This window comes from Microthrixaceae bacterium (assembly GCA_016702505.1).
Classification (GTDB): Bacteria; Actinomycetota; Acidimicrobiia; order Acidimicrobiales; family Iamiaceae; genus Aquihabitans.
In genome coordinates, this window is record JADJDU010000009.1 from 1 (window position 1) to 230,686 (window position 230,686).

Annotated in this window: 219 protein-coding genes, 5 tRNA genes and 6 pseudogenes (1 of these 230 cut by a window edge); 69 read left to right on the forward strand and 161 right to left on the reverse strand. The window is 66.8% G+C overall.

Annotated elements, in window-relative coordinates; genetic code table 11:
- Window positions 1–505 (reverse strand): TetR/AcrR family transcriptional regulator (locus tag IPG97_09750; protein ID MBK6856807.1); only part of this gene is annotated, 505 nt, incomplete at its 3' end.
- Window positions 506–593: 88 nt separating this feature from the next.
- The gene (locus tag IPG97_09755; GenBank protein MBK6856808.1) at window positions 594–1,316 is read right to left on the reverse strand and encodes a cytochrome P450; all 723 of its coding nucleotides are present in this window, start codon (window positions 1,314–1,316) and stop codon (window positions 594–596) included.
- A gap of 596 nt (window positions 1,317–1,912) precedes the next feature.
- Here IPG97_09755 and IPG97_09760 point away from each other — a divergent pair.
- The 4 genes and pseudogenes from IPG97_09760 (at window position 1,913) to IPG97_09775 (ending at window position 5,273) form a co-directional block, all read left to right on the forward strand.
- Window positions 1,913–2,938: pseudogene (locus IPG97_09760) on the forward strand (Zn-dependent alcohol dehydrogenase).
- Window positions 2,939–3,317: 379 nt separating this feature from the next.
- Window positions 3,318–3,794, forward strand: coding sequence for an alpha/beta hydrolase fold domain-containing protein (locus IPG97_09765; GenBank protein ID MBK6856809.1), 477 nt, complete (start codon window positions 3,318–3,320; stop codon window positions 3,792–3,794).
- A complete protein-coding gene (locus IPG97_09770; protein MBK6856810.1) occupies window positions 3,791–4,039 on the forward strand; it encodes an alpha/beta hydrolase fold domain-containing protein in 249 nt (82 codons plus the stop codon). The genes IPG97_09765 and IPG97_09770 overlap by 4 nt, the downstream gene beginning before the upstream one ends.
- Before the next feature lie 532 nt (window positions 4,040–4,571).
- The gene (locus tag IPG97_09775) at window positions 4,572–5,273 is read left to right on the forward strand and encodes a site-specific integrase (protein ID MBK6856811.1); all 702 of its coding nucleotides are present in this window, start codon (window positions 4,572–4,574) and stop codon (window positions 5,271–5,273) included.
- A gap of 361 nt (window positions 5,274–5,634) precedes the next feature.
- On the opposite strand, the gene IPG97_09780 is transcribed toward IPG97_09775, so the two are convergent.
- The 6 genes from IPG97_09780 to IPG97_09805 form a co-directional block, all read right to left on the reverse strand.
- A complete protein-coding gene (locus tag IPG97_09780; protein ID MBK6856812.1) occupies window positions 5,635–6,831 on the reverse strand; it encodes an arsenic resistance protein in 1,197 nt (398 codons plus the stop codon).
- On the reverse strand, window positions 6,828–7,103 hold the full coding sequence (locus IPG97_09785; protein MBK6856813.1) for a hypothetical protein: 276 nt from the start codon (window positions 7,101–7,103) through the stop codon (window positions 6,828–6,830). Before IPG97_09785 ends, IPG97_09780 begins: the two co-directional genes overlap by 4 nt.
- A gap of 35 nt (window positions 7,104–7,138) precedes the next feature.
- The gene (locus IPG97_09790) at window positions 7,139–7,948 is read right to left on the reverse strand and encodes a MerR family transcriptional regulator (GenBank protein MBK6856814.1); all 810 of its coding nucleotides are present in this window, start codon (window positions 7,946–7,948) and stop codon (window positions 7,139–7,141) included.
- A 243-nt stretch (window positions 7,949–8,191) separates the two neighbouring features.
- The gene (locus IPG97_09795) at window positions 8,192–8,533 is read right to left on the reverse strand and encodes a DUF3703 domain-containing protein (protein ID MBK6856815.1); all 342 of its coding nucleotides are present in this window, start codon (window positions 8,531–8,533) and stop codon (window positions 8,192–8,194) included.
- A complete protein-coding gene (locus tag IPG97_09800; protein ID MBK6856816.1) occupies window positions 8,526–10,478 on the reverse strand; it encodes a cation-translocating P-type ATPase in 1,953 nt (650 codons plus the stop codon). Before IPG97_09800 ends, IPG97_09795 begins: the two co-directional genes overlap by 8 nt.
- Window positions 10,478–10,825 (reverse strand): winged helix-turn-helix transcriptional regulator, encoded by a 348-nt coding sequence (locus IPG97_09805; GenBank protein ID MBK6856817.1) that lies wholly within the window; start codon window positions 10,823–10,825, stop codon window positions 10,478–10,480. The genes IPG97_09800 and IPG97_09805 overlap by 1 nt, the downstream gene beginning before the upstream one ends.
- Before the next feature lie 83 nt (window positions 10,826–10,908).
- Between IPG97_09805 and IPG97_09810 the strand changes: the two genes are divergently transcribed.
- Window positions 10,909–11,208, forward strand: a complete 300-nt coding sequence (locus IPG97_09810; GenBank protein MBK6856818.1) for an EamA family transporter — start codon at window positions 10,909–10,911, stop codon at window positions 11,206–11,208.
- Window positions 11,205–11,957: a DMT family transporter gene (locus IPG97_09815; GenBank protein MBK6856819.1), complete on the forward strand. Its 753-nt coding sequence runs from the start codon at window positions 11,205–11,207 to the stop codon at window positions 11,955–11,957. Before IPG97_09810 ends, IPG97_09815 begins: the two co-directional genes overlap by 4 nt.
- A 41-nt stretch (window positions 11,958–11,998) precedes the next feature.
- Here IPG97_09815 and IPG97_09820 read toward each other — a convergent pair whose 3' ends face one another.
- On the reverse strand, window positions 11,999–12,361 hold the full coding sequence (locus IPG97_09820) for a CrcB family protein (protein ID MBK6856820.1): 363 nt from the start codon (window positions 12,359–12,361) through the stop codon (window positions 11,999–12,001).
- 275 nt (window positions 12,362–12,636) lie between these two features.
- On the opposite strand from IPG97_09820, the gene IPG97_09825 reads away from it, so the two are divergent.
- Window positions 12,637–12,978 carry a cytochrome c gene (locus tag IPG97_09825; protein MBK6856821.1) on the forward strand — a complete coding sequence of 114 codons (342 nt, stop codon included), beginning with the start codon at window positions 12,637–12,639 and terminating at the stop codon, window positions 12,976–12,978.
- Here the strand turns inward: IPG97_09825 and IPG97_09830 are convergent.
- Both IPG97_09830 and IPG97_09835 read right to left on the reverse strand, forming a co-directional pair.
- Window positions 12,963–13,229, reverse strand: coding sequence for a hypothetical protein (locus IPG97_09830; GenBank protein MBK6856822.1), 267 nt, complete (start codon window positions 13,227–13,229; stop codon window positions 12,963–12,965). The genes IPG97_09825 and IPG97_09830 overlap by 16 nt on opposite strands.
- Window positions 13,230–13,297: 68 nt before the next feature.
- Window positions 13,298–13,576 (reverse strand): annotated as a pseudogene (locus IPG97_09835) (heavy metal translocating P-type ATPase).
- A 44-nt stretch (window positions 13,577–13,620) separates the two neighbouring features.
- Here IPG97_09835 and IPG97_09840 point away from each other — a divergent pair.
- Both IPG97_09840 and IPG97_09845 read left to right on the forward strand, forming a co-directional pair.
- Window positions 13,621–14,712, forward strand: a complete 1,092-nt coding sequence (locus IPG97_09840; GenBank protein ID MBK6856823.1) for an FtsX-like permease family protein — start codon at window positions 13,621–13,623, stop codon at window positions 14,710–14,712.
- Window positions 14,709–15,392 (forward strand): ABC transporter ATP-binding protein, encoded by a 684-nt coding sequence (locus IPG97_09845; GenBank protein ID MBK6856824.1) that lies wholly within the window; start codon window positions 14,709–14,711, stop codon window positions 15,390–15,392. The genes IPG97_09840 and IPG97_09845 overlap by 4 nt, the downstream gene beginning before the upstream one ends.
- A gap of 94 nt (window positions 15,393–15,486) precedes the next feature.
- On the opposite strand, the gene IPG97_09850 is transcribed toward IPG97_09845, so the two are convergent.
- A complete protein-coding gene (locus tag IPG97_09850; protein ID MBK6856825.1) occupies window positions 15,487–15,705 on the reverse strand; it encodes a hypothetical protein in 219 nt (72 codons plus the stop codon).
- A 72-nt stretch (window positions 15,706–15,777) separates the two neighbouring features.
- Between IPG97_09850 and IPG97_09855 the strand changes: the two genes are divergently transcribed.
- On the forward strand, window positions 15,778–16,404 hold the full coding sequence (locus IPG97_09855; GenBank protein MBK6856826.1) for a TetR/AcrR family transcriptional regulator: 627 nt from the start codon (window positions 15,778–15,780) through the stop codon (window positions 16,402–16,404).
- Between the two features lie 145 nt (window positions 16,405–16,549).
- Here the strand turns inward: IPG97_09855 and IPG97_09860 are convergent, their stop codons facing one another.
- On the reverse strand, window positions 16,550–17,146 hold the full coding sequence (locus tag IPG97_09860) for a TetR family transcriptional regulator (GenBank protein MBK6856827.1): 597 nt from the start codon (window positions 17,144–17,146) through the stop codon (window positions 16,550–16,552).
- Between the two features lie 78 nt (window positions 17,147–17,224).
- On the opposite strand from IPG97_09860, the gene IPG97_09865 reads away from it, so the two are divergent.
- The gene (locus tag IPG97_09865; protein MBK6856828.1) at window positions 17,225–18,877 is read left to right on the forward strand and encodes an MMPL family transporter; all 1,653 of its coding nucleotides are present in this window, start codon (window positions 17,225–17,227) and stop codon (window positions 18,875–18,877) included.
- A complete protein-coding gene (locus IPG97_09870) occupies window positions 18,874–19,401 on the forward strand; it encodes an MMPL family transporter (protein ID MBK6856829.1) in 528 nt (175 codons plus the stop codon). Before IPG97_09865 ends, IPG97_09870 begins: the two co-directional genes overlap by 4 nt.
- 143 nt (window positions 19,402–19,544) lie before the next feature.
- On the opposite strand, the gene IPG97_09875 is transcribed toward IPG97_09870, so the two are convergent.
- On the reverse strand, window positions 19,545–20,429 hold the full coding sequence (locus tag IPG97_09875) for a cation transporter (GenBank protein ID MBK6856830.1): 885 nt from the start codon (window positions 20,427–20,429) through the stop codon (window positions 19,545–19,547).
- Between the two features lie 194 nt (window positions 20,430–20,623).
- Between IPG97_09875 and IPG97_09880 the strand changes: the two genes are divergently transcribed.
- Window positions 20,624–21,199, forward strand: coding sequence for a hypothetical protein (locus tag IPG97_09880; GenBank protein ID MBK6856831.1), 576 nt, complete (start codon window positions 20,624–20,626; stop codon window positions 21,197–21,199).
- Between the two features lie 44 nt (window positions 21,200–21,243).
- The gene (gene lepB / locus IPG97_09885) at window positions 21,244–21,624 is read left to right on the forward strand and encodes a signal peptidase I (protein MBK6856832.1); all 381 of its coding nucleotides are present in this window, start codon (window positions 21,244–21,246) and stop codon (window positions 21,622–21,624) included.
- A gap of 124 nt (window positions 21,625–21,748) precedes the next feature.
- On the opposite strand, the gene IPG97_09890 is transcribed toward lepB, so the two are convergent.
- On the reverse strand, window positions 21,749–23,140 hold the full coding sequence (locus IPG97_09890; protein ID MBK6856833.1) for a HAMP domain-containing protein: 1,392 nt from the start codon (window positions 23,138–23,140) through the stop codon (window positions 21,749–21,751).
- Window positions 23,137–23,800 (reverse strand): annotated as a pseudogene (locus tag IPG97_09895) (response regulator transcription factor). The gene IPG97_09890 and the pseudogene IPG97_09895 overlap by 4 nt, the downstream one beginning before the upstream one ends.
- Window positions 23,801–24,032: 232 nt before the next feature.
- On the opposite strand from IPG97_09895, the gene IPG97_09900 reads away from it, so the two are divergent.
- The 6 genes from IPG97_09900 (at window position 24,033) to IPG97_09925 (ending at window position 27,221) form a co-directional block, all read left to right on the forward strand.
- A complete protein-coding gene (locus IPG97_09900; protein ID MBK6856834.1) occupies window positions 24,033–24,506 on the forward strand; it encodes a hypothetical protein in 474 nt (157 codons plus the stop codon).
- The gene (locus IPG97_09905; GenBank protein MBK6856835.1) at window positions 24,499–24,924 is read left to right on the forward strand and encodes a hypothetical protein; all 426 of its coding nucleotides are present in this window, start codon (window positions 24,499–24,501) and stop codon (window positions 24,922–24,924) included. Before IPG97_09900 ends, IPG97_09905 begins: the two co-directional genes overlap by 8 nt.
- Window positions 24,911–25,843, forward strand: coding sequence for an FAD:protein FMN transferase (locus IPG97_09910; GenBank protein MBK6856836.1), 933 nt, complete (start codon window positions 24,911–24,913; stop codon window positions 25,841–25,843). Before IPG97_09905 ends, IPG97_09910 begins: the two co-directional genes overlap by 14 nt.
- Window positions 25,840–26,397 carry a ferric reductase-like transmembrane domain-containing protein gene (locus tag IPG97_09915; GenBank protein MBK6856837.1) on the forward strand — a complete coding sequence of 186 codons (558 nt, stop codon included), beginning with the start codon at window positions 25,840–25,842 and terminating at the stop codon, window positions 26,395–26,397. Before IPG97_09910 ends, IPG97_09915 begins: the two co-directional genes overlap by 4 nt.
- Before the next feature lie 309 nt (window positions 26,398–26,706).
- Window positions 26,707–26,862, forward strand: coding sequence for a hypothetical protein (locus IPG97_09920; protein ID MBK6856838.1), 156 nt, complete (start codon window positions 26,707–26,709; stop codon window positions 26,860–26,862).
- On the forward strand, window positions 26,859–27,221 hold the full coding sequence (locus tag IPG97_09925) for a hypothetical protein (GenBank protein ID MBK6856839.1): 363 nt from the start codon (window positions 26,859–26,861) through the stop codon (window positions 27,219–27,221). Before IPG97_09920 ends, IPG97_09925 begins: the two co-directional genes overlap by 4 nt.
- A 96-nt stretch (window positions 27,222–27,317) precedes the next feature.
- Here IPG97_09925 and IPG97_09930 read toward each other — a convergent pair whose 3' ends face one another.
- The 7 genes from IPG97_09930 to IPG97_09960 form a co-directional block, all read right to left on the reverse strand.
- Complete coding sequence (locus IPG97_09930; GenBank protein MBK6856840.1) at window positions 27,318–27,656, reverse strand: DUF302 domain-containing protein; 339 nt, start codon at window positions 27,654–27,656, stop codon at window positions 27,318–27,320.
- A 108-nt stretch (window positions 27,657–27,764) separates the two neighbouring features.
- On the reverse strand, window positions 27,765–29,129 hold the full coding sequence (locus tag IPG97_09935; GenBank protein MBK6856841.1) for an MBL fold metallo-hydrolase: 1,365 nt from the start codon (window positions 29,127–29,129) through the stop codon (window positions 27,765–27,767).
- A gap of 86 nt (window positions 29,130–29,215) precedes the next feature.
- The gene (locus tag IPG97_09940) at window positions 29,216–29,374 is read right to left on the reverse strand and encodes a metal-sensing transcriptional repressor (protein ID MBK6856842.1); all 159 of its coding nucleotides are present in this window, start codon (window positions 29,372–29,374) and stop codon (window positions 29,216–29,218) included.
- Window positions 29,375–29,613: 239 nt separating this feature from the next.
- A complete protein-coding gene (locus tag IPG97_09945; GenBank protein MBK6856843.1) occupies window positions 29,614–29,880 on the reverse strand; it encodes a hypothetical protein in 267 nt (88 codons plus the stop codon).
- Window positions 29,877–32,018 carry a copper-translocating P-type ATPase gene (locus IPG97_09950; protein MBK6856844.1) on the reverse strand — a complete coding sequence of 714 codons (2,142 nt, stop codon included), beginning with the start codon at window positions 32,016–32,018 and terminating at the stop codon, window positions 29,877–29,879. Before IPG97_09950 ends, IPG97_09945 begins: the two co-directional genes overlap by 4 nt.
- Complete coding sequence (locus tag IPG97_09955) at window positions 32,015–32,446, reverse strand: cupredoxin domain-containing protein (protein MBK6856845.1); 432 nt, start codon at window positions 32,444–32,446, stop codon at window positions 32,015–32,017. Before IPG97_09955 ends, IPG97_09950 begins: the two co-directional genes overlap by 4 nt.
- Window positions 32,447–32,526: 80 nt before the next feature.
- Window positions 32,527–32,922 (reverse strand): hypothetical protein, encoded by a 396-nt coding sequence (locus tag IPG97_09960; GenBank protein ID MBK6856846.1) that lies wholly within the window; start codon window positions 32,920–32,922, stop codon window positions 32,527–32,529.
- A gap of 292 nt (window positions 32,923–33,214) precedes the next feature.
- On the opposite strand from IPG97_09960, the gene IPG97_09965 reads away from it, so the two are divergent.
- From IPG97_09965 to IPG97_09975, 3 genes are all read left to right on the forward strand, one after another.
- Window positions 33,215–34,390 carry a site-specific integrase gene (locus IPG97_09965; GenBank protein ID MBK6856847.1) on the forward strand — a complete coding sequence of 392 codons (1,176 nt, stop codon included), beginning with the start codon at window positions 33,215–33,217 and terminating at the stop codon, window positions 34,388–34,390.
- A gap of 508 nt (window positions 34,391–34,898) precedes the next feature.
- Complete coding sequence (locus IPG97_09970) at window positions 34,899–36,245, forward strand: DUF4365 domain-containing protein (GenBank protein MBK6856848.1); 1,347 nt, start codon at window positions 34,899–34,901, stop codon at window positions 36,243–36,245.
- A complete protein-coding gene (locus tag IPG97_09975; protein ID MBK6856849.1) occupies window positions 36,245–37,693 on the forward strand; it encodes a hypothetical protein in 1,449 nt (482 codons plus the stop codon). Before IPG97_09970 ends, IPG97_09975 begins: the two co-directional genes overlap by 1 nt.
- 215 nt (window positions 37,694–37,908) lie before the next feature.
- Here IPG97_09975 and IPG97_09980 read toward each other — a convergent pair whose 3' ends face one another.
- The 14 genes from IPG97_09980 to IPG97_10045 all read right to left on the reverse strand — a co-directional run bounded on the left by IPG97_09980 (window position 37,909) and on the right by IPG97_10045 (window position 62,474).
- Complete coding sequence (locus IPG97_09980; protein MBK6856850.1) at window positions 37,909–39,756, reverse strand: DUF262 domain-containing protein; 1,848 nt, start codon at window positions 39,754–39,756, stop codon at window positions 37,909–37,911.
- 15 nt (window positions 39,757–39,771) lie between these two features.
- Window positions 39,772–40,224 (reverse strand): DUF3293 domain-containing protein, encoded by a 453-nt coding sequence (locus tag IPG97_09985; protein MBK6856851.1) that lies wholly within the window; start codon window positions 40,222–40,224, stop codon window positions 39,772–39,774.
- On the reverse strand, window positions 40,221–40,997 hold the full coding sequence (locus tag IPG97_09990; GenBank protein ID MBK6856852.1) for a hypothetical protein: 777 nt from the start codon (window positions 40,995–40,997) through the stop codon (window positions 40,221–40,223). The genes IPG97_09985 and IPG97_09990 overlap by 4 nt, the downstream gene beginning before the upstream one ends.
- A complete protein-coding gene (locus IPG97_09995; GenBank protein MBK6856853.1) occupies window positions 40,988–42,862 on the reverse strand; it encodes a DUF1998 domain-containing protein in 1,875 nt (624 codons plus the stop codon). The genes IPG97_09990 and IPG97_09995 overlap by 10 nt, the downstream gene beginning before the upstream one ends.
- Complete coding sequence (locus tag IPG97_10000) at window positions 42,859–43,065, reverse strand: hypothetical protein (GenBank protein ID MBK6856854.1); 207 nt, start codon at window positions 43,063–43,065, stop codon at window positions 42,859–42,861. The genes IPG97_09995 and IPG97_10000 overlap by 4 nt, the downstream gene beginning before the upstream one ends.
- 13 nt (window positions 43,066–43,078) lie before the next feature.
- Window positions 43,079–45,592: a hypothetical protein gene (locus IPG97_10005; GenBank protein MBK6856855.1), complete on the reverse strand. Its 2,514-nt coding sequence runs from the start codon at window positions 45,590–45,592 to the stop codon at window positions 43,079–43,081.
- Window positions 45,589–46,374 carry a hypothetical protein gene (locus tag IPG97_10010; GenBank protein MBK6856856.1) on the reverse strand — a complete coding sequence of 262 codons (786 nt, stop codon included), beginning with the start codon at window positions 46,372–46,374 and terminating at the stop codon, window positions 45,589–45,591. The genes IPG97_10005 and IPG97_10010 overlap by 4 nt, the downstream gene beginning before the upstream one ends.
- A gap of 214 nt (window positions 46,375–46,588) precedes the next feature.
- Complete coding sequence (locus tag IPG97_10015; GenBank protein ID MBK6856857.1) at window positions 46,589–50,686, reverse strand: hypothetical protein; 4,098 nt, start codon at window positions 50,684–50,686, stop codon at window positions 46,589–46,591.
- Window positions 50,683–53,877, reverse strand: a complete 3,195-nt coding sequence (locus tag IPG97_10020) for a DEAD/DEAH box helicase (GenBank protein MBK6856858.1) — start codon at window positions 53,875–53,877, stop codon at window positions 50,683–50,685. Before IPG97_10020 ends, IPG97_10015 begins: the two co-directional genes overlap by 4 nt.
- 264 nt (window positions 53,878–54,141) lie before the next feature.
- On the reverse strand, window positions 54,142–54,597 hold the full coding sequence (locus tag IPG97_10025) for a hypothetical protein (protein ID MBK6856859.1): 456 nt from the start codon (window positions 54,595–54,597) through the stop codon (window positions 54,142–54,144).
- 172 nt (window positions 54,598–54,769) lie between these two features.
- A complete protein-coding gene (locus tag IPG97_10030) occupies window positions 54,770–59,617 on the reverse strand; it encodes a DEAD/DEAH box helicase family protein (protein ID MBK6856860.1) in 4,848 nt (1,615 codons plus the stop codon).
- Window positions 59,618–59,769: 152 nt separating this feature from the next.
- Window positions 59,770–60,129: a hypothetical protein gene (locus IPG97_10035; GenBank protein MBK6856861.1), complete on the reverse strand. Its 360-nt coding sequence runs from the start codon at window positions 60,127–60,129 to the stop codon at window positions 59,770–59,772.
- A gap of 150 nt (window positions 60,130–60,279) precedes the next feature.
- Window positions 60,280–60,600: a hypothetical protein gene (locus tag IPG97_10040; protein ID MBK6856862.1), complete on the reverse strand. Its 321-nt coding sequence runs from the start codon at window positions 60,598–60,600 to the stop codon at window positions 60,280–60,282.
- Window positions 60,597–62,474, reverse strand: a complete 1,878-nt coding sequence (locus tag IPG97_10045; GenBank protein MBK6856863.1) for a type IV secretory system conjugative DNA transfer family protein — start codon at window positions 62,472–62,474, stop codon at window positions 60,597–60,599. The genes IPG97_10040 and IPG97_10045 overlap by 4 nt, the downstream gene beginning before the upstream one ends.
- Before the next feature lie 309 nt (window positions 62,475–62,783).
- Between IPG97_10045 and IPG97_10050 the strand changes: the two genes are divergently transcribed.
- Together IPG97_10050 and IPG97_10055 are read left to right on the forward strand one after the other, a co-directional pair.
- Window positions 62,784–62,960: a hypothetical protein gene (locus IPG97_10050; GenBank protein ID MBK6856864.1), complete on the forward strand. Its 177-nt coding sequence runs from the start codon at window positions 62,784–62,786 to the stop codon at window positions 62,958–62,960.
- A gap of 1,030 nt (window positions 62,961–63,990) precedes the next feature.
- Entirely contained in the window at window positions 63,991–64,206 is a 216-nt protein-coding gene (locus IPG97_10055; protein ID MBK6856865.1) for a hypothetical protein, read from the forward strand.
- Between the two features lie 4 nt (window positions 64,207–64,210).
- Here the strand turns inward: IPG97_10055 and IPG97_10060 are convergent, their stop codons facing one another.
- Genes IPG97_10060 through IPG97_10085 form a run of 6 tightly spaced genes read right to left on the reverse strand, consistent with a single transcriptional unit; the run spans window position 64,211 to window position 70,488 of the window.
- Window positions 64,211–65,275: a toprim domain-containing protein gene (locus tag IPG97_10060; protein ID MBK6856866.1), complete on the reverse strand. Its 1,065-nt coding sequence runs from the start codon at window positions 65,273–65,275 to the stop codon at window positions 64,211–64,213.
- A 1-nt stretch (window position 65,276) separates the two neighbouring features.
- Complete coding sequence (locus IPG97_10065; GenBank protein ID MBK6856867.1) at window positions 65,277–66,584, reverse strand: ATP-binding protein; 1,308 nt, start codon at window positions 66,582–66,584, stop codon at window positions 65,277–65,279.
- The gene (locus IPG97_10070; protein MBK6856868.1) at window positions 66,581–68,071 is read right to left on the reverse strand and encodes a hypothetical protein; all 1,491 of its coding nucleotides are present in this window, start codon (window positions 68,069–68,071) and stop codon (window positions 66,581–66,583) included. Before IPG97_10070 ends, IPG97_10065 begins: the two co-directional genes overlap by 4 nt.
- Entirely contained in the window at window positions 68,061–69,479 is a 1,419-nt protein-coding gene (locus IPG97_10075; protein ID MBK6856869.1) for a type IV secretion system protein, read from the reverse strand. The genes IPG97_10070 and IPG97_10075 overlap by 11 nt, the downstream gene beginning before the upstream one ends.
- Window positions 69,476–70,198, reverse strand: coding sequence for a hypothetical protein (locus IPG97_10080; GenBank protein ID MBK6856870.1), 723 nt, complete (start codon window positions 70,196–70,198; stop codon window positions 69,476–69,478). The genes IPG97_10075 and IPG97_10080 overlap by 4 nt, the downstream gene beginning before the upstream one ends.
- Window positions 70,198–70,488: a hypothetical protein gene (locus tag IPG97_10085; GenBank protein ID MBK6856871.1), complete on the reverse strand. Its 291-nt coding sequence runs from the start codon at window positions 70,486–70,488 to the stop codon at window positions 70,198–70,200. Before IPG97_10085 ends, IPG97_10080 begins: the two co-directional genes overlap by 1 nt.
- 113 nt (window positions 70,489–70,601) lie before the next feature.
- On the opposite strand from IPG97_10085, the gene IPG97_10090 reads away from it, so the two are divergent.
- Window positions 70,602–71,741 carry a peptidoglycan DD-metalloendopeptidase family protein gene (locus tag IPG97_10090; GenBank protein MBK6856872.1) on the forward strand — a complete coding sequence of 380 codons (1,140 nt, stop codon included), beginning with the start codon at window positions 70,602–70,604 and terminating at the stop codon, window positions 71,739–71,741.
- 34 nt (window positions 71,742–71,775) lie between these two features.
- On the opposite strand, the gene IPG97_10095 is transcribed toward IPG97_10090, so the two are convergent.
- The 23 genes from IPG97_10095 to IPG97_10205 all read right to left on the reverse strand — a co-directional run bounded on the left by IPG97_10095 (window position 71,776) and on the right by IPG97_10205 (window position 91,150).
- A complete protein-coding gene (locus IPG97_10095) occupies window positions 71,776–72,012 on the reverse strand; it encodes a hypothetical protein (protein ID MBK6856873.1) in 237 nt (78 codons plus the stop codon).
- Window positions 72,009–73,250: a hypothetical protein gene (locus IPG97_10100; GenBank protein ID MBK6856874.1), complete on the reverse strand. Its 1,242-nt coding sequence runs from the start codon at window positions 73,248–73,250 to the stop codon at window positions 72,009–72,011. The genes IPG97_10095 and IPG97_10100 overlap by 4 nt, the downstream gene beginning before the upstream one ends.
- 34 nt (window positions 73,251–73,284) lie before the next feature.
- Window positions 73,285–74,118 carry a hypothetical protein gene (locus IPG97_10105; GenBank protein MBK6856875.1) on the reverse strand — a complete coding sequence of 278 codons (834 nt, stop codon included), beginning with the start codon at window positions 74,116–74,118 and terminating at the stop codon, window positions 73,285–73,287.
- A gap of 400 nt (window positions 74,119–74,518) precedes the next feature.
- A complete protein-coding gene (locus tag IPG97_10110) occupies window positions 74,519–74,953 on the reverse strand; it encodes an AAA family ATPase (GenBank protein ID MBK6856876.1) in 435 nt (144 codons plus the stop codon).
- 36 nt (window positions 74,954–74,989) lie between these two features.
- Window positions 74,990–75,259, reverse strand: coding sequence for a hypothetical protein (locus IPG97_10115; protein MBK6856877.1), 270 nt, complete (start codon window positions 75,257–75,259; stop codon window positions 74,990–74,992).
- 164 nt (window positions 75,260–75,423) lie between these two features.
- Entirely contained in the window at window positions 75,424–75,864 is a 441-nt protein-coding gene (locus tag IPG97_10120) for a hypothetical protein (GenBank protein MBK6856878.1), read from the reverse strand.
- A gap of 31 nt (window positions 75,865–75,895) precedes the next feature.
- Window positions 75,896–76,678: a serine/threonine protein kinase gene (locus IPG97_10125; protein ID MBK6856879.1), complete on the reverse strand. Its 783-nt coding sequence runs from the start codon at window positions 76,676–76,678 to the stop codon at window positions 75,896–75,898.
- Window positions 76,679–76,683: 5 nt separating this feature from the next.
- Entirely contained in the window at window positions 76,684–77,508 is an 825-nt protein-coding gene (locus IPG97_10130; protein ID MBK6856880.1) for a S1 RNA-binding domain-containing protein, read from the reverse strand.
- A gap of 286 nt (window positions 77,509–77,794) precedes the next feature.
- Window positions 77,795–78,910: a hypothetical protein gene (locus IPG97_10135; protein ID MBK6856881.1), complete on the reverse strand. Its 1,116-nt coding sequence runs from the start codon at window positions 78,908–78,910 to the stop codon at window positions 77,795–77,797.
- A 212-nt stretch (window positions 78,911–79,122) separates the two neighbouring features.
- Window positions 79,123–80,892, reverse strand: coding sequence for a LysM peptidoglycan-binding domain-containing protein (locus IPG97_10140; GenBank protein MBK6856882.1), 1,770 nt, complete (start codon window positions 80,890–80,892; stop codon window positions 79,123–79,125).
- On the reverse strand, window positions 80,889–81,290 hold the full coding sequence (locus IPG97_10145) for a hypothetical protein (protein ID MBK6856883.1): 402 nt from the start codon (window positions 81,288–81,290) through the stop codon (window positions 80,889–80,891). The genes IPG97_10140 and IPG97_10145 overlap by 4 nt, the downstream gene beginning before the upstream one ends.
- Window positions 81,287–81,721, reverse strand: coding sequence for a pilus assembly protein (locus tag IPG97_10150; GenBank protein ID MBK6856884.1), 435 nt, complete (start codon window positions 81,719–81,721; stop codon window positions 81,287–81,289). Before IPG97_10150 ends, IPG97_10145 begins: the two co-directional genes overlap by 4 nt.
- Entirely contained in the window at window positions 81,718–82,074 is a 357-nt protein-coding gene (locus IPG97_10155) for a pilus assembly protein (GenBank protein ID MBK6856885.1), read from the reverse strand. Before IPG97_10155 ends, IPG97_10150 begins: the two co-directional genes overlap by 4 nt.
- A 32-nt stretch (window positions 82,075–82,106) precedes the next feature.
- Window positions 82,107–82,310, reverse strand: coding sequence for a hypothetical protein (locus IPG97_10160; GenBank protein ID MBK6856886.1), 204 nt, complete (start codon window positions 82,308–82,310; stop codon window positions 82,107–82,109).
- Window positions 82,311–82,347: 37 nt separating this feature from the next.
- Window positions 82,348–83,262: a type II secretion system F family protein gene (locus IPG97_10165; GenBank protein ID MBK6856887.1), complete on the reverse strand. Its 915-nt coding sequence runs from the start codon at window positions 83,260–83,262 to the stop codon at window positions 82,348–82,350.
- The gene (locus IPG97_10170; protein MBK6856888.1) at window positions 83,259–83,948 is read right to left on the reverse strand and encodes a type II secretion system F family protein; all 690 of its coding nucleotides are present in this window, start codon (window positions 83,946–83,948) and stop codon (window positions 83,259–83,261) included. The genes IPG97_10165 and IPG97_10170 overlap by 4 nt, the downstream gene beginning before the upstream one ends.
- A gap of 169 nt (window positions 83,949–84,117) precedes the next feature.
- Window positions 84,118–85,491: a CpaF family protein gene (locus tag IPG97_10175; protein ID MBK6856889.1), complete on the reverse strand. Its 1,374-nt coding sequence runs from the start codon at window positions 85,489–85,491 to the stop codon at window positions 84,118–84,120.
- A complete protein-coding gene (locus IPG97_10180; protein ID MBK6856890.1) occupies window positions 85,491–86,210 on the reverse strand; it encodes a chromosome partitioning protein in 720 nt (239 codons plus the stop codon). Before IPG97_10180 ends, IPG97_10175 begins: the two co-directional genes overlap by 1 nt.
- Window positions 86,207–86,941: a hypothetical protein gene (locus IPG97_10185; GenBank protein ID MBK6856891.1), complete on the reverse strand. Its 735-nt coding sequence runs from the start codon at window positions 86,939–86,941 to the stop codon at window positions 86,207–86,209. The genes IPG97_10180 and IPG97_10185 overlap by 4 nt, the downstream gene beginning before the upstream one ends.
- Window position 86,942: 1 nt before the next feature.
- A complete protein-coding gene (locus IPG97_10190; protein ID MBK6856892.1) occupies window positions 86,943–87,815 on the reverse strand; it encodes a hypothetical protein in 873 nt (290 codons plus the stop codon).
- Window positions 87,797–88,447, reverse strand: coding sequence for a hypothetical protein (locus IPG97_10195; GenBank protein ID MBK6856893.1), 651 nt, complete (start codon window positions 88,445–88,447; stop codon window positions 87,797–87,799). Before IPG97_10195 ends, IPG97_10190 begins: the two co-directional genes overlap by 19 nt.
- A gap of 236 nt (window positions 88,448–88,683) precedes the next feature.
- The gene (locus tag IPG97_10200; protein MBK6856894.1) at window positions 88,684–89,382 is read right to left on the reverse strand and encodes a sigma-70 family RNA polymerase sigma factor; all 699 of its coding nucleotides are present in this window, start codon (window positions 89,380–89,382) and stop codon (window positions 88,684–88,686) included.
- Between the two features lie 139 nt (window positions 89,383–89,521).
- On the reverse strand, window positions 89,522–91,150 hold the full coding sequence (locus IPG97_10205; GenBank protein MBK6856895.1) for an ABC-F family ATP-binding cassette domain-containing protein: 1,629 nt from the start codon (window positions 91,148–91,150) through the stop codon (window positions 89,522–89,524).
- A gap of 255 nt (window positions 91,151–91,405) precedes the next feature.
- Here IPG97_10205 and IPG97_10210 point away from each other — a divergent pair, with 255 nt between their 5' ends.
- From IPG97_10210 to IPG97_10230, 5 genes are all read left to right on the forward strand, one after another.
- Window positions 91,406–91,951 carry a hypothetical protein gene (locus tag IPG97_10210; protein ID MBK6856896.1) on the forward strand — a complete coding sequence of 182 codons (546 nt, stop codon included), beginning with the start codon at window positions 91,406–91,408 and terminating at the stop codon, window positions 91,949–91,951.
- Between the two features lie 139 nt (window positions 91,952–92,090).
- On the forward strand, window positions 92,091–95,372 hold the full coding sequence (locus tag IPG97_10215) for a relaxase domain-containing protein (GenBank protein MBK6856897.1): 3,282 nt from the start codon (window positions 92,091–92,093) through the stop codon (window positions 95,370–95,372).
- Between the two features lie 77 nt (window positions 95,373–95,449).
- On the forward strand, window positions 95,450–95,683 hold the full coding sequence (locus tag IPG97_10220; protein ID MBK6856898.1) for a helix-turn-helix domain-containing protein: 234 nt from the start codon (window positions 95,450–95,452) through the stop codon (window positions 95,681–95,683).
- A gap of 5 nt (window positions 95,684–95,688) precedes the next feature.
- Window positions 95,689–96,396 carry a hypothetical protein gene (locus IPG97_10225; GenBank protein ID MBK6856899.1) on the forward strand — a complete coding sequence of 236 codons (708 nt, stop codon included), beginning with the start codon at window positions 95,689–95,691 and terminating at the stop codon, window positions 96,394–96,396.
- A 64-nt stretch (window positions 96,397–96,460) separates the two neighbouring features.
- Window positions 96,461–96,775 carry a winged helix-turn-helix transcriptional regulator gene (locus IPG97_10230; protein ID MBK6856900.1) on the forward strand — a complete coding sequence of 105 codons (315 nt, stop codon included), beginning with the start codon at window positions 96,461–96,463 and terminating at the stop codon, window positions 96,773–96,775.
- A gap of 9 nt (window positions 96,776–96,784) precedes the next feature.
- Here IPG97_10230 and IPG97_10235 read toward each other — a convergent pair whose 3' ends face one another.
- From IPG97_10235 to IPG97_10250, 4 genes are all read right to left on the reverse strand, one after another.
- Entirely contained in the window at window positions 96,785–97,075 is a 291-nt protein-coding gene (locus tag IPG97_10235; GenBank protein MBK6856901.1) for a hypothetical protein, read from the reverse strand.
- Between the two features lie 94 nt (window positions 97,076–97,169).
- Complete coding sequence (locus IPG97_10240) at window positions 97,170–97,565, reverse strand: hypothetical protein (GenBank protein ID MBK6856902.1); 396 nt, start codon at window positions 97,563–97,565, stop codon at window positions 97,170–97,172.
- Window positions 97,558–98,853, reverse strand: a complete 1,296-nt coding sequence (locus IPG97_10245) for a site-specific integrase (GenBank protein ID MBK6856903.1) — start codon at window positions 98,851–98,853, stop codon at window positions 97,558–97,560. Before IPG97_10245 ends, IPG97_10240 begins: the two co-directional genes overlap by 8 nt.
- Window positions 98,854–99,232: 379 nt before the next feature.
- Window positions 99,233–99,309: transfer RNA gene (locus IPG97_10250), tRNA-Met, on the reverse strand.
- 135 nt (window positions 99,310–99,444) lie between these two features.
- Here IPG97_10250 and IPG97_10255 point away from each other — a divergent pair.
- Entirely contained in the window at window positions 99,445–100,548 is a 1,104-nt protein-coding gene (locus IPG97_10255) for a Zn-dependent alcohol dehydrogenase (protein ID MBK6856904.1), read from the forward strand.
- Window positions 100,549–100,635: 87 nt separating this feature from the next.
- On the opposite strand, the gene IPG97_10260 is transcribed toward IPG97_10255, so the two are convergent.
- From IPG97_10260 to IPG97_10270, 3 genes are all read right to left on the reverse strand, one after another.
- Entirely contained in the window at window positions 100,636–103,749 is a 3,114-nt protein-coding gene (locus IPG97_10260; GenBank protein ID MBK6856905.1) for a UPF0182 family protein, read from the reverse strand.
- Between the two features lie 188 nt (window positions 103,750–103,937).
- On the reverse strand, window positions 103,938–106,568 hold the full coding sequence (locus tag IPG97_10265) for a DivIVA domain-containing protein (protein MBK6856906.1): 2,631 nt from the start codon (window positions 106,566–106,568) through the stop codon (window positions 103,938–103,940).
- 53 nt (window positions 106,569–106,621) lie between these two features.
- Entirely contained in the window at window positions 106,622–107,695 is a 1,074-nt protein-coding gene (locus tag IPG97_10270) for a PDZ domain-containing protein (protein MBK6856907.1), read from the reverse strand.
- Between the two features lie 118 nt (window positions 107,696–107,813).
- On the opposite strand from IPG97_10270, the gene IPG97_10275 reads away from it, so the two are divergent.
- From IPG97_10275 to IPG97_10285, 3 genes are read left to right on the forward strand one after another with little or no spacing between them, the layout of a single operon-like run.
- Entirely contained in the window at window positions 107,814–108,485 is a 672-nt protein-coding gene (locus tag IPG97_10275) for a HEAT repeat domain-containing protein (GenBank protein ID MBK6856908.1), read from the forward strand.
- Entirely contained in the window at window positions 108,482–109,264 is a 783-nt protein-coding gene (locus IPG97_10280; GenBank protein MBK6856909.1) for a class II aldolase/adducin family protein, read from the forward strand. Before IPG97_10275 ends, IPG97_10280 begins: the two co-directional genes overlap by 4 nt.
- A gap of 36 nt (window positions 109,265–109,300) precedes the next feature.
- Entirely contained in the window at window positions 109,301–109,705 is a 405-nt protein-coding gene (locus tag IPG97_10285) for a DUF2237 domain-containing protein (protein MBK6856910.1), read from the forward strand.
- A gap of 8 nt (window positions 109,706–109,713) precedes the next feature.
- On the opposite strand, the gene IPG97_10290 is transcribed toward IPG97_10285, so the two are convergent.
- From IPG97_10290 to IPG97_10490, 41 genes and pseudogenes are all read right to left on the reverse strand, one after another.
- Entirely contained in the window at window positions 109,714–110,097 is a 384-nt protein-coding gene (locus tag IPG97_10290; protein ID MBK6856911.1) for a holo-ACP synthase, read from the reverse strand.
- Between the two features lie 90 nt (window positions 110,098–110,187).
- Window positions 110,188–113,649 carry an SIS domain-containing protein gene (locus IPG97_10295; protein MBK6856912.1) on the reverse strand — a complete coding sequence of 1,154 codons (3,462 nt, stop codon included), beginning with the start codon at window positions 113,647–113,649 and terminating at the stop codon, window positions 110,188–110,190.
- 130 nt (window positions 113,650–113,779) lie between these two features.
- Entirely contained in the window at window positions 113,780–115,117 is a 1,338-nt protein-coding gene (glmM, locus tag IPG97_10300) for a phosphoglucosamine mutase (GenBank protein MBK6856913.1), read from the reverse strand.
- Between the two features lie 178 nt (window positions 115,118–115,295).
- Entirely contained in the window at window positions 115,296–115,688 is a 393-nt protein-coding gene (gene rpsI / locus IPG97_10305) for a 30S ribosomal protein S9 (GenBank protein MBK6856914.1), read from the reverse strand.
- An 11-nt stretch (window positions 115,689–115,699) separates the two neighbouring features.
- Complete coding sequence (rplM, locus tag IPG97_10310) at window positions 115,700–116,389, reverse strand: 50S ribosomal protein L13 (protein ID MBK6856915.1); 690 nt, start codon at window positions 116,387–116,389, stop codon at window positions 115,700–115,702.
- The gene (truA, locus tag IPG97_10315; protein MBK6856916.1) at window positions 116,347–117,270 is read right to left on the reverse strand and encodes a tRNA pseudouridine(38-40) synthase TruA; all 924 of its coding nucleotides are present in this window, start codon (window positions 117,268–117,270) and stop codon (window positions 116,347–116,349) included. Before truA ends, rplM begins: the two co-directional genes overlap by 43 nt.
- Before the next feature lie 100 nt (window positions 117,271–117,370).
- Window positions 117,371–117,724, reverse strand: coding sequence for a 50S ribosomal protein L17 (rplQ, locus tag IPG97_10320; GenBank protein ID MBK6856917.1), 354 nt, complete (start codon window positions 117,722–117,724; stop codon window positions 117,371–117,373).
- 1 nt (window position 117,725) lies between these two features.
- Window positions 117,726–118,664 (reverse strand): DNA-directed RNA polymerase subunit alpha, encoded by a 939-nt coding sequence (locus tag IPG97_10325; GenBank protein ID MBK6856918.1) that lies wholly within the window; start codon window positions 118,662–118,664, stop codon window positions 117,726–117,728.
- 33 nt (window positions 118,665–118,697) lie between these two features.
- Entirely contained in the window at window positions 118,698–119,312 is a 615-nt protein-coding gene (gene rpsD / locus IPG97_10330) for a 30S ribosomal protein S4 (protein ID MBK6856919.1), read from the reverse strand.
- Window positions 119,313–119,323: 11 nt separating this feature from the next.
- Entirely contained in the window at window positions 119,324–119,722 is a 399-nt protein-coding gene (gene rpsK / locus IPG97_10335) for a 30S ribosomal protein S11 (protein ID MBK6856920.1), read from the reverse strand.
- Window positions 119,722–120,099 carry a 30S ribosomal protein S13 gene (gene rpsM / locus IPG97_10340; GenBank protein ID MBK6856921.1) on the reverse strand — a complete coding sequence of 126 codons (378 nt, stop codon included), beginning with the start codon at window positions 120,097–120,099 and terminating at the stop codon, window positions 119,722–119,724. The genes rpsK and rpsM overlap by 1 nt, the downstream gene beginning before the upstream one ends.
- Before the next feature lie 4 nt (window positions 120,100–120,103).
- Window positions 120,104–120,220 carry a 50S ribosomal protein L36 gene (rpmJ, locus tag IPG97_10345; protein MBK6856922.1) on the reverse strand — a complete coding sequence of 39 codons (117 nt, stop codon included), beginning with the start codon at window positions 120,218–120,220 and terminating at the stop codon, window positions 120,104–120,106.
- A gap of 45 nt (window positions 120,221–120,265) precedes the next feature.
- The gene (gene infA / locus IPG97_10350; GenBank protein ID MBK6856923.1) at window positions 120,266–120,490 is read right to left on the reverse strand and encodes a translation initiation factor IF-1; all 225 of its coding nucleotides are present in this window, start codon (window positions 120,488–120,490) and stop codon (window positions 120,266–120,268) included.
- A 217-nt stretch (window positions 120,491–120,707) separates the two neighbouring features.
- Complete coding sequence (gene map / locus IPG97_10355; GenBank protein ID MBK6856924.1) at window positions 120,708–121,421, reverse strand: type I methionyl aminopeptidase; 714 nt, start codon at window positions 121,419–121,421, stop codon at window positions 120,708–120,710.
- 57 nt (window positions 121,422–121,478) lie between these two features.
- Complete coding sequence (locus tag IPG97_10360; GenBank protein MBK6856925.1) at window positions 121,479–122,129, reverse strand: adenylate kinase; 651 nt, start codon at window positions 122,127–122,129, stop codon at window positions 121,479–121,481.
- Window positions 122,130–122,148: 19 nt separating this feature from the next.
- Window positions 122,149–123,528, reverse strand: a complete 1,380-nt coding sequence (gene secY, locus IPG97_10365; protein MBK6856926.1) for a preprotein translocase subunit SecY — start codon at window positions 123,526–123,528, stop codon at window positions 122,149–122,151.
- A gap of 37 nt (window positions 123,529–123,565) precedes the next feature.
- Complete coding sequence (rplO, locus tag IPG97_10370) at window positions 123,566–124,054, reverse strand: 50S ribosomal protein L15 (GenBank protein ID MBK6856927.1); 489 nt, start codon at window positions 124,052–124,054, stop codon at window positions 123,566–123,568.
- The gene (rpmD, locus tag IPG97_10375) at window positions 124,054–124,239 is read right to left on the reverse strand and encodes a 50S ribosomal protein L30 (GenBank protein ID MBK6856928.1); all 186 of its coding nucleotides are present in this window, start codon (window positions 124,237–124,239) and stop codon (window positions 124,054–124,056) included. The genes rplO and rpmD overlap by 1 nt, the downstream gene beginning before the upstream one ends.
- 1 nt (window position 124,240) lies before the next feature.
- Window positions 124,241–124,804 carry a 30S ribosomal protein S5 gene (gene rpsE, locus IPG97_10380; GenBank protein MBK6856929.1) on the reverse strand — a complete coding sequence of 188 codons (564 nt, stop codon included), beginning with the start codon at window positions 124,802–124,804 and terminating at the stop codon, window positions 124,241–124,243.
- Entirely contained in the window at window positions 124,804–125,166 is a 363-nt protein-coding gene (gene rplR, locus IPG97_10385; GenBank protein MBK6856930.1) for a 50S ribosomal protein L18, read from the reverse strand. Before rplR ends, rpsE begins: the two co-directional genes overlap by 1 nt.
- Before the next feature lie 11 nt (window positions 125,167–125,177).
- The gene (rplF, locus tag IPG97_10390; GenBank protein MBK6856931.1) at window positions 125,178–125,717 is read right to left on the reverse strand and encodes a 50S ribosomal protein L6; all 540 of its coding nucleotides are present in this window, start codon (window positions 125,715–125,717) and stop codon (window positions 125,178–125,180) included.
- 9 nt (window positions 125,718–125,726) lie between these two features.
- Window positions 125,727–126,131 carry a 30S ribosomal protein S8 gene (gene rpsH / locus IPG97_10395; GenBank protein MBK6856932.1) on the reverse strand — a complete coding sequence of 135 codons (405 nt, stop codon included), beginning with the start codon at window positions 126,129–126,131 and terminating at the stop codon, window positions 125,727–125,729.
- Window positions 126,132–126,143: 12 nt separating this feature from the next.
- Window positions 126,144–126,329, reverse strand: coding sequence for a type Z 30S ribosomal protein S14 (locus IPG97_10400; GenBank protein MBK6856933.1), 186 nt, complete (start codon window positions 126,327–126,329; stop codon window positions 126,144–126,146).
- Entirely contained in the window at window positions 126,329–126,901 is a 573-nt protein-coding gene (gene rplE / locus IPG97_10405; protein MBK6856934.1) for a 50S ribosomal protein L5, read from the reverse strand. Before rplE ends, IPG97_10400 begins: the two co-directional genes overlap by 1 nt.
- Entirely contained in the window at window positions 126,898–127,215 is a 318-nt protein-coding gene (rplX, locus tag IPG97_10410; protein MBK6856935.1) for a 50S ribosomal protein L24, read from the reverse strand. Before rplX ends, rplE begins: the two co-directional genes overlap by 4 nt.
- Window position 127,216: 1 nt before the next feature.
- Window positions 127,217–127,585, reverse strand: a complete 369-nt coding sequence (gene rplN, locus IPG97_10415; GenBank protein ID MBK6856936.1) for a 50S ribosomal protein L14 — start codon at window positions 127,583–127,585, stop codon at window positions 127,217–127,219.
- Window positions 127,582–127,860: a 30S ribosomal protein S17 gene (gene rpsQ, locus IPG97_10420; GenBank protein MBK6856937.1), complete on the reverse strand. Its 279-nt coding sequence runs from the start codon at window positions 127,858–127,860 to the stop codon at window positions 127,582–127,584. Before rpsQ ends, rplN begins: the two co-directional genes overlap by 4 nt.
- Window positions 127,860–128,087: a 50S ribosomal protein L29 gene (gene rpmC / locus IPG97_10425; protein ID MBK6856938.1), complete on the reverse strand. Its 228-nt coding sequence runs from the start codon at window positions 128,085–128,087 to the stop codon at window positions 127,860–127,862. The genes rpsQ and rpmC overlap by 1 nt, the downstream gene beginning before the upstream one ends.
- Complete coding sequence (rplP, locus tag IPG97_10430; GenBank protein ID MBK6856939.1) at window positions 128,087–128,503, reverse strand: 50S ribosomal protein L16; 417 nt, start codon at window positions 128,501–128,503, stop codon at window positions 128,087–128,089. Before rplP ends, rpmC begins: the two co-directional genes overlap by 1 nt.
- 2 nt (window positions 128,504–128,505) lie before the next feature.
- Window positions 128,506–129,417 (reverse strand): 30S ribosomal protein S3, encoded by a 912-nt coding sequence (rpsC, locus tag IPG97_10435; GenBank protein MBK6856940.1) that lies wholly within the window; start codon window positions 129,415–129,417, stop codon window positions 128,506–128,508.
- 78 nt (window positions 129,418–129,495) lie between these two features.
- Window positions 129,496–130,109 (reverse strand): annotated as a pseudogene (gene rplV, locus IPG97_10440) (50S ribosomal protein L22).
- Window positions 130,110–130,111: 2 nt separating this feature from the next.
- The gene (rpsS, locus tag IPG97_10445) at window positions 130,112–130,396 is read right to left on the reverse strand and encodes a 30S ribosomal protein S19 (GenBank protein MBK6856941.1); all 285 of its coding nucleotides are present in this window, start codon (window positions 130,394–130,396) and stop codon (window positions 130,112–130,114) included.
- 15 nt (window positions 130,397–130,411) lie between these two features.
- The gene (gene rplB, locus IPG97_10450) at window positions 130,412–131,248 is read right to left on the reverse strand and encodes a 50S ribosomal protein L2 (GenBank protein ID MBK6856942.1); all 837 of its coding nucleotides are present in this window, start codon (window positions 131,246–131,248) and stop codon (window positions 130,412–130,414) included.
- Between the two features lie 5 nt (window positions 131,249–131,253).
- Entirely contained in the window at window positions 131,254–131,544 is a 291-nt protein-coding gene (gene rplW, locus IPG97_10455; GenBank protein ID MBK6856943.1) for a 50S ribosomal protein L23, read from the reverse strand.
- A complete protein-coding gene (gene rplD, locus IPG97_10460; GenBank protein ID MBK6856944.1) occupies window positions 131,541–132,152 on the reverse strand; it encodes a 50S ribosomal protein L4 in 612 nt (203 codons plus the stop codon). Before rplD ends, rplW begins: the two co-directional genes overlap by 4 nt.
- Window positions 132,152–132,793, reverse strand: a complete 642-nt coding sequence (gene rplC / locus IPG97_10465) for a 50S ribosomal protein L3 (GenBank protein MBK6856945.1) — start codon at window positions 132,791–132,793, stop codon at window positions 132,152–132,154. Before rplC ends, rplD begins: the two co-directional genes overlap by 1 nt.
- A 368-nt stretch (window positions 132,794–133,161) precedes the next feature.
- Window positions 133,162–133,476 carry a 30S ribosomal protein S10 gene (rpsJ, locus tag IPG97_10470; GenBank protein ID MBK6856946.1) on the reverse strand — a complete coding sequence of 105 codons (315 nt, stop codon included), beginning with the start codon at window positions 133,474–133,476 and terminating at the stop codon, window positions 133,162–133,164.
- A 364-nt stretch (window positions 133,477–133,840) separates the two neighbouring features.
- Window positions 133,841–135,028: an elongation factor Tu gene (gene tuf, locus IPG97_10475; GenBank protein MBK6856947.1), complete on the reverse strand. Its 1,188-nt coding sequence runs from the start codon at window positions 135,026–135,028 to the stop codon at window positions 133,841–133,843.
- A gap of 56 nt (window positions 135,029–135,084) precedes the next feature.
- Window positions 135,085–137,166, reverse strand: a complete 2,082-nt coding sequence (gene fusA, locus IPG97_10480; GenBank protein ID MBK6856948.1) for an elongation factor G — start codon at window positions 137,164–137,166, stop codon at window positions 135,085–135,087.
- A gap of 136 nt (window positions 137,167–137,302) precedes the next feature.
- Window positions 137,303–137,776 carry a 30S ribosomal protein S7 gene (rpsG, locus tag IPG97_10485; GenBank protein MBK6856949.1) on the reverse strand — a complete coding sequence of 158 codons (474 nt, stop codon included), beginning with the start codon at window positions 137,774–137,776 and terminating at the stop codon, window positions 137,303–137,305.
- A 2-nt stretch (window positions 137,777–137,778) separates the two neighbouring features.
- Entirely contained in the window at window positions 137,779–138,150 is a 372-nt protein-coding gene (locus IPG97_10490) for a 30S ribosomal protein S12 (protein MBK6856950.1), read from the reverse strand.
- 447 nt (window positions 138,151–138,597) lie between these two features.
- On the opposite strand from IPG97_10490, the gene IPG97_10495 reads away from it, so the two are divergent.
- Window positions 138,598–139,668 carry a hypothetical protein gene (locus IPG97_10495; GenBank protein ID MBK6856951.1) on the forward strand — a complete coding sequence of 357 codons (1,071 nt, stop codon included), beginning with the start codon at window positions 138,598–138,600 and terminating at the stop codon, window positions 139,666–139,668.
- Between the two features lie 36 nt (window positions 139,669–139,704).
- Here IPG97_10495 and IPG97_10500 read toward each other — a convergent pair whose 3' ends face one another.
- The 8 genes from IPG97_10500 to IPG97_10535 form a co-directional block, all read right to left on the reverse strand.
- Window positions 139,705–140,460, reverse strand: coding sequence for a helix-turn-helix transcriptional regulator (locus IPG97_10500; protein MBK6856952.1), 756 nt, complete (start codon window positions 140,458–140,460; stop codon window positions 139,705–139,707).
- Between the two features lie 240 nt (window positions 140,461–140,700).
- Complete coding sequence (gene rpoC, locus IPG97_10505) at window positions 140,701–144,675, reverse strand: DNA-directed RNA polymerase subunit beta' (protein ID MBK6856953.1); 3,975 nt, start codon at window positions 144,673–144,675, stop codon at window positions 140,701–140,703.
- Between the two features lie 136 nt (window positions 144,676–144,811).
- Entirely contained in the window at window positions 144,812–148,408 is a 3,597-nt protein-coding gene (locus tag IPG97_10510) for a DNA-directed RNA polymerase subunit beta (GenBank protein ID MBK6856954.1), read from the reverse strand.
- Between the two features lie 963 nt (window positions 148,409–149,371).
- Complete coding sequence (locus IPG97_10515; protein ID MBK6856955.1) at window positions 149,372–153,469, reverse strand: RHS repeat-associated core domain-containing protein; 4,098 nt, start codon at window positions 153,467–153,469, stop codon at window positions 149,372–149,374.
- Between the two features lie 336 nt (window positions 153,470–153,805).
- Complete coding sequence (locus IPG97_10520; GenBank protein ID MBK6856956.1) at window positions 153,806–154,807, reverse strand: IS30 family transposase; 1,002 nt, start codon at window positions 154,805–154,807, stop codon at window positions 153,806–153,808.
- A 157-nt stretch (window positions 154,808–154,964) separates the two neighbouring features.
- Window positions 154,965–155,474 (reverse strand): hypothetical protein, encoded by a 510-nt coding sequence (locus IPG97_10525; protein MBK6856957.1) that lies wholly within the window; start codon window positions 155,472–155,474, stop codon window positions 154,965–154,967.
- A gap of 467 nt (window positions 155,475–155,941) precedes the next feature.
- Window positions 155,942–160,585: a hypothetical protein gene (locus IPG97_10530; protein MBK6856958.1), complete on the reverse strand. Its 4,644-nt coding sequence runs from the start codon at window positions 160,583–160,585 to the stop codon at window positions 155,942–155,944.
- Window positions 160,586–161,604: 1,019 nt separating this feature from the next.
- On the reverse strand, window positions 161,605–162,327 hold the full coding sequence (locus tag IPG97_10535) for an AbgT family transporter (GenBank protein ID MBK6856959.1): 723 nt from the start codon (window positions 162,325–162,327) through the stop codon (window positions 161,605–161,607).
- Between the two features lie 239 nt (window positions 162,328–162,566).
- Here IPG97_10535 and IPG97_10540 point away from each other — a divergent pair, with 239 nt between their 5' ends.
- The 3 genes from IPG97_10540 to IPG97_10550 are packed head-to-tail and all read left to right on the forward strand — an operon-like array spanning window position 162,567 to window position 163,566.
- The gene (locus IPG97_10540) at window positions 162,567–162,812 is read left to right on the forward strand and encodes a helix-turn-helix domain-containing protein (protein ID MBK6856960.1); all 246 of its coding nucleotides are present in this window, start codon (window positions 162,567–162,569) and stop codon (window positions 162,810–162,812) included.
- Window positions 162,776–163,222: an IS30 family transposase gene (locus tag IPG97_10545; protein MBK6856961.1), complete on the forward strand. Its 447-nt coding sequence runs from the start codon at window positions 162,776–162,778 to the stop codon at window positions 163,220–163,222. The genes IPG97_10540 and IPG97_10545 overlap by 37 nt, the downstream gene beginning before the upstream one ends.
- The gene (locus IPG97_10550) at window positions 163,219–163,566 is read left to right on the forward strand and encodes an IS30 family transposase (GenBank protein MBK6856962.1); all 348 of its coding nucleotides are present in this window, start codon (window positions 163,219–163,221) and stop codon (window positions 163,564–163,566) included. The genes IPG97_10545 and IPG97_10550 overlap by 4 nt, the downstream gene beginning before the upstream one ends.
- Here the strand turns inward: IPG97_10550 and IPG97_10555 are convergent.
- Together IPG97_10555 and IPG97_10560 are read right to left on the reverse strand one after the other, a co-directional pair.
- On the reverse strand, window positions 163,487–164,443 hold the full coding sequence (locus tag IPG97_10555; protein MBK6856963.1) for an AbgT family transporter: 957 nt from the start codon (window positions 164,441–164,443) through the stop codon (window positions 163,487–163,489). The genes IPG97_10550 and IPG97_10555 overlap by 80 nt on opposite strands.
- Window positions 164,444–164,466: 23 nt before the next feature.
- A complete protein-coding gene (locus IPG97_10560; protein MBK6856964.1) occupies window positions 164,467–165,924 on the reverse strand; it encodes a leucyl aminopeptidase in 1,458 nt (485 codons plus the stop codon).
- Window positions 165,925–166,078: 154 nt separating this feature from the next.
- Here IPG97_10560 and IPG97_10565 point away from each other — a divergent pair, with 154 nt between their 5' ends.
- Window positions 166,079–166,915: an RNA methyltransferase gene (locus IPG97_10565; GenBank protein ID MBK6856965.1), complete on the forward strand. Its 837-nt coding sequence runs from the start codon at window positions 166,079–166,081 to the stop codon at window positions 166,913–166,915.
- Between the two features lie 11 nt (window positions 166,916–166,926).
- Window positions 166,927–167,610 carry a hypothetical protein gene (locus tag IPG97_10570; GenBank protein MBK6856966.1) on the forward strand — a complete coding sequence of 228 codons (684 nt, stop codon included), beginning with the start codon at window positions 166,927–166,929 and terminating at the stop codon, window positions 167,608–167,610.
- A gap of 99 nt (window positions 167,611–167,709) precedes the next feature.
- On the opposite strand, the gene IPG97_10575 is transcribed toward IPG97_10570, so the two are convergent.
- On the reverse strand, window positions 167,710–168,477 hold the full coding sequence (locus IPG97_10575) for a DUF1524 domain-containing protein (GenBank protein MBK6856967.1): 768 nt from the start codon (window positions 168,475–168,477) through the stop codon (window positions 167,710–167,712).
- A gap of 139 nt (window positions 168,478–168,616) precedes the next feature.
- Here IPG97_10575 and IPG97_10580 point away from each other — a divergent pair.
- A pseudogene (locus tag IPG97_10580) lies at window positions 168,617–171,912 on the forward strand (isoleucine--tRNA ligase).
- Window positions 171,909–173,798 (forward strand): hypothetical protein, encoded by a 1,890-nt coding sequence (locus IPG97_10585; GenBank protein MBK6856968.1) that lies wholly within the window; start codon window positions 171,909–171,911, stop codon window positions 173,796–173,798. Before IPG97_10580 ends, IPG97_10585 begins: the two are co-directional and overlap by 4 nt.
- A 230-nt stretch (window positions 173,799–174,028) precedes the next feature.
- On the opposite strand, the gene rplL is transcribed toward IPG97_10585, so the two are convergent.
- The 7 genes from rplL to IPG97_10620 form a co-directional block, all read right to left on the reverse strand.
- Complete coding sequence (gene rplL, locus IPG97_10590; GenBank protein MBK6856969.1) at window positions 174,029–174,409, reverse strand: 50S ribosomal protein L7/L12; 381 nt, start codon at window positions 174,407–174,409, stop codon at window positions 174,029–174,031.
- Window positions 174,410–174,412: 3 nt separating this feature from the next.
- Window positions 174,413–175,099, reverse strand: a complete 687-nt coding sequence (gene rplJ, locus IPG97_10595; GenBank protein MBK6856970.1) for a 50S ribosomal protein L10 — start codon at window positions 175,097–175,099, stop codon at window positions 174,413–174,415.
- A gap of 241 nt (window positions 175,100–175,340) precedes the next feature.
- Window positions 175,341–176,048 carry a 50S ribosomal protein L1 gene (rplA, locus tag IPG97_10600; GenBank protein ID MBK6856971.1) on the reverse strand — a complete coding sequence of 236 codons (708 nt, stop codon included), beginning with the start codon at window positions 176,046–176,048 and terminating at the stop codon, window positions 175,341–175,343.
- Between the two features lie 67 nt (window positions 176,049–176,115).
- Complete coding sequence (gene rplK / locus IPG97_10605; protein MBK6856972.1) at window positions 176,116–176,541, reverse strand: 50S ribosomal protein L11; 426 nt, start codon at window positions 176,539–176,541, stop codon at window positions 176,116–176,118.
- Between the two features lie 54 nt (window positions 176,542–176,595).
- Window positions 176,596–177,384 carry a transcription termination/antitermination protein NusG gene (nusG, locus tag IPG97_10610; GenBank protein MBK6856973.1) on the reverse strand — a complete coding sequence of 263 codons (789 nt, stop codon included), beginning with the start codon at window positions 177,382–177,384 and terminating at the stop codon, window positions 176,596–176,598.
- A gap of 46 nt (window positions 177,385–177,430) precedes the next feature.
- Entirely contained in the window at window positions 177,431–177,727 is a 297-nt protein-coding gene (secE, locus tag IPG97_10615) for a preprotein translocase subunit SecE (protein ID MBK6856974.1), read from the reverse strand.
- A gap of 44 nt (window positions 177,728–177,771) precedes the next feature.
- Window positions 177,772–177,844: transfer RNA gene (locus tag IPG97_10620), tRNA-Trp, on the reverse strand.
- A 200-nt stretch (window positions 177,845–178,044) separates the two neighbouring features.
- Between IPG97_10620 and IPG97_10625 the strand changes: the two genes are divergently transcribed.
- Both IPG97_10625 and IPG97_10630 read left to right on the forward strand, forming a co-directional pair.
- Window positions 178,045–178,680 (forward strand): sigma-70 family RNA polymerase sigma factor, encoded by a 636-nt coding sequence (locus IPG97_10625; protein MBK6856975.1) that lies wholly within the window; start codon window positions 178,045–178,047, stop codon window positions 178,678–178,680.
- Window positions 178,670–179,023, forward strand: a complete 354-nt coding sequence (locus tag IPG97_10630) for a hypothetical protein (GenBank protein ID MBK6856976.1) — start codon at window positions 178,670–178,672, stop codon at window positions 179,021–179,023. The genes IPG97_10625 and IPG97_10630 overlap by 11 nt, the downstream gene beginning before the upstream one ends.
- A gap of 192 nt (window positions 179,024–179,215) precedes the next feature.
- Here IPG97_10630 and IPG97_10635 read toward each other — a convergent pair whose 3' ends face one another.
- The 3 genes from IPG97_10635 to IPG97_10645 form a co-directional block, all read right to left on the reverse strand.
- The gene (locus tag IPG97_10635; protein MBK6856977.1) at window positions 179,216–179,767 is read right to left on the reverse strand and encodes a DUF4214 domain-containing protein; all 552 of its coding nucleotides are present in this window, start codon (window positions 179,765–179,767) and stop codon (window positions 179,216–179,218) included.
- Window positions 179,679–180,875, reverse strand: a complete 1,197-nt coding sequence (locus IPG97_10640; GenBank protein MBK6856978.1) for a hypothetical protein — start codon at window positions 180,873–180,875, stop codon at window positions 179,679–179,681. Before IPG97_10640 ends, IPG97_10635 begins: the two co-directional genes overlap by 89 nt.
- 337 nt (window positions 180,876–181,212) lie before the next feature.
- Complete coding sequence (locus tag IPG97_10645; GenBank protein ID MBK6856979.1) at window positions 181,213–182,610, reverse strand: hypothetical protein; 1,398 nt, start codon at window positions 182,608–182,610, stop codon at window positions 181,213–181,215.
- Window positions 182,611–182,790: 180 nt separating this feature from the next.
- Between IPG97_10645 and IPG97_10650 the strand changes: the two genes are divergently transcribed.
- From IPG97_10650 to IPG97_10675, 6 genes are all read left to right on the forward strand, one after another.
- Window positions 182,791–183,522 (forward strand): glycosyltransferase family 2 protein, encoded by a 732-nt coding sequence (locus tag IPG97_10650; protein ID MBK6856980.1) that lies wholly within the window; start codon window positions 182,791–182,793, stop codon window positions 183,520–183,522.
- Window positions 183,519–184,613 (forward strand): glycosyltransferase, encoded by a 1,095-nt coding sequence (locus tag IPG97_10655; protein MBK6856981.1) that lies wholly within the window; start codon window positions 183,519–183,521, stop codon window positions 184,611–184,613. The genes IPG97_10650 and IPG97_10655 overlap by 4 nt, the downstream gene beginning before the upstream one ends.
- 31 nt (window positions 184,614–184,644) lie before the next feature.
- The gene (locus IPG97_10660; GenBank protein MBK6856982.1) at window positions 184,645–185,982 is read left to right on the forward strand and encodes a hypothetical protein; all 1,338 of its coding nucleotides are present in this window, start codon (window positions 184,645–184,647) and stop codon (window positions 185,980–185,982) included.
- 131 nt (window positions 185,983–186,113) lie between these two features.
- A complete protein-coding gene (locus IPG97_10665) occupies window positions 186,114–187,853 on the forward strand; it encodes a hypothetical protein (protein MBK6856983.1) in 1,740 nt (579 codons plus the stop codon).
- A gap of 35 nt (window positions 187,854–187,888) precedes the next feature.
- Complete coding sequence (locus tag IPG97_10670) at window positions 187,889–188,206, forward strand: hypothetical protein (GenBank protein MBK6856984.1); 318 nt, start codon at window positions 187,889–187,891, stop codon at window positions 188,204–188,206.
- Window positions 188,203–188,382 (forward strand): hypothetical protein, encoded by a 180-nt coding sequence (locus IPG97_10675; GenBank protein MBK6856985.1) that lies wholly within the window; start codon window positions 188,203–188,205, stop codon window positions 188,380–188,382. Before IPG97_10670 ends, IPG97_10675 begins: the two co-directional genes overlap by 4 nt.
- Before the next feature lie 63 nt (window positions 188,383–188,445).
- On the opposite strand, the gene IPG97_10680 is transcribed toward IPG97_10675, so the two are convergent.
- The 4 genes from IPG97_10680 to IPG97_10695 all read right to left on the reverse strand — a co-directional run bounded on the left by IPG97_10680 (window position 188,446) and on the right by IPG97_10695 (window position 190,636).
- The gene (locus IPG97_10680) at window positions 188,446–189,246 is read right to left on the reverse strand and encodes a hypothetical protein (protein ID MBK6856986.1); all 801 of its coding nucleotides are present in this window, start codon (window positions 189,244–189,246) and stop codon (window positions 188,446–188,448) included.
- A gap of 160 nt (window positions 189,247–189,406) precedes the next feature.
- On the reverse strand, window positions 189,407–190,420 hold the full coding sequence (locus IPG97_10685) for an elongation factor Tu (protein MBK6856987.1): 1,014 nt from the start codon (window positions 190,418–190,420) through the stop codon (window positions 189,407–189,409).
- 50 nt (window positions 190,421–190,470) lie between these two features.
- Window positions 190,471–190,547: transfer RNA gene (locus IPG97_10690), tRNA-Met, on the reverse strand.
- Between the two features lie 16 nt (window positions 190,548–190,563).
- A tRNA-Thr gene (locus IPG97_10695) sits at window positions 190,564–190,636 on the reverse strand.
- 129 nt (window positions 190,637–190,765) lie between these two features.
- Here IPG97_10695 and IPG97_10700 point away from each other — a divergent pair.
- From IPG97_10700 to IPG97_10710, 3 genes are all read left to right on the forward strand, one after another.
- Window positions 190,766–192,241 (forward strand): hypothetical protein, encoded by a 1,476-nt coding sequence (locus IPG97_10700; GenBank protein MBK6856988.1) that lies wholly within the window; start codon window positions 190,766–190,768, stop codon window positions 192,239–192,241.
- A 60-nt stretch (window positions 192,242–192,301) separates the two neighbouring features.
- Window positions 192,302–192,386, forward strand: a tRNA-Tyr gene (locus IPG97_10705).
- Window positions 192,387–192,444: 58 nt separating this feature from the next.
- A complete protein-coding gene (locus IPG97_10710; protein MBK6856989.1) occupies window positions 192,445–192,933 on the forward strand; it encodes a YajQ family cyclic di-GMP-binding protein in 489 nt (162 codons plus the stop codon).
- Window positions 192,934–193,014: 81 nt separating this feature from the next.
- On the opposite strand, the gene IPG97_10715 is transcribed toward IPG97_10710, so the two are convergent.
- From IPG97_10715 to ndhC, 15 genes are all read right to left on the reverse strand, one after another.
- The gene (locus tag IPG97_10715; GenBank protein MBK6856990.1) at window positions 193,015–193,863 is read right to left on the reverse strand and encodes a zinc metalloprotease HtpX; all 849 of its coding nucleotides are present in this window, start codon (window positions 193,861–193,863) and stop codon (window positions 193,015–193,017) included.
- Window positions 193,864–193,971: 108 nt separating this feature from the next.
- Window positions 193,972–195,960, reverse strand: coding sequence for an acetate--CoA ligase (acs, locus tag IPG97_10720; protein ID MBK6856991.1), 1,989 nt, complete (start codon window positions 195,958–195,960; stop codon window positions 193,972–193,974).
- Between the two features lie 83 nt (window positions 195,961–196,043).
- Window positions 196,044–197,708, reverse strand: a complete 1,665-nt coding sequence (locus tag IPG97_10725) for a diguanylate cyclase (protein ID MBK6856992.1) — start codon at window positions 197,706–197,708, stop codon at window positions 196,044–196,046.
- Between the two features lie 222 nt (window positions 197,709–197,930).
- Window positions 197,931–198,947, reverse strand: coding sequence for an SAM-dependent methyltransferase (locus IPG97_10730; GenBank protein MBK6856993.1), 1,017 nt, complete (start codon window positions 198,945–198,947; stop codon window positions 197,931–197,933).
- Window positions 198,948–198,950: 3 nt separating this feature from the next.
- Window positions 198,951–200,477, reverse strand: coding sequence for an NADH-quinone oxidoreductase subunit N (locus tag IPG97_10735; GenBank protein MBK6856994.1), 1,527 nt, complete (start codon window positions 200,475–200,477; stop codon window positions 198,951–198,953).
- A 3-nt stretch (window positions 200,478–200,480) separates the two neighbouring features.
- A complete protein-coding gene (locus IPG97_10740) occupies window positions 200,481–201,965 on the reverse strand; it encodes an NADH-quinone oxidoreductase subunit M (GenBank protein MBK6856995.1) in 1,485 nt (494 codons plus the stop codon).
- Between the two features lie 88 nt (window positions 201,966–202,053).
- Window positions 202,054–204,366, reverse strand: coding sequence for an NADH-quinone oxidoreductase subunit L (locus tag IPG97_10745; GenBank protein ID MBK6856996.1), 2,313 nt, complete (start codon window positions 204,364–204,366; stop codon window positions 202,054–202,056).
- A 7-nt stretch (window positions 204,367–204,373) separates the two neighbouring features.
- Window positions 204,374–204,673 carry an NADH-quinone oxidoreductase subunit NuoK gene (gene nuoK / locus IPG97_10750; GenBank protein ID MBK6856997.1) on the reverse strand — a complete coding sequence of 100 codons (300 nt, stop codon included), beginning with the start codon at window positions 204,671–204,673 and terminating at the stop codon, window positions 204,374–204,376.
- A gap of 1 nt (window position 204,674) precedes the next feature.
- Window positions 204,675–205,214: an NADH-quinone oxidoreductase subunit J gene (locus IPG97_10755; protein ID MBK6856998.1), complete on the reverse strand. Its 540-nt coding sequence runs from the start codon at window positions 205,212–205,214 to the stop codon at window positions 204,675–204,677.
- Window positions 205,211–205,543, reverse strand: a complete 333-nt coding sequence (locus tag IPG97_10760; GenBank protein MBK6856999.1) for a 4Fe-4S binding protein — start codon at window positions 205,541–205,543, stop codon at window positions 205,211–205,213. Before IPG97_10760 ends, IPG97_10755 begins: the two co-directional genes overlap by 4 nt.
- A 231-nt stretch (window positions 205,544–205,774) precedes the next feature.
- Window positions 205,775–206,821 (reverse strand): NADH-quinone oxidoreductase subunit H, encoded by a 1,047-nt coding sequence (locus IPG97_10765; protein ID MBK6857000.1) that lies wholly within the window; start codon window positions 206,819–206,821, stop codon window positions 205,775–205,777.
- Window positions 206,822–206,864: 43 nt separating this feature from the next.
- Window positions 206,865–208,040, reverse strand: coding sequence for an NADH-quinone oxidoreductase subunit D (locus tag IPG97_10770; GenBank protein MBK6857001.1), 1,176 nt, complete (start codon window positions 208,038–208,040; stop codon window positions 206,865–206,867).
- Complete coding sequence (locus IPG97_10775) at window positions 208,037–208,708, reverse strand: NADH-quinone oxidoreductase subunit C (GenBank protein MBK6857002.1); 672 nt, start codon at window positions 208,706–208,708, stop codon at window positions 208,037–208,039. Before IPG97_10775 ends, IPG97_10770 begins: the two co-directional genes overlap by 4 nt.
- Entirely contained in the window at window positions 208,695–209,195 is a 501-nt protein-coding gene (locus tag IPG97_10780; protein MBK6857003.1) for an NADH-quinone oxidoreductase subunit B, read from the reverse strand. Before IPG97_10780 ends, IPG97_10775 begins: the two co-directional genes overlap by 14 nt.
- Window positions 209,196–209,232: 37 nt before the next feature.
- A complete protein-coding gene (gene ndhC / locus IPG97_10785) occupies window positions 209,233–209,598 on the reverse strand; it encodes an NADH-quinone oxidoreductase subunit A (GenBank protein MBK6857004.1) in 366 nt (121 codons plus the stop codon).
- A 254-nt stretch (window positions 209,599–209,852) separates the two neighbouring features.
- Between ndhC and IPG97_10790 the strand changes: the two genes are divergently transcribed.
- Window positions 209,853–211,577, forward strand: coding sequence for a DUF2142 domain-containing protein (locus IPG97_10790; GenBank protein MBK6857005.1), 1,725 nt, complete (start codon window positions 209,853–209,855; stop codon window positions 211,575–211,577).
- 11 nt (window positions 211,578–211,588) lie between these two features.
- A complete protein-coding gene (locus IPG97_10795; protein ID MBK6857006.1) occupies window positions 211,589–212,839 on the forward strand; it encodes a hypothetical protein in 1,251 nt (416 codons plus the stop codon).
- A gap of 511 nt (window positions 212,840–213,350) precedes the next feature.
- On the opposite strand, the gene IPG97_10800 is transcribed toward IPG97_10795, so the two are convergent.
- The 3 genes from IPG97_10800 to IPG97_10810 all read right to left on the reverse strand — a co-directional run bounded on the left by IPG97_10800 (window position 213,351) and on the right by IPG97_10810 (window position 216,498).
- A complete protein-coding gene (locus IPG97_10800; GenBank protein MBK6857007.1) occupies window positions 213,351–214,577 on the reverse strand; it encodes an IS256 family transposase in 1,227 nt (408 codons plus the stop codon).
- 1,055 nt (window positions 214,578–215,632) lie between these two features.
- The gene (locus IPG97_10805; protein MBK6857008.1) at window positions 215,633–215,980 is read right to left on the reverse strand and encodes an IS30 family transposase; all 348 of its coding nucleotides are present in this window, start codon (window positions 215,978–215,980) and stop codon (window positions 215,633–215,635) included.
- Complete coding sequence (locus IPG97_10810; protein ID MBK6857009.1) at window positions 215,977–216,498, reverse strand: IS30 family transposase; 522 nt, start codon at window positions 216,496–216,498, stop codon at window positions 215,977–215,979. Before IPG97_10810 ends, IPG97_10805 begins: the two co-directional genes overlap by 4 nt.
- Before the next feature lie 649 nt (window positions 216,499–217,147).
- On the opposite strand from IPG97_10810, the gene IPG97_10815 reads away from it, so the two are divergent.
- Both IPG97_10815 and IPG97_10820 read left to right on the forward strand, forming a co-directional pair.
- Entirely contained in the window at window positions 217,148–217,771 is a 624-nt protein-coding gene (locus IPG97_10815; protein ID MBK6857010.1) for a DUF222 domain-containing protein, read from the forward strand.
- 60 nt (window positions 217,772–217,831) lie between these two features.
- Window positions 217,832–218,179: an HNH endonuclease gene (locus tag IPG97_10820; GenBank protein ID MBK6857011.1), complete on the forward strand. Its 348-nt coding sequence runs from the start codon at window positions 217,832–217,834 to the stop codon at window positions 218,177–218,179.
- A 330-nt stretch (window positions 218,180–218,509) separates the two neighbouring features.
- Here IPG97_10820 and IPG97_10825 read toward each other — a convergent pair whose 3' ends face one another.
- Both IPG97_10825 and IPG97_10830 read right to left on the reverse strand, forming a co-directional pair.
- Window positions 218,510–218,824 (reverse strand): DUF86 domain-containing protein, encoded by a 315-nt coding sequence (locus IPG97_10825; protein ID MBK6857012.1) that lies wholly within the window; start codon window positions 218,822–218,824, stop codon window positions 218,510–218,512.
- 20 nt (window positions 218,825–218,844) lie between these two features.
- Window positions 218,845–219,114, reverse strand: a complete 270-nt coding sequence (locus tag IPG97_10830) for a nucleotidyltransferase domain-containing protein (GenBank protein ID MBK6857013.1) — start codon at window positions 219,112–219,114, stop codon at window positions 218,845–218,847.
- A gap of 325 nt (window positions 219,115–219,439) precedes the next feature.
- Between IPG97_10830 and IPG97_10835 the strand changes: the two are divergent.
- From IPG97_10835 to IPG97_10845, 3 genes and pseudogenes are all read left to right on the forward strand, one after another.
- Window positions 219,440–220,655 (forward strand): annotated as a pseudogene (locus IPG97_10835) (IS110 family transposase).
- Window positions 220,656–220,847: 192 nt separating this feature from the next.
- Window positions 220,848–221,069, forward strand: a complete 222-nt coding sequence (locus tag IPG97_10840) for a ribbon-helix-helix protein, CopG family (protein ID MBK6857014.1) — start codon at window positions 220,848–220,850, stop codon at window positions 221,067–221,069.
- Window positions 221,060–221,467, forward strand: coding sequence for a PIN domain nuclease (locus tag IPG97_10845; protein ID MBK6857015.1), 408 nt, complete (start codon window positions 221,060–221,062; stop codon window positions 221,465–221,467). Before IPG97_10840 ends, IPG97_10845 begins: the two co-directional genes overlap by 10 nt.
- Before the next feature lie 133 nt (window positions 221,468–221,600).
- Here the strand turns inward: IPG97_10845 and IPG97_10850 are convergent, their stop codons facing one another.
- The gene (locus tag IPG97_10850; GenBank protein ID MBK6857016.1) at window positions 221,601–222,128 is read right to left on the reverse strand and encodes a hypothetical protein; all 528 of its coding nucleotides are present in this window, start codon (window positions 222,126–222,128) and stop codon (window positions 221,601–221,603) included.
- 153 nt (window positions 222,129–222,281) lie between these two features.
- Here IPG97_10850 and IPG97_10855 point away from each other — a divergent pair, with 153 nt between their 5' ends.
- Entirely contained in the window at window positions 222,282–223,769 is a 1,488-nt protein-coding gene (locus IPG97_10855) for a hypothetical protein (protein MBK6857017.1), read from the forward strand.
- 90 nt (window positions 223,770–223,859) lie between these two features.
- On the opposite strand, the gene IPG97_10860 is transcribed toward IPG97_10855, so the two are convergent.
- A complete protein-coding gene (locus tag IPG97_10860; GenBank protein ID MBK6857018.1) occupies window positions 223,860–224,333 on the reverse strand; it encodes a nuclear transport factor 2 family protein in 474 nt (157 codons plus the stop codon).
- An 84-nt stretch (window positions 224,334–224,417) separates the two neighbouring features.
- Here IPG97_10860 and IPG97_10865 point away from each other — a divergent pair, with 84 nt between their 5' ends.
- From IPG97_10865 to IPG97_10895, 7 genes are all read left to right on the forward strand, one after another.
- Window positions 224,418–224,705, forward strand: a complete 288-nt coding sequence (locus IPG97_10865) for a hypothetical protein (protein ID MBK6857019.1) — start codon at window positions 224,418–224,420, stop codon at window positions 224,703–224,705.
- Between the two features lie 84 nt (window positions 224,706–224,789).
- A complete protein-coding gene (locus tag IPG97_10870; GenBank protein ID MBK6857020.1) occupies window positions 224,790–224,996 on the forward strand; it encodes a hypothetical protein in 207 nt (68 codons plus the stop codon).
- Window positions 224,997–225,542: 546 nt separating this feature from the next.
- Entirely contained in the window at window positions 225,543–226,022 is a 480-nt protein-coding gene (locus tag IPG97_10875) for a hypothetical protein (GenBank protein ID MBK6857021.1), read from the forward strand.
- A 104-nt stretch (window positions 226,023–226,126) separates the two neighbouring features.
- Window positions 226,127–226,402 (forward strand): type II toxin-antitoxin system prevent-host-death family antitoxin, encoded by a 276-nt coding sequence (locus tag IPG97_10880; GenBank protein MBK6857022.1) that lies wholly within the window; start codon window positions 226,127–226,129, stop codon window positions 226,400–226,402.
- 11 nt (window positions 226,403–226,413) lie between these two features.
- Window positions 226,414–226,806 carry a type II toxin-antitoxin system VapC family toxin gene (locus IPG97_10885; GenBank protein MBK6857023.1) on the forward strand — a complete coding sequence of 131 codons (393 nt, stop codon included), beginning with the start codon at window positions 226,414–226,416 and terminating at the stop codon, window positions 226,804–226,806.
- A gap of 601 nt (window positions 226,807–227,407) precedes the next feature.
- A complete protein-coding gene (locus IPG97_10890) occupies window positions 227,408–229,204 on the forward strand; it encodes a hypothetical protein (protein MBK6857024.1) in 1,797 nt (598 codons plus the stop codon).
- Window positions 229,155–230,686 carry the 5' portion of a hypothetical protein gene (locus tag IPG97_10895; protein MBK6857025.1) on the forward strand. It continues 7 nt past the right edge of the window, so 1,532 of the gene's 1,539 nt are visible here — the first part of the coding sequence; the start codon lies at window positions 229,155–229,157; its stop codon lies beyond the right edge, outside the window. Before IPG97_10890 ends, IPG97_10895 begins: the two co-directional genes overlap by 50 nt.

Genomic DNA, 230,686 nt, shown 5'->3' on the forward strand with positions numbered 1-230,686 from the left:
CGGTGACGTAGATGAAGAGGGTGGTGAAGCAGTCGTGGAGATCGTCGGGTCGGAAGCCGCCCTGGCGGAGGAGGTCGATCACGCCGTCGGCGAGGCGTGATGCTTCTCGCCCGAAGCCACCGCTGCTGAGCAGCGCGAGCGCGCCTGCGCCGAGCTCGGCTCGGCGCGCGTTGAGCTGGGGGCGTTCGACGAGGGTTCGGCGGGCGTCGCAGACAAGGATGAGGAGGCGTTCGTCCCACGTGCCCTGCACTGGTTCGGGGATTCGGACCTCGCTGAGGATGCGGTCGATGAGCAGCGCGTCGAGCGCTGTCTTGTTGGGGACGTAGCCGTAGATCGTCATCGTCGGAACGCCGAGCTCCCGGGCAACAGCGCGCATGGAGAGCTTGGCGAACCCGTGCTCCTCGATCACCCTGAACGCCGCATCGACGACGTCGGCGTCGTCGAGCACGCGCGGTCGGCCGGGGCCTCGTGGAGGTTGGTTGGTGAGGGCTTCAGGATCGGGCATGACAGTGACCTGATCGAGAGAGGTCGGACGGCTCGGCCCTTTGGCGGTGCCGCCTGCCGCTGGCGTCGTGCCGCGTAGGCGGCGAAGGTCAGGTTGCAGGTTCGAGCACGAGGGGAAGGCTGGTGAGTCGGCGGACCATGAGGCTCGGATGGTGGCGGAGCTCGGCGTCGGGATCGACGGTGATGGATCGGGTGCGGCACAGGAGCTGCTCGAAGGTGACCCGGGCCTCCATGCGAGCGAGTGGCGCGCCGATGCAGAGGTGAAGGCCCCACCCGAAACCCAGGTGCTGGCGGGCGTTGGCCCGATCGACGTCGATCTGGTCGCCTCCCAGGTCGTCGCTCCGGTTGGCGGCCGGCCAGGCGAGCACCAGTCGCGATCCTGCCGGCAGGGCGACACCGCCGAGGGTGGTGTCGGAGACCACCCGCCGGTAATGGCCGCGGAAGGGCGGTTCGACCCGGCAGGCCTCCTCGACGAAGGTCGGGATGAGCGACGGGTCGGCGCGCAGCCGGTCCTGGAGGTCGGGTCGCTCGGCGAGCATCCGCGCGCCGGCCCCGAGGAGGCTGGTGGTGGACTCGCCGCCGGCGGACAGGAGGACGGCGAGGAGGCCGATCGCTTCCAGCTCGTCGATCTGTCCGTCGGCGAGGGCGCGGGCGCACAGGCCGATGATGGTCGACGTGTCGGGCTCGGCCGCTTGGCGTTGCGTGGTGAGCGCGTCGATCGCGGGGCCGAGCTCGACGAGCTTGGCTTGGAGGTCGGGGGCGTCGGCCTCGGTGACGAAGCCGCCGATGAGCTCGACGGCGGCGTAGCCCATAGGCCCCGAGGACGGCGGCCTCCTCGTCGGCGACGCCGAGCAGGCGGGTCACCATCAGCATCGGGAGCGGCTCTGCGACCTCGCTCATCCACTCGACCCGGCCGGCCTCGAGCGCCGGTTCGAGGGCTTCGTCGAGCAGTTGGCGGTACTCGTCCTCACGAGCCTTCATAGCCCCGGTCGAGAGGATGCGGCTCAGCAGCGCCCGTTGGCGGGTGTGGGTCGGCGGATCAGCAGTCGCAAGGATCGCCGGGATGTCTTCGTCATGACCGGCCAACCCCAGAGGCGGCCGCAGCCCGACCTGGCCGTGCTCATCGCGGTACAGGAACTCGCCGGTGGTGCTGGTGAAGCGGCCGGGATCGCCCACCACCTCCTTGATCAGATCCGCACGGCAGACGACGAACGCATCGGTGCCAGCAACGCGATGGACCGGGTCCAGCTCGCGCAGCTCGGCGTAGTACGCGTGAGGGCACTCGACGATCTCGGGGTCGAACAGGCGATCCACCTCTGTCACGACGACCTCCTCGACCGGCGGGTAGCGAGATGCGTACAGTACACGAATATTCGGTGGGTCACTGGCCTTCGGGAGGTTCCGGTTCGTGCGTGCAGCGGTGTTGAGAAACTACGAACAGGCGCTCACGATCGAGGAGCTGACGCCACCGGGCCTCGGTCCGAGCGATGTGCGCCTGCGCATCGACGCGACCGGGGTGTGCCACAGCGACCTGTTGATCCGCCAAGGCTGTCTGCCCTATCCGCTGCCGGTGATCCTCGGCCACGAGGGTGCCGGCACCGTGATCGAGATCGGCGAGTCGGTCACCCGGGTCTCGGTCGGTGACCGGGTCCACTGTTCGTTCATCCCCGCCTGTGGCGACTGCTGGTTCTGCCTCCACGGCCGGTCAGAACTCTGCGAAGGCGGCGGCGCGGTGATGTCCGCCAGTCGAGGCCAGCGCCGCGACGGCTTCACGGGTGACCGGCATTTCGGGGCTCGGCACCTTCGCCGACGAGCTAATCACCGACCAGGCGATGGTCGTGGCGGTGCGCACCGACCTGCCCAGCGGAGAGGTCGCTGATCGGCTGCGTCACCACCGGTGTCGGCGCAGCGCTCAACACCCCTAGGTCCAGCCGGGATCGAGCGTCGCGGTGATCGGCTGCGGAGGCGTCGGCCAAGCCGTCATCCAAGGCTCTCGCATCGCCGGCGCGGCGCGGATCCTCGCCGTCGACCCGCTCGACCACAAGCGCCGCCAGGCCGAGGCGTTCGGCGCCACCGACCTGGTCGATCCCGCCGCCGGCGATCCCGTCGCACAGATCCGAGACGCAACCGCGGGGCGTGGCGCCGACTACGCCTTCGAGGTCCTCGGGCGACCCGAGACGATCAGCCAGGCCTACGCCACCATCCGAAAGGGCGGCACCGCGGTCCTCATCGGCATGACGCCATCGACGCCACCGTCACGTTCTCGGCAGTCGACCTGATGGCGAACGACAAGCGGCTCATGGGCTGCATGTACGGCTCGGCCAACGTGCGGCGCGACTTCCCCCGCTTCGTCAAGCTCGCCGAGACCGGCCGACTCGACCTGACCTCGATGGTGACCCGACGCATCCGGCTCGACGAGGTCAACGACGCGCTCGAAGCCGTCGCCCGCGGCGACGTGATCCGCTCGGTCATCTGCCACCACTGTCATGAGCCGATCCCGAGTCATCCCACCAGCGACGTACGTCCGATGGGCGCTCGTCGTCGCGGCCGGCGCCGTCGGTGCCCGCCACCTCTACCGCGACGCAGCTGCGCTGCGTACGGTCGCACCCGACCTGCGCACCCCGATCATGTTCCTCCCCGTCGCCCCCGGCGGACCCCGTCACCTCAAGGCCATGCGCAGGATGAGCAACGTCGAGTTCCCCGTCGCACGCGGCGTGTCGATCGCATCGACCAACGTGCCCAGCGCCGATGGGCGCCCGATCCGGATCGTCACCTACCAACGATCCGAACGGACACGCCCATCGGCCGCGCTGGTGTGGATCCACGGCGGCGGGACCGTCCTGGGCTCACCCGAGCAAGGCAACGCCAAGTGCAGCCACTGGGCCAACGAGATCGACCTGCTCGTCGCGAGCGTCGACTACCGCCTCGCCCCTGAGCACCCCTTCCCCGCTGCGCTCGACGACTGCTACGGCGCGTTGTGCTGGCTGCACGACAACGCCGACGACCTCGGCGTCGACCGCAGCCGAATCGCTGTGGGCGGCGACAGCGCCGGCGGCATGCTCGCCGCGGTCCTATGCCAGGTCGCACGACCGCGGCAGGCCCCGATCTGCTTCCAGCTCTCGAATACCCGATGCTCGACGACCGCTCGACCCCTGCGACCACCGCCCCGAACGCGATCCTTCGTGGACCCCTGCCGCCAACCGGTTCGGGTGGACGTCCTACCTCGGACACCGCCCCACCCCAAACGACGACCGCTCCCTACGCCGCGCCGGCACGCACCACCGACTTGAGCCGCCTTCCACCAGCATGGATCGGCGTCGGCGACATCGACCTGCTCCACGACGAGGCCGTCACCTACGCCGCTCGTCTCCGACGAGCCGGGGTGACCTGCGAGCTCGACGTCCTGCCCGGCCTCTTCCACGGCGCCGACAGCATCCGCCCCAAAGCACCCACCTCCCGGGCGTTTCGCAACACGATGACCGAGGCACTCCGCCACGGCATCACGCCGCGATCCGGCTCGAAGCTCGCGGACTGAACCCGCCGACCCGTAGGCCTCGACGCCGGCATCCGCCCTTCGGTCACACTCGCAACCATCCAACCCTTCTGGTTGGCGTCGAAGCAGTTCACGCTGACGCCATGAGCTACGTCATCCAACGCCAGGACCGCTTCTACGTCGTCGCCTACGACGGCCTCGACCCACTCACCGGCAGAGAACGTCGACGATGGCACCCCGCCGGCCACGACCGTGGCGAGGCCGAAGCCCTGGCGGCCCGACTCGCAGCCAACCGCGACGTGCCACCACCAAAGGCCGGAGCTCGATCACCGTCGGAGAGTTCCTCACCGAGACCTGGCTGCCTCGCAAGCGGCGACAGGTCCGAGCGACCACCGCCTACCGGCGCGTGGTTCGTCGACCGCTACATCAACCCGGCCCTCGGTGACATCCCGCTGCGCCGTCTCCGTCTCGACCACCTCGAGAACCTCTACGGCCAACTCGCCACGACTGAGCGGCAGACACCACGACGGCCTCGCACCCAAGACCGTCCGCGAAGTGCACATGATCATCCGCGCTGCACTCCAACTCGCCGTGCAGCGCGAGCTCGTCGGACGCAACGTCGCCGCCGCGGCCCACCTGCGCCCGACGCGAGCCGGCAACGCCGTCGCACGTACCTGGACCGACACTGAGCTGGCCCGATTCCTCGACGCCGCCCGCCCCCACCGCCTCTACCCCGCCCTCCACCTCGCCGCCCACACCGGCATGCGCCGGCGAGATCGTCGGACTCAAGTGGTGCGACCTCGACGCCGCGCAGCGACGCGTCGCCATCCGCCGAACCCTCCAATGCGTCGGCGGCCAACCCGTCGAGTTCGGCGTCAAGACCCGCACCAGCCGACGCAGCATCGAACTCGACGCCGGCACCGTCGCTCTGCTGTCGACGTGGCGGCGACGACTCCAGCGCGACGGGCTCCCCGGCGGCATCGATGACTGGATGTTCTGCAACACCGCCGGCCGCTACCTCAACCCCCAGTCCATCAGCCAGCTCTTCGAGCGGATCGTCACCAGCGCCGAGGTCCCTCGGGTGCGGTTCCACGACCTGCGACACACCCACGCATCGCTGCTCATCGCATCCGGAGAAGACGTCAAGGTCGTCAGCGAACGCCTCGGCCACGCACACCCCGCCTTCACCATGCACACCTACCAGCACCTGCTGCCCGGCATGAGCGCCGCCGCGGCCGACCGCTTCGCCACCATGATCGCCACCGCCGACCGGTAGACGTCTACCGGCCCGCTGCTCGCGTAACCCCAGGTCACAGACTCGACCACCGACGAGCCGGTAGACGTCGCCGGTGACGCCGGTCCGAGAATGACGAAAGCCCAGGTCGGTGACCTGGGCTTTCACATGGTGGCGGGGGCAGGATTTGAACCTGCGACCTTCGGGTTATGAGCTAAATGGTCTTGCTCTCAACCCGTACCAATGCGTACCAGATAGTGCCCTTGAGCTGGGGTTTCTCGATTCACCCTACAATCTCCATACCATCCTGTAAACCGCTGTACCGGGTGGCACAGTAGAAGAAATAGTAGAAGTCATTTACCGAAACCGGGGGCGCTCCGTCGCCGCCGAAGGATTCCCAACCCTAGGACGCGGGTCGCCGCAGCATGCCCTCACCATGGTGCCTCACCTGTTGCACTCGATGATCTTCGGGCCAAGCGAAGTTGCCACGTCGGCTCGCCGCCCGGTCGGCGATCGCAGCTCGCGAAGACGTCGCTACTTCCCCTGATGATCCGAGACGGATTCGATCGCGCCATCGGTTCCGACTCGTTCGGCTTCGTCCGGCAGCAGGGGCCAGTGCTGCGACCGCCTCGCGTCGTTCGACTCGCCTACGAGGTCGAAACTTCTGTGCGTCGTGCAAGAGTTGGGAAGCGCCAGCCAGGACGGGCAGCTCGAGAAGGGGGCCGAAGACGAGTGCGACGGCGATGAGCGGTTGATCGGGGAACGCGGTGGTGGCGATGGCGAGGGCGACCGGTGAGTTTCGGGCCATCGTCGTCATGGCGAGGGTGACCCGCTCGGGGTGAGCGAGGTCCAGGCGGGTCGCCACGATGTTGGCGACCAGGTACGCGGCCACGAAGAACGCGAGGAGCGGAACGAGAAGCCGCAGCAGCGCAGCGGGTTCGTCGGCGACGAGTTGGGCGTGGGCGGCGAAGATCGCGGTGACCGCCACTGCGAGCAGTGCGAGTCCGACCGTGCCTGATCGGTCGAGGAGCGAGTCGAGACGTTCGCTGGCCCCGGCCTTCGTCGCTGCGAACCGGGCACCCACCGCAACGGCGAGTGGGACACCGAGCACCACCGCGACACTGACGAGAAGGTCTCCGATGGGGACGTCAGCGGCGGTGCCGGTCAGCGCGACGACGAAGATCGGCAACAGCGCGAGTTGGAGGATCAGGTTCACCGGCAGCAGAGCGGCGCCGAGTGCGCCGTTGTCTCGTGCGGTCGCGATGAACACCAGGTACCAGTCGGTGCACGGCGTGACGAGCAGCATGACCAGACCGATGCGCAGGTCCGGGTCGTTGGACAAGAACACCCAGCCAAGCGCGCCGGCCAGTAGGGGCACCCACATGAAGTTGATGATCAGACTGACCCACGCGGTGCGGGGGTGTGGGCGGATCGCGTCGGTGAACGCATCCGCGTGGACGCCGGCGAAGGTGAGGGCGAGCAGTGCGACCAGCGCCGGGACGACCAGGCGTTCGGCCTGGTCGCCGACGTCGGTGGTGAGTCCGATGATCAAGCCGATGGCGACTGCGCCCAGTACCACCGGGACCTGCCAACGGGTCACCTCGTCGTCACGGTCGCACCGTCGGTTCGGCTTGGATCGGTGGTCGTGTTCGCTGGCCGCGTCGAGAGCTCGACCGGTACGACGTCCGGGGCGGCGCACGTGGTCTTCGTGGCGCGTCGGCGTCGGAACCACACCGCGGCGGGGATCGTCACGAGCAGACCAGCGAGTCCGAACATGGCGACGCTTCCCGCGGTGAGCAGCCCCGCGGCAGCCAGGAACGCGACAATCGGGCCGGCGCAGCACGCGGCGCAGGCCGCGACACCGAACCCGATGGTGCCTGCGGCGGACCTCTTGGGGGCCGGGGCGCTCACGACGTTGCCCCGAACACCTGGGCCAGCAAAGCAGCGCCCTCGGGCGGCGAAGCGACCTCGAGGGTGGTACCTGCCGAGTCGACGGTGAGGGCGAACGGCAAGAACGAGCAACACTCCTGCTCAGCGGCAACCAGGCCGGCCAGCTCGACCAGCGTGTCTGAGGAGTCGAACGTGAACCGCACTCCGTCGGGCGTCTCGGCGCGTCGGGTGGCCGATTCCAGGAGGCGTCGCCAACGTGCGATCCGCTCGACCATCTGCCCGCCGTCCAACGAACACGTCGCGCCGGTGGCTATCGATGCCCCCAAAACCACCGTGGAGCTCGCCGTCGCACAGGTGGTGCTGCCGCACCCACATCCGAGGGACTCGGCGGACGATGCGGGGCTGGTGGCGCAACCACAGGTGCCATCGCAGGGCCCATCGACCGGCGCCACCGCGAGCGTCGCGGAGGTCGCCCGGAGCTGGCGGCCGAGTTCGGTGAGCTCGGCGATGCGCCGATCGACCTCGATCGCCTTCGATGACACCAGGTCTCGCAGCTGGTGTTTCACCGGGGCGCACTGATCGGCGTCCCACGCCTCGACGAGGCCCTTGATCTCCTCCAAGGTGCATCCGAGCTCCTTGGCTCGTGCGATCAGGCGGAGTCGCTCCACGTCGCGGTCGCCATAGATTCGGTATCCCGCTGCACTTCGGGTCGCAGGGGCGAGAACACCCTCGTCCTCGTAGAACCGCAGGGTCGTTGCGGCGAAGCCCGAGAGTTCGGCTGCCTCGGCGATCAGGTACCGGCCCTGCCGGGCTTCTGTGGTGGTCATGAGTTCACCGTAAGGCTTCGACCCGACTCGAAGGTCAAGTGATCTTCATAGTTCTTTTCGTCGGTTTGTCGACGTGGCAGCTATCTCGGAAGGTCTTCAGCTCGTAGCTCGAGGTCCCGACAGCAGCAGTCTGGGTGGGTCTGGCAAGGGCGGGTGATGACGCCTCGCTCCACGAGGCATCCGCATTCAGCGCACGAGATTTCCATTCGAACCTCCTGGTCCTTCGGTGGATGACCCTGGGGGCTAGCGCTCCAGTTGGGCCAGGTCCGGTGGCACGTCGGCAGTCTCGAAGAGACCCATGGCGGTGGTGCCGATGTTGCCTCGGGGGTATCGGCCGGCGAGTGAACCGGGACCGGCGACGACGATGCGGACAACCTGTCCCAGCGTCTCCTTCTCGTTTCGGTCGGTGAGGGCTCGGCGGAACATGGCCAGGTGCACCCGGGTGTGAAGGACGGCGTAGGGCTGGGACACGATGTGGGCCCGCTCGAGCTCGAGCCACGGATCTGCGGAGGCCCGAGCGGACGCGAGCTCGGTCCTGATCCAGGCGCGGATCGCAGCGTCGGAGCGGCGGGGTCGTTCAGGCATGGGCATGCTCGGGTGTGGGTCGGTGGGTTTGGTGTTCGCCTGCTGTCGGGGCGGCGACAGGTCGGCGAGCGCGCAGGCCGTTGGCGATGACCGCGATCTCGGCCACCTCGTGCAGGGCGACCACAGCTCCGAGTCCGAGCCATCCGAGGGCGGCGACGGGGATGAGGACGGCGATGATCGACCCGGACAACACGAGGTTCTGCACCATGATCGTCCGGGTGCGGCGGGCGTGTTCGAACAGTGGCGGGAGGTGGCCGAGGTCGTCGCCCATGATCGCGACGTCCGCGGCTTCGATCGCCACGTCGGTCCCCGCGGCACCCATTGCGATGCCGACGGCGGCCGACGCGAGCGCGGGCGCGTCGTTGATGCCGTCGCCGACCATCGCGACCGGGCCGTACTCGCTGAGCCTGGTGATCTGTTCGACCTTGTCCTGCGGGAGGAGACCGGCCGCGATGTCGTCGATCTGTGCCTGTTGTGCGATGGCCGACGCGGTCGTCTGGTTGGTGCCGGTGAGCATCGCCACGGCCATGCCCCCAGATCGCAGCTCGCTGACCACGGCGCCGGCTTCGGGGCGCAGCTCGTCGCGCACCGCGAGGGCGCCGATGGTGATGCCGTCGACTTCGACGAGCACGACCGTTGCCCCTGAGGCCTGGAGGCGAGCCACATCGTCGGTCAGCGTCGTGGCGGCGATGTAGCCGGGCTTGCCGACCCGCACCCGCTGCCCGTTCACGGTGCCTTCGAGGCCGTGGCCGGCGAGGGTCACGAGGTCCCGTACGGGTGCCAACGTGACGGCGGCGTCTCGCGCCGCGGTGGTGATGGCGGCGGCCAGCGGGTGGTTGCTCTGGGCCTCGAGCGCCGCCGCAGCCCCGAGGACGTCGTCGGGGCCGGATCCGGCGGAGGTGACCGTCTCGATGACGACCGGTCGGTTCCGGGTGAGGGTGCCGGTCTTGTCGAGCGCGACGACCCGCACGGCCGCCAACGCTTCAAGTGCGGCACCGCCCTTGATGACCAGTCCGGCCCTGGTGGCCGATCCCACCGACGCGAAGACCGTGACCGGCACCGCGATGGCGAACGCGCACGGCGACGCCGCCACCAGCACCACGAGCGAACGTTCGAACCACAATCCGGGATCGCCCACCAGTGCGCCGATCACCGCGACCGCGGCGGCGACGCCGATGATGGCGGGGACGAGCGGTGCGGCGATGCGGTCGGCCAGGCGCTGCGCGTTGCCCTTGCGGTCCTGGGCCTCCTCGACGGCACGGACGATGCGCGACAGGGTGCTGTCGGCGACAGGTGCCGTCGCCGACACGACGAGCAGACCGCCGCCGTTCACGCTGCCCGCCAGCACGTCGTCGCCGACTCCGACCTCGACAGGAATCGCTTCGCCGGTGACGGCCGAGACGTCGAGCGAGGAGCTGCCCTCCACCACCCGGCCGTCGGTCGGGAGGCGGTCCCCGGTCCGCACCACGAGCACATCGCCCACGACGATCTCGCCCACCGGCACCTCAGCGGTGTCGTGGCCACGGCGGACCGTCGCGGCGTCGGGCACCAACGACAGCACGGCGCGAAGTCCCCGTCGCGACTTGGTGATCGCCCACTCCTCGAGCGCTTCAGAGACCGAGAACAAGAACGCCAGGGCCGCGGCCTCGCCGAGCTGGCCGAGCACGGTCGCGCCGATGGCGGCCACCGTCATCAACAAGCCGACACCGAGGCGCCGCCGAGCCAGCGCGGCGAGAGCGCCGGGGACGAACGTGGCCCCGCCGACGACCAGAGCAGAGATGAAGGCGCCGTCGGCGAGAGCTCCGAGGTCGTTCAAACCGGCGATGACACCGACGAGCCAGGCCAGCGCCGCGATGACCGCCGCCGGCGCCCGCCACTGCACCGTATGGGCACCATCTTCGTCGGGCGCCGAGGGCGGCGGTCCGCCACAGCAGGCATCGGCCATCACCGCTCACCCATCATCGGGTTGTCGCACAGTCGCACTCGCTGACCGTTCTCGGCGAGAAGCCGCTCAGACGCCCGCAACAGCTCGACGACCTCGGGCTGTGCGATGGCATAGAAGACCTGCCTGCGCTCCCCCGGCCGATCCACCACCAGCCCGCAGCCCTTCAGACACGCAAGGTGGTTCGACACGTTGGATTGCGACGTGCCCACCGCCTCAACGATCGAACGGACCGGAAGCTCACCATCGAGCAGCGCCAACAGAATCGACAACCGGGTGGGATCACTGAGCCCGTGGAAGAGCCGAGCCGCCACCTCCACCTCGGTTGTCTCGACAGCAATCATCTCCATCTGATCATCATAATCCACTGATTACATCAGCGCATCAAGATCCTCCGACTCTGGACCGCTCGGCGAACGAGGCGAGAGACTTGGTGAGTGAAACGTGTGGTGTGCTCCGGGTTCTGGGAGCGGCCGCGCTGTTCGGCGCGTCCGCGCCGGCCGCATCGGTGCTGGCGACGGACATGTCGGCGCTGCTCCTCGCCGGGCTGCTCTACCTGGGCGCTGCCGCCATGGTGTTGCCGTCGGTGCTGCGCCGGCCACCAGATCGCGCCGCGCTGCGCGACGGATGGGCTCCGCTCACGGTGGCGGTGGTCGCCGGAGGGGGCATCGGTCCGGCGCTGTTGGTGCTTGGCCTGGCCCGGGTCGAGCATCGACGGCGTCGATCTTGTTGAACCTGGAGCTGGTCGCCACGGTCGTGTTCGCCGGGCTCTTCTTCGGTGAGCACCTCGGCCGTCGTGTCTTGCTGGCCGCTGGGTTGATCACGGCCGCCGGGATGCTGCTGGTGTGGGCGCCGGGCGGGACGGTCAGCGTCGGCGCGTTGCTGGTCGCGGCCGCGTGCGCTTGCTGGGGCCTCGACAACTGCGTGACGGCACGGATCGAACATCTGTCGCCCGAGACCGTGGTGCTGGCCAAGGGACTCGTGGCCGGATCGGTCAACGCCGTGCTCGGCGTGACGATCGCATCCGACGGGACGGGGGCGTTGACCATCGGCGGGTTGTTCGGGGCGCTGGTCATCGGGGCGACCGGCTACGGACTGTCCATCACCTGGTGGGTGAAGGGTGCACGCGACCTCGGCGCAGCCAGGGCCCAGGTCATCTTCGCCACCGCCCCATTCATCGGCGCGGTCGGGGCATGGCTGTTCCTGAGCGACACCGTGTCCGGGACACAACTCGCCGCGATCGTCCTCGCCGCGGTCGGTGTTGGCCTGTCACTCGACTCGGCCCACGGTCATCGGCACCGCCACGAGCGAACCTCCCACGACCACGAGCACTCCCACCCCGATGACCACCACGACCATGCCCACCCCGACCGAGCCGCGGTGTTCGTCGGCCGGCACAGCCATCGCCACACCCACGACGAGGTCCTCGTGCACGACCACCCCCACGTCCCGGACCTTCACCACCACCATCCCCACGAGTGAGGGCAGGCAACGAGACCCGCCTCATCCGTTGGAGCGGCGGGTTAGGTCACGGCGCGACCGGCGAGGTAGCCGAGGCCGGTTGCGGCGAGTCCGCCGATGAGCGACAGGGCCACGTAGCCCGCGGCCTCGGCGGTCCGCTCGTCCCTTAGCAGGGTGAACGTCTCGTACCCGAAGGTCGAGAACGTCGTGTACGCCCCGAGGAACCCGACGGCGACAGCGGTACTCGTGACGGTCGGCCAGCGCGCCACCGCAGGCCCGGTGAGGACCAACGCCAGGAGGAACGAGCCGGAGATGTTGACGCCCAACGTCGCCCACGGAAACGTCCGGACCCCGACCGCGAGCCCGATGCGATAGCGCAGGACCGCACCGAGAGCTCCGGCCACTGCGACGAGCACTGTCGGCATGGATCGCTCCTCCTCGATTCGTAGGAGCCATCAGCCCACCGTGGGCGGTTTCGTCGGCGAGCTCCATCGCCCTTCGGAGCCTACGCATCTGTCTCGGCACCAGGTTCGAACCAGCTCGGCGGAGCTGGCCGGCAGCCCACTGCGAAAACGCTCCGTCGCCGGAAGTCGAAACGAGGTCGACTCCCGCAGACGGGAGGTACCGTCTCGACGTGGAGCCCACTTCGACGTCCAAGCGCTCGCACCGGGCACGAGCCGTCCTCGTGGCTGCCGTAGCCATGGTTGCGGTGGTGTCGTGCTCGGGCGGCGACGATGACCCCGAGGCAGCAACCGCCATCGACGGCGCGGCGCTCTATGAGCAGTCGTGCGCTTCCTGCCATGGCAGCGATCTACGGGGCACCGACCAGGGGCCGTCGCACCTGTCGCAGGTCTACGCACTGGACCACCATCCCGATGCGTCGTTCCGGGCCGCGATCACCCAGGGCACGCGTGCGCACCACTGGCAGTTCGGCGACATGGAACCGGTGGCCGGGCTCGACGAAGACGAGATCGACCTGATCATCGGCTACGTTCGCGAACAGCAGGACCTGAACGGGTTCGAGCCCTACCCGCCGGAGTGATCCCGGCGGTGTGAGGTCGGGGCGTCGGTGTCTTCGGATGGCCGGTGCTGGGGTCCTCGGTGGCGTTGGACCATGACGGCGACGCACACCCCTGCGGCGACGAGCCCGAGCGACACCGCTGCGGCTGGACCGAGTGCGATGCCTGCCACGGAGGTCAGGACCACGATCAACACCATCGGGCCGGCGCAACAGATCGCCAGCGCGATGAGCAGCCCTCGGTCCGAGCCGGTATGTGCTTCGTGGCGGTTCACGTCTTCGTTCCTTCCATCTGTTGATCTGGCGCGCCGGTTGTCTCGCTTGCGTCGGTTGCCATCGCCTCGGGTCGTAGTTCGACACGGCGCAGGAGCTGGGCGTTGGCGGCGACGACGATGGTGGAGATGCTCATCAAGATGGCGGCCAGTGCGGGGGGCATGGTGATACCCGCCCATTGGAGCGCTCCGGCTGCGATGGGGATGGCCAAGATGTTGTAGCCGGCGGCCCACCACAGGTTCTGGAGGCTCTTGCGGTACGCGGCCTTGAACAGCTTGATGATGCCGACCACAGCGCGCGGGTCGGAGCTGGCGAGGATCAGCCCGGCCGATTCGATGGCCACGTCGGTACGCGGCGTCGCGAAGTTCGGGCCCGTGTCAGGAGACGCCCAACATGTTCCTCGCCTTGCGCGAACTTTCCTTCGCCAAGGGCCGCTTCGCTCTGATGGGTTCGGTGATCGCGCTGGTAGCCGTGCTAACCGTGTTGCTGTCGGGCCTCGCGACCGGCCTGGTCGATGACGGGATCTCAGGCCTACGGGCACTGCCGGTGACGCACCTGGCGTTTCAGAGCGGGGCCGACAGCACGTTCTCGCGTTCAACGGTGGACGGTGACTCGGTGGCCGCTTTGAGTGCCGTGCCGGGCGCCACCGCCGAACCGTTCGGGCTGACGCTGGTGAACGCCACGAGCAACCACGACCTGAACGTCGACCTGGCCCTCATGGGCTTGGCCGAAGACGGGTTCATCGCCGCCGAGATGTTCCCCGACGGCCCCCCACCCGCGAGAGCGGCGGTCATCAGCCAGGGACTGATCGACCAGGGCGTGAACGTCGGCGACACCCTTGCCATCGATCGCAGCACGGTCACCCTCAGCGTTGTCGGGGTCGCCCCGACGGCGACCTACGGCCACGTCGACACCGTGTACGTCACCTTGCCGGATTGGCGTGAGGTCTCCCATCTCGCCCCCGAAGACGGCGCACTCACCGCATCAGTAGTCGCCATCGACGGCGGCAACTCGGACGAACTCAAGCGAGCCGGAACAGCCGCCGGACTCGACATCGTGACCCGCTCCGAGGCCTACGCCGGCTCACCTGGCTACAGCGCAGAAACGTCGACGATGTCGCTCATCCGAGGCTTCATGTACCTGATATCGGCCATGATCCTCGGTTCGTTCTTCACGGTGTGGACGATCCAGCGAAGTAGCGAGATCGGCCTGCAGAAGGCGCTCGGTGCCTCGACGGGTGCAGTGCTGCGCGACGCGCTCGGGCAGGTCCTGATCGTGCTCACCGCGGCCACTGCGGTCGGCGCCGCTATCGGCTTCGGGCTAGGAAAGCTGATCGAGGGCGGCGAGGTGCCGTTCGCTCTCGACCTCGCCACGGTGCTCAGCGCAGCCGCGATCCTGATCGTCTCCGGCGCCGTCGGCATGCTGGTCGGCGTTCGCAAGGTCACCTCCGTCGATCCCATCATCGCTCTGGGAGCGGCAGCATGAACGCCCTTGCCCTCCACAACGTGTGCTTGTCCTTCGCCGACGGTGACGAGCGCGTCCACGCCCTCGACCACGTGTCGCTCACCATCGCCGCCGGCGAGCTGGTCGCCGTCAGCGGCGCATCAGGGTCGGGGAAGTCATCGTTGCTCGCCGTCGCCGGTGCGCTACGCACGCCAGAGAGCGGGCAAGTCGTGATCGGTGACAGCGACATCACGGCCGCCTCACCACGAGAGCGCGCCGCGATCCGCCGCCGCGATCTCGGGTTTGTCTTCCAGCAGTCGAACCTCTTCGAAGCACTGACCTCCACCGACCAACTGCTGTACCAAGCCCAACTCGCCGGGATCCCCCGGGCAACGGCACGCGTCACGGCAGCCGAGCTACTGGCCGCGGTCGGGATATCCGACAAAGCCGACCGACGACCCGGCCAACTCTCCGGCGGCGAGCGACAACGCGTCGGGATCGCCCGAGCGTTGATCAACTCACCACGAGTGATCCTCGCCGACGAGCCCACCTCGGCCCTCGACGCCGCTCGCGCCCGCGAGATCGTGCAACTCCTGCGCGACCAGACCCATCAACGCCAGGTCGCCACCGTGATGGTCACCCACGACCGCGACATCCTCGCCGAGGCCGACCGGGTGGTCACGATCCGCGACGGCAGAATCGTCGACAACGGCGCGCCATAACCATCACCGGGGCAATGAAGCCATGAAGGTGACAGGCGTAGCGTGGCGTTGGGCCTTCTGAGTTGGTTACCGCCGCCCCATCAGGCCGACGTCATCAGTGCTGGAGAGTTGCAGACCGGCGCTGCGGTGCGGCGGCGCGCTGAGCGTCGCGGCGGTGCAGCAGCCACCGACCACCCTCGAACGCGAGGAGGCAGAGGGCGAGCAGCGCGACCAGCGCGATTGCGCCGAGTTGGACGTCGGCGACCTGGAGCATGACCAGCGCGCTGACGATCAAGACGACGTGGATTGCGTGCTTGGCAAGGTGGTGTGCCACTGGGGCCTCCCTGGATACGTGTGCGTATACACATGTCTACCACTGGATGCGACACGTGTCTATACTCGTGTGATGGCAAGTGGTGCACCCGCGTGGGGACGAGCTCGACGAACCAGTGGCCGTGACGAGACTCGGACCGCAATCCTCGACACCGCCCTGCGCCTCTTCGACGAACGCGGCTACGTCGGCGTGCGCGTTGAGGACATCGCGCAGGAAGCGGGCGTGTCTCGGGCGACGTTCTACAAGCACTTCGCCGAGCGCGAGCAGATATTGGGCGAGCTGTTCGAACGCCTGATCGGAGGGTCCGTCCCCCCCGAGGTCGCTCCACCCGCCGCCGAGGACATCGAGCAGCACGTGCTGGGGGTCCTCGCTGCGTGCATGGAGCGCATGCTCGAGGACGAGCGCCTAGCCAGGTTCGTATACAGCCTTCCCATCCGCCATGACGCCGTCCTGCCAGGGGGATCCGCCGTGCCGGCCGTGTTCGCCCAGGTCCAGGGCTGCCTGACCGAAGGCGTGGGCGCAGGGCGCGTCCGCTCTGACATTCCGGTGGAACGGATGGTGGAGGTGCTCGGCCGCACGTTCGAGGCGTCGATGCGGGCCTGGGCCGACGGCACGGTGAGCGATCCTCGAGAGCGCCTCGGCGAGCTGGCCCGAATCGTCTTCGGCGGGATCACGACCGCCGGCCGATCTACTGGATAGGAGCTCGCTCCGATCGGCAGTTCGAAAGCAAGGCATTCGTCGATGTCGATGATCGACGCCAGTCGATTCTCGAGGACCGTGTCGATGAGGTGGCCTCTCAGTTCCGGTCTTCAAGATCCATGGCCCGACCCAACGGATTGATGGGTCACGGTGGGGTGAGGCCGCTGGCGAGTTGGGCGAAACCGTGTTGAACCAGTTCCGGTAGTGCGGGTGCGTTCGGCGTGATGAGCCAGTGCTGCAGCGAGACGCGCATGATGGCAAGCGCCATCGCTGCCAACAAGCGGGGTGTGGGGTCGTCGACGCCGGTGCCAGACCGTGCCGCCAGGCGTTCGGCGAGCGTCTGTTCCCAGCCGGCCTGGAGGTGCAGGCTTCGGGCGATCACTGAAGGGCTGTTCGCCATGATCGTGAACCGTCGTCGGATGCGGTGTTCTTCGGATTCGTAGTCGGAGGCGACCGCGGCGAACGATGCCCGCAGTGCGTCCCAGGCGGGTTCTTCCTCGGGGTGCTCATCGAGCTCGGTGAGTATGCGATCGAGACGTTCGCTGTAGTCGCCGAGAACGAGATCATCCTTGGTCGCGAAGTACGAGAAGAACGTCCGGGGCGCCAAACCTGCTTCGGCCGCTATCAGTTCGATGGTCGTCTTGTCGAAGCCGTCCCGTTCGAACAGGTCTAGAGCGACATCTTCGAGTCGACGGCGCCGCTCGTGCTTGTTTCGTTCCCGCAGTCCGGTCGGTTCGGCCATCTCGGCATCGTACTTCGATTTCGGCATAGGTTGCATTATTGCAGTGACTGCACTTACCTTGACCAAAGGAGGTGCGTCATGTCGAACGGGCTGTACCGGTTGGGTCGTTGGGTTGCCGCTCACCATCGGCTGGTGCTGGTGGCATGGGTGGTCGGGGTGCTGGGCTTGGTGGGATTGAACCGAGCCATGGGAGGCGATGCAGTCGATGACTTCCGGGTGCCTGGCGTCGAGTCGCAAGCGGCCGTCGACCTGCTCGAGGAAAGGTTCCCGGAACGTGCCGGGGCCACGGCGATGATCGTGTTCAACGTCGCTGAAGGCTCCGTCACCGACCCGACCGCGGCCGCAGCGATAGACGCATCGATCGCGGAGGTCGCGGCCCTCGAGCGTGTTCTCACGGTGACCGACCCGCTCGCCGGTCCACGTTCGATCTCTCCGGACGGCTCGACCGCGTTCGCCGCCGTGCAGTTCGCCGGCTCGACCGCCGACCTCGGGCGAACCACGTTGGATGACCTGTTCGAGACCGCTGCTCCTGCCGAACAGGGCGGGGTGCAGGTCGAGTTCGGCGGCGAATTGCCGACCGTGTTGAAGGAACGTTCCGAGGGCCCCGCCGAGATGATCGGCATGCTCGCCGCACTGGTCGTGTTGTTCGTAGCCTTCCGCGCCGTCCTCCCAACGGTCACGCCGATCGGCGTCGCTGTTGCCGGGTTGGCAACCGGGCTGTCGATCGTGGGCCTGTTGAGCGGCCAGATCGACATCCCGTCCATCGCGCCACGTCTAGGGACCATGATCGGCCTCGGCGTCGGCATCGACTACGCGCTGTTCGTGCTGAGTCGCCACCGTGACCACCTCGCCCACGGGATGGACGTCGACGAGTCGATCGGCCGCACCAACGCCACCGCGGGCCAAGCCGTCGTGGTTGCTGGTGGCACGGTCGTGGTCGCGATCCTCGGCCTTCAATTCGCCGGGATCCCGTTCGTCGCCGCTCTCGGCTACTCCGCTTCGATCGTCGTCGCCGTTGCCGTGCTCGTCGCGATCACCCTCCTGCCGGCACTGCTCGGCGTTGCTCGCCACCGCGTCCTGCCCAAGCATGACCGCACGGTCCGCGAGTCGACCGAGACCGCTCACAGCGGCTGGGTCAGTTGGGCCCGATGGGTCGCCCACCACCCGTGGCGTACCGGCATCGCCGCCACCGCCGTGCTCGTCGCCTTGGCGATCCCGATGCTCGACATGCGCCTCGGCCAAGCCGACGCCGGCTCCGACCCGACCACGACCACCCATCGCCGCGCGTACGACCTACTCGCCACCGGTTTCGGCGACGGGTTCAACGGACCGCTGCTCATCGCCGTCGACCTCGGCACCGACCCGGACCCCACGGTGCTCGACCGCCTCAATGCCACCGTCGCCGCAGACCCAGGTGTCCGGGCCGTCTCACCGCCCGAACTGAACGCCTCCGGCGACACCGGACTCATCACGGCGATCCCAACCACCAAACCACAAGATCAGGCCACCACCGACCTCGTCCACCGACTCCGCGACGACCTGCTCCCTACCGCAACGGGCATCTCCGGAGCCAACGCACTTGTCGGTGGACCCACGGCGGGATTCATCGACCAGTCCGACAAGATCGCCGCACGCCTGCCCTGGTTCATCGCAGCAGTCGTGTCGCTGTCGTTCCTCCTGCTGATGATCGTGTTCCGCTCGATCCTCGTGCCCTCAAAGCAGCCGTCTTGAACCTGCTCTCGATCGGTGCCGCCTACGGCGTCGTCGTGGCCGTGTTCCAATGGGGATGGGGACGGTCGCTCATCGGTCTCGACGAAGCCGTCCCGATCGCCTCGTTCGTCCCGATGATGATGTTCGCGATCCTGTTCGGCCTGTCCATGGACTACGAGGTGTTCATCCTGTCGCGCATACGCGAGGAACATCACCGAGGTCACACCAACATCGACAGCGTCGTCCAAGGCCTCGGCGCCACCGCCAAGGTGATCACCGCCGCCGCCCTCATCATGATCAGCGTCTTCCTCGGTTTCGTCGCCAGCGACGACCCAGTGGTCAAGATGATGGGCATCGGCCTCGCCACCGCCATCGCCGTCGACGCCACCATCGTGCGCATGGTCCTCCTGCCGTCCACCATGGCGCTCGTCGGCGAACCGAACTGGTGGCTCCCACGATGGCTCGACCGAATCCTGCCCCGTCTCGACCTCGAATCCGAACCCGACATCGACGCCGCCGACCCTGTCATGGAAACACAGCCATGACTCCACCAGGCCCGAGCCGCACCGAGAGCCCAAGCCCTCGCGTAGACCAGGATCACCTGTGCGACCCTCGGACGGCTCGCCCGCGCTCCTCCGCCGGTACCGGTACCGACACCCAACATCACCGCTCTTCAGGCTGACCGGAATCAGGGCGACAGCGGTGGCAGGTAGTCGTGGTCGTAGGAAGACGGATCGCCAATCGGCTCCACGTGCACGAATGTCTGCGCTCCGGGCAGAGCACCGTCGATCTCGGCCGACAACTCGTTGGCGAGATCGTGGCCGCGCTTCACCGTCCAGTCGGCAGGCACGAGCAGGTGCACGTAGATGAACCGCTGACGTCCTGCCTCACGAGACCGCAGGGCGTGGAAGTCGACCGACCCTCGGGTGCGAAACTCGGTTAGCACCCGCTCGACCCGGTCCAGTTCGTCGGCGGGAATGGACAGGCCAAGCAGACCAGTCGCAGACCGCCGGAGCAGTCCGTAGCCGGTGTAGAGGATGTTGATGCCGACCAGGAGAGCCACGATCGGGTCGAGGACGTACCAATCGAATATCGCCACCAGTCCGATGCCAACAAGCACCCCGACCGAGGTGACCACGTCGGTCAGCAGGTGACGCCCATCGGCTTCGACGGCGATCGACCGCGACCGTCGCCCCGCTCGCACGAGGATGGCACCGACGATGAGGTTCACGACCGCGGCGATCGTCGACAGGCCGAGTCCGATGCCGGCCTGCTCGATGGGCACGGGATCGAACAAGCGAGGCACCGACGTCCACACGATCGCTGCTGCGGCGACGAAGATCAGGCCTCCCTCGACTGCCGCTGAGAGATACTCGGCCTTGCCGTGCCCGAAGTGGTGGGCGAGGTCAGGTGGTCTGGCAGCGAGGCGGACGGCCCACAGCCCCACCAGCGCGGCCACCAGGTTCACCATCGACTCCATGGCGTCAGAGAGGAAGCCCACCGAGCCGGTCAAGGCCGCTGCTGCAACCTTGAGCGCGATGGTGACCACCGCGGCGGCCACCGAGAGCAGCATCAGCCGGACGAGTGTTCTTTGCTGCGCGTCCGGGTCCACCGTTGGAGTTGTGCCGGGCATGGCGCCGAGCGTATCCACCGTCATCGGCCAGGGGTCCCGACGTCCCGGTACGCCACCAAGCGCAACCCCTCGGGGCGATCGGCCAGCACTAGGGTGACGCCATCCGGGCAACACCACCGCGATAAGGAGTCACCATGGATCTCTTCGACTGCCTCGCTGGCACCGCCCGATCCCTGACTGCCAGGCTGATCCAGCCCGCCTCCGCCCACTGCGACACCGAGGAAGGACCTGCGGTGCAGGATGCTCGGCGAGCGCTGGAGACCGGCAACGTGAACCATGCCCTGAAGTGGGTGCACGCCGACGGTGAGGACGAGGTGCGCTCCGCATTCGACGCCGCCCTGGCCGCCAGCGGCGAAAGAACTGCGCTGGCCGAGCGAGGGTTTCTGGAGACCCTCGTACGTGTCCACCGGGCGGGTGAGGGCGCCGGCTTCGACGGCATAAAGCCGACCGGCACCGAGCTACCGCCCGAAGTGGTGGCCGCCGATGCCGCTCTGGAGGCCGGGACGATCGAACCACTGCGCGGGCTCATTCCCGACGACCGCTGGACCGAGTTGGAGAAGCGCTTCGACGCGTGCCAGGGCAAGAAGTCGTTCGACGTCGACGATCTCGAGTCAGCCCGGGACTACGTCGCGGCCTATGTCCACTTCTACAAGTACGCCGAGGGCGAGGACGAGCACCACCACCAGGGCGGCCACGCGCACCACCACTGATGCCACACCAGCCTTTGTGGCTGACTCGCATCCAATCGGATTCGATGGCGCCGGGCCTGCGTGACGGGCAACTCGTGTGGACCATTCGGCCCCGCCGGGGGCATCGGCCCCGTCGCGGTGCGGTGGTCGCGGTCGACTCGCGAGAGCTCGAACGTCGCATCGTCAAGCGGATCGTCGGGTTGCCGGGGGAACACCTGCGGCTCGAGGGCGGCCAGGTGTGGGTCGACGGGCATCTCATAGCCGAGCCGCACGCCACCCCCTCGACCTATCGGGGAACCTTCGACGTGCCAGAAGCCCACTATTTCCTTCTCGGCGACAATCGCGACGCCTCCAGCGATTCACGCGTCTGGCGCAATCCGTACGTGGCACGGGCCGAGATCATCGGCCTCCTGCTCCGGCGACTCCCCCCGAACGGCCCGGAATAGCTGATTCGAGCACCCGGACGTTCGTCCAACCACGGAGGACGAGTCGGGAGAAGTCGTTGCGACACGACTCCCGCGGCTGGGCGACGTTCCGCCATGGACCTGGCACGAGGCGAATGGGCGCTCTTCAGGGCGCCGGTGGCGACGCGGCCGGTTCTGGTGGGTCTGCTGCAGGCAGGTGGACTGCGACTCGGAGTCCAGTGCCTGATGTATCTGTCATCTCGATCCTGCCGCCGGACCCGGCGACGAGGGCCCGAGCGATCGCCAGGCCGAGACCGGTGCCCGGCGTCGAGGCATCGCCACGCCAGAAGCGGTGGAGGGCCCGTTCCTTGTCGTCATCGCTGAGCCCCGGACCCTGGTCAGCAACGGTGAACACGTGCTCGGTGCTCCCCGAGATGAGCTCGAGCTGAACGACAGCGAGGTCGGGGCTGGCGTTCAGCGCGTTGTCCAACAGGTTGTCGAGCACTTGGTCGACGGCGCCCGGCACAGCACGAGCCAGAACCTCCACACCCGGCGTTCGCACATCGATCGTGATGTTGCGCTCGTCGGCCACGGCGGACCACATGTCGGCTCGGTCGGCGACAAGCTCGCGTAGGTCGACGACTTCGACCGGCGAGTGTTCGTCGGCTCGGGCGAGCTGGAGCAGGTCCGATACCAGTGTGGCGAGTCGGGCGCTCTCCTCGATCACGGAGTCCAACTCGGCAGCATCCTCGGCGGAGAGGCGGGTCTGGAGGTTCTCGAGTCGGAGCCGGAGGGCGGTGAGCGGGGTTCGCAGCTGGTGTGAAGCGTCGGCGACGAACGATCGCTGCTCGGCGATCAAGGCCTCCAGGCGAACGGCCATCGTGTCCATCGTGGCGGCAAGCTCCCGGATCTCCGGCGGGCCGAGCACCGGTCCGTCCTCGGCGGACAGGTCTCCGCCCGAGTACCTCGTGGCGGTCTCGCGGAGCTGGCGGATCGGCCGGGTGACCGAGCGTGCGAGCGCCCAGCCGACCAGCGCGACGACGGCTGTGATCACGACCGCCATCCCTGCCAACCCTGCCCAGAACCGGTAGATCCGGGCGTCGACCCTGCTTGCATCGAGGGTGATGCGCAAGGCACCGTGCACCACGCCGCTTGATGCGACGGGCACGGCCACATAGAGCAGCGAGGTGTCGAGGGTGTTGGATCGGCGGATGCCGGTGGCGTGCGCCCCCGTGAGCGCCGTGGCGATCTCCGGTCGAGTCGAGAAGTCTCGAGGTGGGGTCGCTCCGGTGTCGACCACGGAGATGCCAGCGGCATCGACGACCACCACCCGAGCGCCCGTGCGGTCGCGGTAGCGCTGGGCGGCGGTGGGGTCTGGGATCCGCCTGAGCTCGAGGTCGTCCTCGTAGATCGTGGCGATCACGGTCGCGTCGCGCTCGACGTCTGCGGTGAAGCGGTCACGTTCGCGCTGGGCGTAGAAGATGCCGAGCGGCACCTCCAGCAAGGCGAGCACCACGATCGTGATGGCCACGTAGCTCAGCAGGAGTCGCCGCGTCATGGGGCGTCGGGCACCTTCAGCCGGTACCCGACGGATCGAACGGTTTCGATCAGGTCAGCCTGGAGCTTCTTGCGGAGCGAGGCGATGTGCACGTCGAGGGTCTTGGTGGAGCCCCACCAGTGCTCGTCCCATACGTCGTGCATGAGCTGCTCACGGCTCCGAACCGCGCCAGGGTCTTCGCCGAGGCAGACGAGCAGGTCGAACTCCTTCGGCGACAGCGCAACGGATCGCCTCCGATGCGTGACCGTGCGGGTTCGACGGTCCACGATGAGATCCCCGACCTCGATCTTCGCCAGTGGCGAGGCCCTCAGAGGAGGCACGGCGCAGCACGGCACGGATGCGTGCCACGAGCTCTCGGAAACCGAAGGGCTTCACCACGTAGTCGTCTGCACCGAGGTCCAGCAGAGTGACCCGGTCGATCTCGGCACCCCGAGCGGTCACCACGATGATCGGAACCGCTCCCCGGGTGCGGAGCTCTTGACACACCACCCGGCCCTCCAGGTCGGGGAGGCCCAGATCGAGTAGGACCAGATCGACCGGCCCCGCAACGAGCGCTTCCGCCCCGGTCTGGGCATGGGTGACCTCGAAGCCCTCCCGGCGGAGCCCCTCCATCAGGGGCCCGGAAATGGTGGGGTCGTCCTCGACCAACAACAAGCGCACCGCGGCAGCCTGACACGCCGGCATCGTCGCCTACGGGGTTCCTGGCCTAACCCTTACCTTGTCCTGAAGAGCTGCTGGCACGGCCATTCGTACGGTCAGAACATGACCAGCTCCAAGAACCCAGACCGGCTCAGCGGCCGGACCAAGCTCATCACCGCTGCCTCGATCGTGGCCGTCGGCCTTGCCAGCACGTTCGCCATCGGCGCCAACCTCGGCATCCTTGCCAGCGCTGATGAGCAAGGTCGGCACCGTGGCCGCCGCCGGCGATCTGATTCCGGCTGCCACCCAGGTAGTTGACGTCTACCTCGACGAGCAGGGCAACCCACTCGCATCCGACCCGGCCGCCCCCGCCGGGTCCCAGCGCTTCACCGTCGACGCAGCCGGCACCGTCGACGTCTCGGCCAGTGGCGGAACGGTCCGCGTCGACCTCGTCACACCCGCCAGCGGTTGGACCGCTACCCGTGCGGTGACCACCAGCGACGGAGTGGCCGTCACGTTCACGAACGGCGCGAGGACGCTTGAGTTCATTGCCGCCGTCGGCCCAGATGGCGCTTTGGCCGGGGACGTCACCGAACCCTCCACCGCCGCAGCCACCCCCCAGGGCGACGATGACCACGAGTCCGACGACGACGAGTCGGAGGATCACGAGTCGGAGGATCACGAGTCGGAGGACCACGAGTACGAAGGCGGCGACTCCGATGACTGAACTCCCCACCGCCCCCCTCCAGGACGACGACGCCAGCGCAGCTGCCCGACAGGCCCGGGTGGCGAACCTCGGCAGAGGTCGCAGCACCACGAGCGGTCGCAGTACCAAGCGTCGGCATCCCGCACAGGGATCCCGCATCGCGGCAGCTGGGCTCGGAGCCACCACGATGCTCGGTCTCGTCGGGGTGTTGGGTCACAACGCCCGCCAGGCCTCGGCACCGGTCCCCGCCACAAATCCTGGCCTGGTCGCCCAGCCGCAGGTCGTCGTCGTGGTACACCGGGCCGGCACTCCCGGCTCGGTCGCCACCACCGTCGCTCCGTCCACCGGGGCGGCGACCAAGCTCACCGCACGTCCGACCGTCCGACCGGCCTCATCCCGGGCCCAGGCACCGGCAGCGTCGACCAGTGGCAGTAACTGAACACCGGGGCACGGTGATGGCCTGTCGGCTCCACATCATCGTCAACCAACCCGAAGCCGGTGTAGCGGTCGATCGAGCCATCGGTCTCCTCCATCGGCTCGAGTCACTCTGGAGCCGCTTCCTCCCCGACAGTGACATCACCCGGATCAACAACGATGCCGGCACCCCGGTGGCTGTCGCTCCCCAGACGATCGCCCTCGTCGAGATCATGCGAGAGGCCTGGGATCTGACCCAGGGCCGCTACGACCCCACGCTCCTGCCGATCCTCGTGGCCATCGGCTATGCCACCAGCAAGCTCGACCCCACGATGTCCACGGTCCTGCCATCAGGGCCTCACCGCATCGGACACGTTGATGAGATCGCCGTGGATCCTCACCGACTCACCGTCACCATCCCGACCGGCGTCGCCCTCGACCCGGGCGGCATCGGCAAGGGTCTCGCGGCCGACATGGCTGTGGCGCTCCTCCTGGAGTGCGGAGTTGACGGCGCTCTCGTCAGCATCGGTGGCGACCTGACGGTCGCCGGCACCGCCCCGGAACCCGATGGGTGGCGCATCAACATCGAGCGTGCAGACCCTGATCCGACGCCGCTGTGCCGTGCGATGATCGACCATGGCGGCGTCGCCACGTCGAGCACTCGCTCCCGCAGGTGGGAAAGCGATGGCCGACATCGCCACCACGCCATCGACCCGGCCACGGGTGCGCAGTCCGACACGGACCTCGCGACGGTGACGGTGTTCGCAGCGAACGGATGGCGGGCCGAGGCGTTCGCCACCGGTGCACTACTCGCTGGCAGCGAGGCAGTGATCGCCTACCTGGACAGCCACCGACTCAGCGGCTTCGCGATCACCAGCGACGGCCACATTCTCCGCACAGATGACCTTGCCGACCTCGAGCTCATCGATGCGGGAGCGCGATGAACGGTCAGTTCTGGTGGTACGTCGCTCGAGCTTCTGGCATCGTCGCGTGGCTCCTACTCACTGCTGTGGTCCTGTGGGGCATCGTCTTGTCGACCAAGGCGTTTCCCGAGCACCGCCGGCCCATCTGGCTCCTCGATCTCCACCGCTGGCTCGGCGGTCTCACCGTTGGCTTCGTCGCCATCCACCTCGTCGCCCTCGTGGCAGACAGCTACGTCACCTTCACCCTCGCCGACCTCGCCATCCCCTACGCGTCGGATTGGAAGCCCGGCGCGGTCGCCCTAGGCGTCATCGCCGCCTGGTCGCTGATCGTCGTCGAAGCCACGTCACTAGCGATGAAGCGCCTCCCCCGCAAGGTCTGGCATGCCATCCACCTCATCAGCTACCTGACGTTCTGGCTCACGACCCTGCACGCTGCATTCGCCGGCACCGACCGATCCACCCTTCTCTACCAGGCGACCGCCGCTCTTTCGGTCCTCGTCGTCACCTGGGCCGTCATCTACCGGCTCACCCACCAAAAGGCCGTTCGACACGTGCGGAGCAGGGCCAGGTCATGACGGGTCCTCGCAGTTGGTTCCGGCTTCCCCAACGCTTCGGCACCGCTGTGCCCTGGGTAGCCGATACCCTGGGGGTATGTGTAGACGAGTGGAATGCCGAACCTGTCAACGACCGACCTACGCCGGATGTGGCGCGCACATCGAGCAGGTGCTCGGCGATGTTGAGCCGAGCGCCCGCTGCCAGTGCGCCTCACGGCAGGAAGCACCCCGTAACGGTCCACGTTCTTGGCTCAAGTCGATCCGGCGCGGGTGATGCCGATGTGTCTAATGACGCGTCTGCTGCTCGTCGGGTTCGGCGGGGACCCTCGCGTGTCCGCGTTGACCGGCCCGGCGCTCACCGGACGGGTCGCTGCGGTGGCGAGCGTCGTCGTGGTGGCGACGGTGCAGCGCCTTCGCGGCACAGTCGACGTGTGCGCGATCAAGGCGCTCACAGAGGACACCGCGAGACGTCGCGTGTCTCCGTGATGTCATCGAAGCCGCTCACGTCCAGAGATCGAACCAGCCTCGACGATCGCATCGACGTGGCGGCGCACACCGACCTCGGCTCTGCCCTGGAACGCCGCGGCCGGGGGTGGCTGCTGTGGTCGTTCCTGTTGTGTCCGTGCCACCTCCCGCTCAGTCTGGCGGCGATCACGGCGGTGTTGGCGGGGACTTCGGCCGGAATCGTGCTGCGCGACCACATCTGGGTCGCCGGCGCGCTGATCACTGCCGCATGGGTGGTGGGCACCGGCTACGGCTTCCGGCTCATCCGCCAGGCCAAACGCGCTGGCGGCGCCTGCCCCACCCGGAGGCCGAAGCGCCGCCATCGGGGCTCGTCGGCGTAAGCAGCCGCGGAATGTTCTCACCTCGCAGGGACCGGCGACCCCGAGGCGCTGCGCTTCTCTTCCTGCCGCAGGACGGACAGGCGAAGACGCCGGCCCTCACGCCCCCGCCAAAGCCTCAAGCGCGATCTCGATGCGGTGTTTCGCATCGTCGGCGACCTCGGCGAGCTCGGGCACTCCCGAGGTGGCCATCATCGTCGGGTCCAGTGCTTCGATCACCGTGCGGCCGTTTTCGGTGCGCACGACAACGTTGCAAGGAAGCAGCGTCGCGACGCTCGGATCCGCTACCAAGGCGCGGTGGGCGAGCTGGGGGTTGCAGGCACCGATGATGACCTGTGGATCGATGTCGCCAGAAGCGCCCGGACGGTCAATAGTCAGCCAGCCAGACGGCGTAGCGGCGCTGGTCGGCGGCCAAGTCGAGGGCGCGTCCGGCGGCAACGTGATCGACGCTATCGCGCTGTCGACTCGGAGACGGTTGGGTTGGGCCGTCCACATCAGCTCGCTGTTGGCGTACCGGTGGTTCCATGCCTCAGCGTCCATGGCCGGCTACCGCGTGACCACAAGAGTGCCGTGCTCCGACGCCTCGTCCCACTCGTCGTGGATCGCGACCACTTCCCGGCCGGCACGGGCAACCAACGACGCGGCGATCGAGGCCCGGAACCCCGACGCGCAGTGCACCCACACCGGCCCGTCGGTCGGAACTTCGTCCATGCGGTCCTCGAGCTGGTCGAGCGGTACATGCAGCGCACCGTCGAAGTGCCCGGCGTGCCATTCGTCGTGTCGGCGCACGTCGAGCACACTCAGGCCGCCATGGTTCAGCTCGACGGCGAGGTCGGCGAAGGTGGCGCTCCGGTACGAGCGCAGGTCGCCGCCCGCTGCCCAGGTCTCGAGACCGCCGGCGGCAGCGCCGGCTGGGCGGTCGATGCCGATGCGCGCCAACTGGCGTTGGGCATCGGCGACCTCCTCGGCGGTGTCGCCGACCAGCGTCACCGGGGTGCCCCAACGGATCGTCCATCCGAGGTAGGTGACGAAGCTGTCGCCGATCTCGACGTTGATCGTCCCGGCGAGGTGCGACTGGGCGAACGCCCTGCGATCCCGCAGGTCGACCACCCACTCTCCCGCATGGATGCGGCGACGCAGCTCGACGGGGTCGACCGGTGCCGGTGGTGACAGATCGATCGGTGCCGGGCCCTGCCGGTTCTTGGCCGCCATGTGCGCGTAGTAGCGCGGGTAGGCGGTGAGGCCCGACAGGAGCGTCTCCACGAAGTCCTCCTCGTCGCCGGTGGTGAGGGCGATGTTCGTGCGCTGCTCTTGGGCGATGGTGCTGGAATCGGACCCGCTGGACGATGCCGCAGAGCAGAAGCTGCCGAAACCGTGTGTCGGGTGCACGCTCACCTCGCCCGGCAGCTCGGCGGCGAGCCGGCGCGCCGACCGGTACTGGGCCCGGGTCAGAGCGTCGGTGGCGTCGTCGCTGATGAGGTCGGTCCTGCCGACCGTGCCGTAGAGCAGCGATCCACCGGTGAACACCGCCACCGGCTTACCGCCATCGACCACGACGTATGACATGTGATGCGGTGTGTGCCCGGGCGTGTGCACCGCCCGCAACACGACGCTGTCGCCGACCGGGTACTCGTCGCCGTCGGCGGCGCCGACGTGGTCGAAGTCGACTTCGTCGCCGCCGGGCAGCACATAGGTGACACCGGTGCGGCCGGCCAGCTCGAACCCGCCGGTCACATAGTCGTTGTGCAGATGCGTCTCGAGGACGATGATCAGCTCGAGCTCTCGGTCCTCCAGCTCGGCGAGCACGCGGTCAATGTCGCGCTGGGGGTCCACGACGGCGGCCTTGGTGCCGTCGATGACCAGGTAGCTGCGATCACCGAGCGACTTCGTCTCGATGGTGAGGATCTCCATGACAAGTCTCCTTGATCGGTCAACGGTCCAACGAAGCACAGGAGGCGGAACCGATTCGGTTGGAATAGCTGCCCGAACGCAGTGGCTCAAGCCAGCCTTGTGAACATCTTCTGCACGTCGGCCAGCTCGTAGCCCTCTGCAGCTGAGCGCTCGGCATCCTCCAGGCACCAGGTCAGTCCGGCAGCCACGATCACGAAGCCGGCTTGCTCGAGCGCCTTGTTAGCCGCCGACAGCTGCGTCACCACCTCACGACAATCACGCCCTCGGCCAGCATCTGCTGCAACCCCGCGGCTGACCCTCGATCCGCCGCAAGCGGCGGGTCACATCGATAACGGTGTCCTCCGGTAGTTCCATGAGCGACAGCCTTTCAGATACCCCCGGGGTATAAGCGCGGCCGCCAGGCTCAGGCCCGGGCGAGGCGAGGCGAGGGCATCTCCCTGCTCTCTTGCACGGGCAAACAGCAGGACCGGCACGGGTTCGAGCCCTACCCTCCAGGCTGATCCGCGCCGTGCGCGGTCGGGCCGTCGGCGGCATCGGATGGCCGGTGCTCGTGTCCTCGGTGGCGTTGGACCATGACGGCGACGCACACCCCTGCGGCAACGATCCCGAGCGACAACGCTGCGGCCGGGCCCAGCGCGACACCCGCCACCGAGGTCAGGACCACGATCAACACCATCGGGCCGGCGCAACAGATCGCCAGCGCGACGAGCAGCCCTCGGTCCGATCCCGTATGTGCTTCGTGGCGGTTCACCGGTTCGTTCCTTCCACGCGTTGGTCTGGCGCTTCGGCCGTCTCGCTTGCGTCGGTGGCCAGCGCCTCGGGTCGCAGTTCGACACGACGCAGGAGCTGCGCGTTGGCGGCAACAACGATGGTGGAGATGCTCATCAAGATGGCGGCCAGCGCCGGGGGCATGGTGATGCCGGCCCACTGAAGCGCTCCGGCGGCGATGGGGATGGCCAAGATGTTGTAGCCAGCGGCCCACCACAGGTTCTGGAGGCTCTTGCGGTACGCGGCCTTGGACAGCCGGATGATGCCGACCACCGCACGCGGATCGGAGCTGGCGAGGATCAGACCGGCCGACTCGATGGCGACGTCAGTGCCCGCTCCGATGGCGATGCCGACATCGGCGCGGGCCAGGGCGGGGGCGTCGTTGACGCCGTCGCCGACCATCGCCACCTTGAGCCCACGGCCCTGTAGCTCGGTGACCTTGGCGTCCTTGTCCTCGGGGAGGACCTCTGCCATCACCTCGTCGACACCGAGGTCGCGTCCGACCGCGTCGGCCACCTGTTGGGCGTCGCCGGTGATGAGCACCACCTGGCGTCCCATGGCTTGGATCCCGTCGACCGCGGCACGTGCTTCGGGGCGGATCTCGTCCTCGACGGCGATGCCTCCGAGGATCGCATCGGCTCGAGCCAGGTACAGCACCGACGAACCGCGGTCCTTCCAACCTTGGGACCATTCGGTGAGCGCGGCGGGTTCGGTGAGCGACAGTTCGCGCACCATGTTCGGTCCGCCGACCGAATAGATGTCGCCGTCGACGCTGGCCTCCACGCCGCGGCCGGTGACCGACCGGAACCCGGTGGCCTTCGGGACGTCCCCGCGTTCGGTCGCGGCCGCAACGATGGCCCGAGCGAGCGGGTGCTCGCTGTCGGACTCCACCGCGGCCGCGAGGCGCAGTACCTCGTCGTCGGTGATCCCGGCACCGGCGGCGCCGACGACAGTGTGGGCGCCCTTGGTGAGGGTGCCGGTCTTGTCGAACAGGAACGCATCGACCGTCCGGCTCTGCTCCAGGGCGAGGCGGTCCTTGACCAAGATCCCGTTGCGGGCCGCCAACGCCGACGAAATCGACGTGGTCAACGGGATCGCCAAACCCAGGGCATGCGGACACGAGATGATCAGCACCGTCACCACCCGGGTCACCGCCTCGTCACCGTCACCGAGCAGCGACCACACCACCGCGGTGATGACCGCAGCCCCGACCGCGACATAGAACAACAACGCCGCAGCCCGATCCGCGAGCACCTGGGTGCGCGACTGGGACTCCTGCGCCTCGGCCACCAAACGCTGGATCCCAGCGAGGGTGGTCTCCTCGCCGACCGCGTCGACGCGAACCCGGATTGCGGAATCGGTCGACACCGTGCCAGCAACCACCCGGTCACCGACCTCCTTGGCCACCGGCTTGGACTCGCCGGTGATCATCGACTCGTCCAGCTCGGCCGAGCCGTCGATGATCTCGCCATCAGCGGGGACGCGGGCACCAGACCTGACCAGCACCACATCGCTGGCCTGCAGCGCGTCGATCGCTACGGGTTCCACCGATCCGTCGTCGAGGACGCGCTCGGCCTCATCGGGCAACAGCTCAGCCAGCGCGGCCACTGCGTCTTGGGCTTGGCCGAGGGCCTTCATCTCCTGCCAGTGACCCAGCAACATGATGGTCACCAGCAACGCCAGTTCCCACCAGAAGTCCAGGTCGAAGGCGTCGAGAGACGTTGCCATCGACGCCAGGTAGGCGACGGTGATGGCCATGGCGATGAGCAGCATCATCCCGGGCTGACGGTCCTTGAGCTCCTGCCGCCCACCCTGGAGGAACGGCCACCCGGCCCAGAAGAAGATCACCGACCCCGACACCGGGCCGATCCACTCGATGCCGTAGAAGTCCAGCTCGTAGCCGAACCAGTCCATGACCATGTGACTGGTGGCCACCACCGGGACCGTCAGCAGCAGACTCCACCAGAACCGGCGCCGGAACTGCTCGGTGTGGTGCCCGGCGTGCTTGCCTCCATGCGCGTGGCCGCCATGGGAGCCATGGTCCTGGTACGCGGAGTGATGCTGGTGGGCCTCGTGGTCGTGCCCCCCGTGGCCGTCGTGCGAATGGTCGGGGGTGGTCATGAAGCCTCCACGATCAAGGTGCCGGCCATTCCGGCTTCACGGTGCCCGGCGATGGTGCAGTAGTAGGTGTACTCCCCCGGCTCGTCGGCTCGCAGGCCCCCCTCGGCGGTCTCACCACGCTCAGCCGCGACGTGCACGTCGAGACCATCGACGGTGAAGTCGTGGAGGATGTCCTCAGAGCTCAACACGATGGCCACGTCCTCTCCGGCGGTGACCTCGATCTCGTCGGGGTCGAACGCGAACGACGTCGCGTTCACCTCGATCCGTCGCGCCCCCTCGACAGCGGGACTCGACTCACCGTGGTCGTCGTGGCTCTCGCCATCGGCGACAGGAGGGTTCGAAGACGTTGCGTTCTCACCGTCTCCACAGGCAGAGAGAATGGTGAGGGCAAACACGGACAGCACAACAACAACAAGTGATCGGCGCATGACGCGCTCCTTTCAATCAGGATCGATGAGGCGACGAGCGAAGCGCGCGCGTCGTCAGAACAGGTGAAGGAAGGGCGGCATCAACAGCGCATGACCGATAGTCGGATCCAGACCGGACCAGGCGGTTTGAACACGTCGACCGTGCGTCTGACGCGGTCGAGCCCCGAAGTGAGCAGCGGGGTCGATCTGGCGGCACCGAGAACGTGACGGATCAGCGACCACGACGCGAACACCGTGATGACCGCAACGCATGCAGCCATCACCGCTCCGGCCATGCAACCCTCGCAGTGAGAGCCCTCGCCATCGTGATGGTCCAGCCCGTGGCCACCGTTGCCATCGACCGCACTCATCTCGCCGGTCGCTACCGGCTGCATCTGACTGCCATGGGTGTCGAGACCGTGCATCAACAACAGCCCACCCGCGACGATCACGGTCAAGGCCGTGATCGAGACGATGCGGTACCGACGCCAGATCATCTCGACGCACCGTATCGAGACGAGCCCGTGTGCGAAAGGGCGCCGAGCGGTCTCCACGTCGAGCTTCGCACCTTGATCAGCACGCTCGCTAGCATACCCCCCATGGGTATCCGACGCACGTGGTTGCCCCCGAGGAGACGACGGCTGACGCGTCCGAAGCAGCGGGCCGCTTCCGGACCTCCGGCCCGACCACCGGGGTCGTGTCCCGGTCACGGCCCACAATTCGCCGGGCGCTTCTACGGCTGCTACCGACTCCGCTACCGAGCACCCAACGAAGCGGAGGACCAGGGAAATGGCATACGTCACGGAGAAGCGAGGCGTTCACTACGCGGTGATCTACGAGGGCCGCAATCCCGTCACCGGGCGTGAACGGCGGCGCTGGCACCGATGCGAAGACCGCACGGACGCCGAGCGCGTTGCCCGGACGCTCACCGCCCAGCATGAGCGCCGCCACCGTTCCGGGTCCTCGATTACGCTCGGCGACTACCTCCTGGGACAGTGGCTGCCCGCCCGAGAGGTCACCGTCGCGCGGTCGACGCACGCTCGCGACTGCAAGGCCGTGGAGCACTACCTGGTGCCGCACCTCGGCGACACCCCATTGCGGCGACTGCGGGCCGACCACATCCGCTCGCTCTACCAGCGGCTTCTCATCGCCGGCAGCCGACGAGGCGGGCCTCTCGCTGCGAAGACCATCGCCAACCTCCACCAGCTCCTGCGCTCTGCGCTGCGCGACGCCGTTGACCGTGGCCTGCTCGCGGTGAGCCCTATTGCAGGCGTGCAACCGCCTGACCCGCGTAGCCATCCTTCGGCCGCTCGACGGGCGAGGTCTTGGACAGCAGCCGAGCTCGGTGCGTTCATCGACGCGACCGCTCAGAGCCAGCATTCGATGCTGTTCCGCCTCACCGCGGCAACCGGCATGCGGCGCGGCGAGGTCCTCGGGCTGCGCTGGGACGACATCCACTTCGACACTGGCCGAATCGAGATCACCCAAGCCCTCATCGCTATCGGATACCAGCTCGAGTTCACCCGGCTGAAGACCCGCACCAGCCGCCGCAACGTCGCCCTCGACGCCGAGACCCTCGCCCTGCTCGCCGACTGGCGCCGCCACCAAGCCGCCGATCTCGCTGCCTCCGGTGGTATCAACGACCATGGGCTCGTGTTCACACGAACCGACGGCAAACCGCTACACCCCCACACCGTGTCCCAAGCGTTCGAGCGTGCCCAGCGCCACCTCGACGTGTCGCCGATCCGTTTCCACGACCTGCGCCACACCCACGCCAGCTTGTTGCTGCGAGACCGAGTGCCGATCAAGGTCGTCTCCGAACGGCTCGGCCACGCGAACCCCGCGTTCACCATGACGACCTACCAGCACGTAATCCCCGGAATGCAAGAGGACGCTGCCGCTGCTTTCGGTCAACTTCTCTCAGCCAATTTTACCACTAGCAGCGAATCGGGCATCGCCGCATAGGCGGTAGGCGTCGGTAGACACCCGGTAGCGGGCCCAAAACGGCGCAAGACCCCCGAAGCCTCGGAGGCCCTGCGATCACTACGTTTCGGTGGTGGCGGGGGCAGGATTTGAACCTGCGACCTTCGGGTTATGAGCGATCAGATCAAGATTCCGACCCGTACCATTGCGTGCCGGATTGTGGCGTTGACCTGGGGTTCTTCGCCTCGACCTTGCGCCATCGTACCATCCGGTGACCCGCCGTTGCCGCTGGTTCGGTAGAAGGCCCGGTAGAAGCCGCGGGCCAGATTTCATGCCCACCGCACGGTCGCCGCCATGCGGTCCGGAGCGCCAGCACGTGCGCCGAGACCGACACAGAGGTCCGACTCTCACTGATCTTCGAGTCGGTGCAGGGCTCCCGATCACCTACCAGCGGATCGAACACGTGATCGCCGAACGTACGATCGACTACCATGACTGTCACAGGGGTTGCGCATGATCTATTCGTGAACCATCTGGCAGGCACCCGTCAGTGAGCAAGAGCAATCGCAAGACACACGGTCGCACGGCCCGCGTCGAGCGGGCTGGCGTGCTCCACTGCGCCCGCGTCGTCAACGAGATGAAGCACGTGTGGCGCGAGCGCCCAATCTCCGACGTGGGAATCGACGGGGATATCGAGATCGTCGAGCCGGCCACGGAGACGCCAACGGGTCGCTTCCTCTTGGTCCAGGTCAAGGCGCGGAGCGCGGTCGATCAGGACGCATCGGGGAACCTCAAGTTCCGGTGCACGGCCGCGGACCTGGAGTATTGGCTGAACGTGGGCGTGCCTGTGCTCCTCGTGGTCGTCGATGTCGAGGCTTCACAGGCGTGGTTCAAGAACGTCCACGAGTGGTTCAACGGCGACATCGCTCGCCGACGGAGCCGGAACGTCGTGTTCCATCCGACCGAGGACCGCTTCGATGCCTCTGCCGCGGACCGCCTGGTCGGTTGGGCCGTAGCGGAGAGCGGTCTCTACATGGGGCCTGCCCCGCAACCGGAGACGCTCTTCTCGAACCTGCTCGCGGTGGAGCATCGGTCCGACAGCGTCTTCGTCGCGCCCACCAAGGTCCGACGCTGGCGAGACGCGAATGACCGGTTGCGGGAGGCAGGTCTACCCCCGGTCCACGACATCGCGTGGCGCGATGGCCTGCTGTGGTCCTTCCGTCCGTTGGATCGGCCGCCGCTCATACACCTCGTCGAGGGGGCCATGGACCGACTTGCGACCGACGAGCTCGAGACATCGCATGCCGACGACGACCCGCGGCTACTCGTGCGACTGCTGGGTGGAACCCTCAAGGAACTACACCGAAGCGACCTGCGAGAGGACGAACGACACCGGTACCTGTACTTCCGTGCAACCCAGGACCTCGCCGCCCGGCGAGTAAAGGTGGGGCAACGCGGCGGAAAGGGGCGTGAGGTGTTCGGACCGCGGCTCGACCAGGAAACCGGCACCCGGCCCGTCTACTACCGGCACTCCGCCGTCGAGCACCAGTTCCTCCTGCTCGAGGAGGGATGGTTCCTTGCTCTCAACCCCACCTATCACTACACGCGCGATGGCCAACGCCCCTCCCGCTTTGCGGCCGACTACCTCAAGGGGATCAAGAAGCTGGAGGGTCACGAGGCAGTCAGGAGCTCCGTTCGATTCTGGGCGGACTACTTCAGAGGCGACGTCAACCTCTTCGCTGAGCCGGATCAACGCCTTCGATTCGGGCTCCTCGCGAACGTCGATGTCGATCACGGAATCGACGATCGATCGTGGGGCAGGCTGCCACAGGAGGGGCCCGAGACGGCGGAGCCTCAGGCGGGTTCGCTCTTGGCGCTGCACGAGGAGGCGAGCTGATGCGCGGCATAGTCCTGGAGGAGCCTGAACTCGAGTTCGGCGCTGGCGGCAAGCACGTCGATCCGCGCTTCGGCATTCGGCTGCATGGGCCGCTGGATGCCGGCACCCAGCGCGCTCCCGAGCGGATCCGAGTGGGGTTCGTCGGCCCGGACGCTGACCTCAGTGGTGCCCGCGGGTGGCTGCAACGCGCCCGTGAGCCCATCGCCGCCAAGGAGGCCAAGACGTGGTGGCAGGCGAACTTGTTCCCCGAGTTTCCTGGGTTCAACCAGGACCAGGCGTTTCGCTCGATGCTCGTGTTCGAGGAGCGAACCCAGCGCCCCATCTCTACGAAGGTTCTCCGCCGCCTGCGCGGCCTGACCCCGGCTGCGGCGGTCCAGGCAGCCGTCGAGGCATACCTTGCGGAGATCGAGTGGCTCGCGCTCAACGAGCGGTGCGACGTCATCGTCTGCACGCGCCCCGAGGTGCTGGATGAGACGGCGGTGAGCCCGGAGGAAGTGGATGAGGACGAACAGGTCGCGGACACTCCGCCGCCGCTGCTCCCTGACTTCCACGACCAGTTGAAGGCTGCCGCCCTCCGGTTCGGGCAACCGCTGCAGGTCATGCGACCGCGCACATGGGGCGAGAAGGCCAAGCCCCCTCCTGGTGTCAAGCGACGAGCTGTGCAGGATGAGGCCACGCGGGCGTGGAACCTCCACACGGCGCTCTACTACAAGGCGGGCGGCGCTCCCTGGCGGCTCGTTCGTTCGTACGCCGACACGACGACCTGCTACCTCGGCATCTCGTTCTACCGCTCGGCAAATCAGCAGAGCGTCCACACCTCCGTCGCCCAGCTGTTCAACGAGAAGGGCGAAGGGATGGTCGTGAGCGGCGGCCCTGCCGCTGTTCTGAAGGACGACCGTGCCCCCCACTTGTCCGAGGCCGACTCGCACGACCTGGTCACCAGAGCCCTGGACGCCTACAGAAGCGAGCACTTGACCTTTCCGGCTCGCCTCGTCGTCCACAAGAGTTCGCGCTTCACCGCTGAGGAACGAGCCGGCATCGAGGGAGCAGCCGAGGACGCGAGAGTCGACCTCGTCGAGCTCGTCTGGGTCTCACGACAACACCCGATCCGTCTCTTCCGGCACGGCGAGCGGCCGCCCCTCCGCGGAACGATGCTCAGCCTCTCGAGGGACCGGCTGCTCCTGTACACGAAGGGCAGCATCAGCTTCTACGGGACCTACCCAGGGATGTACATCCCGACCCCGCTCCTGCTCCGCCCCGTCGAGGGAACCGTCGACCCCCGCCGGCTCGCCGCAGAGACGCTTTCCCTCACCAAGCTCAACTGGAACCAGAGCCAGCTCGATGGGCATCTCCCGATCACCCTCCAAGCCTCGGCGAAGGTCCGAGCCATCCTGCGTCATCTTCCAGTCGAAGGCGCGACCGCACGCCAGTACGCCCACTACATGTAGCGGTACCGCCGGCAGCGAGCGATCGTCTTCGCATGCGTTCGAGCCACCCGCACGCTCAGGCGGACCATCGGGCGCCTACCCGAAAGCACTGGGAACGCTGAGCAGGTTCCCACGCAGCCTCCTCACTGCAGAAGGTAAGCCGCGGCTGGTTGTCGACGTGGAAATTGGACCCCGAACGGCAGTCGGCAGCCTACGACCGCCGGGCTGGACACCTGCTACACAGCATCGCTGACGGTTATTGACTCGTCGACAAGCTCCTCGGGCTCGAACTGGGCGGAGTCCTCCTCGGCGTAACCCTGGTCGATGTCTCGCTGCACCGACTTGCCGATAGCCGCCTCGACGAGCTGGCACAGCGCCTCCCGTCGCTTCGTGAAGTAGCCGTCGAAGTCGTCGGAGCGCAGCGACTCCGCCGGCACGAGGTGGCTGCCGAGGAGCCCGTCGAGCTTGTCCGTCTCGATCTGGGCACGTTGCTCGATGACCTTGAGGTAGGACGACGGTGCGGCCCCGCCGATCGTCCGGTTGGTCCTCGCACTGATGGTCGTCTTGTTGACGATGCTCTCTCGGTGTTCGTCGTCGATGCCGTTGTCGTTGCACCACTTCTGGGGGAACACGTGGTGGATGTCGACCTGGAGGTCGACGTACTGGACCATGTCGAGCGCCTTGTCCTCCATCCAGTCTCGGGCGCCGGCACCGAGGATCAGCGCGGCGATCCCCTTGTACGCCGCGGCGTTCCGCGTGCGCAGTGAGTGGAGTCGGGACTCGGTGAAGTTGGCGTCCTGCACCGTCCTGGGCGTGGCCTTCGCGTCGTCCACCGCCCAGTCGGGGACCATCTCGATGTCGCGGGCGAAGCGGGTCTCGATGGCCGAGCCGTAGAGCTCGCCGAGGACGCCCGACCAGAACCAGCGCACGAGACGGTCGCTGACGCCGATCAGGTCTGCCTGGTTGCCGAGCACGACCTTGATCGCTGCGAGCGGCACGAGCTGCTTCGGGTAGGGCACGTCCCGCCGGGCGAAGATGTGGCGGTCGGCGAGGAACGTGGACGCCCAGATGAACGCCTCCCGAAGTGGGTCGCGCCATTCGAGGTAGTCGTCGAGGGTGAGCCGGAGGACGTCCTCTCGCTTGGCAGAGATCGCCGGAGGGCGTTCGCTGGTGTCGGCGAGGTGACGCTTGCGGGTCGTGAGCATCGTCACGGCTTGCAGGAAGTCGGTGTTCTCAACGGCGGCCAGGACGGGATACGCGCTCCACTTGAGCTGGGTCTCCTTCCAGTCGTCGTTGAGCCGGAAGTCCTCGCCGGTCTCGGCGAAGTAGCCAGCGTCGCCAGCAAAGACAGCGGTGAGAAGCTCGAAGACATTGAGCGGGAGGCCACCGATGTTGACCTTCTCGAACACCGTGGCGACCGCCGCCTTGTCCGTGTCCTCGTCGAGCACGATCGCCGGGATGTCGTAGGTGGTGGCCGGCTTGATGAACCGCTCGTGGAACGCCTTGCCGAGCTCTCGGTCCTCGAGGTCGAGGATCCAGCTCATGAAGTCCCCGTAGAGCAGGTGCAGGGGGAAGTATCCCTGGACCCGCTGTCGATCGTGATCGCTGAGGTCGAGCACGACGTCCTTGCCGAAGTTCGACCGCACGACCCCGTCGGATGGGATCGAGATGAGTGCCTCATCGACACGGTGGCTGTCGGCGAGCGCTGTCTCCATGTGGATGAGGTAGCGCCGGTCGAGCAGCTTGCCTCGTGCGTCCTTCGTGCTGACGCTGCCGTCGCCGCTGAGCGCCTGCGTCAGCGAAGTCAACCGCTGCTGGCCATCGAGGAGCAGGAACTTCGCCTCGGTTCCGGACGGGAGGTCGACGCTCTCGATGGCTCGAGGCTTGAACCTGACCTGCGCGTTCCCGGTCTTGAGGAGCATCACTGCGCCGAGTGGGTGGCCCCGAAGCACGGTCACGAGGAGTTGGCGGATCCGCTCGTCCTCCCACTTGTATCCCCGCTGGAAGTCGGGCAACTGGATCTCGCCATTGCGCGTCCAGGCCAGGTATTCGCCCAGCTCGTACATGGGGGTCAGGAATCCCACGCCTCGTTCCTTCCTTCAATGCTCATCGCTGTGTAGCCGAGTGACGGCGATCGGTCGAGAGGATCGGACCGCAGCGTCGTGGCAGTCGATCACGAAGATTCGATCGGGCCCGGCCCGGAAGATCGCAAGTTGGCCGAACTGTCGACCGAGTTCGACGGCTGCAGCCGTGTCGATGCCCCGGACAGCGACGCTCTCCTCCGCTGGCCACCTGCCGTCCAAACCCTGGCCCGCAGCGGGAACGACGACCCGCCCGGCGGCGATCAAGGCCTCGACCAGTTCGTCGTGGCGGCGCTGGTTCTCCTCGTCAGACAGCTGGACCGACTCAGGGTTGTGGGCGGTGATCACGTGCCAGGTTTCGTCGAGCGTTCCATCGCCGCCGTCGGTGGGCGTGACCACGATCGAGCCCTCTGGGAGGTGGATCGTGACTCGCGTGTCGGCGTAGGCGGCCCAGATGTCGTCGATGGTCATGGCGACACCTTCTTGAGATGCCCAGCGACGATGAGTCCGCACAGGTGGCTCTCCAGCCTTCCGGGGAGCGGCTCGCCCACGACGAGGATGCCGAGCTCCATGCTCCGCTCGAATGCCGCCGCGCTGAGGTTGGCGCTTGACACGAAGGCGGCGTGGCGGTCGGCCACGGCCGCCTTGAAGTGCATCGCTGCGTACTTGTCGGGGCGCTGTTCATCGGGCCAGGCGTAGAGGTGGATCTGGTCCAGGATCTCGGCGAAGGCGCCGGCGGCACCGGCTCCACCGAGGTTCTGGGCGTTGGCCGAGGTGGTCTCGAGGATGATGGTGATGTCGACACCTCGGTCTGCGGCCGACCTGAGTTCGTTGAGCAGATCGGCGTGCGGCGAGGCCGAGAACGACGAGAGGACGAGCGTGCGCGTCGCCTGGCGGCAGACATCGCGAAGCGCCTCGATGGTCGGACGCATCACGACGTCCGTCGACGGGCCCGACCACACGAGCTCGACGGTCTGGGTGCTGCGAACGGTTCGGACCGACCGAGCAGCGGATCGGAGCGCCAGCGCGAGCGCCTCCCCTGATGTGTGCGGTGCTGCGGTTTGCCACGACTTCGACAGCTCCAGTGCCTGGCTTCGAGTGTGGGGCTGCGGTACTGCGGCCGACACCAGCGCGTCCGCGGCAGGCCCGGGCGCGGCGACGTTCTCGATGGCATCGGCGATGGCCTCGACCGCCGCCGGGGGCGCGCCGATGACCAGCGCAGCGACCACGTCCGCTAGGTCCACGGGTAGGCGATCCCGGTCGTCGAGAGGGTGTCGGTGATCACCGCCCGGTCGAGGTACTTGTTCCCTCGTTCGCACGAGGTCTCTGGGACGAACAGGCAGGTGGCACAGGCGGCGCCGTGAAGCTTGTCGTCGTGGTCGCCGGGGGTGTGGTCAGCACAGTGGGGGTCGGCGGTGCAGAGCCGGGCCCGGGCGATCGCTTGGTCGAGGAGGCGCTCGAGTTCCGCAGGATCGGACAGCGCGACGAGCCCGCCGAGAGTGCCTTCACTGTCGGGCGCTGCGGTGTAGAGCAGGATGCCGGCCATTGCGCCGGCCGGGTGGTTCGGGCCTCGGGAGTAGATCCGCTCTCGGATCGAAGCGGCGTTGTAGCCACACTCGACGGAGATCTCGTTGATCAGCACATGTGCGATGGAGTGGAGCAGCAGGTAGCGGGGTGGCGGCATGCCAAGTGCGGGGTCGAGACCGCGGTTCGCGCGCCATGCCTTGTGGGCGGTCTGAAGGTGGGAGTACCGCCCGGAGGAGACGTAGGTGCTCTCCCAGCCGACGACGGTCGCTTCGGGAAGCTGGAAGAAGATGCCCTCGCCGCGGTTCTCGGTCGCCGGGAGCCACTCGGGCCGGTCGTTGGCACAGATCCGGGCTCGGTGGGCGATGACGTGGCCCTGTGGGTCGTCGTCGTCCGCGGCGGCGATCCGGGTAAATCCGTAGAGGGCGGCGACTTCGCGGAGTCGGTCGACGGCGACGACACCGGCGAGCGACGGGGCGTACTTCGGTGGGGTCGGCTGGATGGTGGCGTGGAAGTCCGGCGTCGACGGGGGGTTCGGGTCGGTGAGGATCTGCCACTCCGGCAGGAGGAGGTCGTCGGGGTCCCCGTCGGGGCCATTGCGCTTCTTCTCGATGGACTTCCACACGTCGTCGGGGTCGTAGGCCCGAAGCGGTGCGAGGTCCTGGGTGTTGAGCATGGGCCCGAGGATGATCTTGTCGGTGATGGGCTCGAGCAGGTGCCAGAGGTCGACGACGAGCTGATCGAGGTCGGATCCGCCGGCGGGCAGGGAAAGTGCCGACATCTGGCAGGCGAACCACGCGTTCGACGCGCCGACCAGCTGGGCGACGAGCTGCTGGTCGCAGCCCTTCGGGTCGAAGCTGTGCAGGTGCGGGTGTCGCCCACGGCAGCCGGGCATGATCGCCGCGGCGCGCTGCGTGAACGCTTGGCGGACGACGAAGTCCTGGCCGCACTCCCGGCAGCGTGCCTTCTGCTCGGTGGCACGGGCGCCGCCGGGAAGGTCGTGGAGCTCGAGGTGGATCTCGTCGGGCTTGGTGCACGGCCGATCGAGGTGGACGAGCTCCAACCACGGGAAGTCGTCGAGGTGGCCCTTGGCGCAGGCAGCGACAACGCGCACCGGCTGGGCGAGGTGCTTCTTGCCGCCGCACTGGTGGAAGAAGCGGGACTTGTGGGTGCGCACCGGGTCGACGTCGGGCTCGAACACGCCTTGGTCGATGCGGGCGAGGACCTTGCACTTGGTGCAGCGCATCCACCGTGGGAACGGGTAGGCGGGGACGCCGATCCAGGCCCAGTCGTCCCAATAGTTGGCCGTCTCCTGCTCCCGGGGTGCGTGGTAGAGCGCGCCGAGCTGCGGGCCGCACACGGTTCGTAGGGCTTCGACGAGTCGTGGTTCGGGAACCTGGGCCTGGAAGCGCCGGTCCCATCGGTCGATGCCCGAGACGATGACGGAGAAGTTGGGGAGCTCGACGAGCGATCCGACGCCGTAGGTGTGGATGAGCTGTGACGGACGAACCGCACCCACGCGGCGTGGCTCGCGTCGCCCGCCGGTCGCGGGCGGGGCGGCGGTGGTCGGAGGTGTGGTGCTCATGCCGTCTCCGATCCGGTGTCGGTGTCGAGGCCGAAGTCCTCGTCTTCGAGCCCTTCGGTGTCCTCGGGCATGTCCTCGACATCGGCGGCTTCGACAGTCTCGTCTTCGTCGTCGGGTGACGTCGGTGGCGGGGCCGGCGGGAAGTCGGGTTCGGCTCCTCGCCAGCCGGCCGACGGACGGTGGGACTCGATGATCAGGTTCACGTTCGGCTCGGTCTCACGCAGTGAGTTCGGAAGTGTCCACAACCCCCAGGCTGGATCTTCCTCCGGTTTGCGGAGCAGGTAGGTGTTCCCTCCCCCGCTGATGCGGCGGTACGTGAGCGCGCCGGCCTTGTCGACGATCTGCTGCTGCCATGCGTCGTACCGGCGCTGGACTTCGCCGTCGAGGACGATGGCGAAGGTCGTCTTCCCGGACACCTCCTCGCCGCGGTCCTTGATCGAGACGATCAGGTCGGCGGCGAGCGGAGAGAACCGATCGAAGTCGGTGGCCTGGCGGTTCAGGTTGAACGCACCCGGAAGGTGGCGGGCCTCGGAGACGAGCACTGCGGTGAGCGCACGGTCGAGTGCTCGTGGCGAGAACGGCGTGACCGACAGCGGTTCGACCCGCCGGTAGAAGGTGGCGTGGTAGTGCTCGAAGGTCTCGTAGTGGGGAGACGTCTCTCGGTCGGGCCCAGTTGTAGAGGGTGACGACGACGCCGGGCTTGTCGCGTTCACGACCGACACGGGAGGTGGCCTGGATGTACTCGGCGGTCTGCTTCGGTTGACCGACGACGACCATGCAGCCGAGGCGAGGCACGTCGACGCCGACGGACAGCATGTTGGTTGCGAGGAGGAGGTCGATCGGGTCGGCCTGCGGGTTGTCCGGGTCGAAGGCGGTGCCGAGGCGGTCGAGGGCCTCGGGGATCTCCGATGACTGCACCCGGGAGGTGAGCTCTTCGACTCGCAGCCGGAATCGTGGGTCGACCGATGGCGACCAGAGGTGCTGGCGTTGGAGCAGGGCACGCAGCTCGTCATCAGCCATGCGGCGCATGCCGGCCAGCTCGCGGAGGGTGTTGAAGTAGCCGACAGCGGTCAGGTAGGGGTCGGCGGCTGCGCCGTACCGGTTCCAGAGGGCGAACCCGGCGGCCAGGATGGCGGTCATGGCCCGCACCTGAACCTGCTTCAGCCGGATGCCTCGTGCGCAGATCCCCAGGTAGAGGCGGCCGGGTGACGCGCTCGTCGGTGTCTGCTCGGCGAAGAACTGGCGGGAGGCGTCGAGCACGGGCGGCGGGAAGACCCGCAGGTTTCGCCAGAACAGGGCATAGCCCTGGTCGCGGGCCCGGCGGATCGTGGCGGTCGACGCGACGACCTTGGGTCGGGAGATATGGCCGCCGACCTCCCACGACGAGAGCTTGTCGATGGCCGTCTCGTACAGGCCGACCATGGTGCCGAGAGGTCCGGTGATGAGGTGGAGCTCGTCCTGGAGGATGAGATCCGGAGGACGGAACCGGTTGACGTTCGACGTAGACGCCGCGGCGCGGTTCCCGCGCTTCGGGTGAGTGTCGGCCGTGCACCCAATGCGCTTATCGGTGTCCGGATGCCGGAAGCCGTGCCGCGAGCACCGCCGTTCGACCTGGCCGAACAACAACTTCGCTCGCGGCTCCCACGGGACCTGAGCGAACTTGTCGACCGTGGCAATGACGAAGGCCGGCAGCAGCCGGTAGATGTCGTCATCGACCGTGACCAGCGGGATCCCCTCCCCCGGCGCCTTCGCCGCAGTGAAGGGACACTCCCCGGTGGTGTCGGGGCAATAGAGCAGCGCCCGCCGGGTGTCGGAGTCGAGCGTCAGATCCTGCGCACCCGTTCGGGTCCCGCACCACGGGCACGACACCAGCTGCTTCGGTGATGCGCCGTAGACGCGCCCGCGGTCGTGCGCCTCCCGGATCGCCTCGGCGGCATCGTCGATCCGGTTCTGCGACACGCCGCCACCGACCCACATCCCGAGGCGGATCGGATCCCCCGACCCGTAGCGGGGCTCCGACGCAGCTCGACGCTGACGTTCCTGCTCCGCTGCACACACAAGGGCCGCAGCGCGCTGGATCTGCTGCGACGTGAGCAGCCGCAGGGTGTAGCGCATGAACACGGCCATGCCGCCGTTGCCCTCGTAGACCTTGCCGTCATCACCCGTGATGCCGCCCTGCAGGCGACGGATGCCGAACGTGAACGCGACCAAACCGAGGTAGGCCTCGGTCTTGCCGCCACCGGTCGGGAAGTACAGGAGATCGATCAGGCCTGGGCGTCGGCGTTCGGCGTGGTTCGGCTCGACGAGCGACGGCACGTTCAGGAGCACGAAGGCGAGCTGGAACGGACGCCACGAACGGTTCTTCGGGATGTCGATAGCGGCGACGGCGGCGCTGAGCCGATCCGGCTTGTCGCCGGAGCGGGCCTGCTCGCTGCGCTTCCCGGCTGCGATGGAGTGGATGCGCTGCTGCCACATCGTGGCGTTGGCGTACCGGAAGGCCTCGAGCGCATCTGGGTCGCTGCACACCCGATCGATGCCGGTCTGGATGGCGGCGGCAACCTTCCGGGCTTCACCGATCGCAGCGTCGCCTTCGACGTCGTGTCCGCCCAGCCGATCGTCGCCCGCTGCGAGTCGCTTCTTCTCACGCTTGAGCCACGCTTCGTAACCCTTGGCGAGTGGCTCCAACGCGTCCCGCAGTTGGTTGACGGGGAGCTCCGACAACTCCTTCATGTCGACAACCAGGCCGGCGAGCTCGGGAACCGATGCGGGGTCGGGAGCATCGGTGCGGGCGACCTCGAACGACGGATCGTCACCGTCTTGACCAACGTCGCTCGCTGCGGGTTGGCAGGGAGTGGCTCGCAGTGGACCGACGTGCCGTGCCCGACGGCGAACTCGACGAGGTCGCGATACTGCATGTCGAGCTGCGCGACCTCGGCCTTGTCCCGGTCGGGGACGGTCGGTCCGCCGACCACCTCGGCCCGCCCGGCGAACGGCGCCGGGTGTCCAGGGGCGGTAACCGTGAACTCAACCTGAAACAGCCAGGCCTCGTCCTTGTTCTGCAGCGGGTTCAGCTGCTCGTTGACGAGAAAGATCGTGACCAGCCACCACTTGACGCCAGAGGTGTCGGTGATCGACTCGACCCGGCCCCGCAACCACACGCCCGCCTGATCCTGCGGAGCGACCTCGACCGCTACGGGCCCTTCGGTGAGAGGCACCGACACGGTGTGTCGACACGGCTCACGCTGCCACCACGGGATCTTGTGCCCCGTCTTCTCGTGGGTCTCCGGGCCGAGCTCCTTGCGATACCGACCCCACCGACACTCGACCGACAGCTCATCGACCGCACCCTCCACGGTGCACGACAGGCCGATCGACGACGGGAAGAGCGTTCCCGACGACTGCACCCGCTCGGGGAACGACGCGTCGCCCTCCTCAGCCTCGCCCTCGGCAGAGTTGTCGTCGTCACGGCCTTCGTCGAACGCCACCGTGTCAAGCGGGGCGAGCAGCCCCACCAGGTATCGATCGCGAACTCGCGTGGCGCCACCCGATCCCCGGATGCGCTCGGTAGGGCCATCACCGGGCCCGAGCAGATCCCGGGAGATCCGATCGACGAATTCATCGCGCAGGACCGCGGGGGCCGGAGCAGGCAGCGTCGGGTCACTACGTGGAGGGGGGACGTTCGGACGAGGCGGCGCCGACTTCGGGAGGTCTTCCTTCGCGCTGCCATCAATCCTCGCCCTCAAACAACGACGTCTGATCCTTCGATCCGGTTGCCGACTTGCCAACCGGCTTCTTGCTTGACTCCGACATGTACCTCCGCTTGTTCTCCTCCAGGAGAAGCTCAAGCACTTCGTCAGCAACATCGGGACTAAACGTGTATCGAAGCCCTTGGCCACGAACCTCGTGGAACCCGTGCTGTAGGTCGGGAAGGAGTTCCGACCAGCCGTATGCGTCTCGCACGGCGTAGTCGACATCCGAGTGAAGAAGACGCAGCGCTGCGATCTTGCTCTCCTCGCAGTTTGAATCGTGGACTCGGTTGTAGGTGTCGGTCAGCCCAAGACCTTGATGGGTCATGTAGCTCGAGCGGAACTCGTCGAGCCGCTCAGCGGCATCCGCTACGGCTTGGATACGGTTCGGGCGGGGAAAGGTCGCGAAGCAATCAGAAGGTGAGTAGTTCACGCGAGTCTCGAGCGTGCTCGAGTAGCGGATGGCCCATCGACGATGGAAGTCCGACACCAGTACACCGAAGGTCGCGTAGTCCTCGAACGGGAACACCACAGTCCGGTGTGCGAAGACCGGCCCTGTGGTGACCAGAACTGGCATGACCGCCTTGCTCACCACAGAGATGGCTGCCACGCGACGTAGGCCACCGAGCAGTTGGTACAGCTCAGTGCGCGGACGCTCGTACTGCCACCAGTGCTTCGTCGCGTGCGGATAGGTCTTCGGACTCTTGGACAGTCGATCCGGCTTGACCTTCTCCTCAACGATGGAGAAGCAGTCCGGGTATGTCCGAGCTACGTCCTCGTCCCAGTCGGCAAAGTTGATTATCCAGCGTGATGCGGCGTGGCTTGGCGACTGGTTGAGATCTTCGCCGACGATGTACGGGAAGAGAACCTCCTCGTTGCGGGGGTCCTTGGCGATGAGGTCAGCCGCCTCCTCCGGCGTCATCGTGAAGCCAAGCCCAAGAACGTAGGAACCGACAATCGCCGACCCCTCGTTTTCCTTGAGGCGCTGCTTCTCCCATCCGGATCGTGCGGACGGATACAGCATCCGGTCGATCCCGGCTGGCGCAACCCGACCGTCGAGGACCGCGCCATCGGCCAAATCGATCGTGCGACTCAGCCAGACCTTTGCGATCTCAAGAGACTCGCCACCTGGCCACTGCGTCGATGAGACCGCCCGATGAATGGTCCATCCTGCGTCAATCAGCTGCCCAAGACCGACCTCGCTGGTGTCACCCTGGGCGATCGTGTTCGTACCGAGGAGGCCGATCGACCGACCGAGCTGGCCAGCGAGGAGAAAGAAGTAGGCAACGAGGTCGGCGGAGCCCTTCTGCCCGTTGGCGAGCCAGGAGATGATGTGGTCCCGATAGTCGGTTCCGGCCGCCCCGGTGAGCTTCTGCCCGCCGATGAACGGCGGGTTCCCAACGATCGCATCGAAGCCTCGGCGTTCCTCGTCGAAGACTTCCGGGAACCGCAGTGGCCAGTGCAGCGGTGACCGCGAGGGCGCATCGTCCGGTCGGCCAGCGTCGAGCAGCCGCCGGCTCACCCGACGCAGATCCGCAAGATCAGCTTCGCCATCGTCACCGATCAACTTGATGGCGTCGACAAGGGCCGAGGCGTTTGTGCGGAGTTGGTCGTCGAGCGCCTTGTCAACGTTGTTGCCGCTGGACGAGAGCGCACACCCCACGACCAGGTCGGCGATGGCGTTGGCGATGGCGAGGGCCCGACTGGCCTGGGTGGTCAGCTCGGCCTTGTAGGCCGTATCGCGAGCGGTTTCGCTCGCTGCCTCTTCGACGAGGCGGCGCAGCTCGATCGCCTGGTCGACGAGCGGCGCGATCTCGGCCCACGTGGAGGCCGGATCGATGCCGGGGAGGCCGACCGGTCTTGCCCGGCCGAAGGCGGGATTGAGGTGGAGGGCCCGGAGCTGGTCGAGATCGGTGATGCCGAGGAGGCTGTCGCCGGCCTGCAGGTTGTGGTCGAGGTAGGTGAATGGCCGGTCCTGGGCCATGGTGACGAGCCAAAAGCTCATCTTGGCCATCTCGACGGCCATCGGGTTGCGGTCGACGCCGTAGCAGCACCGTTCGGCGACCTCTCGCATGGCTTGGACGCGGTGGGTGTTGCGTGCGGGGTCGTCACCGGCGGAGGAGAGGTCGGCGGCGTCAATCGCGCCTTCAGCGATGCGGGCTTCGATGAGCACGTCGGCGAGGTAGCGGCAGGCGGCCACGAGGATGGCGCCGGATCCAACGGCCATGTCGCAGACCTTGAGGTCGAGGATCTCCTGCGACGAGCGCGGTTGCCACTGATCGGTGTCTCGGGTGTCCTGCGGCCCGGGCGAGTAGCAGAGGGGCGCCAGCGCGTGTTCGACGACCTCGTCAGCGAGGTGCTTGGTGGTGTAAGCGGTCCCAGAGTCGCGCCGGCTACCGGTCTGGGTGACGTAGATCGAACCGGGTGGGAAGACGAGCGGGTAGCCGCGGAGGTCGTCACGGAGTACGCCGAGGAAAGGCGCGACGCGGTCGGCGAGCGTCTGGTCACCGCCGCAGGCTGCCCGGAGCGCGGCGAGGCGTCCGGCGGCCTGGTCGGCTTCGAGGAGGGTCTTGATCTTGTTCTTGGTGTGGCCGGTGACGTCCTTGCCGGCCAGGTAGGTGGCGAGCTTGTCGCGACCGGCGAGCAGCTTCTCTTCCAGGATCCTCAGCTCGAGTTCGGGCTCTTCGCCCTGCTTGCCGACGATGCCGAGGAACGTGGCGTCGCCGGAGCTGACGGCGCTGTGGTCGAGGAGGCCCTCGTAGACGTGGCCGATCTGTTCAACCTCGAGGTTCTTGTAGGACAGCGTCCGCGTGTCGGTCTGGGACAACTGGAGCACCTGGAGGGCCCGCATGATCTCGAGGATGGTGAGGTCGTCGACGAGCGGCGGACGGCCCGGGTCCTGCCACCAGTTCGTGCCGTCGTCTGGGCGTCCTTCGAGGAACGGGTACCGGTCGGGATCGAAGAGGTTGCCGCCATAGGCGGTGATCGCGATCTGCTCGTGGGTGAGTCCGCCGTGGACCGCTCGGGTCACGGCCAGGATCCGGTGCCAGCCGGAGGATCGTTGTTCGAGGCGCTCTCGGCCGAGGCGGGCGTCGTCCTCGAGCTGGCCGCGCAGCGTGGAGATGGCGTACTGGTCGGCGTACAGGGTCCGGTTGAGCGGGAGGAGTCCGTTCTCCTCGGCGGCGAGGACGAATACCAGCCGCATGAGGACGGTCACGGCCGCTTCGTAGACCTCACCCGGTGGGACGCCGTCGAGGAAGCGCGGGGTCTCCGGGTCGCGGTCGGCGCGGTCGAGACTGGTGACGAGCAGCTCGACGGCACGGCGCACCTGGTGCCCGAGGGTCGAGGTGACTTCGGCTTCGGCGGCGAGCGAGCGCTGAAGGAGGGCTTCGGGTTGCTCGTCGGGGTGCGCGGCGAAGAACTGGCGGGCGGAGAAGACCGACCACAGGGCGTCGAGGTGGTCCCGCTCAGACGAGAACAGGGAGGCCCGCCAGGTGGCGTGGCCCGTCGAGATGTCCTGCTTGGCCCAGACGATGCGGATGAGGTCGCCGTCGGTGACCATGCCGAGCTCGACGCCGGTTCGACGGAGGAGGAGCGCCATCCGCTGGGTCCAGGTCGCCGACCATGCGTCGCCACCTCGCCCGTCGGGGCTGGTGCCGGCGGGGAGGACGAGGACGAGGAGCCTGGCGGTGCTCGTGGTCGGCTGGGTCGGGTCGTCGAGGATGGCGTAGGTGGCGGTGACGCTGGTGCCGGGTTCGGTTCCGGCGGTGGTGAAGCGGTCGGTCTTGGCGACTCGGTCGTCGAACCCGAGCAGGTCAGTCAGGAGCCACTCGACCCAGGTGGTTCGATCTCGGTCGTCGACAGCACCGTCGTCGAGGTCGCCGCCTTCCCACCGGCTGATGGCGGCGGCTCGCAGATCTCGGTCGATGTGGAGGGGGCCGGTCTCGAACGCGTCAGTGAGGACCGGGACGGAGAGGAACGGGAGTGTCGGCGCGCACAGCGACAGCCAGTCCTGGTGCGCGGCGGCGCCATCTGTTCTCGGGATGAACCGGCCTCGTCGGACTCCTCGGGGGCTCATCGCCGGCCCTCAGGGACGAGGAAAGTGACGGCGATGGGGAACGTGTACCGGGTGCGGTCCTGGTAACGGCGGTCGATGGCGGCCTGCTCGGTGACGATGTCGCCTGGGATGCGATCGAGGCGGGCTTGCATAGCGGCCCAGTCCCGTTCGATCTGGTACTGCTCCCGCTTGGAGTAGCCCTCGAGCGGCAACTCGAGCTGCATGCTCTTGCCTTGCTCGGACAGGCTCCGCTGCAGATCCTGCTGCAGCTGGTTGAGCCGTTCGGCGAGCGTGTTCTTCTCCTCGTCACGTCGGGCATCGAGTCGGTTGTTCCGCTGGCGGGCGACCTCCTCAGCCCGGTTCGTGATCGCCGTGCGTACTCTCGGTTCGAGCTTGGGCCAGAGGTCGGCGAGCATCGCCTGCACATGCGTCGGGGCGACGCCGTGAGTCTCCAGCTCGATTACGTCGTTGGTGGCGTTGACGCCAAGGTAGTCGACCTTGCCGTCGTTCCAGGTGAGTGCGGCGGGGGCGATCTCTTCGTGGAGTCGTGCGCCGTCGCCGCCGGTGATGACGACCCGTGCGTGGGCGACGACGGTGAGCTGGTCGACCGGTGCCATCCGCGCCGTGACCCGATGGACGCCGGAGGAGCCGTCCTGCCAGGTCTTCGATCGGAGGAGCCGGAGGCAGCGGGAAACGAGCGGATGACCGAGGTGGGCGTAGACCACCATCTGGTCGAGCCGGGCCGCGAGCTCGTGGTCGAAGGTGATGGGACGTTCGGCCTCGGCGACGGGGTCCCAGTGGAACTGGGTCGTGTCAGCCCAGGTCTCGGCGAGCGGGCCGACGTCGAAGAGTCCGTCGTCGATGACGTCGGTCCCGACTCGGATCTCTCCAGGGCGGAGCGGTGCTTGTCGTGTGAGTTGCAGGCCGGCGTCGACGACCCGCTTGACGCGATCGGGGTTGAGGCCGAGCTCGGTGGTGGAGTCGGTGAGCCTGGAGCGGATGTCGGCCAGCTCGGCGGCGAGCTTGCGCTCCCGGGAGAGCAGCAGCCGGGCGGTCTTGCCCTTGCGGCGCTCGATCTCGGCCTCGTTGATCGTGGTCGAACCGCCGAGGAGGCGCTCCTCGATCTGGGTGGCGAGCACCGGCGACGCCGAGCCGAGGTCTTCACGGATCTCGTTGATCTTCTTGGCGACTCGGACGAGGAAGTCCATGTCGTCGACGGCCTTGCCTCGGCTGTCTCGCCCGAGGAAGTGGTAGATCCAGACCTCCTCGTTCGGCTGGCCGTACCGGTCGATGCGGCCGTTGCGCTGCTCGAGCCGATTGGGGTTGAACGGGACTTCCATGTGCACGAGGCGGTGGCAGCGCTTGTGGAGGTCGATGCCCTCGCTGGCGGTGTCGGTTGCGAAGAGCACCCGCACCGGGGTGTGGGCCGGGTCGTAGTTGAAGTCGCGGATGATCTCGGCGCGGCGCTGCTTGTCCATGCCGCCGAAGACGAACTCGACCCGGCCGGTGCCTTCACCGGTGTCGGAGGTCAGCCAGCCCTTCGCTGCGCACAGGTCCCGTAGGTAGTCGAGCGTGTCCCGGTACTCGGTGAACACGATGATGCGTTGGTCGTTCCAGCCGCCCGAGGGCTCACACACTTCCTCGATGAGCTCGAACAGCCGTCGGGTCTTGGCGTCCTCCCGGCCTCGGTGATCGGCGCCCCACTGGAGGAGCTCGTCCAGCAGTTCATCGGCCTCCGCTGATCGGCCGGTGGCCGACGATTGGCCGGCAACCGCATCTGCTGTGGCCTCGTCGAGGTCGTCGTCGGTGTCGTAGTCGTCGTCGACCCGGCTGTAGGTCCCTCGCAGCGCGTCCTCGGACCAGTCGTCTGCGGCCTGACCGCCGCGCACCGTCTCGGCGTGGGTCTCGATCGTCTCGGCGAACGCAGTCGGCGAGGACAGGAAGCGCTTCTTGAGCAGGAGGGTGATGAACTCGGCAGCGGCCCGTTGGGCCTTCGCCTTCGGCCCTCCGGCGGCGGACCGCAGTGCGTCGCGGTAGCGGTCGAGGAGCGCGAGGCCCTGGATCTCGTCGTCGGGCATCGTGACGACGAGCGTGGTGTCCTCGTCGATCTTGCGGATCGGGAACGGCTTGCGCCCGTGCACGTCGACGGGGAGCTCGTCGCGCAGCTCCGACTTCAGCCGCCGCACCATCGTCGACGTGTGCAGCTGCCGCTCGTCAGGTTCGACTCCCCGCGCGTACCGGAGCGGGTCGACCAGCTCGAGCAGCGCCTGGAAGGACTCGGAGTAACCGTTGTGCGGTGTGGCGGTGAGGAACACGCGATGCTCGAAGTGGGGCACGAGCCGCCTCAGCAGCTTTGTGTATTTCGACTCCTGGGCGTACCGACCGACCGCGGCCGGCGCCGCCTGGTGGGCCTCATCAACGATCAGCAGGTCGAACGTCCGCCGGAAGTCGTTCCGGTCGGGCGAGAGGATCTCGTCGAGGCGCGCCTGCTGCGCCGGCAGCTTCAGCCACGCGCCCGACACGATCATCAGCGGGTACTGGACGAACGGGTTGGCTGCGGGGCCGAACTGCCGGCGGATCCGCTTCACCGCGTCGGAGTCGATGATCTCGAAGCGGAGGCCGAACTTCTCGTCCATCTCCGCCTGCCACTTGCCGCACAGGTTTGGCGGGCAGACCACCATGATCGTGTCGGCCTGGTGCCGGAGGCGGAGCTCCTGTGCGATCAGCCCGGCCTCGATCGTCTTGCCGAGACCGACGTCGTCGGCGACGAGGAGCGACACCCGGGCCATCGCGAGGGCTCGGGCCAGTGGGGCCAGCTGGTGGTCCTGGATGGCGATGCCAGACCGGAACGGCGACTGGAGCGCCTTCGAGTCCGCGTTGGTGATCGCACCCCAGCGGACCGCGTCGAGGTACGCATCGAAGATCTCGGGATCGTCGAAGCCCTCGGCGGTGACCGCCGGCAGGTCGCCCGAATCGAACATCTGCGTGCCCGGCTCGGCCTCCCAGACGAGCTTGATGGTCTCGCCTCGGGCATCGTCCTCGACCGAGGACAGCTCGAGGACATGCTGGGCCGGGAACCGATCGGAGCCGAGCTCGTCGGCCTCGATGGAGGGGTCGTCGCGTCGGGTGACGACCCACATGCGGCCCCGGGCGCGGACGAGCATGCCCTCCTCGGGAACGGCCCTGGCTCGTGTTGTTCCAACCGCCGTCATGAACGCTCGTTCCAGGACTCGACGGGATCGATCACCAGGGAGGGGACCCAGGGGGCTCGACGCGCTCCGCTCTTGTCAGTTCTCAGATCTTGGGACGTGGGCCGCTCAGGGCTTAGAAGGCGCATTTGTGTGAGCAGGGCTTGTTCATCAGGTGACCATCCGCCAGGTACCCCGGCCCCCTTGGCTCGCGTCAACCCGACCTTCCGATCGTACGCCACCCCTGTGACGGCGACCGCGAGGACGACACCCTCGAGCGCAGCGCTGCTACTGGACGAACTGGATGTGGGCGCGCCGTACCGAGTCGGGGAGCTTGCTGAGGGCTCGGGACGAGAGGGGTGGTACCTCGACCACGACGCCCAGCGTGTCGGAGTCGACCTGCTGGACCAGGCGGTGGTCTCGAAGGCGCTTGATGGCCTTGGTCAACGACGACGTGGTGCCGATCGGCTCACCGCGGCTGGCCCGCAGGCCGAGCTCGAGCGACAGCTCGATCGGGCAGACGGTGACCGGGCCACCGGCATCGGCGAGGTGACGATTGAGCGCCCTGGCCAGAAGGGTCGAGGTAGGACCGATCAGCGGTCCGTAGACCATCTCGAAGTAGTCGTGCAGGACCGGGAACGCTGGGTCAGCGCACGGGGGCAGGGGTCGAAGTCGGAGGCCCGCAACGGGCCTCGTTCGCTGGCCGGGTGGCTCGCTTCCGTTACCGGAGTGCTCCGTGCCCATGGTCTGCCGCCGGGAGGTCGCTGATAGGAGGGTGGACCGAGGTCCGTTGCCCGCTGCTCCCCCGCCGACAGAGCCCTCGACCTGGCCCGACCCACTCGGGCCGCTCGGTCGAAGTCCAGTCGCACATGAGTCACGAGGGTAGGCCGTTTGGCCCATGCTGACCAGGGAATCGTCACAGAGAGAGACCGTCACCTCGGGGTGGCGGTGCCGATGGTGGCGCGGGATTGGTCGCAGTCAAGGGTGTCTCGACTGCTTCCGGGTTGGCTGCGGCGGTGAGCGTGTCGTTGATCTCGCCTTGTCGGCGGCGCAGTCCGGCGAGCTCGTCGGCGCGGTCCCACGGCGCGCCGATGCGGGCGGCGGCACGGTCGGCTTCGCCTCGAGCCGTGTCGACTTCGGCCTGGAGGGACGTCAAGGTGTCGGGCAGGCGTTGGATCTGGCGTTCGAGGCGGGTGATGAGGTTGGTGGGCTCGCTGCGCTTCCAGTCGAGCGCCGGGTAGGTGACCTCGATGTGGGCGTCGGCGACGGCGAGGCGGATCTCGTCGTCGATGGTGGTGACGGCTTGGGCGGTGACGGCGAGTCCGGCGAGGGCTCCGACCTCGATGGTCGGGCCGTTGGTCTCGGGCGGGGTCTGGTCGAGCCGGTCGGCCATCAGTCGTTGGAGGTGTTCGCCGGCCTCGACTCGCTTGGAGTGCCGGTGGCCGTCGATGGTCATGGCGAAGCGGTCGCCGCGTGTGTCCACGACTCGTTCCAACACTCCCTCGAGCTGCGCGGCCCTGCCGGAAAGCCGTTCGGCGCGGGTGGTGGCGGTGTCGTGGGTGCGGCGGAGGCGGTGCTGGTCGTCTTGGTGGGCGCGTTCGAGGCGGGTGAGCCGGGCGACGTCTGCGTCGACGGCGGCCTTCTCCAACACGAGCGGGTCGCCGGTGGCGAGGGCCTTCACCTCCGCGAAGGACAGGGCCTGGTCGCCGATGTCATCGACGTCGCGGTCGGGCAGGTCGCCGCGGGTTACCTGAGCGATGAACGCGGCCTTCCGTTCGAGGGTCTGCCACATGTAGGTGTCGAAGCTTCCTTCGGTGACGTAGCGAAGGATGCGGACCTCGGAGTTCTGGTTGCCCTGGCGGAGGATGCGGCCGTCTCGCTGTTCGATGTCGGCTGGTCGCCAGGGGGCGTCGAGGTGGTGCATGGCGATGGCGCGGGTCTGGACGTTGGTGCCGACTCCCATGGTCTCGGTGGAACCGATGAGCACGGCGATGGTGCCGTCACGGCAGGCGGCGAACAGGTTGGCCTTGGCCTGGTCGGTCTGGGCGGACTGCATGTAGCGAATCGCACCGGCCTCGACACCCCTCCGAACCAGCAGCGACTTCAGTTCGTCGTACGCGTTCCAGCCGTCACCTGCTGGGGTGGACACGTCGCAGAACACGAGCTGGAGAGCACCGGGGCGCAGGGTGAGCTGGCCGTGATCATCGGCGTAGCGGTGGTCACGGGTGGCGTGGTGGATCGCCGAGATGTGTTGGGCGGCGACGTCGAGCTTGGCCTGCTCGGTCGGTGCTTCCAGGCCGATGAGGCGGAGGTCGAGCGCGGCGCGGCGTCCGTCGCCGGTGACCTTCAACATGTTGTCCTCGGAGGGGTCGACGGCCCGGTTGCGGATGCGTTCGGCCCGCGCCGCTAGGAGGAGCACGTAGTCGACGAGGTTGTCGCTCGGGTCGACCACGACCGTCTCGGCCTGTCCGCCCGCGATGGCGGGGGTGGGGAGGTCGAGGTCGTCGAGGGTGCGTACGTCGGCGACCTGGCGGTAGAGGGTGAGTAGTTCGGGGACGTTCTGGAACCGGGCGAAGCGGGTCTGCATCCGATAGGACGACCCGTCGGGTGCCAGCTCGAGAGCGGTGTGGGTCCGGCCGAACGTGGCGGCCCACGCGTCGAAGGGTCGCAGGCCGACCGCTTCGAGCTGGTCGGGTTGCAGATAGGTCTGCATCACCCACAGCTCGGCCATCGAGTTCGCCACCGGGGTAGCCGTGGCGAACACCGCCACCCTCGGCCCGTGGGCGCGGCGCAGCGCCCACAGCTTGGAGTCGAGGTCCTGGGCTCGCTGCGAACCGGTGTTGGCGGCACCGTCGATGCTGGAGTCGACGCGCCGGTTCTTATAGGCGTGGGCCTCATCACAGAAGAGGAAATCGATGCCGGTCTCCTCGAAGCGGACGCCGTCGTCCTTGGTGTGCTCGGCGAGGAGCCGCTTGTAGTTCTCCTCCATCTGGGCGATGCGCCGTTCGAGCTTCTTGACCGACAGGCCCTTGCCGTCACGGGATCCGGCGAGCGCAGCGCGGGCTGTTTCGAGCTCACCGGCCATGTATTCGCGCATCAGGTCGGCCCCGAGAGGTACGCGTGCGAAGCCGGACTGGGTGAACACGATGCCGTCCCAGTCGCCGGTGGCGGCGCGGGCGACGAACTCCTTACGCCGGCCCTTCGACAGCCGTTCCCGATCGGCGACGAGGATCCGGGCGGTCGGGTAGATCTGAAGCCACTCCCGGGAGAACTGCTCGAGCATGTGGTTGGGGACCACGACCGCGGGCTTCGACGCTGATCCGAGTCGGCGTAGCTCCATCGCCGCCATGACCATGGTGGCGGTCTTGCCGGCCCCTATGGCGTGTGCGAGCAGGGTGCGGCCGTCAGTGAGGACCCGGGCCACTGCGGCGCGTTGGTGATCGCGGGGCGTGAAGCTCCCGGCGAGGCCGGGAAGGGTGAGGTGGCTGCCATCGTGTTGTGGGAGCACGGTCGAGGAGAACAGGTCGTTGTAGGTGGTGGCGAGGCGTTCGGCGCGGGTGGGGTCCTCCCACACCCAGGTCGAGAACCGCGTTGTGAGGGCTTCCTGCTTGTCGCGGGCAGCGAGGGTCTCGGCGTCGTTGCGGACCCGCCGTCCGTCGTCAGTGGCGTCGGTGACGGTGTGGAGCCGTTGGTTGAGCGCGGCGTCGAGCAACGTGATCGCATCGGCGCGCGAGGTGCCCCATTCGGAGGTGAGGGCGACGCTGCGACGGCTGCCGTCGCGGAGTCGAGCGGACCAGTGGCCGAGCTGTGGGAGGTGTTCGACATCGACCGTTGCGTCGAGCACTTCGCCAGCGAAGGATTCGACGTCACGGCTGGGGATCCACGGTGAACCGAGGCGGGCGGTGATGTCGGCCGGTTCGAGCTGGCGGGGCAGGACGGCTTCGAGGTCCGCGACGTTGACCCGGTAGCGGGGGTCGTCGGCCGCGGCGACGCGGGCGGCGTCGAGCTTGGTGCGCACGTTGCCCGACAGGTATTCGGCGGCGGGGATGAGCCGGTCGGTGCCGGGCTCGTCGTAGACGAGACGGCCGAGGCGTTGCCTCGTAGTGGGGGCATCGAGCCCGAGAAGCTCCGCTGCCCGTTCGAGCGAGACCCGGCCGGACTCGTCGAGGCACACGGCGACGGCTTCGTCGGGGCTGTCGACGGAGTGGCGCTCATGCGGTGGGTCGATGATCCGCTCGGAGAAGATGGCGGCGGGCCGGGCTTGTTGGGTCTCGTCGTCGAACACCTCGAGGGCGGCGACGAGCGGCCAGTCGGGGTCTTCTCGGAACCCACCCATGCGGGGCCGGACCCTGCGGTACAGCTCCTCACCGGTCTCGGGGTCGCGGCGCCCGGTGCGGGCCTGACTGGAACGGTTGATCGGCCCGTGCACACGTCGGTAGCTGTCGTAGCGACCGGCGAGGACCTGTTGAGCGGCGCGCAGGTCGTCCTCGCTTCCGCCGTCGAGCTGGACGCCGAGCACGGAGCGGGCGGCGTCGCGTAGGCCGATCAGGCGAGCCAGTTCGGGGCGGTCCTTGGCGACGCGGGGTTGGTAGGTGACCGCGGCGCCGCCGTGGAGCTGCGCGATGTCGCCCTCGGTGTTCGTGACGAAGCTGCCGTCTTGGGCGTGGGTGAGATCGAAGGTGCCGGTGGCAACCTCGGGCGCCTGACGGCGCGAGATGGTGCTCGGTGGGGAGGCGAAGAAGCGGAGACCCGCGGAGGTGGCGTCGGCGACAAGTCGTTGCAGCGCAGCCGGGAGTTGGGCCTCCAGGTCGCCGTTGGGGGTGACGGTGAGCTCGTGGTCGCGGTACATGCCTCGAGCCGCGGCCAAGTCACCGAGGACTCGGTCGGGGTGGGCGTCGAAGTACTCGTTGACCTCCAGGGGCTCACCGCTCCCCTGGTCCGTGTTCGCACCGATTGCGGGGAGGGCGATGGGTACGACGTGTTCCCACGCGGGGCCCATCGGCTCGGCCCCGGGAAGTCGACGGCGCAGGACCAGCAGGTCGACGACGACATCGGTGCCCGAGCTTCGGGCGAAGGCGCGCTCGGGGAGCCGAACGGCGCCGACGAGATCGGCGAGCATCGCCATCTCTCGGCGCGCAGCCGAGTTGCGGGCGTCGAGGGTGTAGCGGGAGGTGAGGGCGACGACGAGCCCGCCGGGTCGGGTGAGGTGGAGCGACTTGAGGAGGAAGTAGTTGTGCAGGGCGTGGCGGCCCCGGTTGTGGTGAGGGTCGTGCGGGGTGACCTTGGCGAACGGCACGTTGCCGATCACCACGTCGAACGCGCCGTCCTCGACGCGGAGGTCTTCGAACGCGCCGTTGTGGATGGTGGCGCGGGCACCGTAGAGGTGGCGGGCGATCGCCGCCGTGGTGGCGTCCAGCTCGACCCCGGTGAGCACAGCATCGGGCGGAGCGAACCCCAAGAAGTTCCCCGACCCGCAGCCCGGCTCGAGCACCCGGACCGGCCCGTCGACACCCAGGTCACGAACGGCGGACCACATGGCGGTGACGACCGACGCCGAGGTGTAGTGAGCGTTGAGGGTGGTGCGACGGGCCTGGCTCCACGCCTCCTCGGTGCCGAGAAGCTGACGGATCTGAGCTCGCTCGGCGGCGAAGCGCTCGGCGGCGTCGTCGAACACCTGGGGGATCGACCCCCACCCGGCCCACCGGGCGAGCGCTACCTGTTCAGCCGGATTCGCCGCACGGTCCTCGTCGCGGCAGCGGCGCACGATCTCGAGCGCATCGAGGTTGGCGCGCAGCTTGGCCGTGGCACCCGGTGGGGCGAGGTCGTCCTGGCTCGCCGGTCGGAACGGTTCGCGCTGGGCGGACGAGGCATCGCCGCCTGTTGCCGCGGCCCCGGTCGGGGTCGGGACGACAGGGGCTACAGGGGCTGGTTGATGATCTGGTTGATCTCGGCCAGGAGCTGGTAGCGGTCCGCCAGCTCCTGATCGTCGTCCCAGTCCTCGTCCGTCGTCTCGGTCGTCTCCGGTTGGAGGAGGTGGTGGTCCGTCAGGACGATCTCCTCGGCGGTCGACCACGCCTGGTAGCTGCGGTGCCGGTAGGCCTCGAGGTTCTCGTTGGTTCGGGGTTGGCCGAGGATCTGGTCGCGCAGGTCGCTGATCGCGGTTGCGATCGTCTCTCCGGCCTCGGTGAAGAAGTCGTCGGGGTCCGGGATCTGCGAATAGGCGTCCGGGCGGTGGGTCCGGTTGTGCTCGAGGACGAGCTGGCCGTAGCGGTTCATCGCGAATCGCCTCCTTTGCCGTTGTGTCGGCTTCGGTGGGAGGGAGCTCGATGTCGAAGAGCCAGAGCTGTTCGGATGGAGTGCGGCGCGTGCTCCGATCGCTGGACACAAGCTACCGCCACGACCGGCCGCCCCAGCGGAGCATCGTCGTCACAGCCCGCGGCCTTCCATCGCTACCGCAGGCGGGCGGTGCTGCTGTCCGGTCTCGCGTTCCAGCGCGGCAGCGGTCTCCGCATTGCGGTCGCGGACCCACATCTCCTGGGTTCCGTCGCTGGCGCACCGTCGGTAGCCGGCACCGGCCAGCTCGGCGCGGGTGCGATCCCCAGGGTCGTTGCGACACAGCACGACCTGGTGCTGTCGAGGGTCGTAGACGACCTCGACCTCACGACCCGCCCACTGCCCGGCCGGTTCGGACGTCCAACCGGCTGGGGCCAGCCGCGCACGAGATGTGGGACGCAGGAACGGCTTCACGCTGCCGCCTCCCGCTCGCTGCACTGCTTGCCCGGCTCCATGGCCGCGCGCTCAGCCAGATGCGGTGTCGCATAGAACGGCCGGGTGCGGACATGCGCCGGCGGCAGGGTTCCGTGGACCAGGAGCGCATCGCCGGGTCGCATCTGGCGCAACACGTGGGCGGGGGCGAGCGGGACCTGGGTCGTCGAGTACTGGTCCGAGCCACCGTTGAGCCGCTCGGCCGCCGTGCGCGACCGGGTGTCGACCTCGGCCTGGCCGAGGATCCGATCGACGTAGCCGAGCGACGCCGGATCGGACAGCCCGGCGTACATGACCTTGGTGAGGTGGTTGGTGAGGATCGTGTCGGACTGCGGGCCGTAGGCGGCGTTTAGCTGGGCGAGGCTCTGCCAGATCGTCACCAGCAGCACGCCGATGCCGGCGAGGGTCGACGCGTACTCCGGCAGCGACCGCAGCGGCGTGTTGCCGGCCTCGTCGATCACCACCAGCAGCGGCGGGTCGAGGGGCTTTCCGGTCTCTGCGACGTGGCGGTACGCCTGGTTGATCAGGTCGTTGAGCAGACCGCCGAACGCCGGGGCCAGCCGGCGCTGGTCCTCGATCGGCGAGCACAGGTAGACGGTGTTCTGCCTCCGCTCGTCGAGCAGCCAACCGAGATCGATCTGGCCGTCTCCTTCCTTGCCGGGCTTGGGTCGACGGCCCTTCCCGGGTGGGACATGGGCGGGGCGAGCCGACGCCGCGACCCCAGGGTCGGACCACGGCCACACCACGGTCTGGGTGGTGGCGTAGATCGACGAGCGGGTGCGGTCCTCCATCTGCCACACCGACTTGAGGCTCTGGTGGACATCGCTGGCGCCGTTCGACACGGCGCTGTTGTTCGAGTTGAGCAACGGCTTGATGGCGTCGTAGACCTCGCCGTCACCGGCATCGGTCGGGCGGTCCTGGGAGAACACCCACTGGCACACCGCGCCCATGTCCCGGTGGCCGTGATGGGCGATGAACAGCAGGCCCGACAGCAGGATCTCGGCCTGCGCCAACCAGAAGTCCATGCCGCCCTCGACCCCACCACGAGGCGCCGCGTCGCAAAGCGCTCGCGCCGCCCGCTGCGCCCCGGCGACCGTGCCCGCCTGCTGCAACGGTGACCACAGCGCAGTCGTCCCCTTCGGGATAGACGACGACATCGGGTCGTAGATCCGCACCTCGCCGACGCTGGAGCGCCATCCCTGGGTGGCTCCGAGCAGATCTGCCTTCACCGACGACAGGACCGCCGGCCCCTGCCACTCCAAGATCCCGGCCACCGCAGCAGTCGTCTTGCCCGACCGCGACGGCCCGACCAGAGCGACGGCTCCTCGGTCGCCCCGGCGCGGTTCACCGAACCGATGCTTCGGCTGAGCGCCTTGCAGCGGCGACGGCTCGGTGGCGACGAGCCACCGACCGAACCGGGCCACTACGAACCGACCTGCGACCGGTTCCCGGACGAGCAGTGCCCGCAGGTCCCGATGCCGCGCGAACCGAGGCCGGGCATCCACACCGAGCGGCCGACGGCGGGTCGTCCCCACCTTCGAGCGGCTGAACCAGCGGACGCCAAGCCCGACGATCGTCGCCACGATCGCTCCAGCTATCCCGGTGCTCAGCCAGTAGAGCGGCGCCCCCGGCAACGCCTGGTCGTAGGGCGCCGGCCAAGCAGCGGCCGGTGCGGCCAGGTTCGAGGGCAGGCCACCGGTGGCGTCAGCAGCCGCCGAGAAGGCGACCCCTTGGGGCGCCCCCGACAGCAGCAGCGCCAGGGATGCGCCCGCCCACACGACCCCGACGACCAACAGCGCTGCCCCGGCCAGCACGAGCACCAGGACCTCGAACACCCCAAGCCCATCGCGTTCCATACCCAGGTAAGCCGCGAAACGCCGAGAAAACCGCGCTCTTCTTCGCCGCCGCGGCGTCCGCCGACCTCAACAGCGGCGGAATCCCTGCCGATACTTGATCCACTGTGTTGTCGACGCGGCGGCCCGCGGGGGGGGGTGTGGGGTGGGGGGGGCGCCCCCCGCGGGGGGGCCCCCCCCGTGGGGGTGGTGGGGGGCGGGGGCGGGGGCGGGGGGGGGGGGGGGGGGGGGGCCCCAGGGGGGGGACGAGGCGGGGGGGGGGCGGGGGCCCGCGGGGGGGCGGGCCCCCGGGGCGCCCCCGGGAGAATCCTCGTGGACGGTCTCGACGCGATCGCAGGCCAGGTCAGCCTCGACAAGAGCCTCGGGCAGGACGCCATCGCGTGGATGCGCGGAATCGCAGGGTCAGCCGTCACCGGAGTCGGAATCAGCGCTGGCCTGACCACGGCTGTCACCACGTTCGCAACAGCGAGCACCGGTACCGCGATCTGACGCCTGGGCGCCGCGACGAACGCGACCCTGCCTTCCTCGGTGGCGGAAGCAGGGCGGCGGCGGAATGCTGGAGCCCTGATCCTCGGCCCCCCTTCACCCAGCAGGCGAGAAGGCAAAGACGAAGGCGGTCGAGAACGAAGCTGCCGTCAACATCGCGATCGCCGAAGCACAGGAGACGAAGGCGAAGTTCGATGCGATCATCACGCGAGCGGAAGAGCTCGAGTCCCCCTCACCACCTCCTTTTTTTGGGTTTTGGGGGGCCCCGCCGGGCCCCTCGAGTCGGAACCCTTCAACCCCGAGGAGCACGCGATCCCGTTTCAGCAGGCCCTCACGCTGACGATTGCAGTGCGCGATGTCGCTTCTACCCCTGTCGTGGATGAAGCAGGCGACCTGAACGAGGAGACGTCCACGTTCGGCGGCGGCCCCCGCGGGGGGCCGGGGAGGGGACAGGGGGGCGCCGCCATCGGGGGAAGAGCACACCAGGTGTATCACGGGCCGAGCAGATTGCCCACTTATCGGGTCCGCAGCATGCGAAGAGCAGCGCGAGAGATGTTCACCCGCCTCGACCAGGCAATGGATACGGGCGACCAGGTCCAGTCCGGGGCGCCCCCCCTGCCACAGGGATTCGTGCGCCCCTCGCCCTCACCTTCACACCCCCCCGGGGCCGGGGGGGCGGGGGGGGGGGGGGGGGGTCCGGGGATCTGACAGCGAGTGGGGCCTCGCGGTCCAGCTTGCGGGGCACATCAGTGCGGGCGGCGATCTTCCGGTCCTCGCGAGTCCGGTTCTCCTGGATCCCGGCGAGGCCCTCCATGCGGATCTGTCGGCCGATGGGTGGCGGTTCCTGGCGATCGACGTCTTCTACGACGAGCCCCGGGTCGTTGCGTTCGGTGGGCCGCTTCTGTTCGCGACGACGGCACTGGCAGCGGGTTCCGCACGGCGCCGAGCACGTGCGGAGGCGGAGCGGCTGGCAGCTCCGCAGTGGCGTTCACTTGGCGGTCTACGCATCCTCGCCACCGACCGACGACTGCTGGTGTGGTTCGAGGGAGCCTGGGCCTCGGTCTGGTATGCGGGCATCCGCGAGATCCACCCCGACCTATCCGCTCGCCGGGCGACGATGACCTTCGACGACGACCCGCCCTACGCCCTTGCAGGACCGTGGGTGCCGTACCTGGTCGTGGCGATGACGACCTGCATGGTTGGCCGTCTCGGTGTGGACGCGATGGGGGCCGCGCTCCTCCCGCAGTGAAGGGTCACCGCTCCACCCCGGCCCCGACCGAACGGGTTGCCATCGCCTGATCGACGGCGGACTCGAGGCGAGAGGGCCAGTCGTCCGAGCGACGCATCGCGTCGTTGAGGTCACCGGTATCGAGGTCGAGTCGGACAGGGGTCCGGTCTCGTGCCTCGAGGAGCGTGGCGAGTCGGTCGGCTCCGGCTTGGCCTGCGTCGTCGGCGTCGAAGGCCAAGACCAGCGGGTGTGGGAGACGAGCGAGCGCGAGGGCGACGGACTCGTCGCCGTAGGTGGCGCTGAGCACGCCGACGGCCCGGTAGCCGGCTGTGGCCGCGGAGAGCGCGTCGATCGCGCCTTCGGTCACGATGACCTCGGGGTGTCGGCACTCGGCGGGACGCATCCTGGTGAGCTTTGGGTTGGCGGCGAGGTCAGCTCTCGGGTTGAGGTACCGGGGCCGGTCAGGATCGGGGTGCGGCACGCGGATCTGGGCGTAGACGGCCCGACCTTCGACGATCGTCGGAAGGACTGCTCCGTGGGCTCGGGGCATGCCGTCGGGGCGGTCCTGGTAGCGAGCACCGAGATCGACACCGATGCGGTTCTGGGCGAGGACATCGGCGGGGATGGCGCGGACGTTGGTGAGCCACCGTCGGATCGCTCGTCCTTCGGGCTTCCACAGCCGTTCGGCGCACTCGTCGACGTAGCGCTGGAGCCCTTCGGAATCCCGACAGCCGGGCATCATCGGCCGCTGCGCGGTTGCCGGTTGGCGGGACGGCTGCCAGTCGGTTCCCTGGTCGTGGTGCCCGACTCGATCCGCGAGGAACTCAAGGGCGTCGCGCACGGTGCCGCCCTTGCAGGCGATAACGAGGTCGATGGCCGAGCCGCCGTCGCCGCAACCGTGGCAACGCCACCGTTGGTCGCCTTGGTGGCCGCGGAAGATGCTGAGCGGCGGGGTGCGGCCAGTCTGGGCGTGGTTCGGGTTGGGGCAGGTCCACATCGGGCTGCGGGCGGTTCCGACGTGGCCGCCGATGAGGTCGTCGGCGAGCGCGGCGAGGTCGGTGGCGGCGAGGAGCGCTTCGCGGTCGTACATGTCACGCCGCCTCGACCTCGCCGGCCTGCCTCGCGTTCATCCGGGCATCGGTGTCGCAGATCGCGGCTTCGCTCGGGCCGAGGACGTGGTGGACAACGGCCGTTCGGCCACCGAGCTTCCACAGGGCACGGCCTCGGGTGAGCTGTCCGACGATCGAGGCTTCGGGTTCGGTGAGCCCGAAGTGAGCGACCGCGGCGTCGAGCTGGTCTGGGGCTTGGCGGAGGATGATCTTGGTGGCCGAGTCGGCGAGCAGCCCGGCGGCGATCTTGCTGGTGGCGGTGCCGTCGTCGGCTTGGGCGACGAGGTCGGATGCCCGGTGGGTGATACACAGGTTGGCAACGCCGTAGGTGCGGCCGAGCTTGAAGCAGGTCTGGAGGTAGCCCGCGGTGTGGCGGTTGCCGAGCAGTGCCCAGGCTTCGTCGAGGACCTGGATGCGTTGCGGTCCGGGACACGCCATCAGCTGTTGGAACCACCCGGCGGTGGCGACCATCACCAGCGGGAGAGCCTCGGAGTCGAGCGGCACCGCCGACAGGTCGAGTACGACGCCAGGGCCGTCCCAGCGAAGCGGGACCGTGGAACGCCCGTCGAACATGCCGCGCAGGGAGCGGGACAGGAGCTTGTCGAGGGCGTAGGCGACGTTGCTCGTCTCGGCCGCGAGGTCCCGGCCGTGGGACCGGAGCCGTTCGGCCATCTGATCGGTGGGGTCGGCGACGAGGTGGGCGACGTCGGTGAGTGTCGGCTCGACGAGTGGCGCGGCGGTGAGTTGTTCGACCGCAGCGAACACGACGGCGTCCTCGAGCTGGGTGAGGTTGCGTTCGAGGACGGTGGCGACGAGCGCGGTGCACATCTCGGCGCGTCGGAGGATCTGGCGGTCCTCGGGCTCGTGTTCGGCCGCGGGACCGGGAGCGAGCGGGTTGATGGTGGCGGTGCCGCCCGGGCTGAGCCGCACGGTGGTGAGACCGAGGTGCTCAGCGAGCGACGCGTACTCGCCCTTCGGGTCGGCGATGGCAATCCAGCGTCCGGCGTTGCCGGTCCCGTAGACGGCGGCTTGGCGCCACAGGAGGCACTTGACGAGGGCGGACTTGCCGTTGCCGGGTTCGCCGAGGACCCAGCCGTTGGGGTTGGTGACCAGCCCAGCGGCGTATGCCTCGAAGGGGTCCCAGCAGAACTCGCCTCCTCCGGCGAGGAGGTCGAGGCCGACGTAGGTGCCCCGGTGTCCGAACGAGCCCTGGACCGAGAACGGGTAGATGCTGGCCACGTGCGCGGTCGTGCCGCGGTGGAAGTTGAGGCGAAGCGATGCCCGGTTCATGACGCCAGCAACGTGGAGGGGGCGAGACCGAGGGGCAGCGACGCGGCCCACGCGATGTCTTGACGGGCGTCGAGGACCCGCAGGTCCATGCCGGTCTCACGGGCGAGCTGCTCGACGACCTCGGCCTGTTCGTCGAGCTCCTCTTGGGTTCGGGCCGACACGGTGACCAGCCCGGCGTAGCCCATCTCGGGGTAGCCGGCGACGAGCTCCTCCTCGCGGTCGAGCAGCGCTTGGGTGGCTCGCCGGTGGCGAGCGTCGACCCGTCGACCCTTGTCCTCCTTGGTGATGGCGTCGGACTCGAGCTTCACCAGGTCGCGTTCGATGCGGCGCCGGCTCTGATGGGTCGGGACCGGCTGGAAGTAGACGGTCATCGACCGCGTGATCCCGCCGCTCGACAGGAACGGTTCGAGCCATGCCGGGGGAACAGCGAGGCGGGGCCAGGTACCGACCCACCAGGTGCGGTGATGCGCGGCATCGACCTGGATGTCCCGCCATCCGGCGTCGAGAACGAGTGGGCCAGCCGTGGCAGCGCGGACGAGGGCAAGACGTTCGACGAGACGTCCTCGTCTCGCTCGCGGCCGGGCGCTGACCGGATCGATCCGAGAACGGATCAGCCGCTGGAGACCCGCCGCGTCGAGCGGATCACCGGCGCTGAGCGCCGCGGAGCGCAGACCACGGAGCAGCGCTTCGACGGACGTGATGAGCGCTCGACGGAGGTGGTCGTCGGCGTTGCCAGCGCTGGTGCGGTGACGGGAGAGGCGTTCCTTCGCAACGGTGATGGTGACGACGGCTTCGTGGTTGATCGCCGTGGTCGTGCCGTCCTCGAGCAGCTCTCGGTACGACTCAGCGGCGCCCGGCACGGGGTTGCCGCGCTGATCGCTGTCGAGCCAGGTGATGTGGTCGCCCATGCCCGACGGCCGGGCGAGGTCCGACCACGAGAGGTGCGAGACGACGCCTCGTTCGACCGCGAACTGTCCGAGCAGGTCGCCCCAAGCCGCGAGGAGTCGTTCCTGTTCACCCCTGGGTTCGACGACGAACTGTGGACCCGACACCGGGATAACCGCTGTGAGGGTTCGGCGGTGACCGTCGCGGAAGGCACCGAGGCGGCTTCCAGCCCGCCAGTCGATGTCGACGATGTCGATGCCGTCGAGGCACGGTGGCATCGGCGCGGGATCATCCCCGTCGGTCCACAGCGGCAGCGGTGCCTGCCAGCGCCGACCGCGTCGCAAACGGGCGGCCAGCCAGCCCACGAGCAGGGGCAGCCACTCCCAGCTGGCGTGACCACCGATGCGGGTGAAGCTCACCGCGGCGGACACCACGACCGGCACCGCTGCGACAGGCAGTGGAGCGCCGATGGTCAGCGCGCCGACACCGAGGACGATCCCTGCGCCGAGGAGCCCGCACTGCACGACGCCGAGGCCGAGGAACACGCCGGAGGTGTCGAGCGGTTCCAGCTTGTAGGTGCGCTCGATACGTTCAGCTCGCATCGGGCCGACCTCCTCGCTGTGGCCCTTGACCGTTGCGGCCCGACCCCGGCGGCCTGGCTGGTCGTTCGGGGCGTCTCGACGCCGGACCAGAGGACCCCGACCCGGAGCTGGACCCTGCGTCGCTGGCGTCGGACGCGGCTTCCGCGGTCCCAGTTGCCGCTGACGCGCCCTTCTTGACGCCCTTGGCTGCCGCCTGAGCGCCGACGACTGCGACGGCTACAGGCCCAGCCGCTGCACCAGCAGCGCCGGCTCCGCCCGCTGCGGCACCCCCACCCGCGCCTCCGGCCGCGCCGGCCTTGGATGCAGCCGCACCGCCACCGCCCGCCGGGAGCGCGGCACCGTTGGCGCCCGATGCAGCTGCCTTGCCGTTGGCGATCTGGCTGTAGCGCCGACCCGACACCATCTGGACGGTGTTGGCGGCCATCATCCCCTGCTGGCCCGCCCGAACCGGTCCGCCCTTCACGCCTTGGGCGACGAGCGCTCCCTCGGTGAGCGGTAGGAGCCGGGCGATCAGCAACGGCGAGAACGCGGAGACACCGAACGCCGCCGCGGCGGTGAGCAATATGCCAACGGCCTGGGTGACCGACCCGCCGGGGTCCTCGGCGAACACCTCCGGTTCGGGCAACGCCGTGACCTCGCCACCCGAACCGGCGCCGACCGCGGCCGCAGCTGCGACGGACAGTGCGATGGCGATGACGAGCTTCGACACGATGAGTGCGACGAGCAGGTCGAGGAGCTTGCGGCTGGCGCCGCGAGTGGCGGGCCAAAGTCGGGCGGCGAACACGAGCGGGGCGAGGGCGACGACGATGTAGATAAGCGCGGAGCGCACAACGAGCTCGGCCACGAGGATCAGCCCGGCGAGCACGGTGACCAGCCCGAGGACGAAGACCACGAAAGCGGTAGACGTGCCGCCGTTGAGGTGGCTGAGGGTGGCGACCACGGCTCCGAACTCGGAGATGTCGTCTTGGAAGTTGCCGAGGACCTCGCCGGAGAGCGCGTCGGTGAGCTGGACAAGGATCTGCGTGACGGTGACGAGCCCGACCATCCCGATGATCGAGATCGGCAGCTCGAGGCCCATGCGGCGCAGCATCCCGCCGACGTCTCCGCTGAGGGTTCCCTGGACGATCCCGGCCAGGACGAACAACAACAGGAGGCTGGCACCGATCCCGACGGTGGTGGCGTAGGGGCCGTCACCGGTGATGAACCAGTCGGCCTGGACGTTGGGGTCCGTGGAGTCCAAGAAGAAGTTGAACACCCCGCCGACAACCCACACCACGGCGTCGACGACCCAGGCGACCAGCCCACCGATGATCATCTCGAACCCTGCGGTAGCGACACCGCCGACGAACCCGGTGACCTTGTCGATGGCCCAACCGATCGGATTGGGGAATCCGATGCCGAGGATCACTGGACCGGCTCCCCGTCGAGTCGGGTGAACCCGGCGAGGGTCTCGTCGAAGGGGACGGCATCCCACGGCTGGTCCTGCGGTCCGGTCATCGGGGTCGGACCGGGGTGGTCACGCACACCGTCGACGCGCCAGTCGCCGTCGAGCCACGCAAGGTCGACGGTGACGGTCAGGAACTCGCTCTGCGGGGCGGCGACCTCCGCGGCCGACAGGATCGTCACGACCCACACCGCCACGCGGGCTTGGTCGCCGTCGAAGGTCTCGACGTTCCAGGCCAGGGGCCGCACCAGCCACCAGACCCGGCCCGACGATGCGCCGAGCTGGTCGCGGGCCATCGAGACCTCGAGAACGATGTCGTCGGCCATGCGTGGCGCCGCGACCGGGGTGGCGATCTCGTCGACCGCGGCACGGATCTCGTCGTCGGTGAAATACAGCCAGCGCTGCGCCGCCGTCGAGTACGACACCGCGGCGGCGACCGCTCCCGCTTCGTCATCGGAGAACCCGACATCGAGGCCAGCTCGTTCCAGCGTCGGTCCGGGGGTTCCCTCGGCGACCGGTGGCCGAGGTGTCGGCTCGGCGGCCTGAGGATCGGTCGGATGGCCGGACGGACTGTCGTTGCCGGTGAAGCGGGTGACCGCGACGCCGGCCACGAGCATGACCGTGGCCAGTGACGCCACGATGACGGTGCTGCGCTTCGGCATCGGGGAGGTGGTGGACGGCATCAGCTCGCCGCCTCGAACAGCATGTTCACCGCGGTCGGGGCGACTCCGGCGAGGATGGCGCCGACGACGCCACCCATGGCGAGCGCCTTGCCTCGGCTCGCACCGCCGTAGCTGCCGCCCTCCCGTGCGAGGCCGTACATGGCGGCGCCGATGAGCAGAGCGCCGAGGCTGCCCCACAGGGCGAGCATCTGGGACCAGTTGAGCAGCCTCTGGATCAGGTCGGCCCCGGGCATGCCCGTGGAGTTCGGGTCGACAGACACCTGGGCGAGAACTCCGACGAGACGAGTCATCGGGCCACCTCCTTCGAGTCGGGAAACGAGCGGCACAGGGGTAAGCCGCGAACCGGCCCGAAAATCGACAAGAAATCCCGCGGGAATCTCGGCCTGTCGCGGCCTACTCAGGTATGAAGCGCTCGAAGCTCTCCGCCGCCATCGCCCTCACGTTCCTGATCTTCCTCAGCGGACTCGTCGCCGTGCCGTTCCTCGCGGTCGCCGCCGGGGGCGCGGCGCCACCGTGCGGCGCTGGTGGTCCGCTCGAAGTCGAAGACGACGGGACGCCAAGCATCCTCGGACCTTCCACGCTCACAGTCACCGACCTCCGGGCTTGGTGGGATGCCAGCGGCCGAGGCCAACCGAGCCGTCTCGGCATCGACATCGCCGATCTGATCGCGCTGTACCTGTCGGAGGGCGATGCCGAAGGTGTCCGCGGTGACATGGCGTTCGCTCAGGCCATCGGCGAGACCGGCCACTTCACCAACAGCGACACGTCGATCAACAACTTCGCCGGCATCGCCCACTACGACAACGCCGCGTCAGGCAGCGCGTTCGCCGACCCCGTCATCGGCGTGCGAGCCCACATCCAGCTCCTCAAGAAGTACGCAGCAGGCAACGACACGGCGCTCGCCAACCCCGACGTGTCCCCCAACGCCGGAGCGTCGGCCAGCACCTGGGGCGGACTCGCCGGGACCTGGGCATCCTCGCCCACCTACTGGACCCTGCTCAGCGACATCTACGGCGCCATGCTCGACGCCGCCGGACAGGTCGACGCCGACCCCGCCACCGGCATGGGCACCGAATGCCCGACCGGCGACCTCGCGGTGGCCGGCGACTACGCCCTACCGGTCGAACGCCGCTGGTACGACGAGCACCCCGAGTGGTTCACCAAGCCCCACCACGACTACCCCGCCGCCGACATCCCCGTCCCCACCGGCACCCCGATCTTCGCCGTGACCAACGGAGTGGTCGTCTCCACGCCGACCAGCGGCGCCTGCGGCATCGGCGTCATCATCAACGGCGACGACGGCGCCCAGTACACCTACTGCCACGGCCTCCCCGGCAGTCACACCATCGCGACCGGCGACCGGGTCGAGGTCGGCCAGCACCTCATGGACAGCGCCTCCACTGGCAACAGCACCGGCCCCCACCTCCACTTCGCCATCAAGGTCGACGGCACCGCGAGGTGCCCCCAGGCGCTTCTGGTGAGCATCGCCGATGGAGCGCCCGTAACCCCGGACTCCTTGGCAACCGGCGGGTGCACGTACTGACCAAACCCCATCCCTCCGCCAAGTGACGGGGTTCTCAGCTCGTGGTCGACTCGATACGGGCTCGGTGCCGCTCGTACTCGACATCCACGTAGTCCCTGTGGCGGATAAGAGTCCCTTCCTCCTGCCGATACTTACGACCGCTGTCGCCCCTGAACGAGAGCCAGTTGAAGCTGGTCACGACCATCTCGGCGTCCCAGATGAGGATCTTGGCGTGGGTGTCGCCCAGTTCCGTGAGGGTCAGCTTCTTGACGTCGCCTGCCAGTTTCGTCAACCGCTCGAGAGCGGCAGCGTCATGCCCTCGACGTCTGCCCGCTTGATCCGTAGCCGATGTGAATGGTTACGCCGCGCTGACAGCCGGCGGAGAGCTGCAACGAAGTCGTCGTCGACAACGGCGTTCCGAATCCATGGGGCAATGATCAGAAGGCGGCTGGATGCAGTATCAAGTGCTTCCTCGAGGAGATTCCGGTGTTCGAACGTCGGGATCGAACGGATCGGAAGGGCCGCTCGGTGGGCCTTCAGTTGCTCGAGCTCGACGCGGAGTTCCTCAACCTCGCGCTCGCGGTCATCGAGCCGCTCGCGCGTACTCGGATCCCGACGCCGAACGTCCTGCTCGACCTCGGCAACCCCAGCATCAGCGACTGCCGCTTCGTAAGCGCGTGTGGTCTGGCGAAGTCTCCGGTCGAGCTCGATGACTTCGTCTTCGGCTGGGCGGAGTTCCTCGATCTCCGCTGGGAGACTCGGGCGCTCGGCGTCGAGAGAGTTTGGGTCGTCGAGTTCGATGCCGAGCCGTGCGAGTCCGCCAACCTCCTCAAATGCTCGGTCGTGCTCCTGGGAGTGGTGCTCATCAACCACGAAAGACACTCGGATGGCCGACTGATCGTCGGCGACAAAGACGAGCATGAGTGCTGGCAGGTACTTCGTCCTGGCCCCCAGACTCAGCATCTGGACGACATCGACGTCAACTTCTGAGCGACGTGTCTTAGGCAACTCCGCCAGCTCACGGTTCAGGGCAACCATCTCGATCTCTTCGATCTCGGGGCGGCGCCGACGCCGCGGAGGAATCAGCCTCGTATCCGAGTCCTTAAAGCGTCGAGGGTTGTCCCACTCGTTCATCCATCGAGGGGACAGCTTCCACAGCAACCGATCGAAGCCGATCCTCAGCTCAGTTCGTTGCGGAATGTCCTGCACTCGCTCTTCCAGCGCGGCCTTGCCTGCGGACGACAGGCGAATCTCGCGACCTGAGGTGCCCGGCGGGTAGTCGACGAGGTCTGACTGCAACAACGCGAGGACGGACCGGCGGACCACGGCCTCCTGCAATCCCAGAAGTCCCTCGATCTCATGGGACGCACGAAGACCGAGGTCGGCAAGCCGCAGCACGTACTCGTCCACCACGGCGAGCTCGCTTCGCTTCAGCGCCATGACGTCAAGACGGAGTTCGAAGAAGGGAAGCCCGACCTCCTCGTAGTCAACGAGGTTGAAGCCCGTGTGGAGTCCCTCGAAGCGCTGCACCACCTCGTCGCTACGGCCATCGGAACTCAGCTCCCTAACGGTGCAGAGACGGGTGCTGGCGCACAAAGCGAAGCACGTCACCGAGGGGACCACCGGCCTGCTCGAAGAATGAGGAATCGCCGACGATCGTCAGCAGATACTTGCCCCGGGACAGCGCCACGTTCGCACGCTCGAGGTCGCGGACGAACCCCATCTTGAATCGTGGGTTCGACCGAACCGTCGAGAAGACCAGAGCATCCGCCTCCCGACCTTGTGCCGCATCGACGGTGTTCACTTCGATCTCAAGGTGTGGAAGTCGCTCACGTTCTTGTCGGACTCGTCGCGCAAGCTCGGCCACCTGGGCGGAGTAGGGGGCCAGCACAAGGACGTGCATCGGATCGGTCGCGTCCCTAGCCGCGAGCGCATCGAGGCGTTTGAGGTGCCTCATCACCTCGCGCGCCTCACACAGGTTGAGGAAGGTCTTGGCATTCGTCTCGCGCTCACCGCGGTCTCTCAGCCCATCAGTCGCCAGCCAGCAAACCGGGGAACCCTGCAACTCGGCGGTCAAGCCCAATGGCTGGCGGTCGGCGCTCTCGAGCGCACCACCGTAGAAGCAGGAGCTGATCAGACCACCGATCTGCGGGACCATCCGGTACTGGCGATTCAGCGACCGGCTGTTCGCGCTGGGTAGACCACGAGCGAGTCGTCCGAAGAGCGTCTGCTTGAGTTCGTCGGGATCCAGGCTGAACTCGTCCTGAACCGACCTGTCTCTGAGCGCCTCGTCCAGGAACGGGGGTAGCTGCTTCTCATCGCCGACCAGCACCCACCGTTTCGCACGCACGAGGGGGACCAACGTCTCTGTCGCGGTCGCCTTCGAGGCCTCGTCCACGATGCAGAGGTCGAACACCTCATCGTCGATACCTGGCGCACCAGCGATTCCGACGCACGTCCCGCGACCATCTGGCTGGCGACGACGAGGGCCGCCTCAAACTCGGTCCCGGAGGCGATTCGATCGAGCCACTTCGCCTGCGCGTCAACTACCTGCTTGAGGTTGACGCCCGTCTCGTCAGCGCCAGCGGGGAGGAGCGCTGCACCGGCGTCGACAAGTTCTCCAACAACAAGTTCCGCTAGATCACGGGAGCCGACGAGGTCGGCGATCAAAGGGTCATCCGCGACAAGCTGCGCCCGGCGACTCGTCAAGTCTCGCCCGTCGCGCAGCTTCTCGATCTCGGCCTCGATGTCGGCTTGTGCGTCCTCGGCTGCAGCACCCTCCTCATGGGCCCCGGCACCTAGCTGCTTGATTCGTCGCGAGATCCCTGCATCGCACAACGCGATCCGGCGAAGCAGGTCAACCAGCTCAGCGATTCGCATTGACTTGCGGACGGTCGAAACGTCGACGCCATGGTCACCGACGAGACGCTCGAGGTACGCGGTGCTGCGTTCCCGTACTTCCTCGCGCCACCGATCGAGCTGCACCTCGATCGCGAGGTCGAGCACATCCGCCGCCATGGTCTCCTGGGCTCGCCGACCGACTCGCACCATCCGCAGGTCCGGGCTGACCTTCCTGATCTGCATGAGCGCGTTGTCGACAGCGACGGGTCTGGGACGCGAACAGCCCCCTGCCCTGGTGTCTTTCGGAAGAGCTGGGCTGCAAGCTCGGCGATGAAGGTTGTCTTTCCAGTACCGGGAGGGCCATGAACGACAACGAAGTCCTCGCTAGCCAGGGGCTGAGTGACTGCGGCTCGCTCGGTGTCTCGAGATCAGACCGTGCCCACTCCAACGACCGCCGGCTGGATCTCGGTGGCCTGATCGGGTTGGAGTACAAGATCCGAGCGACACGCTGAGGCCCGACCCCCGAATCGGACTCGAGCGAGTGCATCGCGCTCCCGATTGAGCTTCGCCCGAGACGCCCCCATGTCGAGCGCTAGGTAGCCAGCCTGCGGTACAGCGCGGCTGGGGAGGCGCTCCACGTACAAGACCACGTCGCCATCGTGAACCGCATCAATCGTCCCGTGCGACGAATCGTCCACGCTCGTCGAGCAAGGCTCGTTGGAGCCCTGCGACGTCCTCGATCGCTTCGTCCGCAAAGGAGAGCGTCAGCCGGTAGCCGTTCTGGCTCTTGAACCGAACCGCGATGCGATCCTCCCGTTCCTCCTCGGCTGCCTCACGAGCGTCGAGCTGTTTGCTCCACTGATCAAAAAGTCGAGCACGCTCCTGCGCCGTCCGCTCGCCATGCCTCCATGCCCATGCGCAAGCGCTCGACCAGCGCACGGATGTCCGATCTCGCCGAGTCGTAGTTGAGCGGCGCATTCACAGTGAAGCGGACGTCATCCAGGACAAGGTGACGGTCGCGACGCGAGTCGTTCTCCACGGCGCCCACGCGGGCACCACTGATGATGGCCAGGCGTGGCTCGCGCTCGTCCGCGACGACGCGGAAGCTCCATTCATCCCCGTACAGGAAAAAGTGGCGGGTGTCACCAAACCAGGAGTCCGCGAACACCGCCGCGTCTTCGCCATCCTCAAGTAGCGGTCGCAGGCTCGGCGCATCGCTCAGCTCACGCAGGATGAGGCTTCCTACCTCGGACTCCGGAAGGTCCTCTTCCTTCAGAATCTTGGCTCGAGTCGACTGCTTCACGTCTAGCGAAATCGTCAACGGGGCACGCCCGTCAGCGTCTTCGCGGTTGACCAGACGCTCGAACCGAGCAGAAGCTCGGGGGCACTGCGCCGGCTGCCGACTTCGAGTGAGGTGCACGACTCGAGGATGTCGAGGAGCTCGAGCCTCGCATCTCGAGACCCCAACGCACCGGCGAAGTCGTCGTAGGTCTCGCTCGGCTGCTTGGACAGGCACGCCAGTAAGAACACGCCAAATCCGAAGACATCCCGCGAGAAGCTGGACTTGGACTCCGACTCGGCGGCGCAAACGGATAGGAGCTGAGTTCGCAGGCGTGTGAGTTATCGGACAGGGAGGTCTTGATCTTGCTGATGCCGAAGTCAGCCAGCTTCGGAACGCCGTCATCCGTCACCAAGACGTTCGACGGCTTCACGTCTCGGTGGACGATCTTGCGTTCATGCGCGAAGGCGAGGGCGCGCAGCACTGGCAAGCCGACCTCTCGAACGACCTCGTCGGGGGGAAGATCCCGGCCATCGAGCCACGAGCCCAGCTCATTCGGCACCCACTCGAGAGCCAGGAAGTAGCGACCGGTGTCCGAATCGATGCCCGCGTCTCGCAGACGCACGATGTTGTTGTGCTTCAACTCCCGCAAGGCGGAGACCTCGCGCTCGAAGAGCAGTTGCAAGGTCTCATTCCGGTCGGGCAGATCCTTCAAGAGCTTGAGAGCGACGCGAGCTCCGCCGTCTTCGAGGTCGCTGCAGGCAAGGACCTCAGAGAGTCCCCCGATACGTGCTGGCTCGTTGAGGACCGCGTACCTGCCTTCGACTACTCGCGCCACTGCCCCTATCCCTCCTTGACGAGGGCTAGGTCGAACCCGCCCGACGTTTGCCTCGATTGACGCGGATGGACCCCACGCACGGCCGAAGCCTGAATCACATCTCGAACCCGACGCTTGGCCGGACCGGCTACCACGACCTGGAGTTGGCTAGCCCCCGCCTCCAAGGCCATGGTGACCGCTGCAGAGAGAACGCTCTCGACCTCGTCGTCGTGATCGCCTACGACAACCGTGAGCTGGCCGTCGACCACCTGCACTGGGCCCTCCGGCTGTTCTGCAACCCGTTCAAGAAGAACCCCGAGAGCGGGTGCCTTCGAATCCTCGACGAGGTCAGACACAAGTCGTAGGGAGCCGAGTACCTGGTCCTCGTTCACCTCGCACACCGTGATCCGGACCTTCTCCCGAGGCTTCAGGCCTCGCTTGTCGGCAGGAATCTGTTCGGGCGCGATCCACACCTCGAGGGCGTCGTCGACACGAACGAGCACGCCGCGGCCATCTGCCTTCACTGCGACTGCGTCGCACTCGTCGCCAGCAACGAGTGAGTGTCGGAGTTGAGCCGAGCGCTCCTTCCTTCGCTTCTCGATGGCGTCACGCCGGGAGAGCACGGCACTACCGCGCTCCGAATCGAGCTCGATCACCATGGCCGTCACGGTCTTGCCAACGAACGACGCCAGGTCCTCGACCCAGTCGGTGTCAACGTGGCTGGCTGGGATGAATGCTCGAACCCCGGCATCGACGCGGAGACCGCCCTTGACGACCTCGACCACGGTTCCCTGGACAGGAGTTCCCTGTGCCTTGTGCTCGACGAGTTCTCGCCATCGAGGCTGGCTCACCCGCCTGCGAGCCGAACCTCGTAGGCCCGGGGCCTCCTTCCTCCGACCAGCTAGGCGCTGCCGAATCGCATCAACCTCGCGCTGATCGAGGACAGACTCGGGGGACGAAACACCAAGGGCCGACAGGTCGCCAGCACAAGCGAAGGGGTCCACCTCGAGGACGCCCCCTCTAACTCGTCTGCCGGTGGCATCCCGGGCCGTTCCCTCTCCGTCACGAACGTACCCTCCGTCGCCAGGGCAGAGGCTCGCCGCCTGCGACCGCGACCGAGGGCCCCGGCCAGGCCAGCTATCCGTCCCGAGGTCGCAGTTGCTCGACCTGGTCATCAGGGTCGCCGAGGTCGGCTTGGTCGAGGGCGGCTGCGTGCTCTTGGTAGAGGTGGTCGGCGGCTGAGCGGTCACCCGTCGCGATGTGGACTCGCATGAGCGCGGCGACGACACCGCCGTTGAGCGGTGCGGCCTGGATGAGGCGGCGGAGGGTGGCGATGGCGACGTCGGGCTGGTCGTTGTCGAGGCACAGCTCGGTGAATGCCTTGGCGACCCCGGCGATGCGTCCTTCCCAGGTGGTGGCCTGGTGCTCGAAGTCGACCCAGCCGAACGAGGCGCGGCCAGTGTTCGTGTAGCTGAACGGTCGGCCAGTCACGAGATCGAGGGCTGATCGATAGCTCTCGATCGCGTCCGCTGGCTCCTGGCGCTGCACCTGCGCAACGTGCCACTCGAAGAGCTCGACATCGGTCCGCACGCCGGGACCGATCGTGTAGGAGCCCCGCTCGTTGGGTGGGAGGTGCTGGGAGCCGATGGCGTCCCGGCAGCGGGTCATTGTCTCGAGGAGGCGTTTGCGGTTCGACGACCCCGACGCGCCGAACCAGACCGCCTCCTCGAGAGCATCGGACGTCACGGTTCGATTGAGCGCCAGGTAGGCGGTGACCGAGGTGGCCTTGGCGTGCATGGTCTTCTCGGCGCCCTCCACGCGGATCTCGCCCAGGAGCCGGACCAGGATCTCGTAGGTGGGTGGACCAGGCGGCTCCACCGTCTCTTCGGCCACCTCTGCGGCCTCCTCCGTCTCGGCGTCGGGTTCGGCAGACGTGGGTGGTTCGCTGGCCGGTCCGTCGAGGTCGAGACCTTCGCGGTGATCCTCGCCGACACCATCGCCAGGGTCGTCATCGGGGTCGGGGATGTTGAACAGGCGACCCATGTCCTCAAGGGCGGTGGCGTCGACCTGCTGTGGGGTGAAGGAGACATCGAGGTCGTCGAGGCAGATCTCCTCGGCGTCGCAGTGGATGGTGGTCAGCGCGCCTTCGAATGCATCGGCGACGACGACGGCGACAGCGGAGGGCTGGCTGTCGACGAGGAGGCCGAGGAGCTCGGGTGGGGGTGGTTTGGTGGCGACGACGACCATCGGCATCAACGCGTCGTGGTTCGGATCATGTCCTCGACCCACGAAGGCGTTGGGCCAGTTGTTCAGGGTGAGGGCGCGGTGCGAACCGGTCGCCCAAGCGGTGAGGTCGTCGGCGAAGTCATGCCAGGTCTCCTTGTGGGTGAGCTGGGGTAGACCTGCTGCTTCGGGGTCGACGAGGTCGCCGATGGTGATGACCCGGTTGCTGTCGGCCAGCGGGGTCAGGGTGAGTTCGGTGAGGATCGACCGGGCGAGTTTGCGGGCGGCTTCGACGTCTCCTCCAGCGCGAGGACCCCTTCGACTTCGAGGTCGAGGTAGAGGTGGGCGCCTTCGTCTGGTTGGCCGATGGTGACCATGAGCGGTGCAGGGCAGGATGGGCCGTCGAGGTCGACGTCGAGGTTGATGTCGTGCTCAAGGGTGAGCACGAGCCCGTCACCCTCAGCTCTCCAGCCGTCGGGGATCACCGTTGCCGGCTGGTCGAGGAGCACTTCGAGGCTGTCGGCGCTGTGGCGAACGAGGCGGGGGCGGCAAGGCACTCCGCTGTCGGCGAAGTCAACGGACAGCTCGCCCAGCGCGTACTGAAGATCGGCGATGAGGTCCTCGTCGGCCATCGCCACCACGGTCTGGTGGACCTGTCGTTGGTCCGGCACGGGCGGGGGTAGATCTATGCCGTCGTGCTCGAGCGCGAACTCGCGCCGTCGGCGCTGGATGTGCCGCTTGGCGCCCACGGCGAGGGCCACGCTCGACAGGCCGCCGAAGGCAAGCCACCAGCCCAACCCAGAGTCCGACCCCGTCGCCGTCTCTGGTTGATCGTCGGCGGTCGGCTCCGCCTCCTCATCCTGCGGGAGTGACTCGACGGTCGAGGTCGGGGCTGTGGTCGTCGGCACGATCGTGGTCGCGGTCGTCGGCGCCGGTTCGGTGGTGGGCGGTGGTGCTTCGGCTTCGGACTCGGGGGCTGGCTCGGGCTGCGGGGACTCCGGCTCGACGGGATCGGCAGGAGGTGGCGGCGGGGGTGCAGGCTCGTAGCCGGTCGGCGGAAGGACGAGGACCTGGCCTGGGTGGATGAGGCTGGGATTGGCGGGGTCGACGAGGCGGTCGCGGTTCGCGTCCATGACGTCGATCCAGTACGGCTCGACCTCGGGGTCGGTCGGTGGGCGTTCGAGGTCGACGGCGAGGCGGTCCTCGGACATGTCCCACAGGTTGTCGCCATCGACGACCACGACTTCGCTGGCTACCGGTTCCGGGGAGGTGACGGTTGGTTCTTCGGCGGGGAGGTCGAGGACCCATCCGGACCGAAGGCTCTCGTCTGCGGCGGTGAGGACGTGCCCGTCGACCATGGTGCGCCCGACGTTGAGTGCCCGGATCTCTTGCCAGCGCAGCCCGTCGTCGAGCTCTCGTTCAGCGATGGCCCAGTAGGTGTCGTGGCGTTCGACCGAAACGGTTCGAGTCGGCGCCGCCACCAACGCCGGCGCAGGCTCGGTCGTGGGCCACGAAGGCGTGTCGCATGCGAGCTGGGCGCGCAGGTCGATGACGGGCGCGGCGATGGACGGCGGCGCGGCCACTGCGGCGGACTCGACGGTGGCGACGGCCGGTGTTGGCGGTGGTGGAGCTGCGACAGCTCGAGCTGGTTGGAGCGGGGCGACGAGCATGACGATGCCTGCGACGAGGCGGGCCGCGGCCGCTTGGAGTCCAGGGGCGATGGGGAGGTCGCGGGGTTGACGCCCCTTGAACGCGGCGGTGGCCTCGATGAGGAACGCCAAGGCGAGCTGCGCCCAGGCGATCCATGCGACGACGGCGAGGGCGTTGACGATGAAGGTGTCGGTGATGCCGGTGTTGATGGCGGTGGAGAGGGTGTCGCTATCGGGGATCGTGGTCGGTAGCGGCCAGCCGACGAGTGTGGCCAGGCCGATCGGGACACCGATGAGAAGGAGGGCGGCGACCGCGAGGGAGCCCAGGCCTCGAAGGACCGCGGTCGATCGGCGGCTGGTCATGGGTCGTCTCCTCGAACGGCGGAGGCGGTTTCGGTGACGGTGATGGTCCGGTCGGCGCCGGGGAGGACGCGCAGGGGCTGGACGCGAGTGACGGTGACGGTGATATCGGCGCCGTCGACGAGCGCCGTACCGGTGGCACCGACGCGGGCGAGGTAGTCGAGCGCGGCAGTCTCAGCGTCGCCGGGGTCGAGGCGGGGTTCGTTGGTCTGGCGGAGGTTGGTGAGGTCGATCTCTTGCGCGCCGGCGCGGGCTGCTTGTTCGGCGTCGTTGCGCGCCGCGTTGTGGGCGTGGATGACTTGGCCTCCGTCGTAGGCCATGCCGGCGACCATGACGAGTGCGGTGGCGACGACCGCGACGAACGCGGTGATGCTGCCTCGTTCGTCGTTCCATCGGGTCACGGGCCGTCTTCTCCTCGGTAGGTGTCGATCACTTCGGTGGCCGTTGCGGTGAAGGTGCGGGTTCCCGGGACACCGAGGAGGGTCACGTCTGCCATCGACGCGGTGCATTCGACGGTGACGGTGACGGTGCCGCCGGGTTCGAAGTCGCTGGTGTCGACGATGGCTTCGAGGGTCGAGCAGGACACGCCTGCGGTAGCGAGGTTGGCCTCGACGGCGGATCGGGCATCGGTTGCGGCGTTGCCGGGGTGTTGGCGCAGTGATGCGGCGCGTGCTCCCTCGGCTGCGGCTCGCTCGACGTTGCCGTCGGCCTCGGAGACCTTGCCGGCGAACACGACGAGCAGCATGAGGAACACGAACGCGGGGGCGATGACGGCGACCTCGACCGATACCGAGCCACGCTCGCTGCACCGGTCAAGCGGTGAGCGCTTCATCGTTCGGGCTCCGGGATGAACCGTTCGACGGGGGCTTCGCTGCGGGCGGTGACCGCCCATTCGATGCCCGGGACCAGTTTTGGTGCGTCGCCGTGGACTTCGGCGACGACGACGGTGGCCTGGCGGTCGACGGTGATGGTGACGCCGGTGAGGTTGCCGGACTGGGCGAGGTAGCTGGCCGCAGCGGCTTCGCCCTGGGCAGCTGAGCCGTCTTGGACCTGGGCGGCATCGACGGCTTCGGCCGCGGCGGCGTTGGCGACCTGCTTGGCGTGCCACCACAGCCCGTACTGGACGATGAGCATGAGCCAGATCAGGACAGCCGGGAACAAGATGGCGACCTGGATGGTGGTCATCCCCCGCTCGTCACGCAGCCGGGTCATGGTCCTCAGCCGGCGGGCTGCTCAGGGGTCGGTATGTTGTCGGCATTGCCCTTGGCGGCGGTGTAGATGATCCCGAGGACAACGATGGCAGCGCCGACGAGCAGGAAGGTGATGACCGCGACCTCGGTCGTGGTCATGCCCCGTTCATCGGTGGGGTCGATGCCGCAGCGGGCGCAGAGGTAGTCGAATATCAGGGTGATGTCGGGCATCGGATTGTCCTTTCTGGTGGGTGCAGGGGGAACTCGCTCAGGGGGTCGGCCCGCTCACCGAGGTGATCTGGGCGATGGCTGGGTAGGCGATGAAGACGAGGAACCCGAACAGCAGGACGGCGACGGGGACGGTCATGCGTTCGGTGGCTGCTTCGGCGGCGGCTTCGGTCTCGGCGATCTGGTGGCCTCGGAGGGTGTCGGCCTTGGCTGCCAGTGATGCCCGGATGCGGGCGCCGTGGGATCCGGCGAGCGACACGCTGGCTGCGAGTTCGGCGAGTTCGGTCACGCCGAGCCGATCGGCGAATCCGGCGAAGGTGTCCCATGGAGATTGGCCGGTGAGGCGTGCTCGGCGCAGTTCGCTGCGGATGGTGCGGTAGCCCCACCCGTCTCCGGCGTCGGCGGCTGCGTGCAGGGCGGTTTCGATGCCGGCTCCTCCGGCGAGCAGGACGTTTACCAGGTCCAGGTAGGACGACAGGGCGTGGCGGAACGCTCGTCGGCGGCGTTCGGCCTCGTCGCGCAGCAAGAAGTCGGGGAGGATGAACCCGGCTGCGGCGGTGGCGAGGGACAGGACGCCGATGACACCGACGGGCATGGTCATCCCGGCGAGGGTGAGGGCGACCGCCGCGAGGTTGGGGACGAGGAGTCCGGCGACGGCGCCGAGGAGCTTGTCGAAGGCGTGGCGTTCGGGGGTGCGTTCGACCAGCTCGAGCTCGCTGCGGAGCCCTGTCGAGGTGTCCTGTCCGACGGCCCCGATGATCCGCCGCGAGATCGACCCGATGCGGTCGATGGTCGGGTCCGCTGCTGGCGCGACGGTACCGATCGGTGTTCCTGGGCGGGCCAGGTCGGCGAGGACGAGCCCGATCGGGGTGGGTCGAGGGGCGAGCGCACGCCAGGTGATCAGCGCGCCGGCACCGATTCCCGCGCCGAGGAGGCACATGACGACGACGTTCACGGCTCGGCTCCCACCGCTGTCGGGCTGGCGGCTCGAGCCGTGAAGCGCTCGGGTAGGTCGATGCGGGCCATGCGGGTGAGGAGCCATCCGCCGGTGGCGAAGATGGCGCCGACGACGGCCAGAACGAGTTGACCAACGGGGCTGTCGTAGACGGCGAGGTAGTCCCGGTTGACCAGAGCGAGGAACACCACTGCGGCGACCACGACACCGACGATCACCTTGGTGGCAGTTCGCACTCTCGTGCGACCGACCTCGACGCGGATGCGCATCCTCGCCTCGCCGCGTGTGGCATCGGCGAGCCGGGACAGGAGGCTGGACAGGTCGCTGGCTTCCATCCGGGCGGCGATAACGAGCGCGGCGACGACCAGATCACCGGAGGGGTGGTTGAGGTCGTTGCCGAACGCGACGAGCGCATCGGGCAGCGGTTGGTGTTCGAGGCGACGGACGAGGGTGCGGACCTCGGGGGCGATCGGTGCGGGGGCGACGTTCGCTGTGGCGATGATGGCTTCTTCAAGCCCGGACGCGGCGACGATCGAGTCGCGGATCATCTCGGTCCACGAGGCGATGGCCTCGGTGCGGGCGATCTCACGGTCGCGGTGGCTCTTTCCTCCGAGCACACCCGGCAGGGCGGCGACGGTGAGCGCGCCGAGGACCCCGCCGACGAACCAGCCGGCGACCGCCCACACAACGATGAACGCAGCGACGCTGGACGCGATGCGGGCCGTTCTGGGGCCGCCGACTCTGCGTTGTGCGCCGGCCCCACCCCTTCGAGGATCGGTCGGCCGGTGAGCCCGGCGGCGACGAGCAGGAGCCCCAGTGCTGCGCCGGCCGCGAGTGCGGCGATGACCAGGACGCTCATCGCCACCACCCGTCGGCCATGGCGTGCGCTTCGATGTCGAAGCCGTAGCGCTCGAGCTTGTCGGTCAGCTCTCGGGTAGGGGGCGCGGCCGGGGCCGCGGTGCCGGTGTCGTTGGGACGCCAGAGTTCGTTGGAGACGATGTGGGGGCCTTCGAGGGTGCCGGTGACCTGGCGGACGCTGGTGATGCGCCGTTCACCCTCGACCCAGCCGAGGTGCACGATGAGGTCGACGGCGTTGGCTACCAGCAGGTTCGTCACCTCGGGCACCAGCCGCTCGGGGGTCATGGCCGCGTACATGGCGAGCCGCCCGAAGACGCCCTTGGACGAGTCGGCGTGGATCGAGCACATCGACCCGTCGTTGCCTTGGGACATGGCGAGCAGCATCGGGAGCACCTCGGCGCCGCGAACCTCGCCGACGATGACGCGGTGTGGGTCCATGCGGAGCGCGGAGCGAACGAGGTCGGCGAGGGTGATCGCGCCGACGCCTTCGGTGTTGGGCTCGCGGGCTTCGAGGGTCTCGTGGTCAGGGTGGAGGTCCTCGAAGCGTTCCAGGCCGATCTCGAGTGAGTCCTCGACGGTGATGAGCCGCTCGTCGGGTTCGATCTCGTTGATGAGGCAGCGAAGCATCGTGGTCTTGCCGGTGCCGGTGCCGCCGGCAACGATCACGTTCGCTCGGGCCCGCACCGCGGCCGACAGGAACCTGGCGAGCAGGTCGTTGCACACACCGCGTGCGACGAGCTGGTCGACACGGTGGATGTCGAAGTCGTGGCGGCGGATCGTCACCGTGGGTCGACCTGACACGGCCATGAGGGCGTGGAGCCGGTCGCCGTTGGGGAGTTGGAGGTTGAGCTCGGGTTGGGCGTGGTCCCAGCGGCGTTCGCTTCGACCAAGCCTCCGGGCCGCGGTGGCGATCAGCTCGACCAGCTCGTCGTCGGACGCTGCGACCGACGGGCCACGCACCTTGGTGCCGTCGCGCATGGTGAGCCACACCCGGTTCGCCCCCGAGATGTGGATGTCGCGGATCGACGGGTCGTCGAGCAGCGGTTGGAGGCGGGCGAGGCCGTGGAGTCGATCGAGCACCGCGGTCATCACCGCGTCCTCGGTGGCTTCGTCGAGCGGTTGGCGACCTGTGGAGTAGGCGTCGGTTGCCAGTCGGCGCAGTTCGTCGGCCAACAGCTTGCGGGCCAGGGCTCGTTCATCGGATACCGACAGGCGGCCCCGGCCCTCGTCCTCATGGGCGCTGTGAGCGGCGGTGAGCGATTCGCCGACGATGCGATGCAATCGGCCGACGAGCTCAGCGGCCTCGCCCTCGAGCGGGGCCGACGACGCGGTCGAGGTCGTGGGTGGCGTGAGTGCGACGGTGGCGCTCATCAGACCGTCACGACGTCAGGGACTTGGGCGGCGGGCTGGTCGATGATGTCCGCGAGCCCAGCGACGGCTCGGGACAGCCGGGAGCGGGCGAGGGATCGGGAGGTGGTTCCGCCGTCGCGGAGGTGGGCGGCAGTCGTGGGGTCGTCGGGCAAGTGGGCCAAGACCGGCGCGCCGAGTGAGTCACCGATCTCGGTGGGCCGGTAGGTGCCGTCACCGACGAGCACCACGCCGACCTGCACGCCGCGGTGGCCGAGGTTGGTGGCGTTCAGTGTTGCGACCGCGTGGGATGCGGCGACGAGCTCCTCGGCATTGGGTCGGGCCAACACCAACACCACCTCGGCGGCGTCGAGGACGCGCGGGCGGCGCCACATCCGGCCGACATCAACGACCACCGTCCCGTCCGAACGGCCAAGAACCCCCACGATCCGCTCCCCCGCTGTCCGCCACAACGACTCCGCGGTCTCCGCGGCGTCCGGGCCGACCAGCACCGGGATGCCGCCGGCGTTCTGGGCGTGGTCGAGCCAACCGCCGGGCTCGTGTGGGTTCGCCGCAGCCAGCGTGACCAGGCCCGGTTCGCGTCCGAGCCCGTAGCGGATCGCGACCACTCCACCGGACAGGTCCGCCTCCACCATCACGGCGTCGAGGTGCGACGCGACGAGCAGAGCGGTGGTGGTGACCCCGGGTGCGCCCCGGGCCGAGCACAACGCCACGGCTCTCATGGCGACACCTGCACGAGCCGCAATGACCCCGACCCCGCCCGGGCGGCAACCGCAACCGCGTCGCCCTCCGGCGCGAGGATCGACACGAGCAGTCGGTCACTTGTCAGCTCCTCGACCGAGACGACGGTCGCCCCGCGGGCGATCACCACGTCGCCGGTACCAGTGGTGGCGTCGGCACCGTCGTCGCTTGTGTCGCCTTCCTCAGCCTCGTTTGCGACCGGGTCGGCGGGGTCGACGGTTCGAACCACGTTGACGAGGTCACCCGGGGACAGTCCCATCGCTGGGTAGCCGCCCGGTTCGAGCGACAGGCCGACGATGCCGTCGCCCGCCTCGAGCGCAGGACGGTCTGCGACGACCGAACGCGTGAGCAGGGTTCCCGGTGCGAGGTCGACGAGCGCCACCTGGCCGACCACGCTGTTCAGGTCGGCTTGGGTCAGGTGGGCGAGCGTGTCGTCGCTGGCGACGTAGACCACACGAACATCGGACGACGACAGCGTCTGGCCTCGTTCCACGGTGCCGACGACGGCAAGCGCTGGTGACTTGTCGACGGCGCTCAGGTGCCACAGAACCGCGCCGAGAGCGAACACGGTCATCACCAGCACGCCGACAACCAGCTCGGGCATGCGCACGCGGCGGCGGGGTGGAGCGATGCCCGCTACCGGGGCGGGGCGGTGCCCATTCGTGCTCGGTGCTCCCGATCGGGGCGCGCGGACGGTTGGGGTGGATGCCATGTCAGTCGCCTCTCGTGCCGATCGCTTGGATCTCTCCCACCTCGACATCGAGGGTTGAGGTGCGGGTGATCGCCGGGAGGGTCCCACCGAACGGCGCATTCGAGGTCCAGGTGATCTCGAGGCGGACCGTGGCCGAGAGGTCGAAGGTGCCGCCGTCGGCCGAGGCTGACGACCGGCGGTAGGTGTGGGTGCAGTTGCTGGCGTCCTCGTCGACGCCGGGCGACCAGGCGACGCCGGGGCCACGGCACACTTCGCTGCCACCATCACCGGTGCCCCAGGTGACCGACACCGGTCGAGCGGTCACCGTCGACCACACCCGGCCCGCCTGCGCGGTGGCGGTGTAGGGCTGCCACCACGACGAGTCGATCCACAACCAGGTCGGGATCTGCACGTACAGCCGTCCGCTCTCTTCTGGGCTCGTGCGGATCGCAGGCGGCGCGATCTCCACGGACTGCAACGCCTGCTGAGCCAGAGCGACCGGGTCGACCAGACCACCCTCGGGGATGATGAAGTAGCCGTCGACAGCCACTGCGCCGGTGCCCTCGCACCAGTACTCGAGCCAGCGTCCCGTCGCCGAGTGCTGGGTCTGGAGGGTGTCGACGTCGTAGATGCCCATCTGGAAGTCGTCCTCGATGACGACGTGCCACTCACACGGCGGACCTTCCCCTCCTCCTCCTCCTCCACCGCCACCCGAGCCGCCACCACCGGGGTTCGCGGTGCCGTCGCCTGCGGTGGCCGTCGGGTCGCCGTCGCCATCGACGTAGGCGCCACCTCCTCCACCTGGAGGAGGACGGTTGCCGGCACCGGCCGGTGTCGTGGCAAGCAGGACCGAGGCCCCGGCGAGGAGCAACGCCGTCAAGACGCGAGTGCGCATCCGGCCACCCCCTCGAACTGCTGGAGGAGTCGAGCCTCCGACACCTTCCACACCCCGTCGACCCGAAGCATCTCGGCCTGGACGTTGTGGGTGCTGACCGAGTCGTCGACCACCTCACCGGTGTCGCGGCTCACGACCAGGCCGTCATCGACCACGCACTCCTGGACCACGGCACGGTCGCCGTCGATCTCCACCACTGTTACCCGCTGGATGTTGTGAGGTTCCGTGGCTCGCTCGAACGCGACACCCGCGTCGAGGTTGGACTGGGTCTCGGCAACCACCGCATCGAGCTGACGGCCAGTGGCGAAGTCGCGCAACGCCGGATCGTCGGGGTTCGGGACCCCAGCGTTCGCGTTGAAGCGCGCGTTCCAGTAGCCGACGTAGCGATCGATCACCTCCTGCTCCGCGGTCGTACCCGGAGCAGTGGTGACCGGTGTGGCCTCGGTCGTGGTCGTCGTGGTGTCCCGCGACGTCGAGGACGTCGACGCGGTGGTCGATGTCCTGTCTGCGGCGGTCGTCGACGACGCCGCGGTATCGCTGTCGTCATCGCTGCAACCGGCGAGCGCGAGGACCAGCGCAACACAGAGGGCGCTGATCACGGCGCGTCGGGGTGGGTGACCGAACCAAGGCATGGGTGTGCCTCCTCGTCCGAGGGGACCCGTACCCAGCGCCGACCATCCCACCAACACGGGACGGCGGCGGACCGTACCCATGAGGGATCGACAGCGAGTGGCGCTGAGGTGGGAGGTCCGCCCCGTATCGGTCAGGCAGACGAGACCGGGCCGACCACGACGTCGACCAGCAACGACGGTACCCGATCGTCTCGGAGTTGTCTCCTGACCTCGGGTCGATCCCGCTCGAGGACCCATCAGCTCGCCAGCGGCAGGACGCGCAGGCAGCGCTCGGCGCGGGTGCGTCGACGCCAGATCGCGTCCGCCGACATGTTCATGTCCGCGGCCACGTCGACCAGCGACTCACCGCCGAGGCGGGTGCGGATGATCGTCGCCAGCGCGGCGCTGGAGACCATGCCCTGCTCCTGGGCGCTGCGGAGCTCGTCGAACAGCTCCTGCTCGCAGACGACCTGTTCCGGAGTCGGGTTGGGATCGGCGCCGAAGCGCCGGTTGTGCAGCTCGGGTTCGACCGGGCACTCGATCGTGGCCCTGTTGCGGAGGAACTCCTTGCGGACGTCGAGCACCACGTTCGCCGCCACCGGTCCCGGCCGCTGCGGCGGGTAGGTGCGGATCCGGTTCCACGCGATCGACACGACCTCACCCACCGAGTCCGGCTCGTCGTGCGCCACCCCGGCGACCACGCGGACGACGCCGCCCAGCAGCGCCTGGAGCAGCGTGCGGGCCGCGACTTCATCGACGGGGGCCTCGGTGGCGAGCACCCGCAACGCGCTGGCCCCCCAGTCGCGTCTGCCCCGGGTGTCGACGAAGTCGTTCAGGCTCTGGACTTGGCCCAGCTCGGGGTGACGGGCCGTCCAGCGCATCAGCGCTCGACGAGCCTTCGGAGAGCGGGCCAACGTGGCCCACTCCTCGTTCAGAGCGTGCACGATCGTTGTCATCGGGAGGACCTCCTGGTGCTGGTTGGACACCAGGAGGCTCCGCGCGGCCCATCCCGTTGGCTCTCCCGTTACCTATCCGGTTGGCGAAAAATCCTCGAGATTCTTCAACCGGATACCCAACGGGATAGACAGCGCGATGTCACGCCTTGTGGGCCTCGTTTCGTCCAGGAATCACCAGTTCTGGCCAGTGGCCGAGGTCGCGGCGGAGCTGGCGGTCGTGGGTCACGACGACTACCGCTGCGGCCGTGGTGTCGAGGGCCTCGGTGAGTTCGTCGACGAGCGCGATCGACAGGTGGTTGGTGGGTTCGTCGAGGAGCAGGGCGTGGGGTCGGCCGGCGAGGGCGAGGGCGAGGTCGAGACGGCGTTGCTGGCCCATGGAGAGCTCCGCGAGAGGTCGAGCGGTGTCGGCAGCCGAGAGCAGCCCGAGGGACCGCAACGGCACGGTCGCGTCAACTCCCTGGTGACGGAGTTGGTGCATCCGGGATTCGTAGATGTCATGGACTCGGCGTCGGTCAGCTGACGGGGTCTCCTGGGCGACGATGCCGATGCGGGCGTTCGCCGCGACCCTCACCGAGCCCTGGTCCGCTTCGAGCTGTCCGGCAAGCACCGCGAGCAGGGTGGACTTGCCGGCCCCGTTCGGACCGGTAATCAGGAGACGGTCGCCGGATTCGAGCGCGACGGTGACCGGACCCGTGAGCCGGCCGTCGACCGCGACCTCCTCGACTCGCACGAGCGTCACGCCGGACAGCGTTGCCAGTTCGGGCATGTGGAACCGCAGCGGCGCCACCGGTCTCGATACGGCGTGGTCGGCGAGGTCCTCGATCCGTCGGTTCACCGCCCGCACCAGAGACGGTGCCCGAGTGGCGCGCTGGTGCTTGCCGGTGCCCTTCGGCGGACGCCACCCCGAACGCAGCCGGTTCTGCGCCGCCGAAAGGTCGTCGGCGAGGCGGGCCTCCTCGGCCAGGTGCTGGTCGTAGTCCTGCTCCCACCGGGCCATCGCCGCCGCACGACCGGCCCGGTAGCCCTCATAGCCGTCGCCGTAGACGCGGGGCCGTCCGTCGATGCTGGGATCCAGGTCGAGGATCTTGGTCGCGACGTCGGCGAGCAACACCCGGTCGTGGCTGACCAGGACCACCCCGCCGGGATGGTCGCGCAGCGCGGCGGTCAAGAAGTCGAGGCCGTGCTCGTCGAGGTGGTTGGTGGGCTCGTCGAGGAGCAAGAAGTCGTGCTGGGCGCCGAGCAGGCACGCCAGGCGCACCCGGTAGCGCTCCCCGACCGACATCTGCGCGAGTGCGCGGCTGCGGTCGCGCACCGCGCCGAGCGCGTCGAGCGCCAAGTCAACGCGTCGGTCGGCATCCCACGCGTCGAGCGCCGTCGCTGCATCGAGCCGCCGCGTACTCGTCGTCAGCACCCTCGACCTGGCCGCGGCAGCCTCGTCGAGGGCCTGCAACGCGGCGCGAGCATCGGCCAGCTCCACGTCGATCAGCTCACCGACGGTTCGCGCGTCTCCAGCAGCCAGTTCCTGCTCAGCGACGCCGATGCTGCCGATCCGGCTGACCGTCCCCGAGTCAGGGCGCAGCGTCCCCGCGAGGACGTGCAGCAGCGTCGACTTGCCGCGACCGTTCTCACCCACCACGCCCAGACGGGTGCCCGCGGCAATCGACACCGACACGTCGACCAGGACCGGCCGACCCCCTCGTTCCACGTGCACCGACGCGGCGCCGAGTTGGGCGCGCGACCGCGCCCGAACCTCTGTGTTGCGAACCAAGACCAGTTCCTTCCCAGTGGGTGACCATCACCGCCAACCGGCGCGGCCACACGCGATCCACGAACGAGCGACCCCTCCGTCGGGGTTCGCCGATCAACCCGGACGCGACAACGCGTCCCCGGGCTGGTGGATCAAAGGAAGATCGACTGCAACATGACAGCCAGGCTACCAACGAATCTGGCTCCTACCGGGCAGGTTCGCGGGCGCTATCCAGCTTGAGCGCGGGATTCGGTCCGATTCGCGGCTTACCTGGGCATGGAACACGATCGAGTCCTCACGTTCACGCCCGTCAACCACCCGAACCGCCAGGTTCGCCGGGTCGGCTTCGATCTGTCGGACACCTACGTCGAGCAGTGCTGGTCTGCTGTCGTCGGGCCGAGCGCGGTGGTGCTGTTGCGCCGGATGCCCGAGCTGTGGCGCCACGAGGTCCCGGCCAAGATGCCCGCGGACGAGCTGAGCCGCTCGATCGGGCTCGGGGGCGGGACCGGGCCGAACAGCCGGCTCATGGCGATCACCGATCGGATGGTCAAGTTCGGGCTCGTCCGCCGGGGTGGCGGACCGGACCGCTTCGACGTGTTCCTCGAGGTCGCACCATTGCAGGCCCGACAGCTCGAGCGCGTGCCCGAGTGGACCCGGGCCACCCATGAGCGGTTGTTCTCGGCTCACCTCGAGGGCTTCGACGGTGTCGCCGAGCACCGAGCGAAGGTCACCAACGCGGCGGTCGATCTGGATCGGTTTCGTGACCGAGCCACCCATTCCGACCGCACCCCACCAGCAGCGCGTCAGGCCCTTGGGCGATGAGCCTCAGGCGCCGTCCCGGCTCTCCCGGAAGCCCGGTCATCGCGGGAACCCACGTCGGTTCTCAACGGCAGGTCTGGCGCGCACACATTGACAGGTTCCCCTTCGGGGAACCTGTTGGCTATCCGGTTGGCAGCTCGTCGTGAAGTTCACCGTCACCCCGCTCGGCGGTGGCCGGGCCGACACGGCCCGGGTCGTGGACTCGATCGTCCGCTACCTGAACCCGCCCGCCGCCAAGACCCCCGGGGCGGGCGGCCCCGCTCCATCGGGGACAGAGGGCGCGGAGCAGTACTACGCGGACAAGGGCGAGGAACCGGGTCGGTGGCTGGGCCGCTACGCCGCGACCACTGGCCTGGCGGGGCCGGTGCAGCGCCATGACTTCGCGTCGGTGCTCGCTGGCCGTGATCCCCACACCGGGGAACGGTTGATCACCGCGCAGGGCTCGGCCGGTCGACGCCCGACGTTGGGTGCCGGGGCACACTCGCGGACCGGCACTCATGGCGAGCGGCTCTATGACGTCGCGGACGCTGCCGCGGTCCTCGGGGTCACGCATCGCGAGGTCGGGCGCATGCTCGACGCCGGGACCCGCCTGGTGCTCGCGGCACTCCCGCCGACGGCCGGTCAAGGCTCAACCGGATATCCCGTTGGTCATCCGGTTGGCGCTGCCGAGACCGAGCCCGGCGCGGCGTACCTGGTCCCTTTGGTCGATGAGGACGGTTCCCGATGGGTGAGCGAGGAAGAGCTGGCCCGCTGCCAACAGGCCCGCGACGAGGGCGTGACACCCGAGCAGGTCCGTGCCCTCGGTGGCCCCGAGGATCAGCTGTCGATCAGCGACGCAGCCCGCCTCGCCGGTGTGACCAACCGCTACCTGCGCGGAGTTGCCCGTTACCACGAGGACCACCCGGTGGAGATCGCCCAGTCGGTCGCCGCGGGTCGTCAGCCTCGCCGGGCGTACCTGGAAGCACATCGGGGCACGAAGGGCCGCTGGTTGGTCACCCGTGAGCACTTGGCCGAGTTCCTCGAACGACGACGACCACCGGCAGTGCGCGTCGCCTACGACCTGACGCTCACCACCGAGAAGTCCCTCGGGGTGTTGGCCCTGCTTGGCAACGACACGACCCGACGGGCGGTGCTGGGGTCGATCCAGGCCGGCAACGACTGGGCGCTCGGCTGGATCGAGGAACGTGCCGTGGGGCGCATCGACGGCCAACCAGTCGCGGCGCAGGGGTTGATGGTGGCGTCTTTCCGACACCTCACCTCACGGGCACTGGACCCGTTCCCCCACCATCACAACGTCGTGCTCAACACCGTCCAGGTTCCCGACGGTTCCCACCGGTCGCTGTGGTCACGCTGCCTGTACCGCAACGCCCAAGCCGCGTCCGCGTTGGCGACCGCGGAGATGCGCCACGAGCTCGCCAGCCAGCTCGATGTGCGATGGCGGCCCGGCCGCAAGTCCGGATGGGAGATCGACGGCATCGACCAGGCCGTCGTGTCGGAGTTCTCGAAGCGCCGCAACGAGATCGACGACGCCCTCGCCGAGCTCGAAACCGAGATCGGCCGTGGCGCGCATCCCGGCGAGGTCGAACACATCGTCTTGCGCACCCGGCCGGCCAAGAACCACACCCCCGCCGACGAGCTCATCGCCGACTGGCGGGCACGCGCCGAAAGAGCCGGTCTGACCAGCGATGATCTCGACCGGCTCGCCCCACCCATCCGTGAACCGGATACCCAACGGGATAGCCAAGCGGATAGCCAGCGGGATAGGACAGAGACCGTCTACCGACTCCTCGCGGCCGATGACGGGATCTGTGCCGGTGGGTCGGTGTTCGCCCGAGCCGACGCCATCGCCGCGGTCGCGAACGTCGGGGTCCCCGATCCCGACGGTGTCGCCCAACCACTCCTCGGTGGCGCGACCCAGGTCCTCGAGCTGACCGACGGGTTCCTCGCGTCTGGCCATGTGGTCGCGCTCACCGACGGCGACGAGCCGCTGTTCACCACCCGAGCGATGCTCGAGATGCAGAACCGCATCGCAGCACGGTTCCGGGCCGGTCGCCACGAAGGCACCCACCACGTCACCGACCACCACCTCGCCACCGCGCTCGCCGGCCACCCGCACCTGACCGGTGAACAGCGCGACCTGGTTCGGTCGTGGTGCCAAAGCGGCCACCGGTTCCAACCCGCGATCGGCCGGGCTGGCACCGGCAAGACCACCACCGTCGCTGCCTGCGCCGATGCCTGGCGAGCCGCCGGCTACCGCGTCGTCGGTGCCGCGGTGAAGGGCGAAGCCGCCCGCACCCTCGCGGCGGCCACCGGGATCGAGTGCGAGACCGTCGCCTGGTACCTCGCCCACACCGACCCCGACCAGCCACCCCTCGACGCCCGCACCATCCTCGTCATCGACGAAGCCTCCACGCTGCACGACCAAGCCCTCGACACGCTCATGGACATGGCCACCCGTACCGGGGCCGCCGTGCGCCTCGTCGGAGACCCCGCCCAACACGGAGCGATCGCCGCCGGTGGGATGTTCCGGGTGCTCTGCGAACGGCACCCCCACATCACCCCCGAACTGACCACCAGCCACAGGCTCCAACACCCCAGCGACCGAGCCGCCGCCGATGCGCTCCGTCGAGGCGACATCGACACTGCGTTCGACGCCCTCGCCGCAGCGGGACACCTCCACGTCGTCGGTGATGACCTGACCATGTACCGCCAGATCCTCGGCCGCTGGTGGGACGCCCACCGCAACGGCGACGACCACCCCATGGTCGACCGGCGCAACACCACCCGCCGACAACTCAACCGCCTCGCCCACCTCCTCCGAGCCGTGAACGGCGAACTCGGCGACGACCAGATCCCCGCCAGCGGGGGACGCAGCTTCGCCACCGGCGACCGCGTCACCGCCCGCGCCCCCAATCGGGCCCTCCACGTCGACGGCGACCGCCACGCCTACGTCCGCAACGGCGCCCTCGGTACCATCACCGCCACCTACCACTACCCGAAACGGCCAGCCGAGGATCGAATCACCGTCGACTTCGACGGCATCGGCACCATCGAGTTGCCCCGCAGCTTCTTCGACCACCACCGCACCAACGCCGGCCGCACCGAGGTCGGCATCGACCACGCCTACGCGCTCACCAGCTACGCCGTCCAGGGCTCCACCCGCGACGTCTCCACCAGCCGAGTCGACGCCACCGCCACCCGCGCCGAGACCTACGTCGACATCACCCGAGGCCGCAACGCCAACCACCTCTACCTCACCGCCGCCACCGACCCCCTCGACGGCGAAGCCCTCCCCCGCGTCCCCTCACCACCCGCGGATGTCGCCGTCGCCGACCGGCTCCACCGCTCCACCGGCGAGCTCACCGCCTGGGAACTCGCCCATCCCATCGAGCCCGCGGCCGCCGGACAGGTGGTAGGACGATGACCGCCGGATTTGTTGTCGGTTTTCGAGGCTGTTCGCGGCTTACCCAGGTACGGAAACGCACCAGGAGGCCCAGCCCCATGACCACCGAGACCCCCATCGACGACGAGGTCCTCACAATCGAAGAGGCCGCAGCGCTCCTGCGCATCAGCCGCAACGCCGCCTACACGCTCTCCCGCAAGTGGCGCGCCACCGGCGGACGCGTCGGGCTCCCCTGCATCGAGATCGGGCGCAGCGTCCGCGTCCCCCGCTCCGCCATGCGCCAACTCCTCCAGTCGGCCACCACCCACGACCCCGACGACCAGGTCGCCTGAGACGCGTGCCATGCGTTCACGCTGCGAGTACCTCACCGCCCGCTGCCCCTACGGCTGCGAGGTCTGGCTCCACCCCCGAGCCGTCGCCCCGCACCACGACCGATGCCCCCGGCCACCGCTGGACCGACCAGCGCCTACCCGTCACCCAGACCGTCCTCTCCGACGACCAAGCCGACCTCGCCCGCCTGATCTGCCCACCCGAGCAGCTACAGCGACCGGACTTCAGCGGCGACCGCCTCCTGAGTCCCCGCCCGGGGATGCGCCTCCACGACGGGCTCGTCGCCGGAGTCGTCGTCGAGTCCCCGGTGCCCGCCGTCACCGGCCGGCGTTGGTGGACCGTGCTGCGCGCCGCACACGACCAGGGATGGTCGACCCACCTGGCGCTCGAACCCGAGAGCTTCCGCCACCTCGAGCAGCAGCTCGGGCTCGTCGACCACTTCGCCAGCTGCACCATCTGCAGCGACGACATCACGCCCAACCGGATGAAGTACCACCAGCAGACCAACTCCGTCTGCCGGTTCCTCGCCGACACCGCCGAGGTCCGAACCTTCTGGAAGCTCGGCTACCGCGATCCCTACCTCGTCCGGGGCGACGGCGTCCCCATCACCTGGACCGAGCTGAACAGCCGAGTCGCCTGGCGCACCCGTCTCCACATCGTCCGCTTCCGCCTCTGGACGGCAGTGCTCATCTCGGCGTCCAAGGCAGTTGCCTGACCAGGCGTCCGAGGACTTCTAGGATGAGTTGCTCTATCAGATGGATCTGATAGAGTTGGCGACCATGGACGCCATCCAACCGAAGTACAAGGCAATCGCCGACGACCTGCGACGCCGAATCTCCACCGGCGAGTTCAAGGACGGGACCCTCCCGGGTATCTCCACGCTGCAGGCGCACTATGACGCCGCGCTCAACACCATTCGAGGAGCACAAGACATCCTCGAGGGCGAGGGACTCATCCAGCGCCAGCAAGGGCACCCGACTCGTGTGATCCGGACGACGGCAGACGAGCCAACCGTCGACGAGCTGCTCGCCAGGGCCGAGGCCGCACTCAGCACTGCCGCAAGCTTGATAGCCGCTGCTCGACGAGCAGCGTGAGCGCGCCCCTCACGCTCCGAGACGGCGGATGAGATCAGCTCGGGTGTCAAGGGCCGACTCGAACCAGGCGTGAACGGCCACCCAGGTGATCGCGGCCAGGGGGCCGTCCTCGTCCTCGATCTCCAGCGCCCGGGCAATCAGGTAGCCGAGCATGGGGTTGTCTCCCTCCGGCCACGGAGGGTTCGGCTGGACACGAGTTCGCAGCGCCTCGACTCCCTCCTGCCCGTCGATGTAGCTGTTCACCCGCTCGCCCCATAGGTCGGCCGCGGGGCTGTCGTCGTTGTCGTCGAAATAGTTCATCGCACCATCCTTCTCCGTCGCCCACGAGCACGTGGACCGGTGAACGCGACAAGGGGGTCGGACGCCCCATCGGCGCCCGACCCCCTTCGTCGTCCTACTGGTACAGGTGAGCGACGGCGCAATGCGCCCGTTGGACGTTCCGGCCGAGGTCCTCGGCCACACAGCTCGCGAGCTGGAGCTCTTCCACCGCGATGCTGACCACCTCGTCGGGGTGGACGGTCGTGCCATCGTCGGTGGACCACTCACGTCGATCGCCGAGCCGCTGGAGGCCTGACACGATCTGATCGCAAACCTGCGGCAGCCGGTCCGCGATGACGCGGAGCTCCCCGAGCAGCCGGTAGATGTCGCCCACATCCTCCCAGCCCGGAGTCCGGCACGACGGTGCCATGAGGGTGAGGTGGTTGAGCGTGCGGAGCGCCTCAGCTGCGACCTCAGCCGTCGCGGCAGGCGTCATCGCCGAGGCAGTCACCACGCCGTCGCGGCTACTCATCGCTGGGTTCCTCGGTCTGCTCGGACTCGTCGGTCTGCACCGACGGCTCCGTCGACTCGGGCGCCTGGCCGGTCACATAGTCGTTCCAGTTGATGGCGCCGCCGAGGAGGTCCTCGAAGGTGGACGCGGCCTCGGCCTGCATCCCCGGCAGGACGTGCTGGTACACCGCCATGGTGAACGCGACGTTGGCGTGACCGAGCCGCTCGCTGACCACCTTCACGGGCACACGCGCCTTGAGTAGCAGGGTGGCGTGGGTATGGCGAAGGTCGTGCAGCGAGATCGTGGGCACGTCGAGCTTGGCGACCTTGCGGTCGAGCACCTGACTGAACGAGTGCGGGTGGACCCACGACCCGTCCGGCTTCACGAACACCAGCTCGTCACCCTTGGGCTCGACGCCACCCTTCTCCTCGGCGCGCTCGATCTTCCAAGCCTTCAACACGTCGACGGTCGTTCGATCGAGATCGATCGTGCGGCGACCAGTTCCGGTCTTCACGTCGGAGATCTCGACGTCGTAGGCGACCGACACCAGGGCCTGGCGCACCGAGAGGCGGTGCGCCTCCAGGTCCAGGTCGCACCACCGCAGACCGAGTACCTCACCACGACGCATCCCGGTGTAGGCCGCGAGGTGGAACGCGGGGTGAAGCCGGTGGCCGCGGACAGCGTCGAGGAACGTCCGGAGCTGGTCGATCTCCCACGCCTTGATGTCGCCCTCCTGGCGGCTCTTCAACGTCGGCGCATCGGCGAGGGGCACGACGTTGCGCACCACGAGGCCCTTGCGCTGCGCATCCGACATCGCCTTGTTCAACATCATGTGGATGTTGCGCACGGTCTTGGGTGCCAACCCCGTCGGACCGTCGCCGGTTCCGACCTTGGCCTTCGCCGACTTGCCCTTGGTGCCCGTCGGCTTCTTGCGGCCTTCGGTCAGCAGCGTCGCGTAGAACAGGTCGAGGTCCTCGGCGTTCAGCTTCTCGAGCGGGCGACGACCCAACGCCGGCAGCACGTGCAGGTCGATGTTGCGGCGATAGGCGTCGTAGGTGCTGGTCCGCACCCGCGACTTCTGGATCGGCAGCCACCGGTCGACCAGGTACTGACCGAGGCTGAGCTTCTCGGTCGGGATCGGTTCGCCGTCGTGGCGACGCTTGATCTCCGCGGCGAGAACCTTCTCGGCGTCGCTGCGCCTGGTCCCCGCCGGGATCCAGGACCGGCGCTTCCTGCCGGTCCCCGGATCGATGCCGTCGTAGACGACGGCGTAGTAGTAGTTGCCCTTCTTCTGGATGCCTCCGCGCATGGTGCGGTCCCTTTCGAGTCGATTCCGACGAAAGGGACGCCACGCAGCGGATCAAGGCCGTATCCCGAGACGTCCGACGGGCATAGGGCGCTGCCAAAGGCCACCATACCGAGGGCGAACCCGAACGTCGAGAGTCGACTGCTCGAGCCTGCCCCACCAGGCGCCGAGGCACCGCCAAGGCCATCGGACGCGGCCAGGTGGCCGTGCCGTTGCGTGACGTCCTGGACCAGCCCGTCACAACGCGTCCCAACCCGCGGTGTAGAAATCGGTGTAGAAGTCAGGCCCGGGGGAACTGCCGGGGGAACACCTCGGCAACCCGGAGGAACACCCCGAACACGGCGAAAGCCCAGGTCAACGACCTGGGCTTTCGAACCGAAGTTGGTGGCGGGGGCAGGATTTGAACCTGCGACCTTCGGGTTATGAGCCCGACGAGCTACCAGACTGCTCCACCCCGCGGCGTGGAGCTGACTCTATCGCCGTCGACCAGCCCACTCCAACCCGGATGGGATCCGCAGCTCCTCACCAGGCACTACAACGTAGGTCGGTTGCCCGGGCCCGGTGTGGGGCTGATGCACAGGAGGTGCTTCCCGAATGCGAGCAGCGATACTGGAACAGGTTGGTGCTCCCCTCGTGGTTCACCCCGATGTGGACATCGAAGAACCGCGTCACGGAGAGGTGGCGGTGAAAGTCGTCCACTGCGGTGTCTGCCACAGCGACCTGAGCATTGTGGACGGCACCTTCCCCGGTCTCCTCCCGATCATCCTCGGTCACGAGGCGGCCGGGGTGGTCGAAGCCGTTGGGCCTGGTGTCACGTCACTGGTCGTGGGTGACCACGTCGTCCTCACCCCTTGCGCCCCGTGTGGGACCTGCCCCTGGTGTGTGCGGGGCGAGTGGTCGTTGTGCGCCAACTCAGATGCGCTCCTCACCGCGTCCCACCCTGACGGCGGCACCCGGCTGTCCCGGGGCGGTGACACGGTGTACCGAGGCATGGCGGTGGCGGCCTTCGCCGAGCAGGTCATCATCCAAGAAGCCGGAGCCGTGAAGGTGCCCGAGGGCTTCCCGCTCGACCTGGCGTGTCTCATCGGGTGCGGGGTCCAGACCGGAGTCGGCGCCGTGATCAACACCGCCGGGGTCAGTGAAGGAGACAGCGTTCTGGTCATGGGACTGGGCGGGGTCGGCCTGAGCGTGGTGCAGGGGGCCCGACTGGCCGGCGCCACCCAGATCATCGTGAGCGATCCGGTGGCCGAACGTCGTCAGCGGGCCCTCGACCTTGGTGCCACCCACGCGCTCGACCCCGCCGACGACGATCTCGTCACTGCCGCCCATGACCTGTCACCCCATGGCATCGGCGTGGACTGGGCCTTCGATGCCGCCGGCCGATCCAGTCTTGTGGTCACCGGTCTCGACGCCACCCGCAAGGGCGGCACCACCGTGATGGTCGGGGTCCCCGGCCTAGATGATCCACTCACCTACCCGCTGCCCGCCGTGCTCGCCGTGGGAGGGAAGAAGCTCACGGGCTGTCTTCTCGGGAGCTCCAACGCACTGCGGGACATCCCCCGCCTGGTTGACCTCGCCCAGGCCGGTCGTCTCGACCTGGCCGCTCTGGTCACCGCCCGCCGGCCGCTCGAAGACATCAACCTGGCCCTCGATGACCTTCGCACCGGCACCGGGGTCCGCACCGTCATCGACCTCTGAGTTCATCGACCTCTGAGTTCATCGACCTCTGAGGCAGCGCCAGCACCAACGCCGAACACCCAACGCCTCTGGCGGGTCGGTCTCGGGTCAGGCTCCGGTAGTCGTCGTTGTGGTTGAACCACCTGGGCCGTCGCCGGGACCAGCCACGGGTCCTTCGCCCCTCGCCCCCTCCCCCGTCGGACCCGGGGCCAGGGATGCCAGCGCGGCCGAGATCGTTCGGGCCCGCTGGATCGCTTCGGCATGGGCCACCATGTCGCCGCGACGAGCGGCAGCATCGGCCGCAGCGAAGGCTTCCTCCAGGTCCTCGATCAATGACGCCAGCCGTTGATCGTCATCGGATCCCGCTCCAGGGGTGGTGGACGAGGAGCCTCCTGGCTCGGTCGTCGTCGTCGTCCCGCCTGCCTGGGAGGGGTCTGAGCTTTCGTCGTCGAGGTCCACCACCACCGGATCGGTGAGCGGCGTGCTCTCGATGGCCTCGGGCACGTCGTCACCGAACAGCTTCACCAACGCCCCCCGCAGGGTGTCACCCACCTCTATGCGGGTCTCCTCGGCAGACTGGTAGCTCACGATCACCTGTTGCAGCTTAGATGCCCCCAGTTCGGTGCCCGACACGAAGAACGACTGCACGTACAGGATCGAGGTGCCGATCGGCACGATCGATGGCGTGGCCATCGTGCACGTCGACTGACCTTGGCACAGGGTGCGGCGTTGGGCAGCCACGTCCTCGTCGGCCTGGATGTTGTCGGCCGCGGTAATCGGCCCTTCGGGCAGCTTTCCGCCCGGCATTACGAACGATCGGAGCTGGCCGTAGGAGTCGGGGTCACTGCTGGCCACCATGAATGCGGTGAGAAGGTTCTGGCCTCCCCCGCCCCGCGACGCCCCCACGAACGGCCGAAGCAGGACGAACGATGCCCGCTCGTCACCGGGCAGTTTCAGCATCTGGTACTTGGACTCATAGCGGCTGCCGCTGGTGATGGGCTGCCCGTCGGCACCCACCGCGGTGGTCTGGTCCCCGCTCACCCGCTTACCGCCGGGCTCAGGCGGGATCGCCCATTCCGAGTTGCCGTTGTAGAAGCTGTCGGCGTCGGTGACGTGGTACTTGGACCACATCTGGGTCTGGACGGTGAATAGGTCCTCGGGGTAGCGGAAGTGGCCCCGCAGGTCGGCCGGCACCTGGTCGCCGTCGGTGAAAAGGTCGGGGAAGGCCTTGCGATAGGCCTTGATGAGGGGGTCAGTGTCGTCGACCACGTACAAGGTGATGGTGCCGTCATAGGCGTCCACCACGGCCTTCACCGAGTTGCGCACGTAGTTGAAGGATCGGCCCCGGAGGCCGCTGGTGGCGCCGAGCCCACCGGTATCGGCCCGCTGTGCGTTGGGGAAGTGCGACGACGTGGTGTAGGCGTCGACCACGTACTTCACCGACCCGTCGGTCACCACCACGTAGGGGTCGTGGTCATAGGCCAGGAACGGGGCCACCGCCTGCAACCGTCCGGAGATGTCCCGTTCGATCAACACCCTGGAATCGGCGCCGATATTGCCCGACACCAACGGGTTTACGTCGCCGAAGCGCAGGGCGAACGCGGCCCGGCGCACGAAACCGGCCAAACCGTCTCCGACCCGCACCCCGTCATTACCGCGGTAGGTGGTGGTGACAGACTGGTTGGCGGCGTCTTGGTAGTCGATCTCACTGCGGTCGGTGTCGACGATGACGTAACCGGTCTTGTCCTCACCGAAGTAGATGCCGGGCTCCTCCACCTCGGGCATGCCGCCGGTGGTCGACACCGGTATGTCGCTCACCACCAGGTCGGGGTCGCCGCTGGTTGTGCGGTCGTTGGCCTTGGCCGCCACCACCCCGTAGCCGTGGGTGAAGGCCAAGTGCGTGGCCTCCCACGACGACTGCTGAACGCCAGCGGTGTCGAGGTCCCGAGCCGACACCATCACCGGTGTGGTACGACCATCCACCTCGTAGCGGTCGACGTCGACGTCGTTGATCTCATAAAAGCCCTTGAGCTGCTGTTGCCGTTCGAAGCTCGACTTGATGATGGCCGGGTCCCACAGCCGAACATTCTGGAGGGTCTCCACCTCCTCTCCGAGGGTGGCAGCGTCGAGCTTCCCGTCCCACTTGAAGGTCTCGGTCTGCACGTCCAGGCCATAGGCCATCCGGGTGGCGTCGATGTTGTGGCGCAGGTAGGGCGCCTCCATCGACGACTCCGAAGGCTCGACCCGGAACCGCTGCACGAACGCAGGCACAATCCCACCAGCCACGGCCGCCACGAACATCCACAGGCCCACCGCCATCACCGGCAACGTCCAGCCTCGTCGCCAGATGTTGGCGATGAGCAGACCACAGGCGAACAAGGCGATCATCACCAGCAGGTAGGTGGAACGCAGTTCCACGTTCGACGCGGTGTAGGTGGCCCCATCCACCGTTCCCCGAGTGGAGAACGTGAGCTGGTAGCGGCCCACCCAGTAGCGCATGGCCTGGGTCAGAGCCAACATGGCCAACAGGACCGACACGTGGGCCTTCACCTGGGGGGAGCTGCGATCGGTGGGGACGTGCAGCCGGATGCCGCCGTTGACGATGTGCACCAACAACGACGTGAACAAGACCACGATCAGAACCGAGAAGAACCAGGACAGCGCCGCGGTGATGAACGGAAGCTGGAACATGTAGAAGGCGACGTCGACACCGAAGGTGGCGTCGCTCTGGCCGAAGTCGACCCGGTTCCGAAACAGCAGCCACTCGTTCCAGTTGGCGGCCAGGCTGGCCCCGAACACCACCGACAACATCACCGCCAAGGCCAGGCGGACATGAGTCGTTCGTGAACCCACCAGGTCGTGGTATCGCTCGATCAGGTCATCGGCGGGAGCGACCGGCCTGAACACGGGTCCCAGTCGCTCGGCGATCACCATGTTGGCCCAGCACAGGCCGAAGAACACCCCTGCACCCAGCAGCCCCAACGAGATCCGGGTGCCGAGGGCCGTACCCCACACCGTCTCCAGGCCGAGCGACTCGAACCACAACTTGTCGGTGTAGAACGCGGCTATCCCCCGCAGCGACACCAACAGGACCAGCACGATCGAAGGCACCACGAACAGTGCCGTCCGGCGTCGCGCTGCCCGCCGTCGACGGGCCGCCAACGAATCCCGATGTCGACGTCGCGGTTCGGGCCGGTCGGGCTGGTCGGGGTCTCCGGGCACGGCCGCAGATCCTACCGATGCCCCGTGCGGCAGTGATCGCGACGGGCACGGCGCCGGCGAGCTTGCACCGAGAAACTTCGATTCCCAGAATCGACCCGAACCTGGATCAGCTCCGGGCTGCCCTCACCGCGGGTCGGTCCCACGCCTCCACGAGTTGGCCCCCCACTCCCACCTCGATGCAGCCCGAGTCACACCGGCACGGCGAGGCACCGACAGCCCGGATGGGCCGGCGGGCACAGGTCCCCGGTGGGAAACGGCGAGCCCTTGCGGACCGCGCCACCCAGGCGATTGTCATCGCAGTCGGGGCACGGTTGGTCGCCGTCATCCAGCAGCCAACGGAACTCGGTGTCGTCGGGGGCCGCCTCGGCCACCCCCCGGGCGAAGGCGACCATCACGAAGTGGCGCGACGTGTCGGCGATTCGCTGGGTCTTCCACTCTCGATAGCAGGCTCGGATCCGCTCACCGACCTCGTAGTCGTCTCCCCCATCGGCAAATGCCCTCTCGAGCTGACCTCTTATCTGGCGGAGGATCTCGGCAGAGACGTCACCAGCCAGATCGAACACGTCGGCTCGACGCTGCGGCTCCTCACCGAAGAACCCGGCTCCCACCCGCTCTGCTGCGGCTAGGTCTTCGAGGGCGGCGGCGCGGTAACGCTCGTGATGGTCGGCGTCGGCGGGAAGCACCTCGTCTGCGGAAGGCTCGCCCTTGGTCCGACGCAGCAGGTCGAGCGTCTCGTTCTGTTCATCGGCCAGTACCCGCTTGAGGCGACGGGCCAACTGTCGCTCCACCTCCTGGAGCGCGGCATCGCGCCGGTCGAGCAGGTCGGCATCACCGCCTGAGACTTCGGCCGAGCCACTAACTGAGCCATCGACGGGTTCGGCGGTTGCGGCGGGATCGACGGAGGCGTGGGGGCTGGTCGAGTCGTCACCGTCCCCACCCTCTGAGCCCGGGTAGTCGGCAGTGACCTCGGTGCCGTTGGCGGTGGTTTCGGTGTCCGAGTGGTTGTCGGGGTCGTCCTCGTCAATACGGTCAGCACGGATGCGGGCAAACAGAGCATCGATCCGACCTTCACGATCAACGGTCTGGACCTCGCCGTCCTCGGTCTCTGTCACCTCGGACTCATCGCCCGCCGACGAGTCGTCGCCGACCACGAGCTCCTCGACAAGGGGCTCGGGCAGGACCTCTGGCAACGCCTCGGGCAGGCCAGGATCTGACAGGTCGGCCTCGGGCAGTGGTTCCGGCAGCGTCTCAGGGAGATCCTCCACCAGGTTCTCAGGAAGGGCCTCAGGGAGAGACTCGGGGAGGTCGATCTCGGGACCGGGCACGACCTCGGTGCTTGGGACCGAACTGGCCACCCGATCCGGGACGTCTTCCACCTCCGGAACGGCCTCGGGCCCGGCATCGACAAGCTCGCCAGCGTCTGAATCAGTATCTCCCAGCACGACCTCGGGCCCGGCCGAGGTCACCTCATCGGCCAACTCCGTAGCGTCGACGTCCGGCTCCGGCTCTGGCTCCGGCTCCATCGAGACGGTGGCATCAGCATCGGCATCGGCATCGGCATCGGCATCGGCATCGGCATCGGCAACCGACGGCCTTGGCTCTTCGGCCGGCACGGGCCGGCCGGGTTCGGCGTCGTCCACCGGGTCAGAGGCTTCCAGCACGGCCCGATCGGTGGCCACATCACCTAGAAGAGACAGGTCGATGGTGGTGTCTCCGACCAGCCGTCGCGAGGCTGCCAGTTGGGCCTCTACGTCAGACAGGGCCACCGCCAACGAGTCGCGGGTTGCCGCCAGATCCTCGAGCTGAGACCGGGCGCTACGCCTACGGTCAGCCAGATCGGCGATCACCCGCTCGCGGTAGCCCCGGGCCTCTTCCACCATGGTCCGGCCCTGGTCTTTGGCCGCCTGCACCACTGTCTCGGCCTCTGCGTCGGCCGCAACCGCCCGCGCCTCGGCCGCGGTCACCGCGTCTTCGCGAATGCGGCGAGCCTCATCGGTGGCTTCGCTCAACAGGCGCTCTACCTCCACGGCCGCCTCGGCCTTGACGGCATCGGCTGCGGCCTGTGAGTCGGTGCGGTAGCTGTCGGCCGCTGCCCTGGTGGCTTCGCTGTAGCGGTCTGCGTCAGCCCGCACCCGCGTGTTGTAGCCATCGGCTTCCCCGAGGATGGCCGACGCCGCCGTCTCGGCTTCGGCCGTGCGCTCGGTGAGCACCGATGCCGCCTCTGCCCGCAGTCGTTCCACCTCGGCGGCGGCCACCGCCCGAAGCTCGGCCACCTCGGCATCGGCGCTGGTCCTGATGCGCTGGTCGTACTCGTCGGCGGCGGTGCGCTGCGCCGCGGTCTCGGTCTCGGCCGAAACCCGGGTCTCCTCGGCGTAGCGCTCGGCATCGGCTCGCAAACGGCGATCGGCCTCGTCGGCCGCGGAACGCACCTGTTCGGAGTAGCGGTCGGCCGCTTCACGGGTCAGCCGATCACGCTCGGCGATCTCCTGCTCGCGACTGGCCGCTGCCTCTTCGGCCCGATTGCGGATGTCTGCGGCCGCGTTGCGAGCCGTCTCGAGCACCCGCGCCGTCTCCTCGCCCAGCAGCTGGGTGACCGCGGTCTCGTCCAGGTCCTTGGGGTCAGCGGCCCGACGCTCGACCTCTACGAGGCGACGCTCCATGTCCTCGTAACGAAGCTTGGCGTCACGGATCTGAGAGGCCACCGACAGCAAGAAGGCCCGGACCTCGTCGGGTTCGTAACCCCGCCGGGCCTGGGTGAAGGACTTACCGGCTACGGCGTCAGGTTCGAAGACAGGGCGGTCAGGCGGATCAGCAGGCATCACCACCGATGGTACGACCGGGCCGGTCGCGGATCGGGGAACCCCCCAGGAGATCAGCTGGCCGCAGCGGCCGGCACCGGATCTCCACCCAGCTCGACCATCATGTCGAGTGCCTCGTCGAATGTGGCCACTCCCCTTACCGCGATCCGCCCGTCAGCTGCCTCACTGGCCTCGGCCACCTCCTCCACCGGAACCAGCATCATCCGTGCTCCCGCTGTGACCGCGGCCTCCAGCTTCTGCCGCACCCCGCCCACCCGGCCGACGGTGCCGTCCAACTCCATGGTGCCGGTGACCGCCACTCGGGCTCCGCCGGTGAGCTGGCCCGGCGTCAGCCGGTCCAAGATGGCCAGGGCGAAGGCCAAGCCCGCGGACGGTCCACCCACATCACCGGCATCGATCTCCACGTTCACCGGGAAGTCGTATGAGGGCCGGCTCTCCAGGCTGACACCCAACATCGGGCGAGACCCGTCATCGGGACGGGCGACCAGCTTGGCCTTCACCGCATGCCTCTGGGTCGACCCCAAGGGTTCGACTTCCAGAGCGACCTCCTCGCCCGGTTCGTGGGTGGCGATCACATCGACGAGGTCCTGACCGGACTTCACCGACCGGCCGTCGGCCCCGACGATCGTGTCACCGGGGGTGAGCACCTCGGCCGCCGGATACTCCGGCCCGACGTCCATGACCACTGCGCCGGTGGTGCTGACCCCCACGTCCATGCCAGCTCGCTCTATGGCCACCTTGGCCGCCTTGTCCTTGGCGCTGGTCATCAGGGCCCGGTTGAAACGGCGGTTCTCCTCGCGGGTTTGGGTCCCGTCTACGAGGTCCTGTTGGAGTACGTCGATACGGTCGTCGGTCAGAGCCCAGATGACCTCGGCTCCGAAGGGCTGGCGGACCGACACGGTGAGGAAGAACAAGTCCTCGGTGACCTCTTCGTCGTGGAGATCGGGTCCGTCGGGAGCCGAAGTGATCGACACCAGCGGCTCCACCGACCACGCCGAGCCCGGTGACAACGTGTAGTAGGGCACCGGACGGACGGCCAAGGTGATGACCATCACGGTGAGAGCCGCCACCGCCGGGCCCACGACCCACCACAACCAGGTGAAGCGAAAGGACCGGAGCAACGACACGGTCGACCAGCGTAGGGGCCACCCTGGCGAAGACCTCGTCGCCAGGCTCGGCCGGCGACCCGAGCCGACAGCGACCTCGGTACGATGAACGGGCCTGTTTCCGGCCCGAGGGCACCCCTTGACCGCAACGCCCAGCCCCCACCTACCCGAATCCGAGGTGGCCCACCGTCGTCGTACCGCGGCGGTGGCCGGCCACCGCGGAGATCACGAAACGGCCCGGGAGTTGCTCCACGACGTCGACGATTCGGTGCGCTCCACCGCGCTGGGCGCCTTGAACCGTTGCCATCACCTCACCGGCGTAGACCTCGACAAGGCGCTCGACGACCCGTCACCGTTGGTTCGGTCCCGGGCCGCGGAACTGGTGGCCGAACTGGGTGGAGCGGGCGTGGCCGCGGACGTCGGTCTGGTCCGCCTGCTGAAAGACCCCGACCCCACCGTCGTAGAGGTGGTGGCGTGGGCCCTGGGCGAACTACACGACCCCGAGCCGGGGTCGGTATCGGCCCTTGCCGACCTGGCCCGCCACGCCGAAGACGCCCTGGTGCGCGAGTCGGCGGTGGCCGCCCTCGGCTCCATCGGTGACCCGGCTGGACTTCAGGCCATCCTGGCCGCCACCACAGACAAGGCCACGGTACGACGACGGGCGGTGATCGCCCTGGCTCCGTTCGAAGGCGACGAGGTCGACGCGGCTCTGCACCGGGCACTCCAGGACCGCGACTGGCAGGTCCGCCAAGCCGCTGAAGACCTCCTCACCCCACCCCCCGACCATGAACACCACGGAGAGGCCCCGTGACCGTTACGCCTGCACCCACCCATCCCCGTCTCGCTGCCCTACCCACCTTCGATTCGATCGAAGCCGAACGCCGGCACCGCCAGGAACGTCTGGCCGGGGCCCTGCGCATCTTCGGCCGTCTCGGGTTCTCCGAAGGAGTCGCCGGCCACATCACCGCTAGGGACCCCGAACTGACCGACCATTTCTGGGTCAACCCACTGGCCATGAACTTCCGTCACGTGAAGGTGTCGGATCTGTTGTTGATCGGGCCCGACGGGTCCGTGGTCCACGGCGACCGACCCGTCAACCTGGCTGCGGTCATCATCCACGCCGCCGTGCACGATGCCAGGCCCGACATCGTGGCTGCCGCCCACGCCCACTCGGTTCACGGCAAGGCCTGGTCCGCGCTCGGCCGCCCCCTGGATCCCATCACCCAGGATGCCTGCGTGTTCTTCGAGGATCACGTGGTCGTCAACGAAGGCGGCGGTCGGGTCGTGTTCGAGAAGGACGGGGGAAGGGCTCTGGCCGAGGGCATCGGAGAGCACAAGGCCGCCATCCATCGCAACCACGGGCACTTCACGGTGGGCCACACCGTCGACGAGGCAGCCTGGTGGTTCATCACCATGGAGCGGTCCTGTCAGGCCCAGTTGCTGGCCGAGGCCGCCGGACGACCGCACCTGATCGACCCCGAAGACGCCCGGTACACCAGGGAGATGACCGGCAGCCACTACGCCGGCTGGCTGTCGTTCCAGCCCCTGTGGGAAGACATCGCCCGCACCGAACCCGACCTTTTCGACTGACAGCGCCGCCGACCGTGGCGCGCCATGATGGCCCCGATGCCTGAGCCAGATCCCGAAAAGAACGTGCTCGGCGGCCCGCTCGAGGAGTGCGGCACCGACCCCGTCACCGGTTTCTACCGGGACGGCTGCTGCAGTACCGGACCCGGGGACCTGGGTAGCCACACCATCTGCGCGGTGATGACCGAGGAGTTCTTGGCCCATCAACGCTCCATCGGCAACGACCTGTCCACCCCCGTCCCCCAGTTCCACTTCCCCGGGCTTGTGCCCGGAGACCGGTGGTGCGTAACCGCTCACAACTGGCTCAGGGCCTATCACGACGGAGTGGCGGCGCCTGTGGTGTTGGCCTCCACCCACCAGGGAGCGTTGGAGATAGTGCCCTTCCACGCACTGACCGAGAACGCAGTTGACGTCCCCGCCGACGCCCGCGACCTCGACCTATAGGAGGCTGGTCAGCTGGTCGCTCCCTCGGCCACCACCATGGCTCCCGCAGTCGACGCGGTGTGGGTCAGCGTCAACAGCCAGCGATACACGCCGGCCGCCCGACCAAGCTCGGCGGCGCGCCCAGTGATGACAAGATCCGGGGCCCCGGACTCGGCCCGCACCACCTCCACGTCATGCCAGTCGATGGCCCCAAGGCCCACCCCGAGCGCCTTCATGACCGCCTCCTTGGCCGCGAACCTGACGGCAAGTCGTTGGGCTGGGTCCCGAGTGGAGTTGGCGTAGGCCCGTTCTGCCTCGGTGAACAACCTGATCGCCAACGATGGTGTCCGGGTCAATGCTCGACGCATCTGGTCTACCTCGACCAGATCGAAACCCCACCCGATCACCGCCATCGTCGATCAGATCCCGCGCCGGTTGTTCACGAAGGCGATCACGATCATCACCACCGCCACCATGAACACCAACGCGATCAGGACCACGGGTCAGCGAGGAGTGGGGGCATCGCCAGAACGCCAACGGTCGGCCAACACGTTCACTGGGACGGTGAGCAGCTCGATGGGCGGGAACTCCCCCAACAGGTCATCACGGAAGGTGGGTTCGGTCTCGGTGACCGCGTCCTTGAGCGCGGCGTAACGCCCGCGGTAGGACTCCAGCACCGACCGCATGCGAGCCGAGGGCAACTGCGGGTGGAAGCGGGCGTGCAGCAAGGTGATACCGGTGCAGTGATTTCCCTTCACCTCCGGTATCAGCACCAGGGTCCGGCCATCGCTGCGACCCACCGCCACGGTCACCTCCCGTTCGGTGGCCACCCGGTGCTTGGTACCCCGCAAAAGCGGGCTCTTCTCGGTTCGTAGCGGCAGGTCCCGGGCGATTCCGCCACGGTCCACCACCACGATGCTGGCATCGTCCTCCACGTCTCCCTCGATGCGGTAGCGGGTGTAACCCACCACCTCGTCGATCACCGCGTCCAGCCCGGCCAGGGTGCGCAGCGACTTGTAGCTGAGCCGGTCGCGAGCTGCCCCCGCGCTCAGCGCGGCGGCCACCAGCGCCACGTCGAGCAGGCTCTCGTCGGAGCGAGAGATCCCCACCGTCACCGTCTTGGCCTGATGCTTGATGGCATCGACGGGACGGGTCAGTTCCTCGATCGCTCCGGTGAGGGCGTGAGTCAGATCCTCGATCACACCGCTCGGAGTACCGACTCGACCGAACTCCACCTGGTAGGCGTCCAGCGGGGCGACCCCCGTCGCATAGCGGAACATGGCAGCCAGCCGAACCGCAGTGCCCGCCTCCAGATGTCCGTTGTAGGCGCCCGACCGCAGGCCGTCGTTGAACCGCTGGGCGATTGGTTCGAACACCGGGCGAAGGGTGGAGAACAGACGGTCGGCGTCGTCACCCAACGGTCCCGACACCGCGTCTTCTATGGCACCACGCGCTTCTCGCAACGGCAGGGCCTGGGCGTCGATGGCTAGGGCAGCCTCGTACCCGAACAGGTGCCCGACCACCGTGGACAACACGAAGGCCAGCTCCGGTCGAACCGACGGCACGGTGAGAACACGCAGGGCACCGCTGAAGCGGTCTTCGTCTTCGGTGGCGATCACCACCGGGGTGGCCTTGTGGGCCCGGTAGATGGCTACCTCTTTGGCCACGTCGTCGGCGTTGGACCCGATCAGCCCCGCTGCGCACACCAGGATCAACGGCTCTGACGACAAATCGATGTGTTTCTTGTCCTCGATGGCATCCGAGGCGATGGCCTTGTAGCAGAGCTCGGACAGCTTGATCCGGATCTCCTCGGCGGCGATCCGGTTAGCGCCCGAACCGACGATGGCCCAGTACCGCCGGGATGGGCAGAACTCCCTGGCCGCTTCGGCGATCTCGGGTCGACGGGCCAAGGTGGCCTCCATCTGGGCGGGGATCTCGCGCAGGCCGACCAGCAGGTCACTGCGGTCCTCGGCACCGTCCCCGTCGAGGTGAACCTCCTGGGCGACGGCTGACGCCAGCAGGAACCCGGCCGCGATCTGGGAGTAGAAGGCCTTGGTGGAGGCCACGCTCATCTCCACGTCTCGACCGTCGGAGGTGTAGAGCACTCCGTCGCTCTTGTCGGTGAGGTCGCTGGATCGACGGTTCACGATGGCGATCACCCGAGCACCACGGGAGCGGACCAGGTCGACGGTTCGGTTGGTGTCGGTGGTGGTGCCGGATTGGCTTATTGCCACGATCAACGTGTCGGACATGTCCGATCGCAACGAGAAGCCAGATAGCTCGGTGGCCGGCAGCGCCTGAACCCGAACCGGAGTCGACGCCACCTGCGCGGCCAGGGTCCGGGCCAGGCTCTGGCCCGCCACCGCGGCGGTACCTTGACCGATCACCAAGACCCGCGAGATCGCTCCAGACCGGAGGTCTTCCCGAACAGCATCCGGCAGCGTGTCGGGACCGAGGACAGAGCGTGCCAGGCCATCGTCACCGGTGACGATCTTGCCCCGCAGCGTCTTGCGGAACGACTTGGGCGCCTCTTCGATCTCCTTGAGCAAGAAGTGCTGGTAGGGGCCGCGATCGATGTCTCGGGTGGTGACCTCGGGGTCGATCAGTTCGCTACCCTCGACGGGCAGTGGCGTTCCGTCGTAGGCGAAGCGGGTGATGCCCTCGACGGTTCCGGCCTGGCCACCGTCTAGCTCTACCACCTGGCCCCGAGTGGCGGCTGGGTCATCGGGATCGGCGGGGGTCTCGCCGTCGAGGCGCAGGTACCGGGTGGCGTCCTCGACCACGCCGTAAGGCTCAGAGGCCACCACGTACAGGTCGTCGTCCAACCCGACGTACAGGGCTTGACCGCTACCCCGCAGGGCCAGCTGGATCCGTTCACCCGACGCCGACAGGTTGGCGGCGATGGCTACCGAGCCGTCGAAGCGGCGGACCGACTGGCGGAACGCCTCCACCGGAGAATCTCCGGCGGCGACCCGACGGGACACAAGCGTGGGGATCACCTTGGCATCGCTGGTGATCTCGGCCGCGATACGCAGCCCGTCGGACACCTTCAGGTCAGCGAAGTTGTCGACGTCGCCGTTGAGAGCAGCAGTGACGTACGGACCTGTGGCCAGACCCTGCTCGTCGGAGTTCATGGGGTGGGCGTTGGGCTGGCTGATGATGCCGATGGACGCCCACCGGGTGTGGCCCAGGACCGTCATCTCCGCGGAGTCGGCCAGAAGCGCAGCGGCCAACAGGGCGTCGTCTCGGATGGCGGTACGCAGCACCGTGGTGTTGTCACCCAACTCACCGATTTCGGCCGCGGCCTTGTAGGCGAAGCTCAGGTGGCCTTCGGGCGTGACCCGCACCGCTCCGGCGGTGAACAACGGATCGGTGCTGCGAGATCCCAGCAACGCCATCACGGTGGGGTCATCGAGGTCGAGGCCGTGCCCCCTCACCAACAAGCTCAGCCCAGCCGAGTCACGGCCCCGAACCTCGAGGCGGTCGATCGCCGACAGCGCGGCCTGCACCGAGGTGAAGGCTTCGATCGCAGCGCGCGTCGGGGTCGGACCGGCCAGATCGGCCACAGCCCGGGCGGTCCGGAGGCGATCACGCTGAACGGCCCACAGGGCGTCCTTGAGACTTATGACCGCAGCGTTGACCTGCTCCAGGGCCTTGGAACCGAAGCTGTCGGTGTCGAGTCGGGCCTCTCGCTGCTCCAGCAGGTCCCAGAGCTCCGTCACCTGCTCATCTATCGCTGCGGTCAGGCCGTGGTCACCCAGCAGGGCCCGCACCCCGGGGGTTCCCCGCAGCATCCGATCGACCTCTCCCACCCGAACGGCCCACGCGTCGAGGACGCCGAGGAGGTCATCGTCTGAGGCCGAGCCGATGTCGACTGCTGCACCCTCGAGCAGGCTGATGAGCTCGGCGGTGGTCGGAGGGACACGATCGCTGCGACGGCGCAGAACGGCGATGATGCCGCACATGGAGATCCTCGAAACAAGGTGAAGGCCCCAGAGTCAGGCGAACCCGAGGCAGTTTGGGTAACCGGACCATGGTAATGGTCCGGCTGTCGCCGGTTCCCGTGCGGCGCCACAAAGGGCCTCGGTCCGAGCGTCATCCAGCCCGACGAACGGCCTCAGCCAACGACTCGGCCACCGAACGGGCCTGTTCATCGGTGGGAGCCTCGACCATCACCCTCACCAGCGGTTCGGTGCCGCTGGCCCGCAGCAACACCCGGCCCGAGTCGCCCAGCTCGGCCTCGGCCGCCCGCACATCGGGGGCCACCTTGTCGATCAGCCGGGGATCTCGTCGATCGGTGCGAACGTTCACCAGCACCTGGGGCAAACGGGTCATGGTGTCGACGGCCAACTCGTGCAGCGCCCGTCCGGACCGCTTGACCACGTCCAGCAGGCACAGGCCGGTCAACAGACCGTCGCCGGTGGAGGCCAGGTCCCGAAAAATGACATGACCGGACTGTTCACCACCAAGATCGAACCCGCCCCGATCCAGTTCTTCGAGCACGTAGCGGTCACCGACCGCGGTGTCGACCACCGTGATTCCCCTGGCCGCCATCCCCTGACGGAACCCGAGGTTGCTCATCACGGTCACCACTACCGTCGAGTGGGCGAGCATCCCTCGCTGGTGGCGGTCGACGGCGCATATTCCGATTATCTCGTCACCGTCGACGAGGTTTCCGTTGGCGTCGACGGCCAGGACCCGGTCGGCGTCGCCGTCGAAGGCCAGTCCGACATCGGCGCCGGCAGCCACCACCGCGGCCTGGAGGTCGCCAGGATGGGTGGAGCCGCATCCCTCGTTGATGTTGACGCCATCGGGTTGATCGTGGATCGCGGTGACCTCGACCCCAAGGCTCGAAAAGACCTCGAGCGCCAGCGGCGACGCGGCTCCGTTGGCGGTGTCGACCACCACCCTCAAACCGGTCAGATCCCGGCCGTCGAGCACCGTGGTGGTCAGGTGACGGTGGTAGCTGGCCAAGCTGTCGAGATCGGTGGCGAGATCACCGACAGCCGAGCCCGACGGGCGGGCATGGGCATCTCCCCCGGCCCCCAGCACCGTCAACTCCGACTCCAGGGCTTCCTCGACCTCATCGGACAGCTTGCGGCCACCGGCGGCGAACAACTTGATCCCATTGTCCCCAAACGGGTTGTGCGACGCCGAGATCATGGCGGCAGGGCACCCGAGCGCCGCCGATGCGTGGGCCACCCCTGGGGTGGGGATCACACCGAGATCGATCACGTCCACACCCTCCGAAGCCAGGCCCGCGGCCAGCGCGGCTCCCAGCATCGGGCCCGAACGGCGGGTGTCGCGGCCGATGCACCACCGCTCACCGCCCAGCACGCGAGCCGCCGACCGCCCGAGCAACAAGGCCAATTCCGGCGTGAGCTCGACGTTGGCCACGCCCCGGACGCCGTCGGTACCGAACTTCAACGACATGAGGGAACCTCGACGTGTGCAACCGGGGCGGCATCCAGCCGCCGGACTGAGGAACTGGCCTGGTCCACGACGGGACCCGGACATCTGGACCCGGACGCGCCGCTGGCGTGGCCCCCGCACCGTAGTGGGGAGCACACGCCAGCGGTCGGTACCGGTGCCGGCAACAGCCGGCCGCCGATCAACGCTTGGAGTACTGGGGAGCCTTGCGGGCCTTCTTGAGGCCGTACTTCTTGGACTCCTTCTTGCGGTCGTCCCGGGTGAGGAAACCGGCCCGCTTGAGAGGGGTGCGCAGCTCGGGATCGAGCTCGATGAGGGCCCGGGCGATGGCCAGGCGCAAGGCGCCGGCCTGACCACTGACGCCGCCACCGTGGAGGGTGGCGTCGACGTCGTAGGTTTCCTCGGTCTCGGTCAGACGGAGCGGCTCGGACAGGATCATCCGGTGGGTGGGGTTAGGGAAGAAGTCCTCAACCTCACGACCGTTGATGGTGATCTTGCCTTCGCCGTTGCGGAGGCGGGCACGGGCGACGGCTTCCTTGCGGCGGCCGGTGGATTGCACGAGGGGCTTGGTCACAGCAAGGGCTCCTAGGCGCTGCGGCGGGCGTGGTCGAGCTCGAGCACCTTGGGCTGCTGAGCGGCGTGGGGGTGGGAGGGGCCGGCGTAGACCTTGAGCTTGCGGAGCTGGGCCCGGCCGAGACGGTTGTGGGGCAACATGCCCCGCACCGAGCGGCGCACGGCCTCCTCGGGCTTGCGATCGAGCAGATCCGCGAAGGTCTGCTCCTTGATGCCACCGGGGTAGCCGGAGTGGCGGTAGATCTTCTTCTTCTCCGCCTTGCCGGACGTGAGGACGACCTTGTCAGCGTTGATGATGATGACGTGATCGCCCATGTCCATGTGCGGAGCGAATGTGGGCTTGTGCTTGCCGCGCAGGATGCGGGCCACCTCGGTGGCCAGGCGACCCAGCACGAGGCCGTCGGCGTCGATGATCACCCAGTCCCGGGTGATCTCGGAGGCTTTGGGGGTGTAGGTGGGCACGCGGGGCGTTCCTTGGCTCGTGATGACGGGTGGCTCTGAGGGGCTGGGTGGCTGCACGACCCAGTGGGTCAGCGCCGATGGACCACAGGGCCGAGGGACGAGCGTAGGAGGTTCGAGCGATCGCAGGCAAATAGCACGTTTGCCGGGGTCGAGACGTGTGACTGGCGTCACTCCTGCTCGACCGGTTCGACGGTCATTCAGGACCGGCCCGAGTTCCACCCGGGATAGCGGACCGTCCATAGAGTCAGCCCTTGAGGTGGGGCCAGGTTCCCCACCCGAGCCCGGTCCTGCGAACGCATTATCTCCAGCACCTCGCCGGGGCGGCGGCGTCCACGGCCAACATCCACCAAGAGTCCCACCACCGAACGAACCATCTGGTGACAGAAGCTCGAGGCCTCGATCTCGAAGCGCAGCTCATCGTCATCCACACGTTCCCATCCGGCATAGACGACCCGACGCACCAGGGATGCCTCTTCCCCGTCACGGCGCTTGGGCCTTCGACAGAACGCCGAGAAGTCGTGCTCGCCGATGAGTGGATCACAGGCCATCACCAGGGCCGGCCAAGACAATGGCTCGTCGACGTGCCAGGCGTAGCGGGACCGGAACGGATCCGGGGCAGCACGGTTCACCACCCGGTACCTGTATCGCCGAGCGATCGCCGAGAAGCGGGCATCGAACTCCGACGGCACCACCGACACATCGCTGACCGAGATGTCGGGGCCGCACAACGCGTTCAGCGACTTGCCGACCAACACCGGATCGACCCGGCCAGCGGCAGCGTCGAAGGTCACCACTTGAGCGCGGGCGTGCACCCCCTTGTCGGTACGACCCGCACATGTGATCTCGACCTCGTGGCCCAGGATCTTCACCAGCGCCTCGACCAGTGTGCCGCCCACGGTGCGCACACCCCGGTTGACGGCGAAGCCGTGGAAGCCGGCACCGTCGTAGGCGACCACCAGCCTGACCCGCTCCACCGGTCCACTTCCGTCGGGTCCACCCGCCCCAGACCGCAACGCCTCACCGCGCCGAGCCCCAATGGACTCGGGCCCGTCACCCTCCACGGCTGGCCCAGGTTCCCCGTCCTCGGCATCGGTGATGTCGGGCAGGTCGAACAGGGTCATGGCACGACCATAGGAGCTGGCAGGAGGCACGCGAAGAGGCCCGCCCCAGGGGCGGGCCTCTTCGACAGGTTCTTGTCCATCCAGGACGGACCGTTATCGATCAGACCAGTTCGATGCGGGCCATCGGGGCGTTGTCGCCGTGACGAGGACCGAGCTTGAGGATGCGGGTGTAGCCGCCGTTGCGGTCGGCGTAGCGGGGGCCGACCTCGTCGAACAGCTTGGCCGCGATCTCCTTGTCGTTCAGGTAGGCCACCACCTGGCGGTGGTTGTGCAGGCCGCCCTTCTTGGCCTTGGTGATCATCTTCTCGGCCACCGGGCGCAGCGCCTTGGCCTTGGCCTCGGTGGTCACGATGCCCTCGGCTGCGATCAGCGAAGACACCAGGTTGGCCATCATCAGGCGCTGGTGCGCCGAGTCTCCGCCGAAACGGCGGCCCTTCTTCGGGGTGGCTGGCATGTCACTCCATCCCGCGGAGCGCCAGGCCCCGCTCGTTCAGCTTCTCGATGACCTCGTCGAGGGACTTCTGGCCGAAGTTGGTGATGGCCAGCAGATCATCCTCGCTCTTGCGCAGCAGCTCACCGACGGTGTTCACCTGGGCGCGCTTGAGGCAGTTGCGGGGACGCTCGGAGAGATCGAGGTCTTCGATGGGGGTCTCGAGCTCGGGCGAGGCAGCCATGGCTGCGCTGGTCTCACCAAGTTCGAGGGTGGGCGGTTCGTCGCTCATCTCGGCAACCAGGGTGACCAGCTTGGCCAAGGTGTCGCCGGCCGAGGCCAGGGCGTCGCGGGGAGCGATGGAGCCGTCGGTCTCGACGTCGAGGATGAGGCGGTCGTAGTTGGTGTCCATCTCGACACGGGTGGGCTCCACCTGGAAGGTGACACGCCGCACCGGCGAGAAGATGGCGTCCACCGGGATCTCCCCGATGGTGTTGGAGCCCTTGTCACGATCGGCCGACAGGTAGCCGCGGCCGCGCTCGACGGTGAGGTCGAGAGCGAGACGGCCCTTCTCGTTGAGCGTGGCCAGGTGCTGACCGGTGTTGAGCACCTCGATGTCGGAGGTGGTCTGGATGTCTGCTCCAGTGACGTCAGCCGGGCCGCGCAGGTCGATGCGCAAGGTGACCGGCTCGTCGGAGGCGGACGTGAGCACCAGATCCTTGAGGTTCAAGATGATGTCGGTGACATCTTCTGTGACCCCGGTGATCGTGCCGAACTCGTGCAGAGCGTCGTCGAACCGGACCTTGGTGATGGCGGCGCCGGGAATCGACGACAGCAGCGTGCGGCGCAGCGAGTTGCCGAGCGTGTGGCCGAAGCCGGGCTCGAGCGGGCTGACCGAAAAACGCTGACGGTTGTTCTCCTCCTCGCCGACGGGCTCGACCGTGGGACGCTGAATGACCAGCATGTGAAGCCTTCCTCAGGGGGTTTCGGCGGGCGGTTACTTGGAGTACAGCTCGACGATGAGCTGTTCGCGCACGGGCACGTCGATCTGATCGCGGGTGGGCAGTTCACGCACCGTGACCTGGAACCCGTCGTCGCCGACCTCGATCCACGACGGCTTGATCCGGTCGAGGGTGTCGAGGTTGTGGCGGATCACGATCATCTGCCGGGACTTGTCCCGCAGTGAGATGACATCTCCCTTGCGGACGCGGTAGCTGGGGATGTCCACCCGGCGGCCGTTCACGTTGACCATGCCGTGGCCCACGAACTGGCGGGCCTGGGGCCGAGTGGCCGCCCAACCGGCGCGGAACACGATGTTGTCCAGTCGCTGCTCGAGCATGCGGAGCAGGTTCTCGCCGGTCACGCCCTTCTGGCGGCTGGCTTCCTTGTACAGGTTGGAGAACGGACGCTCGAGAACCCCGTAGATGTACTTGGCCTTCTGCTTCTCCTGAAGCTGGAGGAGGTACTCGGAGGGCTGGCGGCGACGGCTACGGCCGTGCTCACCCGGAGGGTAGGGACGCTTGTTGAGCGCCTTGGAACCCTTCTCGTTCTCGTAGATGTTGACGCCGAGGCGGCGCGAGATCTTGACCTTGGGGCCGGTGTAGCGAGCCATTTCGACCTCCGTCAGATCCGGCGCCGCTTGGGGGGGCGGCAGCCGTTGTGGGGCATTGGGGTCACGTCTTTGATGCCGGTGACCTCGATGCCGGTGTTCTGGATGGACCGGATTGCGGTCTCACGACCCGAACCCGGGCCCTTGACCAACACGTCTACCTTGCGCACGCCGTGCTCCATGGCACCGCGGGCTGCCTTCTCGGCGGCCATCTGCGCCGCGTACGGCGTGGACTTGCGGGAGCCCTTGAAGCCGACGTTGCCAGCCGACGCCCACGAGAGAACGTTGCCGGATTGGTCGGTGATGGACACGATGGTGTTGTTGAACGAGCTCTTGATGTGCGCCACCCCGTAGGTGACGTTCTTGCGCTCGCGCTTGCGGGGACGACGACCCCCGGGCTTGGGCTTGGCCATTACTTGCGAACCTTCTTCTTACCGGCGACCGTCTTCTTCGGGCCCTTGCGGGTCCGGGCATTGGTGTGGGTGCGCTGTCCTCGCACGGGCAGGCCCTTGCGGTGGCGCAGGCCCTGGTAGGAACCGATCTCCATCTTGCGCTTGATGTCCTGCTGGACCTCGCGCTTGAGATCACCTTCGACCTTGAGGTTCTGGTCGATGTAGGCGCGGATCTTGTTGATCTCCTCATCGGTGAGATCTCGGGTCCGGGTGCTCTCGCTGATCCCGGTGGCCTCGCAGATCTTCTCGGCCGTGCTGCGGCCGATGCCGAACACGTAGGTGAGGGAGATGACGAGCCGCTTCTCGCGGGGAATGTCGACGCCGGCGATGCGTGCCATGGTGTTAGCCCTGCCTCTGCTTGTGACGCGGGTTGGACGAGCAGATGACGTGGACCCGACCGTGACGGCGGATCACCTTGCAGTGCTCACAGATTGGTTTGACGCTGGGTTGGACCTTCATGGTGCCTTCGGTGTGGTGGTCTACCGGCTGCGGAAGAGCGGCCGGCTACTTGTAGCGGTAGGTGATCCGACCGCGGGAGAGGTCATAGGGGGTCAGCTCCACCTGGACCCTGTCTCCCGGCAGGATGCGGATGTAGTGCATGCGCATCTTTCCGGAGATGTGAGCCAGCACCTCGTGGCCGTTCTCGAGTTCCACGCGGAACATGGCGTTCTTCTGCGCCTCGAGCACGGTGCCTTCGAGGACGATGGCGTCTTCCTTGGGCTTGGGCAGGGGAGGATCTCCTGTTGAGACCGGGTACGGTACGGACCGAACGCGCGCCAAGGGCGCAAGGGCACGACGGGCCGAAAAGACATGCTAACGCGACCCGCCCACCGCTCCAAGTCCGCCCCTAGCACGTCGACCGTGCCGATGTCGGCACCCTGAGGCTGAATGTGACACATGGCTTCAGCCATGGCAACGGAGCAGGTCAGAGGATGTCTGCGCATGGTCATGGTCGGGTCAACACCTCGGGGCCATCCTCGGTGATGGCGATGGTGTGTTCTACGTGAGCGGCCCACGAACCATCGACGCTGACCACGCTCCAGTCGTCATCCAAGACATCGGTGGCCGGATCGCCCAGCACCAGCATCGGCTCGATTGCCAACACGTTGCCCACCCGCAGACGGGGCCCGGTGCGGCGGCGGCCCACGTTGGGCACGTTCGGAGACTCGTGCATGGCCCGGCCGATGGCATGTCCGGTGTACCCCTCGACCACGGCCATGCCCCCAGAGCGGGCCACCGACTCGACGGCATGTCCGATGTCGCCGAGGTGGTTGCCGGCCACCATCACCGCTATGGCCGCGTCGAGCGAATTCTCGGCCACCTCGATGAGACGCAGTGCCTCGGGTGCCACCTCACCCACCGCAGCGGTGAAGGCGGCATCCCCGTGCCAACCATCGACCACGGCACCGCAGTCGATCGAGATGATGTCTCCGTCTCTCAGTACGACGTCATCTGAGGGGATGCCGTGAACGACCATCGAGTTGGGCGAGGCACAGATCACCGCCGGGTAGCCGTGGTAGCCGAGAAAGTTGGATTCGGCACCGGCGTCGCGCAGCACGTCACGACCGATCCGGTCGAGAGCACCGGTGGAGATCCCTGGCGCGATGGCGGCGCGGATCTGGCGGTGCATCTCGGCCACGACCTGGCCAGCTCGTCGCATGACCGCGATCTCAGCCGGGGTGCGGACCGCGGCCGCCCGAGCGAACAACACCGGTGGTCAGCCGGCGCGTCGGGCGCTGATGCCCTCGACCACACGGTCGAAGACCTCGTCGGCCGAGCCCAGCCCGTCTACGTCAACCAGTTGGCCCGCTTCTGAGTAGAAGGCGACCAGCGGGAGGGTCTCGGCCGCGTAGAGCTCCAGACGCTTGCGTACGGCGTCCTCGGTGTCGTCGTCTCGCTGCACGACATCACCACCGTCGGTGTCACAGATCCAGTCCCTGGCCGGCGGCGAATCCACCGAGTAGATCCGCCCACAGGACCGACAAACCCGTCGCTTGGTGATCCGCTCGACCACTACGGCCTCGGGCACCTCCAGGTTCAGGACCACCTCGAGCGGGCCGTCGGCAGTGATCTCGGCCAAGGCTCGGGCCTGAGCCTCGGTGCGAGGGAAGCCGTCGAGGATGTATCCCCGGGACGTGGCATCAGCCTGATGGAGACGTTCGTGGACCACTCCGACCATGATCTCGTCGGATACGAGACCGCCGGCGTCCATCACTGCCTTCGCCTTGAGACCGAACTCCGTCCCGTCCTTGACGGCAGCGCGAAGCATGTCTCCGGTGGAGATGTGCGGTACGTCGTAGTGGTCGGCCAAGCGCACGGCCTGGGTCCCCTTGCCCGCACCCTGACGGCCGAGCAGCACGAGTCGGATTCCGTTGGACATCGGAGACCTACTTGGCCGACGCCTTGGCCTTGGTCTTGGCCTTGGCCCGGCTCTTGGAGTTGTCGAGGAAACCTTCGTAGTTGCGCATCATCAGTTGACCGTCGATCTGCTTGACCGTCTCGAGTGACACACCCACGGCGATCAGGATCGAGATGCCGAAGAATCCAAGGGACTGGCCGGCGGTGGAGTCGCCCATGGTCTTGCCCAAGATGAACGCTGGGACCAGGGCGATACCAGCCACGAACAGGGCACCGGGAAGGGTGATCCGGCTGAGGATCTTGGCCAGGTATCGCTCGGTCTGGTAGCCGGGGCGGATCCCGGGGATGAAGCCACCCTGCTTGCGGATCTGGTCGGCCTGCTTGTGGGGGTCGAACTGGATGGCCGTGTAGAAGTAGGCGAAGGCGACGATGAGGATGCCGTAGAAGGCCAGGTAGAACGGCGAGGTAGAGCGCACCAGGTGGTCGTTGATCCACCGTTGCACGCCAACAGCCCAGTTGTCGTCCTTGGCCGGAAGGATCTGAGACAGCATCACCGGCAGGTACAGAACCGAGCTGGCGAAGATGATCGAGATGACGCCGGCACCGTTGACCTTGAGCGGGATGTAGGTGCTCTGGCCGCCGAACATCTTGCGCCCAACCTGACGCTTGGCGAACTGCACCGGGATCCGGCGAACGCCCTGTTCGATGAACACGATGGCCACCAACAGAGCGGTGAACATGGCCACGACGCCCAACATGGCGACCGTGCCCTTCTCGGCGCGGACGGTACCGAAGTTGGCCGGGAGCCGGCTCACCACCGAGGCGAAGATCAGGATCGACATGCCGTTGCCGACACCGCGCTGGGTGATCACCTCGCCCAGCCACATGAGGAGGGCGAAGCCGGCGGTAAGCGTCATCACCACCAAGGCGAAACGGCCGAAGTTGTAGCTACCGGCGAACAGGTCCACCCCAAGGCCGCCACCGAAGGCGCCCTGGCCTCCGGTGTGGAACAGATAGGTGATGCCGGTTCCCTGGAGAAGGGCGATGGCCACACCCACATAGCGGGTCCACTGGGTGATCTTGCGTTGCCCGACCGCCCCTTGTTCCTGCCACTGCTCGAGTTTGGGGATTACCACCCCCAAGATCTGCATGATGATCGACGCCGTGATGTACGGCATGATCCCCAATGCGAAGATGGCGAACTGGGTGATGGCCCCACCCGAGAAGGTGGAGAGGAGGCCGAGCACGCCGCCCGACTCTGCCCTCAGCTCCAGGTCCTTGATGATCCCGAGGTTGATGCCCGGGACCGGAACGTGGGAACCGAACCGGTAGATCGCCACCACGAAGAGGGTGAAAAGGAGCTTGTTGCGCAGCTCCGGGATCTTGAAGACGTTGCGGAGGGTAGACACTCGCGCTCCTGGCCGGGGTGGCGGTGGGGTTTAGCGGTCAGCGGTTGGTGAACTGGTTGCCCTTGGCCGGCGGACGCCGGTCTCCCCACGGGAGAGGCAGGCGCTCAACGCTACCGCCAGCAGCGGTGATGGCTTCCTCGGCGGACTTCGAGAAGGCGTGAGCCTTGACGGTCACGGCCCGACTGATCTCGCCACGACCGAGAACCTTGACCAAGGCGGCCTTCCCGACCAGGCCCTTGTCATAGAGCGAACCAGGATCCACGGAATCAAGGCCGCTGGCCTCGAGCGTGTCGAGGTTGACGGCCTGGTACTCCACACGGAACGGGTTGGTGAAGCCCTTGAGCTTGGGAACCCGCATGTGCAGCGGCATCTGGCCACCTTCGAAGGCGGCGGGAATGGTGCCGCGCGCCTTTTGGCCCTTGGTGCCACGGCCGGCGGTCTTGCCGCCCTTGCCGGCGATGCCCCGACCGACCCGCTTGGAACGGCGGTTGGAGCCCGGGGCGGGCTGCAGGTCATGGACCTTCATCAGGAGGACACCTCTTCAACGTCGATCAGGTGCGGCACCTTGGCCAGCATCCCGCGGATCTCGGGACGGTCAGGCAGGGTGTTGGTCTTGCCGATCCGGCCCAGACCAAGGGCGCGCAGGGTGCCGCGCTGCTTGGGCTTGGAGCCGATGGCCGAACGGGTCTGGGTGACCTTCAGGTCTGCCACGTCACTTCACCTCTTCCACTACGAGCGGTCCACGCTCGCTCTCCCGATAGGCCTCGAGCAGGCCCTTGGGAACGAACTCTTCGGGGGCCAGACCCCGCAGGCGAGCGACCTCATCGGGCCGCTGGAGGGCCTGGAGCCCGGCGATGGTGGCCCGCGCCACGTTGATGTGGTTGGCCGAACCGAGCGACTTGCAAAGCACGTCGTGGATGCCGGCCTCTTCGAGGATGGCGCGGGCGGCGCCACCGGCGATCACACCGGTACCGGGGGCGGCCGGCTTGAGCATGACCCGCCCGGCACCCATCACACCGATGACGGGGTGGGTGATGGTGGAGCCGGCCAGGGGAACCGAGAAGAGGTTCTTGCGAGCCTCTTCGGTTCCCTTCTGAATGGCCAGCGGGACCTCTTTGGCCTTGCCGTAGCCGAGACCGACCCGACCAGCGCCGTCGCCGATCACCACCAGAGCGGTGAAGGAGAACCGACGACCGCCCTTGACCACCTTGGCCACACGGTTGATGTTGATGACGCGCGACTCGCGGAGCTGGGCGTCGTTGTTGTTCGTAGCCATCAGAACTCCAGTCCACCTTCGCGGGCGGCGTCGGCGAGCGCCTTGATGCGCCCGTGGTAGAGGTTGCCGCCGCGGTCGAACACCACGGCATCGATGCCGGCGGCCTTGGCCCGTTCGGCCAGGCGGGTACCGACCTTGGTGGCGGCATCTACGTTGCCACCGCTGGTCTTCAGGTCGGCCTCGTGGGTGGAGGCGGCAGCCAGGGTCCGACCGGAACGGTCGTCGATGATCTGGGCAGAGATGTGCTTGTTGGATCGAAAGACAGCCAGGCGGGGACGTTCGGCCGTGCCCCGGACCTTCTTGCGAACCCGACGGTGACGACGGATCCGTGCTTCTCTCTTCTGCTTGGCGGAATAGCTCATTGGATCAGCCTCTACTTCCCGGACTTGCCGGCCTTGCGGGCGACATGCTCACCGAGGTAGCGCACACCCTTGCCCTTGTAGGGCTCGGGCTTGCGCAGCTTGCGGATGTCGGCGGCCACCTGGCCCACGACCTCCTTGTCGGTGCCCTTCACCGCGATGCGGTTGGGGGCGGGCACGTCGAAGGTGATGCCCTGGGGGGCCTTCACCTCGATGGGGTGGCTGTAGCCCAGGGCCAGATCGATGGCGTCGCTGCCCTTGGCGGTGGCGCGGTAGCCCACACCGATGATCTCCAGCTCCTTGGTGAAGCCATCGGTGACACCGACGACCATGTTGTTCACCAGGGAACGGACGAGACCGTGCATGGCACGGGTCTGACGCTCGTCGTCGGGACGTTCGACCAGCAGGGTGTCGCCCTCCTGACGGAGGGTGATGGTGCCGGGCAGGTCGCGCTCGAGCGTGCCCTTGGGGCCCTTGACGGTCACCCGACGGTCGACGACGGAGATGTCGACACCACCGGGAACCGTGATTGGGGATTTACCGATACGAGACATTGGGTGCTCCTACCAGACGAAGCACAGGACCTCGCCGCCCACGTTGCGCTTGCGCGCTTCGCGGTCGGTCATGAGACCCTGGCTGGTCGAGACGACGGCGACACCCAGCCCACCGAGGACCCGGGGGACCTCGCTGGCGGCCTTGTACACGCGGAGGCCGGGCTTGGACACCCGCCGCAGGCCGGAGATGGTCCGGGCCCGCTCGGGCGAGTACTTCATGGTGACGGTGAGGGTGCTGCCGGGGCGATCGCCGTTGGCGGCCACCTTGTAGTCCTCGATGTAGCCCTCCTTCTTCAGGATGCCGGCAAGGGCTTCCTTCTGCTTGGAGGACGGCATGAGCACCTCATCGTGCATCGCCGTGTTGGCGTTGCGGATGCGGGTCAGCATGTCGGCGATGGGGTCGGTCATGGTCATGTCAGGCCCTCCTCACCAGCTCGCCTTGGTGACACCGGGGATCTCGCCAGCGTGGACCATGTCCCGCAGGCAGACCCGGCACAGTTGGAACTTGCGGTACACCGAGTGCGGACGACCGCACTTCTGGCACCGGGTGTAGGCCCGAACCTTGAACTTGGGCTTGCGGTTGGCCTTGTTGATGAGTGCTTTCTTGGCCATTAGGAGTTCTGCCCCTCACGCTTGAACGGGAAACCGAAGGCGTCCAGAAGCGCCTTGCCCTCGGCATTGGTACGGGCGGTGGTCACGATGGTGATGTCCATGCCTCGGGTCTGGTCGATCTTGTCGTAGTCGATCTCGGGAAAGATCAACTGTTCGGTCACACCGAAGGTGTAGTTGCCGCGGCCGTCGAAGCTGTTCGCCGGCAGGCCCCGGAAGTCTCGGATGCGGGGAATCGCCAGGGCGATCAACCGGTCGAGGAACTCCCACATGCGGTCTCCCCGCAGGGTGACCTTGGCGCCGATGGCGTTGCCCTCACGGAGCTTGAACGAGGCGATGGACTTGCGGGCCCGGGTGATCTGGGGCTTCTGGCCGGCGATCAGGGTCAGGTCGCGCACCGCGTTCTCCAGGAGCGAGGCCTGCGCTACTGCGCCGCCCACACCCATGTTGATCACGATCTTCTCGAGGCGGGGAACCTCCATGATGTTGCCCAGGCCGAGGTCGGCCTTGAGCTGGTCACGGATCTGGTCGTTGTACCGCGTCTTGAGGCGGGGGATGTCGGTTGCCGTGCTCATGACAGCTCTGCTCCCGTCCGCTTGCACACGCGGACCTTCTTGCCGTCGACGACCTTGTAACCCACGCGGGTTGGCTTGCCGTCGGACGGGCTGATCACCGCCACGTTGCTGACGTCGATCGGCTTGTCGATCTCGATGATCCCGCCGGCCTCGGTGGCCGAGCGGGCCTTGCGATGGCGCTTGGCGGTGTTGACGCCCTCCACCACGACCTTGCCCTCGCGGGGCATGGCCGACTGGACCACACCTTCCTTGCCCTTGTCCTTGCCGGACAGGACGACGACACGGTCACCCTTCTTGATCTTGAGGCCGCTCATGTCAGAGCACCTCCGGGGCCAGCGAGACGATCCGCATGAACTTGCGGTCACGCAGCTCACGGCCGACGGGGCCGAAAATGCGGGTACCGCGGGGAAGCTGCTGGTCGTTGATCAGCACCGCGGCGTTCTCGTCGAAGCGGATGTAGGAACCGTCGGGCCGACGCTTCTCCTTCTTGGTGCGCACGACCACGCACTTGACCACGTCGCCCTTCTTGACGCCAGCACCAGGGGTGGCGTCCTTGACAGTTGCGACGATGATGTCGCCGATCGAGGCGTAGCGACGACGTGAGCCGCCCAGCACCTTGATGCAGAGGATCTCCTTGGCGCCGCTGTTGTCGGCCACCCGAAGACGGGTCTCCTGCTGGATCACTTTGCACGCTCCAGGATCTCCACGATCCGCCACCGCTTCAGCTTGGACAGCGGACGGGTCTCTTGCACCCGGACCCGGTCTCCCACGTTGAGGGTGTTCTCCTCGTCATGGACGTACAGGCGTGTGGTGCGGGCCATGGTCTTGTGGTACCGCGGGTGGGGCTTGCGGGTGGTGACGGTGACGACCGCGGTCTTGTCCATGCCGCTGGAGGTGACCAGCCCTTCACGGATCTTGCGGGCGTTCTCACGCACCTCGCCGGTGGTTTCGTCTGCCATCAGACCTTCTCCTCCTGGGCGAGAGCCTCAGCGGCCTCGATCTCACGGGCCCGCAGCTCGGTCTCGTAGCGGGCGATCTCCTTGCGGGCCGTGCGCATGGCGGCGGTGTTCTCGAGCACGCCGGTGGCGTGCTGGATCCGCAGCTTGAACAGCCGGTCCTTCTCCTCGGCAAGGCGCTCCACGATGGTGGAGGTGTCGAGGTCTGAAGCGGTGGTCTTGGTAGCCATCAGAACGACTCCTGCCGGGTCACGAACTTGGCCTTCACCGGCAGCTTCTGGATGGCCCGCTCAATGGCGGCCCTGGCGATCTCGGGGTCGTGGTAGGTGAGCTCGAAGAGCACACGACCGGGCTTGACCACCGCCACCCACCGCTCCGGGTTGCCTTTGCCCGAGCCCATGCGAGTCTCGGCCGGCTTCTCGGTGATGGGCTTGTCGGGGAAGACGTTGATCCACACCTTGCCGCCACGCTTGATGTGACGGGTCATGGCGATACGGGCGGCTTCGATCTGACGGGCTGAGATCCAGCCCGGCTCGAGAGCCTGGATCCCGTAGTCACCGTGGGTGACTCGGGTTCCGCCGGAGGCTGCTCCGGTGAGACGACCGCGGTGCTGCTTGCGGTGCTTGACCTTCCTGGGCATCAACATGATCAGTCACCATCCCCGGGACGGAAGTGGGGGGTCTCGTGGTGGTCGCGCACCGAGCGCTCGATCGCTTCTTCTTCTTCGAGGAGCTTCTCGATCTCGGGGTCGGCCTCCTGGACCAAGGGCTTGGCTTCGGTGTCGGTGTCTACCGAAGCGGGATCGACCGGGGTGGCCTCAGCGCGGCGACGGCTGGACGACACGACCTTGGCCGGGCGAGCATCGCCCGACGTCTCACCCACGGCCATGGCCGCCTCACGGGTGATCTTGTCTTCGGCCTGGGACTTGTAGGGCAGGATGTCGCCCTTGTAGATCCATACCTTCACGCCGATCCGGCCCGCGGTGGTACGGGCCTCACGGAAGCCGTAGTCGATGTCGGCGCGCAGCGTGTGCAACGGCACCCGACCTTCTCGGTACCACTCGGTCCGAGACATCTCAGAGCCGCCGAGGCGACCAGAGCACTGCACACGGATGCCGAGGGCTCCCGCCTTCTGGGCGTTCTGCACAGCACGCTTCATGGCCCTGCGGAAGGCGACACGGCCAGCGAGCTGGTCGGCAACACCCTGGGCGATCAACGCAGCATCGAGTTCGGGCTGCTTGATCTCTTGGATGTTGAGCTGCACCTTGTTGTTGCCGGTGATCTCGGTGAGCTGGGTACGGATGCGATCGGCCTCGGCACCTCGGCGACCGATCACGATCCCGGGACGGGCGGTATGCACGTCTACCCGGAGACGGTCACGGGTGCGCTCCACCTCGACACGGCTGATGGCGGCGTGGGGAAGCGAGCTCATCAGCAGGTCGCGGATCTTCCAGTCCTCGATGATGAACTTGCCGTAGTCCTTGCGGTCGGCGAACCAACGCGACTTCCAGTCGGTGGTGATGCCCAGGCGGAAGCCGTAGGGGTTGACCTTCTGGCCCATCAGTCTTCCTTCTCTTCGGTCTCGGCGGTCTCGGTGGCGGCGGCCTCTTCGGTCACCTCGGTCACCTCGGCGTCGGCCTCAGCGGTGACCTCTTCGACCACGTCGGTTGCGACCTGATCGTGATCGTGATCGTGATCGTGATCGTGATCGTGATCGTGATCGTGGTCCTGGGCCGCCTTCGACTTGGCCACACGGGCCCGGCGGGAGGCCCGACCGGCGGTGCCTGCACCGGAGCGACCGCTGCGGGCCACTCGGGCCTCACGGATGCGGAGCTGCTCGGCGGTGCCACGGCTGACGATGATCGTGATGTGGCAGGTGCGCTTGCGGATGCGGGTGGCCCGGCCACGGGCACGGGGGCGCCAACGCTTGAGGGTCGGGCCCTCGTCGGCGTAGCAGGCCGAGACGTAGAGGGCCTCGGGATCCTGGCCGTCGTTGTTGGTGGCGTTCGCCACTGCAGAGGCCAGGGCCTTGCGGATGATGATGGCGATGTCCCGCTCCACGAACTGGAGGATCTCGTCGGCCTCGGCCACGTGCTTGCCCCGGATGAGGTCGAGGACCTCGCGGGCCTTGTAGGCCGACACTCGCACGTAGCGGACCTGGGCCCGGGTACCCGGGCGCTCGTTGGTCTTGTAGATGGTTGCGCCCTTGCGGGTCTCACGGACCCCGGCGATCTGCTTACCGCTGACAGCCATGCTCAGCGCCTCCCTCGGGCGTTCTTCTCCTGCCCGGCGTGGAACTTGAACGTCCGGGTCGGGGCGAACTCACCGAGCTTGTGGCCGACCATCGACTCGGTGACGTACACCGGGACGTGCTTGCGGCCGTCGTGGACGGCGATGGTGTGACCCACCATGTCGGGGATGATGGTGGACCGGCGCGACCAGGTCTTGATGACCTTCTTCTCGCTGGCTGCGTTCAGGGCGTCGACCTTCTTGAGCAGATGGTCGTCGACGAACGGGCCCTTCTTGAGTGAACGAGGCATCTCGGACTCCTGGCCTTACCGACGTGAGCCGCGGGTGCGGCGACGACGGACGATGAGCTTCTGGGACGGCTTGGACTTGTCTCGGGTACGACCCTCGGGTTGACCCCAAGGCGACACCGGATGGCGACCACCGGAGGTCTTGCCCTCGCCACCACCGTGGGGGTGGTCGACGGGGTTCATGGCCACACCACGGGTCTGGGGGCGAACGCCCTTCCAGCGGTTGCGGCCGGCCTTGCCGATCTTGATCAGCTCGGCCTCGGCGTTGCCGACCTCACCAATGGTTGCCCGGCAGTCGATCGGAACACGTCGCATCTCGGTGCTGGGAAGGCGAAGGGTGGCGTAGTCGCCTTCCTTCGCCACGAGCTGGACGCTGGCCCCGGCGGAACGAGCCATGCGGCCACCGCCACCGGGCTTGAGCTCCACGTTGTGGATGGTGGTACCCACGGGGATGTAGCGCATGGGCAGGGCATTGCCGGGACGGATCTCGGCACCCTGACCGTTCTGGATTCGGTCACCCACCTTCACGTTCTTGGGGGCGAGGATGTAGCGCTTCTCGCCATCCAAGAAGTGCAGCAGGGCGATGCGGCAGTTCCGGTTGGGGTCGTACTCGATGGAGGCGACCTTGGCCGGCACGCCATCCTTGTTACGACGGAAGTCGATGATCCGGTACTGCTGCTTGTGGCCGCCGCCCTTGTGGCGAGCGGTCTTGCGGCCATAGGAGTTACGGCCACCGGTGCCCGACTTGGGGGCGAGCAGTGACTTCTCGGGCGTGGTCGTGGTGATCTCGGAGAAGTCCGAGACGGTCTGGAACCGACGACCGGGGCTGGTGGGCTTGCGCTTGCGGAGTGCCATCGCCGTCAGTCCTTGAAGATGTCGATCGAGTCGCCCTCGGCCACGGTGACGATCGCCCGCTTGCGATCGGGGCGGCTGCCGGCCTTGCCGGTGCGACGGTTGCGGGTGGTCTTGCCCTTGCGGTTCAGCGTGTTCACCGAGACGACCTTCACGCTGAAGATCTCCTCGATGGCACTGCGGATCTCGGGCTTGGCGGCGCCGGGGTGAACCTCGAACGTGTAGACGTTGGATTCGATGAGCGCGTAGCTCTTCTCCGACACCACGGGGCGGATGATGATGTCCCGGGGGTCCTTCACTGGGCTGCCTCCTCGGTGGCGGCGGGAGCCGACGTGGGCAGGGTGGCCTGGGTGAACACGACGAAGTCGTTCACCAAGACGTCGTAGGCGTTGAGCTCACGGGCGGCGATGATCTGAACCTCGGGGAGGTTGCGGAACGACCGGGCGGCCACCGCGTCGGCGTCGGCCAGAACGACCAGGACCCGACCTTCGGTACCGAGGGAGGCCAGAGCAGCCTTGGCCGCCTTGGTGCTCGGTGTGTCACCGAAATCCCAGGAGTCGACCACGAGGACCTTTGAGTCTGCGGCCCGATCTGAAAGAGCCGAGCGCAGGGCCAGCTTGACCATCTTCTTGGGGGTCCGCTGGGTGTACTTGCGGGGCTTGGGGCCGAGGGCGACACCACCACCGGTCCAGATCGGTGAGCGGCTGGAGCCGGCACGGGCCCGACCGGTGCCCTTCTGTGCCCACGGCTTGGAACCGCCGCCGCTCACCTCGGCCCGAGTCTTGGTGGACTGGGTGCCGGCCCGACGGGCGGCGAGCTGAGCGGTGACCACCTGGGCCATGACCGAGACGTTGGGCTCAAGCCCGAACACGGCCGGATCGAGATCGGCCTTGACGACGCTGACCATCACTTCCCGCCCTTCACAGCGTTGCGGATGAGGACGAGCCCGCCCTTGGGGCCGGGAACGGCACCCTTGACGAGCAACAGGTTGCGTTCGGCGTCAGCCGAAACCACCGTGAGGTTCTGGGTGGTGACCTTGTCTCCACCCATGCGGCCGGCCATGCGGGTTCCCTTGAACACTCGGGCCGGGGTGGCGCACTGGCCGATAGAGCCAGGGGCACGGTGCACCCGATGGGCGCCGTGGCTGGCCCGCTGACCGGCGAAGCCGTGGCGCTTCATGGCGCCAGCGAAGCCCTTGCCCTTGGAAACGGCGGTGACGTCGATGCGGTCACCGTCGGCCAGCTCGGCCACGGTGATCTCCTGGCCGACCTCATAGCCGGTGACGTCATCGAGACGGAGCTCGACCAGCTTCACGCCCGGCTCGACTCCGGCCTTGGCGTACTGGCCAGCGACCGGCTTGGTGAGCTTGGAGGCCTTCTTGGACCCGAAGGTGACCTGCAGGGCGCTATAGCCGTCGTTCTCGGGGGTGCGGATCTGCACCACCCGGAGCGGCTCGACCTGCAGGACGGTGACCGGGATCATCCGGTTCTGGTCGTCCCAGATCTGTGTCATGCCGACCTTCTGGCCGACGATTGCCTTGGTTGCCATGTGCGTCTTCCTGTCGCGGAGGAACGGGGGCCGTTCACGCGGACGCTCCGCACGGGATCTCTCCCGGCGGAGCGCCAGTTCGGTTGTGCCGTGGGGTCCCCGGCGGACCGGGCCGTCACGGACGTCGGTTGCGGGCCGAAGCCCGACACCAGCCACCAGATCGGGAGACCCGGCGGCACGAGTTGCAAACTCTAGCTTCCCCTTCGATGCGGCACCAATTCCAGTGACCACACGGGGGCGGAGCCCCGTCCGATCCTCGAGCGAAAGCGAGAGCCCGATCGGACAGAACCAGACATCGGCCCGGCGAAGCCGGACCAAGCCCTTCCGGGGGCACACGGGGGCAGCGCCCCCGTGTGACGCCCCGTGCGTTACTGGATCTTGATCTCGATGTCCACGCCGGCGGGGAGGTCGAGGCGCTGGAGCGAATCGACGGTCTTGGGCGTGGGGTCCACGATGTCGAGCAGGCGCTTGTGGACGCGCATCTCGAAGTGCTCGCGGGAGTCCTTGTACTTGTGGGGCGAGCGGATCACCGTGTAGCGGTGCTTCTCGGTGGGAAGCGGGATCGGCCCACGCACCGAGGCGCCGGTGCGGACCACTGTCTCGGTGATCTTCTTGGTGGACTGGTCGATCACCTCGTGGTCGTAGGCCTTCAGCCGGATCCGGATCTTCTGCGTCGCGGCCATGGGGCCACCTCCTGGTCTCGAACCCGCTACGGGGGATCAACCTGTCAAGGATCAACCCCGAGGATGTGTCCCCAGGGGACGACCTTTCTAGCCGAACCCGCCGGAGCGCAGCCAATCCAACGGTCCACATGCATCCCCGTCTGATCGATTCTTGGGCAGGATCTGGTCGCCGTGCGACCGATCCATGCCCAAGAACGGGGGCTTCGGTCGTGCCTGAAGCTTCTTGGGCCGGATCTGGTCGCCGTGCGACCAATCCTGCCCAAGAAGCGGCAAAACGAAGGGAGGCCCGGTCGGAACTGACCGGACCTCCCTTCGTTTGTCTCTTGCCCGCTGGTCCGGGCTTGGGAGGAAGCTCCCGGTATTGCTACTTGATGATCTTGGTCACCCGACCAGCACCCACGGTACGGCCACCCTCACGGATAGCAAACCGCAGACCCTCATCCATGGCGATCGGAGCGATCAACTCAACCGTCATCTGAGTGTTGTCACCAGGCATGCACATCTCAGTGCCCTCAGGCAACGTGATCGTGCCGGTCACATCAGTGGTCCGGAAGAAGAACTGCGGACGGTAGTTCGCGAAGAACGGCTTGTGACGACCACCCTCCTCCTTGGTCAACACATACACCTCACCTTCGAAGTTCGTGTGAGGAGTAATGCTGCCCGGCTTGCACAACACCTGACCGCGCTCAACCTCTTCCTTCTTCGTACCACGAAGAAGCGCACCGATGTTGTCACCAGCCTGACCCTCATCGAGCAACTTGCGGAACATCTCCACACCAGTACAGGTGGTCTTCTGCGTGGCCTTGATACCCACGATCTCCACCTCATCACCAGTGTGGATCTGACCCTGCTCGACCTTGCCGGTCACCACAGTTCCACGACCAGTGATCGAGAACACATCCTCGATCGGCATCAAGAACGGCTTGTCGATATCACGAACCGGCTCAGGAACAAAGCTGTCCACCTGGTTCATCAACTCCAACACCTGAGCCGCCGCATCCGCGTCACCCTCAAGCGCCTTCAACGCCGAAACCCGCACCACAGGAGTGTCATCACCAGGGAACTCGTACTCAGACAGAAGCTCACGCACCTCCATCTCCACCAGCTCCAACAACTCCTCATCATCAACCATGTCGCACTTGTTCAACGCGACCACGATCGAGGGCACACCCACCTGACGAGCCAACAACACATGCTCACGCGTCTGCGGCATCGGACCATCAGTGGCCGCCACCACCAAAATCGCCCCATCCACCTGAGCCGCACCCGTGATCATGTTCTTGATGTAGTCAGCGTGACCCGGCATATCCACATGCGCGTAATGACGGTTCGCCGTCTCATACTCCACATGGGAAATGTTGATCGTGATACCACGCTGCCGCTCCTCAGGAGCCTTGTCGATCATGTCGAACGGCGTGAACGCCGTCGTCGGATCCGCATCATGCAACGTCTTGGTAATCGCCGCCGTCAACGTGGTCTTACCATGGTCAATATGCCCCATGGTCCCAATGTTCAGGTGCGGCTTATTGCGCTCGAACTTTTCCTTGCCCATGGCGTTGACCCTGGAGCCTTTCTATGTTGATGGTTGTTGTGGTTTGAGACTGCTAGCTACTCGCCTCGAACCCGGGCCACGATCTCCTCTTGGAGGTTGCCCGGCATCTGCTGGTAGCTGTCGAACTGCATGGTGTACACGGCGCGGCCCTGGGTGCGAGACCGGAGATCGGTGGCGTAGCCGAACATCTCCGACAGCGGCACCTCGGCCCTGACGACCTGGGCGTTGCCCCGCTGCTCCATGCCGCCGACCTTGCCACGGCGGGAGGAGAGGTCGCCCATGACATCACCCATGTACTCCTCGGGGGTGACGACCTCGACCGCCATGATGGGCTCGAGCAGGACCGGCTTGCCCTTGCGAGCCGCCTCCTTGAACGCCATGGTGCCGGCGATCTTGAACGCCATCTCCGATGAGTCGACGTCGTGGAACGAGCCGTCGACCAAGGTGGCCTTGATGTCCACCACCGGGTATCCGGCGATGATGCCCGAGGCCAGCGAGGCTTGGATGCCCTGGTCCACCGGTCCGATGTACTCCTTGGGGATGCGACCGCCGGTGATCTGGTCGCTGAAGGAGTAGCCCTCGCCCGGCTCAGCCGGGTACAGGGCGATGATCACGTCGGCGAATTGGCCCGAACCACCCGTCTGCTTCTTGTGGGTGTAGCGGTAGTTCTCGACGGGGGCGGTGATGGTCTCGCGGTAGGCGACCTGGGGCTTGCCGACGGTGGCGTCGACGTTGAACTCCCGCAGCATGCGGTCGACGATCACCTCGAGGTGAAGCTCGCCCATCCCCGAGATCAGGGTCTGACCGGTCTCCTCGTCGGACTTGACCTGGAAGGTCGGGTCCTCTTCAGACAGGGAGTAGAGGGCCTTGCCCATCTTGTCCTGGTCGTTCTTGGTCTTGGGCTCCACCGCCACCTGGATGACCGGCTCGGGGAACTCCAGGTTCTCCAGCACGATGGCGTCCTTCTCATCGGAGAGGGTGTCACCGGTGCGGGTGTTCTTGAGGCCGATGCCGGCCACGATGTCGCCAGCCTCGACGAACTCCAGGTCCTCACGGTTGTTGGCGTGCATCAGCAGCAGTCGTCCGACGCGCTCCTTCTGCCCCGTGCGGCTGTTGAGGACGCTGTCGCCCTTGTTCAAGCGACCGGAGTAGACCCGGAAGTAGGTGAGCTTGCCGTGAGGATCAGCCACGATCTTGAAGGCGAGAGCCGAGAAGGGCTCCTTCACGTCGGCCTTGCGCTCGATCTCGGCGCCGCCCTTGAGGGCCTCACCCCGCACCGGAGGCAGGTCGAGCGGGGACGGCAGGTAGTCGACCACGGCGTCGAGCAGGGGCTGCACGCCCTTGTTCTTGAAGGCAGTGCCGGTGAGGATCGGGACGATCTCGTTGGCGATGGTGGCGCGCCGCAGGGCCGAGCGCAGCTCCTCCTCGGTGATCTCCTCGTCGCCGAGGAACTTCTCGAGGATGGCGTCGTCGTGGTGGGTGATGGTGTCGATGAGCTCCTGGCGGTACTCGTCGGCCTGGTCCTGCATGTCGGCGGGAATGTCGACGATGTCGTACTTGGCGCCGAGCTCTTCGCCCGTCCACACGATGGCCTTCATGCGCACCAAGTCGACCACGCCCTGGAAGTCACCTTCGATGCCGATCGGGATCTGCAAGATGGCGATGTTCTCGGTGAGGCGATCCTTGATGGAAGCCACGGCCTTGTAGAAGTCGGCACCGGTGCGGTCCAGCTTGTTGACGAAGCACATGCGCGGGACGCCGTACTTGTCGGCCTGGCGCCACACGGTCTCGGTCTGGGGCTCGACGCCAGCCACACCGTCGAACACGGCTACAGCACCGTCGAGCACGCGCAGCGAACGCTCGACCTCAACGGTGAAGTCGACGTGGCCGGGGGTGTCGATGATGTTGATGCGGTGGTCACGCCAGAACGTGGTGGTGGCCGCCGAGGTGATGGTGATGCCGCGCTCCTGCTCCTGGACCATGTGGTCCATGGTGGCGGCACCCTCGTGGACCTCACCGATCTTGTAGGTCTTGCCGGTGTAGTAGAGGATCCGCTCGGTGGTGGTGGTCTTGCCCGCGTCGATGTGGGCCATGATCCCGATGTTGCGGTAGCGGTCGATCGGAACGACTTCAGGCATCTCTGTGTCTCGGTTCGGTGAGGGGGTTTACAGGTTGAGCGGTTACATGCCACGACCGGGCCCCGCTGTTGCGGACCCGGTCGAGGGAGGGGCTGCCGGTTTGGAGGCGCCCCATCGGTGGAGTTGTGGGTGGCCCCTACCAGCGGTAGTGGGCGAAGGCCTTGTTGGACTCGGCCATCTTGTGAAGGTCTTCACGGCGCTTGGCCGAGGCGCCGACACCGTTGCTGGCGTCGAGGATCTCGTTGGCCAAACGCTCGGCCATGGTCTTCTCCCGACGCTGACGGGAGTAGCCGACCAGCCAACGGACGGCGAGGGTGTTGGCCCGACGGGGCTTGACCTCGACCGGCACCTGGTAGGTGGCGCCACCGACGCGACGGCTGCGAACCTCGAGCTGGGGCTTGATGTTCTCTACGGCCTTCTTGAGGATCGACACCGGATCGTCGGTGCCGGCCTTGTCGGCCACGATGTCGAGAGCGCTGTAGACGATGCGCTCAGCGGTGGAGCGCTTGCCGCGCTGCAACACCTTGTTCACGATCTGGGTGACCACGACCGACCGGTAGATCGGGTCGGGCATGAGCTCGCGGCGGGGGGCGGGACCCTTGCGGGGCATGGTCAGCCTTCCTTCTTGGCGCCGTAGCGGCTACGGGCCTGCTTGCGGTCCTTCACACCCGAGGTGTCGAGGGTGCCGCGGATGATCTTGTAGCGGACGCCGGGGAGGTCCTTCACACGGCCACCACGGACCAGCACGATGGAGTGCTCCTGGAGGTTGTGACCCTCGCCAGGGATGTAGGCCGTCACCTCGACGCCGCTGGAGAGGCGAACACGAGCCACCTTGCGCAGTGCCGAGTTCGGCTTCTTGGGGGTGTTCGTGTACACGCGGGTGCAGACGCCACGACGCTGCGGCGCGCCCTTCAGGGCCGGCGTCTTGCCCTTGGTGGGCTTGTCCTGGCGGCCCTTGCGGACCAACTGCTGGATGGTGGGCACGAACGAACCTCTCGAAGCGTCTGACTGGGGCTCACGCGCGAGACATCCGTCTCTGAGCCGGAGGGACATGCTATGAGGATCGGACGCCGGACCGCAAAATCCGCCTGAGACGGCTCACGGGAACTGGCTGCGGCATGATGTGCGCACCTCCTCGACCCTTGCCTCGCTGCACCTAGTGGACGAAGGCCCAGGCTGGATGGGCATGCCGACGAACCAAGCGGACCATCCATCTTTGCAATACCCTTCAGGGCACGCGATCCGCGGGTGAACTCCAAGGCCCGCTGGGAGGCAGACATGTCCGAAGACCAAGTAGTTTGAGGTGAACGAACGGTCTGGCCCCTCCGTCACGGGTGCTGCTCCCAACTCGCACCGGCCCCGGAAAGCTTGGCGGCGAACGGTCACGGTGGCCACAGCGCTCATGACGATCGCCCTCGGGGCTGGGAGCTAGTGGACAGCGATCTGGACGGTGTCGCCGATGCCTTCGAGATCCAGAAGGGCTGGGATCCCGACAATGCCGATCAGGACGAAGACGGAATCACCGACGGCGTTCAGGACAGCGATGGTGATGGTCTGACCGACTGGCTCGAGCTCGGTTTGGGCACAGACGCCACCGACCCCACCGACCCAGACGGGAACGATCCCGACGGTGACGACTTGCCCACCTGGATCGAGGCCCTCGTCGACACCAATCCCAACGATGCCGACAGCGACAACGGTGGCGACACCGACGGCTACGAGATCAACGCTGGGACCAATCCACGCAATACCTGGGATGACACGCAGTTCACCAGAGACGACGACAACGACCGCCTGAGCTTTCTCTCTGAGTCCTTCCACCGATCAGATCCCAACGATCCCGACACCGACGACGACGGCCTCGACGACGGCATCGAGGTCCTCTGGTATGGCACCAGCCCAGTCTTCGCCGACACCGACGGGGACCTCCTCAGCGACGGGGCTGAGGTCCGCGTTCACCAAACCAATCCGCTGAAGACAGATACCGACGGTGCCGGCATTCGCGACGGCTATGAGATCGTCAACGGAACCAACCCGAACGACCCGTCCGACGACGTCTACACAGTGGGCGCCGACACCGATGGCGACGGCTTGACCGACGATGCCGAGCTCAGCACCCACCTCACCAACCCTCTCGACGCCGACACCGACGACGATGGGCTGTCAGACAGCACCGAGGTCAATCGCACCCCAGCCACAAACCCGCTCCTGGCCGACACGGACCACGGCGGCGACTCCGACGGGCTGGAGGTCGCCAACGGCACCGACCCGACCTACCGGTACGACGACTCCTACTGGACGGCCGATCCGGACAGCGACGGCCTGACCAACTATGACGAGATCATCTACATACCGGGAGCGCTGGCCAAGTGGGGCCTCCAGAACGTCTACCCAACCGACCCGAACGACCCCGACAGCGACGATGACGGCATCATCGACAGCGAAGATCTACCAACGGCTCCCTGGTGGTGCGGGGTCATAAAGCCCTGCCCCATCCCCTAGACGAACTTGACCGAGGCGCCGCCCGGGGGGTAGCCGTCAGGCGTTGGTGACTGCTGGCGCGAGCTGACCGGTGGACTCCAGATCAGCGACATGGGCTTCGGCTCGGTCTATCAGGTCGGGTCGGGCGCCCCAGCCCGCCAACAGATCACGCTGGAGGATTGGGGCCAGCCGACGGCCGTCGAAGGCTCGAGGGTTGAGCGAAGCCAGGTTGGCGGTGAGCAGAACACCGGTGAGGGCGGCGGCCCAGCGAATTACCACATCCATTGGGTCCTGGAGACGGATGGCGTCTACCGCCCCGGCCGCCACAACCTCGCCCGCTGCCTCGGCCAGCAAAGCCAAGGCAGCGGGGGCGGCCCGATGGAACTCCTCGGGCGGAACGCTCTGTTCGGTTTCTCCGATGAGCGCATGCAGGAAGCGGGACTCGTGGGGCAGGGTCTCGGCGCTGGCGATCCAGAATCGGCCGAACACCATGAGTCGGGCCACGGCCTCGGCCCGGGGCTCGTGCCAATCGGCCAGGATCGCTCGGCTCCGGTCGCGGGTCTGGTGGTAGGAGGCCGTGAGCCGCTCGATCGACTCCCGCTGGAGCTCGGCGACCAGTGCTCCCTTTGATGGAAAGTAGGTGTACACGGTTCCGACCGCGGCATCGGTGGCCTCGGCCAGGCGTTGCATGGTGAGGGCAGGGATCCCTTCTCGGCCGGCGATGTCGAGACCGGCGTCGAGGTAGGCCCTCTGGCGTTCACGACGGTTGCGAGCTCGCCGTCCCTCCCCTGGCACCTCCGCAACTTCGGTCATGAGCGGAAACCTACCCAACGACCAGCCAATGCCGAGCCCCAAAGGAGGCGAGCCATCCGGCGAGCCGACCCATGAGCACGGCATGGTTGAACCGAGGCAACGCCTCGGTCTGATCAGCCTCACAGCGACGACGACCAGATCCACCCGCTAGGACCCTGAACGCGAGCGAGGCACCCTCGAGGGGTGCCTCACTCGGGACAAATACGACCAACGCGGGCTAGGCCCGTCGCTCGTCCTGGATCAAGCCTCGGGGGTTGCGGCCAGTGGAGGCTCGGGCTCGTCGGCTGCTGCCTGAGCGGCCAGCCATTCCGATGCATCCAGCTCGCCGCCCTCATCGTCCGATGAGTAGAAGGCCATCGGCTCGTAGTGGGGGGCCACGGTGTCGATGTTGCGGTACTGGAGCATGCCGGTTCCGGCCGGGATCAGCTTTCCGATGATGATGTTCTCCTTCAGGCCGACCAACGAGTCGGACCGGGAGTCGATCGCCGCCTCGGTGAGCACACGGGTGGTCTCCTGGAAGGAGGCTGCCGAGAGCCACGAGTCGGTGGCCAGCGAAGCCTTGGTGATGCCCATGAGCTCGACGCGGCCTTCGGCCGGGCGCTTGCCCTCCTCGACCAGGAGCTTGTTGGCGTCAGAGAAGGCCTTCTGGTCGACCCGTTCGCCGGGGAGGAAGTCCGAGTCGTTGGCCTCGAGCACGCTGACCCGGCGGGTCATCTGGCGCACGATGAGCTCGATGTGCTTGTCGTGGATCGACACGCCCTGCTCTCGGTACACCTTCTGTACCTCTTCGACCAGGTAGGCCTGGGTTTCGCGCACACCGCGGATCTCCAGAAGCTCCTTGGGGTCTCGGGGACCTTCGACTAGGGCATCTCCGGCCTCGATCTCGGCCCCGTCCTCGACCTCGAGGCGCTGGACACCGGGGATTGTGTAGGTGTCCTCGGTGCCGTCGTCTCCGACGATGGTGATGACCCTGCCCTTGCCCTCGTCCTCACCGATGCGGACCACGCCGCTGGTGCGGGCCAAGGTGGCCTTGCCCTTGGGGCTGCGGGCCTCGAACAGCTCGACCACGCGGGGCAGACCACCGGCGATGTCGGACCCGGCCACACCACCGGTGTGGAAGGTACGCATGGTGAGCTGGGTGCCAGGTTCGCCGATCGACTGGGCGGCGATCACACCCACCGCTTCACCGACCTCGATGTCCTTGCCGGTGGCCAGCGACATGCCGTAGCTCGCCCCCGAGATTCCGGCCACCGAATCGTCGGTGAGCGGCGACAGGACACGGACCCGGGTGACAGAGGAGTCGTCTCGGAGCTTTTCCATGATCTCCTGGTTCACGACGGTGCCCCGAGCGAAGACGGTGCCGTCTTCACAGGTGACATCCGCAGCCAAGGTCCGGCTGTAGAGCTTGGTCTCCAGGTAGGTCCGCTCCATCCGGTCGGTAGCGCTTACCGGACGGGTACCTACGTAGTTGCCGGCCTGATCGACGTAACCGTCGGGGAACACGTTCTCGACCCAGATGCCACGGATCGGCGAACCGGTGGCCTCGGCCCGGGCGAACGGGTCCTCGTCGTTGATGATCAACTCTTGGGCCACGTCGACCAGACGCCGGGTGAGGTAACCCGAGTCGGCGGTCCGCAGAGCGGTGTCCACCAGACCCTTGCGGGCGCCGGGGGTGGCGATGAAGTACTCGAGCATCTCCAACCCCTCACGGAAGTTGGACTTGATCGGGCGGGGGATCATGTCACCACGAGGGTTGGCCACCAGGCCACGCATGCCGGCGATCTGACGGACCTGCATCATGTTTCCGCGGGCACCCGAGCCGACCATCATGTCGATCGGGTTGAACTGCTGGGCCTTGAGGTTCTTCTCCATCTCGGCGCGCACCTTGTCGGTGGCGTCGGTCCAGATCTCCACCTCCTTCTGGCGGCGCTCACCATCGGTGATGATGCCCTTGCGGAACTGCTCCTCGACCTTTTGGGCCTGAGCTTCGTGGTCCTCGAGGATCTGGGCCTTCTCGTCGGGCGTCTTAACGTCGTCGATCGAGATGGTGATGCCCGACTGAGCGGCATAGCGGAAGCACAGGTTCTTGATGGCGTCGAGGCTGGCGGCCACCACGCCCTTGGCTTCTTCGTTGGCCAGGCGGTCCACGACGTTGCCCATGATCTTCTTGTCCACCCGCTGGTTGATGAACTCGAACGAGTCCGGCAGCGCGGTGTTGAACAGGAGTCGGCCGGCAGTGGTCTTGTCTTCGATGAGACGTTCACCGGTGCCGTCCAACCCTCGGAACTCGATGAGGGCGTGAAGGGCCAGGTCACCGGCCTCATAGGCCCGCTCGACCTCGTGGAGGTGACGGAACACGCGACCCTCACCCTTGGCCCCCTCCACCTTCTCGGTGAGGTAGTAGGCGCCGATGATCATGTCCTGGGTGGGGGTCACCAGCGGACGACCGTGGGCGGGCGACAGCACGTTGTTGGCCGACAGCATCAGCACGCGGGCCTCAGCTTGAGCCTCGGCCGACAGGGGCAGGTGAACAGCCATCTGGTCGCCGTCGAAGTCGGCGTTGAAGGCGGTGCACACGAGCGGGTGGATCTGGATGGCCTTGCCCTCCACCAGCACCGGCTCGAACGCCTGGATGCCGAGGCGGTGCAGTGTGGGAGCCCGGTTCAACATGACCGGATGTTCCTTGATGGCCTCTTCGAGCACATCCCACACCTGGGGCTTGCGCCGTTCCACCATCCGCTTGGCCGACTTGATGTTCTGGGCCAGCTCGGCGTCCACCAGCTTCTTCATGACGAAGGGCTTGAACAGCTCGAGGGCCATGAGCTTGGGCAGGCCGCACTGGTGCAGCTTGAGCGTGGGGCCGACCACGATGACCGAACGGCCCGAGTAGTCGACGCGCTTGCCGAGCAGGTTCTGGCGGAACCGGCCCTGCTTGCCCTTCAACATGTCCGAGAGCGACTTGAGCGGGCGGTTGCCCGGCCCGGTCACGGGCCGGCCGCGTCGGCCGTTGTCGAACAGTGCGTCGACGGCCTCCTGGAGCATGCGCTTCTCGTTGTTGACGATGATCTCGGGGGCCCCGAGGTCCAACAGCCGCTTGAGGCGGTTGTTGCGGTTGATGACCCGGCGGTACAAGTCGTTGAGGTCCGAGGTGGCGAAACGACCACCGTCGAGCTGCACCATGGGTCGCAGCTCCGGCGGGATCACCGGCACCACGTCGAGGATCATGGCCCGGGGGTCGTTGATCCGACGGCCGTTCTCGTCTCGCTGGTTGAACGAGGCCACGATCTTGAGGCGCTTGATGGCCTTCTGCTTGCGCTGCGCCGACAGGGGCTTCTTGCCCTCCTCGGGGTCGATGGCGGCGCGGAGCTTGACCTCTTCCTCGTCGAGGTCGAGGTGGTTGATGAGCGACTTGATGGTGTCGGCGCCCATGCCGCCCTCGAAGTACTCGCCGTAGCGGTCCTCGAGCTCGCGCCACAGCATCTCGTCTTCGATGATCTGACGGGAGAAGAGGCCCTTGAACTCGTCGAAGGACCGCTGGAGCACGTCGAGCTCCAGTTCCCACCGTTCGCGGATGAGGGTCAGGTCCTTGTCGGCCTGCTTCTGACGGGCCTTGATGTCTGCATCCTTGGCGCCCTCGGCTTCCAGGGCGGCGATCTCGGCCTCGAGCTCTTCGAGGCGACGGGCCAGCTCCAGCTCCCGCTCGTTCTCGAGTTCCTCGCGTTCGGCGATCACCTCAGCCTCGAGGTTGGGGAGATCGGCATCGCGCTTCTCCTCGTCTACCGACACCACCAGGTTGGCGGCGAAGTAGATGACCTTCTCGAGCTGCTTGGCCTTGAGCTCCTCGCGGGGCTCGGTTCCCATCAGCAGGTAGGCCAACCAGGACCGAGTGCCACGCAGGTACCAGATGTGCACGGCCGGGGCGGCCAGCTCGATGTGGCCCATGCGCTCACGGCGCACCTTGGACCGGGTCACCTCGACGCCGCAGCGCTCACAGATGATGCCCTTGAAGCGCACCCGCTTGTACTTGCCGCAGTAGCACTCCCAGTCCTTGGTCGGACCGAAGATCTTCTCGCAGAAGAGCCCGTCCTTCTCCGGCTTGAGCGTGCGGTAGTTGATGGTCTCCGGCTTCTTGACCTCGCCGTTGGACCACATGCGGATGGAGTCCGCGGTGGCCAGGCCGATCCGGAGCTGGTCGAAGTTGTTGACGTCAAGCACGGTCGTGCTCCCTGGGGCAGGGGGGGGGGGGCCCGCGGCGGGGGGGGGGGGGGGGGCGGCCGCGGGGGGGCGCGGGGGGGGGGGGGGGGGCGGGGGGGGGGGGCTCGGGGTCTCGTGAAGTCCTCGATCAGTTCCGTCAGAGCCGACCGGCTCGGCGGCGCTCGTCTTCTTCGTCTGAACCACGTTCGGGTCGGCTCAAGTCGATGCCGAGCTCTTCGGCGGTGCGGAAGATGTCCTCGTCGAGCTCGCGCATCTCGATCTCTTCACCGGTCTTGGCGAGGACCTCGACGTTGAGGCACAGGGCCTGCATCTCCTTGATGAGCACCTTGAAGCTCTCGGGGATGCCGGGCTCGGGGATGTTCTCGCCCTTGACGATGGCCTCGTAGACCTTGACGCGGCCGAGCACGTCGTCGGACTTGATGGTGAGCAGTTCCTGGAGGCAGTAGGCGGCGCCGTAGGCCTCCAGGGCCCACACCTCCATCTCGCCGAACCGCTGGCCGCCGAACTGAGCCTTACCACCCAGCGGCTGCTGGGTGATCATCGAGTACGGGCCGGTGGAACGGGCGTGGATCTTGTCGTCCACCAAGTGGGCCAGCTTGAGGATGTACATGTACCCGACGGTGATCGGGTTGTCGTAGGCCTCGCCGGTGCGCCCGTTGTAGAGGGTGGTCTTGCCGTTGCTCTCGATGAGTCGCCCACCGTCGCCGTACTCCTCGAAGGGAGACTCGGGCGTGAGGTTCTCGAGGATCTGCTGGATGGTCGGGTGCTTCTTGGCGGCCTCGGCCTCGTCCCAGTAGGCGCCATCGAACACCGGGGTGGCGATCAACTTGGCCGGCGGGGTGGCGGGACGGGTCTTGGTCTCGTTGCGGACCGCTTCGTCTCCGACCTGACCCGACTTCTCGTGGTCCCAACCCCAGCGGGCGGCGTAGCCCAGATGGGCCTCCATGACCTGGCCCACGTTCATGCGGGACGGGACACCGAGGGGGTTGAGGATGATGTCGACGGGGCTGCCGTCGGCCAGGAAGGGCATGTCCTCGACCGGCAGGATCCGGCTGATGACGCCCTTATTGCCGTGGCGGCCGGCCAGCTTGTCGCCCACGCTGATCTTGCGACGCTGGCCGACGTACACCTTGACCAGCTGGTTCACACCGGGGGGAAGCTCGTGGCCGTCGGCGCGGGTCTGGACCTTGACGTCGATGACCTTGCCGGTCTCGCCGTGGGGAACCTTGAGGGAGGTGTCTCGAACCTCTCTGGCCTTCTCCACGAAGATGGCGCGCAGCAAGCGCTCCTCGGGGGTCAGCTCGGTCTCGCCCTTGGGGGTGACCTTGCCGACCAGGACGTCTCCAGCCTCGACCTCGGCCCCGATGCGGATGATTCCCCGCTCGTCGAGGTCGGCGAGGATGTCGTCGCTCAGGTTGGGGATGTCCCGGGTGATCTCCTCGGGGCCGAGCTTGGTGTCTCGGGCGTCGATCTCGTGCTCCTTGATGTGGATCGACGTGAGCACGTCGTCCTTCACCAGGCGCTCGGAGAGGATGATGGCGTCCTCGAAGTTGTAGCCCTCCCAGGGCATGAAGGCCACCAGCAGGTTCTTGCCCAGGGCCAGTTCACCGTTGTCGGTGGAGGGGCCGTTGGCCAAGATGTCGCCCTTGTGGAGCTTCTGGCCGGCGGCCACGATGGGCCGCTGGTTGATGCAGGTGTCCTGGTTGGAACGCTCGAACTTGGCCAGCTTGTAGACCTTCTTGCCGAGGGTCTTGTACTGGACGGTGATGAGCCGGCCGTCTACCTCGATCACCTCGCCGTCGTCGGCGGCGATGACCATGTCTGCCGCGTCGCGGGCGGCCCGGGCCTCGATGCCGGTGGCGATGTAGGGCGCTTCGGCCCGGATGAGCGGGACGGCCTGCTTCTGCATGTTGGCGCCCATGAGGGCGCGGTTGGCGTCGTCGTGCTCGAGGAACGGGATCAGCGCGGTACCGACCGACACGATCTGGCGAGGCGAGACGTCCATGAGCTGGACCTCGCTACCGGGGACGTACTGGATGTCGGTGGTCGCACCGAAGAAGATGTCTCGCTCGAGCTGGAGGCGCAGGTCTTCCAACGAGGCCGCCTGCGGCGAGCGGCGCACCAGCACGCGCTCCTCGGCGAAGGACCCATCGGCGTTGACCGGCGTGTTGGCCTGGGCGACGACGTACTCCTCCTCTTCGTCGGCAGCCAGGTAGACGATGTCGTCAGTGACCCGGCCATTCACGACCTTGCGGTACGGCGACTCGATGAACCCGAACTCGTTGACCCGGGCGAAGGTGGCCAGGCCGCCGATCAGACCGATGTTGGGGCCTTCTGGGGTCTCGATCGGGCACATCCGGCCGTAGTGGCTGAAGTGCACGTCTCGGACCTCGAAGCCGGCCCGCTCACGACTCAGACCACCGGGACCGAGAGCCGACAGCCGGCGGCGATGGGTGAGGCCCGACAGCGGGTTGACCTGGTCCATGAACTGGCTGAGCTGGGAGGTTCCGAAGAACTCCTTGATGGCAGCCACCACTGGGCGGATGTTGATGAGCGTCTGAGGGGTGATGGCCTCTACGTCTTGGGTGGTCATGCGCTCGCGCACCACCCGCTCCATGCGGGACAGGCCGATGCGGACCTGGTTCTGGATCAGTTCGCCCACCGAGCGGATGCGACGGTTGGCGAAGTGGTCCTGGTCGTCGAGGCGGTAGCCCGGGGTGGCCTGCACCAGGTGGAGCAGGTAGGTGCAGGCGGCCAGGACCTCACACCGGCTGAGCACCGGCTGGCCGGGCTCGGGTCGGTCGAGCTCGACCATCGGGAACAGCTCGGCGATCTTGTCCAGCTCGTGACCGAGCTTGCGGTCCAGCTTGTAACGGCCGACCCGGCTGAGGTCGTAGCGGCGGGGCTCGAAGAAGGCGTTGCGGAAGTAGGCCTTGGCCGACTCCACCGACGGCGGTTCGCCGGGGCGGGCCCGCTTGTAGATCTCCACCAGGGCTTCGTCTTGGGTGGTGGCGGTGTCTCGCTCCTTCTCCCACTGCCCTTCGAGGAAGTCGAAGTGACGGACGAAGGCGTCGATGAACCCGGGCGCGTTCTCTTCGTCGTATCCGAGAGCCCGGAGCAGCACGAAGATGCCGAGGCGGCGCTTGCGGGCCACGCGGGTGCCGGCGGTGACGTCCTTGCCGGGCTTGTGCTCTACGTCGAACTCGATCCACTCACCGCGGTAGGGGTGGATGGTGCCGGTGACGAGCTGGTGCTTGGCCAGGTTGCGGAGTCGGAAGCGCTCGCCGGGCTGGAAGATCACACCGGGGGAACGGACGAGCTGGCTGACCACCACGCGCTCGGTGCCGTTGATGACGAAGGTGCCCTTCTCGGTCATCTTGGGGAAGTCCCCCATGAAGACCGTCTGCTCCTTGATCTCGCCCGTGTTGTTGTTGACGAACGTGGCCCTCACGAAGATGGGGGCCGAGTAGGTCATGTCCCGCTCTTTGCACTCCTCGACGGTGAACTTGGGGGTAGGCCGCAGGTCCTCGTCGTTGGGGTCGAAGGACAGCTCGAGCTGGAGGGTCTCGGTGAAGTCCTTGATCGGCGAGATGTCGCGGAACGTGTCGGCCAGGCCCTGCTCGAGGAACCAGTCGAACGACTCTCGCTGGATGGCGATCAGGTCGGGAAGGGGCAGGACCTCGTCGAGGTTCGCAAACGAGTAGCGGTCCCGGATGGTTGAGCGGGAGGACAAGAGAAGTCTCCTGGGAAGCAGTCACGCGGGCAACCGTGGCGGGGCGCGCTGATCCGATCAACCATTTCTGGATCTCGACCCACTGCTCCACGGCAACGGGCGATCCTAGGGGACGGCGCGTCGCAAGTCCAACCAGGCCTTCGGGCCTAGCGGACGCGAACTGGGTTGCCGAGAAGGTAAACCCACCACCACCCCCGGTCAAGGACCTGAGCGGTCACAAACCCCGCCTCACCAAGTCCACCGCGAACCCCAGCAGCGCAACTAGAGCGCCGCCCCATCGCATGGCCGACCAGGCTCGCAGCCTGGCGAGGGCCGCCGTGCCCACAGCCACCATGGCCGCCATCATGCTCTGGCTGGTGGAGACCGATCACCTCACGGTGTTGCCGTCACGCCTCGAACTCGCCGTTCTCCTGTCATCTCGACACGGCGCACACCAAGAAAATTCCAACCGGAAGTCCAATTGATACCCGAAGCCGGATCTTATGGCAATATTCTAGATGTTCCTTGGTAGCCGCTCGCTTAATGGACCAAATGATCCGTGTTGCTAGTCCAAAAGTCAAGCCAGCCACCAATATCGCGGGCGCAACACAATCCTTCATCACAATCCAAGATCCTCCAAATATGTACCAGGAAGCCACGGACTGACAACGAGGGAGGGGCCACCAGGAATTTGAATACGGGTAAACGTACCATTCCGTACTTGGATTTCATCTGAGGATCCTCGCCAAAGAACTCGTTTGACTCCTCTCAAACCTCTCTTTACTGCCACTACCGTCGAAAGATCCGAATCTACCACCATTGCGCGGTAGGTCACCGCAGCGAACGGATAGGGCAACGGAGCGAGCGCAATATAAAGGTTTGACACACCAACAACAAATCTCGAGGTCGCCGACGTCATTTGAACTCCGTCAAACACTGCCACCAGAAGTGAGCGCCAGGCCTCTCGTATCTGAGCCTCGTCCATCACGGGAACCCACCAACCGAGATAATTGCTTCCCATTTGTCACCAACAAGGTCTGGGAGGACGCCGAACAGAAGACGTTTTAGATTACTCTGAAGCGTTCTCTCCTCAGCCGTAAGCGGACGGTCACAGTTTTGCATTTGCCTGTATCCCCGAAGCAGGTTGAGACCACCAGACACGAGAAGATATCCTGCTAAGGCCTTGGACAGGCCCGATGGCTCGGGAACGATTGGAGCGAAGAATCCCTGTTCTACTTTTACCAACCCTTTTGTCATATTGACTACACCGGCGCCGCACCTTCCGTAATCGAAATTCCCAAGGTCCCGCCTCAATACCGGCAGAAGATCTCGAAGGTCCAGTAACGCTTGGTCAGCACCAAGGACGTACCCCAGCACCTCCAACGCTGCATCTGGGCATGGCAACCCCATTACACACAATCCGGTCGGGTCCGTCCTGTTGGCGGGATTTCCACCGACGTATCCGTAGGGTTCTTCGGTGATGGCTACGAGGGGGTCTTGGGTCGTGAATTGCCCCGTCACTGGGTCGTAGTGGCGGGCTCTTAGGTAGATGTAGCCGGTTTCGGGGTCGTGGTATTGGCCGGTGTATCCGGCTAATGGTTGTTCGAGCCACCAGTTGGTGTTTGCGATGATTTCACCGTGGGCGTTGTAGGTGATGGTGTTGCGGGTGGTTCCATTCGCGTTGGTGGTAAGCCGGGTCGAGCCTTGATGGTCTTGGTGAAGGTATTGGACTTCTCCGGTGGTGTTGATCTGATAGATCGCTGTCCCGCCCGGCCCGTAGATCACATACGCGCTCTGTGCGCCTTGATGCTCAGAGAGCAACAACGGCAGACCGCCGCTGGCGGTCCATGTGTGTTCCTTACGCCACTCCACACCGGTGCCAGCCGTGTTGTCGAGTTGCTTGGCGGTGCGCATGCCGGTGGTGTCGTATTCGTAACGCCACGTCCGCGTCGGCGCCCGGAACACGCCGATCACATCGACCGCGACATCAGTTTGGGTCCAGGATCCGATCGTGAGCGTCCCGGTGTCGGTGAGCGGGATGATCATGGTGGTCGAGGCGTGTTGGGCTGGGTCGAACACCACGATCCCGCCACCCAAGTCGGCGTCGGTTGTCCCAACACCCAGCACACCGGTGCCGGTCGGGTTGATAGCGGTGACCGAAACCATGACCGCCATGATCTCACCACTCAGCCCGCCCTGCCCCGTGACCGCGACTTCGACCGGTGTGTTCGCCTGGAGCGTGTCACACGGGGCGTTGTCACAGACACCGGTGCCGGTGGTGGTGTCCACGAGACGGGTGGGGGCATCGAGAAGATCCAGGCCGAGACCGGTGTCGTTTCCGGTGGGGATCTTCCAATACCCCGTCACCGCCACCCTGATGTTGGTGGGGCCGGCGGCGTGGAGGGTGATGGTGCCGTCAGGGTTCAACGGAACCGTGAACACACCAGCGGCACCGACACTGCCCGTTTCCCACACCAACTCACCCGCCGAGGCGGTCGCATTCGGGGCCACCCGCACCTGGCCACCAGAAGCGTTCTGGGCCAGGATCGACACGGTGACCGCGTTCACCCCTGTGGCTGGGATCCCACCGTGACCGGCGGTAGCGATGTCGGTTTCACCCGCCGGGAGAGTCCCACACGGCGAGCCGTCACACACACCAGTACCCGACGTGGATTCGGCGGTGACTGCGGGGGTGACCGGCCAGTAGTTCAGGGCCGGCACCCACGGGGACGGTGCCCGGAAGTACCCGACCACATCGACCGACACATCCACACCCACCCCACTAGCCAAGGTGATCGTCCCGTTCGCTGCGACCTTCGCCGTCACGGTCTGAGCCGAGGTTTGTCCCGCGTTGAGCGGGAGGGTTCCCGCGGCGGCGTCACCAGCGGGGTTCACTTCCAACCAGCCATCACCAGTTGTGCCGGACGCGATGATCGACACCACCACCGCCGTCACCCCCGACGCCGGCACACCACCCACACCAGCGACCTTCACCGCGACAGGGTCATCAGCGGCGATCCTCGCGCACGGGGCACCATCACAAGTCCCAGCACCCGTCGTGGTGTCGACGATGCGAGACGCGGGGACTGGGACGTATTGGCGGACGGTGTCGTCTTGCCACGTCGTGGGCAGGACCGCGCTGGTCATGCGGTTCTCGGCATCAAACCCATACGTTGCGGTCGTTCCCGACGGGAACGTCATCGAGGTCCGGTTCCCGCGGGCGTCATAGCCATAGGTGGTGGCATCAGCGGGTGGAGTCCCACAATCACCGCCCTCGGCGGTTTGCGATGTCCAACACAAGCGTTGGGCGGGGTCGAACACCTGCAGCACCCCATCTGCGTCGACCAGGTTCGTGGCCGCATCAAACCCGAACCCCTCCGTCCCGGTCGCGGTCAGTCGGTCCCGGTCGTCATAGCCCCACGACTGGTTCTGGCCAGCCACGACCCCGGTGCCGGTGACTGTGGTGACCTGGCCCTTCAAGTCACGGGGCCCATAGGAGAGCGAGCCGAGCACCGTGGAGCCACGGTTCCAAGACACGCCGACCATCCGATCAGCGCGATCAAAGCTGTAGACGTCACGGTTCTGTGACGACACCGGGAACACCGTTTCGGACCAGTTGCTGTTCTGGTCATAGCCAAACGTTGTCAGCCGCCCGGTCCAGTCCGTGACCGACTCCAACCGTCCCGCATCATCGAACTCTCTGATCACCGGCGTGGACTGGCCCGGGTAACCAATCGACGTCAGGTTCGATGCGTCGTCCCAGCCATAGGTCGTAGTGCGGGCGTTCACATCCGTGTGGGACTTCAACCTGGAACGCTGATCCCACACCCACATCTCAGTATCACCACCGCGCGACGCGTGAGTACGGCGACCCACAGCGTCATAGGTGATGGCAGTGATGTCTGGGGTAGCCGGATCGGCGTAATCGACACCGGTCGGGCGGCCCGCCAAGTCATACGCGTACGTGATGCAACCGGTCCGGGGTGCAACACAACTGCCGCCAGGCTGGGTCACCGACCCCAGGTGGCCCTCACCGTTCCAGCCATAGGAGGTGACCTCCCCGACCGGGTCCGTCACCGACTCGAGACGGCCAAGCCCGTCATAGCCATAGACCCATTCGCCGTTCAGTTCGTTCACGAACCTGGTCCGGCGTCCATCAGGGTCATACTCATAGCTCCGTGCCCCCGGACCGGGCGGATCCACCACCTCGAGACGATCCACCACGTCATACCCATAGGTCGTGACATCACCTGTGGTGACCGTCGCAGACAACCCGGTCTCCACCCGGACCATGTTCCCGTTCAGGTCGTAACCGGTCTTCACCCGGTTCCCCAACGGATCGGTCTCCTCGACCACCCGACCAAACTCATCAGACACCAACCTGGTTTTCCACAGGTCAGGGTCAGCGCCCACCAGATTGCCTTTCGGGGAAACCACCCACTCCAAACGCCCGATCGGGTCATAGCCCATCGACGTCTTGTTCCCCAACGGGTCCGTCACCGACACCATGTCCCCGGTTCCGGGATCATAGGAATACGCCCAGTGCTGGCTACGACCGTCGATCACCTCCACCAGATCATCGCGGTGAACCGGGTCATACACCAACGACGTCGACGCCTCATCAAGCGTGCCCGCCGCGTCGACCACCGTCTCGGGCATCCCATCAGCGTTATAGCCAACCGTCGAGGTCACCACATTCACAGTCGACGCTGGCAGCGGGGCCGCGGTCTCACCTACCGACACCGACGTCACCTGATCAAACAAGTTGTAGGTCCAACGCGTCACCCGCCCCGACGCATCCCTAGCCATCTCACGGTTCCCACGAGCATCGTTCTCGAACACCACCACCCCAGCCGGGCTGGTCAACTTCTCACACGCGAACGTGACCGGATCCCGTTCCCACACGGTCACCTGCTCGAAGGCCGTACCCGGAGCCAGAGTGGTCGACTCGTGCACCCCATGGGTGTTGTAGTGATCGATACGCCGCATACCCGACGGGAACACAATCGTGGTCGACCCCGGAACCGGGGTGAAATAGTTCAACTCGGTGCGTTGCTCCGCCTCATCAACCTGAGAAACCACCCGCCCCAGATGATCATAGGTGTTCACAATCTGAGGACCCGACGGTTGATGAACCGGCCGGCGAACCTTCCACAAACGATGCCCAGAAAAGTATTCGAAAGACCACACCCCACCACCAACATCGGTAAACGAAACCAGATCACCCCACTGGTCATAATCCATAGACACTGACCGCACACCATCAGACACCGTCTCGACACGGCCCGCGTTCCAACCAAACGTCAACCGGCGTTCCGCCTCATCTTCCATGAACACGACCTCACCGCTGCCATCACGAGAAACCACCGTCTCGTTACCGAACTGATCCCCCAACCCCACCACACGACCAGGGCGAGTTCAACCGGTCATCGCGACAGCGTGATGGTAGTGGTGGGCGGCGGTGGTCCAGTCGAGTGAGCGTCGGGGGATGGTGTTGATGTGGTGGGCGATTCGGTCGAGGTCGGCTTGGGTGTAGATCGAGAGGTCGGTGCCTTTGGGGAGCCAGCGTCGGATAAGGCCGTTGGTGTTCTCGTTGGTTGGGCGTTGCCATGGTTTGTGGGGGTCGCAGAAGTAGATGTCGATTCCGGTGGCTTGGGCGATGGCGGGGTGGTTGGCCATCTCGCTGCCGCGATCCCAGGTGAGGGTCAGTCTCAGCTCGGGTGGGATCGTTTCGAGGGTGGCGGTGAGGGCGTGTTGGGTGCTCAAAGCGGTGTAGGCACAGTTGGGTGTGTCGTGGCGGGCGAGCCACAGGTACCGGGTTTTGCGGTCGACGAGGGTGATGATGGCGGACTGGTTGCGGGCGCCGATGATCTGGTCGCCTTCGAGGTGACCGACCTCTGCCCGTGCCTCGGCGGCGGGTGGGCGGTTGTGAATGATGTTGAACTGGCCGAGAACGCTGGATCGTTGCTGGCTATGGCGTTGACCGGTGTGTCGGCGTCGTGGACGACGGCGGTGCAACATCTTGTAGACCTTGGTGGGCAGGCCGTGACGTTTCGGGGCGTAGACGCCCTGGTAGATCGTTTCGTGGGAGATGTTGGCGGTATAGCCGTGGAGGCCTTGGGCCAACTCGATCGAGATCGTCATCGGCGAATCTCCGGCCACGAGACGTTTGGTCACCTGCCACGCCAGTTCGGGTTCAGCGACCAGCATCGGTGCTTTTGGTCGCAATCGTGCCTTGTCAGCTCGGACCTGCGCTTTGGTCGCGGTGTACGCGGCTCGGCCACCGTTGCAGGCGATCTCGCGTCCGATCGTGCTGCGATGACGTCCCAGCCCGCGGGCGATACAGGCGTCGGAGTCACCGCGTTCGATCCCAGCGCGGATTTGCTCACGATCAGACGCGGTGAGTGGGTTAGCTGGCATGCTGGGACTCTCCATCGGTTCAGGGTGCTGTGTAGACAGCGGCCATCATGGCCGCCATCACGCTCTGACCGGTGGAGACCCATCACCTCACGGTGTTGCCGTCACCCCTTGAACCCGCCGACACCCCCCAAAGTGGGGCCAAATCAGACCAGCGTTCTCAGTTATCATCAATGCCTACGATTGGATTCCTGAATTCCGGATGGACAAGTAGCTTGTCGCTCAAATTGTCCGGCGCGAAGGACGCTATCAATTTGACCAATTCTGAGGTCTCGGCAACTGGCCTCCTACTCCCAGGCGCCCACGCGACCCCCGGGGGAACTGGGAGGAGAATATTCTCCCTGGTAATCAGCCAGACCCGCAGGTTTGTCCGGTCCTCAGCCAATATGACGACACCGGCGATCTCCTGCCACGAGTAGGATAGGGAAACAAATTGATTGTAAACAATACAAATCCCCTTGGCATCAACGCGAGCTGACCTAGCGACGGCAGCGGCTATGTAGTGGACTCCGAAACCAAGGCACAATGCAGCGCCCATTAGCCCAACGGGAGTAAACACTGACCAGAGACCGAAGCCTATGAAGACTACGCCCAAGGCCAATGAAGCATCCTGAAATCTTGACCGAATCGAAAATCCACCCGGCGCCATAGCAACACGCAGCCCGATCATCTACCTACGGTCCAATCGATCATCAGGCGCGAACGACCAGAGTTTGTCCAGAATGTGAGGCAGCTGATAACCGACACCTTGCAGGTCAAAGAAGTAGCCGCACAGTGCATGGAGGTAAATCGGGCTGCCACCTCCCGCGCGCATGAGGGTTACTTCAACCCTACCACCAAGACTAGTTGGCATCTGGACTTGCGGCTGACTAGCATCACGCCAAGGAATACATTCGTCTCGGGTGAGTGGTCTAGAAACTACAATTCCCTTGTCGCATCCAGTCACTTTCTGAGCTGCTTGACCTAAAGTCCACACACCCGCAACTAGCAGGAAGGCACATAATGGCCAAGCCCCACGATTGGTGACGAGAACTATGGAGGTCGAGACTGCGAGGAAGATTACCCTTGCCACCATTCTGCCTCTCGCCTTGCGGATCACAACACTGTCGGACGCCAAGATGGTTACAAATGGGCTGCTCAACTCTCACAACCAAGCGCCGATTCCACCGACCTATCGCGACTTACCCATCCTACGCCATAGCTGGCAAGTGACGCCCCGGTGGCAAGAGTTCCATTTCTTACCAGGAGCCCCGAGGTAGCCCCACGGGGACGCGCCCAGTAGATGAGGAGCGGCACTCCATATTGGTTGACCATTGCATGCCTGACCTCCCGCAAAGTACGGGTCGCTTTAAGTGGGATGACTGCGAGCAAGATGTCAAATAGAGTTCCAGCAGCAAAGGCCCAGGAGAGCCCGTGCACATTGTAGCGATCATAGGCATTGAGCGCTACAATCGCCGCGTTCGCAGCAAAGCACCAGCCCGCGCTGGCGGTGCACGCGATTGCCACCACTGCTGCCTGAACAAAGGGATTTCTGAGCGTCGACTCATCGAGACGGAACTCGGGAAATGGAAATCCATTCGCGTTTGCCCACCCTACAGTGGGACCCACCCACTGCCCAGCAGCAGATGGATTTCCGCCCGCAAAACTGTAGGGGTTGATTCCGATGCTTGAGAGTGGGTGGCTGGATGTGTATTGGCCGCTTTGGGGGTCGTAGGAGCGGGTTCCGGTGTGGATGTAGCCGGTTTCGGTGTCGTGTTGCAGCGAGGCGAACCCGATTAGCGGTTGCTCGAGCCACCAGTTGGTGTTTCCTGAGATGTGCCCAGTGGTCTCATAGGTGATGGTGTTGCGGGTAGTGCCGTTGGGGTTGGTGGTAAGCCGGATTGAACCCTGGTGGTCCTGGTGCAGATATTGGACTTCGCCCGTGGTGTTGATCTGATAGATCGGTACTCCGCCGGGACCGTGGATCACAAGTGCCGTCTGGGACCCTTGGTGTTCGGCCAACAGCAAGGGCCGCCCTCCCACCATCATCCAGCTGAACTCTTTGCGCCATTCGGCGCCGGTGCCAGATGTGTTGTCGAGTTGTTTGGCGGTGCGCATGCCGGTGGTGTCGTATTCGTAACGCCACGTCCGCGTCGGCGCCCGGAACACCCCGATCACATCGACCGCCACGTCAGTTTCGGTCCATGATCCGATCGTGAACGTCCCGGTGTCGGTGAGCGGGATGATCATGGTGGCCGATGCGTGTTGTGCTGGGTCGAACACCACGACCCCGCCACCCAAGTCGGCTTCGGTTGTGCCAACACCGAGAACTCCGGTGCCGGTCGGGTTGATAGCGGTGACCGAAACCATGACCGCCATGATCTCACCCGACAGCCCGCCCTGCCCCGTGACCGCGACCTCGACCGGTGTGTTCGACTGGAGCGTGTCACACGGGTCGTTGTCACAGACACCGACGTTGGTGGTGGTGTCGACGAGTCGGGTGGGGGCTTCGAGCAGTTCCAGGCCGAGTCCGGTGTCGTTTCCGGTGGGGATCTTCCAGTAGCCCGTGACCGCCACCCTGATATCGGTGGCACCAGTGGTTTCCAAAGTGACCGTCCCGTCAGGGTTCAACGGAACGGTGAACACCCCAGCAGCACCGACACTGCCTGCCTCCCACACCAACTCCCCCGCCGAGGCGGTCGCATTCGGGGCCACCCGGACCTGGCCGCCGTTGGCGTTCTGCGCCAGGATCGACACCGTCACAGCGTTCACCCCAGCAGCGGGAATGCCGCCGTGACCAGCGGTAGCGATGTCGGTTTCACCAGCGGGCAGAGTCCCGCACGGCGAACCATCACAAGTCCCGACACCCGAGGCCGATTCGGCGGTAACAGCGGGGGTGACCGGCCAGTAGTTCAGGGCTGGAACCCACGGGGACGGCGCCCGGAAATAGCCGACCACATCAACGGACACATCCACCCCAACATCAGAAGCGAGCACGATGGTGCCGTTGGCGGCGACCTTCGCCGTCACCGTCTGAGCCGACGTTTGCAAGGCGTTGAGCGGCAGCGTCCCCGCGGCGGCGTCACCGGCCGGGTTCACCTCCAACCAGCCATCCGATGTGGTGCCCGATGCGATGATCGACACTGCCACCGCCGTCACCCCCGTGGCGGGAATACCACCCACACCAGCGACCTTCACCGCCACCGGATCACCAGCGGCGATACGGGCACACGGCGCGCTGTCACAAGTTCCGGTGCCCGCCGCGCTGTCCGCAATGCGGGTAGCAGCAACCGGTACGTACTGGCGGACGGTGTCGTCTTGCCACGTCGTCGGCAACACCGCCGAAGTCATGCCGTTCTCGGCATCAAACCCGAAGGTTGCGGTCGTTCCCGACGGATAGGTCATCGACGTCCGGTTCCCGCGGGCGTCATAGCCGTAGGTGGTCGCATCCTCAGGTGGGGTCCCACAATCACCGCCCTCCGCGGTTTGCGATGTCCAACACAAGCGTTGGGCGGGGTCGAACACCTGCAACACACCGTCCTGGTCGACCAGGTTCGTGGCCGCATCAAACCCGAACCCCTCCGTCCCAGTCGAAGTGAGGCGGTCCCGGTCGTCATAGGACCACGACTGGTTCTGACCAGCGACCACGCCGGTGCCGGTGACGGTGGTGACCTGGCCCTTCAAGTCACGGGGCCCATAGGAGAGGCTGCCCAGCACGGTGGAGCCGCGGTTCCAAGACACTCCGACCATCCGATCAGCGCGGTCAAACGAGTAGACGTCACGGTTCTGTGACGACACCGGGAACACCGTTTCGGACCAGTTGCTGTTCTGGTCATAGCCAAACGTTGTCAGCCGCCCGGTCCAGTCCGTGACCGACTCCAACCGTCCCGCCTCATCGAATTCTCTGGTCACCGGAGCGGACTGGCCGGGGTAGGAGATCGACGTCAGGTTTCCGGTGTCGTCCCACCCGTAGCTGGTGGCACGGCCGTTCACATCGGTGTGGGACTTCAACCGCGACCGGCGATCCCAGACCCAACTTTCGGTGTCACCGCCCCGCGACGCGTGAGTGCGGCGGCCAACAGCGTCATAGGTGATGGCAGTGATGTCGGGGGTGGCCGGATCGGCGTAGTCGACACCGGTCGGGCGGCCTGCCAAGTCATAGGAGTAGGTGATGCAATCGGTTCGGGGTGCAACACAGGTGCCGCCGGGCTGGGTCACCGACCCGAGGTGGCCCTCACCGTTCCAGCCATAGGAGGTGACTTCCCCGACTGGGTCGGTCACGGACTCGAGACGGCCAAGCCCGTCATAGCCATAGACCCATTCGCCGTTCAGTTCGTTCACGAACCTGGTTCGGCGTCCATCAGGGTCATACTCATAGCTCCGTGCCCCCGGACCGGGCGGATCCACCACCTCGAGACGATCCACCTCGTCATACCCATAGGTCGTGACGTCGCCTGTGGTGACCGCAGCTGACAACCCGGTCTCCACCCGGTTCATGTTCCCGTTGGCGTCGAACCCGGTCTTTACCCGGTTCCCCAACGGGTCGGTCTCCTCGACCACCCGACCAAACTCATCAGACACCAACACCGTCTTCCACAACTGCTGGTCAGCACCGACCAGGTTGCCTTTCGGGGCCACCACCCACTCCAAACGCCCGATCGGGTCATAGCCCATCGACGTCTTGTTCCCCAACGGGTCCGTCACCGACACCATGTCCCCGGTTCCGGGATCATAGGAATAGGTCCAGTGCTGGCTACGACCGTCGATCACCTCCACCAGATCACCGCGGTGCACCGGGTCATACACCAACGACGTCGACGCCTCATCAAGCGTGCCCACAGCGTCGACCACCGTCTCGGGCATCCCATCAGCGTTATAGGCAACCGTCGAGGTCACCACATTCACAGTCGACGCTGGCAACGGGGCCGCGGTCTCACCCACCGACACCGACGTCACCTGATCAAACAAGTTGTAGGTCCAACGCGTCACCCGCCCCGACGCATCCCTAGCCATCTCCCGGTTCCCACGAGCATCATTCTCGAACACCACCACCCCAGCCGGGCTGGTCAACTTCTCACACGCGAAAGTGACCGGATCCCGTTCCCACACGGTCACCTGCTCGAAGGCCGTACCCGGAGCCAGAGTGGTCGACTCGTGCACCCCATGAGTGTTGTAGTGATCGATACGCCGCATACCCGACGGGAACACAATCGTCGTCGACCCCGGAACCGGAGTGAAATAGTTCAACTCGGTGCGCTGGCCCGCCTCATCAACCTGAGCAACCACCCGCCCCAGATGATCATAGGCGTTCACAATCTGAGGACCCGACGGTTGATGAACCGGTCGGCGAACCTTCCACAAACGATGCCCAGAAAAGTATTCGAAAGACCACACCCCACCACCAACATCGGTAAACGAAACCAGATCACCCCACTGGTCAAAAGCCATAGACACTGACCGCACACCATCAGACACCGTCTCGACACGGCCCGCCTGCCAACCAAACGTCAACCGGCGGCCCGCCTCATCTTCCATGAACACGACCTCACCGCTGCCATCACGAGAAACCACCGTCTCGTTGCCGAACTGATCCCCCAACCCCACCAGACGACCAGCCGCGTCAAACCGGAACACCTCGAAATGATTCCTGGTGAACACCCAACCACCACCCGGAACCGCCACCAAAGAGGCCCGGAACCGACCCGGCGCCACCCAACCACCCGAACCATCCGGACCGAACCGAACCGTCGACCCGCCCTCCTGAGTGACCACCCGATCCGCACCAGCCGCAGCCACCTTCATCCCCAACACCGAAGACCACCCAAAACCCACCACAGAATCCGACCACGCCGCCGACGAATTGTAGACAACCCCAAACCCCAAACCCGCGCCCCGACCATCCACCCCAACACCAGGCAACGGGAAATTGATACTCCCAGTCCGAGTATCCACCGGATCAGCCACACCCCGAGACGTACCACACTGATCCACCATCGCCGGATTCGGACCCGCCGTCTCCGAATCATCAAAATCACCCGTCGGACACGCCGGAGCCCCAACCGACTCCACCGGGTCACCACTCGGATCCGTCAACGAAAACGTGACCGACCACTCGAAACCGAGACCCTGAGAAGCGCGCTCAGACCGAACGCTCATCGACACGACCCGGCCAGAAGATCCATGATTCTGGTAGCCGGCATACATCACATATGGATCGATCTCGACCCACTGCTCGCCCGCACTTCCCACGCTGACCAACCCCGCAGTTGAATCAACCAGAGGATCACCCGACACACCATCAAAAGCCCGAAACGTCGGCCTATACGAGCCATGATCGCTTCCCCACCCAAACTGGGTATGAACCCGACCCTCCACCGTCGCGACCAACCGAGCCCCCGCCGGCACCCACACCCCCACAAAAGCCTCAGGCGACCACTGCTGAATCCCCAGATGAGACACCGACACCCGCTGCGACGAAGTACACCACAACGCCGGCGCACCTACCGGCGAATCACCGCCACCTACCGGCTCCGCCGCTCCCACAGGGGGGGACGCAATCAAGGCAAGTCCGCCAACCAGAACCGCCCACAACACCCCGACACCAACAAAACGCCGCTCCACGCCACCATCCCAAGAGCCGACCAAGATGACCTCCGATCGGCATTTCCAATCCAGAACTCGAGCCAAACTTCGCGGTGGCGAACGCCCAGGACACACGCCACGACCTGGACATCGAGGTTGCTAGGGATCTGCGCGTCACGGATGACGGCGACCTTGCTACCTGCTTCGCAGTTGGTTCGGCGGCTCGAGCGCTGTCGGGTCTAGAGGGCTACGGGGGAGCCGGGGCCGAGGGGGAGACCCAATGCCCACCAGGCGACGAACAGCAGGATCCAGGCCACGGTGATGGCCACCACGTAGGGGATCATCAGGGCCAGGATCGTGCCCATGCCGGCGTCGCGCTTGTAGCGCTGAGCGACGGTGACGATGAACGGCAGGTACACCATGAGGGGCGTCACCACGTTCATGGGTGAGTCGCCGATCCGGTAGGCGGCCAACACCGTCTGGGGAGCCACTCCCAGCCTGGTGAAGATCGGAATGAACACCGGGGCGAAGATCGCCCACTTGGGCACCACCCCAGGAATGATCACGTCCAACACGATGATCACCAAGATGAAGCCGATCAGCAACGGCAACGCCCCGAGCCCGGCCGATTCGAGCAGACCGGCCATCTGCACCGCCAACACGCGGGGGATGTTGGTGAAGTTGAAGAAGGCTATGAACTGGGCGATCATCAACAACATGAAGACCAACCCGGCCAGGCCGGCGAAGGTCTTGGTAACCCCGGTGATCACATCGGCGCTAGAGGTGATGGTCCCGGCACCCTTGCCGTAGGCGATGCCGCACACCAAGAAGATCAAAGTGATCAAGAAGATCAGGCTGGCCATGAACGGCGTGTTACCGATGATGTCGCCGCTGACCGGATCACGCAACGGCGCCCCGGGCGGGGCGGTGGCCAAGGCGATGAGCCCGAACATGACCAGCATGGCCCGGAAGGCGTACTTGAGCCCCAGGGCCTCGGCTTCATGGTCGACTCCGTCGCCCTCGGCCTGGTCGTCTGGGGTGTCGGCCACGGCCGGTCCGGCGTCGGGGCCACCGGCGGCCACGGCGGGTTCAAGGGGTGACGGCAACACCGTGAGGTGATGGGTCTCCACCGGTCAGAGCGTGATGGCGGCCATGATGGCCGCTGTCTACACAGCACCCTGAACCGATGGAGAGTCCCAGCATGCCAGCTAACCCACTCACCGCGTCTGATCGTGAGCAAATCCGCGCTGGGATCGAACGCGGTGACTCCGACGCCTGTATCGCCCGCGGGCTGGGACGTCATCGCAGCACGATCGGACGCGAGATCGCCTGCAACGGTGGCCGAGCCGCGCACACCGCGACCAAAGCGCAGGTCCGAGCTGACAAGGCACGATTGCGACCAAAGCACCGATGCTGGTCGCTGAACCCGAACTGGCGTGGCAGGTGACCAAACGTCTCGTGGCCGGAGATTCGCCGATGACGATCTCGATCGAGTTGGCCCAAGGCCTCCACGGCTATACCGCCAACATCTCCCACGAAACGATCTACCAGGGCGTCTACGCCCCGAAACGTCACGGCCTGCCCACCAAGGTTCACAAGATGTTGCACCGCCGTCGTCCACGACGCCGACACACCGGTCAACGCCATAGCCAGCAACGATCCAGCGTTCTCGGCCAGTTCAACATCATTCACAACCGCCCACCCGCCGCCGAGGCACGGGCAGAGGTCGGTCACCTCGAAGGCGATCAGATCATCGGCGCCCGCAACCAGTCCGCCATCATCACCCTCGTCGACCGCAAAACCGGTACCTGTGGCTCGCCCGCCACGACACACCCAACTGTGCCTACACCGCTTTGAGCACCCAACACGCCCTCACCGCCACCCTCGAAACGATCCCACCCGAGCTGAGACTGACCCTCACCTGGGATCGCGGCAGCGAGATGGCCAACCACCCCGCCATCGCCCAAGCCACCGGAATCGACATCTACTTCTGCGACCCCCACAAACCATGGCAACGCCCAACCAACGAGAACACCAACGGCCTTATCCGACGCTGGCTCCCCAAAGGCACCGACCTCTCGATCTACACCCAAGCCGACCTCGACCGAATCGCCCACCGCATCAACACCATCCCCCGACGCTCACTCGGCTGGACCACCGCCGCCCACCACTACCATCACGCTGTCGCGATGACCGGTTGAACTCGCCCACCCACGTCGGGTCACCTTCGGCGGGGTCATAGGCTCCAAGCCGGGGTTCGACGATCCGTTGGGTCACGATCACCGCCACCAAGGCCATGGCGAACGACGACACGATCGAGAAGTAGAGGTTGGCGGTGATGGTCAACGGTTCACCAGCGGTACCGATGGCCTCGTTGGTGATCTCGTTGAGCATCGAGTCCACCGGGGTGATCAACACATTCACTGCGAACACGGCCCCCACCCCGGCATAGGCGGCAGCCATGCCCGCTAGAGGGTGGCGACCGAGGGTGAAGAAGGCGGTGGCCGCCAACGGAATCAAGATCAGATACCCGGCGTCGGAAGCCACGCTGGACAGCACGCCCACGAAGATGATGAAGAACCCGATCAGGCTGGCCGGGGCCACTGCCACCAGCTTGCGGATCAACGCCCCCATCATCCCGGCGTGCTCGGCCACACCCACACCAGCCATGGCCACGAACGTCACCGCCACCACCGCGAACCCGGCGAAGTTGTTCACGAACGACGACAGCATGAACCGCACGCCGTCCACCGACAACAAGCTCTGGACCTCGAAGGTCTGCTCCTGCACCGTGTACTCGGGCAGGGTCACCTGTTGGCCGGTGGTCAGGTCGTAGGGCACCACCGACCCGCCGAGCTGATCTTGGAGGGCCTGGAGTTTGGCCAGCGGAACCGGCGTGGCCACCTCTTCGGTGACCGACACGTCGAAGGCGGCCAGCACCGCCGAGATCACCATCACCCCGAGGATCAGGTACAAGAACATGATCACCGGGTGGGGGACCTTGTTCCCCACCTTCTCGATCTTGTCCAGGAACCCCCCACCGGCGGACTCCTCGTGGACCGTTGCGGTCTCAGCCATGGTCAGGTCTCCGTTCCGGCTGCTCAGCCGACCAGGTCACGCAGGTAGCGGGTCACGATCCCGACACCAGCACCGGTGCCGCCGCTGGCCATGTAAGGCTTCTTGGGAGCGTCGATCCAGGCGGTGCCGGCGATGTCGAGGTGGACGAAGGGGAAGTCCCCGGCGAAGTGGGCCAGGAACGCCCCGGCGGTGATCGAACCTCCGGCAGGGCCGGCCAGGTTCTTGAGGTCGGCGTTCTCGGCCTTGACCATCTCCCGGTAGTCGTCCCACAGCGGCAACTGCCAGGCCCGGTCCCCCGACGCCTGACCCGCCGCCAAGACACCATCGGCCAAGGCCTGGTCGGTGGCCATCAGACCCGACGCATGGTTGGCCAACGCCACGATGACGGCGCCGGTCAGGGTCGACAACTCGATGATGGCATCGGGTTGGTAGCGCTGGGCGTAGTGGAGTCCGTCGGAGAGGATCACCCGACCCTCAGCGTCGGTGTTGAGAATCTCGATGGTGGTGCCGGAGAGAGTTGTGACGATGTCGCCGGGCCGGTAGGACCGTCCGCTCGGCATGTTCTCGGCCGATGGCACCAGCCCGACCACATGTATCGGTAGTCCCAGTTCGGCCACCACCTGCATGGCCCCGAACACGGCCGCCGAACCGCCCATGTCGTTCTTCATCCACAACATGCCGTCCGCCGGCTTGATGTTGAGACCGCCAGAGTCGAAGGTGAGGCCCTTGCCCACCAGGCAGATCGTGGGCACGCCTTCCAGGTCGGCGCCGTACTCCATGATGATGAACCGAGGAGGGCTGTCCGAGCCGGTGCCCACGGCCAAGATCCCGCCGAAGCCCTGATCGGCCAGTGCCACCTCGTCCAGCACCGTGACCGATACGGCCGGGTTGCGTTCGCCCAGCGCGACGGCCTGATCGGCCAACTGGGGCGGCGTCTTCATCGCACCGGGGGTGTTGACCAGGTCACGGGCCAGGATCACGCCACGGGCCAGGGCCTGTCCGGTGGCAACCCCTTCGGCCATCGCCGCGTCGTCGCTGAGCAACACCACCGACTCGACCTCGAACGATTCGTTGTCGGTGAGGTTGGTCCGGTGCCGGAGGAACCGGTAGGCACCCAGTTCCAGACCGGTGGCCAAGGCTTCACCGAGGCGAGCGCCGCTCACTGCCAGGTCGCCAGGGACACTGACCACGACAGAAGCCTCTCCGAAGGGACGGGCGGCACGAATGGCCGAAGCCGCGGCCTGACGTATCCCCTCCTCGTCGAGCGCATCGGCCGGACCTAGCCCCACCAGCACCACCCGCCGAGCAGCTACGGCTCCACGGGGGTAGGCCACCACGGTCTGGTTGGGAGCAGCGCTGAAGTCGGCCTCCTCCACCAAGCCGACCAACGCCGACGGCAGCTCACCTCCCTGGAGGCACAGGACCACCACAACCCCGCCATCGTGGGTGGCCAGATCACCGGGACGAACTTCGATCTGCACGGTCGACCTCCAAGGGGACCAAGGTGCATCTCACCCCAACCCGGACCGCACCATAACCGCGCCACTCCTTCCGGGATCCACCGATGACGACCGGCTGTTCGACGCTGCTCGCCAGCGGCGGGTCCTACGCCAGACCAGCGGCCAGACTGGGGCCATGGCCGACCTGCTCACGCACCGTCCCGTGGCCGTCGACGATCCCCACGATCCCCGGATCGCCGAGTACGCCGGGCTGCGCGACCACGACCTGCGCCGACGGCGGGAATCACCGGGCGGGGACCTCGACGGCATCTTCATCGTCGAAGGCGACCTGGTGGTCCAACGAGCCCTGGAAGCCGGCTACCGGGTCCGATCCGTGCTGATCGACGCCACCCGCAAGGCCCCCCTCCCGGCCGCACTTCCCGACGAGGTCACCGTCTTCGCGGCGGGACCCGACGTCGTACGGCGCATCACCGGCATGGGCGTCCACCGCGGGATGATGGCGGTGATGGCCCGTCGTGCCGTTCCCTCGCCCGAGGCGGTTCTGGGCGCTGCCACCCGGATCGTGGTACTCGAGGGGGTGGTCAACCCCACCAACCTCGGGGTCATCGCCCGTAGTGCCGTCGCCCTGGGAGCAGACGGACTGCTGCTCGATCCGACCTGTGTGGATCCGCTCTACCGACGAGCCAGCCGGGTGGCCATGGGCGAGGTGTTCCGACTCCCCTACGCCCGCCTTCCCCGCTTTCCCGCCGGGTTGGACATGGTCACTGGTGCCGGCTTCTCGCTTCTGGCACTCACCCCCGACCCGGCAGCAACGTCGATCGACGACCTCACCTTCGCCGCCGATGAGAAGGTAGCGCTGGTACTGGGCGCAGAAGGAGCCGGATTGACCAACGACACCCTCGACAAGGTGGGTCGACCGGCCCGCATACCCATCCACGGCGACGTGGATTCACTGAACGTGGCCGCCGCCGCGGCCATCGCGTGCTTCGTGCTCGGGAGAGGCAGACCATGAGCCAAGGTTCCATGCCAGCGGGGACCCCGTGGCAACCACCATCGATCGATCGACCAGCACCCCCGGTCGGGGACACCGCCCCCGACGAAACCCGACGCTCCACGGTGGAGGTCACAGATGTCGGCCGACTGGTGGACGGCATGGCGCGGTGGCTTCCACGCTTCGCCCGCAGGATGCAGCAGGTGGTGCTGATCATGTCGTGGCTGGCCGGCCTCACCGGTGCAGTCGCACTGCTCGTCGGCCTTTGGGCATGGCACGATCCAGCCATCGAAGCCGCGGTGCCACTCGTCTTCACCGTGCCAGCCGTGATAGCTCCCTACCTTGCCGTCCGGCGGATTCGGCCGCTGGCGGCGGCGGTCAGCCAGCCCGAGGAGACGGCTCGCCAGGCCCGGTCCTACTTCGCCGGGCTCACCCAGAGCCCGGAGTTGGACGAGCTGATCCGCCGGGCTGCGGCCAGTCGCGGCCGGGGAGATTCTCTGAAGGTCGGCGGTGCGTGGCGAACCAGTCGGCTGTTGGGCAAGGTCGTTGGCAAGTTCACCCCCGACCCCCAAACTCAGCCCCTGGTTGCAGCCGTCGCACCTTCGAACCTGAAAGTGGCATGGCTGTGGGTGATCGTTTCCTGGTGGGCCTGGATCGTGGCCTTGATCGTGGGTTTCGCTGCTGCCACCAGCTTGGCCGTGGAGGCCATCGTCTGAACCCAACGCAATTGGCGACGGCCCCTGAGGATCCCCAGCAGGCACCGAACTACAAACACCCAATCAGAGGCGCCCCCGAGCCCTCCGGGGGCACGGTGATCAGCAGCCTGACAGCACCTGGACCAGGGTTGCCTTCTCCGGTGGTGAGATCGTCAAGGCCCAGCGGGTCTTTATGCGAATCCATGCCTCCACGTAGGTGCAGCGAGCATCGAAGGCGTCGGGTAGCCACTGATCGGGCGGCGAATCACCCTTCGAACGGTTCGAGCGGGTGGTCACCGCCACCAACGACCCCGGATCAACGAGGTCGTTGGCGAAGGCTTCCCTCCGCGCCCGTGACCACCTCCAGGCTCCGCTACGCCACGCTTCGGACAGGGCCACCACGTGATCGATCTCCAGGTCGGTGGGATCGGTGGTGGTCACCCCGTCGTAGACCGAAACCCAGTCTCCGGCCAGCGGCTTGCACCGGTCGTCCACTTGGGCTTCGGTTCGCGACTCGGTGATCAACACGTACTCCCGTACGTTGCATCCGCTGTCTCGGTCGTAGCTCCAACCGTCACCGAACTCGTCTCGTCGATAGTCGGGGCGAGCCGGGTCCGGCGTGGCCACCGGCAATCGGTCGAGCAGGGCGGTGACCGGGGCGGTAGGCACGGGCGGAGACTCGGTCGTGACCCAGCCCCGGGGGATCGGCAGCGACGCCGCCGAGGTCGATGGTGGCGGTTCGACATCTCCCTGCGAGGTGGACACCGATGGTGCGGGGATCACCGGGCTAACCGCCGATCGGGTGGTGGCGTGTTCGGCCCCCGATGAACGGACGGATGATGAGTCGGCCGAACAGCCCGAGACCATCAGCGCCACGCCGACAGCCACAGCCCCCAACCGAACCGCGGTCCGAGGTTCGCGACCGATTGTTCGCCTCCCTCCGAGCATGTCCCCCAGAATGGCCCACACCGCGTCCCCAGCGGGCGCGCCCCCCTCCGGCGGAGTTCCTTCGCCGGTAGGGGCTCCGATGCCGGACGGCCGAAATTCAGCGCCAAACCAGATCGGTGGCGGACAGGGACGGTCGGTAGGCTCGTCGGCCGTGAGCACCGACGCCGAGACGCCGTATCCGAAGGTTCCGAGCCGGGCCGACTACCCCGCCATCGAACGTCGGATCCTGGAGCGGTGGGCCGCGGATGCCACCTTCGAGGCCTCGGTCGAGGCCCGACCCGAGTCGGACCGCTACGTGTTCAACGACGGACCGCCGTTCGCCAACGGCCTCCCCCACTACGGCCACCTGCTCACCGGTTACGTGAAGGACGTCGTCCCCCGGTTCCAGACCATGCGAGGACGGCGCGTCGAGCGGCGCTTCGGCTGGGATTGCCACGGCCTTCCCGCCGAGATGGCGGCCGAGAAGGAACTGGGCATCGCCGGCCACAAGGCGATCACCGAATACGGCATCGCCCAGTTCAACGACTACTGCCGCACCTCGGTGCTCCGCTACACCGCGGAGTGGGAGCGCTACGTGACCCGCCAGGCCCGCTGGGTCGACTTCGCCGACGACTACAAGACCATGGACCTCCCCTACATGGAGAGCGTCATGTGGGCGTTCAAGCAGTTGTGGGACAAGGGCCTGATCTACCAGGCGTACCGGGTTATGCCCTACTCGTGGGGGGCCGAGACCCCGCTGTCCAACTTCGAGATCCGACTCGACGACGCCACCCGCCCCCGCCAGGACCCGGCCATCACCGTGGCCTTCGACCTCGATCCCGTCCCAGGCGACCCAGCCCCCTCAAGATCCTGGCCTGGACGACCACCCCGTGGACACTGCCCTCAAACCTGGCTCTGGCTGTAGGCCCAGACTTGGACTACGCGGTGGTGGCCCACGATGGGGTCCACTACGTGATCGGGGCCGACGCGCTGGCCACCTATTCCAACGAATTCGGTAACGCCAACACTGTGGCCACCCTCAAGGGTTCGGACCTGGTCGGCCGCACCTACGCCCCGTTGTTCGGCTACTTCGCCGACAACGAAGCCAGCTTCCGGGTCCTGGCCGGTGACTTCATCGACACCGCAGAGGGCACCGGGGTGGTCCACCTGGCTCCCGGCTTCGGCGAGGACGACCAGCGGGTATGCGAGGCCGCCGGCATCACCCTGGTCGTACCCGTCGACGAGAAGGGCCAGTTCTCCGCCGAGGTAACCGAATGGGCGGGCGTGAACGTGTTCGACGCCAACCCCGACATCATCCGCCACCTCAAGGCGCAAGGCCGAGTCCTGCGCCACGAGACCTACGACCACAACTACCCGCACTGCTGGCGCACCGACACGCCCATCATCTACCGGGCCATGCAGTCCTGGTACGTGCGGGTCACCGACCTCACCGACCGGCTGTTGGAAACCAACCAGGAGATCAACTGGATCCCCGACCACGTCCGCGACGGAGCCTTCGGCAAATGGCTGGAGGGGGCCCGCGACTGGTCGATCAGCCGCAACCGATTCTGGGGGGCTCCCATCCCGGTGTGGGAGAGCGATGATCCCGACTACCCCCGCGTCGACGTCTACGGGAGCCTCGACGAGATCGAACGCGACTTCGGCGTGCGACCCACCGATCTCCACCGCCCGATGGTCGACGAACTCACCCGGCCCAACCCCGACGACCCGACCGGTCGCAGCACCATGCGTCGGGTGACCGAAGTGCTCGACTGCTGGTTCGAGTCCGGTTCCATGCCCTTCGCCCAGGTCCACTACCCCTTCGAGAACCAGGATTGGTTCGAGCAGCACTGCACCGCCGACTTCATCGTCGAGTACATCGCCCAGACCCGGGGCTGGTTCTACACCCAACACGTCCTGGCCGTGGCCCTGTTCGACCGGCCTGCGTTCCGCAACGTGATCTGCCATGGCGTCGTCCTCGACGCCGACGGTCGCAAGCTGTCCAAGAAGCTCCGCAACTACCCCGACCCCGAAGAGGTCATGGAGACCATCGGTTCCGACGCCCTGCGTTGGTACCTGATGTCCTCCCCCATCCTCCGAGGTGGGGACCTGCGGATCGCCACCGACGGCTCAGGCATCTCCGACGTGGTGAGGCTGGTCCTCAACCCGATCTGGAACGCCTTCCACTTCTTCACCCTGTACGCCAACGCCGACCGGTACCGGGCCCGTTTCCGCACCGATGCCCAGGGGGACCTGGACCGCTACATCCTGGCCAAGACCGGCGCCCTGGTCGACGAGGTCACCACTGCCCTCGACGTCTACGACCTGGCCGGAGCCTGCAACCAGATCGGGTCATACCTGGATGCCCTCAACAACTGGTACATCCGCCGCAGCCGGGAACGATTCTGGGCACCGGGAGCTGTCGACGCCGACGCCAGCGGGACCGCGGCCGACAAGGCCGACGCCTTCGACACCCTGTACACGGTCCTGGTGACCTTGTCGCAGGCTGTGGCACCGCTGCTACCGATGCTGGCCGAAGAGATCCACACCGGACTCACCGGCCACCGCTCCGTCCACCTCACCGACTGGCCCGATGCCGCCGCTCTTCCGGTCGAACCCGATCTGGTCCGGGCCATGGACGAGGTCCGAGCGGTTTGTTCGACGGCGCTGGGCCTGCGCGAGGACCACAAACTCCGCAACCGACTTCCGCTGTCGACCCTGGCCGTCGCCGGAGACCGGGCCGAACTGCTGGTGCCGTTCGCCCAACTCATCGCCGACGAGCTCAACGTCAAGGCGGTGACAACCCAAGGAGACCGGACCGCCTACGGGGCCGAGGTGGTCCGCCCCAACCCACGGGTCCTGGGACCCCGGCTGGGTCGAGATGTGCAAGCCGTGCTGGCCGCGGCCCGCTCCGGTGACTGGCATCGCAATGACACCGGCGAGGTGGTCGTGGGGGGCCACATCCTTCACGACGGTGAGTACGAGCTGGCCCTCGACACCGGAGAAGGCGACTCCGGCCGCGCCGACCTGGCCGCGGAAGCGGTCCGCTACGTGGATCCCGAAGGGCGGATGATCGACACCGGGCTGGTGGTGGCGTTGGACCTGACCGTCACGCCTGAACTCCACGCCGAGGGCGTGACCCGCGATCTGGTGAGGTTGGTCCAACAGGCCCGCCGAGACGGGGGCCTGGACGTGACCGACCGGATACACCTGAGAATCGAACTGCCCGAACCCCAGCAAGCCATGGTGAGGGCCCACGAGGACCACCTTGCCCAGAGCGTGCTGGCCACATCGATCACCTACGCCAACTCCGGAGAAGTGCCGGGGGAGGCCTCTGGTGAGGGTTCGGCCCCACTGGACGGAGCCACGGTGACTTGGAGCCTCAGGCGCGCATGACGCCCGGCGAGGGGGGCCGAACAGCAGGTTGGTCCGTCCGGTCCCGGTCCCGATCGGACTGGCTGCTCGTCGGACTGCTCGCCGTCACGTTGGCCCCGGCCGTGGTCGTGCTGGCCCGAGTGGCGGTGCTGGACTGGGAGCCCGCCGGTGATCAGGCCATCATCGTCTTGCGGATGCACGATGCCTTCACGGCTCATCCTCCGCTGCGAGGCCCATGGTCGCGATTCGGATGGGACCACCCCGGGCCGCTCATGTTCTGGCTGGGTGCGCCGGCCCTTCGCCTCGGTGGACCCTCCGCGGTCTTGGTCCATCTCACCTTGGTCAGCTCGGCTTCGATCGTGGCCACCGCCATCGCCGCCCGACGCCTGGCCGGAACGGGCTTTGCCGCCCTGGTCACCGTGGCCATGGCTGTCCTGATCCACAGCCACGGAGTGATCCGCCTGTCAGACCCCTGGAACCCGTGGGCCACCGTCCTGCCTCTGTTGTGCTTCTTGTTCACGGCGGCACTGGCCGCCGCCAAGGGATCTCGCTGGGCCCTGGTCGTGGCCCTGGTCACCGGGTCCTACGCCGCACAGAGCCACCTCGGCAACGCCCCCGTGGTGTTGGCCACGACCGGGGCCGGTGTCATCTGGTGGTGCTGGCGCCGATGGCTCAGGCCTGGGCGCCCGTCGCTGCGATCCCGGGCCGACACCTCCGTGCCCGAGCCGAGCCGTGCCAGAGCAAGCAGCACCACCTCCACCACGCCGGGGCTGGTGCCACGCCTCCTCCCCGGCGCTGCCCTCCTGGCCCTGGCCTTGGCCCTGTGGGCGGGGCCCATCGTCGACCAGATCACCAACGAGCCTGGCAACATCCGTGCCCTCGTCGACTTCGCCCGAGACAGCCCCGAGACCCCCCCTCCTCTCCAGGATTCCCTGGAGGTAGCGGCCCGGGAGCTCGGGTTCGTCCCGGCGTGGCTCGGTGTCCACGAAGGCGTGTGGCCGGTGGACCCGGCTCCGATCTGGACACTGCTGATCCTGCCGGTAGCCCTGGCCATCGGCACCGTGCCCGCCATCGGGCGCTACGCCGGTTCCCAACCCCAACGTGTGGAGCTGGCCGTTTACGCCGCCACCATTCACCTGGCCGCGGTGGTCACGGTGACTCGCACTACCGGCGGTCTCATCAACTACGTGCTCCGATGGTCCTGGCCGGTGGCCCTAATGGCCACGACCGTGGCTCTCCTGCCGATCGTCGACATCTTGCGACGGGCCACGCCGCCGATGCTGCGCACGGTCAGGGTGGGTGCCGCGGTGCTGGGCGCGACCGTGGCCGTCGTGGCCAGCTTCGCCTCGATCCGCGTCGCCCTGTCCGACCCGGTGATGCCCATGGCCGCCAACGATCCCGCCGTCCGGGAACTGTCACGCGCCATCCGCCATGAGTTGCCCACCGGCTCCTACGCCTTCCGGTACCGCGATGCCCGCCAGTTCAGCGCGGTCGGCACCGGGACGGGGGCCAGCCTGGCTCGTCACGGCTACCAGCTCGACTTCACCCCAGACCACGCCACCCGGTTCGGCGACTTCCGGTCCACCGGACGCAGCGACCTCCCGTACCTGTTCGTGATCGGCAAGTCCCTGCGCCACTCCTGGATCCCGCCGGACGGAGCCGAACTGCTGGTCCACTGGGACCACCTGTCGGCCACAGATCGGGCGCAGACCGACCGCATCGAGGTCCGGGTAAGACGGGATGCCGGACTCCCCGTTGATCAGATGGTCACGGTCGATTCGGTCGAGCTCAGAACCAGCCTGGTCGCGAACGGCGCCGACCCGGCCGATGTGGCCGAGCTCCATCGGCTCGAGTCGGACCGCGACTGGTACGAAGCCTGGCTCCTCCCGGCCGGGTCCCCACCCTGAGCCTGGATCCGCCGAAGGCAGAGCCTTCCGGCGGAGTTCGGTCGCCGTCCTGACGGCCGCCGCCTTCGCTGCTACCACCGGCAAAGCCGCTCTACGCAGGTCGGGGGCTCCGCCGCAAGGGGCTCTGTCCCCGAACCCCCCGGCCCGGGCCGTGGTAGTACGCGAAACGGCCGCCACCGGGTGGGGTGACGGCCGTTTCGGATATAGCGTCGGGGCGAGCCCGACGGGTACTACTTGAGCTCGACGGTGGCGCCGGCGCCCTCGAGGGCAGCCTTGGCCTTCTCGGCGTCGGCCTTGGAGGCCTTCTCGAGGATCGGCTTGGGGGCGTTGTCCACCAGCTCCTTGGCCTCCTTGAGACCGAGGTTGGTGAGGGCACGCACCTCCTTGATGACGCCGATCTTGCCGGAGCCGGCGTCGACCAGGACGACGTCGAACTCGTCCTTCTCTTCCTCGGCCTCGCCACCACCGCCACCGGCGGGGGCAGCAGCGGCAACAGCGACCGGAGCCGCAGCGGTGACGCCGAACTTCTCTTCGAAGTCCTTGAGGAGCTCGCTCAGCTCCAGCACGGACATTCCGGCGATAGCGTCGAGGATCTCTTCCTTGGTAGCCATGGGTCAGCTCTCCTGTTCGGTGGCGGCCGACTCCTCGGCCTGATCGGTTTCGGGGGTGTCTGCCGCGGCGGGTGCCTCGGCAGCGGGGGTCTCGTCGGCCGCTTCGGCCTCCGGGGCGGGGGCTTCGGCAGGAGCCTCGGCCGGGGTGGGGGCATCGGCAGGAGCGCCGGGAGCGCCACCCTGGTCGATGAGGGCCTTGAGGCCGTAGGCGAAGTTGCGGGGCAGCGCCGCGAGCAAGCCGGCGAACTGCGTCATCGGGGCGGCGATGGCGCCAGCCAAGCGGGCCAACAAGACCTCGCGAGGCTCGACGTCGGCGAGGGCCTTGACGGCAGCCTCGTCGAGAGCTTTGTCTCCCAGCAGGCCGCCCTTGATCACCAAGGCCGGGTTGGTCTTGGCGAAGTCACGCAGGGCCTTGGCCACCGCCACCGGGTCACCATCGACGAAGGCGATGGCGGTGGGCCCGGTGAGCAGGTCCTCGATCTCCAAGCCCAGGTCCCGGGCCGCAAAGCGAACCAGGGTGTTCTTGTAGATCTTGTACTCGCCGCCCGCCTCGCGTAGCGCGCGACGGAGCTCGGCCGTAGCCGACACGTTGAGGCCCCGGTACTCGGTCAGCACGGCAGCATCGGCGGCCTCGAGCTTGGCTCGGACCTCTTCCACCACCGCGACCTTTTCGGGTCTCGGGTTCTCCATGGGCACCTCCTCTCTATGTCTGTCTCTGTACGGATGTTCGGATGGGAAAAATGCGACTGGGTGCTCGCATCGCGCGAACACCCAGGAGACAGACGAAGAAGTTCGTCCACCTCGTCTGGCGGGCAAGCCCATTGGCACCGGGGTGCACCAGAGGTCTTCGGCGACGTGAGTTGTGCGGCGGAAACGCTAGCTCCCGCCGCACAACTTCCAGAAATCGGCGGCGCCGGACGGCACCGGGGAATCAGTCGTTGGTGGCCTCGGGACGGAGGCGGTTGGCATCGACCTTGACGCCGGGGCCCATGGTGGAGGCCACTGCGATCTTCTTCAGGTAGCGGCCCTTGGCCGAGGCCGGCTTGGCTCGCTGGAGCTCATCGAGGACGGCGCGGAAGTTCTCCTCGAGCGCCGACAGTTCGAAGCTCACCTTGCCCAGCGGAACGTGGACATTGCCGTAGCGGTCGGTCCGGTATTCGACCTTGCCGCCCTTGAACTCGGCCACGGCCTTGGCCACATCGGTGGTGACGGTGCCGGTCTTGGGGTTGGGCATGAGGCCACGGGGACCGAGCACCTTGCCCAGACGGCCGACGACCGGCATCTGGTCGGGAGTGGCGATGGCCAGATCGAAGGCCAACATGCCACCCTCCACCTCGGCGGCCAGGTCATCGGCGCCCACGAACTCTGCACCGGCCTCACGGGCGGCCGCAGCGGCGTCGCCAGTGGCGAAGACCGCAATGCGCACGTCCTTGCCGGTGCCGGCGGGCAGGGCCACGGTGCCACGCACCATCTGGTCAGCCTTTCGGGGATCCACCCCGAGGCGGACCACCAGCTCGACGGTCTCGTCGAACTTGGCCGGAGCCAGGCTCTTCACCAAGTCGAGGGCTTCGCCCACACCATGGAGGTTGTCTCGATCGAAACGCTTGGTGGCGTCCTGGTACTTCTTGCCTTTCGCCATGATGGCTCCCTCGTTCAGGAGGCCGCCGGGCGAGGTAGTCCCGGAATCGGCCTGGTTATCGGACTTGTCAGTTGACGGTGATGCCCATGGAACGGGCGGTGCCCTCGACCTGGCGCTTGGCTGCCTCGAGGTCGTTGGCGTTCAGGTCGGGAAGCTTGATCTTGGCGATCTCTTCGACTTGGGCGGCAGTCACCGAACCACCGACCTCACGGCCGGGGTTGGACGACGCCTTGTCTACCCCGGCTGCCTCGCGGATCAGTACCGGCGTGGGCGGGGTCTTGGTGATGAAGGTGAAGGTACGATCCTCGAAGATCGTGATCTCCACCGGGATGATGGTGCCCTTTTGGGCTTCGGTCTGGGCGTTGTAGGCCTTGCAGAAGTCCATGATCGCCACGCCGTGGGGGCCGAGCGCGGTACCGACGGGCGGTGCGGGAGTTGCACCACCGGCGGGGATCTGGATCTTGACGACGGCCGCGACCTTCTTCTTGGCCATGGTTCTTCTTGCTCCTACGTGTTTCTTGGGGACGGGCGAGCCTAGGTCCGGGACCTAGAGCTTCGCCACCTGGGAGAACTCCAATTCGACCGGGGTCTCCCGGCCGAAGATGTTGACCAGCACCTTTACCTTGAGCTGGTCCTCGTTGATCTCGACGATCTCGCCGCTGAAATCGGCGAACGGACCTTCCTTGACTCGGACGGTCTCGCCCATCTCGAACTCGAGTCGGGGCCGGCCCTTGCGGGTGGCAGCTTGCTCGTCACCTTCGGGCTTGACGGTGAGGAACGTCTCGACCTCTTTGCGGCGCAGGGGCGAAGGCTTGGTGCCTTGGCCCACGAAGCCGGTGACGCCGGGGGTGTTGCGGATCACATACCAGGAGTCGTCGTCGAGGTGGCAGCGCACCAGGAGGTAGCCCGGGAACATCTTCTTTTGGGCGACGACCTTCTTGCCACCCTTGAACTCGACCACCTCCTCCATGGGGATGACCACCTCGTGGATGCGACCCTCCATGTTCATGGACTGGGTTCGGGCCTCGAGGTTCTGCTTGACCTTCTTCTCGTAGCCCGACTGGGTGTGGACCACGAACCACCGGCCGGGACGATCGGCGGGGCTGTCCACGACGGGGGCCTCTTCGATCAGTGTCTCGACATCCACGACCTCGACATCGCCGTCTGGGTCAGAGCTGTCTTCGGCACGGGTGACCTCGAGCAGTTCACCGGTCTCAGGGTCGAACGCCGGGGCGGTGTCGATGCCGTCGGGCTCAGCCGCTACCGCATCGCTCGCTTCGGGATCGATCTCGACGTCAGAGACTTCGGTCTGGTCGGGGTTGTCGTAGGAGGTCATGGGTGCGACACCAGGGGGGTGGGGGAAGCGGCTAGTTCTGCGACGATCACTGATCGACGATCCACAGGACCGCCTTGGAGAAGCCGTAGTCCAGGCCGGCGATGAGTGCGGTGAGCATCACGAGGAAGACGAACACGACCAACGAGAGGCTGAGGGTTTCGGCCCGGGTGGGCCACGCCACCTTGCGGAGCTCACCCTTCACCTCTCGCACGAACTGCTTCGGCTTGGTTCGAGGCTCCCGTGGCGCGTTGGGAGATGGCGCGGGCCGACGCGACGCCTTGGGCGCGCCGTCTTCGGTGAGCTGCCCCTGGCGTTGCAGCATCCGCTTGGTCTCTCGGTTCATCGCCACGGAAATTGGCCTCGGCGCGGGTTGACGTCGTGTTATTGCAGGGCAGGAGGGAATCGAACCCCCAACCGCCGGTTTTGGAGACCGGTGCTCTGCCAGTTGAGCTACTGCCCTCGGGGTTATTGCTCGGCGGACCACTCTAGCGTCGCGCTGGCAGGAAGCTCCAAGCGACAAGCTGGCCAAGGACGGCTGAGAGGCTGCACAGAGGCGCGGCTGGGTGGCGTGCACGGGCCTGAACCTGGTGCGAGACTCATGCGGTGACGGTCGGGCCGACAGAAGTAACCCCACCGGGACCATCGAGGTCGGATGTGACGATGGCTGCCGTTCACCTGCACGTACCCGAGGTATCTCCCCGCGGGGAATCTACGGTCGAAGACCTGGTGGACGCCGCCCGTGACGGCGACCACAGCGCCTTCGAGGAACTGGTTCGCCGCACCCACGCCGACACGTTCGCGCTGGCTCGACGGCTGGTCTCCGATCCTGATGACGCGCTCGACGTGACCCAGGAGGCCTACCTCCGGGCGTTCCGGTCGATGCGCAAGTTCCGTGGTGACGCCCAGTTCTCGACCTGGTTGTACCGGATCACCGCCAACTGCGCTTCCACCCACCTGGGGCGCCGGAGGCGTCACCGCCACGACGAGCTGGAAGACGAGCTCGCCGTCATCGACGACGCTCCCGAGCACGACCCCGCGGCCATGGCCGACGTCGCACTCCTGAAGGAGCGTCTCGAGGCCGCCATCGCCGCGCTGCCACCCCGGCTACGGGCCGTCGTCGTCCTGCGCGATGTGTACGACCTGAACCACGCCGAGATCGCCGAAGAGCTCGGCATCTCGGAGTCTGCGGCCAAGGTTCGCTTGCACCGGGCCCGCCGAAGGCTACGCAGCCAGGTGTTTCCGATGCGGGGCGAGGAGAGCATCGATGAGGGAGAGGAGCACGCCCATGCGGTGTGAAGAGGTCAGCGATGTACTCCCAGGCCTGATTGACGGATCGGCCGATCTGACGCAGGCCGAACACCACCATGTCGCCGAGTGCTTGCGGTGCCAGGCCGAGCTCGTTCAGTACCGCAAGCTGGTCCGAGGGCTCCGTCTGCTCCGCTCCGACCTGGGCGCCCTACCCGACGGGTTGAGCGACAACATCCTCGTCTACCTAGCCGAAGCGTCCGAGCGGAGCGCGGTGCGAGCCATTCTCACTGGGCGCCGCGCCGCGTACCTCGGAGGCATCGCGGCCACGGCTGCTGGCGCAGGGGCCGCCTTCGTGCTGGCCCGTCGAGGCCGTCTCCCCCTGGCCGGCTGAGCCCGGCTTCGAGTAGACGGTAACCGCCGTCGCGGTGAAGCGTGGGCCGCACCGCTAGAAGACCCGGTGGGAGATATCTCGGCCTCCCCCAGCCAGGGAAAACGGAGAAAGGGGGCCCCGCCGGAGCGGGACCCCCTTTTCGGAAGCCGTTGCGTCAGCTACTCACGAGGAGCAGCCTGGCTCTCAGCCCTATCAGAGGGGCTGGGTGCCGGGGGCCTCGTGGGGGTGGTGGTGCGAGGGGATGGTGATGTTCGCACGCTTGGTGTACTCACCCGAGGGGTTGTCGACCAGCCACACGTAGAGGTAGCTGTTGGGAGCCGAGAGGCCCCAGGTGTCGAAGAACCACCACATCCACCAATCAGACTCGGTGGGGTTGGTCTGGAAGTAGGTCCAGTTCCAGTCGGCGGCGACGTACTCGGCCTCGCTGGGCATGCGGCCCAGGAGGTGCAGGTAGGCGATGCCGGTGCCGACCTTGGACGACATGCGGTTCTTGAACTCTTGCGACTCCGAGAAGCCGATCAGCATCTCGGCCGGGCTGTAACGCTCGGTCTGGAGCTGACGGGTCCAGAAGGCGGCGCCAGTCTCGTCGGGCTCACGATCGAGCACGTTGCGGTAGATCAGCGCCACGAACTCGGCCGCGTCGGTCGAATCCTCGTCACCCTTGAGGTCGAAGCCACCGTAGGTGTCCTCGAACTCCTGGGACTGAACGAAGAACTCCGGAGACGTCGAGCAACGACCAACCACTGCGGAGGGCGTTGGTCCAGAAGCACAGACCACCGGCATCCGGGATGCGGCTGAAGTAGGCGGTGTAGAGGCGGTAAGCCGGACCATCGGTCTGCTCAGCGTCCTCGGCCAGGGTGCGCACGAAGTCGACACGACGAGCGAAGTACACGTCGTTGGTGGCCTGCTGGTTGACGAGGGTGTTGACCTTGGGGCCGAACTCGGCAAGCAGGTGCGGGGCCCAACGGGCGTAGTTGTTGGCGTCCACCTTGGCGGCGGCAACCTCGCCGGCCTCCAGGATGTTGTTGTTGGCGGTACCGCCACCGGCGCCGTTGTCGGCGGGCATGAAGCCACCGCCCGAGGGGATGGTGGTGAGGTACGAGTAGCGCTTGTCGTACAGCGTCTTGTAGGCGATGGACGACTCGTAGCCAGTCGAGGTGATGAAGGCGGGCGGGTCGAAGGTGGCGCCGTTGGTGAGACGGGTCCACTCAGCGCGGCTGCGCATGACCCAAGCATCGTTGTAGCGATCCCAGTCGAGGTCGCTCCAGAAGTTGTTGGTGAGCTTGTTGTACCAGTAGGTGTACTCGTCGTCGCGGGGGAAATGACCGGCGACGGCTTCCGGGTCAGACGAGCACCCGGTCCAGAAGCGGTACTCCTGGTCGATCATGTCGGACCAGTTCTTGTACGGACGGTACGGAAGGGTGTTCAGCACCGGGGCGGCCGGCGGGGTGACCACCGGAGCGGTGACGGTGACGGTGCCGGACTCGGGGGCGCGGACCGGGCCACCGAAGCCGGGGTAGGCGTTGTGGCTGTAGATCTCGGCGTAGTACTTGCCGGCGGCCACGTTCTCGATGGTGAGGGTGGTGGTGGGGGCGAGCACGACGTACACGTCACCAACCTGCACACCGGCCTCGTTGTAGAGGGCGATCACGTAGGAGGTGGCGGGCTCACCGGTGTTGGGGGCATCCCAGTCGAGAACGATCTGGTTGGTGCCACCAGCAGCGGTGGCGTTGCGCACCGCATCGGGGTGGACGGCGGCGGCGTTGGCCGGGCTGGCCAGGGCAAACACGCCGGTCAGTGAGGCAGCGGCGGTGGCCGCAGCCAGACCGACACGCATCTTGGTCTGAGTCATGGTTCTGTCTTTATCCTTGGCTAGGGGTTGATTGCGTGTGCCCCGGCAACCGGGAGCGTGACGCTGGACTGCCGTTGGCTTCCACGAGAGTAGACGCCGTGCCCACCCGATTGGTTGACACTGGCAGCGGGAAAATGTCGGACGGTCAGCGCGGTCGCCTCCCTCCCGAACGGTTGCCTGCGCCCCGAAGGGCCACCCCCCAGAGGGGGAGCGGGGGTCAGGGTAGGACACCGGGGCTCATCGGACAAACCTTTCGACCTCCGACACCGGCACACAGAGGGCCGCGAGCGGGCCGACCGGCGGTGTCGACGATCGGCCCGCCACCGGATGGCGCGTGTCAGCGACGACAGGGATAGACCGTGCCAGCGACCCTCATCGCCAGAGGCGGCACCACCGCAGTGTCCCCGTCGACCAGGACTTCGGCCGTCAGCGCCGAGCGATTGAGCACGTAGACGGCGTCGTCGATGGCCAAGGCGCTGACATGATCTGGGACCGAGGAGGCCGCGTCACTCCACCGGCCACCGACCGGGGCGCAAGCTGACCAAGCCGTGATCGAGGATCCCAGCGCGGTGGCTGTGGGTGGCCCGAGGGCCGGGTCCGTCCAGAGGCATCCGGCGCAACTAGTGCCTTCGGCCTGTGGTGACCACAACATGGCCACCGATGCGCCGGCCTCACCCATCCGGGTCAACGCCCAGGTGGTGGCGGCATGTTGCAGCGCCTCGTTCCACGACGGATCGCTGACGTGGACCTCAGACCACCAGATGGGCAGGTCGGTCCGGGCCGCCAGCCACCGGGTCAGCTCGGCGTACACCTCAGTGGCGGTGAACGGATCGGTGATGAGGCCCCGGTCCCGGGTGGTGATCCAACCGTCGAGGGATACGAAGTCGGCCCCGTCGTTGTGCTCGAGCCAATAGGTGAGGACATCGAGCGGCCGCTGGTCGACCACTCCCCATGGACCTCGCACCCCGCTGGGGTGAGACATCGACTGGGCATCGGACCAGATGTCGATGGGCGCGTAGGGTCCCCCGACCTGCGCGTCGGGCCTTACCTCTTTCACCGCGTGGTAGACCGCGTTGTACATGTCGGTGTAGCTGGCCGCGTCCCACGCGTTGGTGGCCGGGTCGTGGAAGCCCTTCATCTCGTTCCAGACCTGGAACCGTCTCACCTGCGGGTATCTGGCGGCGGCAGCCGCGGCCAGAGCGGCGAACTCGTCGTAGCGGTCCGGCAAGGGAGCGACGGTGAGCAGGCTCCAGTCCGTCGTACCCTCCGGTTGACCCTTCATCCAGTCCGGGGCGCAGCACAAGGTGAGCACCGGCTCGGCCCCGACGCTGGTGATGAGGGCGATCCGCTCGTCGAGCGTGGACCAGTCGAACTGCCCTGGCGAAGGTTGAGGGTTGGCGGTTCCCCAGCCCATGAGAAACACGTTCTGAATCGGGATGTCTTCGAGGATCCCCAGCTCGACGGTACGAGGTTCGGCAGATGTCACCGCTCCGATCGTGGAATCGGTGTGGCTGATCCCCACCACCAGCCGGTTCGGCCGCGACCCCTGATCAGGTGCGGCCACGTCGACGGTCACCTTTAGAACCGGGTCACAGCCCGACACCACCACCACACAGGCCAGCACCGAGATGGCGATGCGCCACGACGACGTTCCACCGAGCCCGTCAGCGGCCCCGCCAGCAGACCTGAAAGGCCAATGCCGACGCCACCATCTGTGGGTATTCGAGCTCGGCATGTTAGGTTCATCGGGACACAACGGCTGACATCAAGTCCTCACAGGTAACTTCTCGCGCCGACGTGCCCGCCCATGACCATCACCTCTGAAACCCACGTCGAGCGCCGGAGGTCAGATCTGGCTCCCCAACTCGGCGAAACCCGGGAGTCGACGCTGGGCGGACTGACCGTCAGCGTCATCATGCCCATCCTCAACGAGGAAGCCGGGCTGGAGGCGACGCTGCCCCACCTACCTCGGTACATCACCGAGGTGATCGTGGTAGACGGCGGCTCCACCGACCGCAGCATCGACGTGTTGGCCCGGATCCGCCCCGACGCGCTGCTGCTCCGCCAGGACGGGCGCGGCAAGGGCGACGCCCTCAAGACCGGGATCAGGGCAGCCACCGGGGACATCATCGTCACAATGGATGCCGACGGCTCCATGGACCCGAGGGACATCGATGCGGCCATGGAACGCTTGTTGCAGGGTGATCACTTCGTGAAGGGTTCCCGGTGCCTGCCGGGCGGCGGGAGCGACGATTTCACACCCATCCGCAAGGCCGGCAACGCGTTCCTCACCGGGGTCACCAACGCCGCGGTCGGGCGGAAGTTCACCGACATCACCTACGGGTTCAACGCCTACTGGCGCAGCGTCGAAGACCTAGTCCACGACCTAGCCGACGGTTTCGAGTTCGAGATCCAACTCGCGGTCAGGGCAGCTCAGGCCGGGCTGCGCACGTCAGAGGTCGCCTGCCACGAGGCCACCAGGGTCGGCGGCGCATCCAAGCTCCACGCCGTGCGTGACGGGTGGCGGATCCTGCGGTCGATCCTGTCCGAAGCCCGCTCGGGCGAACACCACCGCTGGCACCTCCCCGAGCCGCAGTCCGCGCCCGGCGGTGGAGAGTTCGCTCCCAGCGCCCTCGCGGATAGGTGACCCACCGTCGCCACGGCGCGGCGCAAGGTCCGGCTTCGCACCTAACTGCCCGCAAAGGAAGCGACCCGACGGCAAGCCCGACGGCCAGCGTCATCATCTGCGCCTACACCGAGCGCCGGTGGGACGACCTCGTGGAGTCGGTGCGCGTCATGGGAGACAGCGGAGACGACGCCCCCTTCGAGATCATCGTGGTCATCGACCACAACCCGGGCCTGGCCGCTCGCGTCCGTGACGAGGTGAGCGGCGTCCACGTGGTGGAGAACCAGGGCAGCCGGGGTTTGTCCGGTGCGCGCAACACGGGTATAGCCGAGGCCCGCGGCGACGTGGTGGTCTTCCTCGACGACGATGCCGTGCCTGCCCCTGGCTGGCTCCCCCACCTACTTGCCCCCTACTCGGACGAGGCGGTGATGGGTGTGGGTGGGGCCGCCGATGCCGTCTGGCCCGACCTCCGTCCAGCGTGGTTCCCCGCCGAGTTCGAGTGGGTGGTCGGTTGCAGCTGGACCGGTCTCCCGGTGGAGCTCGCCCCGATCCGGAACCTGATCGGGTGCAACATGTCGTTCCGCCGTGAGGTGTTCGACCTGGTCGGCGGCTTCCGCGAGGGGATCGGCCGGGTCGGGACCACGCCTTTGGGTTGCGAGGAGACCGAGCTGTGCATCCGTCTCCGCCAGTCCAGACCATCGACCGTTCTGCTCTACGAGCCCCGAGCCCGGGTCAACCACACGGTCTCCCCCGACCGGATCCGTTGGCGCTACTTCCGATCGCGGTGCCATGCCGAAGGCCTGTCCAAGGCGCTCGTGACCACCGAGGTCGGCAGTCGAGACGGGCTTGCCGCTGAACGGGCCCACACCCTCAAGGTCCTACCCAGGGGAGTTTGGTACGGGCTCAAGGCGACGGCTCGAGGCGACCGGTCCGGTCTGACCCGGGCCGGAGCCATCATCGGTGGACTGGCCTGGACTTCGGCCGGCTACGCCTCGGGCCGGATCACCGCCCGCCGAAACCAGCGTCGAACCGGCGTTGGTTCCGGCTCGCCATCGGGGGCCGAGTCGACGCCCGCTCCCAACCGCGACCACCGGTCACCTCTAGACCGATGACCAACCTGTGAACACCTCGCCTAGCGCATCCGTGGCGCCGAGACCGCCGGCGTCGGGGCAGGGATCGGGATCGGGTCGGGTTCGTCACCACCTGAGCATTCCCCTTTTCAGGAATGCCTACGCGCTGGTAGCGGCCAGCGCTCTCACCTCGGTCCTGGGCCTCATCTACTGGGGTGTCGCAGCTCGTCGCTACCCCGAGATCGAGGTCGGCCGAGGCGGGGCCGCCGTGGCCGCTCTACTGCTGATCGGCGGTGCCAGCCAACTGAACCTCACCCACATCCTCCCCCGCTTCCTCCCTGCTCACGGCGAGCAGAGCCGACGTCTCGTCGTACTGTCGTACGGCGCCGCAACGGCCGCGGCGGTTGTCATCGGCGGGATCTTCGTGACGTTGGGCGGAGTCGATTCGTCGCTGGGGGGCACCGGGTCTCCCTGGCCCGCCAGAGCCGCGTTCGTTGCAGCAGTGGTGGCGTGGAACATGTTCACCCTTCAAGATGCGGTGCTTGCCGGCATCCGTCAGTCCGTGTGGGTACCAGTAGAGAACGGGCTGTTCGCGGCAACCAAGGTGGCGCTGGTGTGGCTGTTGGCTGGCCACATGCCCAGATCCGGGATCTTCACGTCGTGGAGTGTTCCGGCCGCGATGATCGCCGTCCCGGTGAGCATCGTGTTGATGACCCGGTTGCTCCCGGCCCATCAGCGTTCCACCGCCCACCGTGAGGCGCCTCCGTCTGGCGACCTGCTCCGGTACTCCGCTGCCGACTACCTGGGAGGACTTTTCCAGTTGGCGTCGGTGAACCTGATGCCGTTGTTGGTGGCGGCGATCGTCGGGCTTCGAGCCAACGCCGCCTTCGCCACAGCATGGATCGCAGCCAGCGCCTTCGACCTGGCCCTGGCCAGCGTGGGGGTGTCGTTCACGGTGGAGGGGGCCAACGACGAGGATCGGATCCACGCATTGCTGGGGAGCACCGTTCGCCTCAGCGGGGCCATCACCGCCGGTGGGGTGGCAGCGATCATGGTTCTGGCCCCAACGGCCATGTCGATCCTGGGCGAGGGGTACGAGGCTGGAGCCGATGTGTTGAGGCTGCTGGCGTTGGCGATGCCGTTCAGGGCCGCGCTGACAGTATTCCTCAGCGTTGCCCGACTTCGACGTCGGCTGGTGGCGATGATCGCTACCCAGGCTGCCAGTTGCACCATCGCGGTGGCGTTGGCCGCATACCTACTGCCTCGTCAGGGGATCACCGGGGCCGCTCTCGGCTACGCCGTCGCCCAAGCGGTAGTGGCGGTGGCCGTGATCCCGACGATCACCCGCGAAATACAGGGCGCCGGACACCACGGACGCCCAAAGCACCCCGGTCCGGCGGTGATGGCTTGACTCCCCTCTCCACCTCTGCATCTTCGTCCAGTGACGCCGGTTCGAGGCCGAGCCGGTCCGATGAGCCGACCGGGCGCGGGCGCACCGGACCGCCATCGACCGCGGGCCGGGGCTGGGCGCTCCCATGTGCCATGACCATCGGCGCCTTGGTGTTGTGGCTGTGGGGTACGGCGCGACTCGACCCATCGGCCATGTCCGACGCTGGCCTCGTGTCGGTGCTCGGCTGGCAGTTCCCGGTGTCGTTCGCGCTGCTGGCCGGAGCGTTCGCTATGTGTGTGCGCCACCGCGACCGTCGTCCCCTACTCGTCCTCCAGACGATCCTGCTGGTAGTGATGATCCAGGGAATCACTCCACTGGTGGAACCTCACCCGGCGTACTTCACCGCCTATCTGCACGTTGGGTTCGTCGACGAGATCATCCGTAACGGTCACACCGTGCCCGAGCTAGATGCCCGCTTCAACTGGCCCGGGTCGTTCGCTTTCGCCGCGCTCGTCTCGGCCGCAGGCGGCGAAGACAGTGCGATGAGCCTGGTCCGATGGGCGCCGGTGGCGTTCAACCTGGCCTTCCTGGCCCCACTGTGGATGATCGCCAAGGCACTACGAACTGATCATGCCGGGCGGTGGATCGCCCTTTGGGTCTTCGTGGCCGCCAACTGGGTTCACCAGGACTACCTCGCACCCCAAGCCGAGGCCTACTTCTTGTACCTGGTGGTGGTGGGGCTGGTACTGCGCTACCTGGGCGGAGAGGGCACTCACTGGACGGCCAAACGCTCGCCGTTCGTCCCCGAGTTGGTGCTTGACCGCCTCCGAAGACTCCAGGACCTCGACGGAGCCAGGCGGAGGGAGGCGGCCGGGTCCGTGGTCGACCCCAGGACCACCCGGTTCTTGCTGTGGAGCATCGTGGCGGTTTGTGCCACCACGGTGGTCAGCCACCAGCTCACCCCGTTCGCCCTCATCGCCGTCGTGGGGGTACTGGTCCTGGTCGGCGCCTGTCGGGCGGTCCACCTGCCAGTGATCATCGCCGTACTGTTCGTCGGGTGGTTCTCGGTGGGGGCCGTGACCTGGTGGAGCAGTCACCTCGGAGAGCTTGTGAGCGGCTTCGGCCAGTTCGGAGACAACGCGTCGTCGGGCCTGCTGGCCCGACTCGGCGGTAGCGACCTACGAGCGGTGGTGCTGTGGTTGCGGGTGGCCTTCTCGGCGGTGATGCTGGGCGGAGCCATGGTGCTGGCTGGGTTTCGATGGCGGGCTGGAAAACCTCCGGTGGCGGCCCTGGCCCTGCTGCTTCCACCATTCCTCCTGGTCGGAGGTCAAAGCTATGGCGGGGAGGTCCTCCTCCGGTCCTACCTGTTCGCCCTGCCGGCGGCATCCATCCTTCTGGCTCAGGGTCTTAGCGCGGCGGCCCGAAGGCGCGCGACGGCAGCTGGGGTGATGGTTCTTGGTGGGGTCCTGACGGTGGCTGCCATGGCTGGCCTTACCGTTCGCTTCGGAAACGAGCACTTCGAACGGGTCACCGACGACGATCTGGCCGCTGTCAGTTGGGTCTATGAAAACGTTCCCCCCGGCACGGTCCTGGTGGCCCCGACCCGCAACCTGCCGTGGCGCTATCGGGACCTGACCAGCTATCGCTATGAGCCGCTGGACGAACAACCGTTGGACTCCACCGACAAGGTCCTCGCCTTGATACCCGACGACGGCAACGCCTACCTGATATCCACCCCGGCGCAGCAACAGTTCGGCGAACAGCTTGCCTTCCTACCATCGGGGTGGTTGACGTCGATAACCGCAGAATTGGTCGACGCCGGGGTGGCCACCGAAGTCTTTCGCCAAGGCGACGCGGCGGTCTACCGACTCGATGCGGGCCCCAAGCCATGAGCGGAACCGATCTCCGACGGCATACGGCGGCCGTGATGCTGATCATCTCACTGGTCGCTGGGGTTTCGGCTGGCCTCGATCTGAGGTGGTCAGGGCGCCCCCTGGTCACCCTTGCCTATTTCACGTTCGTACCGGGCTGCACCCTGTTGCTGTTTCGGCGCCTCGGCGAACCGTTGATGGAGGTCTCGCTCGGGGTGGCATTGAGCGCCGCCGTCGGAACTGCTGTGGCCCTGTCCATGGTGGCAGTAGACCAATGGCACCCGAGCGCGGCATTGACAACCATGGCCATCGTCACCGCCTCGGCCCTGATCTGGTTCCTGTGGCGGGGTGCTCCCGAGGAGGTCGATCGATGAGCACGGTCTCGGCTGTCATCACCGCGGTCTCGTGTTTGGCGGCCGTCGTGTGCCTGGTCCGCAGGGACGAAGAAACGCTGACCTCGGCTCCCAGGTCGGCACTGGCATCGTCTGCCTGGCCGATCACCATCGCCGCGGTAGCAGTCGCGCTGATCAGGATGGTGATCATCTACTAACGGCCCCGGCCCCAACCGGCGACCAAACTCCGCCACAAGGCTCTGCCTTCGGCTGATCCAGACTCAGGCCGGGGGCACCGGCGCGTATGTGTGGCGCAAGCGTCGGGCCACGAAACCCATCGCGGCCAAGCGCTCATCCAGCCCCGGGAGACGCCCGTCCACGCACACCGCCAGGGTGCGAACCCCATCAGCTTCGAGCATTGCGGCCAGGGCCGCCATCGCGGCCTGCTCGACGTCGGCCGCCTCAGCCGGGTCGAGAGATGGATCCGTGCCCATCTCGATCACCTCGGCGGTGCCGGGCGATCCCGGACCCGACGCGATCCGGCGGGCCCAGCAGAACCCGGCCAGCCCGTCTCCATTGGGGTGATCCACCACCGCTACCCGGTCGCCGGGTTCGGCAGGAATTCCCGCCATGTCGTTGACCGGTTCGAGCCCGGTGATGGCTGTGACCAGCGAGATCCACCCGGCTCGGTCACCATCGGGCGAGGCGGGCCCTCCCCTCGCCGACGGCGTCAGGCCGGACTCCATGGGGATCTTGCTCCTCATGACGACCGCGGCACCGATCGGGCTGAGGCCAGCGGTTTGCGCAATGACCAGTCCCTGGGGGTCATCGGAGCCGAGGGGTCGCTCCACACCGAAGCGCACCCCGACGCCTTGACCAGCGAGGCCCTTGGCCACAAAGGCCAGCGTCTGTCCCATCACCGCCAGATCTTGATCTTCGAACTGGTCCTGGCCGGAGTGCACCAGATGCCTGGTGAACGCCACGTTTCCGATGGTGAACCAGTTGATCGAGCCGTCGAACGTAGGGCTCTTGACGGTGGTGCTACCGGCGAGGGGGACCTGGGAGGGGGAAGTGGCCGTCATTCCTGGCACCCTACGGTACGGCTCTCCGGCCCTGCCAGACGAGGTCACCTGGGCCGCCGGCAGCGGTCATCTACCACCGAAAACGGAGGGAGCCTCGGCCGCAACGACCGAGGCTCCCAGCCCAACTCCAGTTCAAGCCGGGACCAGCCCGACGCCAGAACTACTTGATGATCTTGGTCACCCGACCAGCACCCACGGTACGGCCACCCTCACGGATAGCAAACCGCAGACCCTCATCCATGGCGATCGGAGCGATCAACTCAACCGTCATCTGAGTGTTGTCACCAGGCATGCACATCTCAGTGCCCTCAGGCAAAGCAATCGTGCCCGTCACATCGGTCGTACGGAAGAAGAACTGCGGACGGTAGTTCGCGAAGAACGGCTTGTGACGACCACCCTCCTCCTTGGTCAACACGTACACCTCACCCTCGAAGTTCGTGTGAGGAGTAATGCTGCCCGGCTTGCACAACACCTGACCGCGCTCAACCTCTTCCTTCTTCGTACCACGAAGAAGCGCACCGATGTTGTCACCAGCCTGACCCTCATCGAGCAACTTGCGGAACATCTCCACACCAGTACAGGTGGTCTTCTGCGTGGCCTTGATACCCACGATCTCCACCTCATCACCAGTGTGGATCTGACCCTGCTCGACCTTGCCGGTCACCACAGTTCCACGACCAGTGATCGAGAACACATCCTCGATCGGCATCAAGAACGGCTTGTCGATATCACGAACCGGCTCAGGAACAAAGCTGTCCACCTGGTTCATCAACTCCAACACCTGAGCCGCCGCATCCGCGCCACCCTCAAGCGCCTTCAACGCCGATTGCGGCATCGGACCATCCGTGGCCGCCACCACCAAGATCGCCCCATCCACCTGCGCCGCACCCGTGATCATGTTCTTGATGTAGTCAGCGTGACCCGGCATATCCACATGCGCGTAATGACGGTTCGCCGTCTCATACTCCACATGGGAAATGTTGATCGTGATACCACGCTGCCGCTCCTCAGGAGCCTTGTCGATCATGTCGAACGGCGTGAACGCCGTCGTCGGATCCGCATCATGCAACGTCTTGGTAATCGCCGCCGTCAACGTCGTCTTACCATGGTCAATATGCCCCATGGTCCCAATGTTCAGGTGCGGCTTATTGCGCTCGAACTTTTCCTTGCCCATGATGGAACGCTCCTGATTGGTGGTCGCTTCGGATCTGTGGTCTTTGGCGTTGGTAGCGGCGACCGGGTTCGAACCGGTGACAACTCGATTATGAGCCGAGTGCTCTGACCAACTGAGCTACGCCGCCAGGATCTGGCTTTGCGAGCCTCCTGTGGGAATCGAACCCACGACCTCTTCCTTACCATGGAAGCGCTCTGCCGACTGAGCTAAGGAGGCGTGTCCCCGGCCCGCTCGAGGCGGGTGGGGCCGGCCCGTGAGCATAGCGGCCTCGTACCACTGGCACGAAAGCGGGTTCCACGACCTTGTGCGGCCTTGATCTGGCGCCCACACCCTGGGCCCTACGACATGGGTCGTCTGACCCAGAAGCACCTCAAGGTCGCTCCCTCACCTGCCGATACCTCCCGGGTGCAGCTGTCCCGTTTGGTCCTGGAGACCAACAAGAACCGAACATCGCTCCAGTTCCACCCACAGCTGACCGTGCTCGCCGGGGTGCCGGGCCCCGTTCGCGCCCACCTCGTCGACGAGATCCTGGGTGGCTTCACCGGCCAGCGCGAGGGCGTCCACCTGGAGCTGCACAACAACGCCGGACGCCGGATCACCGTCGTGCGACCCCGAGGCAAGGCCCATCGCGTCGATGCCCCCGACGAACGCCTCGACCTCACCGACGACTACCTCAATGCCGAAGGCAGAGCAGATGTGCTCGAACGTTACGGCATCAGCCCAACCGCCTCGGGGTGTGCCCTGCTGATCGGCGCCGACGCCGGCGCTCGGGTCACCGAGGACGACGTCCAGATCGCCCGCCTTGGCAGCTTGCCCCAATCCGAGTTGTGGTCGTCGGCCAACCGGGTCCAGGTCACCGCGGCAGAGTTTCAGGAGCTAAGCGACAAGCTGGCCACCGAGGACGACGGGGCCGAAGCCCTGGCCCAGGTGGAACAGCGCCGCCGCAACCTCGACGAGGCCGTCGAGACCCAGCAGCAGACCCAAACGAACCTGCTCCGGGTCTCAGCCGTGGCGCTCCTGGCTTGCATCCCGGTCACGCTGTGGAGCTCGTTCACGGTGGTCCCGCTGCTGGCCCTGGCCGCGCTGGCCTTGATCGGGGCGTTCGTGCTGAAGGCCAAAGTCGACCGGGCCCGCCATAAGGCCGACGACGCTCTGGCCTCGGCTGGTTCCAACTCGTACCTGGGGTTCGTGGTCAAGCAGGTGAACGTCATGATGACCGACACCGAACAGCGCCGCCGCCTGAGCGCCATCGCCACCGATCACCGTGAGGCAGCCATTGCCTGGACCCGCCTGGCTGGGAACGTGACCGCGGACTGGGCAGTGCTCCACCAACGTGAGATCGGCGATGCTGCCCGGCTTCGAAGCCACCTGGGATCGATGGACACGGTTTCGACCAGCGCCCCGACGATCGACGAGCGCTCAGCCGCGGTGGCCCGCTTGGTGTTGGGCCGGATGACCGAACTGCGTCGCATCGGGTATGGCGCCGAGAGCTTCCCCCTCATCCTCGACGATCCCTTCACCGGCCTGGCTCCTTCGGTTCGCCTCGGCCTGTTGGAGCTGATCGCCCGGGAGGCCGGCTCGCCGCAGGTGATCATCCTCACCGAACTGGCCGACGTGGCCGACTGGGCCCGCCTCGAGGCTTTGGGCGGTCGGGCCTCACTCCTGGAGCCGATGGGGCCATCCTCCCCCGCAGAGCCCGCCGATCCGGCCCCTCGGGCCGCCACCGCTCACCCCCAAGCCTCCGGCGGTGTCACCACCGGCCCTGAACGGTCCGAGCCCAACGTGGACTACTCGCTGGAAGCCCGAGGAATGGCCGTCTGATCCAGGCGGACTTACGGCTTTCATCACCAGCACCCTTCCCCGCTAAGGTGTGCGCTCCCTGGGTCGGTGCCCGAGTGGCCAAAGGGAACGGGCTGTAAACCCGTCGGCATTGCCTACGTTGGTTCAAATCCAACCCGGCCCACCATCTAGCTGTGCCCCTGCCAAGCGCAGGGGCACAGCTCGTTTTTCACTAGCCTTCGGCCATGCCCAGCTTTGACGTGGTGTCCGAGGTCGACATGCAAGAGGTCCGCAACGCGGTGGACCAGGCTGCCCGAGAGCTGACCACCCGCTACGACTTCAAGGGAACCAACTCCAGCATCGAACTGGGCGAGGACGAGATCAGGATGGCCACCTCCTCGGAGGACCGGCTGGTGGCCATGCGCACCATGCTCGAAGAGAAGCTGGTCCGTCGGAAGGTGTCGCTGAAGTCGATCGACTACGGCAAGGTCGAGGAGGCCTCCGGCGCCACCGTCCGTCAGAAGGCGGCCATCGTGGCCGGCATCTCATCGGACAAGGCCCGGGAGTTGAACAAGTTCATCAAGGGCCTGAACCTCAAGGGCATCCAGAGCCAGGCCCAAGGCGACCAGCTTCGGGTCAACGGCAAGAAGCGCGACGACCTGCAGGCCGTCATCGCCGACCTCAAGGCCGCCGACCTCGGCATCCCGCTCCAGTTCAACAACTTCCGGGACTGATCCCCGGCACCACGCTGCTCGGCGGTGCCATGCTGTTTCGCAGGTGGCCCGTCGCCACGCCGTGGCTCCAACCCCGAGGAGCTACTGCCACTCGCCTCCACGGAGGCGGGCGATACGATCCTCCATCGGCGGGTGGGTGGTGAACAGCTTGGAGAACTGCACCTTCTGCCCGTTGAACGGGTTGGCGATGTAGGCGCCGGCCTGGACCGGGTCCACGCTGGAGGGCACCATGCGAGTTCCACGGTCGAGCTTCTCGAGCGCCCGGGCCAAGGGTTCGCCGGTGCCCAGCATGCGAGCCGCGGAACGGTCAGCCTCGTACTCGCGGCTGCGGCTGAGCGCCATCTGGAGGAGTCCGGCCGCCAGCGGGGCCAAGATGATCAGGGCCAGTTGACCGATCACGTTGTCGTTGCGATCCCGGCCTCCACCACCGAACATGGCCCCCCACATCGCCATGCGGGCCAGGAAGGTGATGCCCATGGCCACGGCCGCTGCCACCGATCCGATGAGGATGTCGCGGTTGCGGACGTGGCTGACCTCGTGAGCCAACACTCCCTGGAGTTCCTCCCACGACAACACGTCGAGGATGCCCTGGTTCACGCAGACGGCGGCGTGCTTGGGACTGCGACCGGTGGCGAAGGCATTGGGTTGAGGGTCCGGCGACACGTACAGCCGGGGCATAGGGATATCAGCTTTGGTGGCCAGATCACGAACGATGGCGTGATAGCGGGGCATCTGCTGTTCTGAGACCTCGACGGCCCGGGCCGAGCGGATGGCCAACTTGTCGCTGAACCAGTACGAACCGCCCACGAAGACCAGGCCGATGCCGAGTCCGATGGCAGCCCCGCCCTGGCCTCCCAGGGCTCCGCCCACCACGATGAGCAGGCCACCGATGCCGGCGAGCAGGACGACGGTCTTGATGTTGTTCTTCATGGTTCGTCTCCCGGGCCCTACCTGGGGCTCCGAGCTGAACGCTACCGTGCGGCCCCGAAAGAACAGGTAAGACCACGGTGCGCGTAAACGCCGGCGCTCCGGGAACGTTCAGTCTTCGGACGGCGCGGAGTCGGCCCGGGCTCTGATCTCCTCGACCACGCCGGGGTCGGCCAGGGTGGTGGTGTCACCCAGCTCTCGGCCTTCGGCGACGTCTCGCAGCAGGCGACGCATGATCTTGCCCGATCGGGTCTTGGGGAGGTCGTCGGTGAAGATGATCAGCTTGGGTCGACTGATGGGTCCGATCTTGGTGGCCACGTGGCCGCGCAGTTCCTGGCCGACCGCATCGGATGCTTCCACTCCACCCTTGAGGGTCACGAACGCCACGATGGCCTGGCCGGTGGTGTCGTCTTTGGCTCCCACCACCGCCGCTTCGGCCACCCTGGGGTTGTCGACCAGTGCCGATTCGACCTCGGCGGTGGAGATCCGATGGCCGGAGACGTTCATGACGTCGTCGACCCGGCCCAGCACCCACAGGTAGCCGTCGTCGTCGAGTTTGGCGCCGTCACCGGCGAAGTAGCGACCGGGGAACCGACCCCAGTACGCGTCGCGATAGCGCTGGGGGTCTCCCCAGATGCCCCGCAACATCGATGGCCACGGCTCGGTCAAGGTGAGGTAGCCGCCGCCACGGCTCACCGCCTGGCCTTGATCGTCGACCAGTTCGGCGGCGATCCCTGGCAGCGGGAAGGTGGCCGAGCCGGGCTTGGTGGTGGTGTGACCCGGCAACGGCGAGATCATGATCGCCCCGGTTTCGGTCTGCCACCAGGTGTCCACGATGGGACAGCGACCTCCCCCGACGTTGTGGTGGTACCAGACCCAGGCTTCGGGGTTGATGGGTTCTCCCACCGAACCCAACAACCGCAGCGACGACAGGTCGTGACCAGCGGGCTCGTCGGTACCCCACTTCATGAAGGTCCGGATGGCCGTAGGCGCGGTGTAGAGGATGGTGACGCCGTATCGCTCCACCAGGTCCCAGAACCGGTCCCGGCCCGGCGTGTCAGGAGTGCCTTCGTAGAGCACCGAGGTGGCCGCGTTGGCCAGTGGCCCGTACACCACGTAGCTGTGACCGGTAACCCAGCCGATGTCGGCCGTGCACCAGTACACGTCGGTGTCGGGATGGAGGTCGAAGACGTAGCGGTGGGTGTATGCGACCTGCACCAGGTAGCCCCCGGTGGTGTGCATAATCCCCTTGGGCTTGCCGGTGGTCCCCGACGTGTAGAGCAGGTAGAGGAGGTCCTCGCTCTCCATGGCCTCGGGGGCACAGTGGGCATCGGCGTCAGCCATCAGGTCGTGGTACCAGTGGTCTCGACCTGCGGTCATGGCCGTGTCGACGGTGGCGCCCGAGGAGGCGAGGCGGTCCACCACCACGACGTGCTCGATCGACGGGGTGGAAGCCAGGGCCACGTCCACGGTGGGCTTGAGCAGGCCCGGTTGGCCACGGCGCCATCCACCGTCGGCGGTCACCAGTACCTTGCACTCGGCGTCGTTGATGCGATCGGCGAGAGAGTCGGCGGAGAACCCTCCGAACACAACGGAATGGGGGGCACCGATCCGGGCGCAGGCCAGCAACGTGACCGGGAGCTCGGGGATCATCGGGAGGTAGACGGCGACCCGGTCACCGCGCTCGATGCCCAGATCCTTGAGCACGTTGGCGAACCGTTCGACTTCGGCCAGCAGTTCTGAGTAGGTGATGGTCCGGGTGTCGCCGGGTTCTCCCCCCCAGTGGTAGGCCACCCGATCGCCGAGACCGGCAGCGACGTGGCGGTCCAGGCAGTTCTCCGACACGTTGAGACGGCCACCGTCGAACCACCGGGCATCGGGCAGGTCCCAGTCCAGGACCGATGTCCATGGGTTGGACCAGTCGACCAGCTCAGAGGCCTGCCGAGCCCAGAACGCCAGACGGTCGGCATCGGCCTCGGCTTGGAGGGAGTCCGAGTTGACGAGAGCGTCAGCGGCGAACCCCGATGGCGGGGCGAACTTCCGATCCTCGAGGAGGTAGTCCTCGATGGTGGCATCACTCGGCTGGCTGGTGTCGGTCATGACTACGGCTCCGTTCCCCTGGTCCGCTCGGCGCCGGTCACCCTACCCAGACCACGCCGCCGCCGGCGCCGCCAGACCGACCCCTATGAGACGCGGACCCCCAGCGCGGCGGGCGCTGCCCTACCCATGGTGGGGGCGGTGTTCGCTGCACCCGAAACCACCCCCAACGGGCGGCCCGCGGTTTCGTCGGGAACCAGGGCGAGGTCGATGCCCAGGCTGGCGAGCCGAGTCAGCGATGCCTCGGTCACGCCGGCCACTCCGGTGCGCGAACCCATTCGGGCGGTGAGACCCAACACCGAGGCGACCAACGCTGCTCCGTTGGGGGCTGACCCCGGGGCTGCCGGGTCGAAGAGGCGTGCGTCGAGCCACACCTGGTCGGCTTCGAGGTCTCCCAACAGGCGTAACGACCCGAAACGAGCCCCGAATCGGTCGACGGCAACCGCGAACCCTTCAGCCTGGAGGGCCTTGAGTCCGGCGAGTGCCCCCTCGTCCCCGCCCAGCAGCACCATCTCGTCCATGGCGAAGGTGATGTGGCTTCGTTCGAGGCCCAGGTCATCGGCGGCCCGTGACAACCAGGCCGCAGCCGCGCCGGCCCCGAGGGGGAGGTTGGGGACATGGATCAGGTGTCGTTGTGGTTGACCGAGTCGACGACGGGTGTGGCGCTCGACCATCTTCAGGACCGAGATGAGGGTGTCGAAGGTGACCAGGGCATCGGCCGGGCGGAGCACTACGTCGTGTTGGACGGGCTGACCCGAGGCCACCGAGACCACCGGGTGGCTCCACAGCTCGACCACGGTGTCGTCGTCGCTTCCCGTGGCCCGCGGCTCTCCGTCGCCGGGGTGGGACCAAGCGTCGACGACGTCGCCGTGGTGTTCGTCGGGGCCGAAGGATCGGTGGCGTTCGGCTCTCGCTCTGGTCTTGAAGGCGTACATGTCGACGTCGGCTCGGACCATCAACTCCTGGACCCGCCGATCGGCTTCGGGGCCGGGCTCGGCCACCGCCACCCCGGTGGACAGGTTCAGGTCGGGCATTGCTGGCCCCACCGACACCGTGGTGACCTGTTGGAGAAGGGACCGACAGCGGGCCTCGACGTCTTGGGCCGATGGGGCGATGATGGCCGCGGCGAACTCGTCACCGGACAGTCGGGCCACCATTGATCCCCGCGGGACTGCGGCTCCGATGGCAGACGCCACCGCCACCAGGGCGGCGTCCCCCATGGCGTGGCCGTATGTGTCGTTGACGGATTTGAAGTCGTCCACGTCGAACAGGGCGACGCCGACCCAGGGTCCGGACCTGTCGCTCAGGAGCCGCCGGAGCTCGGAGCGGAACCGGCGCCGGTTCCATAGGCCGGTCAGTTCGTCGCGGTGGGCGGCGGTGGCCAGCTCTCGTGTGACCCGATGTTCGGCGGTCCGGTCCTCGACCGCCACCACCAGGTATGGGCGTCGGCCCGGTTCGCTGACCAGGGAGACCTGTTGACGCCACCACACCGCGTCGATCGGGGCGCCGAGCGCTCCCTCGACCACCAGCGTCTCGCCGGGCACGACCCGTTCGAGCATTGACACCAGGTCGGAGCGCTGGCCACCGATGGGAACGGGCCACACCTGGCCGATGAGTCGGTGCAACGGAGTGTCGAGCGCGGTGCACATGGCTCGGTTCACGGCCATGACCGTGCCGTCGCCGGCGTCGACGATCGCCATGGGGCAGGGGGCGTGGTTGAAGGCGGAGGCGTCGCGGCGTTGGACAGACATCTTGAATGTGATCCTGTGCCCGCCCCCGCTGGTTGGGGGTCATTCTGCCTCAGGAACGGCGGTCGTGCTCGCTCAAACGCAGGGGGTGGTCGTGGCCGGCGTGGTGACCCATTCGGCCACCGTGAACCCGCCCAGGCCATCGGGATCGACCAATGCCTCGGCTTCTCGTATCCGACTGGCCCCCTCCAGTGCCTGGCGACCGCCCCTGATGCCGCCATCGGCTCACCAGCTCCGACCTTGGGTCACCAGGTCGTCGATCCCGTGGGCCTCGAGGAACTCGGCCTGGGACCGGTGGGTGGCCGCCTCGGCCACCACCAGGAGCTGATCGAGGGCGACCTCGGTGGTGATATCACACGATCCAGGTGCTTCTAGCGGTGATCCGGCCCGCTGGTGGGATGCGTAGGTGCGCAGCCACTCCGTCCACGGCCTTCGAGCCATCTCAGCCGAGGTGGACATGTAGTCGATCACCACCACCCGCCCGCCCTCGGACCGGGTGAGGTCAATGGCTGATGCCAGCCAGTGCCCGGCCTCGTGGTGGACCGGGAAGCGGGCCCCGAGTACCGGGTTCCCACCCTGATGAGCGCACCACGCCCGTTGTGTGGCCGGCAGCGGCCGGTAGCCCTCCACCAGCGTCGGCACCGGTTGTTCGCCGTGGAGCGCGTCGACGACCTCTCGGCCAGGTACCTGGCCGACGTCGACGGTGACCTCCACCCACCCCTGGTCCCCGAGCTCCACCAGGGCGAACGGAAGGTTGTCGAGCAGCTCGTTGGCGAGGATCACCACCGGACCGGGGAGCAGCTCCCCCGGCGCCGGCATGTCGGGGCGCGTGTCCACGCCATCGGGATGACTGGCCCACTGGACCTCGGCGACCTCGACCAGAACGTGGTGAAGGGCGTCGAGACACCGGGGTGAGGCTGCCCTCATGGCCCGGGCCAGCGTCCCCGGACCGGCTCCGGCCTCGACCAAGACGAACGAGGCCGGAGATCCGAGCTCGTCCCACCAGGAGTCGAGGGCCCGGGCCATCACCGCTCCGAACAACGGGCCCACCTCGGGGCTGGTCAGGAAGTCCCGGCGTCGACCTGCCCCTGACCCACCCGCATAGAAACCCACCTCTGGCGTGTACAGGGCGTGGGCCATGAACTCGTCGTAACCGATGGGCCCACCGTCAGCGATGTGGGCGAGGATCGCTGCTTCGAGCGGTCCGGAACGGCCCGGCACCGGCTCGGGTGCCGGCTCCACCGACTACTTGCCCAGGGACAGGGTGAAGGTGGCGTGGTCGGCCAGGTCGGCCACCAGGTTGGGCATCACACCGACCACCACGGTGACGGCCAAGGTGACACCGACAGCAGCGGCCAGCGCCACGGGGATCCGCACCGGCGTGGTGTCACCGTCGGGGACGTCGTCCATGAACATGGTGCGCATGACACCCAGGTAGTACCCGAGGCTGATGACCGAGTTGACCGCCATGGCCACCGCGGCGGCGTAGGCCAGTGCGGTGTGGGCGCTGACCACGGCGGTGAACAGCTGGAACTTGGCGAACCAGCCGACGGCCGGCGGGATACCACCGAGAGCGAACAGGAACACGGCCATGGCCACGGCCAGGCCGGGGGCATAACTGAACAGCCCGCCCCAGCTGGCCAGTTCACCCGATCGGGTGCGCCGGCTGACGGTGATGATCACGGCAAAGGCGCCGAGGTTCACCACCGTGTAGATCAGCAGGTACAGCACGATCGACGACAGCACCTGAGACGAGGTTCCGGCATCGCCGGCACCCACCGCGGCCAACGGGGCCAGGATGAAGCCGGCCTGGGCCACCGACGAGTAGGCGAACAGGCGCACCACGTTGGTCTGACGCAGGGCGATCACGTTGCCCACGGTCATGGTGAGCACGGCCAGGATGAACATGAACGGCCGGATCACGTCGGCACGACCGAAGAAGCCGATGAACACCAACTGGAGCATGGCCACGAAGCCAGCCGACTTCGACGCCACCGACAAGAAGGCGGTGACCGGGGTGGGCGCACCCTCGTAGGTGTCGGGGGCCCAGTTCTGGAACGGCACGGCCGACACCTTGAAGGCGAACCCGACCAGCGTGAAGATGATGCCCAGCACGGCGACGGGCTTCTGGCCGAACGAGCCGGCCACCTGCACGCCGATCTCGGAGATCAGCGTGGTCCCGGTGCCGCCGAAGATCAGCGACATGCCGTAGAGCATCACGCCGGTGGCGAACACGCCCATCAGGTAGTACTTCATGCCGGCTTCGATGCCGGTCTGGGTGCGCTTGCGCCAGGCGGCCAGCAGGTAAGTGGGGATCGAGAGCATCTCGAAGGCCACGAAGATGGTGATCAGGTCCCGAGACGACGACATGACCATCATGCCGAACACCGCGGCCAACAGCAGTTGGTAGTACTCGCCTTCGGGGTAGTCACCCTCGGCGATCTGGTTGGTCGAGATCAGGACGGTGATGTAGCCGGCCACCAGGAACAGGCCCTTGAGCACCAGCGAGAAGTCGTCGACGACGTAGCCGCCCCCGAACATCACGCCGGCATCGGCGTCACGCATGTGCAGGGTGAGCAGCGGCACCACGGCCGCCAACATGCCGATGCCGGCGAACGACGACGCCGTCCAACGGCTGCCCTCGTCGGTGAAGACGTCGATCAGCAGGCAGATCACCAGGGTGGCCAGGATGACCAGCTCCGGGGCGAGCGCGTGCCAGTCGATGTCTGGCCGGACGAAACCGCCGGCCGCGGCGAGGAGGACGGAAGACATGGGTCAGTTCCCGCCCAGGGCGGCCAGGCTGTGGATCACGGCCGCGTCGGTGACCCGGAAGATCAGGTTGGGGTAGACGCCCAGCACCACGATGAAGAGGATCATGGGCGCCCACGCGAGGTAGTCGGTGAGGTGCATGTCGTGGATGTGCTCGTGCTCGAACTCCTCGGTGGGAGTACCGAACGCCACCCGCTGGAGGAGCCAGAGGAGGTAGCCGGCGGCGAGCACGGTTCCGATGGCGGCCACCACCATGTACACCCGGAACAGCTCTTCGCTCAGTCCGGCGCCAGGGTTGTAGGCCGACAAGATGGCCGGGAACTCACCCCAGAAGCCGGCCAGACCGGGCAGGCCGAGAGAGGCCATGGCGCTGAAGCCGAGCAACCAGCCCATGTGAGGGGCCTGGAGCAGCAAGCCACCAAGCCGCTTGATCTCGAGGGTGTGGAACCGGTCCTTCACCGAACCGGCGATGAAGAACAGCATCCCGGTGATGAGGCCGTGGGCAACCATGCCGAAGATGGCGGCATTGATGCCGAACGGTGTGAGGGTGGCGATGCCCAGCATCACGTAACCCATGTGGGCCACCGATGAGAAGGCGATGAGACGCTTCATGTCGGTCTGGGCCAGACAGCCCAAGGCACCGTAGATGATGCCGATGACGGCCAAGCCGCCGATGATCGGCGCCCACCACTTGGCCCCTTCGGGCAGGATCGGGATGGCGATGCGCACGAACCCGTAGGTTCCGAGCTTCAGCAGCACGGCGGCCAGGATGACCGAACCCTGGGTGGGGGCCTGGGTGTGGGCGTCGGGCAGCCAGGTGTGGAACGGGAACATCGGCACCTTGATGCCGAAGCCCATGAAGAAGCCACCGAAGATCAAGATGGCGGTGTTCTTGGCCAGGGTGGATCCGCCCCATTCGCTCAAGGCGACCATGGAGAAGGTGTGGCGCATCTCGCCGCCGATGCTGATCTCGGGCGACAAGAAGTAGGTGGCCAGGATGGCCACGATCATCAAGGCCGAACCGAAGGCGGTGTAGAGGAAGAACTTGAGCGACGCGTACTTGCGCTGCTCACCACCGAACACACCGATCATGAAGTACATCGGCAGCAGCACGAACTCGAAGAAGACGAAGAACAGGAGCAGGTCCTGGGCCACGAAGCTGCCGATCATCCCGGTCTCGAGGATCAGGATGAGGATCAGGAAGACCTTGGGGTTGTGGGGCTCGGGGAAGTGGTCCCACGAGTACACGATCACCAACGGCACCACGAACACCGTCAGGGCGATGAGCGGCAGCGAGATGCCGTCGATGCCCATGATGTAGCGGCTGTTGATCACCTCGATCCATGTCTTGTCCTGGAAGAACTGCAACGTGGCGCCGTGGTCGTAGTCGAAGTTCGCCAGCAGGGCGACACCGACACCGAACACCACCAGGCTGGTGGCCAGCGCCACCACCTTGTGCAGGGTCTCCTCAGTCTTCGGGATGGCCAGCATCACCGCCGCCCCCACCAGAGGTAGGAACACGACGGCGGTGGCACCCCAGCCGTTGAGCAGGTCCTTCACGGTTTCGACTCCCTCGTCCTCAACTAGCGATCACGAAAATGGCGGCCAGCACAGCCGCTCCAACGAACAGGTAGGCGCCGTAGACCTGGACCTTGCCGGTCTGGGTCTTGCGCAGGATCTCACCGGCACCTTCGGCGCCGGCTCCCGATGCGTTCACCGCCCCGTCGACCACGCCCTGGTCGATGTAGCGGTATACGAGCTCACCACCGCGGCGGGCGGAGTGCCCAACGGCATTGACCACCCCGTCGAGCACGTTCTGGTTGAACCAGTTGGCGCTGCGGGCGATCGGCCCCTTGAACGAGCCGGCGATCCAATCGGTGTACAAGATGTCGAGGCCGTACTTGTTCTCGAGGATCCGGTACCCGGCCCGGGCGAAGCGGTTCCGTTCGGTGAGGCCGTGGGGTCCGAGGCCCTTCCAGTACCACAGGTACGCCGAGCCGGCACCGACGACGATGGCCAGCAGCGATACCAAGGCGATCCAAGGAACGAACTCGGGGTGGTGGAAGCCGTTCTCGGCCGACGGGAAGTACACGTCGGTGGGCTCGATGAAGTGTTCGAAGCGCAGGGCCCAGCCCGACGGCACCGAGATGCCGAACACCTTCTCGGGCAGGTTGGTCCAGCCCGAGGTGATGGCCAGGAAGGCCAGGATCATCAACGGCACCACGATGCGGGGGCCGTTCTCGTGGAGCTGGTGCTCGGCCGACTTGCCCCGGGGCTCGCCCCAGAACACGTACCACATGAGTCGGGTCATGTAGGCACAGGTCATGACCGCACCCATGAGGCCCATGACCAGGGCGAAGGTGTAGCCCTCACCGTTGCCGCCCAGCATGGAGGCACCGGCCAGGATCTCGTCCTTGGACCAGAAGCCCGAGGTAATGAGGGGAACGCCCATCAGCGCCGCGGTGCCGATGACGAAGGTGGCGAAGGTCCGGGGCATGGTCTTGCGCATGCCGCCCATGTCCTTCTTGAAGTCGAAGGAGTGGATGTGGTGGGCCAGCGACCCCGAACCCAAGAACAGGCAGGCCTTGAAGAAGGCGTGGGTGAAGAGGTGGAAGATGGCCGCGGTCCAAGCCCCGACCCCGAGGGCCATCACCATGTAGCCGAGCTGGCTGACCGTCGAGTAGGCCAACACCTTCTTGATGTCGCTCTGCACGAAGGCCAGCAGGGCCCCGAACAGCAGGGTCACCGACCCGACCACGGCGAGGGCGTTGATGTTGCCGGTACCGATGGACAGGCCGTTGAAGAAGACGCCGTAGAGGCGGGCCACCATGTAGATGCCGGCCACCACCATGGTGGCGGCGTGGATGAGCGCCGACACCGGGGTCGGTCCGGCCATGGCGTCGGGCAGCCAGGTGTGGAGCACGAACTGACCCGACTTGGACATGACCGCGGTGATCAGCGACAGCGATGCCACCAGCAGCAGGAAGTGGCGGATCTCCCCCTGGTTGGCCATGGTGTTGATGTCGATGACGCTGAAGGTGCCGCCGGCGGCGAAGTACAAGATGATCATCCCGCACAGCAGACCGATGTCTCCGACCCGGTTGGTGAGGAAGGCCTTGAGGGCGGCGTCGGAGTTGGGCTTCTCCTCCCACCAGTGACCGATGAGCCCGAACGAGCACAGGCCCACCAGCTCCCAGCCCACGATCATCTGGAGCGTGCTGGAGGACAGCACGAAGAACAGCATCGAGGCGGTGAACAGGCTGAGGAAGGCGAAGTAGTGGGTGTAGCGCCGGTCGCCGGCCACGTAGTCGGTGGAGAAGACGTGGACCAGCAGTGAGATGAGGGTGACGACCACCAACATCACGGTGCTGAGCCCGTCGATCATGGTGCCGACCGGGAACTTCACGCCGTTGCTCTGGAACCAGGTCATCTCCCGCACCACCGGCGGGGTGGAGTGGTGGGCTTCCTCGCCACCTTCGGCACCCTCAGATGCCACGGGCAGGCGTTCCTCGGTGGAGCCGGCGGCGCCGTGGTCCTCGGTGGTGGTCTCGGCCGCGGGTTCGGTGGCCGGTTCTTCGCCCGCCGGTTCGGTGGCGTGATCGCCTTCGGCGGCGGGCTCTTCGGCCGCGGGCTCGGTGGCGTGGTCGCCCTCGGCGGCCGGCTCGGTGCCGTGGCCTTCAGCCGCGGGCGTCTCGGTTCCGTGAGCGGTGACCGGCGGGTGGTTGACCCGGCCGATCCAGCCCGACGCCACGCCGAGAGCCAGGACGAAGCAGATCGAAACCGAGGCGATGCCGATCTCGGAGCCGCCTCGGGGCAGCTTCTTGCCGATCGCCAGGATCAGTAGGAAGGAGATGGCCGGGATGAGGGGGATGATCCAGGCGTGGGTGAGCATGCCGGCGTCAGCCCTTCATGAGGTCGACTTCATCGATGTCGACGGTTCGGAAGTTGCGGAATATGGCCAGCACGATCGCCAGGCCGACACCGACCTCGGCGGCGGCCACGGCGATGACGAACAGGGCGAAGACCTGGCCGGATACGGCCCCGGTCATGGCGCTGAAGGCCACCAGGTTGATGTTGACCGAGTTCAAGATGAGCTCGATCGACATCAGGACGAGGACCCCGTTGCGGCGGGAGATCACGCCGTAGACCCCGGTGCAGAACAGTACGGCGGCCAGGATCAGGAACTGGTTGAGCAGCACGTCAGTCCCTCCGGGCGATCACGATGGCGCCGATGAGCGCGGCCAGCAGGAGCACCGAGATCACTTCGAAGGGCACGAGGTAGACGCTGAAGATGGCGTCTGACACGGCCCGGGTGTCGGTGGGCATCAGGTGGGCGGGGAGCTTGTCTCCCGAGAACCCGTCGATGAGTACGTAGACCAGCACGCCGAACATGACCAGTGCGGTTCCGGCTCCGACGAGCCAGTTGTCCCGGCTCAGCTTCTCGGTGCCGAGCATGGGCGCCCGGGTGAGCATGATGCCGAACAGGAACAGCACCACGATGGCGCCGATGTAGACCATCACCTGGGTGACGGCCACGAACTCGGCGCCCAGCAGGATGAACTGGGCGGCGGCGCCGGCGAGCACCATCACCAGATAGACGGCGGCATGGACCACGTTGGAGGTGGTCACCACCCGGATGGCACCGAACACCATCATGGCGGCGATGATGCCGAAGGCCACGTTCTGGGCCACCAGCATCGGTGCGTCGGCGTTCTGGGCCGCGGCGAGGAGCAGGCTCATCGGGGCACCTTCTTGACCTTGGCCTCGGCGCCTGCTTCGTAGGGCTCGAAGTCGGGCACGGTCTCCATCCACTCGCCGAGGCGGGTCTTGTCATGGATGAGGTCGGCGATGCGAGGCTCGGAGTACTCGAACTCGGGGCTCCAGAAGATGGCTTCGAACGGGCACACCTCGACGCAGATGCCGCAGTACATGCACAGCGAGTAGTCGATGTCGAAGCGGTCGAGCGCCGAAACGGTGCGTTCCTTGCCCCCGGCCCGACGGGGCGGGGCCTTGACCTTGTGGGCCTCGATGTAGATGCACCAGTCGGGGCAGCTACGCACGCACAACATGCAGGCGGTGCAGTTCTCTTCTTGGAGGGCGATGACGCCGCGGGCCCGGGTGGGCGGCGCTTCCTTCTCGTGGGGGGTACTGCACGGTGGCGGCACCCTTGGAGGGCGACGGCGGCTGGGCGAAGCGCTTGAGGCCTTCACCGGGCCACAGCGTCTGGGTCATCTCCTGGAAGGTGACACCCATGCCCTGGATCAGGCCCGGGAGCTTGGAGACGTTGTCGTTACGGCCCATCAGAACGCGACCTTCAAGATGGTGGTGACGAGGATGTTCGCCAACGAGATCGGGATCAGCACGGTCCACGCCAGCTTCTGGAGCTGGTCCTCTCGGAAACGGGGATAGGTGAACCGGATGAAGAAGATGAACCCGCCGATCAGCATCATCTTGGTGAGCAAGATGATCGGACCGAGCAGGTTCATCATGTTGTTGTCCAGCTCGACCCAGGCCGAGGGCACGGCCCAGCCGCCGAGGAAGAGGGTGGCGGCGATGGCCGAGAAGGCGCCAGCGGCGGCGAACTCACCGATGAAGAACAGCAGGAACCGCAGACCGGAGTATTCGGTGAGGTAGCCGGTGACCAGCTCGGATTCGGCGATGGGCATGTCGAAGGGGGTCTGACCCAGCTCGGCCTGCACCGCGATCATGAAGATCACGAACCCGACGAACTGGGTGATGAAGAACGGGTTGCCGATTATGTCGACCCCGAAGATCGACCCCCCGGCCTGGGCGGCCACGATCCCCGACATGTTCATGGTGCCGGCCTGGATGACCACGCCGACCACGGCCAGGATCATGGGCAGCTCGTAGGCGATGAGCTGCCCGGCGGCCCGCAGACCACCGATCAGCGAGTACTTGTTGGCCGAGGACCAGCCCGCCAGAAGCACGCCGAGGGAGCTGATCGACGAGACAGCCAGGGCGAAGAAGATGCCGGTGTCGAAGTTGGCGAGGTGCAGGTCGGGACCGAACGGCACCACCATGTAGGTGAGCAGCACGGTGGCCACCACCAGGTAGGGGGCGGCCTTGAACAGGGCCCGGTCGGCCCGTTCGGGGATGATGTCTTCCTTCTGGAGCCACTTGCCGACCTCGGCCAGGAGCTGCATCGAGCCGTAGGGGCCGGCCTCCATGGGGCCGAGACGGCTCTGCATGAAGCTGACCATCTTGAACAAGAAGACGTAGACGAAGGTGCCGGCGGGCAGCAGCACCGCCACCAGCACGCCGATGACCCGCAGGATCGACTGCTGCCAGTAGGCGAGCTCGAGCCCGAGCAGGAAGGAGTCGGTCACGACTCACCTCCCAGCTGGTGGCACGGACGCAGGACGGGAACCATCACCGGTCGATGTCTCCGAGGATGAAGTAGAGCGAAGCCAAGATGGTGACCACGTCGGGCACGTACACGCCCCGGCACACCCAAGGCACCACCGAGACGTTGTTGAACGAGGCGGTGCGGATCTTGACCCGGAACGGACCGAGCCCACCCTGGGAGACGACGTAGTAGCCCATCTCGCCCAGCGGGTTCTCGGTGGCGACCCAGGCTTCTCCCTCGGGCACCTTGATGATGCGGGGAACCTTGGCCATGTACGGGCCCGACGGCAAGCCGTCGAGGAGTTGGTCCACGATGTTGCAGGCTTCGCGGATCTCTTGGAGACGGACCCAGAACCGGGCGAAGGAGTCGCCGTCGGGGTGGGTGATCACGTTCCATTCGACCTGATCCCAGGCCAGCCCGACGGGCTGATCCCGGCGCAGGTCCCAGTCGACGCCGCTGGCGCGCAGGTTGGCACCGGACAGGCCGTACTGGAGGGCGATCTCGGCGGGGATGACCCCGATGCCACGGGTACGGGCCTGGAAGATCTCGTTGCCCTCGACCAGTGTCTCCATCTGGTCGCAGAAGTCGCGGATCTTCTCCATGGCCGCTTTGGTGTCTGCCACCCAGCCCTTGGGCAGGTCGTCCTTCAAGCCGCCAATGCGGTCGAAGTTGGGGTGGAACCGTCCGCCGGTGGCCGCCTCGATCTGGTTGAGGACGAACTCACGGTCTCGGAAGGCGTAGAACGCCGCGGTCATGGCCCCGATGTGGAGGGCCATGTCTCCGATGAACAACGAGATGTTGGCGATGCGGGACAGCTCGAACAGGACGGTGCGGATCCATTGGGCCCGGGGCGGGGCCTCGATCTCCATCAGCTTCTCGGCGGCGAGGATGAACGGCACCTCGTTGGCGAAGCTGCCCAGCCAGTCGATCCGGTTGATGAGGGTGGTGACCTGGGGGTAGTTGCGGACCTCGGTCAGTTTCTCGTAACCCCGGTGCATGTAGCCCATGACCGGCTCGCACGACAGCACCTGCTCACCGTCGAGCTTGACCACGATGCGCAGCGTTCCGTGGGTGGCGGGGTGCTGGGGGCCGAGGTTGAGGGTCATGCCCTCTTCGGTCTCGAACTCCAGGTTGACCCGCCCATCGGCGGCCTGGGCGTTGGCGTAGGCCAGCTTCTGACGATCGGTGATGGCGGTCATGCGTCGGCCTCCTCGTCGCCACCTTCGGCGTCTCCCGGAAGCGGTTCGATGTCGACGATGCCCGGCCACGGCTTGACGTGGCGGGCCAGCAGCGGGAAGTCCTTGCGGAGCGGGTATCCCTCGAAGGCGCCGGGCAGGTAGATGTTCACCGGGTGGGGGTGACCCACGAAGTTGATGCCGAACATCTCGCGGGCTTCGCGCTCGTGCCAGTTGGCCCCGGCGAACACCGGGATCCAGGTGGCCAGGTTGAGGTCGTCGTCGGGCACGTCGACCTTGAGGGTGATGCCCATCTTGGCGGTGAGCGAGTGGGCTCGGGCGAACACCTGGAAGCGGGTGTCTCCGCCGGCGTAGCCGGTGACGATCTCGGTGCTGGGCTCAGGAGGAAGATCGGTGGGCGAATCCTCGCCCTTGCCGAACGGGCTGGGCAGCCAGTCGATGGCCGACAGGAACTGGGAGGCCCGAAATCCCAGGTGGTCGCGGACCACGAAGCCGGCTTCCTGCCAAGCGTCGCGGGTGACTCGAACCCAGGTCTCGTCTCCGGGCCGGATGTGGGTGCCGACGACGGCGTCGCCCAGCTTCTCGCGCAGAGAAGCCAGCACCGCCTCGCGGGCGTCGTCGACGACCACAGCCTCGGCCTCGGGTGCTTCGGTGGCCTCAGGAGACGACAAGAGGTTCACCCTTCCAGCGCTCGGCCATGTCTTCCTTGCCGATGCGCTCCTGGAGCAGGACGATGCCCTCCAGCAGGGCCTCGGGACGGGGCGGGCACCCAGGCACGTACACGTCGACGGGGATGATCTGGTCGACACCCTTGGTGACCGAGTAGCTGTCCCAGTAGGGGCCACCGCAGTTGGCGCACGAACCCATGGAGATCACGTACTTGGGGTCGGGCATCTGGTCATAGAGGCGGCGAATGGCCGGGACGATCTTGTCGGTGACGGTTCCCGACACGCACACCAGGTCGGCCTGGCGAGGGCTGGCAGGCAACGGGATGACACCAAGGCGCATCACGTCGTAGCGGGGGGAACCGAGGGCGGCACCCATTTCGATGGCACAGCACGCCAGGCCCCACTGGAAGATCCAGATGGAGTACTTGCGAGAGGTGTTGAGCAGCGAGGTGAGCGGCTTGGGCAGCTTGCCGCTCTCTACGAGACCCATGGTCAACAGCCTCCGGCGGTGGTGTAGGAGATGCAGGTCAGAGCCACTGGAGGACCTTCTTGCGCCAGGCGTAGAGCAGGCCGAGGGCCAGGACCACGATGAACACGATCATCTCGATGGCACCGAACCACCCGTAGGCCTCGACCTGGATGGCCCACGGGAAGATGAACACGGCCTCCACGTCGAACAGCACGAAGAGGAGGGCGAACACGTAGTAGCGGACCGGGCTCTGGTCCCAGCCACTGCCCACCGGATCGACGCCGCTCTCGTAGCTCAGATACTTGTCCCGCTGGGGGCGGACCGGTCGAATGAGCTTTCCGAGGGCCAACACCCCGGCCAACAGGCCGACGGCGACGGCCGCGAAAATGGCGACCAGGAGATAGTCGCGAAGGAACTCCGACACGGTGTCGAACCTTAGTGATGCCGCTCACGAGCGGCCAAAGACGGCCGATGACATCCGCGGCCACTTCGCTGCGCCTACGGTTGGTCCGGTGCCGGCGCCTCCTCCGCGCCCTTGTCCTGCCGGGGCGAGCGGCGCCGCTCGGGGCGGCCGTCGGGTCCGCTTCGAGCTGTCCATCAGATCCCTGCGAATCCATGCGAAAGGTGCCAGGCGCTGTGTCCATCGCTCCCACGAATGTGCGGCGACGGTGGTGGACAGTGTTCGGCTTGGTCCTGACCGCAGCCGGGGTGTGGGCGCTGGCCACTCCCCTGTTCACCGGCCCCGACGAGGTGTCTCAGGTACGGCGGGCCGCGGCGGTAGCCCGAGGTCAGTTGGTAGGGGAACGCACCGGTCCCGACCCGGTGCTGCTGATGCGCGTCGAGGTACCGGGCCTGTACGGCGCGCCGGCCGAACAGCAGTGGCTCTGCCACCTCGGCCCGTTGGTGGACGGCGCTCCCCAACAAGCGATGGTGCTGCCCAAGCCCGACTGCCCCGATCTGAGTGCCGTCGACGCCGCCCCGGTGGAAGCCGACACCGTGCAGTACCGGGGCCAGCCCTTCTATTACGCCCTCGTCGGCGCGCCGACCCTGGCCGATCAGGGACGGGCCGGCGCCTACGCCATGCGAATGGTGGGCGCGGCTTTGACCACGGCGTTCATCGCGTCGGCGGCAGCCACGCTGACGTTGGCACCCCGCCCCTCGGTGGCCGGGGTCGGCCTGTTGGTGTGCATCACGCCCGCGGTGGTGTACCTGGCTGGGTCCACCAACCCGTCGTCGGTGGAGATCGCCGCCGCCCTCAGCGCCTGGGCCGTGGTGGCCGTTCTCGCCGGCACGGCGAAGCTATCGACGGTCCACGGCCACGTTGATGCCGGCGACGGCGACGGTGACGGCGAGGGGGATGGCAAAGGCGACCGTGCGGGCGAGGGCGAAGGCGCGGGGGACGGCGAGGCGAACGCCAAGTCAGTCCCCGTTGGCGGCTCGGGTGCGCCGGACGCAGCGAGCATCTTGGTGACCAGGACCCACAACAAGATCGCGCCCGCTGGCGGTGCTGGTGCTCCGGTACCAGAGAGCCCGGGGCGCCTCGGGTTGGACGAGGAGACCGTGGCCAGCCTGGTGCGAAGGGTCGGCGTGGCCCTGGTGGTGTTGAGCTTGGGTCGAGGCTTGGGACCGGCGTTCGCAGCTGCCGTGGTGGCCATCGGTGGCGTCGTGTTGGGTCGAGCCCGGGTCATGTCCCTCCTCGGGCGAACCGACCTGCGGCGGTGGGCGGCTGCGGTAGCCGTTTCGGTGACGATGTCGGGGCTGTGGCTGGCCCACATCGGGCGGGCCTATCCCCTACCCGACCGACCCGGCAGCGGCTGGGCCCGAGCCCTGGAGTGGGTGCCCTGGTACCTGCACCAGATGGTTGGGGTGTTCGGCACCAACGACAGCGCCGTCTCGTGGTGGGCGGTCATCCTGTGGGGCTCGGTGAGCATCGCGGTGGTCGTCGCCGGCCTGGCAACACTGGTCCGCCAGGGCCGCAATCGGGTGGCGGTGACGGCTGCGGGCACCCTGGTCGCCGGGGTGGCCATGAACGTGACCGCCGAAGGGCTGAGCCTGCCCCCGATCGGGTTCTTCTGGCAGGGCCGCTACTCGCTGCCCCTGTTGGTGGGCGGGGTGATCCTGGCCACGGCCACCGCGGGATCGCCAGAGGGCAGCACCGCTAACAGACGCCCTCGGTTCGACCTCTTCCTGGCAGTGGCGGCGATAGCGGCGGTGACCGCGGTCCACGTCCATGCCCTCGTGGTGGTCACCGGCCATCTAGACCGATCGGGTGCGACCGGACGAGGCGCGGCGGCCACGTTGTTGGCCGGAGCAATCGTCGCCCTGGGAAGAACGACGGCTCTGCCATCCCCGTCGATCCCCTCACCCACCACGGGTGATCCCGGCTCGACCGAGCGGCGTTAGCGTCGGATCCCATGGCCTCTGCCGAGACTGACGCAGCTGCCCCTCGCCCCGAGTCCGAGGTGACCGCTCCGGCAAACGGGACGACCAGGCCCAGGAGATCGTGGGGCCGCTCGGTGCTGTCGACGGTGCTGGGCGTACTTGCCGTCATCGGGTTGTTGGCCACCATCCTCGGGTCCTGGGCCCGGTCGTCCATTTATGACACCGACACCGTGGCCGCCGCGGTCGACAGTGCCCTTCAGGACCCGGCCGTGATCGACGCGCTGGCCACCCGCCTCACCGACCAGGTGATCGAGGCGGCCTCGGTCGAGGATCGGATCCGAGACCGTCTCCCCGACAGCCAGGCCGACCTGGCCCCCGCCTTCACCGGCGGCGTCCGGGCCGCGGTACACGAGGGATTCGTCAACATTCTCAGCCGTGACGGAACCCGCAAGGTGGTGGTCGGTGCCGCCCGCGAAAGCCACGCCCAGGTGGTTCGGATCATCGAGACCGGCGAGCTGAGCACCCGGCTGAACACCTCGAACGGGACCGCCACCCTCAACCTGCTGCCACTCATGGGTAGTGGTTTCGACATGATCCAGGACAACGGCATCCTCCGCAGCGTCGAGTTCCCGGAACTGGAACGGGGCGGCGACCCGAAAGCTCAGATCGCCTCGTTGGAGGAAGCCCTCGGCAGGCCGCTCCCCGAAGACTTCGGTCAGATCGTGGTGTACCGCGGCGATGCGATCGACCGGGCAAACTCCCTGGTGGCCAGGGCCCAGGAGGCATTGGAGTTGTTCCGGCGGGCCATGGTCGTTCTGGTCGTGGTGACGGCGGTGGCGGCATCGTTGTCGGTGGTGGTGGCCAATCGTCGCTACCGGGCTATCGGGTTCTTGGCGTTCGGGGTGGTCGTGGCCATGGCCGGGGCCAGGGCGATCGTGCGCTACGTGGTGGGAGCATCGCCGGATCTGGTGACCAACCCCGGCGCCCGCGCCGCGGTGGCCCGAGCCGTCACGTCGCTGGCCGAAGGCCTGTTGACCGCGGTCACCGTCGCACTGCTGGTGGCCCTGGCCGCCGCGGTCATCGCCCTGCTGGCCGATCGACAGGGCTCGCTGGTCGATGCCATGCGCTGCCAACGCGAGATGGTCACCGCCGGTGCCGCCGGTCTGATCCTCGCCGTGTTGTGGATGGTCGGCCTGACCCCGTGGGGCCTGGCAGTGACCGGCGCCCTAGCCGCAGCGGTGATCGCCGCCGCCTGGCTCCCAGCGGGAAGCCGAAGCGCCTAAGCCTGGATCCACCGAAAGGCGGAGCCTTCCGGCGGAGTTCGGTCGCCGGCCTGACGGCCGTCGCCTTCGCTGCTGCGAACGGCGAAGCCGATCTCCGCAGGTCTCAGGGGCTCCGCCACAAAGGGCTCTGCCCCCGAACCCCCGCCCAGTCCTGTGACCTCAGCTCGTCAGACAGCCGAGCACTAATGGTGGCCGCACAGAGAACCCGATTCGCCTGGGTGACCGGGGACAATCGAATACGACCCACGTTCGATCGGTGGATCGAGGCTGAGGACCCATAGGTCAAGGCCTTGAACGCTGGCCGGACCTAGATCCCTATAGAGGCGCAGATGTCCGGGCTTAGGTGGCGCTTCAAGGCCTCGACGAACGGATCGTTCTCCCGCCACTGCCGATCAAACCTGGACAGCGGCAGACCGTGCCGTCGAACCAGTCGATTCCGAAAGCCACTGGACCATTCCGGGGACAGAGCCCCGCTGGGTGGTGGGAATCGAGGGTGTGATCCTCGATGTGGTCAGCCGCTGATTGCGGGCTGATCGGGGTCAGTGTCGCGCGGGTCGTCGAGGAGTGCCATCGAGCCTTCGGAGAGGTAGCGGCGGGCTATAGCCCATTCGTCGTGCTGGTCGGCGAGGACCGCGCCGATGAGGCGGATCGCGGCGGCGTCGTTGGGGAAGATCCCCACGACGTTCGAGCGGCGTTTCACTTCCTTGTTGAGGCGCTCGAGGGGGTTGTTCGACCAGATCTTGCGCCAGTGCGCCCGAGGGAACGCGCTGAACGCGAGAACGTCGGTCTTGGCGCCGGCCATGAGCGCTGCGGCCTTCGGGAACCGCTCCGCGAGGGTGGCCTCGACCTCGTCCCAGCGCGCCGAGACCTCTTCGGCGGTGCCGAGGGAGAAGATCGACCGGAACGCGGCGGCGACGAACTCGGCGTGGGCTTTGGGGATCGTGGCGAGCAGGTTGCGGGCGAAGTGGACCCGGCACCGCTGCCAGCTCGACCCGGCAAAGCACTTGCGGATCGCGGCCTTCAGCCCGGCGTGGGCGTCGGAGATCACGAGCCGGACCCCGCCCAGGCCTCGGTCTTTGAGCGAGCGCAGGAACCGGGTCCAAAACGTCTCGTCCTCGCTGTCGCCGATGTCGACGCCGAGCACCTCGCGGTCACCGCCTGCGGTGATTCCCGTTGCGATCACCACCGCTCTCGACACGACCTGGCCCAGGGCGTCATCGCGGACGTTGATGTAGGTGGCGTCCAGGTAGACGTAGGGGAACGCTATGTGGCCGAGGGTGCGGCCCCGGAACGCTTCGACCCGTTCGTCGAGGCCAGCGCAGATCCGGCTGACCTCGGACTTGGAGATCCCGGTGTCGACGCCCATCGCCGCGACAAGGTCGTCGACCGACCGGGTCGACACCCCGTTGACGTACGCCTCCATCACCACCGCGTACAGGGCCTGGTCGATACGGCGACGGGGCTCGAGCAGCCCGGGGAAGAACGAACCCTTGCGCAGCTTCGGGATCGTCAACGCCAGGTCCCCCGCCTTGGTAGAGAGCACCTTCGGACGGGTCCCATTGCGATAGGTCACCCGAGCATCGGTGCGCTCCCACGGGTCCGCGCCGATCTTCTCAGTGGCCTCCGCGTCGATCAGCTGCTGGAGCGCCCACTGGGCGAGCTCACGGACAAGGTCGGTGCCCTCCCCGACGCGGAGCGCGTCGAGCAGGTCAGAAACGGCAGACTCAGACAGAGCCATCGGCGTGTTCTCCTTCGTGTGCACTTTGGTAGGTACACATCAAGGATCACGCCGGTGGCTCACCTCATGGTGGACCCGATTCCCACCACGCCAGGGGACTCATACATTCCGGGGCCAACAACGAACACCGCTTCCCCCTGTGAAGCACCGTCGGGCGGCACCTGCCCCCAGTCACGCTCACCCACGGGATGAAGTTGGGTCCGTAGTGCAATCCGAGGTCGTCCGCCACTACAGAGGTCTGCGACCACAAATGCCCGGCAACCCGCGCTACCCACGTCGGGCCGGCAAAGAGCCAGAACCAATAGAACGTCCCGGCAGCCCCGAGAACGATCAACTCCCCGCCCGCCAGCCCCAGACTGACCCAAGCCCCGATCCAGATCGAACCCCCAACCCGCAGGAACCGCCGCTGCACCACATTGTGAAGTTCAGCCTTCAACGTGGAGATCCCCCGTTGCCAGATCCAGCAAACGATCGCGTCAACTGGTTCATTACCGTAGCTCGCCTTGAGATCAGATGGCCGAGCGCCGAAAGAGGCACCAGGATCCCACTCACCACCAGTGGGACCATCCCCACAGTCACAAGGGAGGCCGCCCGGCGAAACTCCTTCCATGCAACCCAAAATGCAGTCGCCTGAACCATCGCCCCGCCTCGCCAGTTGATCCGAAATTCTCCTAGTCCGCTTCCACCACGCCGCCACGAATGGATTTTCGTGCGATTTTGAACATCTTCCGATAACCAAGATCCCGATGATCAGCGCAGGCCATCTCCACGTTCCTGACAACCACCGACCTCTCATACTCCGAGCATGAATTATATAGGTGTTTAGAGTGGCCAGAGACGATCAGGTAGATTCGATCACATGAGGTTGCTGTCCCGGTTGTCAGCGCTTCCACCAAGTCGGCGACGAAACACGAAGGCCTGGCCACCAACAGCCATTCAGGTCTGCCGTTCTCACCAACACAGGCCGATTCCGCAAGGATCGTGGATCTGTACAAACGAAACGCCAAAAACAAACGCCTCACTACCGAGAATCTCCTTGACCTAGGTCGGCGAGTTCAACCGGTCATCGCGACAGCGTGATGGTAGTGGTGGGCGGCGGTGGTCCAGCCGAGTGAGCGTCGGGGGATGGTGTTGATGCGGTGGGCGATTCGGTCGAGGTCGGCTTGGGTGTAGATCGAGAGGTCGGTGCCTTTGGGGAGCCAGCGTCGGATGAGGCCGTTGGTGTTCTCGTTGGTTGGGCGTTGCCATGGTTTGTGGGGGTCGCAGAAGTAGATGTCGATTCCGGTGGCTTGGGCGATGGCGGGGTGGTTGGCCATCTCGCTGCCGCGATCCCAGGTGAGGGTCAGTCTCAGCTCGGGTGGGATCGTTTCGAGGGTGGCGGTGAGGGCGTGTTGGGTGCTCAAAGCGGTGTAGGCACAGTTGGGTGTGTCGTGGCGGGCGAGCCACAGGTACCGGGTTTGCGGTCGACGAGGGTGATGATGGCGGACTGGTTGCGGGCGCCGATGATCTGATCGCCTTCGAGGTGACCGACCTCTGCCCGTGCCTCGGCGGCGGGTGGGCGGTTGTGAATGATGTTGAACTGGCCGAGAACGCTGGATCGTTGCTGGCTATGGCGTTGACCGGTGTGTCGGCGTCGTGGACGACGGCGGTGCAACATCTTGTAGACCTTGGTGGGCAGGCCGTGACGTTTCGGGGCGTAGACGCCCTGGTAGATCGTTTCGTGGGAGATGTTGGCGGTGTAGCCGTGGAGGCCTTGGGCCAACTCGATCGAGATCGTCATCGGCGAATCTCCGGCCACGAGACGTTTGGTCACCTGCCACGCCAGTTCCGGGTTCAGCGACCAGCATCGGTGCTTGTGGTCGCAATCGTGCCGTGTCAGCTCGGACCTGCGCTTTGGTCGCGGGGTACGCGGCTCGGCCACCGTTGCAGGCGATCTCGCGTGCGATCGTGCTGCGATGACGTCCCAGCCGCGGGCGATACAGGCGTCGGAGTCACCGCGTTCGATCCCAGCGCGGATTTGCTCACGATCAGGCGCGGTGAGTGGGTTAGCTGGCATGCTGGGACTCTCCATCGGTTCAGGGTGCTGTGTAGACAGCGGCCATCATGGCCGCCATCACGCTCTGACCGGTGGAGACCCATCACCTCACGGTGTTGCCGTCACCCCTTGAACCCGCCGTCCCCGTCCGTTATGCGCGTGCGGAGTTCCGATCCCGAGGGCGTCAAGTCTGGGGCGGCGTGGATGCAGCGGTTTCTCGTGCCGATTGATCTCCTGCCAGGGTCGACACTTTCGACCCGGCCCGGGTACTCCGATGGCGGCAGCCTCCAGGGATGACTGACCTGTCCGAAGGGGAGACAACAGTCAGCCGTGACCCGGTAGCGCGCGTCCGCGGGCGCGTCCGATGGCGCGTCGCCGCGTCGATGCGCCATCGCATGGCCTGTTGCTGGAGACCGATCGCGGCAGCGCCAACAAGTGGGGTTGGAATTCCCGGTCGGTTGGCCTCTAGCCCGGCTTCGTTGTCATACCCCCTACTTACGCTGGTCGAGCGGAGCTCGACCGAGGAGGCACGGCGATGATCACGGCGGAGAACAACACGACCGGCAGGTTCATCACGGAGCTGGCGAATGTGCCGGCGGATCGGTTGGAGGCCGATCTCATCGATCTGGCCGGGCGGCTGTCGGCTGGAACATTCGAGTTGTTGGTGCTGGTCGGTGAACTCGACGCCCGGGGGTTGTGGGCCCGCTGGGGTGCCCTGTCGTGCGCGGCGTGGCTGGCCGAAGTGTGCGACATCGAAGTGTGCACGGCCCGCACCCAGGTCCGGGTAGCCCGAGCCCTACGGACCTACCCGGCGCTGGCTGAGGCGATGGCCGATGGTGACGTCTCTTACGCCAAGGCCAGGGTGCTGGTTCTTCACCTCACCGAAGCCAACGTGGACGCCTTGTTGCATCTGGCGGTCACCAACCCGGCCGGGCGGCTCGGAGCGGCGATCGCGGCGTGGTCCCAACGCAACGAAGACCCCGAAACGATTGCCCGGCGCCAGCACGAAGAGCGCGGCGTGTCGTGGCGTACCGGCCCCGACGGCATGGTGACCATCACCGCCCGTCTCGCTCCCGCTGTCGCCGGAGCGGTTTGTGCGGTGATCGACGCGCACGTCACCCGGCCCGGCGCGCCCGCGGACGCGTCACTCACCCAATAACGAGCCGACGCCCTAGCCGCGATCGCTACCGGTGGGGGAGGCACGGTCGACGCCGAGATCGTGATCCACGTTCGAGGAGACGCCACCACCCTCGCCGACGGCACCCCGCTCAACGACCACGTCGTAGCCCAGCTGTTACCTCAGGCGTTCGTTTCGTTGCTGATCGTCGACACCAACCGCCAACCAATAGATGCCAGCCCCCGCCGCCGTACCCCGACCCGCCGCCAGAAGCGGGTCATCGACGAAACGAACCCAGAATGCGGCCACCCCGGCTGTCGGGCCCGAACCTTCCTCCAATACGACCACATCCAGCCCTACGCCCAAGACGGCCCCACCATCGTCACCAACCTCCAACGCCTCTGCGGCCCCCACAACCGAGCCCGAACCCAAGCCCGAACCCAAACCTGAACCCACAGGACCCCACCCAGGTGGTGCCATGTCAGTTCGAGTCCGGGGGTGGTCGGCAGCGATGCCGATGCCCGAGGGGCTCTCGCTGACTCGTTGGCGAACGACACCAAGCGTGACGTCGTTCGGTCCGGCGTCAAATAATTCCCTCGAGTAACGCTTCCTCCGACGGGCGTTCTCGCCCCCGACCTCCTCGACTCGCCAGCGTGCCCGGCCTTCATTCCCCCGTACTGGTTCAATCACCTCTCCCGGGTCAGCGAGCTGGTGGTGATCGGCCCCATCGGCACCCGCCTAGGCCTCACGTGACAGATCAGCCGAGCTGTCAGGAACGATTCAGGACTCGGCTACCTCGATCGGACCGAGCGCGTCGGCGATGACCGGGAGCTCGGTTGAGGCGATCGCCCAGAGAAGATCTCGATCAACCCGGTGATACCCGTGCGCGAGGACCACACGAACCCCCATGAGCTCGCGCCACGGCACATCTCGATAGACGCCACGGCACTCGTCGCTCAGTTGGGTCGCTGCCTCTCCAGCGATCTCGATGATGCGCTCCAGAGCGAACCACAGTGCTTCGTCTCGGTCAGCAGCACCGCGGCCGCGGGCCGTCAAGTCTGCTGCCGCTGCGCACATACGACGGATGTCGTTCAACCGTTTGGCGTCACCCCGACTCACAAGAGGACGGCCTCTCGCCGAACGTCGTTGTCGTCATCGGTGAGGCCGCCAACTGAGACCACGTCGACAGCGACGCCCGTGAGCGCTTGCACCTCGTGCTGGATACGCACCAGGTCGAACAACGACGCTCCCGGGCCGAACTCGACCAACAGATCGATGTCGCTTTCGGCGGTCTCCGTCCCACGGGCCACCGATCCGAACAATGCCACCGACCTGCCGCGGTGGCTTTTCACGATGGTGCGGATCTCGTCGCGGTGAGACGCCACCAAGTCGCTCAGCGGAAGGGGCTGTCCGGCCAGCTCCACAGCCTACGAGCCGTGACCGACTAGCCCGGGCTCACCCGCAAGGCCCACCCCCTTACCTTCTTTGTGGGGCTAGCGCGATGCTGGCCCTGGGAAGTCCGGCGGTGCTGGCATGGCTCATTGCCCCCTGTCACTTGATGACCTGGGGGGTGTTGCCACCGGTGCCATCGGGTGCGACGAGACCTCTGATGGGGACATGCGACTGATCGCTGATTCGTAAGGTGGATGACGGTAAGCGCACCGTGGACCTGGCTTCCCTCCCGTTGACCGACTGGCAGGAGGAACCCTGATGGCATCACCCGACGAAGTGACCGTGTGGATCGGTCTAGATGTCGGCAAGGAGGAGCACTTCGCCGATGTTCTCGATGACGACGGCGAGTCGCTGTTCGCCCGGTCGATCCGCAACGACGAGACCTCCCTCGACGCTCTGATCGACGACGCCAGCGAGCACGGGACCGCTGGCGTTGGTGATCGACCAGCCCGGCTCGATCGCCCAGCTCGCCATCGCTGTCGCCGCCTGCCGCCAAGTCCCAGTCGCCTATGTGCCCGGGCTGGTGATGCGCCGAGCCGCGGACCTCTATCCGGGAGAGGCCAAGACCGACCGCCGAGACGCGTTCGTGATCGCCGACACCGCTCGCACTCGACGCACGAAGGTGCACTGGCTCGACACAGGCAGCGACGAGCTCCTCGAGCAGCTTCGGGTGCTCAACGGGTTCGACATCGACCTGGCCGCTGATGTCACCCGGCTCACGAACCGGCTCCGTGACCTGCTCGTCTCGGTCTCACCAGCGCTCGAACGCGCCATCGGATCCCGGCTTCACCAGCCCGGAGTCCGGGCACTGATCGCCAAGTTCCCGACCCCCACAGCCCTGCGTGGTGCTGGCCGGGCCAGGATCAACAAGACGATCAAGGGTCGGTCACCCCGCCTCGCCGACAAAGTCACCACCACCATCATCGAAGCGCTCGACGCTCAGACCATCGTCCTCCCAGCCGAAGACGCCCTTGGCCGGGTCATCGCAGAAGTCGCTACCGAACTCGACCGGCTCCACGCCCGGCGCGACGCCCTCGCCGGTGAGATCGAGGAGGTCTTCGGGGCCCACCCTTTCGGCAAACTGCTCCAGACGCTGCCCGGGATAGGGCCCCGGACCGGAGCACGGATCCTTGCTGAAATCGGCGACGGCAGCCGCTTCGCGGACGCCTCGAAACTCGCCAGCTACGCCGGCCTCGTCCCGGTCACTCGCCAGTCCGGAACCTCGATCCGAGGCGAGTCCATGAGCCGACGCGGCAACCACCGGCTCAAGAACGCCATGTTCCTCGCCGCGTTCGCATCGCTGCGATCCCCCGAGTCCAAAGCCTTCTACGACCGCAAACGAGCCGAAGGCAAGAAACACAACGCAGCGCTCATCTGCCTCGCCCGCCGCCGGACCGGCGTCATCTTGGCCATGCTCCGCGACCAACAGCCCTACCGGCCACCCACCACCCCCGAACTCACCGAAGCCGCCTGAACCCCCTTGACAAGAACATGGGGACACCCCCCCATAGCGGGTGTCTCGGTGCAGGGCAGAACATGCGGGTATTGCGGGCACAGCGTTTGCGGTTCTTGGCCGGCCACCAGGTGGTGTGGGCGTTGGGTAACGGCCCCGTAGCTCGTCCCGCTCGGGTACGCGATATCGTTAGATATCACCGGAGGCGAAGTCATGACCGACCTGCTGATTCGAGATGTGCCTGACGACGTGGTCGCTGCGATCGATGGGAAGGCACGCCGGCTCGGCATCTCGCGAAGCGAGTACCTCCGTCGGGCCCTCGTTCGTGAACAAGCGACCGCCGGAGAGCGGGTCACCGTCAGCGACCTCGCCCGGCTGTCCGAGCAATTCGCCGACCTCGCCGATGACAGCGTGATGCGCTCCGCATGGGAGTGACGACCTGGCTGATCGACAAGTCAGCGCTGGTGCGGCTCGGTACCTCCGATGATGCAGAGGCGTGGGCCACACGGATCGAACGTGGGCTGGTCCGCATCTCGACCCTCACCAGGCTCGAAGTCGGCTTCTCGGCGAGATCGGTCGCCGATCTTCGAGGCTCGATCCGCCGTCCGCCGCTATCGGAGATGCCGGTCGAGTATCTGACGCCAGCCATCGAAGATCGCGCGGTCGAGGTCCAGCTGGCGCTTGCGGAACGAGGGCTGCACCGGGCGCCGTCCATCCCCGATCTCCTGATCGCCGCCACGGCCGAGTTGGCGGGATTGACCGTGCTCCACGTCGACAAGGACTTCGAGCTGATCGCTGAGGTCACGGACCAACCACAACAACGGTTGTCCTGAACGCCACGCGAGCCCCGACGAGGGCACGCCGGTCAAGGGTCCACCGTCGTCGCAAATCCCCAACGCCTGTGCGGCCCCCAGAACCGAGCCCGAACCAAGGTCTGGACCCGGGCCTGAACCGGCAGAATCCCGCCTACTCGGCGTTCCCCAGGCCGGCCATGACGAATTGGACCAGGGCTTCTTCGAGCTCGTCTAGCTGGTCATCGATCTTCCGATGGGCCATCTTCCGTTTGACCACCGGAAGGCCGGCCGACACCTTGAGCGCCGTATCCACCGTCTTGGACGACTCCCTGAGCGGCTCAAGAGAAGAGGCCACCTCGACCGATCTGGCCCCGAGCAGGTCGATCTGTTCGGTGATGTGAGCGCTCCGCTCCTCCAGCCGCCTCTGACCGAACACGGCCTTGGAGTCTTTCGCCACCCCAAGCTCGTCCCGGTCCGCCTTCTCCGCCTTCTTTTCGTCGTACCAGCGTTTCGCGTCGATGAAGGCGCTCTGGGTCGCCTGCACAAGACGTTCCCTGTTCTCCGGCTTCGCGAACTCCTGCTTGAGCATGGCGATCGCCTTCTGTGCCATCGGGTTGGCCACCAGCGATGCCCCCGTCACCCCTTGTTTGGCGGTGGGCTTCTTCGTTGTTGTCTTCTTGGCCGGCACCTTCTTGTCCACCTCCGGATCCTGTCATATGGCCGTGGTGGGTAGGTCTGGTCGTCGTCGCTGGAGGGTGAGCAGACCGGGGCTGCAGCTCGCTCTACCCATGCCGTACTCATGGGTCGGCTCGCCTTTCAGCTCGCCTCCTAAGGTTCACGTTCAGGAGGGGTGATGGACACCGAGCTTCTGATTCACGTTCAGACGGACCAGGCCGAGCTCATGATCGATGACCACGGCGTGCTCGCCTTCGGCGCGTCCGAAGCTGTCGAGCGTCTGCTGGCCAGCCTCGAGGTGCCTTCCTCGGAGTCGACGGGGTCACCGCTGAGGCCCGGCCTTGTATCCGGGTTGACAGCCGTGAACCTGCTCAAGAACGTCGGATCATCCCAACTCGAGGGTCTTGCATCGCCCAAGGGCCAGTTCTTCCAGTTCTCACCCGAGACGCTGTCGATGCTCAAGTCCGGGTTGACCACCGATGCTGGCCACGGCTTCTTCAACAGTGGGATCCAGGGCGCAGACGGGAAGTTCCTCGGGAACATCAAGTGGAAAGCGGTGGACGGCCCTGTGGCGATGTCGCCCCAGATCGCCATCGCCATGGCGGCGCTGGAACTCGCGATAAGGGACGTGCAGTCCGCGGTCGAGCGGGTGGAACAGAAGGTCGACGAGGTTCGCCGTCGGATCAATGCCCAGCAGTTCGGTGATGTGGTGGGGCGCCACACCTACCTGCAACGCCAGATCGAGCTGTTGGACCAGACCGGGCACGTCAACGACACCGACTGGTTCGCCATCGCCTCGCTCGGCCCAAACCTGTCGAGCGACCTCGCCAGGCTCAGGGCCTATGTCCAGCAGACGATCACCGACGGTCGGGCGGAGACCGGCACCGACGACCCGGCCAACGCCGTCGAACGCCTGGTCGGGTTGGAGGTGGAGCTGGACTTGCTGACGGTGGCCGAGCGGAGCCAGTTCTACTTCGAGTCGCTACGGCTCCAGCATCTGAGCCAGTCCTATCCGCATGCGCTTGCCCCTGCTCTCGTGAGCACACGGCGGGTCCTGGACAGCCAACACCAGGCGGACCGAGAACTGATCGGACAGCTCAAAGACGCGGGCGAGTCGCTGACCCGCGTCGGTGCCCTCGAGATCCACCGGATCTTCAGCCGACGCCAACTCGAAGCCGGAGTCGACGCACTGAACGAGATGGCGGAGAGATTCGCGCTCTCACGGTCCATCCCGATCGAGGCCATCCCCGCGGCTGAGCGTCCGACCCCGTCCGAAGCGGTGCAGGAGGCACGGAAAGTGGTGGTGGCGGCTGGGGCAACCAGCAAGAAGACGATCGTCGACGCCACCGCCGTCGCCAAGACGCTCCTGAACCGCAGCAACGAAGACGACCAGGACCGCAGGGATGAGCCTGGGTTGCCGCCTGCCCTCGGTTCCGGCAACGAGGCCGGCACCAGCCTCGGCACCGGTAGCGAGGATCCGGCAACTCGCATCGGACCAACGTCTGCCGAGGATGCCAAGGCGGAGTCCGAGACAAGGTCCGAGACAGAGTCCGAGATCGAGGTCGAGGCGGCCAGCGACCAAGTCCCATCTACCGGGAGTCGCCTCCGCCGAGGCATAGGCGCCGTCAATGAGAAGAGGGCAAAGCCGCCACGGCCTCCCTTTTGACCCCAGGCCGAACTCCTCGGTCCTTGGCTGATCCGAGCTGTCAGCCGAACTCGAACCTCTGGCGGTGTGCTTTCGGGTCAGCGTCGGTGCTCAGGTAGTGCCCTGGATCTGTTGCAGGGCGGAGAACATCATCTCCCGCACTGCCTCCACTGCTTGTTGGGGACGGACCATCACCTTGAAGTCGGTGATGAGCCCGTCGTCGTTGCAGGTGATCAGGTCGACGCCGTTCACGTACTTGCCGGCCATCACCGTCTCGAACTCGAGCACCGCATCACGTTCGCCGTGGATGGCCCGCACGTAGCGGAACCGACCGTCCCACTCCCCGCCCGACGGGTGCTTGAAGGTCCGGGCCTCTGTGGCTACGCCATCTGTTGTGTCGTCGCCCGACGCTTCCTGCCCCGGCTTGGCGCTCCCGACGAAGGCCATCGACGCTCCCGTCAGGTACATCCCCACCAGCTCCTTGCCGTGCTGGGGTTTGAACAACACCGGCGAGTGCAACACGGCGTCGTCGGCGATGACACGCTCCAACGCCGAGCGGTCACCGGCGAGGAACTCGTGCCACACCGACAGCGCCCTGCCCAGCGGCGTGTCGGTCGAAGTGCGGATGTCGACGGTCATGGCAGGCCTCCTGACGCGTGCGGGTAAGCCATGATCCTGACCCAGACCCGCCACTCGTGCTCGCAGAGTGAGACGGTGCTGGCCAGCAAGTCCGCCCCCAACCGTTTGCGGCTGGGTCGGACACCAGCGCCGCTACGAGCCCGCGCAAACGACGTGATGATCGCGGCCGCATACAGGGCAAACGACCTGCCGATCCACACCTGCAACCCCGACGACTTCTCAATAGTCGCTGGCCTGAACGTGGTGGCGGTACCTCACCCGACCACTGAAGACCTGTCGCACAACGACGGACGGATAGCGGTCATCGCCTCGCCATGAAGAGTGCTGCGCGGCGACCGACGGTGCCATATGAGGTTTCGTGCTGGTCTTCGAGCTGATCGATCACCTGACCGGAGGGTCCCTTTGGAGCTCTCGGCCGTGAATGGCTTCATGGAGGCGGCAAAGCTCCAACAGGGTGAAGCGGTCACCCATGAGCCCGTCAGGGTCGGGGTGGCAGTGGTAGCGAGGTCGCAGCTCGGCTACCGCCAGGGCCACGATCTCGTCGTGCTCGAAGGGCAGGCGTTACGGGTGTACCTCGGACTTCCACGCCTGCAGGCGCTCCCGTTGTAGTCGCTTGGGGCACCGACGCGCCTTCCGGAGCACGAGCGAGAGCTTCGAGCGCCGTGTCACAACACCCTCGTACCTGTCCCATGACACCGCGACGGGTGGTGGTATTGGAGGGAGCGACATGGTTGACGAAGGAAGCGAAACGTTCGGTACAGGTGGGTCCACTGACCCCAACCCACCGGGGTTCCCGGCGGGTCCACCCATGGCTCCGCCTGCCCCACCAACCCCGGTGCCGGGAGCACCGGCCGCTCCCACGACGCCACCGTTGGCGCCGCCCCCTGCTTCGGTCCTTGGCTCATCTGGTGCCACCGGTTCCGGGTCTGTGACCGGAAATCCCGGGACGAAGATGAGTGGGTTGAGGCACCCGGTGCCGTTGTGGACCCTGCTGGTCACCGCCGTACTCGCATTGGGTTTGGGCCTCGCGGCCGGGGGTGGCGGGACGACCCGGAGGAAGCGGCCTCTGTGACGGCAAGCTCGAACGAACAGCGATCTGACGGCAACAACGACAGCGCCAGTTCCACAACCGCGCCCAGGTCCACCACAACAAGAGTGACGACGACCACCACGACACGCCCTGCCACGACAACCACTGCCGCGCCCGAAGCCGGCACCCGTGAGAACCCCTTCGCGCCGGGCACGCCGCTGGTGACGACGGACGGCGTGGAGGTGTCGGTCGCCTCGGTGAACCTGGACGCCACTGGCGCCGTCATGGCAGAGAACCAGTTCAACGATCCGCCACCCGACGGCGAGCGCTACATCCTCGTCAGCCTGAACGTGATGAACGGAAGCGATGAACCCATCAACCCGTGGATCAAGGTTGATGTAAGCGCAATCGGTTCCGCCAACCGGGTTCACGATGATTGCTATGCAGTCGAACCCGATGCCCTTTCCGATGCACCGGAGCTGTATCCGGGTGGAAGCGCCAGCGGCAACGTGTGCCTAGTCGTACCGAGCAACGAGGTCGACGACGGATCGCTGCTGATCATGGTGGCACCGATGTTCGGCGACCCCGTCTTCGTTCGTCCGTAGCTATTCGAGGAGTTCGGTGTGGTGCCCTCGAGGAAGGCGCGTCGCGGCATCGCAACTAGCCCAATGGGGATCAATCATTACGCAAATGAGCTACAATGTAGAACATGGGTGAAGTTGGGGTCCGGGCTCTCAAGCAGAACGCTTCGGCTGTTGTCGCTGAAGTTGCTGCCGGGGGCGAGGTGACCATCACCGACCGGGGGCGCCCGGTAGCCCAACTCGTTCCCATCTCTGCAACCCGGCTCGAAGCGCTGGTGGCCTCGGGTCGGGCCCGTCCGGCGAGGCGACCACTGGCCGAGCTTCCCCCGCCAGCCCGCCGCCGATCCGGTCAGCCGACGTTGTCGGAGGCCTTGGCCGAGATGCGCGACGCCGAGCGCTACTAGGCGCCTCCGCCGTGGCGCACTACCTCGACACTTCCGCCGCAGTGAAACTGGTAGTGGAAGAAGCTGGCTCCAAGGCGCTGCGGAACTGGATTGCGACCGCGACGTCACCCATCGTGTCGAGCGACCTGCTGCGCACCGAACTACTCAGAGCCACTCGTAGGGGCGCACCCGACCAGGTGCAACAGGCCCGTGCGGTACTCGACTCGGTGGCATTGATCTCGATCTCCACCGCCGTGTTCGAGTACGCCGGCACCATCGAACCCGACCTGCTGCGCAGCCTCGACACTCTCCACCTCGCTGCGGCCATCGACCTCGGCGACGACCTGGAGGGCATCGTCACCTACGACGGCAGGCTGGCCGCCGCGGCCGCGTCCCTCGGCATCGCAGTCATCGCTCCAACCTGAACATCTCGACCGAGGTGATCCCAGGTGAGCCGCGTCGAGCGCACGGTTCGTAGACCCTGGCACATGAGCCCAATACCTGGACCGCTTCGCTGGCCCGCCTCGCTGACCCTGTCGTCTAAGGAAGCACGGTCTACCGAGAGGACCCTTCAAGACGCTGGGTCCTATGCCGATCAAACAAGTCACGCCTTCGTCGTACCAATCAGACGTAGCCGTCGACGAGCATGGCGTTTGGGGGAGGATGCCAACCTTGGCAGACGCAGAGGATCGAGTTCCTGATAGAGAAGACCATGTCGTGGAGCTCGTGCTCCATGCCCTTTCCGAGATATCCAGTCAGACAGTTGAGGAACTGAGAGAGTGGGTCAAGGGCTCTCACCCAGACCTGACCGCGCGCGAACTGCGAAATCTCCTCAATAGTCGGCAAGACCTCTTCACCCAACGGCGTGGCTGGTGGCAACTCCGCAGCAAACAACAGACGGCCGCCCCCACACCAATACCGTCCGAGCGGTCAGCCAATCGCTCAGAGGAGACCCGACCAGTTCGGACCGCAAGGATCGCTCCTCCTTCTGAGCCACCTATCGGGCCCAGCGCCGTGGAGCGCGAGATGCGCGACCATCTCCGCGGCCGACGGATGGTTGCAGAGATCGGGCTCGATGCCCTCACCTTCGAGAGAGTTAGAGACTCTCTCGAACAGATCCTGGATGCAGGATTCCGCCCGAACCAAGTGGTGGTTCAGTACCCAGCGCTCCTTACCTGTTACCTCGTCGGGCACGGGATGTACCACTACGACGGTGGTGAGTTCTGGACGACTCTCGACCTTCCACAGCTAGCTGGTCAGACGTGGCGGCAAGTCTTCGAGGATTCGATTCGTGGACTCAAGATCGAGACGTTCGAAGACATGGTCTACGGCGACAACGCCTGGCGGTACGTTGCACCGATCCTCGCCCACGGCGGCATCCCAAGGTCATCGCTGGACCGCTACTTCGGCTTGATCCACCGATTCCTCCGACAGGCCGGCACAGCGACAGAGATGCTGGCGCTGTGGCGGACGCGGAAATCACCGTTCGTCGGCATCGGCAAGCCGGTGCAGCGTTTCCTCCTGTATGGCGGCGACCTAGCGGTCGACCTCGTCGATCGGACGATCGACATGTTCAGGGAGTACGCGCGCTCCGGTGTCGTATCCAAGCCAGTTGATCTCGGGCTCCCGGCCTACGTCGTCAACGAGTTCAGAAAGTTCGTACAGCGGGAACACGTCAGCGGTGAGTCCATCGCCAAGAGACAGACCGGCCCGAAAGCCGTCATCCAACTAGACCCCTGGGGAGGCTCCGGGCCCACACTGACGCTGCCAATTCTGAATGCGGCCGAAGACGTTTGGGCGTGGCGCCTACAGGGCGACGGGCAGTTCGAACGATTCCCGGTCTCGCGCTTCATGGAACGTGAGGTGCCGCTTCGAGCGGCCCGCGGCTGGACAGTCAGCCTGATCGACGGTCTCGAGACCAAGTCAGAGGTCGCCTTCGAAGGACTCGGTGAGCTGTCCGCCCTCTTCTTCGACCCGAAGGATGGGCGGCTGATCAGTCCCGCTGGCGGCCTGCGCCTCGAGCGAGCCTGGGTGCTGTTGCCAGGCGATGCGAAGATCGAGGCGGTCGCCGCGGACGGCTCCCAGGCGCCGATCGGCATCACCGAGGAGCTCCCAGAACTAGGACAGGCGTGGTCGGGATACCGACAAATGGAGGTGAGCCTTCACGGCCTACGAGCCGTCGCAATCCGTGCAGACGACCAGAAGCCGTGGTCGAGGCTGGTGGTACGCAGTGTCTCCGAGCGCCCCCGTCTCGAAGGTGAGCCGCTGCCCCACACACGGTCTGATGGTCTCACGGTCTACTCAGACTTGCCTGCTCTTAGAGTGCCGCCAGGAGACTGGACGATTCGGTCAGTCATCGATGGAACCCCCCAGCCGATCCGAACAGCGGAGGTTCCCACCGAGACCACCCTCGACCTCGAACTCCCCGGCGGGGTCCATGAGGTCGAGCTGAGTGTTCGTGGACCGCTGGGCGCGGACCTCCGGACCCGCTTCGTTGTTTGCCCGGGCCTGAGCATCACGCGACCTGAGCGGGTGCTCATGCCTGGAGATCGAGCCTCGAGCGTGACCACAGCAGGCCCCTCTCTGTCGATCAACCACCAGGGATTCGGCATCCCAGTCACATTGGAGATTCCCGACGCCGAAGATGAGGTTCGCTGCGCCGTCGCTGATGGATCCGGACAAGAGCGCCAGATTTCGGTGCGGGTCGCGAAGGTGCTCTGGGCTTTGGCGTGCTCCAACCACGAGCCTCACGTTCTCCAACAGGGCGACGCACGTGGTCGAGGACGAGCTGACGGGCCGCGAGCCCACCTCGCTTGTTGTTAGGACCGGCCGCTCGGACCTTCCGCTCCGCCTAGCACTAACCAGCGGCAGCAAAGTGCTCCAGGAAAGCGACCGGGGTACCTCGAAAGGCGAAGAAGGAAGGTGGGTCTTCGACCTCGGGCGGTTCTCGGATGCCGTGCGAGATTGCGAGAGCTCACAGCTCGCCTTTGAACTCCAGGTTGGCCAACTGCCAGTTACGGCCGCTCACGTAAGGCGCTCGCTGGAAATCTCCGATCTGAAGGCGTCGGTCAAGCTGGACGGCGGATACGCAACGGTCGATCTGGCCTTCAGACAAGAAAGACAGCTCACAGGACGCGTCGCAAGGCTGTGGCCGCTCATGAGGCCGTGGGACGGGCCCATCGAGGAACCGATCCCGGATGATGAGGCCGGACACGTGACAATCGGCGGTCACGGGCGGGTGGCGCCCGGGAGTTACCTGGCGGAGATCGCCGTTGACAGCGGTTGGACCAGTCCGACCCGGCCGACGGGAGAGTCTGCCTCCACCGCGCTAGTTCAGGTAGGCGACTTCAACGCTGTCCTCCTCCGCTTCTCCACTGAGCCCGCCGAAGATCCTTTCGACCGGCTCGAGCAGGCGATCGCTACCGGCTTTATGGCCCAACCGTTTGGTAACCATGAATGGGAGAAAGCTGGCACAGCCGCGGCGGACTCTGCCGCGCAGATGGCAGCAGGACTCGTTCCAAGCTTCGGAGTCGAAACGAAGAGTTTCTCGTCACTCCGATGGCTGTTGGGCAAGCATCCGCTCCAAACGGCGATCGCTCTGGTGGATTGCGCTGAATCAGGGCGCGTGACAAGCCGATCTGCACTGTCCCTTTCGGTAGAGATGGTGTGGGCACTGCGACGGAACGATGCAGTGGAGACGCCCCCTGCCATCTCTCGAGCCCTGTGGGCGGTGAGTCCCGCCATCGCGGCAGCCTTGGAACTTGCAGATGCGAAGGATGTGGAACGCTCAGCCCGGCTCTTCGAGTTCACCGGCTGGAACCCACAAGAGAGCGAACCGATACCAACCGGCGAGCCCGTAACCCAGGTTTACCTCGGCATGGGGGCCGACCAGATGGCGACATTTCGTTCCCATCTGGACCTGATCCCAGACCAGATCCTCGGTATCGATGAACTGGTGGCAGCCCACCTGGAATGGTTGCTCGCGGAGAAGCTGCATCCCGGGCTCGCGCAACGGTGGTGGGCCGACCACAAGGGTCTAGAACGACATCCTCTCGATCTGTGGCCCGTCGCCGTCGAGCACCTGGGCTCTCGCCGACCACCAACGGGGACCGAACAGTGGGCCGCGATTCCGCGGATCACGCTTCTCGCAGCATTCATGGTCATTCTCGACGTGCCCGCCTTCCCTGAGGCCGCAAGAGCCCTCCACGAGGCAGCCACTTTCGCCCCACGGCTCGTGATGCGCGATCTCGTTCTTGCTCAGGTGCTGACCGCTCTGAGCACAATCGATTCCCTTCATGGAGGAAC

Bases quoted from the DNA above. Each gene is read 5' to 3' on its own strand.
- IPG97_09755 (MBK6856808.1), bottom strand. From the start codon at position 1,316: ATGGGCTACGCCGCCGTCGAGCTCATCGGCGGCTTCGTCACCGAGGCC.
- IPG97_09790 (MBK6856814.1), bottom strand. From the start codon at position 7,948: ATGACCACCACAGAAGCCCGGCAGGGCCGGTACCTGATCGCCGAGGCA.
- IPG97_09795 (MBK6856815.1), bottom strand. From the start codon at position 8,533: ATGCCTGAACGACCCCGCCGCTCCGACGCTGCGATCCGCGCCTGGATC.
- IPG97_09800 (MBK6856816.1), bottom strand. From the start codon at position 10,478: ATGGCCGATGCCTGCTGTGGCGGACCGCCGCCCTCGGCGCCCGACGAA.
- IPG97_09805 (MBK6856817.1), bottom strand. From the start codon at position 10,825: ATGGAGATGATTGCTGTCGAGACAACCGAGGTGGAGGTGGCGGCTCGG.
- IPG97_09820 (MBK6856820.1), bottom strand. From the start codon at position 12,361: ATGCCGACAGTGCTCGTCGCAGTGGCCGGAGCTCTCGGTGCGGTCCTG.
- IPG97_09825 (MBK6856821.1), top strand. From the start codon at position 12,637: ATGGTTGCGGTGGTGTCGTGCTCGGGCGGCGACGATGACCCCGAGGCA.
- IPG97_09840 (MBK6856823.1), top strand. From the start codon at position 13,621: ATGTTCCTCGCCTTGCGCGAACTTTCCTTCGCCAAGGGCCGCTTCGCT.
- IPG97_09845 (MBK6856824.1), top strand. From the start codon at position 14,709: ATGAACGCCCTTGCCCTCCACAACGTGTGCTTGTCCTTCGCCGACGGT.
- IPG97_09855 (MBK6856826.1), top strand. From the start codon at position 15,778: ATGGCAAGTGGTGCACCCGCGTGGGGACGAGCTCGACGAACCAGTGGC.
- IPG97_09860 (MBK6856827.1), bottom strand. From the start codon at position 17,146: ATGGCCGAACCGACCGGACTGCGGGAACGAAACAAGCACGAGCGGCGC.
- IPG97_09865 (MBK6856828.1), top strand. From the start codon at position 17,225: ATGTCGAACGGGCTGTACCGGTTGGGTCGTTGGGTTGCCGCTCACCAT.
- IPG97_09875 (MBK6856830.1), bottom strand. From the start codon at position 20,429: ATGCTGCTCTCGGTGGCCGCCGCGGTGGTCACCATCGCGCTCAAGGTT.
- IPG97_09880 (MBK6856831.1), top strand. From the start codon at position 20,624: ATGGATCTCTTCGACTGCCTCGCTGGCACCGCCCGATCCCTGACTGCC.
- lepB (MBK6856832.1), top strand. From the start codon at position 21,244: ATGGCGCCGGGCCTGCGTGACGGGCAACTCGTGTGGACCATTCGGCCC.
- IPG97_09890 (MBK6856833.1), bottom strand. From the start codon at position 23,140: ATGACGCGGCGACTCCTGCTGAGCTACGTGGCCATCACGATCGTGGTG.
- IPG97_09900 (MBK6856834.1), top strand. From the start codon at position 24,033: ATGAGCAAGGTCGGCACCGTGGCCGCCGCCGGCGATCTGATTCCGGCT.
- IPG97_09905 (MBK6856835.1), top strand. From the start codon at position 24,499: ATGACTGAACTCCCCACCGCCCCCCTCCAGGACGACGACGCCAGCGCA.
- IPG97_09915 (MBK6856837.1), top strand. From the start codon at position 25,840: ATGAACGGTCAGTTCTGGTGGTACGTCGCTCGAGCTTCTGGCATCGTC.
- IPG97_09935 (MBK6856841.1), bottom strand. From the start codon at position 29,129: ATGGAGATCCTCACCATCGAGACGAAGTCGCTCGGTGATCGCAGCTAC.
- IPG97_09950 (MBK6856844.1), bottom strand. From the start codon at position 32,018: ATGACCACCCCCGACCATTCGCACGACGGCCACGGGGGGCACGACCAC.
- IPG97_09955 (MBK6856845.1), bottom strand. From the start codon at position 32,446: ATGCGCCGATCACTTGTTGTTGTTGTGCTGTCCGTGTTTGCCCTCACC.
- IPG97_09960 (MBK6856846.1), bottom strand. From the start codon at position 32,922: ATGATCTGGCGTCGGTACCGCATCGTCTCGATCACGGCCTTGACCGTG.
- IPG97_09965 (MBK6856847.1), top strand. From the start codon at position 33,215: ATGGCATACGTCACGGAGAAGCGAGGCGTTCACTACGCGGTGATCTAC.
- IPG97_09975 (MBK6856849.1), top strand. From the start codon at position 36,245: ATGCGCGGCATAGTCCTGGAGGAGCCTGAACTCGAGTTCGGCGCTGGC.
- IPG97_09985 (MBK6856851.1), bottom strand. From the start codon at position 40,224: ATGACCATCGACGACATCTGGGCCGCCTACGCCGACACGCGAGTCACG.
- IPG97_09995 (MBK6856853.1), bottom strand. From the start codon at position 42,862: ATGAGCACCACACCTCCGACCACCGCCGCCCCGCCCGCGACCGGCGGG.
- IPG97_10005 (MBK6856855.1), bottom strand. From the start codon at position 45,592: ATGAAGGAGTTGTCGGAGCTCCCCGTCAACCAACTGCGGGACGCGTTG.
- IPG97_10015 (MBK6856857.1), bottom strand. From the start codon at position 50,686: ATGAGCCCCCGAGGAGTCCGACGAGGCCGGTTCATCCCGAGAACAGAT.
- IPG97_10020 (MBK6856858.1), bottom strand. From the start codon at position 53,877: ATGACGGCGGTTGGAACAACACGAGCCAGGGCCGTTCCCGAGGAGGGC.
- IPG97_10025 (MBK6856859.1), bottom strand. From the start codon at position 54,597: ATGGGCACGGAGCACTCCGGTAACGGAAGCGAGCCACCCGGCCAGCGA.
- IPG97_10035 (MBK6856861.1), bottom strand. From the start codon at position 60,129: ATGAACCGCTACGGCCAGCTCGTCCTCGAGCACAACCGGACCCACCGC.
- IPG97_10045 (MBK6856863.1), bottom strand. From the start codon at position 62,474: ATGGAACGCGATGGGCTTGGGGTGTTCGAGGTCCTGGTGCTCGTGCTG.
- IPG97_10060 (MBK6856866.1), bottom strand. From the start codon at position 65,275: ATGTACGACCGCGAAGCGCTCCTCGCCGCCACCGACCTCGCCGCGCTC.
- IPG97_10065 (MBK6856867.1), bottom strand. From the start codon at position 66,584: ATGAACCGGGCATCGCTTCGCCTCAACTTCCACCGCGGCACGACCGCG.
- IPG97_10070 (MBK6856868.1), bottom strand. From the start codon at position 68,071: ATGCGAGCTGAACGTATCGAGCGCACCTACAAGCTGGAACCGCTCGAC.
- IPG97_10080 (MBK6856870.1), bottom strand. From the start codon at position 70,198: ATGCCGTCCACCACCTCCCCGATGCCGAAGCGCAGCACCGTCATCGTG.
- IPG97_10085 (MBK6856871.1), bottom strand. From the start codon at position 70,488: ATGACTCGTCTCGTCGGAGTTCTCGCCCAGGTGTCTGTCGACCCGAAC.
- IPG97_10090 (MBK6856872.1), top strand. From the start codon at position 70,602: ATGAAGCGCTCGAAGCTCTCCGCCGCCATCGCCCTCACGTTCCTGATC.
- IPG97_10135 (MBK6856881.1), bottom strand. From the start codon at position 78,910: ATGCCGATGGTCGTCGTCGCCACCAAACCACCCCCACCCGAGCTCCTC.
- IPG97_10140 (MBK6856882.1), bottom strand. From the start codon at position 80,892: ATGACCAGCCGCCGATCGACCGCGGTCCTTCGAGGCCTGGGCTCCCTC.
- IPG97_10150 (MBK6856884.1), bottom strand. From the start codon at position 81,721: ATGAAGCGCTCACCGCTTGACCGGTGCAGCGAGCGTGGCTCGGTATCG.
- IPG97_10155 (MBK6856885.1), bottom strand. From the start codon at position 82,074: ATGACCACCATCCAGGTCGCCATCTTGTTCCCGGCTGTCCTGATCTGG.
- IPG97_10160 (MBK6856886.1), bottom strand. From the start codon at position 82,310: ATGCCCGACATCACCCTGATATTCGACTACCTCTGCGCCCGCTGCGGC.
- IPG97_10175 (MBK6856889.1), bottom strand. From the start codon at position 85,491: ATGAGCGCCACCGTCGCACTCACGCCACCCACGACCTCGACCGCGTCG.
- IPG97_10180 (MBK6856890.1), bottom strand. From the start codon at position 86,210: ATGAGAGCCGTGGCGTTGTGCTCGGCCCGGGGCGCACCCGGGGTCACC.
- IPG97_10185 (MBK6856891.1), bottom strand. From the start codon at position 86,941: ATGGCATCCACCCCAACCGTCCGCGCGCCCCGATCGGGAGCACCGAGC.
- IPG97_10190 (MBK6856892.1), bottom strand. From the start codon at position 87,815: ATGCGCACTCGCGTCTTGACGGCGTTGCTCCTCGCCGGGGCCTCGGTC.
- IPG97_10195 (MBK6856893.1), bottom strand. From the start codon at position 88,447: ATGCCTTGGTTCGGTCACCCACCCCGACGCGCCGTGATCAGCGCCCTC.
- IPG97_10200 (MBK6856894.1), bottom strand. From the start codon at position 89,382: ATGACAACGATCGTGCACGCTCTGAACGAGGAGTGGGCCACGTTGGCC.
- IPG97_10210 (MBK6856896.1), top strand. From the start codon at position 91,406: ATGGAACACGATCGAGTCCTCACGTTCACGCCCGTCAACCACCCGAAC.
- IPG97_10220 (MBK6856898.1), top strand. From the start codon at position 95,450: ATGACCACCGAGACCCCCATCGACGACGAGGTCCTCACAATCGAAGAG.
- IPG97_10230 (MBK6856900.1), top strand. From the start codon at position 96,461: ATGGACGCCATCCAACCGAAGTACAAGGCAATCGCCGACGACCTGCGA.
- IPG97_10235 (MBK6856901.1), bottom strand. From the start codon at position 97,075: ATGAACTATTTCGACGACAACGACGACAGCCCCGCGGCCGACCTATGG.
- IPG97_10240 (MBK6856902.1), bottom strand. From the start codon at position 97,565: ATGAGTAGCCGCGACGGCGTGGTGACTGCCTCGGCGATGACGCCTGCC.
- IPG97_10245 (MBK6856903.1), bottom strand. From the start codon at position 98,853: ATGCGCGGAGGCATCCAGAAGAAGGGCAACTACTACTACGCCGTCGTC.
- IPG97_10255 (MBK6856904.1), top strand. From the start codon at position 99,445: ATGCGAGCAGCGATACTGGAACAGGTTGGTGCTCCCCTCGTGGTTCAC.
- IPG97_10265 (MBK6856906.1), bottom strand. From the start codon at position 106,568: ATGCCTGCTGATCCGCCTGACCGCCCTGTCTTCGAACCTGACGCCGTA.
- IPG97_10285 (MBK6856910.1), top strand. From the start codon at position 109,301: ATGCCTGAGCCAGATCCCGAAAAGAACGTGCTCGGCGGCCCGCTCGAG.
- IPG97_10290 (MBK6856911.1), bottom strand. From the start codon at position 110,097: ATGGCGGTGATCGGGTGGGGTTTCGATCTGGTCGAGGTAGACCAGATG.
- IPG97_10295 (MBK6856912.1), bottom strand. From the start codon at position 113,649: ATGTGCGGCATCATCGCCGTTCTGCGCCGTCGCAGCGATCGTGTCCCT.
- glmM (MBK6856913.1), bottom strand. From the start codon at position 115,117: ATGTCGTTGAAGTTCGGTACCGACGGCGTCCGGGGCGTGGCCAACGTC.
- rplM (MBK6856915.1), bottom strand. From the start codon at position 116,389: ATGGACGGTCCGCTATCCCGGGTGGAACTCGGGCCGGTCCTGAATGAC.
- truA (MBK6856916.1), bottom strand. From the start codon at position 117,270: ATGACCCTGTTCGACCTGCCCGACATCACCGATGCCGAGGACGGGGAA.
- rplQ (MBK6856917.1), bottom strand. From the start codon at position 117,724: ATGCCAGCCACCCCGAAGAAGGGCCGCCGTTTCGGCGGAGACTCGGCG.
- IPG97_10325 (MBK6856918.1), bottom strand. From the start codon at position 118,664: ATGCTGGTCATTCAGCGTCCCACGGTCGAGCCCGTCGGCGAGGAGGAG.
- rpsD (MBK6856919.1), bottom strand. From the start codon at position 119,312: ATGGCTCGCTACACCGGCCCCAAGGTCAAGATCTCGCGCCGCCTCGGC.
- rpsK (MBK6856920.1), bottom strand. From the start codon at position 119,722: ATGGCCAAGCCCAAGCCCGGGGGTCGTCGTCCCCGCAAGCGCGAGCGC.
- rpsM (MBK6856921.1), bottom strand. From the start codon at position 120,099: ATGGCACGCATCGCCGGCGTCGACATTCCCCGCGAGAAGCGGCTCGTC.
- rpmJ (MBK6856922.1), bottom strand. From the start codon at position 120,220: ATGAAGGTCCAACCCAGCGTCAAACCAATCTGTGAGCACTGCAAGGTG.
- map (MBK6856924.1), bottom strand. From the start codon at position 121,421: ATGCGACGAGCTGGCCAGGTCGTGGCCGAGATGCACCGCCAGATCCGC.
- rplO (MBK6856927.1), bottom strand. From the start codon at position 124,054: ATGAAGGTCCATGACCTGCAGCCCGCCCCGGGCTCCAACCGCCGTTCC.
- rpsE (MBK6856929.1), bottom strand. From the start codon at position 124,804: ATGGCTACGAACAACAACGACGCCCAGCTCCGCGAGTCGCGCGTCATC.
- rplR (MBK6856930.1), bottom strand. From the start codon at position 125,166: ATGAGCTATTCCGCCAAGCAGAAGAGAGAAGCACGGATCCGTCGTCAC.
- rplF (MBK6856931.1), bottom strand. From the start codon at position 125,717: ATGTCTCGTATCGGTAAATCCCCAATCACGGTTCCCGGTGGTGTCGAC.
- rpsH (MBK6856932.1), bottom strand. From the start codon at position 126,131: ATGACCATGACCGACCCCATCGCCGACATGCTGACCCGCATCCGCAAC.
- IPG97_10400 (MBK6856933.1), bottom strand. From the start codon at position 126,329: ATGGCCAAGAAAGCACTCATCAACAAGGCCAACCGCAAGCCCAAGTTC.
- rplE (MBK6856934.1), bottom strand. From the start codon at position 126,901: ATGAGCACGGCAACCGACATCCCCCGCCTCAAGACGCGGTACAACGAC.
- rplX (MBK6856935.1), bottom strand. From the start codon at position 127,215: ATGAGCGGCCTCAAGATCAAGAAGGGTGACCGTGTCGTCGTCCTGTCC.
- rpsQ (MBK6856937.1), bottom strand. From the start codon at position 127,860: ATGGCAGACGAAACCACCGGCGAGGTGCGTGAGAACGCCCGCAAGATC.
- rpmC (MBK6856938.1), bottom strand. From the start codon at position 128,087: ATGGCTACCAAGACCACCGCTTCAGACCTCGACACCTCCACCATCGTG.
- rplP (MBK6856939.1), bottom strand. From the start codon at position 128,503: ATGTTGATGCCCAGGAAGGTCAAGCACCGCAAGCAGCACCGCGGTCGT.
- rpsC (MBK6856940.1), bottom strand. From the start codon at position 129,417: ATGGGCCAGAAGGTCAACCCCTACGGCTTCCGCCTGGGCATCACCACC.
- rpsS (MBK6856941.1), bottom strand. From the start codon at position 130,396: ATGCCTCGTTCACTCAAGAAGGGCCCGTTCGTCGACGACCATCTGCTC.
- rplB (MBK6856942.1), bottom strand. From the start codon at position 131,248: ATGGCACTCCGCAAGCGCAAGCCCACCAGCCCCGGTCGTCGGTTCCAG.
- rplD (MBK6856944.1), bottom strand. From the start codon at position 132,152: ATGGTCAGCGTCGTCAAGGCCGATCTCGATCCGGCCGTGTTCGGGCTT.
- rplC (MBK6856945.1), bottom strand. From the start codon at position 132,793: ATGGCAACCAAGGCAATCGTCGGCCAGAAGGTCGGCATGACACAGATC.
- rpsJ (MBK6856946.1), bottom strand. From the start codon at position 133,476: ATGGCCGCGACGCAGAAGATCCGGATCCGGCTGAAGGCCTACGACCAC.
- tuf (MBK6856947.1), bottom strand. From the start codon at position 135,028: ATGGGCAAGGAAAAGTTCGAGCGCAATAAGCCGCACCTGAACATTGGG.
- fusA (MBK6856948.1), bottom strand. From the start codon at position 137,166: ATGCCTGAAGTCGTTCCGATCGACCGCTACCGCAACATCGGGATCATG.
- rpsG (MBK6856949.1), bottom strand. From the start codon at position 137,776: ATGCCCCGCAAGGGTCCCGCCCCCCGCCGCGAGCTCATGCCCGACCCG.
- IPG97_10500 (MBK6856952.1), bottom strand. From the start codon at position 140,460: ATGACCGAAGTTGCGGAGGTGCCAGGGGAGGGACGGCGAGCTCGCAAC.
- IPG97_10520 (MBK6856956.1), bottom strand. From the start codon at position 154,807: ATGCCAGCTAACCCACTCACCGCGTCTGATCGTGAGCAAATCCGCGCT.
- IPG97_10525 (MBK6856957.1), bottom strand. From the start codon at position 155,474: ATGATCGGGCTGCGTGTTGCTATGGCGCCGGGTGGATTTTCGATTCGG.
- IPG97_10530 (MBK6856958.1), bottom strand. From the start codon at position 160,585: ATGAAGGTGGCTGCGGCTGGTGCGGATCGGGTGGTCACTCAGGAGGGC.
- IPG97_10535 (MBK6856959.1), bottom strand. From the start codon at position 162,327: ATGCTGGTCATGTTCGGGCTCATCGCCTTGGCCACCGCCCCGCCCGGG.
- IPG97_10540 (MBK6856960.1), top strand. From the start codon at position 162,567: ATGCCAGCTAACCCACTCACCGCGTCTGATCGTGAGCAAATCCGCGCT.
- IPG97_10545 (MBK6856961.1), top strand. From the start codon at position 162,776: ATGCTGGTCGCTGAACCCGAACTGGCGTGGCAGGTGACCAAACGTCTC.
- IPG97_10555 (MBK6856963.1), bottom strand. From the start codon at position 164,443: ATGGCTGAGACCGCAACGGTCCACGAGGAGTCCGCCGGTGGGGGGTTC.
- IPG97_10565 (MBK6856965.1), top strand. From the start codon at position 166,079: ATGGCCGACCTGCTCACGCACCGTCCCGTGGCCGTCGACGATCCCCAC.
- IPG97_10570 (MBK6856966.1), top strand. From the start codon at position 166,927: ATGCCAGCGGGGACCCCGTGGCAACCACCATCGATCGATCGACCAGCA.
- IPG97_10585 (MBK6856968.1), top strand. From the start codon at position 171,909: ATGACGCCCGGCGAGGGGGGCCGAACAGCAGGTTGGTCCGTCCGGTCC.
- rplL (MBK6856969.1), bottom strand. From the start codon at position 174,409: ATGGCTACCAAGGAAGAGATCCTCGACGCTATCGCCGGAATGTCCGTG.
- rplJ (MBK6856970.1), bottom strand. From the start codon at position 175,099: ATGGAGAACCCGAGACCCGAAAAGGTCGCGGTGGTGGAAGAGGTCCGA.
- rplA (MBK6856971.1), bottom strand. From the start codon at position 176,048: ATGGCGAAAGGCAAGAAGTACCAGGACGCCACCAAGCGTTTCGATCGA.
- rplK (MBK6856972.1), bottom strand. From the start codon at position 176,541: ATGGCCAAGAAGAAGGTCGCGGCCGTCGTCAAGATCCAGATCCCCGCC.
- nusG (MBK6856973.1), bottom strand. From the start codon at position 177,384: ATGACCTCCTACGACAACCCCGACCAGACCGAAGTCTCTGACGTCGAG.
- secE (MBK6856974.1), bottom strand. From the start codon at position 177,727: ATGAACCGAGAGACCAAGCGGATGCTGCAACGCCAGGGGCAGCTCACC.
- IPG97_10625 (MBK6856975.1), top strand. From the start codon at position 178,045: ATGGCTGCCGTTCACCTGCACGTACCCGAGGTATCTCCCCGCGGGGAA.
- IPG97_10630 (MBK6856976.1), top strand. From the start codon at position 178,670: ATGCGGTGTGAAGAGGTCAGCGATGTACTCCCAGGCCTGATTGACGGA.
- IPG97_10640 (MBK6856978.1), bottom strand. From the start codon at position 180,875: ATGACTCAGACCAAGATGCGTGTCGGTCTGGCTGCGGCCACCGCCGCT.
- IPG97_10645 (MBK6856979.1), bottom strand. From the start codon at position 182,610: ATGCCGAGCTCGAATACCCACAGATGGTGGCGTCGGCATTGGCCTTTC.
- IPG97_10650 (MBK6856980.1), top strand. From the start codon at position 182,791: ATGCCCATCCTCAACGAGGAAGCCGGGCTGGAGGCGACGCTGCCCCAC.
- IPG97_10665 (MBK6856983.1), top strand. From the start codon at position 186,114: ATGACCATCGGCGCCTTGGTGTTGTGGCTGTGGGGTACGGCGCGACTC.
- IPG97_10670 (MBK6856984.1), top strand. From the start codon at position 187,889: ATGCTGATCATCTCACTGGTCGCTGGGGTTTCGGCTGGCCTCGATCTG.
- IPG97_10675 (MBK6856985.1), top strand. From the start codon at position 188,203: ATGAGCACGGTCTCGGCTGTCATCACCGCGGTCTCGTGTTTGGCGGCC.
- IPG97_10680 (MBK6856986.1), bottom strand. From the start codon at position 189,246: ATGACGGCCACTTCCCCCTCCCAGGTCCCCCTCGCCGGTAGCACCACC.
- IPG97_10685 (MBK6856987.1), bottom strand. From the start codon at position 190,420: ATGGGCAAGGAAAAGTTCGAGCGCAATAAGCCGCACCTGAACATTGGG.
- IPG97_10700 (MBK6856988.1), top strand. From the start codon at position 190,766: ATGGGTCGTCTGACCCAGAAGCACCTCAAGGTCGCTCCCTCACCTGCC.
- IPG97_10710 (MBK6856989.1), top strand. From the start codon at position 192,445: ATGCCCAGCTTTGACGTGGTGTCCGAGGTCGACATGCAAGAGGTCCGC.
- IPG97_10715 (MBK6856990.1), bottom strand. From the start codon at position 193,863: ATGAAGAACAACATCAAGACCGTCGTCCTGCTCGCCGGCATCGGTGGC.
- acs (MBK6856991.1), bottom strand. From the start codon at position 195,960: ATGACCGACACCAGCCAGCCGAGTGATGCCACCATCGAGGACTACCTC.
- IPG97_10725 (MBK6856992.1), bottom strand. From the start codon at position 197,708: ATGTCTGTCCAACGCCGCGACGCCTCCGCCTTCAACCACGCCCCCTGC.
- IPG97_10735 (MBK6856994.1), bottom strand. From the start codon at position 200,477: ATGTCTTCCGTCCTCCTCGCCGCGGCCGGCGGTTTCGTCCGGCCAGAC.
- IPG97_10740 (MBK6856995.1), bottom strand. From the start codon at position 201,965: ATGCTGGCCATCCCGAAGACTGAGGAGACCCTGCACAAGGTGGTGGCG.
- IPG97_10745 (MBK6856996.1), bottom strand. From the start codon at position 204,366: ATGCTCACCCACGCCTGGATCATCCCCCTCATCCCGGCCATCTCCTTC.
- IPG97_10755 (MBK6856998.1), bottom strand. From the start codon at position 205,214: ATGAGCCTGCTCCTCGCCGCGGCCCAGAACGCCGACGCACCGATGCTG.
- IPG97_10760 (MBK6856999.1), bottom strand. From the start codon at position 205,543: ATGTTGTGCGTGCGTAGCTGCCCCGACTGGTGCATCTACATCGAGGCC.
- IPG97_10770 (MBK6857001.1), bottom strand. From the start codon at position 208,040: ATGACCGCCATCACCGATCGTCAGAAGCTGGCCTACGCCAACGCCCAG.
- IPG97_10780 (MBK6857003.1), bottom strand. From the start codon at position 209,195: ATGGGTCTCGTAGAGAGCGGCAAGCTGCCCAAGCCGCTCACCTCGCTG.
- IPG97_10795 (MBK6857006.1), top strand. From the start codon at position 211,589: ATGGCCTCTGCCGAGACTGACGCAGCTGCCCCTCGCCCCGAGTCCGAG.
- IPG97_10800 (MBK6857007.1), bottom strand. From the start codon at position 214,577: ATGGCTCTGTCTGAGTCTGCCGTTTCTGACCTGCTCGACGCGCTCCGC.
- IPG97_10815 (MBK6857010.1), top strand. From the start codon at position 217,148: ATGATCACGGCGGAGAACAACACGACCGGCAGGTTCATCACGGAGCTG.
- IPG97_10840 (MBK6857014.1), top strand. From the start codon at position 220,848: ATGACCGACCTGCTGATTCGAGATGTGCCTGACGACGTGGTCGCTGCG.
- IPG97_10845 (MBK6857015.1), top strand. From the start codon at position 221,060: ATGGGAGTGACGACCTGGCTGATCGACAAGTCAGCGCTGGTGCGGCTC.
- IPG97_10855 (MBK6857017.1), top strand. From the start codon at position 222,282: ATGGACACCGAGCTTCTGATTCACGTTCAGACGGACCAGGCCGAGCTC.
- IPG97_10865 (MBK6857019.1), top strand. From the start codon at position 224,418: ATGATCCTGACCCAGACCCGCCACTCGTGCTCGCAGAGTGAGACGGTG.
- IPG97_10880 (MBK6857022.1), top strand. From the start codon at position 226,127: ATGGGTGAAGTTGGGGTCCGGGCTCTCAAGCAGAACGCTTCGGCTGTT.
- IPG97_10890 (MBK6857024.1), top strand. From the start codon at position 227,408: ATGCGCGACCATCTCCGCGGCCGACGGATGGTTGCAGAGATCGGGCTC.